The organism is Gillisella vitis (assembly GCF_001541345.2).
Lineage (GTDB): Bacteria > Pseudomonadota > Alphaproteobacteria > Rhizobiales > Rhizobiaceae > Allorhizobium > Allorhizobium vitis.
In genome coordinates this window covers 173,014-339,415 of the sequence record NZ_LMVL02000006.1, presented here as the reverse complement: position 1 = coordinate 339,415, position 166,402 = coordinate 173,014, and the positions used below count along the sequence as shown (strand labels likewise).

Genomic DNA, 166,402 nt, shown 5'->3' with positions numbered 1-166,402 from the left:
ACCTGGCCCGTTTTTTGGCGTGATGACAGCCTGGCCATTCGGCTTATTCAGGTCGCTTGCCATCTTTGCCAGAAACTTGTTGTAGGAAATGCCGGCTGAGGCGTTGAGACCCGTGGCTGCCTTAATCTTTGCCCGGATTTCCAGCGCGATCTCAGTGGCGATCTCCATGCCCTTCAGATTTTCTGTGACATCGAGATAGGCTTCGTCCAATGACAACGGCTCGATCAGCGGCGTATATTCGGCGAAGATTTCGCGGATCTGGTGGGAGACCTGCCGGTAGACGTCGAAGCGGGGTGGTACGAAGATTAAATCCGGGCACTTGCGCTTGGCGGTCACGGAGGGCATCGCCGAGTGCACGCCGAAGGCCCGCGCCTCATAACTTGCAGCCGCCACAACGCCACGGGCCGCGGACCCGCCAACGGCGACGGGTTTACCGCGCAACTGCGGATTGTCGCGCTGTTCAACAGAGGCATAAAAAGCGTCCATATCGACATGGATAATCTTGCGCACAGAGACGATGGTCGAACGATCGAGGCTCATGGCCGTATCAGGCCCATCCGAACTCGTCATGGCGTGATCCCTAGGATGTGTTTTATCGCGCATGAATAAAACTGCCTGACATCCCGACTGCCGCATAAAAGCGCCTGGAACAAATAATGAACATAACATCAGCGAAGAGAGCTGCAAAGCCCTGAAATGAAGCAGTTCATGAACCGCCCCAGACTGCTTTGAATCCCCTCATGGGCTGAAGCTATTTACTTCAGCCAACCCTACAAAAGAACAAGGACGAATACCTGATTTTGTTGTCTATATACCATCAGGAAAGCGAATCGAGTGCACCCGTGCTCGGCGGCTTGCGACGAATATTTCACTGCGGTCATTCGGTGGAATCCAACCTGAAGAAATTCATTTTGTGCGATACAAAATGAGAATTTTGGCTTTCCAAAAATCGATTTTTACCCATAAAAATCAGATAATTAATAAAATTGAAATTTTATGTTGAATTCTGTGGCGCGCGCCGCCTACCTTTTCCAGTGCATTGAATTCAAAAGTATTTTATAGAGATTATAAATCTTGCCCGTGATTAGGCACGCCTGTGCGTACCGGTGGTGGTCACCCTCCGGTCGCCGACATGTGGCGGGCGATCTGCGGAATCCGCGCCCGGTCCAAGACAAAGTCGTGCCCCTTGGGCTTGTGCTTGAGAGCATGGGCGATTGTCTCCAGCAGCATCGTGTTGTTATCGGATGCGCGTATGGCCTCCTTTAGATCCGCCGCATCGTTCTGTCCGAGACAGGTATGGAGCACGCCCGCGGCGGTGACGCGCACACGATTGCAGTTTTCGCAGAAATTATGCGTCATGGGCGTGATGAACCCGATGAGGCCCCCGGTTTCGGCAATCCTCGCGTAGCGCGCGGGACCACCGGTGCGCAGACCGATATCCGTCAGCGACCACCGCGCCTCGATCTGGCGACGCAAAAGGTCCAGCGGCAGATACTGATCGAGCCGATCCTCTCCAGTTTCTCCAAGCGGCATGGTTTCAATCAGGGTCAGGCCCATGCCGCGCCTGTGGGCGAAGGAGATCAGGTCATCGATCTCGTCTTCCGTGCTGCCACGTAGTGCAACCGTGTTGATCTTCACCGCAAGACCAGCATCCTGCGCGGCATCGATGCCCGCAAGCACGGTTGCGAGCGACCCGCCACGGGTCAAAGCGGCGAAGCGATGCGGATCGAGCGTATCCAGGGAAATGTTGACCCGCCGCACACCCGCAATTGCCAGATCCCGAGCATGTTCGGCAAGGCGAGTGCCATTGGTCGTCAGCGTCAGTTCCTGCAAGGATCCGTCTTGCAGACATGGCGAGAGACTGCGGAAGAGGTCGATGACACCCTTTCGCACGAGCGGCTCTCCCCCCGTAATCCGTATCTTACGCACACCGATACGGATGAAGGCGTGGGCAACACGCGCCAATTCGTCCAACGAAAGAATATCCCGCCGCGGCATGAAGGTCATCCGCTCCGACATGCAATAGACGCAGCGCAGATCGCAGCGGTCCGTCACCGAAAGCCTGAGATAGCTGACCCGGCGACCGAAGCTATCGACAAGCCCACACGCAGGAGAGGTTTCCATCAGCATGCAATATCCTTCCCCCCGGCAGCGGCAATCATCGCTTCAACGGAGACGAACTTTTCGCGCGGCTTGCCCAGCGACCGGCCCCGCGCCACCTCCGCCGTGTCAATGGCACGCCAGGCATCGAAGTCGAGGCGCAGCCCCTGGCGGTCCCAGATCGAGGAGACGAAACTGTCCGCAGCGGCAGGATCTGGCAATGGCAGCGAATCGAGATCGGCCAGTACCTTTTCAACCGTATCGATAGCGCAGGCGCGATTTGTACCGATCGTTCCCTGCGGGCCGCGCTTGCTCCAGCCGCAGGCATAAAGGCCAAGAAACAGCCCGTCCTCTGCCCAGATACGGCCACCGGCATTGGCATGGACGCCCCGGTCTGCGTCGTAGGGAACATCGGTAACCGGTGCGCTGCGCCTGCCGACACTCAGGAAGACAAGGTTCGTATCGATCGTGACGTCCCGCTCCATTCCCTTGCCCGTTGCGCCCCAACGGAACACGGCGCGGCTGACGCGCTCATGTCCTTCGAAACAAACCGGAGCGAGATGAAAGCGGAAAAGGCATCTCTTGCTTTTTTCCCATTTGCGGCGGGAGAACGCATCGAGAAGGCCGATGGCGGTTTTTCGTTCGGGGTCCACGCCCTCAGGAGAGGCAAACGGGTCAATGGCCAGATCGCCCATCTCCACGCCCGGATCGCAATTCTCCAGCGTGCCGAATTCATGCAGCTCCTTGGCCGAGAAACGTATCCCGGCCGGAGCGCCCCGCCCGACCAGATGCACCTCGCGAATACGGCTTTCCCCCAGCATTTCCAGAGCATGCCCGGCAATATCTGTATGGCGCAATTCCTCCGGCGTCTTCACGAGGATACGCGCCACGTCGAGGGCGACATTGCCATGACCGATGACGACCGCCCGCTCGCCGCCAAAATCGAAGGTCAGATCCCGGCAATCTGGATGACCATTGTACCAGCCGACGAAATCGCTGGCCTGATGCGTGCCGGGCAGATTTTCACCCGGCAGGCCGATCTCACGACCGAGCGCCGCCCCTGTCGCCAGGATGACGGCATGATAGGACCTGCGAAGATCGGTGATGTTAGTGTCAACGCCGATCTCCACCCCACCGATAAAACGAAAACCCGGCATCTGCGCGATTCTCTCGAAGACAGCAGTGACCTGCTTCAGCTTCGGATGATCAGGGGCGACGCCGAAGCGAACCAGGCCGTACGGCACCGGTAAGCGTTCGAACAGATCAACCGCAATGTTCTTATCCGACCGAAGCAATGCCTCGGCCGCATAGAACCCACTAGGACCGGCACCGACGATGGCGACATGATAGCGCGGCACCGTCACAGGCCCATCGCCTTCTTGCGTTCGTCTGCACCGGCAAGCGGCGGCAGGCGCATGTTGATCACAGGCGTTTCGGCTGAGCGACGTCTGTTGATCTCGATCCATTTCTGCTGATCAGGCGACAGCAGATAGGACGGCTGGATCGCGCCAACCGGACATACAGGCACACAGCCGCCACAATCGATGCAATTGTCGGGATCGATATAGGTCATGTCATCGTCGATATGGAAACACTCGACGGGGCACACCGTCACGCATTCCGTATAACGGCATCCGGTGCAATGGTCGGTAACGACATAGGGCATTCTCGATAAACCTCTTCAGTAAGCCATGACTTGTCCGTTAGAATTTGGCGACCTCGACCAGCACATCCGAAAATGTCGGTGCGCGGCCCAGATCGGCAAAAGCGGGCGGCGTCAGGGCATGAACCGTGGGGCCTCGGCGGTTCGAGCGCTGCCAGTAGCCGGCAGGCGCCACCACCACGCCGCGCATCACATCCGATGAGACGGTGGCAAAGGCTTCGAAGACGCCCCGATCGTTAAAGACACGAATGGGCGTCCCCACCTCTATTCCACGCGCGGTTGCGTCGTCCGGATGGAGGGTCACCGACTGCTCCTCGCCCGCCAGCGCAACCTGAGCCGGCAGATTGCCATAGTTGGAATTGAGGAAGGCATGGCTCTTGGGCGAGATCAGGCTGAGCGGATATTTCTCCGCAAGCGCCGGCGCACTGGCCGGGCTCTCATTGGGCCTGATGTAATGCGGTAGAGGATCGACGGGTTCTCCGGCCTGATCGCCATTATAGCCCTGACGAAACAGCGGAACCACGAAGTTGCCGGTCTCGGCCAGCGTGGACTTGAACTCGCATTTCCCGGTCGGCGTAGGGAAATTGCCATCGCGGTGCGGTGCCCAGTCGCCGGCAGCCGGCACCTGAAGACGCAGGAAGCCCTTTTCCTTCAGATCCTCGAGCGTGAGACCCTCCATCACAGGATTGGCCCAGTCCATCGACTGCGCGATCATCTCGTCGTCCGAGCGAAAGAAGAAGGGATCATCTATATCGAGCGCGCGGGCAATCCGGCGGAACATTTCGGTATTCGGCACCGCCTCGCCAAGCGGCTCGATCGCCGGGTTGTTGTACGAGAGGTAGAGATGCCCCCAGGAGAACATGATGTCCTTCTGCTCCAGTTGGGTGGTTGCCGGCAGAAGAATATCGGCATAGCGGGCCGTATCGGTGATGAAATGCTCGCTGACCACAGTGAAGAGATCGTCTCGCGCAAGCCCCTGCTCCAGCTTGTCCTGCTGGCTCACCATCGCCATGGGATTGGCGTTATAGACAAACAGCGAGCGGATCGGCGGATCGAGTGGCAAATCGCCGGTCAAGGCAGGCCCGAGTTGCCACGAGTTGATGACACGCATCGTCTCGGGCTGGAGATCAGGACGCATCATCTCGCCCCAGTTGACTGGGAAGGCCCAGATCGGCAATTGCAGCAGACCGCCGCCGACATGCTTCCAGGCCCCGATCAAGGCAGGCAGGCAGGCGATGGCGCGCACGGTCTGTCCGCCGCCGGCGTGACGTTCCACCGCAACGCCGATGCGCACAACCGCTGGCGCGGTCGACGCATATTCGCGCGTCAGCGTGTAGATGTCTTCCACAGGAATGCCCGTTTCTGCGGAGGCGAATTCCGGCGTGTACTGTTCTGCCCGCTCCGCCAGCTCCGCAAAACCAACGGTGTGCGCATCGATATAGTCTCGATCGATGCGCTTTTCCTTGATGATGATGTGGATCATCGCCAAGGCCAGTGCGCAATCGGTGCCGGGGCGGATGGGAATGTGCCAGTCTGCCAGCCGCGCCGTGCGGGTGCGCACCGGATCGATCACTACCAGCTTTGCGCCGTTTTTCCGGGCCTGTTCGATAAAGGGCCAGTGATGTGAGTTGGTGCTCAGCGTATTACAGGCCCACAGGATGATGTATTTCGAATGGATGAAGGCTTCCGGATCGACGCCGGGTGTGTGGCCGATCGTCATCATATAGGCGGTGCAGGAGCCGGAATCGCAGAAGGTGCGCTCGCAGACACTGGCGCCGAGCTTGTTGAACAGCGGATCGCCGACATTCAGCCCGTTGATGATGCCCTGCGTACCGAGATAGCTGTAAGGCAGGATGGCCTGCGCACCGTCGGTCGCGATAATATCCTTGAAACGCGACGCGATCTCCGCAATCGCATCGTCCCAGCTGATGCGTTCAAACTGGCCGCTGCCTTTTGGGCCCACGCGACGCATCGGATACAGCAGACGATTGTCGCTATAGACGCGGTCTTGATAATTATTAACCTTCACGCACAGGCGTCCGCGCGTAAACGGATGATCAGGATTGCCCCGGACCGCGACGGCTTTTCCGTCCTCGACCGTCGTCAGGATGGAGCAGGTGTCTGGACAGTCATGCGGGCATGCGCCGACAACGGTAGTGCGAGCCATTTTCAACTCCCATGATTTGCCTTTTGAAAAGCAGTGCTTGAACTTTAGGCAGTGTGGAGCGGAGCGCAGGCTTTGGCTTTATCAAAAACTGCGTTTGTTTATTCAATTTCTGATCAAGTGGTCATTTAGGGCGATTGGTCCGGAATTTGCTTGTTCTCAACACCAGCAAAATGGAACTTGGAGCAAAGCCATGCTCGGTCACTCCGTCGACAAGTATATTACCGGAACGATGATAGAGACCTCGAATGCGAGCGGTTGGCGCAACATTCTGGCCGAGCGCTGGCGTCATGAAGCGGGCGAACTGCCATCGCTGGTGCCGCACGACACGGAGATCGCCATACTGCTGCACGGGCGCAGCATCGTTGATCGCCGTGGCGGAGGCATGCGGCAACACACGGTCGCGCGGCGCGGCACCATCTGGCTCTGTCCGGCCGGAATTGAGGAGGAGTTCATATCGGTGACAGAGCGGATGGACGACTGTCTTCATTTGTTCCTGCCAGGGCAGCCCTTCTCCTCGACCATCCTGCAGGAATTCGACCTCGATCCGGCGGCCATAGAACTGCGATACGAAAGCATCGACCAGGATCCGTTCATTGAATTTGCCGCGGGACAGATCCTGCAAGAAATGTCTACGGAAAGTGCGGCGGGCCGATTGCTGGTCGAGACCCTCGCTGTCGCCCTCTCCGCGCATCTGGTTCGTTCCTATTCGACTGCAACGCCCCGACAGCAGGGTAAGCGCAGCGGTGATAGCGCGCTCGACACGCGCCGAATGCGACGCGTCACAGACTATATCGAATTCCATCTCGACAACGAGTTTTCCGTGGCCGACCTTGCTTCCGTCGCGTGCATGAGCGTTGCCCACTTTGCCCGCGCATTCAAACAGGCAACGGGGAAAAGTCCACATGCCTATGTCAGTGACAAGCGCATGGCTGTCGCCAAGCAAAGACTGCTCGATGAAAATTGGAACATCGCAGACGTGGCCATCGCGGCCGGTTTCTCATCTCACGCCAATTTCACCCGCGCCTTCAGGAACGCGACAGGCGTGACCCCGCATGCGTTTCGCAGTGAAATGTGCGGCCAGTAGCAACGGATAGCGATCGCGTCAGACAAAATCCGAGTGCCGCTTTGATCTGCCTGCCGTCGTGCGCGGCATGCTGGACGCACAGCGCCATCCATGACTACTCGAAGGGCATCGTCAACTTAACGGAATGTGGAATTCGATGTGGGATGACGGGCCATGACAGACCGTGATCCACTATATCGCCGCCATGGCTTTCCCGCTGAAATCATTGCCCACGCCGTGTGGCTCTATTTCCGCTTCCCTCTCAGCCTGCGAATGCTCGAGGACTTGCTGGCTGCCCGTGGGATCGTGGTCTCGCATCAAACGGTCCGGCTGTGGGCGGAGAACTTCGGGCGGACCTTCGCCAACGATATCCGTCGTCGCTCATCCGGTCGGCTTGGGGCCAAATGGCACCTCGATGAGGCCGTTGTTTCAATCCGAGGCGAGAAGCACTGGCCGTGGCGCGCCGTATCAGGACGGCTTTGTTCTGGAAGGTGCTGGTGCAAAGCCGCCGCAATGCCAAGGCGGCCAAACGCCTGACGCGTAGGCTCTTAAAGAGCCAGGGCCGAGCGCGGCGGGTGATGATCACCGATAAGCTTCGATCCTACGGCGCCGCAAAGCGGGAGATCATGCCGGGTGTCGAGCATCACTCACACAAGGGTTTGAACAACCGGGCGGAGAATTCCCACCAGCCCGTCCGGCGGCGAGAGCGGATCATGAAGCGCTTCAAGTCACAGCGACATCTACAACGCTTTATCTCCATCCATGACCCGATCCCAACCTATTTCAAATCTCGCGCCACGACATCCCCTCCAGCCATCATCGCGAATTGCGCGTAGCGGCGATGGACCTGTGGGCGAAAATCGGCCGGGCATGACTAACAAACTCGGCCGGCGTGATGGTCTGTACTCGTGGCCGTTAAGTTTACGATGCTTCACGCCATTTGATAGATGATTTAATTAGTCTTCGGCGAACCGGTCATTTGCTCAGTTGCCTATGTCCTGGAGCGTCACCGCGGTATACGGGCAAATCCCTTGGCAAGTATCGGTCCGGTGGGACGGCCTGTCGGCGAACCGCCTGCCTGCTCAAGCGTCAACTCATAAAGCTGATCGTTGCGCGGCTTCGGCAGCGTCGGCCCATGCAGGCGGGCGGAGCGCACGCCTTCCAGCAGGCCGAGAGGGACCGGCCCGACATCGCGAGACGGCAGGGTCCAAACTTGGATCGTCTTGTCACGCGGAACGACGAAATCCGTCAGAAGCCGCACGGAGGCCTCGTCGTTGCCGAAATCCTCGACAACCGCCTGAACCTCTCCTGCCTCGTTGACAAGGACGGCGACGACGAGTGGCTCCATCGTTCTGGTCAGGCTGTAGACGAGGCCGACGGTAAGCAGCAACGAGGCGGCAAGCGACGTGAGTGCAGCCAACTTCCAGCGGCGAGAGCCATTATCGTTTGCGATGTGTGTGTTTGATTTGGCGCGACGGTTGTCCTGACCCGACAGGGAGGCCTCGATACGATTCCAGAGATCCTCGCTGACGGGTTGCGGAGCCATGCTCGTGTCGAGCGGCAGGAAACGATCTCGACTTGCGGCAATGGCAGCCTTGAGTTCAGGATCACCTTCCATGGCATCCTCGATTTCTTCCGCCTGTGTTGGCTCGAGCAACCCCAGCACATATTCGTCGGCGAGATGCGCTATGTCTTTGCGGTCGTAGCTCATGCCATGCACTCCCGCAGCGCCAGAAGCCCGCGCCTGATCCACGACTTGGTGGTGCCAAGCGGAATGCGCAGCCTGCCTGCAATTTCGCCATGGGAATAACCGCCAACATAGGCCATGAGAATCCCCTGCCGCTTCGTATCTTCCAGCGAACCGAGACAGTCATAGAGACGGGAATTGCGATCCAGACGGTGCCATGCCGCCATGATTTCATCCGTCTGCTGATCGTCCTGAAGCGTTTCAACCTCCTCGACGGAGTGTTCCCGCTTGCCATCACGCAATAGGTTGATGGCCCGGTTTCGAACGATGGCATAGATCCAGCCGCGCGCCGAGCCGCTATCGGAGCGGTACTGATGTGCATGCGTCCATATACGTATGAAAGAGTCCTGCACGACCTCTTCAGCAAGCTCGCGACGTCTGACGATGCGCTGGGCAACCGCGATGAGCTTACCCGCCTCCTGATCAAAGATGTGTCGCAATGCCAGGCGGTCGCCCTTTGCGCAGCCATTAAGCGCCTCATCGAGATTAATCGGCCTGGAGCCCATCACTGTCAAAACTATCTCCTTAGATCAGTGCGCAAACCGCCTGCGTCTTGCAAACTATACCCGCCGCGACAGCTGAATAGATGCAGTCACCAAAAATATTTTCGAGCGCTGCATCCAAACGCATCTTCTGTTGTGTCTTCAAGATGGAAGGTCGTGAGCCATACGGCGGAACCTTCTTCGATTTTGAACGCACGGGAGAAAAACATGCAGACCATTCGTTTTGCTTTAGCAGCATCCATATCCGTCATTGCCACGGCAACATCCGCCTTTGCGGCACCCGTTCTGGCATTAAGCGGCGACAAGACGCTCGTCATGTTCGATACGGAAAAGCCTTCCGTGACAAAGACGATGGATGTTACCGGCGTCGATAAGCTCGTCGGCATCGATTACCGTCCCGGAAACAAGACCGTAATCGGATTGACGCCCGACCACCGCATCGTCAGCATCAACCTGGAGACGGGCGCTGCAAGCGAAGTGGCGAAGATGGACAAGATGCTGACCATGACGGATGCGCCTGTCGTGGTCGATTTCAACCCGATGGCAGACCGCCTGCGTTTCATGACCGGCACCACCAACCACCGCGTTCACCCCGATACGGGGGCAGTGACGGTTGACGGCGTACTCGCTTTCGAAGAGGGCGATATGCATAAGGGCGAGACCCCGAATATTGTAGCCGCCGCCTATACCAATTCCATCGGCAAGCCGGAAAAGACTGCAATGTACGATATCGACGCCACAATCGGAGCGTTGATCCAGCAGACAAAGCCGAATGACGGCACATTGAAAGCCATCGGCAAGCTTGGCCTGAAAGACAAGCCTGCGACCTATGCCTTCGACATTCAGGGAATGGAGGGCGGCAAGAACGCGGCCTATCTGGTGGCAAGCAAGATGCTTTACACCGTCAATCTTGAAACGGGCGCCGCGACCGAAGTCGGCGCGATCTCCGGTCTGGAAAATGAGGTGCGGGACATCGCAGTCCTGCCGGCGACCTGATACTCAAGAGAAAGGCAGGCGATGAGCCTGCCTTTCTTGTCTACGTTCCAAGGGGCTGAAGATCGGCCTATTCCCGATGCAATTGCATTGTTCTCAGCCTCTGATTGTGTCGTGATGTAAGCCGTTCGCTGATGCTACACTTATAGTAGCGTTCAGATAGTAGCGTTCAGGTTGATATCATTCTTACGAGGAACGACAATGTCGTTAATTCACCGGATGGGCGTTCGTTCGCGTATGGTGATCTTGATCTCAGCAGCCACCCTTCCATTCTTAGCTCTCATCGCCGTTGGCATACTCTGATCCCCATCTCCCGCTGGCCCAAAACCGGGCTGCACGTCACACTCAAAGACAAGGTCGCCGCTGCATTGGCAGTCGCCGAGAGAATGAACATAGACCTCGCTCGTGAGGTTATGGGCAAGCTTCAGTATAGATTAGGGTAGGCGGGCATTTCGAAAACTGCCCAAGCAAAGACAATCTCGCTTTTGAAAGCGGCGTGCGAATACAAGCCAGTGATATCCGCCGCACCTTCCTCTCCGTCCCCGCGCTATTTTCTCAGCAACCGCGAGACCTCAGCTATACCGCCGTTCGGTTAACCGTCCCTTCGGTGCGGATCACTGCGCGTTCGTCAGCGAAACCAAGTGAGGGCGGAATCGGCGAGAGCGGCGGACCTTGTTGCCAAGCTTAACGATGGACGGCCTGTGCTCTTTCTTCCGTTAGATATCCGTTCTTGATGTCTTCGGCGACGGCCTCGGGCGCGCGCAGTTTTGGGTCGCCAAAGCCGCCGCCATTGCCGGTTACGACACGGATGACATCGCCGGTGTTGACAACGACATTGGTCGCAAAGGACAGGCGTTCGCGGGTGCCGTCCGTCCGTCGAACTTCCACATAATTGACCGACCCGTCGAGCCCGCCCGCCACGCCCCATGGAGGGATGCGGGTGCGGGTGTAGCCCACTGACAGGAAATTGTTGTCGGCCAGCACGCGGTAATGGACGTCGATCCCCTTGCCGCCGCGCCACTGGCCCTCACCGCCGGGCTCCGCGTTCAGCATGGCCTGGTCCACCGACAGGCCATAACGGGCTTCGGCGATCTCGGCCGGGCAATTGAAGGTCTCGCCGTGAAATCCGGAAAATTGGCCGCTGTTCCCGTCGCAACCCTCCCAGGCACCCCAGCCGCCGACCTGTGGCTCGACGATCGTGTAATGACGTCCGGTGACGGGATGCGGTCCGCCCACGACTGTACCGCAGATGGAAGCGAAATTACCGGCAGGGACGACGCCGGGAAAGTGCGAGGAGAGCGCCCGCAACAGCATATCGAAAAGGCGTATCTCGACCTCGGAATAATAGCCGAGCGCCCCCGGTGCCTCGACATGGAAGATCGTGCCCGGCTTCGTGATCACCTTAAGTGGTTGGAAGAAGCCGCCATTGCCGGGCGCTTCCGGGTCCGTGAAGGATTTGAAGGCGAGCTGGACAGCAATTTCGGTGCCTTCGCGGCTGGAGTTGGACGAACCCTTCTGTGCGGGATTGTCGCGCAGATCGACGATGAATTCCTCATCGGTGATGGTGAGGACAACCTTATGGATTGCGCCAGTATCCTGCTCTTCCTCGAATGTGTAGGTGCCTGCTGGGATGCGCTTGAGGGCAGCGCGCGCGCGGCGCGCGCCGAATGCCATGAAGTCGGCCACGGCAGCCTCGAATGTGGCCGCGCCGTATTTCACGACCAACTCCAGAATGCGCCGCTCGCCAATCCGCAATCCAGCAATGCCGGCCCAGAGATCACCACGCAGAAAGTCCGGCAGCCGCGTATTGACATAGAGAATGTCGAAAACCGCCTGGTTCGCACGTCCGTCTTCGAACAGCTTCACAGCAGGAATGCGGATCCCCTCCTGGAAGATTTCAGTCGCATCCGATGACATGGAGCCCGGAACGTTGCCGCCCACATCGTTCCAGTGGGCGATGTTGGCAACCCAGGCGATCAGCTTGCCGTCGTGGAAGACCGGGGCGGCAAGAACCATGTCGTTGAGGTGGGTGACGCCGCCGAAATACGGGTCGTTGGAGGCGAAAAGATCACCCGGCCGGATATCTTCCGGCTTAAATTTCTTGAAGATGCCGGCAATCGCCTTGTCGAGCACGCCAATGAAGGCGGGAATGCCGGCGCCCGACGCGGCGATCTGACCATCCTTGTCGAGGACAGAGGTGGACAGGTCGAGGACCTCGTAAATGATGGCGCTCATTGAGGTTTTGCGCTGAGCAACGAACATCTCGTCGGCCACCGCTTCCAGTGCGTTCTGGATGATGTCGAAAGTAACGGGATCGTGGGGCTCGGTCATCAGATCAACTCCGGATGGTGATGTGCGTGTTGCCGTAATCATCGATCAGGACGATATTGTCTGGGTGAACGACGATGGTGGTGCCGGGATCCTCGATGATTGCCGGTCCGGCGAACTGCATTCCCGGCTCGAGCTTTCTCGCGTCATAGATCACGGCTTCGTGGACACCCTCCGTTGCGTAGTCCACGCTGCGTCGACCCTTGATGGCCTGCTCGACCGAGGCTCCGGTTCGTGGCAAGGGAACAAGCTCCAGCTTGCCGATTTCGCTCGACGCGATCAGATGCAGGCCGATGATTTCGACGTCGGCATCCAACCGGTAGGTGTATTCTCGCTCGTAGATCTCGTGGAAATCCGCCACCATGCGGGCGGTCTCTTCCGCGCCTATCGGCCCGGAAATGACGGGAACTTCGACGGCAAATTCCTGGTTGCGGTAGCGGCAGCGGATCAGCGGGCGCATCGTCACCTTCGCCGCCTCGACCCCCTCATGCACAAACTCCGAAACCGCAAGCGCCATCGTTTGCGAGACCAGATCGTCGAGTGCTGCGTGATCCGTTTGGTCTAGCAGGCGGGTGACGAAATAATCCCGGCGTAGATCCGACATCATCATGCCCCAGGCAGAAAAGACCGCAGCTCCGCGTGGGATCACCACCTTCTTGACATTCAGTTCCTGGCCGAGCGACACGGCATGCATGGCGCCGCCGCCGCCGAACGCGACCAGAGTGAAGTCGCGCGGATCGTAACCGCGATTGACGGAAACCAACTTGAGCGCATTGACCATGTTGGAATTCGCGATGCGGACAATGCCGCGCGCAGCCTCGCTGGGGGAGACGCCGAGTTGCCCGGCAAGTGCTTCCAGTGCTGTATCGAGCGCTGCCATGTCGGCGATGACAGAGCCGCCGCAGAAATAGTCGTGATTGATGCGGCCAAGTGCCAGATTGGCATCCGTCGTTGTGACGTTCGTTCCACCCCTGCCATAAGCGGCAGGACCGGGCGATGCGCCAGCAGACTGCGGACCGACATGAAGCTTGTTGAAATCGTCCACCCAAGCGATCGATCCGCCGCCATTGCCGATTTCCACCAGATCGACCACCGGCACCATGATGGGATAACCGGCCGATGTTTTGTTGCGCTCGATCCAGTAGTCGGTCTTGATCCGCACCTGACCATTCTCGATTAACGAGCATTTGGCGGTGGTGCCGCCGATGTCTAGCGCCAGCACGTTGGGTTCGTCGATAATCCGGCCAAGTTCGGCAGCACCCCAGAAGCCGGAGGCAGGACCGCTTTCGACCATGGTGATCGGCACGGCCTTTACGGCATCGACAGAATCCACGCCGCAATTGGACTGCATGATGAACAGGTTGCCGCGATATCCCTTGTCCCTCAGGCCAGTTTCCAGCTTTTCGAGATAGCGCTGTGCCTTTGGCTGTACATAGGCCGAAAGCACCGTGGTGTTGGAACGCTCGTATTCGCGCCACTCACGGGTGATCTGGTGGGAGGCGACGGCAGCAATCTCCGGCCAGCGTTCGCGGATCGCTTGTAGAACGGCGCTTTCATGCGCGGGGTTGGCATAGGAATGCAGAAGGCAGATGGCGATTGCCTCTACCTTCTCAGCCTTGAATCCGGCAAGGATGGTGTCGAGGAGAGAAAGGTCGAGCGGTATGGTTTCCCGGCCCTGATAGTCCATCCGCCCAGGCAGTTCCTGCCGCAGGTGGCGCGGCACGAAAGGTGCCGGCTTGCGGTACATCAGGTTGAAGAAGTCGGGCCGGTTGCCACGTCCGATTTCCAGCGTATCCCGGAAACCCTTCGTGGTGATCAACCCCACCTTTGCGCCTTTCCGCTCCGTCAACGCGTTGATGATAACAGTGGTGCCGTGGGCAAATAAATCGACGCTGGCGATGTCGACCCCGGCCTTATCCAGCACGTTGAGCACGCCTTTTTCAAAGTCCGGAGGGGTCGTGTCCGATTTTTCCGTGCGTACGGTCTGTACGCCGCTTACGCGATCGGTTTCGAAATAAACCAGATCCGTAAAAGTGCCGCCGACATCGGTGGAGACACGGATAGTTTTGTCCGTCATGTGTGGTGTTCCCTAAAGACGATGCGAACCTGCCGGTGTCGCCGGGTTGGCAAGTTTCAGCGCCGCGAATTCGATGCGGCGAGCGCGACCGCGATCACGATGATCACTCCCGTTGTCAGGTCCTTGAAGAAAGGATTGACGTTGAGAATGTTGAAGCCATTGCCGATGAGCGCCATTAGGAGCACGCCGGCGATCGATCGCCAGATTGCGCCCGCGCCGCCCGTGATTGCCGTGCCACCGAGAATGACGGCGGCGATTGCTTCCAGTTCAAGACCGGCGCCCGCCTGCGGTTCGGCCATGGAGAGGCGCGACACAGTAATCACACCGGCAAGCCCTGCAGCGCCACCACTGAGCGTGAAGGTGATTATCTTGACCAGATTGGTTCTGATGCCGGAGAGGATGGCCGCCTCTTCATTGCCGCCGACAGCGAAGACCTTGCGGCCGAAGGTCGTGCGGTTGAGCAGCACCACCATCATGATCATGAAAACGATGACGACAATAACCGCCACGTTGACCATGCCGATGCGCCCGCGTCCGAGCCAGGAAAAGGCTTCGATCCGCACAGGAATGAGCGAGCCGCCGGTGATCAGGATCGCGATACCGCGATAAACGAGACTGGTTGCGAGGGTAACGAGGAAGGAATGTACGTTGAAGGTGGTGATGATCAATCCGTTGACAGCGCCGAGAGCCAGGCCGATCAACGGGCCCGCAAGGATGGCGACATAGGGATCGACCTGGGTTGCGATCCAACCGGACGAGACAGCGGCCACGCCAAAGATGGCACCGGTCGACAGGTCGAATCCGCCGCCAATAATGACCAGTGTCAATGCGCAGGCGATAATCATCAGCGGTGCGCTTTGATTGACGATATTGAGCAGGTTGCGCACCGTCAGAAAACTGTCCGAGACCAGGCTGAGCCCGATCAGCAAAGCCGCAATGATGACGAGAACGCCGTATTCGCGGGCAAAGGCGCCTGCGTTGAAAGGTCTGCCTTCAGTTTTTGCAGATCCGGCTGTCGGTGATTTGTTCATGGAACCTTAAACTCCTCGGATGGCATGTTTCGGCTCTGGATTTCGAAGATGCGCTTGAGGGCCCTCTCGACCGTCAGGGTACGGCAATCTTCCTCGCCGAAAATGCGGCCCTCGCTCATGAGGTAGCCGCGATGCGAAAGATTGATGACTTCTTCGAGTTCGGACGAGATCAGTACGACGCCCACTCCGGTTGCAGCCATTTCGAGAATAAAGGCGTGAATGCGCTGGCGTGCGCCGATGTCGACGCCGCGGCTCGGCTCGTCCAGAATAAGAAGCCTTGGTTTGGCAACGGCCCATTTGGCCAGAAGCACTTTCTGCTGGTTGCCACCGGAATAATAGGCGACGTCCCCGTCGATCTTTTCCGGTACGATACCGAAATGCCGGATCATGCCAGCCGTGCGGTTGCACTCCTGGCGCCTCTTCAGAAAACCGAAGCGACTGATCCGGTCCAGTGTCGCAAGGCTGATGTTGGGCCGGGTGGTCTGGGTCAGAACAAGGCCCTGCTTTCGACGATCCTCGGGAACGAGGGCGATGCCCTGTGCCACTGCCGAGGGAATATCGAGCCGATTCTGTCGCTGCCCCTGGATGAAATAGTCGCCCTGCGTAATGGTGTCTGCACCGAACAGCGCGCGGGCCACCTCCGTGCGGCCGGAGCCGACAAGGCCGATCAGTCCGACGATCTCACCCGGCCTGACCGTCAACGAGATATCGTGCAGACCGGTGTGGGTTGAGACCTCACGCATTTCCGCGACCGGGGCGATCTCGCGCGAAGGTGCGGCGGGCAGGGGTGGCCAGACGATTTCGAGAGCCCGCCCGAGCATGCTGTCGACAAGGCTCTCCTTGCTTTCGTCGGCGATGTTCGTTGTGCGCACCACATGACCGTCGCGCATTATGGTGACACGATCGCAATTGGCAATGATATGGTCGAGAAAATGGCTGACATAGATGATCGTTACGCCCTGGCTTTTCAGTCGGCGGATGAGAAGATGCAGGCGTTCTGCCTCGTCCTCCGTCAGCGACGAGGTTGGTTCGTCCATGATGATGACGCGGGCGTCGCGGGCGATTGCCCGCATGATCTCGACCTTCTGCCGTTCGGCGATCCTGAGGTCCGCCACCTTCGCATCCGGGCCGAGCCCGAAGTCACAGGTGATTTCGAGTGCCGCAAAGCGGTCTCGATCACCGCGTGTGAGAAAGCCTGCCTTGTTTGTCTCCCGGCCGAGGAAGACGTTTTGCAGCACGGTCAGTTCCGGCACCAGCTGAAGTTCCTGGTGGATCATGGCAATGCCGCGCAGAAGCGCTTCGCGCGGGGAATAGCGGGTCATCTGCTCGCCAAAGACGATGATCTCGCCTTCGTCAGCGGAATAGTATCCACCGACGATTTTACCCACACTGGATTTGCCTGCGCCATTTTCACCGACCAGCGCGTGGACCTTGCCCGCCTCGAAATCGATGCCGATGTCGTGGAGAATGCGTGTGCCGCCGAAACTCTTCGCAACGCCATGGATACGAACGGCGATGTCGCCTTTGGTCATAGAGCGTGGTCTCCGGATGTATCGAGATGCGTCGCCCGCACCTGGAGTAGCGTCGATGTCATGGGGCGATAATCAGCCCTGCCATTCAGCCGTAAAATCTGGATGAGCATCGAGCCAGGCCTTATCGACGATCTGCGGGATATCTCGCAGTTTGGATTCGTCAGTCCAGACAGGTACGGTGCCGCCCTTCAGCGAAGTGACGACGGATTCAAGCGCCGCGGAACCCATGGAGACCGGGAAGTTGGCAAGCGACGCCTTGAAGGTGCCGTTGCGGATCTTATCGACGGTGATCTGGTTCAGCCCGCCGCCGATGAGATAGACGGATGAGGGATCAATACCGGCATCTTCTAACGCGATCTCGACGCCTAGCAGATGCTGGTCGGCATTGGACAGCACGGCGTCGATCTTCGGATTGGCCTGCAGGATATCTTGCATAGCCTTGAGAGACGTGTCGGGGCTGTAATTGCCTTCGCCGGTCGCCACGATTTTGATGTTGTCATGCTTGGCGAGAACGGTCTTGAACGTCTCGTAGCGTAGATTGTCGAATTGATAGATCAACTGTCCGATCATGATGACGACGTTGCAGGGGCGCTTGCCCTCGCAGGATTTTACCACCGCCTCTGCCTGTGCGGAGGCACCGATCGACGGGTCGGACGCGACTGTCGTCGTCAGTCCCTTGACCTGAGGCTGCATGTTCTTGAGGTCTGGACCGATGGGGAAGAGGGTGGTTGCGACCTTGATGCCGGCAGCCGTCGCGTCCTCAAGCGCGGTGGCGATGCCGACCGTATCGTTCGGCGCGATGATGATCGCGTCGAAGCGCTTTCCGGCGGTCAGGTCTTCGACCTGGCTAAACTGCGTCGGGGCGGAGAATTCACCATCGAATATCTCGGTGGTGACATTTCCCGCCGCCTTGGCCGCCTTTTCAATGCCAGCATAGATGGCCTGATTGAAGCCGTTCTGGCTAGAGGCCGCCAGAAAGGCGATCTTCAAAGGTTTGTCCTGGGCGGTGGTCGCAAACGGCGTGAGGCAGGTGCCAAGCAGAAGGGCGGCGGCAAGCATTCGGTATTTCATGGGCTTAGGTTCCTTGTTCTCTGGATGTTGGACCTGCGGCCTTTCCGGCTCTTCAGGTTGATCTGAGGGACGGAGTCTACCCTTCCGTTGCCGGATGGGCGGTGCCGTCGAAGTCTGGGCTGAACGAGGCGTTCTCAACACGGCTCTGAGAGAGCAGAAGGAAGCAGAGCGTGACGATCGGTTGCCAGAGAAGCGCGCGCCCGACGCGCTCGACATCGTAGTGGCCCTTCTTTGCCAGGAGGTTCACCGAGCCGATGACGACATCGCTCGCGACTGCCGGAATATTCAGATTGGACTCGAAGCCAACGTCGCGGATTTTCTCCCAGTCGAAAAAGACCTCTGCAATTTCCTCAATGGTCGTGGATGAAAAGTGCTTCCGTCCGACCAGAACGGTCTCGAAATAGAGGTTGCGGTCGAGACGTTTAAAATTGCCTGTCGGATAGGCTTCGACATTCTCGGAAAAGACGCGGCGTGATCGCATGTTGGCGACGTCGTAGATCGAGGCCGTGAGGAGACCGCAGCCAACGTCGCGGTGGATGCCATCTCGAAGATAGCTGAAAAGTGAAGCAGCAGCGTCGGGCCCGGCTGCCCGTCTCCAAACCTCTTCGACATCGTACGGGTGTCTCATCAGTGAACTCTCTCCGTCCAGTCGAGCCAGTCTTGGTTCGTCGATCTCGTAAGAACGATCATCGCAATGCGATTTCGGCATCTGGCGTCCTATATCAAAAAAGCTATCACCCAAGATTTCATCTGTCGACAAATAATATTTTCATTGTGGTTGTTCGCTTCGAGTGTCTGTGAGAGGTTCTGGTTGACGATCACGCTTGGGAATGGGTGCATGTCAATGCGTCCAAGAAGGAGTTTCAATGCCATCGAATGAAACTGCAAAATCAGATCTGCCTTTGGATCTGGCCACACTTTCAGAAGCGCTTGATGACGTGATCGAGGCGGGGTTCCAGATGCAGGTACAATGGCTGGGCCAGCTCGTCTCTTTCAGCTCGGTTCGTGGCAACGAGGCGCCGTGCCAGGATTGGCTGGCATCGGAGTTCCAGGCGCGGGGCTGGCTGGTTGATCAGTTCGCGATTGCCGACGTGCCGATTGCGGGAAAGCCTGGCGCTTCGCCGGCAGTGAATGTGGACTATGCGAAGGCCATGCAGGTCGTTGCCTCGCTTCCAGATCCTGATCCCGCCCGTCGCAGCCTTATTTTGCAAGGACACATCGACGTCGTGCCGCCAGGCGCGCCAGAATTGTGGGATCGTGATCCATTCCAGCCAAAGGTCGAAAATGGCTTCATGTGGGGACGCGGCACCAACGATATGAAAGCCGGTGTCTGCGAGATGGTCTTCGCGCTCGATGCTCTCCGCGCGCTTGGCTATGTCCCGGCCGGACAAGTCTTCGTCGAGACGGTCAGTGAAGAGGAGTGCACCGGTAATGGCGCCCTTGCGACGCTCGAGCGTGGCTACCGGGCGGACGCCTGCCTTATCCCGGAATCGCTCGATCATCGCCTGCTGCGGGCCGAGCTCGGATCCGTCTGGTTTCGAGCCCGGATCCTCGGACGACCCGGCCATGTCCTGAGCGCCTCGCGCACCTCGAACGCGATTCTCGCCGCATTCGAATATGTCGCCGACCTCGAGGAACTGACAAAAACGATCAACGAGGAGGCAAAACAGCATCCCTGGTTCGGTCACATTGAAAGCCCGGTCAAGTTCAGTCTCGGCAAGATTCAGGGAGGAGACTGGCTTGGCTCCGTACCCTCTTGGTGTGAGATTGAGTGCCGGCTGTCGGTCCTGCCGGACCATCCGCTGCCAATGGTCAGGCAACGTGTTCTGGATTGCATCTCAGCCTGTGCGAAACGCCTGTCCGCTGAAAAAATTCCAGACGTCACCTGGATTGGATTCCAGGCAGACGGCCACGTCTTCGAACCGGGTTCGGAGGCGGAAGCCGTCCTTTCCAGGTGCCATCGCTACGTCATGGGAACGGAATTGGAAACGTTCAGCCAGACCGCAACGAGCGACACACGGCAGTACGACTTGTACTATGGCATTCCGACGCTCTGCTACGGCGGTAGAGGTTTCGACAGCCATTCTCCTCGGGAACGGACAGATCTTGATAGCGTGAAATCCATGACAAAAATCATCGCAATTTTTATTGCAGATTGGTGTGGACTAAGGCAGATTTCGATGGCGTCCGGTTGATCGTTTGAACACCCAGCGATTGTCGGTGTCTTGGTTTTGCCCGGACACGGACCATTTTGCGAAAATATAGGTTAATTGGCGGTTTCGATCTCGCCCCGTTCCACCGCAAGGGCCTTGGTGCAGAGATCTCCGGTGATCTGCTCTCTGGCGCCAGGTTTTGGCTCCTGGATGTATCTGATGCCTCATAAGCTTAATTATGGTTGTTTCGGCGGAAGATCCTCAACCAGAAATGTCAGCGCTGGACAAGAGCGGGCTGCGGTTCAGATCTTTTAAGGTCAGCCGATCAATGGACTTATGACATTCGAGCAAACCCAAAGGATGGTGGCAGGCTCGCTGGAGGTGCTGACCAGCGCATGTCCCATCATGCTGTCGAAATAGCAGTTGTCGCCGGCATTGAGGACGGTGGGAGCGTAGAGATCGGCGATGTGATAGTCGGTGGCGTCTCACCCCCGCCGGGTGATACGCTTTGGGAGCAGTCGCGCTTTATTGCCAGCGACGACACCTTGCGAAACTTTGTGTTGAATGTGGCCTCTTTTGCAACACGGATCGCCGCCGCGCTGGAAGTCGAGGGGCTCGGCACCATGACGGTCGATACCGCCTATGGCGGAGACAGTTTCGTGATTGTCGATGCGGTCGGCCTCGGCTTCTCGCTGAAGCCCGACGAGGCGAGGGAGTTGGCGGAACTCGGTATGAGGATCACCGCCGCCGCCAATGAACAACTCGGGTTCGTGCATCCGTGTAATGCGGATTGGAACCATATCTCCTTTTGCCAGATGACGACGCCAGCCACGCGCGAAAACGGCATCCTGACTGGCAAGAGCGCCGTTGCGATCCGTCCCGGCAAGATCGATCGCTCCCCAACGGGAACAGGCTGTTCTGCCCGACTTGCCGTCATGCATGCGCGGGGAGAAATCGGAATTGGTGAGACCTATATCGGGCGCTCGATCATTGATTCCGAATTCAAGTGCCACATCGACTCGCTGACAGAGATTGGTGGGCTTAGCGCCATTCGCCCCGTCATTTCCGGCCGCGCCTGGATAACGGGAGTGTCCCAGTTGATGCTCGACCCAACCGATCCATGGCCTTCGGGCTACCGGCTTTCGGATACCTGGCCAGCATTTTGAACGAGGAGAGGGGATCATCGCATCGGCATGCCGTAGCCCGGCTTACGACGAAATCACCAAGCTCCGGTCGCAGGCATGTCCTATGAGGGCAGCATCGTGGCTGACAATGAGTACGGCGCAATTCTGTTCCCGTGCCAGTTCGCTAAGCAGTTCAATGGTTTCCTGTTGAGTGATGAGATCGAGCCTTGATGTTGGTTCGTCGGCGAAGAGGAAGACGGGATCAAGGAGCAATGCCCGCAGTAGGGCGAAACGTTGCAATTCGCCGCCGGAGACTTCGTCTGGTCGGCGTCCGAGCAAGGTCTGCGACAAGTGCAGTCGCTCCATCAGCGGCGTGATCCGTGTCGGGTCCAATCGGTGCAGACGGATAAGATCGTCCAGATTCGTGCCGATGCGGATCTTGGCTGGAAATGCGGAGGGCGGGTCCTGGTAGATCTTCTGATAGCGCGTCCGGGCGACAACCGCCGGGCGGTTAACGGAACCCCGGTCCGGCTTCAGCAGTCCAAGTAGAATGTCACCGAGCGTACTCTTACCCGAGCCACTGGGACCCGTGACGCCGACAATCTCACCCTCACCTATGTCCACATCAAGCCCCTCAAACAGGTGTTTTCCACCACGGCTCTTGGCGATGGAGCGGGCGGTCAGGATGGGGTCGCCCTTGATTGCGGATCGGCTGGCATTCCTCTGCCAACGGCCAGGATCGGCCGCGATCAGCCGGCGTGTATAATCATGTTCCGGGTGGGCCAAAATGGTCGCGGCCTCTCCCTGCTCAACGATGCGTCCATTGACCATGATGGCTAGGTCACCGCCCATTTGCCGTGCGAGCGCAAGATCGTGCGTGATGGTGAGGACCGAGCCGCCTGCCTCGATTTCTTTCATTAACAGTGCGATGACGTCGTCGCGGCGGGAGACATCGAGCCCTTTTGTCGGTTCGTCCGCAACCACAATCCGGGCGCCCCCTGCGCGGGCTGCGGCAAAAGCCACCCGCTGCGCCATGCCGCCGGACAGTTTGCCCGGCAGCTTTTTCTCAGCATCGACCACGCCGAGCGCTGCCAGGTCGATACGAGCCGCCGCGAGAGAGGCTGTCGCCGTCATGCCGCCAACAAACCGATGACCCTCGGCAATCTGCCGGTCAGCATACATGGTTGGGTCGAGCGCCAACCACGGTTCTTGCGGCAGAATGCTGACTTTTCGCCCCCAAAGTGCGCGATGCCCCGAGGGGTTGGCGAGGTCAAGGGCAATGCCATCTATTATCGCTTTGCCCTTCGCGGTCAGCCCGTCCGGCAGGATGCCCATGATGGCTTGTGCGAGCAGGCTCTTGCCCGATCCGGTTTCGCCAAGAATGGTAAAAGCGCGGCCGGCATGAAGCGTGAAGCTGACCGGCTCTACCAAGACGCCGGTTGAGGTAAAAACCGTCGCATGGGTCACATCGAGTAAAACGGTCATGGCTTGTTCTTTGCCCCGATGAGCTGCAACGCGAGAACGATCAGAAAGATCGTTGCGATTGGCTGGAGAATGGCGTGGGGGGCTTCTTCGTAATAGGGAAGAAGCTCGATCATCATGGCGCCGAGCTCGGGTGTCGGAGGACGAACACCGACACTGACGAAACCGAGTGCAGCAATAGCCATCATGGCAGATGCGGCCCCATAGGCCCCCACAGTCAGCAGCACGGGCGCGATCTCCGGCCATAAATGCCTGCGCAGAATATAAATTGGGCCGAAACCGAGAAGCCTTGAGGCTTCGACGGCTGGCGAGGCAAGCAACGGTTTTGTCAGGGCGCGGGTGATCCGGAAGTATTCGACCCAAAGCACAAGCGAAATACCAAGATAAAGCATGGCGGCGCTATCGGGGACGATAGCGGTCAGCATCAGGACCAGGAGTAGTCCGGGCAGTGCCAGAAAGGCTTCCGAGACCGCACCGATCGCCCTGTCGACAAAGCCGCCGCTCCAGGCGGCGGCGGCACCCAGAAGAGCGCCGGGGATCATCGCGGTCAGGACCGACAGTCCTGCCAAGCCGAGGGATAACCGCAGCGCAGCCGAAAGGCGCGCGTGCATCGAGCGGCCCAGATGATCGTATCCGAACCAGTTACTCACAGTCGGCCCCTGCAACGAGAGGCGTAATGATTGTTTCAGTGGATCCTCACCTCCGATCAGCAAAGGGAGGAAGGCGAATACCAGCAGGCCTGCGAGGATCGCAAGTCCCGCCAGCCGACGCGGTGGCCAACGCGCCTCAGTTGGCGCTGTATAATCGAAAGCCGTCATGTCCTGCGTCTCCGAGGGTCAATGATGTGGCACATGAGGTCGATGCCCGCGTTGAGGATTACGAAGAACAGACCCATGATAAGAGCCGTGCCCTGAATCATCGGCACGTCTCGCCCGAAAATGGCATGGACCAGTGCATGGCCGATTCCCGGCCAAGCGAACAGCGTCTCGACCACGACCACGCCTTCAACGAGGTAGACGAACTGGACGCCGAGATAGGTGACGATCGGCACAGCGACGTTGCGCAAACCGTGATGACGAAAGACCTGCCATTCCGAAAGGCCCTTGGTGCGTCCAAACGCATAATAGGCGGATTGGGACACGGAAAGCATGGCGTCTCTGGCCACGCGATTGGAGACCGCCGCAAGACCAAGCGCCAGCGTAAGGGCTGGCAAGACAAGGTGGCCACCGTGTTCGTGCCCAGCAGTCGGCAGCAGATTGAGGGTGAGACCGAAAACGATAATCAGCATCAGACCGACGACGAATTGCGGCAGTGCGCGCAGTGTGGTCGACAGCAGCAGCAATGCACGATCAAGCAGACTGCCGGGTCGCAGACCCGCCAGAACGCCAAGCGGCGGGCCGATGACAAGCGATAGCAGAATGGCGACAAGCGCCAATTCAAGCGTATGGCCGAACTGGACACGAATGGCTTGCGCCACCGGCTCACCGGTCACCAGAGATGTGCCGAGATCGAAACGCAGCAGGTCCAGCAACCATTGCCCGAGAGCAGCAAGCGATGGTTGGCCGATGTTCAGCTCCGCAGCAACTTTGGCCGCCGCGGCGCTGTCGACGATATCGTAGCCATAGCGGCCAGCCGCGATCCGGTAGGCAAGGTCTCCGGGCAGCGACCGTGCCATGACAAACGTCAGGATACCGACCATAAGCGCGACCAGAGCTGCCTGGATGAGACGGCTGACGATAGCTCTGATCATTTTGCCCACCGCATATTCTGAAGGCCAAAACTGCGCTCAAAGGGATCGATGGTAGCCCCCTCCAGCTTCGGTGATACTGCAATCGTCTGCTGATACCAGGCAATCGGAATCACGGGCAAATCGCTTTGGATGGCAGCGACGGCTCTGTGACGCAGGGTTTCGGCTGCTGCCGGATCCGTGACACGGGTCAGCTCGTCAAGGGCCTTGTTGAAATCCGCATTGGTCCAGTTCATGGCACCCCAATCGCCACCCTTGGGACCATAGTCAGAAAGCATCGTGCCAATGGGATCGGGAACCAGGGCAAAATTGCGCGCCATCAGCGCCAGTTCCAGCGTGCCGTCCTGATGCTTGGCTGGGATTTCGCTCGAATTGGCCGAATTGATCGTCAATGCGACGCCGATTTCCTTGAACTGGTCCTGAAGGACGGCGGCTATCAGCGGTAACTCGGGGCGATCCGGATAGGTGGTCAGCGTCAGAGCGAAGCGCTTGCCGTCCTTCTGAAGAATGCCATCTGATCCGGCTTTCCAGCCGAGTTCTGTAAGAAGGGACTTGGCCTTGTCTGGATCATAGGTGAGGGGGGCAAGCGACTTGTCGTACCAGATTCCGACGCTCGGTGGGAAAAGCTGGGTTGCTGCGGCCGGATAGCGCAGGATGGCCACCGCCAGCCCTTCGCGATCGATGGCAAGGCTCAGCGCCTCGCGCGCTTTGATATCTTCAAGTGAGGCCAGACCAGCGTTCACCTTCAACAGCACGCTGCGCGGGATCGAGGTCGAGAGCAGCTTGACCTTGTCGCTCTTGGACAGACGCGTGCGGCTGGCCGGATCAAGGTTGAAGACGTAGTCGGCATCGCCGCTTTCGGCCATCAAAGCGCGGGTTTCTCCGCGGCTTACCGTGAGATAGGTTGCTTTCTCAATGGCAGGCTTGCGGCCCCAATAGCCGTCAAAGCGTTCGACGGCGAGACTTTGCGGTGCTTCGATACCTGTGAGCTTGAAGGGGCCGGTGCCGATAATTGCCTTGACGGTGTTGCCCTCATAGGCAGACGGCGCAAGTATCTGCGCCCGGCTTTCAGCGAGGAAAGCCAGAAGCGGGGCAAACGGCCGGGCTTGCCCCGCGCAACGTTCAACGCTCTGGCGACATCTTTCGCAGCAAGCACTGACCCATCATGAAAGGAGACACCCTGCTGGAGCGTGAAACGCACCGAAGTGCCATCTGGTGAAACGATCCAGCTTTTCGCGAGTGCCGGTACCGGGTTACCATCCTTGTCGGATTCCACCAGTGTCTCGACAATGCCCATACGCAGGAAGATATCGCCCGATTTGGCTGGATCCAATCCGGTGATCTCGAAGGGAGCGACGACGTCCACTGTCGTGTCGTTCGCGCCAGCAACCGCCGAGCCGGAAAAGAGCAGCATTACAGATACTGCGAGCATGGATGTCTTGAGCATAGGCATCTCCCTTATGTTATATCGTTACGCTATTAGCCATACTCGTTTTCGTTGTCGAGACCTTGATGGATATTCACTTGTCCAGTTCTGCGGTTGCAATGGGCGGCTGTGGAAAACCCTGAGAGTGATGCTGCTTTGCGTCGACCTGTCTCACATCGCTTTACGCGCCTTTGAAGGCGCAATTCCGGGGGTGTCACGCCGCTGGTGATGGCAACCTCATCAAGCTCCAGATATCACCGAGTTTGCCAGCAGATCGCGTCTGGAGATCATTGGCAAAGTGTCTGACGAATGTCTCAGCCCAAAGCCACACAGTTTGATGAGAGATGATGACGCGCTGCCCGCCAGAACGGACTGCGCAATCACCACAAAATCGGACATAATGAAATCGCCACCGCGGTAAGTGAAGTTTCGCACAGACGCTGAATATGAAAAATGCTTATGGAATCGATGCAACACATCCCCCTTTTACATAAATGTCCACAGCGCTGTGAAAGAATATCAAGAACCCGACATGCGCAAGATTGCCTTCAGAGTCACACCGCTTTCACTGTCTTGAACCGCCTGATTGATGTCGGCAAGCGGGTAGAACTTGACCAATTTATCAAACCGGAAACGTCCCTGCCGGTGCAGTTCCACCAGTTGAGGGATAAAGACCTGAGGTACGCTGTCGCCTTCTACAATGCTCCGAATGCTGCGTCCTTTAAGCAAAAGATTGTTGACATCAAACTCCGCATTGCCGAAATTTACGAGGAAAAACTGGCCCAGGTGCGAACTTTTCTGGAAGCCGGATCGGAGAAAGTCCAGGCTAATGGCTGGCAGGCGCAATTGGCAACCCTGATCCGCGAGACATGGGTTTATCAACTTTCCATCGGGCTGGACCGCACCATTGTTGATGCGGCTTATTATTATGAGACCCTGTTTCCCATTGCCCAACAGCATGCAAGGCTGGTTGCGTCGAACTATGCACGGCTGTTGCATCGTCTTGGCTCAACATGGCCGCAGGAACAGCTTTTTGAGCTCGGCATTAGTCTTTACACCCTCGTCAATGCCAATTGGAGTTATTGGCGATTGACAGGTACGAATGATCAAATTGCGATTGAGCGACAGATTGTGTTGACGATCACACTGATCGCGCCGACGCTGACTGGGTCGGAAAGACCTCGTGGCACTGCGTTGGAAGATCGCGCCGACGCGACGTCGCAATGGAACACCTTGCAGGGATCAGAGTCAGGTGGAGATAACCCGACTGCATAATTCCTTAAATCGGATTGAAAACGCGGACGTCAATCTTTGCCGCCAGCCGCTGCACCGGCGATAACGCTATCTCTGCTGCGGTGAGGGCTGCGATGACTAGCTGGCAATGGCTTCGATCAGCCGAAGCCTTCGCATGGTGGTGACCGGATAATCGTTGTCGAGAAAGCGGCTCGGCACGAAGTCAGGCTCGAACTGCTGCAATCGGGAGATGGCACGTTCCATTTGTTTGATCATGTTCATTTGTTTATACAGCGCGACCAAATACCTTAGAGGTGCTCGAAATGCGGGACGCAGAATAAGCGCAGCTTCTGCGTGACCTATGGCTGTTGCATATTCGCCCAACGCGGCGGCGGACATACAGCAAAAGAATTCGACAAAGGCCCTGTGCTCGCCTCCGCCTGTTAATGCAAGTGCGCTTAAAGCCGATCCTCGGCTATCCCTGAGCTTGTCGAGAACCAGTTCTGTATTGGATAAAATCGCCAAGTTGACTGCGTTCGACGGATCGAGGCTGACAGCGCGTTCAGCAAGCCGTAACGAACCACGGCTTGAACCGCCTCCAAGATATTCGAGATGGGCCCCGATGCCCAGAATACTGGCGCTGCCGACGTCCTGGCGCAATGCTTCCTGAACCAAATCTGCCGATGTGACCTTGTCGTCCAGGAATGTGCTGCTGCAGTGCTGGAATTGAGCCATGTTACGCAGGAATGCTCGCCATGCCAGATATTGCGGCCGCGGATCGCGATCATAGGCATAGCGCAAATTTACGTCTGCATCTCTTAAACTTTGCCGATCAAATCGGAAGATCAAGGCCCGCGCATGATTGGCGAGCATGGCTCCAGAATGTGAGATTCCAAGCTGATCCTTCCGCTCCCGCAACGTCGAAAGAATGGCTTGGACAAGAATCCCGGATTCGTGATGTAGCAAGTCAGTGTGTGATGCCGATATTTGAGTGGTTCGCGACCAATAGAGCTGTCCAGTCCCTGCATGGCTGATGGCAAAAACCACATGGCTGTCTGGACCCAAAGTTACGGTCCGCACTGCGACACTGATGCCTTTGACAGGCAAGGGAGGGAGCGTGCCAGTGATGGCAGTGTGACGGGGAAAGATTTCAAAATCGTCTAAATCATGGAGCGACGCCGTGGTCAGCGTCATCAGCCGACTTGATGTCAATTCACTCGCAAGCTGGTTATCGGATAGGAATTGGAAAAAAATTGCGGGTTTGGGGGAGGTATGACTGCGTAGGACATGGGGCGGACTGATCCGCGCCTTGTCTGCAAGAGACGCTCGTAAGTTCCGAATCCAGTCTGCGAACTCAGTGTCACGAATGTCGAGGTCGGCAAATGCGTCCTGCTCATTCGTCCAGTTACCGGAGGTGGGCATGAGCTGGTATTTTATCTTAAAGCGGGTTGGATCGAGTGCCACCTTTTCCCGATCCGCTTGCAATACGGTGTGATAGGGGCCAAACGCCCGTCGTATGTCGACGAGCGTCTGGCGAAGGCTATCCGATCTTCTCTTGGAATCCCGATCGCTCCAAAGTTTGTCCCGCAGCCAGATCCGGTTGCACGAATAGCCTTTTGACATGGCAAGTAATGCCAATATACCGCGTGCCTTTGATCCTCTCGGGCTGCGGTCACACCCATGAGAGTCGACAATCAGAAAGCGGCCAAAGATGTTTAACGACAACATGCGCAGCTCCTGAAGACGGGATATAGTTAGATTATCATATTGGATCAGCGAAGGAAAAGCTTGCCGGTCGGATCGTTTCCAGGTTTTTCAGTGCCGGGAGCAGTAATGTCAACGGGCACCGTGGTGATTGTGTTGCCAGGTTTGAAGGGGTAGGGCGGGACATCCGAGGTGGATGCGGCATGGTCAGGAAAATCGGTCTTCACCCAATTGCGGAATGCAGCAATCCCTTTTGAAACCTGCAAAACATAATCAAGCGATTGCGTGTCCGGCACGGGTGAATTGGACCCAATGTTTCTGAAATAGGCGGCGACGGCTGAGTCATTGTATGGATCAGTGGGAGCATCTGGCAACAGTTCCGCCGCTTGCGCCGCTTCAGGGCTGTCAGGCAAGACTGCGGTCCCCCAGTCAAGCGCGCGCTGATGGCATGTAATGCAGGCGGACATTGGGTTGTCGACCGGGCCATTGGCGCGCCCGAAAAGGCCGAGATGCTGTCTCGGGAGGGGATAAAACATAGTTGCGACCGCAGGATTGACCCAGCTTTCGGTCGGCGACATGGCTTGCTCGAGATAGGCTGTTGCATTCAACGCGGGATCGCTTCCCCAGATCAGACCGACCGGAACAAGGCGTTGATAAGGCGTATCACCGGGCTGCATGGCATTATAGACGAAAGTCCCGAAGAACCAGCCGTTGGGCGAACGCTTGTCCTTGATCGAGAGATCAAATTGCAGAAGCCGCATCGTCATGGTGCTGCCGTCCTTTTCTCCGGCAACGTCCCACTCCTTTGACCCTGCAAGATAAGGAAGGCTGGAAGGTGTCGCTGAGGTGAACAGCATTTTGGCGGCAACGGCGCCCTCCGCGAATGCAAAATCAAGGGTTTTGGGAAAGGCCGGATCGGCCCAGATCTGACCAAGACCGTAACAGGCCACATCATTGTAGATCCCGACAGCGAAAGTACGCTCCCAATTCGTTTGCAGAGCATGCAGCTCCTTGGGGCGAGACCATCGTTCGGTGGTCATGCCGTGCAGTGGCTCCCTCAACATGAAGAACCATGGCGCATCGCACCATTCCTCGACCTTGTTGTCTTGAACGCGCCAATCGATATCAGGACGGGCGTTCACTTTGGTAACGTAATTCAAGACGGCCTGCATGTAGTCAGCGGGGTTCTTGAAGGGATCAATCGTCAACCAGGGCAACTTGCTGGTATCGGGCAAGGTCTTTGGAAAATCGTAGTGGATCTGGAACTTGCGATCCGTCTCGTGACCTTTCAGGGGCAGGCTACTGGAGCAGTCGAAGTTGGCTTTGGCTGCTGCTGCGAAACTGTTGTCGATGGGGGCGGGACAATCGGCAAGAGCAGCTGAAATAGGCAAAAGAAAAATTGCTAAACAAAAAAGAACAGTTTTCATCATGGCTCCCAGCTCGGTGATGTTAAGCCGATGTAAAGCCAAGAGTCTGGGATTGTAAATATACAACCTGACTCGTGCTTTATGTTTATTTTTTAGTTTATCCAGGTGTGTTAACGGATGATGATGCCCAGTTAATCCTGGCGCACGCGCATCCCGCATGGTCAGCGGCATGAATGCCATCAGCGAACCGGGAAGTTCCGCTACATTGCGTGACGACGGCAGGCGGGAAAGTAACCGCTCTATGGCCTGACCGACAGACAATTTAAGGAAATATATCAGCGTTCAGTCAGCGACGTCAGAATGGCTCAAAGTATCAACGCTGGTAAATCGAAAATTCAACACAGCGGAAGCCTACACAGCACCGGTATTCGTAGATCGAGCAACGAACTCAGCCACATCTGACTCAAGCAGTGGCGGAGAACAGATATAACCTTGAACGAGGATGCCACCGAGTTTTTGTAGAGCCGCCAATTCGTCGTGTGTCTCTATACCTTCAACAACACACTCCAATCCCATATCCTGGCTGAGAGCGAGCACGGATTTGACAATTTTATAACTTGCAGGTGTCTTGTCCAGACCTACGACAAAGCTGCGATCAATCTTGATCTTGGTGAGTGGAAGAGAGTGCAGCCGTGTGAGGCTCGAATAACCAATACCAAAATCGTCAAGAGAAATTCCGCAGCCGAGTAGGCGCAACATTTCAATAGACCGCTTCACCTGGGCAAAATCATGTGTGAATGCTGTTTCGGTAATTTCAAAATCAATTCGGCCAGCATCAAATTTTCCACTTTCGATGATGTCGATCAAGAGCGCAGCACTTTCGCTCGAGTTAAGGTCGTAAGCAGAAAGATTGAATGATAGCCGCAGATCGCTATCCCATTGGCTGGCCGCATCGAGGGCCTTTCTGAGAAGTGGTCTTGTTAAAAGACCGACAATTCCAGCCCGCTCCGCAATAGGAAAAAACTCGGCTGGCGATACTTGGCCTAAAGTTGGGCTTTCCCACCGGGCCAGTGCCTCAAAGCCAACGGGCTTGCGCCGTCTGATATCAATGATGGGCTGATAGAGGATAGACATTTCTTGCGATATGTCAGCTTGCTTGAGTGTTTGTTCGATGCTGGCGTTAATATTGATTTGTCTTTCATGGCACGCGTTAAACAATACCGCACTCCCACGTCGAGTATTCTTTGCGTGATAGAGGGCGTAGTCAGCCTGATCAAACAATCTCTCTGGCGTCGATGTAAGATCCGGATAGAATGAAATGCCAATTGATGCAGAAACCTGAACGGTGGCCTCCGCCATATAAAAAGGGTGATGAAGCCTCTCGCTCAGTGCATTGAAGGCGCTTAAGAACTGTTCATCGTCTAGAGAGTTCGTCGCAATAATAGCAAATTCGTCACCACCCAGCCGGAAGACTTCGTGGCCCTCAGGAAGAGCCAGGAGACGCTTTGCCACTTCAACCAGAAGCCGATCACCTGTCGAATGGCCGTAAAGGTCGTTAATTGGTTTGAACCCGTCGAGGTCGATAATGCCAAGGGCTACTCTGGAACCAACGGCGCTCGCGTTCCTCAGCTCGACTTCAAGATACGAAAAAAACGCTCGTCGGTTTGGTAGCTCGGTTAGGCTATCGACGTGGGCCAGTCGCAAATTTTCGTTGCTCAATGCTTCTGCCCTATGTTTTGATAGGACCATCTGCTCGAAATTGCGGTAATTCTTGAGCAAAACCGATATAATACCTGCGCAAACCAACATGACATTGACCGCAACGGCTATGGAAATAATCTTATACAGTGGAATGAAAAATATTAGAAATGATATACTGACAATTATAGTGACAATGACTGCTGCCGACCGGAGATACATCAGGCAGAAAATGCACGACATCACAGTAATTGCCATGTAGAAAGAGACGTAAGATCGCTCGTATTCATCTCCATAAGGTAACAACATGTAACACCAAACGGCAAAAGCGATCGCAATTACAATAGAAAGACGATTTGTGAAGATCATTGCGGCATGTGCCATTTCAGCTGTCGGATTGACACTGCGGTTTCGCAACCAGAATACCATTCGTAGGCCGCCCAGACACGTAAATAGGAGCGGTATGCCGACGGTAAGAGACAAGGGTGAGGAATGGAAATGTGTGATGGCCAGCGCCCAGCTGCTGCTTAACAAGATGAAATACATCATCGGCATTTGGCTTGAAAAGGCGCGATATTGGGCTTTTAGCAAATCGGGATTATCAGATCGGACAGTCAGCAATTCACGAACGAGTTTAGAGAATTTGAAAACCGGCATCGTTTAATCCAGGATTAGGGTTCAGCCTGCCGTTATAATTATATATTACTTATATAATGATAAAAAAGTTCGATCAAAAAAGAATCGTCGGCGGCGTTGATAAATTAGCCCGACCCTTTGAGTTTTCATGCAACGCGGCTGAACTCTTAATGGCCAGGTTCAGTCATCCGGTTGCGAGCACGGACGCCGACATTTGCTTCAGCTCTGACTACCCAGAGTCATAGAATCCCCGCAATGGCGCAGTGGAAGGCTATGACCGACGCGGTGGCTTGATTTCAACTGCAAGCCCTTCGCTTGGCTTATTCAAGCAATGTGACATTGCCCTTCCGCGAGAAGCAGCAATTGTGCGCTCTCTGTTCCAGAAAGATGTGCCATGGCAGAATCTAGCGCGGCGACGTGCTATTTGGAATCAGCCAAGCCGTTCGAAGGAAGATTTATGTGAGCGACGAACTGCACCTGGAATTACAAGAGATCGTCTCCAAGAGCCCACTGCTTTCTTCAGTTCTTAGCAACTGGGATGAGATTGCCCTGCCTGATTCCTAGCTTGTGGCCGGTGCTATCGCCCAAACGGTTTGGAACCACATTTTTGGTTTCCCGCCCGCTTATGGCATCCAAGACATCGATATCGTTTATTTCGATCCCGATGATCTTTAAGAGGTCTCGGAAGCCGAACACTCGGCCCGTATCCGATCAGCATTCTCGGGGTTGCCAGTCTGGATAGATGTGAAAAACCAAGCCAGAGTACACTCTTGGTACGAAGCCAAGTTCGGATATTCGATTAATCCGTATACTTCAACAGCCGAAGCCATAACCACTTTTCCGACAGCGGCGGCGGCCGTGGGCCTGCGACCTGCCCATACTAGCCTGGAGTTGTGCGCTCCCTATGGACTTTCCGACCTGTTTGGTGCTGTCGTCCGCCCAAACAAAAAGCAGATTACATGCGAAATATACGAAAAGAAGATCGATCGCTGGATCAAAATGTGGCCCAAGCTCACAATTGTCGGCTGGGATCAATAATTGTGGCAAGCAGAGTTTTTAGATGGTCTGCCTGACGTCGTCAGCATTGATCCGACACACTCGAACACAGCTGTCATCTACTTGATATGTGAAGTCTGCTAATCAGCAATTTTAATTGTTATTGGCAGGCCTATGCGCTTCCTAGGACCCGACAGGAAAATCATCAGTGTCCTCTTCGTCCTTGCCGTGACGCAGGTGATAGGGTGGGGTACGGTCAGCCTTCCCGCGATCATCGGCCAGCAGGTTGCCGCCGGTCTTGGTATGAGCATCGAGGCGGCCTTCGCTGGCAGTTCAGTCCTGTATGTCGTCATGGGCCTATGGGCTCCGGTGTTGGCGAAGGGATTTATGCGGTTCGGCGCCCGCCGCGTGATGATGGCCGGGGCTGTTCTCGCTGCGGCCGGCTTTGTGCTGCTTTCCGTTTCAACAGGGCCAGTGCTCTATTTCGCGGCCTGGGTCATTCTGGGTACAGCCGGCAGCGCCACACTGACCACAGCGGCCTATATCATGCTCAATGAGATCGCCGGACGGAAGGCCAAGAGCGCCATCGGCGCACTCATGCTGGTAACGGGGCTGTCTAGTAGCATCTTCTGGCCGACGACCGCATTTCTTTCGGCAGCAGTGGGCTGGCGTGGCACCTGCCTCGTCTATGCAGCAATGATGGTGCTGGTATGCCTGCCGTTTTATGTCTTCGGCTTGCCGCGCCGGGCATATCGGGGGGAGGCGACGAGCCCGTCAGCGCCGGCGACCGGGCCGACAACGATCGCACGCAAAGGCACTTTCGCTCTCATAGTAACAGCCATCGCCCTCAATGCCTTCGTTACCTTCGGGTTTTCTGCCGTACTGATCGAACTCTTGCAGGCTGAGGGATTACCAAAGTCCCAAGCGATTGCCTTCGGCTCGATGCTGGGGGTCATTCAGGTGTGTGCTCGCGGATTGGATTTCGTGGGTGGCGGTCGATGGGATGGGATAACCACCGGCCTGGTCGCCGGTATTTGTCTGCCTGTCGCAATGCTGCTGCTCATCGTAGGCGATGGCATCTATTGGACAGTCCCTGGCTTCATCCTGATTTACGGCCTGGGCAGCGGCGCGCTGGCGGTGTCTCGGGCCACCATCCCTTTGTTATTCTACGACAAGGCCGAATTTGCCAAAGCAACGTCGCGCATCGCACTGCCGCTCAATCTAATTTCGGCCGCATCGCCTCCGATCTTTATCAGTTTGCTGACACAGTTTGGCAGTCATGTCCTCCTTGGTCTCGCCTCACTATGCTCATGCGGCGCGCTTCTGAACCTGTTTTTGCTCAGCCGCCGCCGACCATCGGTCGAGGCAATCGTGTTGCAGAACGCCTGACTTTACCTGTAAAATTTCTGCGCGTGTGGGGTGTTCATCGGCATTGATCGTGCTCCCCACCTGATCTCCATTTTATCTCAGTAGAGCAGGGCCTTACGGGACCAGTCATAGGGGTAGCCTCCGACGCTGCTTCACACGTACAACCTCGTCAGACTGGCGAAGCCGCGATATAGGCCGCCTGACACCAACGCCCTAGCGCCAACATCTATGTTCTCGAAGCCCTTGTGCAAAGCCGCGGGAATAAAAGGGCCGCGTTGAAATTGATCCGCAAAGAAACCAACTCGATCACCCGTGATTGATCATAACATGTCGGACGACGGTGTAATCTTCGAGCGCATATTGGGAGAGATCCTTGCCATAGCCGGATTGCTTCAATCCGCCGTGTGGCATCTCGTTGCATAGCATGAAATGGGTGTTGATCCAGGTACAGCCATACCGCAGGCTGGCGGCTGCATTCATCGCTTTCGATATGTCCTTGGTCCAGACAGAAGAGGCCAGGCCATAATCGGAATCATTGGCCCAGCCAATAACATCATCGTCAGCACCGAACGGTGTCACAGACACGACCGGACCGAAGACTTCGCGGCGGACAATTTCGTCAGATTGCAAGGCACCTGCCACAACAGTTGGCTGATAATAGAAGCCGCCGCCTTCCGGCGTTGCGCCGCCTGCGGTGACTTCGATATGGCCGATTTCTGCTGCGCGTTGCACGAAGCTTGCCACCCGGTCGCGCTGGCGCAATGAAATCAGCGGGCCGATTTCGTTCATCGTGTCATCGGCTTCTCCAAAGCGGATCGTGGAGACTGCGGCGCTGAGATCGGCCACGAATTTTGCGTAGATGCTCTTTTCGGCATAGATCCGGCATGCGGCCGTGCAATCCTGTCCGGCATTGTAATAGCCGAAGGCCTTGATACCTGCGACGACGGCGTCGATGTCAGCATCGCCATAGACGATGACTGGAGCCTTGCCGCCCAATTCCAGATGCGAGCGTTTGACGGTCTTGGCGGCGGCCTGGAGGATCTTTTTGCCGGTGGCGATATCGCCGGTGATTGAGATCATGTTGATCGCCGGATGATTGATCAGTGTGTTACCAACCGTATCCCCGCGCCCGAGAATGACGTTAACGACGCCTTCAGGCAGGATTTCGGAAAGCAGTTTTGCCATTTTGAGCGCGGTCAGCGGTGTTTGCTCTGAAGGCTTGAAAACAACTGTGTTGCCGCCGGCAATGGCCGGTGCAAGCTTCCAGGCCATCATCATCAAGGGATAGTTCCAGGGCGCGATGGAGCCGATAATGCCGACGGGATCACGCCGGATCATCGAGGTCATGCCCGGCAGATATTGGCCGGCAATGACACCTTGCATATTGCGCACGGCACCGGCGAAATAACGGTAACAATCGACGATGGCCGGAATTTCATCATTACGCACAGCGTTAATAGGCTTACCGCAGTTGAGCGCTTCCAAGGCTGCAAAGGCATCCGCCTCAGCCTCGATACGGTCGGCGATCTGCAACAGATAGACCGAACGCTCTGCCGGTGTCGTCTTCGACCAGCCCTGGAAAGCCCTGTCAGCAGCGGCAACCGCCGCATCGACTTGCGCCTGCGAGGCCTCGGGTATTTCCGTGATCAGTTCACCGGTCCTGGGGTTGAGGATCCGCTCGTCCTGGCCTTCACCGGAAACAAGTTTCGAGCCGATAAGCATTGATTTTTCCATGACAAGGGTCCTTGTTTTCTTTGAATTATTTATCGGAGCCACAGGTTTCTTCACCGCTGCGCGTCAACATATAGGCACCCAGGATCGGCAGAAAGGTCACCAGCACCACAATCATTGCGACAACATTGGTGACGGGCCGTTCGTGCGGACGGATCAGTTCTTCCAGCATCCAGATTGGCAGAGTCTGCTGCTGCCCGGCGGTGAATGTCGTGACAATCACCTCGTCGAAGGACAGCGCAAAGGCGAGCATACCGCCGGCCAGAAGCGCCGAGCCGATATTGGGCAACACGACATGGCGGAATGTCGTAAGGCCGTTGGCGCCGAGATCATAAGAGGCTTCGATCAAGGAGGGCGACAGTCGGCGAAAGCGGGCAACGGCATTGTTATAGACCACGACCATGCAGAAAGTCGCATGACCCAGAACAATCGTCCAGAAGGAGAAAGGTATTTCAAACAGGCCGAAAGCAGAGCGAAGCGCAATGCCGGTGACAATGCCGGGAAGGGCGATCGGCAAGATGACCAACAGTGTGATCGCCTCCCGGCCGAAAAACTTCGTTCTGGCCACGGCTGCGGCGCAAAGCGTGCCGAGCACCAGCGCAACCAGCGTGGCAACAGAGGCAACCTGCACGGAAAGACCAAGCGCTTTCCAGACATCGCTACGTTCCCAGGCAGCATAAAGCCAGCGCGTTGTCAGGCCCGGCGGCGGCCACTGGAAGCTTTTGTCTTCCGTTGTGAAGGCATAGACGAAGATCAGCAGGATCGGCAGATGCAGGAATAGCAGGCCGCCAATTGCGGCAAGTTTCAAGCTGAAGGGTGCGGAATTGGTTTTATCAGAGCGCATCGAACGCCCCCTGTTTTTTGGCAAGCCAGAGATAGATGCCCATGATGACAACCGGCACCACGGAAAAGGCGGCGGCAAGCGGCACGTTTCCGGCAGTTCCCTGCTGAATATAGACTGTTTGGCCGATGAAGAGCCGCGAGGTGCCAATGATGCCGGGGATGATGTAGTCGCCCAGCGTCAGCGAAAAGGTGAAAATCGATCCCGCTGCAACACCTGGCATTGCCAAGGGCAAAAGCACGTGCCGGAAGGTTTGACCGGGGGAAGCACCCAGATCATGCGAGGCTTCGATCAGGTTTGCGGGCACCCGCTCCAACGCAGCCTGAACCGGCAAGATCATATAGGGAAGCCAGATATAAAGGAAAACCAAGAACGTTCCTGTTGCGCTCACCGAAAGCGAATTGCCGCCGATGTTGGGAATTGCCAGATAGGCGTCCAGCAAGGGCGTCAGATGCAGCTTGTCGGCGACCCAGTTGATGATGCCTTCTTTCGACAGGATCATTTTCCAGGCGTAGATCTTCACCAGATAGCTCGACCAGAGCGGCAGCATCACACCAAGATAAAACACCGCCTTCCAGCGTCCTTTCGCATAACGCGCCGCATAATAGGCAATAGGAAAGGCAAGAATGGCAGCGGCAACCGTCACCAAAGCCGCCATGACAACCGTGCGGCGGATGATATCGATATTGGAGCCGCTCAACAGCTGGGCATAGGTGGACAGTGTCAGCTGATATTTGATCAGGCCGCTGTAATCATCAATCGAAAAGAAACTCTGCAGCAAGAGCGCCAGAAGCGAACCGACGTAGACAACGCCGAGCCACAGGAGCGGTGGTGCCAGCATCAGAATGACCAGCAGTTTTGGCTTTCGCCAGAATGTCGCGCAAACGCGGCCAATCAGGCCTTCATTAGAGAGAGCGCCCGTCATGCCGCATCTTCCAACATGTTGAGTGATGCGCGGTCAAAGCAAAGCGAAACATCACTTCCCGGTGGCGGCACATCCTGTCCGATTGGCAGGTTTGCATGCAACTGCAGACCGCCTGCATTGACGATGATGCGCTTGAATGCGCCGAGAAAACTGCTGGAGCCAAGTTGGCCCGAGACTTTAAGAACATCGTGTGCGTTCCCACCGATGCTGATCTGTTCGGGACGAATGCTCGACCAGGCTCTCTTGCCTGTCAGCTTGGCTGTCAGGTCTGGCGGCAGGATATTGGATGAGCCTACGAAGTCGGCGACAAATTTCGTTCGCGGATTTTGATAGATCATCTCCGGACTTCCGGCCTGAACGATTTTCCCGTTGCTGAACACGGCGACTCGATCCGCCATGGATAGCGCCTCGCCCTGATCGTGGGTGACGAAGATGAAGGTAATGCCGAGCGCCTTTTGCAGGCTTTTCAATTCTTCCTGCATGGCTTCACGCAATTTCAGATCAAGTGCGCCAAGCGGCTCGTCCAACAGCAACACTTTTGGCTTGTTGACGAGAGCACGAGCCAGCGCCACGCGCTGCCGTTGACCGCCGGAGAGCTGGCCGGTCTTGCGCGCGCCGTAGCCACCAAGCTTTACCAGGTCTAGCGCTTCTTCTGCGGCTTTCAGCCTTTCCTTCTTGCCAACGCCCTTGACCATCAGGCCGTAAGCGACATTGTCGAGAATGCTCATATGCGGAAAGAGCGCGTAATCCTGAAAGACCGTATTGACGTTGCGTTTCCAGGGCGGAATGCCGTTGGCATTCTCGTTGAAAATCACGATTTCGCCGGCGGTTGGTTGCTCGAAGCCCGCAACCAGTCGCAGGCAGGTTGTCTTGCCGGAACCGGATGGCCCGAGCATGGCAAAGAATTCGCCCTCGGCGATTTCCAGATCGACATTATCGACGGCCCGGACGCTGCCGAAATGCCGTGAAACCGCGCGCAAGATGACTGCCGGGGGCATATGTGATCTCCGATAATACTAAAAGCACTGCAAGCATTCAGACATGCAGCATCCCACACCCACCTCGGGGCGCCATGTCAGGTCTCGTTATGAAATGGCACCCGAAGCGAGCAAAGAACGGAGGTTAGCCTCCGAAGTGATGGCTCTTATCCACCCATCACGGCGATATAGTCGCTGACCCAGCGGCTATAGGGAACGCAGGTACCTTCAGCCTTGCATTTCGATACCGGTGTTTTCCAGAAGGAGATCCGGTCGAAATTGGCAAACCCATTGGCCGCACAACCACCTTCAGTCAAAAGTTCGTTGCCCTTGCAAGCTGCGGGAACGGACGGAACCGAGCCGAACCAGGCGGCAACATCGCCTTGCACCTTGGCTGACAGTGAATGCTCGATCCACATATAAGCGCAGTTTGGATGCTTGGCGGCAATGTGCATCATGGTCGTGTCTGCCCAACCGGTTGCGCCTTCCTTCGGGATGGTGGAGCCGATTGGCTGTTTGCCGGCTTGCAGCAAATTGACCTGATAGGGCCAGGAACCGGATGCAACCACGCCCTCGTTTTTGAAATCGTCGGTCTGCACCGTTGCATCGTGCCAATAGCGGCCGATCAGCGCGCGCTGCCCCTTCAGAAGAGTAATGGCCGCGGCATATTGCTCTTCATTGAGTTCATAGGGATCCTTGATACCCAGTTCCGGCTTTGCAGTCTTCAGATAGAGAGCGGCATCGGCAATGTAGATCGGTCCATCATAGGCTTGAACCCGGCCCTTGTTGGACTTGCCATCAGGAAGCGTCATTTCCTTGAAGACCACATCCCAGCTTGCCGGGGCCTTATCGCCAAAAGCCTTGGTGTTATACATCAACACATTAGGCCCCCACTGATAGGGCGCGCCGTAATGAACACCATCAACTGTGTGCCAGGGGGCATTTTGAAGACGGGGGTCGATGGTCGACCAGCTTTTGATCAGGCTTGTATTGATCGGCTGAACCTTGCCGCCAGCCACCAGTCGGAGCGATGCATCGCCGGACGCCGTCACCAGATCGAAACCACCCTGGTTCATCAGGGTCACCATTTCATCTGATGTCGCTGCCGTCTTGACGTTGACCTTGCAACCAGTTTCCTTTTCAAAACCCGTGACCCAATCATAGGCCTTGTCGCTCGCACCACGCTCGATATAGCCAGCCCAGGCGACGATATCGACTTCGCCCTCACCAGGGCCAATCGAGGTCATCATTTCGGCAGCGATAGTATTGGTGCAAAAAGAAAGCGCGGCAATCAGCGCGGTCGATGCTTTCAGAAGGCTCTTCATGTTGGTTCCCCTGTTTGAACTTTCTGGAACAGAGAAAGGCAAAAAAAGGCTGCGTTCGCAATTTCTTTATACAGAATTCCGGTTTCGGAAATTCCGATATCGGATTATCGATCCCTGAAGGCTCTCGCCGTTTCGGCAACACGCAGAAACTCGCGGGCGGCTGGCGGTAATGTAGAACCGCGCCGCCAGACAAGCCCCACCTGCACAACAGGTAACGCGCCTGAAACATCGCGGCTCTCAATGCGATCGCCTTCCAGCGACCATGGCCGGTAGACCAGATCGGGCAGCAGAGCGATGCCGGCACCCGTTGCGACCAGACTGCGAACGGCCTCCACGGAGCGGGTGCGGAAGGCAACATGCGGCTTTGCGCCAAGCGCATAGAGCAGCTTGGCCGTATTTTCCTCGATTTCGTCAATCGTCAGCATAATCAATGGTTCCTTGGCGATATCGCTGACGGAAATGATATCGGCGACCCCCAATGGATGACCAATGGGAAGCCAGAGACGATAGGGCGACGTCTCGATGATTTCGGCCTGCAATGCCATACGGTCGCGGAGATTAGACATGGTCATGACGGCAAGATCGAGTTCGCCCCCAATCAACAGATGCTCCAGATAGCTGCTGCTATCCTCCATAGCTGTCACATCGACGGCAGGACATGCCCGACGATAACGGCGCAAAAGCTCCGACAACACATAACCGGCAACCAGCGATGTCACGCCAAGGTTCAACTGGCCGGTCATGGCATCGTCCTTGATCGCCAGCGAGCGCCTTGCGTCGGAAACAGAGGCCAGAATGTTGGTCGCGTGTCGGAGAAACTGGTGGCCGTTATGGGTGATGGCCAGTCCGCGTGGATGGCGATCAAACATCGATACGCCAAGATCAGACTCCAGATCTTTGATCGCTTCGGTAATAGAGGATTGCGAGATCGACATGGCCTGGGCCGCACCCGAGACCGTCCCCTTTTCAGCGACCGCGACGAAATATTGCAATTGTCTCAGGGTAAACGCCAAAAATATGCGCCTTCTTGGTCAGAATAAACTCAAACCGCATGATGGGTCAATTTGCGCCAATATCCAATAGTGCCGATTTTTGTCTATCAAGTACGGCAAGACTCTCTCGCCGCTACCCATTTCAGCATTTGCGCATGCCATCGACAAAGATGTCGAGAAGGCGCAAGGGCATTGCCAAGTTGTTTGTCTTTGGTCGGATTACTGCCGAGCCGGATGAGCACTAATCTCGGCAGAACAGCAGGGGCGTTTATACCGGGAGTAATAGTGTCCGTCGTCGAATGATTTGAGACTTTTTGGGCTACGGCGACGCGCCTTCACCTCACCGCTGATCGCCGAACGGGCGGCGTCACCGGCAAGACGCTGTCACGATCAATCCGTCCCAAATACCGACCTCGCCACGCGATTGCATGATTCTTTAAAACCGGAATGAGTTTAAAGGAAAAATTATGCAACAAATATAGAGAACTACAGCGAACCTTTGTGCGCCTCATATGGCACACGGCGCAGGAGCCGTGAATAGCTTGTCCTCCCCGACATCTTCCTGGGGAGAGCTGTCCCTTTAGATGGCATAAGTGTTGACGAAAATTCAACCTCGTATACCATATGTGGTGTTCGAGGTTCTTTCGATTCTCCATGTGAATCGAAAGCTAAGACGGGAATGCGGTGCGCCGGACCAGGGATGGTCGGGCAATGCCGAAGCTGCCCCCGCAACTGTAAGCGGCGAGCATCTGTCCAGCGAAAGCCACTGAAGCATCATGCTTCGGGAAGGCAAGGATGGATGTAACGACCCGCGAGCCAGGAGACCTGCCTCAAACGAAAACGTCCACGGGCGGGGTGCCCGGCAGGTCGCGTGACGGCAAGCGATAGGATGTCGCTTGCCCGCGTTTCCTTGCCGACAATCCGTCAAAACACTTCGGGGTGAAGGCATGCGTGATTTTTCCTGTAACGGTCCGGCGTTTAAACGAAGACGGTCACTGAACAGCGTCTGAGCCCCTGTCATTCTCCCACTCAATGTCCAGAAACGAGCGTCGGCAACGGCGTCTTCGGAGGCCTTTCTGCGGCCAGAAATCAAAACCCAACGAGGATATGATGACCATCACCGTTTACAGCAAACCTGCCTGCGTCCAGTGCAATGCAACCACCCGCGCGCTCGATCGCCAGGGTCTCGACTACCTTATCGTCGACATTTCCGTCGATGAGGACGCCTATGCCAAGGTTCAAGGTCTTGGCTATCGTCAGGTTCCCGTCGTCATCGCTGGCGATACGCATTGGTCGGGTTTTCGTCCCGACATGATCAACGCACTGGCGTGAGTGTCTGGCGATGGGGCTGATTGTCTATTTTTCCAGTGCGTCGGAAAACACCCATCGCTTTGTCGGCAAGCTTGGTTTGCGCGCGTCACGTATCCCCGTCAGCCCAAGGAGCGGCAATCCGTCGATCACTGAACCTTACGTTCTGATCGTGCCAACCTATTCGGGTGACGATGGCAAAGGGGCCGTTCCAAAACAGGTCATCCGCTTCCTCAACGATGCGGACAACCGCTCTCATCTCCGGGGCGTGATCGCCGCGGGCAATAGTAATTTCGGCGAGACCTTCTGTCTCGCAGGCGACGTGATCTCACAGAAATGTCGGGTGCCGTACCTTTACAGGTTCGAATTGCTCGGCACGGACGAGGATGTCGCCAATGTCAAATATGGGATGGAACGATTTTGGACGTCACAACTTTCGAGCGCCCTTTGAAGGCGGACGAACAGGCGCTGGATTATCACGCGCTGAACGCGATGCTAAACCTCTACGATGAGGATGGTAAAATCCAACTCGATAAGGACGCTCTGGCGGCAAAGCAGTATTTCTTGCAGCACGTCAACCAGAACACCGTCTTCTTCCATAATCTGCGGGAGAAGCTCGATTACCTCGTGGATGAAGGCTACTATGAGCAGGCGGTGTTGGATCAGTATACGTTCAACTTCGTCCGCGATCTTTTCGATCATGCCTATGCGAAGAAGTTTCGCTTCCCGACCTTTCTCGGCGCTTTCAAATATTACACCAGCTACACGCTGAAGACCTTCGACGGAAAGCGCTATCTGGAGCGCTACGAAGACCGTATCTGCATGGTGGCGTTGACGCTGGCGCAGGGCAATGAGGCTTTAGCACGTGACATGGTCGACGAGATTATCTCTGGCCGCTTCCAGCCAGCGACACCTACATTTCTCAATGCCGGCAAGAAGCAACGCGGCGAACTGGTCTCCTGCTTCCTGCTGCGCATGGAAGACAATATGGAAAGCATCGCCCGTGGCATCAACTCGGCACTGCAACTTTCAAAGCGTGGGGGTGGGGTGGCGTTATCCCTGACCAATATTCGCGAGGCAGGCGCACCGATCAAGCAAATCGAGAACCAGTCCTCGGGCGTCATCCCGGTGATGAAGCTGCTGGAGGACAGTTTTTCCTATGCCAATCAGCTCGGTGCGCGCCAGGGGGCAGGGGCTGTCTACCTGAATGCCCATCATCCCGATATCATGCGCTTCCTCGATACCAAGCGTGAAAACGCCGATGAGAAGATCAGGATCAAAACACTGTCGCTCGGTGTGGTGGTTCCAGACATCACCTTTGAATTGGCGAAGAACAACGAGGATATGTATCTGTTCTCACCTTACGACGTGGAACGTGTCTACGGCGTCGCGTTTTCCGAAATCTCGGTCACGGAAAAATACCGCGAGATGGTCGCCGACAGTCGCATTCGCAAGAAGAAGATCAAGGCGCGTGATTTCTTCCAGGTTCTCGCCGAAATCCAGTTCGAGAGCGGCTATCCATACATCATGTTCGAGGACACGGTGAACCGCGCCAACCCGATAGCCGGCCGCATTTCGATGAGCAATCTCTGCTCCGAAATCCTACAGGTGAGCGACGTCAGCACTTACAATGACGACCTGTCCTACAAGACCATGGGTAAGGACATCTCCTGCAATCTCGGGTCCTTGAACATCGCAGCCGTGATGGATTCCTCAGACTTCGGCAAGACCATAGAGACCGCGATCCGGGCGCTGACCGCCGTGTCCGACATGAGCCATATCTCGTCGGTTCCCTCGATCGAGAGAGGCAATAACGATAGCCACGCTATCGGCCTTGGCCAGATGAACCTGCACGGCTATCTCGCACGCGAGCGCATCTTCTACGGATCGGAAGAGGGCATCGATTTCACCAACATTTATTTCTACACCGTGACCTATCACGCCATCCGCGCCTCGAACCGGATTGCCGTCGAACGTGGCAAGAGCTTCAAGGGCTTCGAGAACTCGAAATATGCGTCCGGCGAGTATTTCGACAAGTATACGCAAACCGAATGGCTTCCAGCGACCGGACGCGTCGCAGACCTGTTTCAAACGGCGGGAATCGCGATCCCGACACAGGATGACTGGTTGGCGCTGAAAGAGGCGGTGATGACGTCCGGCCTTTATAACCAGAACCTTCAGGCCGTGCCGCCGACGGGGTCGATCTCCTACATCAACCATTCGACCTCCTCGATCCATCCTATCGTCTCGAAGATCGAGATCCGCAAGGAAGGCAAGATCGGCCGCGTCTACTATCCGGCCGCCTTCATGAGCAATGATAACCTTGATTACTATCAGGACGCCTATGAGATCGGACCCGAAAAGATCATAGACACTTATGCGGCGGCCACCCAGCACGTGGATCAGGGTCTTTCGCTGACGCTGTTCTTCCGTGACACCGCAACGACCCGCGACATCAATCGGGCGCAAATCTACGCCTGGAAGAAGGGCATCAAGACCATCTATTACATTCGCCTTCGCCAGATGGCGCTGACCGGCACGCAAGTGCAGGGCTGCGTATCCTGCGCGCTGTGAGATCGAGATATCACATGAACATACAGATGAAGACCAACACTCCGACGCAAACCAAGCCGGTGCGTGCGATCAACTGGAACCGCATCGACGACGACAAGGACCTTGAGGTCTGGAACAGGCTGACCGGCAATTTCTGGCTGCCGGAGAAGGTGCCGTTGTCAAACGACATCCCATCCTGGGCGGCGTTGAAGCCGGAGGAACAGCAGTTGACCATCCGCGTCTTCACGGGACTGACCCTGCTCGATACCATACAGACGAGCATCGGTGCGCCAACGCTGATGGAGGATTCGATCACGCCGCATGAGGAGGCGGTCTATTCGAACATCTCGTTCATGGAGGCGGTGCATGCCCGTTCCTATTCCTCGATCTTCTCGACCCTGTGTTCGACGTCAGATGTGGATGATGCTTATCGCTGGTCTGAAGAAAACGAGTTTCTGCAGAAGAAGTCGGCGCTGATCCTCGAACACTATCGCAATCCTGACCCGCTGAAACGCAAGATCGCCAGTGTGTTCCTGGAAAGCTTCCTGTTTTATTCCGGCTTCTATCTGCCGATGTTCTGGTCGAGCCGCGCCAGGCTCACCAACACGGCTGACATGATCCGTCTCATCATCCGCGACGAGGCTGTGCATGGCTATTACATCGGCTACAAGTTTCAGCGTGGTCTCGAGCCCTTGAGCGAGGTGCGGCAGCAGGAAGTCAAGGACTTTGCCTTCGATCTGCTGCTCGAACTCTACGACAACGAGGCCAAATACACCGAGGCGCTCTATGACGGTGTCGGACTGACAGAGGATGTCAAAAAATTTCTGCATTACAACGCGAACAAGGCGCTGATGAACCTCGGCTACGAGGCTCTGTTTCCGCCGGAGGCCTGCAAGGTCAATCCGGCAATCCTGTCAGCGCTCTCGCCGAATGCCGATGAGAATCATGATTTCTTTTCCGGTTCGGGCTCGTCCTATGTCATCGGCAAGGCAGTTGCGACCGAGGACGAGGACTGGGATTTTTAAGCCTCAAGACAGCCTGATATTTTACGCCTTCCCTCGAATATCAACCATGGGGTCGTAGGTTCGATTCTCTCAAGGCTGCACCCGAGATATCGAACAAACATTTACGGTATTGCGTGCAGATGAATGCTGAAGGGCTTTGACGGCATTTCCCATTTGACGTTGGTCGCCGGATCTAAAGCCATTTGGCCTTCGAATTACAAACGAGCCGGGCTGCTATCAACCACCACGGGATCACCGTGCGGTGCCGTCAGCCCGGCTCGTCTGATACGGCCAGGACAGCGTCCAATAGACCCGGAAATCGTTCATCGATTTCTTCACGGCGCAGCTCGTTCAAGTGCGTTGGTCCATCTGTACGGGTAAAAACCAGGCCACCCTCTCTCAAGACTTTAAAGTGGTGGGACATGCTGGACTTCGGCCGGCCCCCATCCAGTGCAGAGCATGTGGCCTGTCCCTCATTTGAAAGCTGACGCACGACGCCCAGCCGTACAGGGTCGCTGAGGGCGTAGAGCACCTGGGTGAGAGTAACGTCTTTCAAAGCGGGATGTGGGATAGCGCGCATGGTTCATCCTACCATCACGGAGTCTTGTTGCAAAGTTCGATTGTAATCGAACTATCGAAGACCTATATGTGAATTTATAACGATCAATTGGAGTCTCCATGTCATCCTTATTTACCCCTTTCACACTCAAAGGCATAACACTGCGAAATCGCATTGCGGTATCGCCTATGTGCCAGTATTCGGCCGAGGACGGCATTATCAATGACTGGCATCACGTCCATCTGGCTGGACTTGCGCGCGGCGGGGCAGGCTTGGTGGTTGCTGAAGCGACAGCTGTATCGCCGGAAGGCCGTATCACCCCCGGATGCGCAGGCATCTGGAGCGATGAGCAGATTGAGCCTTGGAAAAAAGCGGTGGATTTGATGAAGGCGGCAGGTGCTGTTCCTGGAATTCAGATCGGACATGCGGGCCGCAAAGCGAGCGCCAATCGTCCATGGGAGGGAGACGACCATATTTCCGGGTCTGACCCGCGTGGCTGGGAAACGCTGGCACCATCCGCCATTGCATTCGGAGCAAACCTTGGCAAGGTGCCACAGGCCATGACCCTTGCAGATATCGAACGTATCAAGGCCGACTTTGTCGCTGCGGCAAAGCGGGCGCTGGCAGCCGGCTTTGAATGGCTTGAGCTTCACTTTGCTCATGGCTATCTCGGACAAAGCTTCTTTTCGACCTGGTCTAATAAGCGCACAGACAATTATGGCGGCGACTTTGACGGACGAGCCAGATTTCTGCTCGAAACGCTGGCTGCTGTTCGCGATGTCTGGCCCGAACATTTGCCGCTTGCCGCTCGCTTCGGCGTGACCGAATTCGACGGTTCGAACGACCTGGAAGAGGGGATCGAAATGGTTCGCCGCTTCAAGGCCGGTGGCCTCGACATTATTGATGTCAGCATCGGCTTCTCCACGCCGACCGCGAATATTCCCTGGGGGCCTGCGTTCATGGGACCGATCGCCCAACGGGTACGGCGTGAAGTTGGGCTTCCCGCCACCACGAGTTGGTTCATCAGCGAGCCAAAGCAGGCCGATGCGCTGATCGCAGACGATTTTGTAGATATGGTGTCACTTGGCCGCCCGCTGCTTGCCAACAGCCATTGGCCTTATCAAGCAGCGCTTGAGCTCGGTATCGATAAGCCGTCCTGGACACTTCCCGCACCATATGCTCACTGGCTGGAACGCTATAGAACGGCGTGAATCTGAACAGGCCATCGCAACAGAATAGCCACTGCGGTTAAGGAAACCGCCGTGGCTACAGTCTGACGCGAAATTTCTCGCCTTTGATGTACTTAACGCTGCGAATTATCCAGTTTTGGCAAGGATCGCGCGTGAGCCGCGGCTTCACCGGAATAGGGGAAATCATCCCCGAGCTGTTGATCGCCCTTAAAGACTTTAAAAGACGGCCCATCGACCTCCACAATCTTGTAGCCGTTTACATATTCGATCTTCGACGTTTTCCACCCCAATACAAGCTCTCCTATTTCAGGCCGCTGTCTCAAAGACGGGTTTGCGGGTAGCCCATAGGCACAGGTGTATCAGCTGCCTGGTCAAAGAGCTAATTTCCTGAAGCCGTTGCGGGGTTTCTGCGAGAATGACACAAGATCAACCAGCTCTTCGCCGCGTGCCCAGCTTACGGTTCTCTCATCTTCAAAAGAGGAAGCTTGCGAGACCGAAAGGACGGCTTGCAGGATCATCCAGGTCATCAAGCGGCACCTCGATGGCGTTGATTTGGGTTGGTTTACGGCCGTCTGGCAGTGTCAAACGAAACACCCCGCGACGACCGGCGGACTCCGACAGGCGCAGGACATGGCCTTCCCCATCCTCCGCAGGCTTGAGGGCATGCACGCGGACACTTTGACCGGAAAAACCTACGGGCGCGATGTCGCAGTTTTCAGTGGCGGTGGCGGGCGTGAAATGCAGGCCCGCATTGACGAGGTCAGCCTCCGCCTGAACCTCTTCGCTCCACCAGCGGCCATCATGGGGCAAAAGGGCGTAAACGAAGGGGTGATTGCCCTCGTCGGCCAGCATGTCGGGAAACATGGGGCCGCGAACAAGGCTTAAAGTTAGCCTGTTGCCCTTGGCAGAAAAGCCATATTTGTCCGCCGAGAGCAGGGCCGCACCCCAGTCTGTTTCCGAAAGTGACACAAAACGATGGCCGCAGGATTCGAACTGGGCTTTCTGCCAGCTGGTATTGTCATGCGTGGGTCGGCGGGTGACACCAATGGCCTGATCGAACACCGCATCCTCTGCCAGTACGGTTACGGGGAAGGCCGCACGCAGATAGGTGCGCCGGTCGTGCCAATTCAGATCTGTGACAAATTCCACCCTTGGACTGTTGGACCACAGCCGGATTTTTTGCTGGATCGTGCTGGCCGAAAAGCGTCTGGTGATGGTGATTTCTGCCAGATGCGGGCCATTGGCCGTCACCTCCAGCGTTTCAAGCGACAGCCATTCTTCTTCACCAAGCTCAAATCCGGGTTCAATATCCCAGGCGTCAAAATTGCGGGGCAGATCATTGCGATACAGCAGCAATTGGTTGCCGGGTCCGTCCATCAACTCACGGTCCGATCTCTTGTCGATCAGGCTGATCATCCGGCCTGCTTCATCCAGCGTCAGCCGGACAAAATCATTTTCCATGGTTTTGCCGTTCGTTGTTACGCGGCGCTGGCTGGCAGCGCTGACAAAACCGAGACTGAGTGGCTTCAGGTCACGCTCAATAGCGGCAACATAGTGCCCGTTCAGCTCCTGTGCTTGCAAGGCAGCGGGCAGGGGGTGTTCACTTTCAATCTGGAATGCGGTTTTTCTGGAGCCTGACAGGTTGGCCACCAGCAATCCTTCAAGCTCACCGCTATGGCGTGCCGCAATGGCTTGCAGGCGGGTCTGGATCAGCGCTGTTGCATCATGGATCACGCCTTCAAGCTCTGGCTCGGTCTGCTGATAGACCTCGCGGATGGACGAACCCGGCAAAATGTCGTGAAACTGGTTTCGAAGCAGCAATTCCCACTGCGGTTTGAGGTTGTTCGTGGCAGGCGCTCCGCCCTCAAGTGCATCCAGCACCGAGATGGCTTCCGCAGCCACCAAAACAGCCTCTGCCTGTCGGTTGAGTTGTTTGGTGCGCGCCTGCGTGGTCAATGTTGCCCGGTGATATTCCAGATAAAGCTCGCCACGCCAGACGGGCAGGGCTGCCGCTTCAAGATCCATTGCCAAGGCCTGAATATGCGGCTCTATGGCTCCATGCTCGACGGTTGGAATGGCAGGCATCAGATTGAGAAGTGGCAGGGTTTCGATCTGATCCGGGTCCGGCCCGCCGCCGCCATCACCCCAGCCATAGGAGGCAATGACCGTGTCCGTCATATCCTTGGCGGCATGCTTGCCCCATACCTCGCACAGGGCGGCGGGCGTCATCAGCATATTGTAGCCGTCATTGTCATAGGCGTCGAAGGTGTGAACCAGCACCCGTGAGCCATCATTGCCCTGCCAGCGGAAAAGATTGTCTGGCAGGCTGTTGGTCTCATTCCATGACACTTTGATTGTCACCAATGTGTCGATGCCCGCGTGCCGCATGATCTGCGGCATGGCGGCGGTAAAGCCAAACGTATCGGGCAGCCACGCCGTGCAGCTGGTGATGCCGAAGTGCTTTTGAAAATAGCGCTGCCCATGCAGAAACTGTCGCAAAAACGCCTCTGCCGAGGGCATGTTGGTATCACACTCCACCAGCATGCCGCCGATAACTTCCCAACGGCCCTCCGCAACGCGCTGCTTGATCTCTTCAAACAGCGCGGGGTCTTCTTGCTCAACATGCTGATAGTAGAGCGAGGATGATTGCAGAAAACGAAAATCATCGTGGCGCTTGAGCAATGCGTTGACGCTATTGAAGGTTCGCACGATCTTTCGCACCGTTTCCGGCTGCGGCCAGAGCCAGGCATAATCAATATGGGCGTGACCGGTCACCAGCACACGTCCCTGTTTGGGATAGGTGTGTCGAAGCTCAGTCAGCATGGCATCAAGCCTGACGGTTGTCGTCTCAACAGAAGCGAGGGCTTCCTGTGTCAGGGCTTGCGGGGCGTCGGTGGGCTCAAAACTGCGCTCCCATATATCGTGCGCCCAAGTGCGGCTGGCCAAACGGGGGCCGACATCCTGTGTTGCTGTTGGCAGCCGCAAGCCTGAAAGGGCAATTTCCGCCGCCTCATAGAGCGTGCGGGCAAGTTCCTTGTCTTTCACCGTGTCGGCGGTGTTGCGCAAAATCAGCAGGCGACGGCGCAAGGCGCGAATTTCTGAATAATATCCATAAATTTCGGCCATGGCGAGCACGGGGTTGCGATTGGGCACACCAAAAAGACTGCGCGCTGCGGATTCCGCTTTGATTTTGAAGGGAATGCCGCGCGGGACATCAAACCTGCGATGGCAGGGGTTGGCAGCAAAACTCTCAAGAATTTCGCCATCCAGACCCATCAGGCGGACAAGGCTTTCACCCCCAAAATCAAGCCTCAGTTCCACATCTGGGCCTTCCGGTACCACAATTGCGTCTTCCAGCAGAAACGTGTGAATGCCATGGCGATTTGGCCAGGCATCACCAACACCCATGCGCGTCGTCAGCCCGTCTGGCGTGCTGCCAAGAAAAGCCCCAAGTGACATGCGTTCGCGCAGCTCGTAAGCTTCCAGTTCATCGGCCCAGACTTCGATGTGACGCGAAAGCTGTTCAAGGCTACGCTGGCGATCTCGATAGGCACGCATGATTGTCTCCCGGGCTGGTTTTATTTGGCACTGCAACATTTAATCATCGTTGATGATATAATATTTATGGAAAATCGGCTCGTGATTCCACTGCCATAACTGACACGACAATAGCGAATTACCGCTTGAAATCGACCAATATCTCTCAAATCTATCAGATTTTATCGCGAGCAGTGCTCGATTGACAATCTTTCGAGGCGCCACTTCAAGCTGCATCCGGGTTGGATATGAGTGGTCGCGATGCAGCATCAAGCCAACGCTCGTCGAATTGTCTGCTTGACAGAAGCGATATAATTCGTGCTAAGAATTTAAATATTGGCAGATAGAGACGCATGTAAAGCGCGGTCGCCAACCTGGAGTGGGAACCTGGCCTTATCCGTGGCCAAACAAAGGGCAGGCGCGTGTCCGTGCTGCCAATGGAGGTGTCAATGCGCATGCAACGACGTGAATTCCTGAAATATTCTGCGACAGGTGTTGGCCTGGCCGTGGCCGGTGCAAGGCCCGCCTTTGCGGCCCCCGGCGTTCTCGACATATTCTTCAACAGCGATACCAATGTTATTGATTTCTGGACCCAGGTGATCAAGCCGGGTTTTGAAGCGGCCCATTCCGGTGTTACGCTCAATCTTGTTCCCGGCGGTGGCGGGTCGGCGATGAACTCTTTGGCTGATCGCGCCATGGCTGCCTTCAAAGCCAAGAAGGACCCGCAGGTCGATATGCTGGAAGCTGTCACCCCGTTTTATCCCACGGGATCACTGGAGGCGGGTCTCTGGGTTGATTTTTCCAAGGCGGGCCTGTCCAATTACGATAAGGTCAACCCGGTCGTGGTGCAAAGCCCGGCGCTTTTGCCCTATCGCGGCTCGCAAGTCGTGATGATGTATAATTCCGACAAGGTCAAAACGGTCCCTACCACATTCAAGGAACTTGTGGCGTGGATCAAGGCCAATCCCGGCCAGTTTGCTTATGCCCGTCCTGATCTTGGCGATTCCGGTGCCTGCTTTATCGAGCGTGCGCTTCAGGAAGTCACCGGCTTGAACCCCGATCTCTTCCTGCCGGAAAATTACACCCCAGCCTATGCCGAACCAATGTTTTCCAAGCTCTGGCCTCTGCTGAAGGATATCCAGCCCTCACTGTTCAATGGCGGTGAATACACTTCCGGCAACACAGCCTCTATCCAGATGCTGGCCAGCGGTGCTGTTTCCATGACGGTTGCCTGGTCAGATATGGCCTTGCAGGCCATGAGCCAGGGCGTGGTACCTGAGACAACATCTGTTGCGCAGTTGCAGGATCTGGCATTTACCGGCGGCTTTTCCGGCATTGTCGTGCCAACGGTGGCAGCCAACAAGGATATGGTGCTCAAGCTTGCCGATTACTTGATCACACCGGATATTCAGAACCACGTTGTGACCGACCTCGGCGGCTTCCCCGGCATCAAGTGGGAGTTCATGTCCAAGGAACTTCAGGATAAATTCGCAAAGGTCGCGCCCAAATCCATCCCGCTTTTCCCCGGCACATGGGAGCCTGCGCTGTTTGAGGGCTGGTATCGCAACGTCGCCTCAAACATCAAGCGCTGAGGCAGGGTGATGCGCGCGCACGGCCTCTCGGAAGGATCGCGCTGGACCGGATTGGCCTTTGTGGCCATTCCGGTTCTGTCCATCGTGATTTTTCTGTTCTATCCGGCGGCGCTGACCATTGTCAGCACCTTCTGGCGTGAAGGCCGTGATGGTGTCCATGCGCTGAATTTTGACAGCTATGTTTTCTTCTTCACCGATGCCTATAGCCTCTCCAATCTTGGCAGAACGCTCTGGACCACCTTCGTTAGTCTTGCGCTGCTGATTGCCATCAATCTGCCGATTGCGCTTTATATGCGCTTTACCCGTGGCCCGCTGGCCAGCCTCATTCAAGGCTTGGCGCTGTTTCCCATGTTTGTTCCCGGCATTATCATCTGCTACGCGCTGATCCGCTATCTGGGGCCGAACGGCTGGTTGCAAAGCCTGCTGTCCTTGATCGGGTTCCACCATTATGCGTCGCCCTATCTGACCCCTTGGGGGCCGGTGATCGGCCTGCTCTGGGACGGTATGCCGCTAACCTTGCTGATCTTGATCTCCGGCCTGTCGGGCATTTCGGATGCATCAATTGAAGCGGCCCGTGATGTGGGGGCGGGGAGGCTGCGGATTCTGGTCCGCATCATCATTCCGCAAATCATGCATTCGCTGCTGATCGTGTCGGCGCTGAATTTCCTAGGCTTTTTCGGCCAAGCCCTGATGCCGTTCATGCTGGGACCTACAAGCCCGGAGATGATGGGGCCGTTCATGTTGCGCACATTTGCCAGCGTGCGTGATCCGCTGCAAGCCTCAACGCAGGCGACCATCACCTTTCTCATCTGCTCTCTTGCTGGCATTGCCTATGTCCGCTCGATTGCCCGCAAGCCTCTAGACGGAGAGTGATGATGTTGCTGTCCAGTCGCCGCCATGATGTGTTTGGCCTGCTTATTCTGCTGTTTCTGATTGTTTTCATCGTTTTGCCCGTGCTCACGGTTTTTCTCTGGGCCTTTGCCGAACAATGGTTCTATCCGTCCGTTCTGCCCACCAAATGGGGCTTTCGCTTCTGGTCCGCGGTCTTGGCCCGCCCGGATGTCTGGGCGGCCCTTTGGACATCGGTTGAACTGTCGCTGACCGTCACGTTGCTGTCCGCCATCATCTGCCTGCCTGCGGCCTATGCCTTTGCCCGCATGGATTTTCCGGGAAAATCGGTGTTCATGCTATCGTTTTTGATGGCCAATGCCTTTCCGCGCTTTGCCTTGATTATCTCCATTGCGGTGCTGTTTTTATCCTTCAATCTGGTGGGCACCTTTACCGGCGTGGTGATTATCCAGTTGCTGAATACGCTGCTGTTGATGATCTGGTTGCCAACCGCTGCCTTCAGAGCTGTCAGCCGGGATATGGAAGAAGCCGCCCGCGATGTCGGGGCAAACCGCTGGCAGGTGTTTCGCCACATCACCTTGCCGCAGGCCTTTCCCACCATTGCCGCCGCCTTGCTGATGACCTTCGTTTGGACCTTTTACGAGACGGAAGGCGCATGGCTGGTGGGTGCGCCGCGCATTCGCACCATGCCGCTGTTGATGATGTCGATGATCAACAATCAGTTGGTGGTGCAATATGGGGCTGTGCTGTCGGTCATGCTCTGGGTGCCATCTCTGGCCGCAATCCTGATGGCGCGGCGGGTGATTGGCGGCGAGGCTTTTGCCAAAGGACTGGGCGGATGATGATTCAAACCCAGTGTCTGTCAGGTTCAGATTGAACCTGACAGACACTGGAAGTCCTTGTTTATGCATCGGATTGATCCGAAAACCGATTTCCACTTTTCGGTCCGATGCTCTTTTTCGAGAAAGACACTGAACGCATGTCCACACTCGCCCTCGAAAACGTCTCGAAGAACTATTCCATCGTCACCGCGATTGAGCCTTTGTCGGTCACGATTGATGACGGTGAACTGGTTTGCCTTCTCGGCCCATCCGGCTCGGGAAAATCGACATTGCTGCGCATTATTGGCGGGTTCGAGACGCCATCCGGCGGCAAGGTGCTGATTGATGGCGTGGATGTCGCACGCACGCCGCCAGAGAAACGCCCAACCGCGATGGTCTTTCAGAGCCACGCCCTGTGGCAACACATGACCGTGTTTGAAAACATTGCCTTTGGCCTGACGCTGCGCGGCCTGCCCAAGGCCGAGATTGCCCGGAAGGTGTCCGATGCCTTGGCCATGGTGGGATTGGCGGATTATGGCAAGCGCCTTCCGGCGCATCTGTCCGGTGGCCAGCGCCAGCGCGTTGCCATTGCCCGCTGCGTGGTACTGGAGCCGAAAATTCTGCTGATGGATGAGCCTTTTGCCAGCCTTGACCAACACTTGCGCGACCGTTTGCGCGAAGAAGTGCGGCAAATCCAGAAGAAACTCGGCATTACCACCGTGTTCGTGACCCATGGTCAGGATGAAGCGCTCTCCGTTGCCGACCGGATTGTGGTGATGAGCATGGGGCGGATTGAACAAGTGGGCACGCCCCGTGAGATTTATTCAACGCCCAATTCGCCCTTCGTTGCCAGCTTTATTGGCGATATGAATTGCCATGTCATTCAGATCGATCAAGGTCGGGCACATCTGGGTGGCGTTGCCATTGATGCGCCGATTGAGACGGGCGAGGCACTGTTAACGGTGCGGCCTGAAGATATTGTCCTGTCGCCATCAGGTGGCACGCAAGGAGCGTGTGTGCGGCGCATTGTCAATTACGGCTCTTTCCTCAAGATCGAGGCGCAGGCGCAGGATGGCACCGTCTGGAAAGTTCAGACACCAAAAGATGCCGATATCAAGGAAGGGGTGTTCTACACACCCGTTGTCGCCCGCTACACGGTGTTTCGTGATAACAAGGCGGTGCATCATGCAGGGCCTGCATAACGATTACCTGTCGTCTGCGAGAATCTGCCGGAAATAGAGATGGCGGAAATTATGGCTGGTGGTGACAAAAATCGGTAGCATAGCAGCTCCCGTCACCGCCGCATCCTCGATCAGCGTTGCTGGCAAAAGCCGTGGCAAGGCCCGGTCACGCCGGGCCGATGGCGTGGGGCGTAACGGATAGGCGCGATCCACCAGCCGTTCCACCAGCGCGCGCGGCAAAGCGCCGCCCACGGCAATAAAGCCAGGATCGAACATCACTTCTATAACAGCGCAGACATCACGTAGCACACTGGCCGCAGACGCCAGCCAATCCATCAACCTATGATCACGCCGCTCCAGCAGGTGCAAAATGCTCTGCTCGTCCATCGACAGTTCCGATAGGCCGCAGGCGCTAGCAAGCCCGCCAATCGAGAGAACCCCACCTTGAACTGGGTTACTGGGAACAGGGCTGCCGGGATTATCCGGCCAGACCGGATTGGCACCAAGGCCAAGGATGGGCAACAGCCCGATTTCGCCGGCATTTCCGCCAACACCCTTGAAGGGATAACCATCAATAATCAGCCCAGCACCGGCACCATGGCCGATATAGAAATAGGCAAACGACGCCTCCTGTGCATCGTGGCGGTGAAGGCGCTCGCCAATGGCGGCTGCCGTACCGTCATTCTCGACCAATACGGCAAAGCCGGTCAGGCGTTGCAGGTCTTCGGCAAAGGATGCATCGCGCCAGGCCTCCCAATGCTGCATGGAAAAATCGAAATCATAGACATCGGAGCCGAATGTGGGCAGTACCAGACCAAGGCCCCAGATCCGTTCCGCAGGCAGGGCATTGTCGTGCAACAATGTTGTTATGGTTTGCGCCAGCATCCGCACGGTCACGTCGGGGTTTGCCGTATCGCACCGCATTGACTTGCGGGCGCGTTCCTGCCGTTTCAGATCAAACACCAGAATATGACACTGGTTCTGATCCAGGTGGACCCCGATTGAAAAGCCCGCCTCGGCATTGGCCTCGAGATAGATTTGCGGCTGACCGCGAAGACCGGAGGAGCGTCCGGCCTCGACGATCAATTCCTGCTCAAGCAATTCGCGGGTGATGGACGAAATAGTTTGGGGCTTCAGCCCGACAATGGCTGAAATCTCCACCCGGCTGATGGGGCCGCGTTGAAAAATGGTTTCAAACACCAGACGACGATTGTGAATGCGGGCATCTTCAATCCGGCTGCCCGCAATGATGTCCTCACCGTCCCGGGCAAAGCCTCCATCAAACCGATCCAGAAGTGTCACGGCTGTTCCTTCGTCCTATTGTCGCACGCCACTCTCGGTATGGATGTTAAATCCCAAGCTCACGCAAGACCTGCCGGTTGTGGCGCGCAATCGGAAAGGGCTTCTCCGGAGGGCAGGGATACATATCCTGTTCATAAACGGCATAGCCATCAAACCCACGGGTTGCAAGAAAATCCCGAACCTCTGCAAAATCCACCATGCCCTTGTCCAGTTCGCACATAACGCCCGACTGGAAGCCCTCAATGAAGTTAATGTTGTTTTGGCGTATGTGCGCCAGCAAAACGGGATCAACATTCTTGAAGTGGTAATAGGGAATACGGTCCGCATAGCGCTTCATAAAGGCCACGGCATCGGCACCGGTATAGGCATGATGACCAAAATCGAAGCAAAGCCCAACGCTATCTTCTGCCGTTTCTTCCAGCAGGCGGATGACTTCGGCCTCCGTTTCCACGCCGGAGCCAACATGCGGATGAAAAACGAAGGATAGTCCATGCTCTTCAGTGACATAATGGGCCGCTTCCTTGACGTTGCGGATCATTGATGCCCAGTCTTGTGGGGAAAGCGCGCGGCTTTTGCCGGGCTGAGGCAGGTCTGAATCATCCATCAGCACCACCCACTCAGCCTTCATGGCTTTCAGCAGACCGCAGGTCTGCTCAAGTCTGGGTCGAAGGGTTTCCATTGCATCCGTGGGAGCAAGCAGGTGTACGAGCGCTGATCCGCATACGCTCAATCCACGGCTACCGAGAGCATCCGTCAAATGAGACGGATCGGTGGGCAGATAGCCCCAAGGTCCGGTCTCTGTCGCTGTAAAGCCGGAGTCTCTCACCTCGTCCAGATAGCGCTCCCAAGGGGTCTGCCGCGGATCGTCTGCATACCAAACGCCCCAGGCGTCGGGCGCTGTCGCAAGCTTCATAGTCGACTCCATCGATTATTAAATCTACAGCGACACCTTAATTGATCTGTTTCGAAATCGAAAGAGCGCCACGTCAAAAATGCTATTTTCTTTAAAATCGAGCAAAATAAAGCGAATTCAATCATTAAGCTGTTTTCGCTCTCAAAATCCATCGCCGGAACCGCGCTTTTTCGGCAAAGCATCCCTTGATATAATCATTATTGTGTATTTAATGTGCAATTAGATATCTATCGCATCTTAAAAGCTGGTCGAAAGCGGGAAATCCTATGGTGAGACTTGGTCTTGTTGGGCTTGGAGAAGTGGCGCAGTTGATCCATCTGCCGATTTTGCAGAGACTGACCGAAATGTTCACACTTGCAGGCGCTTACGATCCGTCCCCCGGCGTGGCCCAGTCGATTTCGACACGGTGGAGCATTGAGCGCGTATTTGACAGTGTCGATGCGATGGTTGCGTCACCGGATATTGATGCAATTCTGATCATGAGCCCGGACCAATACCATGGCCGTCATGCCCGTGCGGCCCTGAAAGCTGATAAGCATGTTTTGATTGAAAAGCCCTGCTGCTTGACGATGGAAGACCTCACCGCACTCAGTGAAGTGGTGGAACAGACGGATTGCGTTGCCATGGTTGGCTATATGCGCCGATTTGCACCGGCGTTTGTGGAGGCGAAAAAGCGATTGCCAGCTTTTTCCGACATAACCTATGTTCGTGTTCGAGATGTCATCTGCGAAGGCCCCTGGTATTTTCGCCAGACAGACACGGTTGTCACACCCAACGGCGATATTCCGGCAAGCCTTATAGAGGAAAGCCGTCAGTTGCGCGGCGCGATGATGGACAGCGTGCTTGGCCCGAATGCACCCGCTGACCTTCAGACGGCGTATTCTGTGCTGACAGGGCTGTCCTCTCATTCCCTCTCGGCGATGCGGGATCTGCTGGGCAGTCCCAAGCGCGTGATTGCCGCCGAGATCAAGCAGGGTGGCAGCCAGATCACAGCACTCTTTGACTACGGTCATTTTACCGCAATTTATGAATGCATGATCGGCGATGTCGTGCGCTTTGAAGCGGGTTTCGAGATCAACTCCCGCTACAATCGTCTGGCCTTCGAATATCCAACCCCTTACATCCGCAATCTGCCAATGGTGCTGGAAGTTCAGAATTCAACGGATCACGATAACAGCCTCACCCGGCTTGGCCCTTTTTATCAAGACCCGTTTGATGTCGAGTTGAGAGCCTTTCATGCGGCGGTCACGCAAGGTGGCGAAAACCGAACGCCACCATCAGAGTCCATGGCTGATCTCAATCTGTTTGCCGCCATTATCTCTGCGGCACGCAAGACGGAGTGATGATTGCAACGCCTGGCATCGCGGGAATGCACGGCGCCAGATCGCGCATCTGCGTCAATCAAAGTTCAATCGTGCAACCGAGTCTGGCAAGTGTGGCATCAACCCAGGTTCGGTCATTCTTGCCGAGCTTGATGTTTTCCATCTGCCTGGTTTCTGCCTCGTGTTTCTTGGAGGCCGCAGTGTAGACTTCCCCTACCAAGTCCGCTGGCACAGACAGCAAGCCATCGGGGTCGCCGCAGATGAGGTCGCCCGGCTGGATCACCATGCCGTTGATGGCGATGGGCACATTCACCTCGCCCGGTCCATCCTTGTAAGGGCCGCGATGGGTCACGCCAGCCGCAAAGACCGGAAACGAACCCGCCTGAATTTCCGCGCTGTCGCGGATCGCGCCGAAAATCACGATGCCACCCAATCCTCGCTGTGCGGCGTGGGCAACCATCAACTCTCCAATGATCGCATTGGTCAGGTCGCCACCGGCATCGACCACCACAACGTCACCTGGCTCGGCGATGTCGAGTGCCTTGTGGACCATCAGGTTGTCGCCGGGACGCGCCTTGACTGTGATCGCGGGGCCGACCATCCGTGCGCCGGTATAGAATGGCCGCAATGGCGCGCCGCCGGCCGTCATACGTGACATGACATCACTCAGATTGGCGACAGGAAGCTGCGCAAATTTTTTGACCCACTCCCTTGTGACTGTTTCCTTGCGTTTGCAGACTTTAAAACCAAGCATCTTATGTCCTCCGTTGAAGTGTGATGTTGGGCGTCAGGCCAAGTCCCGGTTGGCGAGCGCGCGGCGATCGAATTCCTGGCCCGTCAGCACATCGACAATGTGCTGGGCGCTTTGCACCGCCATGTTTCTGAGAGCCGATCGGCTTGCGCCACCAACATGCGGCGTGGCGATCAGGTTCGGCAGGCTCCACAAGGGGTGGTCGGCCCTTGGTGGCTCCTCTTCGAAACTGTCGAGGGCCGCGCCCGCGATTCCCCCCCTGCTCAAAACCTCGAAAAGAGCCGCTTCGTCGACCACCGCGCCACGCGAGGTGTTGACCAGGAAGGCGGTTGGTTTCATCAGGCCGAGGCGGTCGCTGTTGATCAGATGATGAGTTTCAGGGGTAAGCGGGCAATGCAGGCTGACGATGTCGCTGGTCGATAAGACCTCATTGAGATCGCTGGTCACCCGTGTTCCCTCGGCATCCGAAGCGAAAGGGTCATAGGCCAGCGTTTCCATGCCAATGCCCCGGGCAAGCCTGGCTGCACGCCGGCCGATTTCTCCGAAGCCGACAATACCGAAACAAGCGCCAGCTATGTCGCGACCGACATATTTGGTCTTTGGCCAATTTCCGCCTTTCACTGCTGTATTGAGCAGATTGATATCTTTCATCGCCGTCAGGGCCAACGTTAAGGCGAGTTCAGCGACCGACTGCGCATTGGCGGCAAGCGCCCGCAACACCGGTATGCCGTGTGCAGTCGCTGAGCCGAGATCGATGTTGTCAACGCCGCTTCCATGTTTTGCAATGACGCGCAGTCTGGGAGAGGCCGAAATAACCGTCTCGGAAATTTGGCCCTGACGTACCAGGATGGCGTCAACCTGATGGTCCGCCGCCAACTGGGCAAGTTTTTCCGACCCGCTATAGCCGTCGGCATAAATCGCCTTGATCGAGAATCTTTCCAGCAATTCTCCAGCTTCCGGCGCGAGTTGCGCACCTGTTATCAGCACAGAAGCCGCCGCTCCTGCCGACGTATTGTGCTGCGTTGCTTTCGGCAACTCGCTGGTATCACTCATGAAAACCTCCCGGTTTCTTGGTTGGATGCGGAGCAGTTCCGCCACTGTTGACGAATGCCTATTATCGGGTATTGTACTAAATGAAAAGACGTTGTACCTAGTACAACAGTTCTTTTCACGGGAGGTTACCAAGTGCCAGGAAATTCATCAGGTGTTGTGGCTGTCGAAAGGGCCGTGTCGCTGCTCGAAGCGTTTAGTGAGCTTGATTACTCGCTGACGCTCGGAGAGCTTGCGCGCCGGACAGAACTTGACAAATCGACTGCGCTTCGCATCGCGCGATCGCTGGCCAAATCCTCCATGCTCATTCGCAACGATGATGGCAGCTGGCGCCTTGGGCCCAAGCTTGTCCGGTTAGGCGCGCTTTACCAGTCGACTTTCAAGTCCTCCGCTGTCGTTGAGCCGCTGCTGGCCGAAATCAGCGATGCAAGCGGCGAAAGCGCCGCCATCTATGTCAAGGAAGGTGATGTCCGGGTTTGCCTGCATCGGCATGATTCAACGCAATCCATCCGCCACACGGCCCGCATTGGCGACACTTTGCCGCTCGACCGCGGTGCGCCCGGTCGCATCATTCTGGCCTTTTCCGGCGCGTCTGGTGCCATTTACGACGAGATACGCCAACGCGGGTTTTATGCGACCCAAGGCGAACGTGACCCTCAGGTCGCAAGCATCGCCGTGCCGGTGTTTCGTGATGGACACAAGCTGTTTGGGTCCATGGCTTTGACCGGGCCGACGCCGCGTTTCACCCAAGAGGCAATCGCAAAAAATCTTCAGATACTTCAGGTGGCCGCGCAGAAGCTGACTGCGGCTATGGGAGGAGACCCGGTTTAGTTTTGAGCGGGTCCGGGGCCCGCACATCGTTCCAGGGAGGAACCTACGTATGCGAACTCTGAAAATTGCCGCGCTGTCGGCGAGTACGATCCTTGCCGCGTGTGGCTCTGCGCACGCGGAATGGCCAAATGACCGCCCGATCCAGATGATTGTTGCATTCGCCCCCGGCGGCAGCACTGATGTGATGGCGCGGGCTATGGAACCCTTTCTCGAGAAGGAATTGGGCGCTGATATTGTGATTGAAAACCGTCCGGGTGCTTCCGGCGAGATAGCCTATACGGCGCTCTCAAAGGCGAAGCCGGACGGCTATACCTTCTCCTACATCAACACCCCGGGCTTCCTCTCCATGCAGGTGCAGCGCAAACTGGGCTACGATCCGAAGACCATCAAGCCGATCGCCCGCATCGTTGATGATCCGGCTGCGATCGTGGTGCCGCAGTCCTCCAAGATCACGACGATCGCGGACTTCGTCGCGGCTGCCAAGGCCAACCCCGGCGCGGTGTCCTTCGGCTCTTCGGGCATTGGCACCGATGACCATCTCGCGATGATCATCCTGGGGTCGGAAACCGGAACCAAGATCACTCACATTCCGTTCAACGGCGCCGGAGAGACCCGCACAGCCATTCTCGGATCTCAGGTCACTGGCGGCGGCTTGAACGTTAGCGAATTTGCCGGCAATGACACGTCGGGCCTGCGGATGATCGCAACGTTCGGCACCGAGCGCTCGCCACAGCTTCCGGATGTTCCGACAGCGATTGAATCCGGTTTCAATGTCGAGATGACGTCCGAACGGGGCATTGCTGCGCCGCGCGACGTCCCGGTCAAGATCTCAGACAGGATGTCGGCGGCGGTAAAGGCAACCCTCGACAACCCAAAATTTCAGGAACAGGCCAAGAAGCTGGCGCTTCCGCTTGCCTATTTGAGTGGTCCTGATTGGGAAAAGGCCATGCCGGTGCGCCTTGAACGCTTCCAGAAAATCTGGAACGAAACGCCTTGGGTGCAGCAATGATATCGGGGCGCGCAAAACAGCGGGACTTGCCTGATATCCTGGCCGGTTGCCTGTTGATCGCGCTGGGAGCGCTCGGCCTTTGGGCCGGGCGAGACCTGACTTTCGGCTCGCCTGCAATGATGGGACCCGGCTTCCTGCCAAAGTCCCTCTGCGTCATCATGATGGCGATCGGAAGTTATGTGCTGGTCAAGGGATTGGCCAAGCCGCGCGAGGATTTTGAGACAATCAATGTGCGACCGCTTGCGATCCTTGTGGTGGCTATCTCTGGCTTTGCATACACCGCCGAAAGTTTTGGCTTCCTCGTCGCGTCGGTTTGGCTGCTGGTCATCGGCAGCCTCGCCGATCCTGAATCGAGATGGCGAGAAGTGTTGATATCAACCGCGGTGCTCGCCTCTCTCGGTGCGCTTCTGTTTGTCTACGGCCTCGGGGTTCAGATGCCCATCTCGCCGTTCTGACCGCTTTCCGTTTTGATCGGACAAAATCATGGCTTTTCTTGATGTACTCATGCTCGGCTTTTCGGAAGCCCTAACGCCGACAAATCTTCTGTTCTGTTTTATCGGCGCCCTGCTGGGAACTCTGATTGGTGTACTTCCAGGCATTGGTCCAACGGCGACCGTTGCCATTCTCCTGCCCGTAACCTTCTTCCTGCCGCCGCTGGGTGCTCTCATCATGCTGGCGGGGATCTTCTACGGCGCCCAATATGGTGGCTCGACGACTGCCATTCTGGTTAACCTGCCAGGGGAAGCCTCAGCGGTGGTCACAGCGATAGACGGTTATCAAATGGCCCGGCAGGGACGAGCGGGCGCGGCACTTGCCATCGCCGCACTCGGATCGTTCTTCGCAGGCACGGTCGCCACCATCGCCTTGGCGATTGCAGGTCCGACACTCTCTTCTTTTGCCTTGTCATTCGGACCGGCGGAGTATGTGTCTCTGTGCATATTCGGACTGTTGGCGGCCACAATTCTTGCGCATGGATCGGTGATCAAGGCAATTGGCATGGTCTGCCTTGGACTTGTTCTCGGAATGGTGGGTATCGACGTAAACAGTGGTTCGGCTCGCCTTACATTCGGCTCCACGGACCTTTATGACGGCATCGAATTCGTCGTCATCGCAGTCGGACTTTTTGGCGTGGCGGAAATCGCCACAAATCTGGAATCGACCGAAGCGCGCGGCATTCTACAGAGCAAAATCGGACGTCTTTGGCCAACACGGGAGGAATTCAAGCAGAGCTGGGGCGCCATCCTGCGAGGAACCGGTGTTGGAACCATCCTTGGTGTCCTTCCCGGTGGCGGAGCGACGCTCAGCGCCTTCAGCGCCTATTCTGTTGAGAAGAGGGTTTCCAAAACACCTGAAAAATTCGGTCATGGCGCGATTGCCGGTGTCGCCGGTCCGGAAGCGGCCAATAATGCGGGCGCACAGTCATCGTTCATTCCGCTGCTGACACTGGGTATTCCGTCAAACTCGATCATGGCGATGATGTTGGGTGCCATGACCATCCATGGCATCACGCCAGGTCCATCGGTCATTCAAAACCAGCCAGAACTGTTCTGGGGACTGGTGGCGTCGATGTGGCTCGGCAACGCCATGCTGCTGGTCATCAACCTGCCGCTCATCGGCTTGTGGGTGAAGCTGCTGAGCATTCCCTACCGGTTGATGTATCCAGCGATCCTGCTGTTCTGCTGTGTCGGTGTCTACAGTGTCAGCAATCGTGGTTTCGATGTTGCCCTTGTGATCCTCTTCGGCATACTTGGCTACATTCTGCGCAAGGCGAAATGTGAACCGGGCCCCCTCTTGCTTGGTTTTGTGCTCGGTCCATTGCTAGAGACCAATCTGCGTCGTGCAATGCTTCTGTCGCAAGGGGATTGGTCGGTCTTCTTTGTCCATCCGATCAGCGCTGTCCTGCTGGCCATAACCGGATTGATGCTGATCACGCTGATTTTGCCATCGATCCGCCAGGGACGCAAAGAGGCTTTCGAGGCCAGTGAAGACTGAGCTTTTTGGGACACCGAGAACAGTGTCCCAAAAATCCTGGGGCAGTGCCGTGGAGGGAGTGAACGTGTCGCTGGGAAAGGGTGTCGGGCCGAACCGGAGACTTCATGGTGTCCTGTCGTTGGACGATTTTGAAGCGCAGGCCAGAAGGCATCTGCCAAAGCCACTGTTTGGCTACATAGCAGGCGCCAGCGAAACCAATGCATCCCTGAGCGCCAACCGGGCGGCATTCGAGGTCTATGGCTTCAAACCGCGGGTTCTGACCAATGTCTCTGCGCGCAGTACCGAAACGACGCTTTTCGGTGAGGGCTATGCCGCACCTTTTGGCATCGCGCCAATGGGTATAAGCGCCCTGATGGCCTATCGTGGTGATCTGGTTTTGGCCAAGGCGGCGCGTGATGCTCGAATTCCAATGGTCATGTCTGGCTCCTCCCTGATCCGTCTTGAGGAGGTTGCTGACGTCGCGCCTAAAAGCTGGTTTCAGGCCTATCTACCCGGTGAGAACGATCGGATCGACGCATTGGTCGATCGTGTCGCTGCCGCTGGCTTTCAGACATTGGTGCTGACAGTGGATACGGCAACACTTGCCAATCGCGAGAACACCATCAGGGCTGGATTTTCCACGCCGCTCCGTCCCAGCCTGCCTCTTCTCTGGCAGGGCCTTTCGCACCCGACATGGAGCATCGGAACCTTTGCCAGAACCTTGGTGAAACATGGTATTCCGCATTTCGAAAATTCCTATGCCACTCGTGGAGCGCCCATCGTTTCCTCGACGGTGGTCAGGGATTTCGGCAAGCGGGATCACCTGGACTGGAGCCATTTCGCCCGTATCAGGGATCGTTGGGCTGGAAAGCTGGTGATCAAGGGGATCATACATGAAGAGGACGCGGCAATTGCGGTGGCTCACGGTGTAGACGGGATCATTGTTTCCAACCATGGTGGGCGTCAGCTGGATGGAACCGTTTCGCCGCCGATTGCGCTGCCCGCCATCGTCGATCGGGTCGCCGGACGGGCGGTGGTTATGCTCGATGGAGGCATTCGGCGAGGAACGGATATCATAAAGGCATTGGCGCTCGGCGCGGCGTTCGTTTTCGTGGGTCGCCCCTTCCTTTACGCGGCAGCGGTTCGGGGAGAGGCAGGTGTTACCAGGGCCATTGATATTCTGAAGGATGAGCTTTACCGCAACATGGCTCTGTTAGGAGTAACGGGTATCGGCCAGATTTCCAAGGATTTGCTTGTCGACAATCGCCGTGGAAATTCAGTCGACAAGAGCCTGTCAGGTTAAACCAGGCAGACTCTCATTTCTTTCCGTTGCGGACAATTTTACCTCGGCTTCGGGCCGATATAGCGGGATTGTGGGCGGATGAGCCGTCCCGCTCTCTCCTGCTCCAATACATGGGCTGTCCAGCCTGCCATCCGTCCAGCCGCGAACACATTGGTGAAACTGTCACGCGGGAAACCGACAGCCTCCAACACAAGTGCAGTGTAGAATTCTACATTGGTTTGTAGCGGGCGAAGTGGTTTCTTCTCCTTGAGAAGCGCCAGGGCTGCCTCTTCTACTTTGCCTGCAAAGGCAATCCGGCTGGAACCGTCCTTCAGAGCGTATACGGCGCCCTTCAGCACGTCGGCACGGGGGTCACGTACACGGTATATCCGGTGGCCGAAGCCCATCAGGCGCTCCCCGCGCGCCAATGCATCGTTCAACCACGGCTCGATTTTTGCATCATCTCCAATCGCATCCAACATATTAAGCACCGGTCCCGGTGCGCCGCCATGAAGAGGACCCTTCAAGGCACAAAGGGCGCCAACGACTGATGAAAAAAGTCCAGCCCCTGTTGACGCAATCACCCGGGCGGTAAACGTGGAGGCGTTCAGTCCATGATCGGCAACCGTGGTCAAGTAGGTGTCAAGCGCCCGCACCTTCTGCGCAGAAGGGACCGCACCGGATACCATGCGCAGGAAATCTTCCGAATGGCCTAGCGAGACATCCGGCGCAATCGGCGCAAGCTCTTGCCTGCTGCGGATGATAGTCGAGGCAAAGACCGGTACAGCTGCGACAGCCACTATATAATGTGGAATTCGTTCGTTATCTGGCAGAGCCGACAATAAAAGGCGTAAAGCCTCGACGGAAGAAACGCCAGGTAGGGCCGGAAGGAGAGGCTGCATCAGTTCGAAAGCGCGCTGCCGCGCACTTCCGAGTTGCTCACGGATATCCCGCGCCGTCACGGATTCCGGTGTCAGTTCAGCCCAAAGAAGCTCCAGCACCTGCTCAAAAGACCACTGCGCCAGGTCCTTTAGATGATGGCCGCGAATGATCAGATCACCCGCCTGGCCATCAACATGGCTGAGGATGGTTTCAGCCGCTACGACGTTATCAAGGCCGGGAGCGGAATTTTCGTGAATAAAAGCAGGCTGGGCAGACATGGTCATCCTCAATCCAACAATGAAATTACGCTTGAGGGTGATGCACCACGCATATATAGTCAATATTGATTGATATAATCAATACAGGATCCTTATGCAGCATTCCGATAAGTTTATAACCGCTGATCGCGCCGCCGCAGCGTTGGGTGTCAGCAGAGCGACCCTTTACGCCTACGTAAGCCGCGGCCTGATCCATACGAGTGGCGCAGAGGACGATCCCCGTCGTAAACTTTACAGCGCGCATGATATCGAGACGCTCAAGAAGCGGAAAAGCGTCGGGCGTCGTCCGGGGCAGGTGGCTGCCGCCACACTCGATTGGGGACTGCCAGTGCTGGAATCCTCAATTACCGAGATTGCTGAAGGGCAGCTGCGCTATCGCGGACAGGACGCACTGGCACTGTCACAAGAGGCTAATCTGGAAGAGATAGCATGTCTGCTATGGGGGTGCGGCGAGGCCAATCCGTTCGAAGATACAAAGGGCACTCCAGTTCCATGGCCTCAGTCTGTTCTTATCCACGCCGCAGACTTGCCGCTGACGGAGCGGTGTCAGATGCTTCTTCCCCTCGTTGAGGCAGGCCGCATGACCACTTGGCGCCGCGACAATCGACGTCTCTGGTCTGGCGCTGCGGTGATGTTACGAACGATTGCCGCAGCCTGCACCTTACGTCAGCCGGAGACGCAGCCGGTTCACCTGTCCCTTGCAGACGCATGGCAGGTGGATGCAGCAGGCGCAGATCTCATCCGTCGCGCCCTTGTGCTTCAGGCCGATCACGAACTCAATGCCTCGGCATTCGCCGTGCGCGTCGTTGCGTCCACGGGTGCCTCACTTGGTGCCTGCCTCAATGCAGGGCTTTCGGCGCTGAGTGGACCCATGCACGGCGGCATGACAAGCCTTGTTGAACGTCTTTTCGATGAACTGGACCGGCATGGTGACGCGGAGCGGGTAATCGATGAACGGCTGCGGAGGGGAGAAACCATTCCCGGCTTCCATCATCCACTCTATCCCGATGGAGATCCGCGCGCGGCTGGTCTGCTCCCGCATCTCCCCCCAAATGAACGACGCGAAGAGCTCTTGCACGTTATGAACGACAGTGCCGGGCAATTGCCAACTTGCGATGTGGCGTTAGTATGTCTGCGGCGAAGCCTTAAACTGCCACGAGGCTCCGCGCTTGCACTCTTCGCCATTGCGCGAACCGTCGGCTGGATCGCTCATGCCTTGGAGCAAAAGCTGGATGACAAACTGATACGACCTCGAGCCCGCTATGTGGGACTGTAGTCTTTTAAGCATTATAAAAGTCTCGATAAGGCTAAGGCATCACCTAGACTTGGTATCAGACATAGGATGCCGCATCAAAACCCAATGTATGATATCAGCCGAAGTCGCTGTCTTCCAAGACGATTTGATGCGCCTTATGCTTTCGCAAGGCGCACCAAAAACGAATTATCCAAGGAACTCGATCAGATCTCGATTGAGCCGGTCTGGAGCCGTGGCAAACAGGCCGTGAGGCTCGCCTTCGTATTCGATAAGTTTGGCACCTGCGATACCATTGGCTGCTGCCCGACCTGCGGGGTCAATCGGTACGGTCTTGTCTGCCGTGCCATGGATGACCAGTGTGGGGATGGTGAACGCGGCAAGATCTGGCCTGAAATCGGTCTTACCAAATGCATCGACACAATCAATTGTCGCTTTGGGGCTGGCCATAACGCCGAGAATGAATGACCAATCCAATACGCCCTGGCTCATCGGACTGGTGACCAGGCCGACGCCGTAGAAGGTCTTGGCAAAGCTCTGAAGAAACGCAAACCGGTCTTTGCGGATGTCCTCCTTCATACCCTCAAATACGCTAGCGTCGACACCCTCAGGATTGCTTGCATCCTTGAGAAGATACGGCGCCACAGAGGCAACCAGCACCGCCTTGGAGACCTTTGAATCCCCGTGTCGCGACAGGTAGCGGGCGATCTCGCCACCACCCATGGAAAAGCCGACGAGCGACACATCCTGAAGTTCGAGGCTATCAATCACGCTGGCGAGGTCATCGGCAAACGTGTCGTAATTGTAGCCATCGGCTGGATGACCTGACTGACCAAAGCCACGACGGTCGTAAGTGATGACGCGAAAGCCCGCTTCCAGCAGAGCGAGTGTCTGATATTCGAACATATCGCCGGTCAAGGGCCATCCATGGATAAGCACCACCGGGCGGCCTTTTCCCATGTCCTTTACGTGCAATTGCGTACCATCTTTCGCTTCGATAAAAGCCATCCTGAACCTCCTTTGATGATGGCAGGCAAACGCCACGAGGAGGATCCTGTTCCATCTCACGGTTGAATTTTGCCTGGCAGCATGCCGGATTATCAGGAGTGCACCTCGTTGCCGGTTCGCGACCGCGACGCCGCGTTTTTCAAGGCTCGTTCCGATCAGGGCTTACGATGGCCAGAACTGTCTGAATGTTGAAAGCGAGGCGCCTTTCCAAGGCCGCTCGCATCATCATTCGCTGCCCGTAGACGATTGAACTGGTGGCTTGGTTGGTGAAATAGTAGTAGCAGATCGAGGTGATCGTCAGGCTCAACTGGATCGGATCAATTCCAAGACGAAAGGTGCCATCCGCCTCACCACGCCGCAGGATGTCATCAACGAGTGGCCGGGAGCTGGCAGCACCTTCCCGGATGGCGCGGGACTTTTTGAAGTGGATGGCTTTCAACTGATTCTCGGAGTTCAGGATGGTAATGAATTCCGGGTGTTCAAGATAATATGTCCAGACGAACGTGACCAAGGCGATCAGCGCGTCGCGCGGTGGTAGCTGATCGAGATTCAACGCCGCCTCGGCGTCCCAGACATCGCGATAGACCTTCTCGATCACCGCCTGATAGAGCAATTCCTTATTGCCGAAATACTGATAGATCATCCGCTTGTTGATCTCTGCCCGTTCTGCAATGGCTTCAACGCGGGTGCCCGTCAGACCATTTGCCGCAAACTCGACAACGGCAGCCTCCAGAATTCGGTTTTGAGACAAATCCGGCCTGCGCGGATGTCGGCGCCGAGGCTGCTTCGTTGCCTGTTTTTCTTCCGTCACGATGACCCTCACTTCAAGATCGGCGTCCTTGCTTCACCCAGACCAAACGGCGATTTCGGCCCGGTCATTGCCAATGTTGGATAAGGCGGTTTTACGGCCTGCGTCAACAGCTTAGAGTGATTTATAAAGTAACCAATTCGTTATTTATGCAATCTATCTCCATAAGAAATATGGATAAAAATATTTTATTTTAGGGGATTTGTCATCGAGTCTTTAAAAAACCCTCTTACATCAGGGGGCGAATTGACTGAGGGCGTTGGCTGAAACATCGCTGTGTTTCGACCCTCGTAATTTTGACGGTGTGATCCGGGAAAAGCAGTGAAGAATATGGTCGGTCATTCCATTGATATCGTTGACCTGGAAAAGCGCTTTGAGCGCGTGCAGGTTCTAAAGCGCATCAACCTTCACATCCGTGAGGGTGAATTCCTGACGCTGCTCGGGCCATCCGGGTGTGGAAAATCGACACTGTTGCGGCTGCTGGCTGGTTTTGAACCTTCCACAGACGGGCATATCATGATCGAAGGACGTGACGTGTCCTCACTGCCGCCGAAGCGACGCGGCATTGCCATGGTTTTCCAGAATTATGCGCTCTATCCGCATATGACGGTCCGTGCGAACCTGGCCATGCCGCTCGAAATGGCGCGGTTGTCGTTCAGCCAGCGCCTGCCGGGGGCCTCGCTTCTGTCATCAAGGGTGCGCAGCATCCGCAACGATATCGAGACGGATATCATCCGGACAGCAAGACAACTTGGCCTCGAAACGTTGATGGATCGCAAGCCTTCACAGCTGTCCGGCGGCCAAAGACAGCGTGTAGCGGTCGGTCGCGCAATGGTCCGGCAACCTGGCGTCTTTCTGATGGACGAGCCACTTTCGAACCTCGATGCGAAGCTGCGCCAGCAGTTACGTGATGAGATCGTGGACCTGCACCGCCGGACTGGCATCACATTCGTTTACGTCACCCACGACCAGACCGAGGCCATGACGATGTCAGATCGGATCGCCGTGATGGAAGGTGGAGAGATCAGGCAGTGTGGAGCACCGGCAGAGATCTACGACCAGCCGAACTATCTTTCCGTCGCACGGTTTGTCGGCACAACGGCGATCAACGAAATGCCGGTGACGGTCAGCAAGGGGGTGGTTTCAATCAATGGACGGGCATTGCAGCTGACATTGCCGGGCATCGCGGATGGTTCATACCAATTGGCGATCCGGCCGGAACGACTGCATCCGACTGAAGATGGAAATGGGGATTTTTCGCTTCGGGTGGAACAGGTGGAGTTCGCGGGCAACGATGTCGGCATCCGGTGCGACGGCACTGAGATCGGTGCTGGTACTGTGCGCGTGCAACTGCGGCCAGAGAGCTTTGCCCGATTGGCGACGGGCCGCAAGATAGGTGAAAGGATTGCGCTGAGGATCGCCTCAGATGCCCCACTCATCTTTGATCAAAGCGGTCGTCGTGTTCCAATGTCGCTTCCTTTGGCAGCTCCGGTGGAGGAGGCATGTTATGACGTCTCTGTCTAATCTGCACTCCCAATCGTCTGCGGTCTCATCAAAGCGCTTCAGTTATGCCGCCATGGCGCATCTCTTTGCGGCTCCGGTCTTCTTTCTGCTGATCGCAACGGTGGTTGCGCCGATCTTCGTCGTGGTCCTGATCAGCTTGACCGATTATCGACTCGGTCGGCTCAGCCTGAATTTCGTCGGCCTTGGCAACTATTACAAAATGATCAATGACCCATTCTTCTGGGCCGCCTTGCGCAACAGCGCACTCTATACGGCAATTGTCGTACCCGTATCGGTGTTCGGTGCGCTGTGTGTTGCCGTGCTGCTCAACGGTCGCCGCCGCTCGCGGCGTTTCTACGAAATCGTCTACTTTCTGCCCGTCACGTCCACACTGACGGCCATGTCCATTGTCTGGAGCTACCTGCTCAATGGCCATATCGGGCCCCTGGCCAGCCTGCTGGAAGCTCTGGGCTTGCCACCCCTCGATTTTTTTGCCGATGGAACGCTTGCGCTGATCGGCCTTGCCATCATCGGCATCTGGCATCTCTTCGGCTTCAATCTCATCCTTTTTCTGGCGGGGCTCACGGTTATTTCAAGCGAGCTGAACGAGGCGTCTGCCCTTGATGGCATGGACGGCTTTTGGGACCGTCTTCGTTACCTGACCTGGCCGCTGTTGGCCCCGACGACGATCATCGTTGTCGTTTTGAGCTGCATACAGTCGTTCCAGGTCTTCGACACGGTAGCGGTTCTGACCAATGGTGGCCCCTATGGCGCAACTGAAATGCTGCTGCACAAGATCAACACGGATACGTTCACAGGCCTGAAAGCAGGTTATGGCAGCGCGCTAACTGTCGTGTATCTCCTGTTGATCGGCACATTTTCGATCGTCCATGTCGGCTTGAGCAACAGAAGGGCGCATTTCTGATGGTTCGCTCTTTGCTTCGTGCCGTGATGTCGCATGCCGTTCTGCTCGGCGGTGCCTTTCTGATGGTCTATCCGTTTTTCTGGATGTGGCGGGCGTCAACGCAGGCCCCGGGGGAGATATTCGGCAGCCTCAATGATGCGCCGCCGATCCTGACATCGATAACGGACAACTATACGCGAGCGCTGTTCGAGTCTCCATTGCCACGGTTTATGCTCAACGGCGTCATCATGACCGGCGGTATCCTGCTGTTCCAGATCCTGACGACGGTCACCTGTGCCTATGCGCTTGCGAAGTTCAGGTTTCGTGGTCAGCACCTTCTTTTCGCGATTGTTCTGATCAGCCTCTCCGTTCCCGCCCAGGCAACCGCCCTGCCGATCTTCATGGTGCTCGCCAAGTTCGGGCTTCTGGATACCTATGCGGGCGTGATGCTGCCCTACCTGACCTCGGGTTTTGCGATCTTCATGTTCTATCAGTTCATTCGCTCGTTCCCCGACGAGATTCTTCTGGCTGCACGGCTGGACGGGATGAGCGAGATCGAAATCGTCGTTCGCATCATTCTGCCAGCGATGAAACCCGCCATTGCCGCATTCGCGATCTTCTCGATCACCTTTCATTGGAACGATCTCTATTGGCCAATGATCGTGATCAGATCCATCGATCTGTCACCACCGACGCTCGGCCTCCTGTTTTTCCGGAGCCAGGAAGGCGGAGACAGCTTCGGGCCTTTAATGGCCTGCGCGACCCTGATCACCGGACCGCTGATCCTGTTGTTCCTCGCTGCACAGCGCGGATTCGTTCAGGGCGTTACGATGACCGGCGTCAAGTGATGCGGACCTGCCCGGCGGCCACCGGGCAGGTCCGAAAGTCAAGACCACTTCACCTTGTAGGAACCACCATGAAAATGAAAAACATCTTCGCGGCTGCGGCCCTGACCATCGCCGGTACCACATCGGCTTTCGCCGCTGATCCCGTCACGCTGACCTTCTATCACACACGGCTTGCATTTATGCAGCCTATTCTGGAGGGTTTCAAGAAGGCACATCCTGAGATCATCATCAAAGAGCAGGCACCAGCCGAAAACTACAGCGCTGGTGACCAAAGCGTCATTCGTGGAATGATGACGGGCTCGACGCCGGATGTCTATCTCGCGTCTTACTCCTCCATTCCTAGCCTTGTGGGCGTGATGAAGGATCGGGGCGAGACAAGCTCGCTCGATCCGCTGCTGGATAAGGAAGGGAAGGACTGGCAGGCGGCCAATTATGCGCCGGCCATTCTCGACCTCGCAAAAGTCGATGGTCAACAGTATGCGATGCCATTTACGGCCTCCCTGCCGCTTCTCTACGTCAACAAGGATTTGGTCGAAAAGGCTGGTGGCAATGTCGATCAGTTCCCGACCACGTGGGATGGCGTCATTGATCTGGCTGCCAAGATCAGCAAGCTTGGCAATGGTGTTTCGGGCATCGGTTTCTCCGTCGGTGGATTGAGCGATGACTGGTACTGGCAGATGATGGTAATGAGCGCTGGCGACCAGATGCTTGATGCCAAGGCCACCGGCATTGGTTATGATAACAAGGCGGGGCTGGAAGCACTGCGCATCACCCAGGATCTGGCGGTCAAGACGGGCATGTCCGTTTATGCCGACCCCAAGCCTGCGCAGCAGCAGTTCTTTGCCGGGAAGATTGGCATCGTCGTGGAGTCGCCGTCCGATCTCGTGGCTTACGAGACCGCCATCGGCGACCGCTTCACCATGCGCACCGTCCGCTTCCCGCTGATCGACGCCAAGAAGGGCGGCCTGCCGGCTGGCGGTAATGCCCTGATGGTGTTTTCCAAGGATGCCGCCAAGCGCGCTGCCGCCTGGGAGTTCGTCAAATACATGACCAGCGCCTCGGTTCAGGCTGAAGTCTCAAAGACAAGCGGTTACATGCCGGTCAACGTCCAGGCTGCCAAGGCGCTCGAGGGTTTTTATGCAGAGCATCCAAACTTCCAGACGGTCTTCAAGTCGATGAATGCCGCCATGCCGTGGTTTGCCTATCCGAAGAATACGGCGGATGGCGTGTGGAAGGGCGTTGCTCCGGTTCTGGACCAATTGCAGCGGGGCAAGATCACGCCCGAGGCTGCCATGCCGAAAATTCGTGAGCATGTCGCGGCTGTGATGGCGGCGAAATAATGCAAGCCGGGGCGCACCCTTCGGTGCGCCCCACCTGCCGCCAGCTTATGCGCAGTGATCGGCAGTTGCAGATTAAAGCGTCCAAGGAAAGATAATGAAAATAGCGATCCTGGCCGATCCTCACATCGGCTCTCAAAACGACATATTCGTCGAAAACTGGAAGGCGGCGGTTAAAACCGTCAACGGCTGTGACGATGTGGGACTGGCAATTGTTCTCGGCGATCTGACGTTGGATGGTGCAAATCTCGAGGCAGATCTGGCATTTGGCGCGGCTGAACTCAAGGAAATCACGGCTCCGGTTCTCGTCCTGCCGGGCAATCATGATGTTGGCGATATTGCCAGTGACAGCGTGCAGCCCGCAAATGAGGCGCGTCTCGCGGCCTGGGAGAAGCATTTTGGCGCCTGGGCCTGGCACAGCGACGCTGCTGAGGGCTGGAGGCTGATCGGCCTGAACAGCCAGATTATCGGCTCGGGCCTGCTAGCCGAGGAGCAGCAATGGGCAGCCTTGGAGCGCATGTTGACCGAGCGGGGCAACCGTAAACCGGTCTTGTTTCTCCACATGCCTCTCTTTCTTGAAGACTGGAACGAAGCCGACAGGCCTGCATGGGCGCTGAAGACACAAGACCGTCTGCGGTTGCAGCGGCTGATCGCCGAGCACGGCGTGTTTGCGGTGATCTCAGGCCATATGCATCGCACGCTGCATCTGCGGCAGAAGGATGAGCCGGTGTTAATCTGGACGCCTGCATCCAGCTTTCTGGCCCGCGACGAATCCATGCCGAGCCAGCCAGGCAAAGAGCTGCTGGGCGTGACATTGCTGGACTTCGGCAAGGATGATATCTCGGTTGAATTCATGGCTATAGATGGGCTGATGAAGAGCTATATCGAGGATTACAAGGGTTCGATCTATCGCTCGCCTGCGAAAACGGCCTGAGGACACGCTATGACTTGGTTTAGTTATCACGGCGGACACAGCGGACAATTCTGCGACCATGCGAAATCCACCCTTGCTGAGGTCATCGAAACGGCAATCGACCGCGGTTTTACCCATTACGGCCTGAGCGAACACTGCCCGCGATATCGCGAAGAAGATCTTTATCCCGGCGAAGAAAGGTTAGGGGTTGCGGGTCTTGTGCGGCAGTTCGCCGATTATGTCGATCACGCATTCAAGCTTCGTGACGCCTATGCGGACCGGATCGAGTTGCTGATCGGTTTTGAGACTGAGAAATTGCCGCCGGATACCTGGCTTGCGAAGATGAAAGCTATACGGGACGCTCATCCATTCGATTACATTGTCGGCAGTGTCCATGATATCGACGGATGTTGGCTCGATTACTCTGCCCAATCGACCGAGGCTCTCAAGCAGGAACTGGGTGGCACCGATGCCCTGCAGATCGCCTATTTCCGGTCGGCAACCGACATGGTGCAGCGCCTTCGTCCAGATGTCGTTGCCCATCTCGATCTTGTTCGAAAATTTGAGCCAGCCAGCTTCGAATTTTCCCCGGCGGTTCTGCGCGAGGTGGACATTCTTCTCGAAGCGATCAAGGCCTATGGCGGCATATTGGATGTGAACTGCGCCGCATTTCGCAATGGCTACGGCCCGGTTTACCCCCTGCCGCACATACTCAAACGTGCTTGCCATATGGGTATCCGCGTGACGCTGGGTGATGACAGCCACGGCGTGGACACCGTGGGCGTTGGGCTTGAGCAGTCCGTTGCAGCGATCCGAGCCGCTGGCTTTGAGAGCATTGCCTATCTAACGCGTGCCAATGGATGGCTCCAGGCTGACATAGACGATGTCGTACCCGGAAAAATCTGAGAGCGTTGCGATGCCAGCACTTCCTGCGCTTACCATCCGGCCCGCAACCCGGGATGACATCGATTTCGTCATGCGTGTCGAACGGCTCCCCGGCTATCCAGAGCGCGTGGGTACCTATTCGGTTCAGGAACATGAAAGCCGAATGGCTGACCCCACCTGCAAATATCTGATCGGCGTGTGTGTAGAAAAGCCCGTTGGCTTCGTGGTGTTGAGGCCGGACGACGGCATGGGGAATGTCGTAATTCGACGTGTCGCCGTTGAGCGGTCCGGGAGCGGCATGGGCAGCGCGTTTATGCAGCGTATCTGCGCTGATGTTTTCTCAGATCCGACAATTGGTCGCCTGATTCTCGATGTCCTTCCGTCAAACACGATTGCACGGCGCGTCTATACCAAACTGGGTTTTATCGAGGAGGGACTGATGCGCAGCGCGTTGCGCTACCCGGATGGCCGTCGCGCCGATTTGCTTTTGATGGCGCTTCTGCGCGACGACTGGCTCGGAGTGGATTCGGTGCTGGTTCGTTAGAGCATTTCCAGAGGTAAAACCACCTCACACTTTTCCTAAGGTAAACTCTAGGTTTCGATCCGGACTGGAATTGCTTTCGATGCGGGTGTCTTCGACATCTCGTCATGATGATCAATGGCGATCAGCACATTGGCTTCAGGATAATAAGTGCCGATCGTCCCTTTTGGCAGATTATGAGCGGTGACCGTCAAGCCACCGAGCTCTCTGCGAACGCCGTCGCCGAAATCGCTGACGAGTGTGACAACCTGCCCCGGTTTAAGTCCCGATGTCGCGATATCGCTTTCGCACATCAACAGGACGTCGCGAGTGGGCGTTGGTGCGCGGCTCAGCTATCAGCGGAGCTCGTTCTTTGATGGGTCCGCTTATTTGGCTGCTCCTGCCGAGGCTCGGCAACGAACGGATTTCGGGCGTCCGCAGGCGAGCATTCGGTTAAGAAGTGCAACGCCGATCGCAGCTTCGGTCTGTTGAGCGAGGAATGACCGAGCGCGCATACGCTGTCCAATGACGCCTTTATATCGACCCATCGCGGTTTCAACCAATGCTCGTTTGCCATAGCCGGTAGATGCTTGCCATTTAAGCTGGCCGTCTATCTGCACGGATGCGATGTGGTCGTGTCTCTGGCAGGACGCCTGGGCGTTGGGCTTTTCAACCGCATTCGAGCGCGGTGGAATGACTACCCTTGCGCCTGGGCTGTGACGCAGGACAACGTCATAGCTGGGAGCGCCATCATAGGCTCCATCCGCAGTGAACTGATCAATCTCATTGTTGATCTGATCTAGCAAAGGTTCCAGCTGCGAGGCATCGCCAGTTTCTTGATCTGTCAGGCTATGGGCAATGATCTCGCCACTGTCGGCATCAACCGCCAGGTGCAGTTTTCGCCAGCTGCGGCGGGACTTTACGCCATGCTTCTCCTCGAGCCATTGGCCGGCGCCATAGACCTTGAGCCCAGTACTGTCGACCAGAACATGAATGGGGCCGTCCGCCACATGCGGCCGGTCGTTGCCTCTGGCCGATGGCTTCCAGGTTCTGGCCCGTCGGCTCAGCGTGGTGTGATCGGGCACAGGCAAATCCAATCCCATCATGTCCAGCACCGAACTCAGCAGGCCTTCGCTCTGGCGCAAACGCAGCCCAAACACCATGCCCAGCATCAGCGTCGTTTCGATCGCCAGATCCGAATAGAGAGGCTGGCCACCACGCGTCCTGCGACGTGGCGCTGCCCAGCCCGCCAGAGCATCCGGGGTTATCCAAAGAGTCAAACTGCCACGGCGGCGAAGGCCCGCCTCATACTCCGCCCAGTTCGTCACCTTGAACTTCATTTTACCGATGTGATGGCGGCGGGAGGCGTTATGTTTGTGCGGCATCCGGGATCAATCAACCTATTTTCGATCTCGGCCGCATAGATGCAAAACGTTGAAATTTGGATCCTTGCACCAACTCCAAGCTGATTAGCTCATCTCGATTGTGGTCAGTATGCCGATGAGAACCACATCGACATTGGCCGGATGCTGCGGGAAATTTAACAAGGCAGTCACTACGTGTAAGCCGAATTCGTCGGATCTTGCCTATAAAAAGTTCACCAAAAAACTGTCCGTACCAATTAAGATCAGGATTATTCTGAGCGCTTAGAAGTTTTATGTATAAAGTTCCATAATAAATATTATCTAACTTTTGTATGTAGCTGGGGTGGGTTCAAGGATGAAGTGCGACTTGCAATAGATAACAAAGGTTTATCGTTTGCAAGGAAAGCGCAATGAAACGCACCTACTCCCATATCGACTTGGACGAACGTCGCAAGATTGCTCGCTAGCGTATGGCGGGCCAGAGTATTGAGATGATCGCCGAGACACTCGGTCGCCATCGCTCGACGATCTTTCGTGAAATCAAGCGGAATACGTTCATCGATGAGATGGTCCCGGACCTCAATGGCTATTACTGCGTCACGGCGCATGACATGGCTTGCGAACGGCGGGCCAAGCTGCGGAAGCTGGCGCGGTTTTCGAATGTGAGGCAGTCCGTGATCGACCGGATCATGCATGGTTGGTCGCCCCAGCAGATCGCTGGTCGCATGCGGCTGGAACAGCATCCGATCTTTGTCAGTCACGAGACAATCTACAAGTTCGCATACTCGGCCGACGGTCATGCCATCAAGCTGTGGCGTCACTTGCCGGAGCATTGGGCCAGACGGCGACCACGACATGCAAGACGTAAGTACGGTCAACACTTTAGTCCGGAACTCAACATTTTGCACCGGCCGGATGTCGTTGCTGATCGCAAGCAGTTCGGGCATTGGGAATGCGATCTGATCCAGTTCCGCAAGAAGTTCGGCAAGGCGAATGTGACATCGCTTGTTGAGCGGGTGAGCCGCTTTACGATCTTGTTGCGCAACAATGATCGCCAGTCCCGCCCGGTCATGGATGGCATCATCCAGGCGCTGAAGAGCCTCCCTCACCTCGCCCGCCGATCAATGACATTCGACCGAGGCACAGAATTCACTGACTGGCCGTACCTTCAGGCAGGCATAGGCACGCAAACATGGTTTTGTGACCCACAATCGCCCTGGCAGAAAGGAACGGTCGAAAATACAAATAGGCGAGCGCGGAAATGGCTTTCGAGAGACGTCGATCCCTTGTCCGTAGCCGACGCCGATCTGATTGAGATCTGCACTCGGCTCAACACCACGCCGCGTAAATGCCTCGGCTACCGAACGCCGGCTGAGGTCTTCCGCAAGAAACTACTCGCGCAGATGCGACATGCCAGCTAGCTTGAAAGCAACGCAGGTCGCGCTTCAGCGTGAATTCACAATCGAACCGGCATTCAAGCCTCTCCAAAAGAAAGCTTCAATCAGATTTTCGCTTCGCCGGAATCCTGAATGCCAACGCGTTCTAGAAGCGAGATCGATTTGTCGATCTGCTTTGAACACCGAAGTCTGTTTCTCATTGATTGAGATACAAGCACACGGTGTTCACGGAAACCGTATTTCGCATCAGCGCACCCTATGATTCTGGGGGGATATTTTTCTAACTAGAAAATATTTCTTGCTCCGGAGTAGTTATTGCACATATCCTGCGCTTATCAAAATTTTGCACACTTAATGTGCAAATTATGTCATGACACTTACGGAGACCCGCATGACACGCATACTATCGTCCATCTTAGTGGCTTCCGTTCTGGCGGGAAGCGTGACCCCGGCGTCTGCCGAGGAGAAGACACTCGTGGTCTCTGAATGGGGCTATACACCGCAACAATCCGACGAATTTCTCTACAAACCTTTCGAGAAGATTTGCGGCTGCAAGGTGGTGATCGACACCGGCAACAATGCCGACAGGCTCAACAAGATGCGTATTCGCGGCGGCATCGACGTGATGTTTATCACTGACGCCTTCACCCAGCAGGGCATTGATGCCGGAGTGTTTGCTAAGATCGACCGCGCGAAGTTGCCAAACCTTTCCGAGATCTACGACATCGCCAAGGCTCCTCAGGGAAAAGACTACGGCCCGGCCTATGTCGCTGGTCATTACGGCATTATGTATGATGCCTCCAAGGTAAAGGAGCCCATCACCTCGTGGAAGGATCTTTGGCGCCCCGAGTTGAAGGGCATGGTCGCCATCCCCGGCTTCAACACGACCACCGGCCCGTTGACTGCCGTGATTGCTGGCAAGCGTGTAGGCGTCGACGCACTCACCGATCCGGACCGCGCTTTCAAGAGTCTGGCAGAACTGAAGCCCAATATACGTAAGACCTACAATACAGGCTCGGAACTGGTGAACCTGTTCTCGACCGGCGAGGTGGTTGCCGCCGCCGTTCAGGATTTTGCCGCACCCGCCATTCATAAAGCCGTGCCGAACGCCAGATGGGCTCCACTGTCTGAAGGTGACTACGCGATCTTCAATACGCTCAACATTGGCAAGCGCGGGGCTAATCCAGAACTTGCCTACCAATTCATCAATTACAAGCTGAGCCAGGAGGTCCAGGAAAAATTCGTGGCCGTCGGTGACAGCCCGGTCAACAAAAACGTCAAGCTGCAACCTGAGCAGATCGGCGACATGGCCTATGGCCCCGATGCCGTCTCAAAGCTGCAAAAGCCCGATTTCAAGGCAATTCAGGCACAGAAGAGCGATTGGGAACACCGCTGGAACGACCTTTTCGGCCAGTGATCCGCTGACCAACAGCGTTTGGAGAAACCTATCCAATGAAACCGAAGCTCGGCCGTGGGCTGCCTGCCATCCTTGTCCTACCGGGGACGTTGATCATCCTCGCCCTGCTCGTCCTGCCGGTGATCCAGACCTTCACCGGGACGATCGGGCCGGTCGGCGATCGGCTTGTGCTTTTCCGGCAGTTCTTCAGTTACGACTACAATATCACCGTCATCGTGCGGTCCATCCGCATCGCCCTGATCACCACGATCCTCTCACTCGTGCTCGGCTATGTCGCCGCGAGCGTTATCGCGCGGACCAAAGGCGTAAAGAGGCAGGTTCTTTTGGTCTGTGCGGTGTTTCCGCTTTTAACCAGCGCTCTTGTCAGGAGCTTTGCTTGGATGGTCATTCTCGGCCGCAATGGCATGGTCAATTCTTTCCTGCTCTCGCTTGGACTCGTCGACCAGCCCGTGCCGCTGCTGTTTACCGAAGGATCGCTGATTGTCGGCCTTGTCTATCTGTTCACGCCGCTGACCATCCTGGCGTTGCTCGGTGTGATTGAGGCAATCGATCAGAGCATCATCGATGCCGCGACCTCGCTTGGCGCGACGCCTGCCCGCCTGTTCCGGCAAGTCACCCTGCCGTTGATCGCGCCGGGGCTGCTTGTCGGCGGCGTGCTGGTCTTCACCGGTTCGCTTGCCGCCTTCGCCACCGGTCGGCTGCTCGGCGGCGAAGCGGAAACCATCCTGCCGACCCTGCTCAACGAAAAGGCCATGGTCAGTTTTGACTGGGATTCGGCAGGCGTCATCGCCGTCGTCATGGTGGCCATCACCTTTAGCGTCGTGCTCGTCGGTCAATATGCGGCCCGCCGCCTCAACCCTTCGGTTGGATGAGGAGCACGATCATGCCAACAACCTCTCTTTTCAGCCGGATCATGACGGGTTTCGTCTTCTTCTTCCTGCTGGCACCACTGGTCATCATCTTCGGCGCATCGCTGACCAATGGCAGCTTCCTCGCCTTCCCGCCGCAGGACCTTTCATTCCGCTGGTTCTCCTTCGTTCTGGAAAACCAGAGCTTTATGGATAGTTTCAAGACAAGCTTTGTGATCGCAACGATCGGCACAGGCTTTGCCATGCTGGTTGGCATTCCTGTCGCCTATGCGCTGGCGCGCTACCGCTCGGCCATTCCCGGCTGGTTCGGATCGATCTTCTTCCTACCGATTCTGGTGCCGGAAATCGTCTTCGGCTTTTCGCTGCTGAAATCAGTCATCGTCACATTGGAGCTGTCGGTCATGACGGCGCTTATGATCGGCCACACGATCATCGCCATTCCCTATGCCGTCCGGGTGGTCGGAGCCAGTCTTGCAGGCTTCGATTTCAGTGTCGAGGAAGCCGCGATCTCACTTGGTTGTTCGCCGCTCAAAACCTTCTTCGTCGTGGTGCTGCCCAATATCCGCTCCGGCATCGTTGCCGCCTTCATTCTGGCTTTCATCTCCTCGATGAACGACGTGTCGGTCTCCCTGTTCCTCACCGGCCCCGGCGTCAGCACCCTGCCGATCAACCTGTTCACCTATGTCGAGCAACATTTCGACCCGTCCGTTGCGGCAGTCTCCGTGCTGCTGATGCTGTTGACGGCAATCGTCATCATACTCGTCGAACGGACACTCGGCCTGTCGAAAGTCATGAGATAGACCTATGACCAGCCCCACCCTTTCTTTGACCGGCATCTCCGCCCATTATGGCGCGACCCGGATCCTCGACGATCTGAACCTGACGGTAAAAAGCGGCGAGTTGATCTCGCTGCTCGGCGCATCCGGTTGCGGCAAGACGACAACGCTTCGTCTCATCGCTGGCTTTCTTCAACCCTCCGCCGGTTCGATCCGGCTAGGCGAACGGGAGCTGACCAGCCTACCAGCGTACAAGCGCGACATCGGCCTCGTCTTCCAAAACTATGCGCTGCTGCCGCATCTCTCCGTCATCGACAATGTCGGTTTTGGCCTCAAGCAGCGTGGTATCACCACAGCCGAGCGGCACCGGCGTGCCATGGACATGCTGGATATTGTCGGCATGAGCCATCTAGCCGACCGGCTCCCGGCAGCCCTGTCCGGTGGCCAGAAGCAGCGCGTGGCACTGGCGCGCGCGCTGGTCATCGATCCGCCCCTGATGATGTTCGATGAACCGCTGTCCAATCTCGATGCCAAGCTGCGCGTCGACATGCGTGTGCAGATTCGCCGTCTGCAGATGGAAGGCGCGCGCACCGCAGTCTATGTAACCCACGATCAGGAAGAGGCATTCTCGATTTCCGACCAGGTGGCGATCATGGATGCGGGCCGCATCGTCCAGATGGATACGCCGGAGATGCTCTATCGCCGCCCGGCCAATGCTTTCGTCGCCCGTTTCGTCGGCTTTGACAATATCCTGCCCTTTCGTGTCATCAATCGCCTGAGCGATGGAAACGTTGAAGTGATGTTCGATGGCGGCAACCAAATCGTCATTTCGGCAACCGACTATGGCGAAATCCCCGACCGAGGGCTGATCGCGGCACGCCCGGAAGGCCTGAGCCCAGATGCGTCTGGCAAAGGGATCGAGACCACCATCGGGCTTCGCACGTTTCTCGGCCGCAGCTATCAGTATCATTGCGAAAGTCCGGCCGGAGAGCTGGTGGCGCTCGGCGACATCGAGTCACCCTACGCAGCGGGCGCGACGGTCCACCTGTCGATCAATCCGCTCCATAGCGCCATCCTGCCGCATGAAGATCGGGCCAAGAAGAAGGATAACTGAGCCATGAGCCGCTTTATCAACCTTGCCTGCGCGCAGATGGGTCCGATTGCCCGCACCGACAGCCGCACTGTAGTGGTCAGGCGACAGATCGCGCTTTTGCGCGAGGCAAAGTCACGCGGAGCCGACTTCGTCGTCTTTCCTGAGCTCGCGTTCACCACCTTCTTCCCGCGCTGGCTTTTGTCCGATCAAGCTGAAATCGACAGTTTTTTTGAGCGCGACATGCCGGGACCGGAGACGCAGCCACTGTTCGATGCGGCAAAAGACCTCGGCATCGGCTTTTACATTGGCTATGCCGAGCTTGCCGAGGAGGAAGGCCATACACGACATTTCAACACCGCGATCATCGTCGATAGCAAGGGAGGAATCGTCGGCAAGTATCGGAAAATTCATCTTCCGGGCCATGCGGAGCCGGTCGAGGGTAGAGCGTCACAGCATCTGGAAAAGCGTTATTTCGAGCCGGGTAATCTCGGCTTCCCAGTTTGGCGGACGCTCGATGGCATCGTGGGCATGTGCATCTGCAACGACCGTCGCTGGCCCGAAACCTACCGGGTGATGGCACTCCAGGGTGCCGAACTGGTCTGCGTCGGCTACAACACGCCCGACGACCATACTGGGGTCTTCGACTTCGACCAATTTACGGGCTTTCACCACCAGCTGTCATTGCAGGCCGGTGCCTACCAGAACGCCACTTGGGTGGCCGCGGCGGCCAAGAGCGGCTTCGAAGAGGGCTCCAACATGATCGGTCTTTCGATGATCGTCGCGCCGTCCGGCCAGATTGTCGCCATGGCCTCGAGCACCGGCGACGAGCTGATCAGCGCCCGATGCGATCTCGATATGGGTACGCTCTATAAGCGCACGATCTTCGACTTTGCCCGGCACCGCGAGCCGTCGCATTATGGTCTGATCGTCGAGCGCAAGGGGGCTGTCGTCGAGGTTTGACGCAGGAGGATTGAATGACATTGCAAAAGAACCCAGAACCCGCATTGGCAACAGACGGCCGCACGCTCGACAGACAGGTCAGTGCGCCAATCGGGCAGGTCCTACAGCGCATCCGCCGCGACAACAATTGGACGCTGGCCGAGGTCTCGCGCCGCACTGGCGTATCGATATCGTCTTTGTCAAAGATCGAGAACAACCAGTCGACGCCGGCCTATAGCGTATTGGTAAGGCTCGCCGAAGGTCTCGATATCGATTTCGCCGAACTGTTCGGCGGCTCTACCCAGAGCTTTGCCGCCGCCGCCCGGGTGATTACCCGCGCCGGCCAAGGCACCACTTACACCAACAAGATGGGCGTCTACGAGGCTCTTGCCGCCGGACTTGCGGAAAAGTCAATGCAGCCGATGGTTATCGACATTCCCGGCCTTGCCGCCAATCAGAAGGCCGTGCGCAGCGCCCATAAGGCGGAGGAATTCGTCTACGTCATTGGCGGAGCGGTCACTTTTTTCATGGAGCCCTACGCCCCTGTCGTGCTGCAGGTCGGCGACAGTGTCTATTTCGACAGTGCCAGTGAACACGGCTTTTCCTCAACCACCGACCAGCCGGCCCGTATTCTTTCCGTCTGCCTGGAGAGGCCCGGTACAACCAACTCTTCCATCGAGGACATCGCGTGACCCAGCCACTCGCAGACATCGCCATCGACGCTGCTAATGAGATCCTGATCCGCCAGCGCCTGACGCTGGTGGCACTCGGCAAGCTGAAGGCAGACGTCGCCCTGCGCGTCGGCCGCCTGCTCGATGTTGCCACGCGCAGCTGGGCAGAAGACCAGGAAATCATCATCAAGGACCGCCGCATCGCCTATGTAGGCAAGGCTGGCAGCTATCCGGGCGAGGTCGAGACGCGAATTCATGAACCGGAACTTGCCGCCGTGCCCGGTCTCGGCGAAGTCCACAAGCATATTGAAAGCTCGCATCTGACGCCGGAATGGGAGGCGGCTCTGGTGCTGCCCCGCGGCAATACCTGGACCTGCGAGGCGAGCCACGAATTTTCCAATGTCAACGGCCCCAAGACGCTAGAATTTTGGCTGAAGGCGCGCGAAGCTGGTTCGCCGCTAAAGATCTTTCCGCTGCCGGGCTCCGCTGTGCCGCCGACCGCCTATGAGCATGGCGGCGGCTATTTTGGCTACGATGAGCAAAAGGCCTTTTTGCAAGACAGCCTGATGACCGCCGGACTTGATGAAGTCATGGACTGGCCGGCCGTTTGGAACCCGGAAAATCCCTCCTACGACCGCCTCTGGGGCATGATCCGCGCCACTTTCGAAAAACGCGCCGTCGTCGAGGGCCATGCAGCCGGCATCCGTGATCTCCCGACCATCAACGCCTTTGCCGCTGCCGGGCTCTCTTCCGACCATGAGGCGTGGACGGTCGAAGAATTCTGGGAAAAACTCACCCACGGTCTGTTCATGGAGCTGCGCCCACACAGCCTGCCGGAGGTCATCCGCGGGCTGCTCGATCGCGGGCTTTCCGACTGGTCGCAGATCGCGCTGACCACCGACGACCGGTCGGCTTCCGACACGCTGAAACTCGGGGCAACCGACTATAATGTCAGGCTGGCGATTGAAGCGGGGCTAGCGCCTGAAATTGCCATCCAGTGCGTGACGATCAATCCAGCACGCCACATGCGCCTTACGCCCTGGGTCGGCTCGATCGCTCCGGGTCGCTATGCCGACATTGTGCTTCTATCGGATGTCGAGACATTTCAGATTGCCAAAGTCTGGGCCGACGGCCGCCAAGTCTCGGACGGCAAAACCTATCTGCCGGAGGTCCCACGGATCGACTGGCCAGACTGGGCCACCAAGACGGTCAATATCGGGCGGGCGTTGACCGCCGATGACTTTGCCATCAAGGCCGAAGCAGGACGCGAGACAATGATGGCGGCTGTCCTGCGCCCGTTTCATTGGACTGACGATTTCCTCACCTTCGAATTGCCGGTAAAGGACGGGCTCGTCCAGCGCGATGCAAGCCGCAACATCACCAAATTTTCGATCATCGACCGCTATTCCGGCAAGGCCGGGGTGTCAAAAATGTTCTGGCTCGGCTGCGGGCCAGCAACATCAGGAACAGCACTGGCCTGTTCGATGGCACATGACAAGCACAACATCTGGAGCGTCGGCTCCTGCGACGAGGCGATGGCCAAGGCCGTCAATGCCGTCGCGGACAATGACGGCGGCTGGGCGCTGGTGCGTGAAGGCGAACTCGTCGCCCGCGTGCGTTACGAGGTGGCCGGCCTGATGAGCTGCCGATCCGCCGAAGCGCTGCATGAGGAAATGCAGGCGCTCTACGCCGAAGGTGAAAAGATCGACTGGATGTACGAGCCGACTTTCCAGCCACGCTGGTCACCGGGCTTTCCCGAAAGGCTGGCATTCGCGACGCTCACCTGTGCACCTTGGCGCTGGGTGCTCGTAGCGCCAAGCGACTATGCACCTGAGGGCCTCGTCAACGTGCAAACCGGCGAGACCCACGCCGTGGTCTTCTAGGTATCCCGTGGATGCGGTGCCTGTAAGCACGGGGCTTAAAACAACGAAAGCATGTTATGACAGCAAAGCAAGTCCCTAACACTCAGCCTGACGAACCAGGGCTCAGCAGCCGTTTTCTCGGCTTTGAGCGGCTGGATCAGCCGCGGGTGGTGGTCGACATGCCAACTCTGCGCAACAATATAACGCATATGGCGGCCATTGTCGGAGGCAAGGCTGCCATACATCCGCATGTCAAGACTCACAAAAGCCTGGGTATTGCCCGCCTGCAGAGACAAACGGGTGCGGCGGGCTTCACCACCGCCACGCCGCACGAAGCCCTGATGCTGCTGCGTGCGGGCTTTGCTCCGGTCACGCTTGCATACCCGCTCGTTTCGCTGGCGACTGCCACTACGCTGATCGAGGCCGCCGGAGGCCCATCAAACATCCGCTTCATCGCAGACAGCAGCGAGACGATTGATGTCCTTTCGCGGGCCGCTGTGCGTTGTGAAGCCCGCGCCTCGGTTTTTCTCAAGGTCGATGTCGGGCTGCATCGCTGCGGCGTTGATCCGCATGATCCGGGTGCTGTGGCACTTGCCGTTGCGATCGAGCGGGATCCACGGCTGGATTTCGCCGGGCTGCTATCCCATGCCGGCCATGCCTATGGCGCAGCGGACCCCGAGGCCATCCGTGCTATCGCGGGAGACGAAATCGACCTGCTGCGCGCGTTACGCCAGAAACTGCACATATCCGGTATCACCGTTCCAAAGATATCTGTGGGCAGCACGCCAACGCTGCTGGCCAATGCAGGCTTCGACGATATCAACGAGGTGCGCCCCGGCAACTACGTTTTCTACGACCTGACAGCCGTCCGGCTTGGAATTGCCCGGCGCGCCGATATCGCACTGGCTGTCGCCGCGCGGATCGTCTCCGTCAACAATCGCTATGCCATCGCCAATGTCGGCTCGAAGCTGCTGTCATCGGATCTCGGTGCCCATGGTACCTCGGCCACGAACAGCTTTGGCGAAGCCTGGATGCAAGATCGCGCAACACCATTCGTGGTCGCCAAGCTGTCGGAGGAACATGCCTTCCTCGTCCATGACGGCAATCGTCCCGACATCGGTACACCTGTTCTGATCCTGCCGAATCATTCCTGTCCGGTGGCCAACCTGAGCGGCGGCCTCCTTGCCCTAGGGGTCGAAGGCGAGCCACCGTACACCCTGGCGACCGAAGGCGCGCTCCGCTGGCCGAACGCGGAGAGGCTGCACCATGACCAACATTGACGCCAACACTGCCAAACCATCCCGCCGATGCAAGCTAACCCAGACCGTTGAACCTGAAAGGAAAAGCCAATGATCGCCCCGCCACTCTTGTTATCCGTTTTGAGACGGACCGCAGCGCTGATTGCCTTGATGCTGTCGCTTGTCACAGTAGTGATGCCCGCTGCCGCGCAACAATCGCTAAAGATCGCCATGATCCTTCCCGGCCCGATCAGCGACAATGACTGGAATGCCGGCGGCTATAACGGCTTGCAAGCAGCCAGCAAGGCGCTGGGCGTCGAGGTCGCCTATTCCGAGAACGTCACTGATGCCGATGCCGAACGGGTCATGCGCGACTATGCCTCGCGCGGCTACGGGCTGATCTTCGCGCATTCCTTCTCCTATGGCGATGCCGTACTCAACGTCGCTGCCGACTTCCCCGGCACGACCTTCATGGCTGGCACGGCGCAGAGCGTCGCTCCCAATGTCGGAACTTACGATAATCCGGACTATCAGGGTGCCTATCTGAGCGGAATGCTCTCCGCCGGTGCCAGCAAGAGCGGCATCATCGGCTGGGTCGGCGGCAATCCGGCACCCAACATGCTGGCGAATTTCCATGCCTGGAAGCTCGGCGCAGAGGCTGTCAATCCGAAGGTAAAAGTGCTCATCACCTTCATTGGCTCGTGGTTCGACCCACCAAAGGCCAAGGAAGCTGCCATCGCCCAGGTTGAGCAGGGCGCTGACGTGCTAAGCGCACAGGCCGTCGGCGTCATCGATGCCGCTAAAGAAAAGAAGGTGCTGGCGATCGGTGCCGTGTCGGACCAGAACCACCTCGGTCCGGATGCCGTGCTGACCAGCGTGTTGTGGGACCTCGGTCCGCTCGTCACAGACACCGCCAATGCGGTCATGAACAAGACATGGACCAGCAAGGCATGGACCTATGGCGTTGCCAAGGGCTCGATCAAGCTTGCCGATTTCCATGGTCTTGGCAACCGTGTACCGGCCGACGTCCAGGCGAAGGTGAATGCGACCTTCGACGCCATCAAGGCCGGGACGTTTGAAGTGCCGCATGACACCTCTATGGTGAAATGATGCTCGTATGACCAGCAATCCTGCTCTTTCCCCCGCTTGCGAGCTGATGCCAGTGCCACTTGAGTTGCGCGGCATCACCGTGCGCTTCGGCGAATTCGTCGCCAATAACGACATCAGCTTCTCTGTTGGCCGGGGCGAGATCCACGCGCTGCTCGGTGAAAACGGAGCCGGCAAGAGCACGCTGATGCGTGTCGTTGCCGGCCTCCAGCAGCCGCAGGCTGGCGAGATCAGGGTGAACGGCGAGATCGTCCACCTGCACTCGCCGCTCGATGCCATGGCACTGGGCATCGGCATGGTCCACCAGCACTTCATGCTGGTGCCGACATTGTCGGTGGCTCAGAATGTCTGCCTCGGACTGACGCGAGCCGGACGCATCTTTCCGAACCTGCGCAAGGTTGCAGCTGACCTTGCCGAAATTTCGCGAAGCTACCGACTTGATGTCAATCCTTACGCAATGGTCGGCGACCTCTCCGTCGCCGGACGTCAGCGGGTCGAAATCGTCAAGGCTCTCTATCGTGGTGCTCGAATCCTCGTGCTCGACGAGCCAACAGCCGTACTGGCACCGCAGGAAGTGGACGGGCTTTTCGATGTCCTCCAGAAACTTGCGCAAGCAGGTACGGCCATCGTCTTCATCAGCCACAAACTGCACGAGGTGATGAAGATCAGTGACCGCGTGACCATTCTACGCCACGGTCGCTCCATTGCCTGTCTCGACAAGCAGGAGACTTCCATTGCCGAACTGTCGCGCCTGATGATCGGCGGTGACATTGAACTACCGACAGTCGAAGTCAGCAAAGGGCGCGCGGGCGATGAATGCCTCAGGGTGGATCATCTTGTCTATCGCAATGAACAGGATAGTCTTCGCCTCGACGATATCAGTTTTTCGATCCGCGCCGGCGAAATCGTCGGTTTTGCTGGGGTCGACGGCAACGGCCAGCAGGAGCTTGCCGAAACGATCGTCGGGCTGATCAAGCCGCAACAGGGTACAATCAGCATCCATGGTGTCGATGTCTCCAATGCCAGCCCCGGCGTGCGCATTGACAACGGCCTTGCCCATATTCCGGAGGATCGGCACCACACGGCACTGGTTGACCTCCCCATTCGCGACAATGCAATCCTTGAGGTGTCCGGACGCCGCCCGTTTTCACGCTTCGGTCTGATGCAGGCCAAGGCTGCAGCAGCTTTTGCGCGGCAGCTCATCAAACATTACGACGTGAGATGCACTGGGCCATCGCAGAATATTTTGACGCTTTCCGGCGGCAATCAGCAAAAGGTGGTCCTCGGACGTGCGCTGATGCGCGAACCCGAACTGATCGTCGCTGTGCAGCCCTCCCGCGGGCTCGATATTGGTGCTACCGCCTTCGTTCATCGCCAACTGCTCGCCCAGCGCGAGCGGGGTGCCGCAATCATGCTGATCTCCACGGAACTGGATGAAATTCTTGCCCTGTCCGACCGTATTATGGTGCTGTTCAATGGGCGTATTGTCGGTAGTCTGTCGCGCGAAACCGTGACGGTCGAACGTCTTGGGGCTCTGATGCTTGGAGGCCAGGAATGACAATTTCTGACACACCCGTTCTAGCGGGTCCTGAACGCAGGCCCCTCGCTCGTCAGTGGCTGAAAGCCTTTCTGCCAGCTGCTGCCGCATTCCTGCTGGCCCTTGTGGCCGGTGCCGGTCTTATTCTTCTGTGGGGCGGAAATCCGGTCGTCGCCTATTACGCACTGGCCGCTGGTGCCTTCGGCAGCTGGAACAGTATTGCCGAGACGCTGCTAAGGTCGATCCCGCTCACCTTTACCGGTCTTGCAGTGGCCGTCGCTTTTCGTGGCGGTGCCTTCAATGTCGGTGCAGAGGGGCAGCTTTATGTCGGCGCAACGGCCGCCGCCGCCTGCGCCCTCTGGTTGCCGACCCTGCCTGGCTACCTCATCTTGCCGCTGATGATGGTGGGTGCCATGGTTGCTGGTGCCGCTTGGGCCGGACTTGCCGGGGTGCTGAAGCTCCGTTTCGCCGCCTCCGAGCTGATCACCACCATCATGCTCACCTATGTCGGCATCTACCTCGTGTCCTACCTGCTGCACGGCCCCCTCCAGGAAGCGGCAGGGTATCTGCCGCAGACAGAGCGTCTGCCGGCTGCAGCCCGCTTTGCCAGCCTCATTGCGGGCACACGTCTGCATATGGGCCTGCTTGTGACCCTTGGCACCGTGATTGTGATGCAATTCCTGATCTGGAAGACGGTGTGGGGATTCCGGCTGCGGGTGACGGGTCTCAATACGCGCGCAGCACTGGCGGCAGGCATGGCGGTCGGCGGTCTCAGCATGTCCGCCTTCCTGCTCAGCGGCGCGCTTGCTGGCCTAGCCGGTTTCATGGAAGTCGTCGGCGTGCAGCACAGGATGATTGAGACCCTGTCACCGGGATTCGGCTATACAGGCATCATCGTCGCGCTGCTTGGCCGGACCAGTCCGCTCGGCGTCGTTATCGCAGCTGTGCTCTTTGCCACCCTTCAGGTTGGGGCAACGACGATGGAAGCGGCTGCCGGTGTGCCTGCAACGCTTACCGTCATCATCCAGGCCCTCGTGGTTCTGTTTTTAATCGGGCGGCCGGGGATCGATCAACTTCTTCACATTTTGCGTCGGAGATAAGCCTTGGGAAACGTCATGTCATTCCTCTCCGATCCTGTTACCCAAGGTTATCTTGAAGCCAGCATGCGGCTTGCCATGCCAATCATGCTCGCAGCACTTGGCGGGATCTTCGCCGAGCGATCCGGTGTCCTCAACATCGCGCTTGAAGGGATGATGCTGGCCGGCAGCTTCACCGGATTCGTTGCCGCCTACACAACCGGCAACCTGTGGCTTGGCGTCGTTGCCGGAATGCTGGCAGGAACAGCCGTCAGCGTGATCTTGACGCTCTATGCGGTCTTGATTGGAAGCAATCAGGTCGTGGTCGGCGTTGCCATCAATCTGCTGATTGTCGGGGCGACGAGTTTCCTTTACCGGTCCGTCTTCGGCGTGGGCGCGGCGACGCCGCGCGTTTCATCTTTTGCACCCGTCGATCTTGCATGGCTGTCAAACCTGCCGTTGGTCGGGCCGCTGCTGTTTCATCAGGCCCCGATCGTCTATGTCGGGCTGATCCTCGTGCCGGTGGTCTGGATCGTAATGACGAAGACTGCGTTCGGCTGGCAGGTCACCGCCGCAGGTGAACACCCGGAGGCGCTGGAGACACTTGGCATTTCGGTAACCCGAACCCGCTTTATCTGCCTGTTGATTTCAGGCCTGCTGGCGGGGCTGGGTGGTGCCTTCCTGTCCTTGAGTGCGACGGGTATCTTCATCGACAACATGACATCGGGACGCGGCTATATCGCGCTTGCCATTCTGGTGCTTGGCCGCCGACATCCGCTCGGGGTCCTGCTGGCCGCCATGCTGTTCGGCGCAGCAGACGCGCTGCAACTTCGTGGCCAGACACTCGGCATTGCATTGCCCTACCAAGCATTCCTGACACTTCCCTATATCCTGACCATTCTTGTCCTCGTCCTGTTTGCAGGCAAGGCCCGTAATCCAGCGGCACTCGGCATTCCGTTCCGCCGCACATCAAGCGAGTAAAGGTTCCCAATGATAGTTGACAGCCACTGCCACCTCGACTTCGATGACTTCAATGCCGACCGCGATGCGGTCATGGCACGCGCAAGACAGGCCGGAATCGGCGTTCTCCTGACGATCGGCATCCGGGTTCGGCAATTCGAACGGGTTCTAGCGATCGCCGAGCGTTACCCTCATGTCTACTGTAGCGTCGGCACCCTCCCCCATTTTTCCGATGAAGAGCGCGACGTCACGGCGGCCGAGTTGGTCAACCTGGCACGTCACCCCAAGGTCGTCGGCATTGGGGAGGCGGGGCTCGACAGGTTTTATGGCAACGCATCCTGGGATGCCCAGATTGAGGTGTTCCAGGCTCATATCGAGGCCTCCAGACAGACTCAACTACCGCTGATTATCCACTCGGTCCGCGAGGATGAGGCCATGGCCGACATGCTCATCCGCGAGACGAAAAAAGGTACTTTTCCAATCGTCATGCATTGCTTTTCCGGCGGCCCGGCGCTGGCCGAAACCGCACTTTCGCTTGGTGCCTATGTGTCGTTCTCCGGGCTTCTAACCTATCCGGAAAACGCTGCCCTGCGTGACATCGCAGCAACCATTCCGGACGATAAACTCCTGGTCGAGACCGACGCGCCTTCGCAGGTTCCAGTTCCCTTGCTGGAGGAACGAAACGAGCCGGCCTTCATTCTCAAGACAATTGATGTCCTCGCGATTGCCAGAAACACCCGCCCGGAAATTGTCATGCGCCAAACAGCCAGTAATTTCTTTTCCGCGTTCGCGAAAGTATCTCAGAGGTTGATTATGTAGAGTCCTGCGACGACCCCAGCTGGACACAGTAAAATTAACGGGCTGCGGACGAAAGTACTGCCCTCCGCTCTCGCTTATGCGGCCTGCGGGCATGCGACCTCATTCCACATTTGCATGGCTTCGGTTCTCTGTTCGCGATAGTGGTCGGATGGGATCTCGTGGCGGGGTGATGTCACGTTGCTAGTGGCTTAACGGTTGATAGCTAAGCCGGCGCGATGAACCTGAACTGATGGGGTGGATGCCCCTTCCGGCCGGCATCGGAGTATGATGCCTGCTTCGCGCCATGGTGGCGCTTACGGAGGGAATGCAGATGACACAGGTGCATATCCTTGCAATCGACCTCGCGAAGCGCAGCTTCCAAGTCTGTGGAACGGATCGCGGCGGGGCGTGTGTGGATGCCCCCGGTTTGGCAAGAAGATTTTTTGACGGTAGTCCGCGAAACGAGGAATTCTATCGGTCGTGTGTCAGGCCTCTTGATGTGGCCTGATTAGCCACGGGCCGGGATGCAGTTCGAAGAACAGGGACCACATCGGTTCATAGAGCTTTGCGCTCGAGCGCCGGGACTGGTTTACCCCATTCTGAACATTGAAGTCCTTTCCGCATCGTTCCGTCAGTCGATTTTCCCACCGAGGCTTTTGGCCCCAGGCATCACCGCTTTACCTTCCTAGAAAGGCAACGGACTACGCCATCCTGTAATTGGGGTCAGAACAAGAGCAGTGCAAAATCGTACGCTAAGGGCGAACGGAATGAGAACTTATGCGACCCGCCGCAGCCCAGCTGGAAGGCGGAGCGGTCGAAATCCGTTGGGCATCTGATGTTCGGCATCCCAGGTGTAGATGCCGGTAAGGTTGATATGTTCCCAACTCAGCGGCGAGATGTGCTTCAACAGAGTATCAGGAATGTCTCGTCCCGCTCGTTTCAGCTGTGTGACCGCGCGATTAAGATAGACCGTATTCCAGTGCACGATTGCACTAACGACGAGATTGAGCCCTGAAGCGCGGAATGCCTGGCTCTCGAACGACCGATCACGGATCTCGCCTCGCTCGTGGAAAAAGACAGCGCGCTTCAGCTTATGGGCGGCCTCGCCTTTGTTGAGACCGGCTTGGCATCTCCGCCGTAGTGCCGGGCTTGAGTACCATTCGATCATGAAGAGCGAACGCTCAATCCGACCGAGTTCGCGGAGCGCCTTCGCGAGATGGCTTTGCTTCGGAGACGCAGAAAGCTTCTTCAGGATTGTAGACGGCACCACGGACCGCGTCGTAATCGACGCTGCAAGATGGAGCAGATCGTCCCAATGATCGAGGATCAGACTGGTATTTATCGGCGCGCCGATGTGGTTCGACAGCGCCGGATATGCACCGCTCTTTTCTAGCGTGTGGAACTTCCGGTCTTTGAGGTTGCGCAGTCGCGGTGAGAACCGCTTTCCGATCAAGGCGAAGAGCCCGAAGATATGATCACTCGCGCCGCCTGTGTCAGTAAAGTGTTCATGGATGTCGAGGACAGTGTCCTGATCGAATAGCCCATCGAGCACATAGGCCGCCTCGCTCTCGGTGGGACTGATGGGCAAAATGCTGAAGTAGCCGTATTGATCTGATAGATGGCTATAGAATTTCGATCCGGGCTCGCTATCGTAATGCAAATTGATGTCGCCGCGCTTTGCAGCACGGTCGCTCGTACGGAAGAATTGGCCATCGGACGACGACGTTGTGCCATTGGCCCAAAGGCGCGAATGCGGATGCTGGGTGTGGGCATCGGTGATGCACGCTTGAGCCGTGCGGTATGTCTCCGATCGGGCGTGGAATGTGCGCATCCACCCAATCTGGTGAGCGCTAATCCCCTTGGAGGCGCCCGCCATTCGTTTGGGGCCAAGGTTCGTAGCATCGGCCAATACACCAGCCAGCATGGCAGAAACATTTTTTGGGACGTCGCCGGTGCGAACATGCGTGAATAAATCTGCAAAGCCAGTCCATTCATGCACTTCCCTTAATAGGTCGGGAACCTCGACCAACGGATACATATCGCTGATCTCGGCATTCAGTGCCTCGGCGGCCACAGGGATTTCGCTGGCAGTTGGTGTGATGATCAATGTTCCGGCCTCAAGACGAACTCCTTCGAGCTTTCCGGATCGACTCGAGCTCAGGCTTCATCCGAAGCAGTCGATCCCAGCCGACTCTTTGGTCGAGAACATCCATTGCATTCCGACCATTGTTGTTGGCGGACTGCAGGGCGGTGATCGTATCCAGAAACATGCGCAGCGCTTTGGCGGTGTTCGCTCTGCAGTCCATCTGCCGCTGCTTCTTTCGGTTGTTGGCTTGCGAGAACAACTTACCCATCAGCTTGATGAACATCGTCACCGCTTCGTCCGTGAGCTTCTGGCAAAGCTTGATGACTTGAGCCACAATCAGAGCCTGGCGACGGCTGGCATTGAAGTCGTTGGCAAGCCAGGCCGGGGTTGCGTTACCCTCCCGGATCATCTGGTCCCACCGTCCTGCTGATATGCGCGCCTGTAACGTCGGATCAATCTCCAGCCGCCGCAGAAAGGCTATCCGCTCTGTCAGCCCGACCAGATTCGACGCACCTGGCGCTTCTGGCGCCGAGCGTAGCCAATGGAAGCGCGTCTGGCCGATCGACGGGTCCACTTCTAACAGCCGGTCCAATGATCGGAGCGCATTGAGCGGAATGTCTTTAATCAGAGTTGTCTCTGCCCGACGGCGAGCTATCGCACGGCCGGCAAGGCCAATCCGTTCGATCGTGTCGATCGCCGGTAGAAGAGCGCCGCGTTCACGAAACGCGGCGACAATCGAACTGACTATCGCAGCACCGTCGTCGGACGTCGCCGCCGCCTGAATTGCAGACAATAGCGCGGCGCGGCGATCTTGCAGCGTCGCGCTTCTCGTATCCAGATACATCATTAGCCGTGCTGTGTGATCCCGACGGGTTTCTTCACGGCGTGCATAGAGCGAAAATGCTTCCGGGGCGGCGCCGATCTGATCAGCAACATATTTAAGCATGGCGCGTGGCGGAATTTCTTCTGCCCCCAGCACTCGACCCGGGTATCGCATCAGACATAGCTGAATGGCAAAGCCAAGCCGGTTGTGATTGCGTCTGCGCAGTTCGATCTCTAGGCGATCGGCCCGTGACAATGAGTAGTGTCGGAATAAGCTGTCCTCGTCGACAGGGATATCGACAAGCTTTCGGCGATCTTGATCTTTGAGAAGCTTGCGCTTTGCCATAGCCCGACTCCATTCATAACCAATCTGCGCTTAGCGTTGTCGAGTCGGGCCGGACAGAGAAATCAAAACCAGCGAATATCGATGGCAATCCACAGAGATCGAACGTCCAAAATTCGAACTACGGCATTGTTCATGCTTCGTTCGGCCTTAGTGTACGATTTCGGACTGCTCTTGTTCTGACCCCGTTAAGCGCACAAATTTGCGAGAGGGCCTTATCGAGCATATCGATGACATTCTTGCCGATATTCAACGTGGTCTCGATGCGGCATCTTCTGGCATCCAGAAGAGCAAGGCTGCCTAATGGAGAAAAACGGAAGCACCGCGAGGTGCTTCCGTTGCGGTCTGCGCAGAGCCTGCTTGGGAGCAAATCGCTCAAAAAGCAGCAGACGGAATCCAGCTTGCAGTGACAGCGGAACTTGTCGAAAAGCTTGGAATTTTCTTGGCCAAGTCTTCGATGGTCTTGACGTTGGCATCCCGCAATTGCTTTTGCGTCACCAGAACCGGATCGACAATAATCTGATGCGGCACGGTTTCGCCGGCAATCTGCAAGGCGGCAGCGCGGATGGAAACGGCACCCACAACTGCCGGATTGGTGGCAGCAGTTGCCACCCATGGGCTGCCATCCTCAACAATTTCCTGAATGTCAGCGGTGGAAATATCCGCCGAATAGATTTTCAGCTTGGCGCTGATGCCCAGATCGGCGGCAGCGAGTTTGACGCCACGGGCAAATTCATCATAGGGCGCAAACACCACGGAAATATCCGGGTTGGCACGAAAAACCGCTTTGGCCTGATCGGCGGTGGAGGTGGCTGTGGTGTCGCTGACCGTGCCGAAACGTGCTTTTTCAACAATGCCACTGTTGGCAGCTTTGACCTTGTCCCAGATTTCATTGCGGCGATCCAAGGGTGCAAAACCAGCCACATAGGCATATCCAGCATTGAAACTCTTGCCATTGTCCTTGATGGCCTGATCCAGCGTCAGTTCGGCCAGTTTGTGGTCGGATTGTTCCACCTGCGGGATTTTCGGATTGTTCAGGTTCACATCGAAAGCCACGACCTTGATGCCCTTGTCGAGCGCTTGCTGCACCACATCGCTGAGCGATTCCGTCAGGCCGTGGTCAATGACAATGCCTTTCACGCCGAGATTAATCGCCTGCAAAATCTGTTCGCGCTGCTCGGCAGCATCCTGACGACCGGGGAAAATCCGCAGATCAACCCCCAGCGCCTTGGCCTGCGCCTGTGCGCCCGCCTGATAGGCCTGAAAGAAATCGCCAGCCGAGATATAGCTGATCAGCGCCAGCTTGACGCCGCCTTGGTCAAATGGCGCAGGTGCACCGGCAATGCCAGCCGCAACAGCCGAGTGCGTTAAAACCAAAGGTGAAAGAGCGGTGAATGCCAGAAGGCGCAGGATCGATGTCATCGGGTTCTCCAAGTTGAACAAAGGCCACCAATCGGGCCACATGGGGATTATTATCAATAAAATCTACGGTATTTATAGATTTTTAAAACGTGAAATTCCGGTCAAGAATAGATTTCTTTGCCCTTTGAGCCGCATTCATCGGTTATTTTATCCGGCGAGTTTGGGACGACGGCTATTCCAGCAATCGTTGATAAATGCCAGTTTTGATCGCGCTATGCGACAGTATAATGGTCGGCACACCACAGCGGGTATGGTTCAATCCACCTGCTATGCAAATTTATTCTATATATTAAATGATGTTTGAAACTGCCATTCTTGCTGGCGGTCACCAAGGGTTTATCACCTGATCAACACAATTGGTGAGCCCGCAATGCCCCTTCTTGACGTTAAAGACATCTCCCGCTCCTTCGGCTCGACCAAGGCCTTGATCGACGCATCGCTGGTCATCGAGCCGGGCGAGATTGTTGCCCTGATGGGCGCAAACGGGGCCGGGAAATCTACGCTGGTGAAAATCCTCTCCGGCGTGCAATCGGCCGATTCCGGCAGTATTTTGCTAAAGAGCAAGCCTTTTGCCCCGCAAAGCCCGGCAGAAGCCGCCAAATTTGGCGTGGTGACAGTTCACCAGTCCACGGATGTGGTGGGTATTCCGGGCTTGAGCGTGGCAGATGCGCTTCTGCTCAATCACTATGTCGATGGCCGTCAGCCATTTTTTCTCTCATCCAAAAGCGTGCGGCGTGAGGCAGCGCGCGTTTTGCATGAGGCGGGTTTCGACCTGCCGCTGAATCGGGATTTTGCTGATCTGGGCGCAGCGGATCGGCAAATGGTGGCCATTGCCCGTGCACTTGCCAACAAGGCTGAATTGTTGATTTTGGATGAGCCAACGGCCAGCCTCTCGACGCAGGAAGCAGAGTGCCTCTATGCTATCCTGCTGGGTTTGAAAGCCCGTGGCATCGCAATTCTCTACATCTCGCATCGCACCGCCGATCTGGCTGCTCTTGCCGACCGCGTTGTTATTCTGCGAGGCGGGCGCAATGTCGGTGCCTTCAGCCGCCCGATTGATTTTGATGCAGCCCTTGAGACGATGATTAGCCGTTCATTAAACACGGCGCGACCTGATCATCGCACAGAATTTGGCAAAGCCGTGCTGGATTTGTGTGGCATTCAGCTGCTGGGCAGCAGCAAATCCTTTGATCTCACGGTGCGTGAGGGCGAAGTGGTGGCCATCACCGGCGTGCTGGGTGCGGGCAAAAGCAGGCTGTTATCTGCATTGTTTGGAGCGGGGCAATTTGCTGCGGGAGAAGCCACGCTGGATGGTAAGCCTTATGCCCCCAAAAGCCCGGCAGAGGCCATTGCCGCTGGTGTGGCGCTTGTGGCGGAAGATCGTCACCGTTCAGCCTTGATGCCTGCCGATTGGCCGGGCGAGAGCGTGGCGGCCACCATTAGCCTGCCGCATCTCAAGCGCTGGTATCCCTCTGGTTTTCTGCTGTCCGATGCAGAGACCGTGCATGCAAAAGCTGCCATTTCACGGCTCGGCATCAAGGCGTCGAGTCCAGACGCTTCCGTCTGGTCACTTTCGGGCGGCAATCAGCAAAAGACTGTGATTGCTCGCTGGGAAGTGGAGCAAAGCCGCTTGCTGTTGTTGGATGAGCCGTTTCAGGGCGTCGATGTCGGTGCCCGGCAAGACATTATCGCCACCATTCGCAGCCACGCGGATCGCGCAACCCTGATTGCTACTTCGGATTTTGAGGAAGCACAGGAAGTGGCCGACCGTATTTTGCTGATTGATCAACATACTCTGATTGAGCTGACGCCCACGGCTGCCTCAGCCAATCACCACAAGGAAATCGCCTGATGACGACGGTGAATGACATTCCCAAAGATACGCTGAAGCAAACGCATGATCGCCTAAGCGTGGCAAGCCTTGTGCGTGAAACCATCCGGCGCGGTGCTGTCTTCATTCTGCTGGCGGGGTTGGTTGTTATCTTCAGCCTTGCCCAGCCCGCCTTTATCAACATCAACAACCTGATGAGCATTTTGCAAGCGGTTGCTGTGGTGGCGATCATTGGAGCCGGGGTTACGGTGACGCTGGCAATTGGCGGTTTTGATCTCTCGGTGGGCGCGGTTGCCGCCTCCAGCGTCATGGCATCCAGCTATGCGATGATTGTGCTGGGCCTGAACGCCTATCAAACCGTGCCGCTGGTGCTCGCATTTGGCGCGTTGATCGGCTTTGCCAATGCTTTTCTGATCGTCAAGCTCAAAGTGCCGGATCTTCTGGCCACGCTGGCGATGATGTTTCTGCTCTCTGGTCTGCAATTGATCCCAACAGCTGGACGCTCCATTTCGGTCGGCCTCATTCTGCCCAATGGAACAACGGCAACCGGAAAATATGATCCTCTGTTTCTAACAATCGGTCGCTCCAGCCTGTTTGACCTCATCCCCTTCCCGGTCATTCTGCTGGCCATCGTGGCTGTGACGCTATTTGTTCTGACAGAGCGCACCCGTCTTGGCCGCTTGCTGTTTGCCACCGGCGGCAATGAAGTGGCAACCCGTCTGGCGGGGGCCAATACGGCAAAAATCAAGTCCTTTGCCTATGTGCTGTCCGGCACGTTGGCGGCATTTGGCGGCATTATTGTCGCAGCGCGCGTCGGGCGCGGCGATGTCTCTTCCGGCGCGTCACTTCTTATGGACTCGGTTGCTGCATCACTGATCGGCTTTGCCGTTCTGGGTCTTCGGCGTCCCAATGTACTGGGCACCATCATTGGAGCTGTCTTTGTCGGCATTTTGCTCAATGGTCTGACTATGCTCAACGCCCCCTATTACACCCAGGATTTCGTCAAGGGCTTTGTGCTGGTTGGCGCTCTTGCCCTCACCTATGGCGTCAGCCGCACCCGCACCTGAACATCCAAACACATCTCTTGAATGGAACCAACATGATCAAGACTCTTCGTACCCTTGGCGCAGTTCTTCTGGCCGGATCGATTTTTGCCACCCATGCCTCTGCCGCTGGCCTTGACGGCGCGCCCGCCCCGTTTGACAAGAAAACCGTGAACATCGCCGTTGTCAGCTATCTCGGCGGTGGTGATTGGCTGCAAGCCTTTGAAGCAGGCGTCAAGCGGCAGGCCGATGCACTGGGCATCAACCTCACCGTATCGCAGGCCCGCAATGACAATGATGCAGAACGCGCTTTGATCGAGCAGGCCATCAATCTGAAGGTCGATGGTATCATCATCAACAATGGCCGCCCGGAAGTGTTGCAGGATGTGGCGCAAAAGGCGCTGGATGCGGGTATCAAGGTGGTCGCCTATGATGTGAACCTCGACAATCCCAACATCCCGCAAATCGAGCAGAGCGATGCCGATATGGCCAAGCTGGTGCTGGATCAGGCCGTTAAGGATAAGGGCGATGGCTTTAACGGTGGTGCGATTTATGTGGCCGGTTTTGCCCCGCTGGATCGCCGCTATGCCGTGTGGAAGGACTATGTTGCCAAGCACAATCTGAAGGAAAAGGCTGTCTGGGGCGTGGTCAATGACACGGTTCCGGCCACCGTCGCCGACCAGACCAAGGCCGTGCTCCGCGCAAACCCCGATATTTCGGTGATTTTCACCCCATGGGATGAATTTGCCAAGGGCGCGAAATTGGCAATTGATGAGCTTGGCCTGTCCAGCAAAGTGAAAATCTATGGCGTCGATATTTCCACTGCCGATATTCAGTTGATGATTGAGCCGGACAGCGCTTGGGTGGCAACCGCTGCCACCAATGCTGCCGTGGTTGGCGAGGTTTCGGTGCGGGCGGTTTCGCTTGCGGTTGCTGGGCAAAACCCCGGTTATTCGGTGTTGCTCAAGCCCACGCTGATCACCCGCGATGATCTGGTCAACAACAAGATCGGCTCGATTGAGGAATTGCAGCAGAAATTCCCGGCCTTCTTGAAGAGCGATGCTGCCACGGCTGCGTGGATTCCATCAACCGTCAAGTAAGCGCCGCAAGTCGATTGAAAGTGAGAGAAGCCCAATGACCACCATAGACCTGCCAAAGCCAGACTTTGCCCGCAATATGAAACTGATCGGCCATAGCGATATTGGCGGACGTGGTGATGGACTGCAATTGATGGTGCATCACGGCTATGCCTATGTGGCGCATCCGTGGTCGCAGGGCTTCTCCATTATCGATGTGCGGGATCCGAAACATCCGAAAACCGTCAACTACGTGCAGGCCCCCGCCAACACATGGAACATCCATCTGCAAACCCACGGCGATCTGCTGTTGGTGATCAATGCGCTTGATCTGTTTGCCGATGTAGAGAGTTTCACCGATGAAAAGGCCTATTACACCCAATCCGTCGGCGAGACAGTCGCCGCCAGCAAACGCGAACGGGCATGGACGGCGGGCATGACCGTCTATGACATTTCTGCGCCCGCCGCCCCACGCAAGATCGGGCAATTGGATGTGGATGGCGTGGGTTTTCATCGGCTCTGGTATGTTGGCGGGCGGTATGCCTATGCATCGGCCCTGCTCGATGGTTTTTCCGATTATATTTTCGTGACCATCGACATGGCCGATCCCACCAAGCCGGAGCTGATTGGCCGCTGGTGGCTGCCGGGCATGAACACGGCAGCAGGCGAGAACCGCACTTGGGCCGATGGCAAGCGCTATGCCCTTCACCATGCACTGGTGCATGGCGACACCGCCTATGCCTGCTGGCGCGATGGTGGGCTGACACTTCTCGACATCAAGGACCATGCTGCGCCAAAACTGATCAAGCATCACAATTGGTCACCCCCCTATGGCGGCGGCACGCACTCTCCGCTTCCTCTGCCGGGGCGTGATCTGCTGGTTGTGGCCGATGAGGCGGTGCTGGACAATGAGGAAGATGGCCGCAAGCATACTTGGGTGTTTGATATCCGCGTGCCGGAAAATCCGGTCAGCATTTCCACCTTCCCGATTCCTGACGAGATCGATTACACCCAGAAAGGCGGCCATTTCGGCCCCCATAACCTGCATGAAAACCGACCGGGCTCGTTTGTGTCAGACACGTTGATTTTCGCCACCTGGCAAAATGCCGGCATTCGCGCTTTTGATATTTCCGATCCGTACCATCCGGTCGAAACCGGTGCTCTGGTGCCTGCCGCCCCAACCTCGATGACCGACCGTAGACCCGGTCGTCCGAAAGTCATCCAATCAGCGGATGTGTTTGTGGATGCCAGTGGCTTGATCTACGCCACCGATTACAATGCGGGGCTGGAGATTATTGAATACGGCGGCTGAGTTTCTTGCCGCCTGAAATGAAAAAACGGCCTGAACAGAAGTGTTCAGGCCGTTTTTGTTTGTCTTTACACCACTTGATCGTGTGAAGGCTTTTCCCAAAGGTTGATGCCACCTTCGACCGCATAGCGATCAATCTCCGCCAGCTCTTCGGCTGTGAAGGTAAGATTGTTGAGCGCATCGACATTTTCCTGAATCTGCCGGGCAGAACTGGCTCCAATCAGGGCCGATGTCACGCGAGGATCGCGCAAAACCCATGCAATCGCCAACTGCGCCAGCGATTGACCACGGCGAGCGGCAATCTCATTCAGGGCGCGGGCGCGAACAATGTTTTCTTCCTTCAAATGCTCTGGCCGCAGGAAATCGCTGCCGGGGCGGTTGACGCGGGCATCTTCTGGAATGCCGTTCAGGTATTTGTTGGTCAGCAAGCCTTGCGCCAGTGGCGTAAACGCAATGATAGGGATGCTCAAACGAGGTTGATGCAGTGATGCCAATACCCAGATGCTCAGTGGCCAAAGCGATGGGAGCCGCCAGTTGCAACGGATCGTTGACCGGAATTTGCGCCGCCTGCTGGATCGCGTGGAAATTGGAGCCTTTATAGACATCGTAATAGCCGATCACGTCAGCAATGAAGATGCCATCAAAAATCCCGCGCTCCAGAGTGCGCGCCAAATTCTGCCAATAATCCAGATCTTTGTATGTATAGGATCGGTCATCCGGATGCGCCCACAATCCAGGCGATTGGTGTCCGACGCAATTCATATCGAAGGCGTTGAAGTGAATTGTCCTGGTCATCGGCGCCGTCCTTTGCTGCAAACATGCCGAGGCAGCATCGCAGACATTGACGGTTATTGAAGTTAATCTATGTTTTTTATAGTTTATATGGAGGTAGTTTTTTCTCTCACCCACAAGCACCGTGAAAAATACGCTCCAACTGTCGCAAGCAACATAAGCTATCCAGCGAAGGCCTCTTCTGAGGGTTAACCACTCCCCATCAAAAGCATCCGCTCATTGCGACAGCGCCTCGCCTTTAGGCTGAATATTCCCCACTGCATTTTTCCCTCTTTGAGAGCAAAAATGGAAAATCATTTCTTCTAAAATATTAATTCTATCGATTTTATAGAGTTTAATAAATAATTGGAGCGGAAGACTTCCCATGACCTACTCCCTCAGCGTTCTTGATAAAAGCCCGGTAGAGCCAGACGCCATTGCCACCGACGCGCTGAAAACAACCGTTGCACTTGCCACCCGCGCCGAAGCGCTTGGCTATAAGCGCTTCTGGCTGGCGGAGCACCATAATATTCCCGCACTGGCCAGCTCCGCACCGGAAACGCTGATTGCCTATCTTCTGGCAAAAACCTCACATATCAGAATTGGCTCTGGCGGCGTCATGCTCCAGCATTACAGCCCCTATAAGGTGGCGGAAACATTCAATTTGCTGGCGTCTCTGGCTCCAGGGCGGGTTGATTTGGGTGTGGGCAAGGCCCCCGGCGGCTTTCCCCACGCCACCCGCGCCCTGCGCACCGGGCAGGCTGATGCGCCGCCGCGGGACTTTGAAAAGCAAATCGAAGACCTGAACCGTTACCTGCTCACCGACGCCGCTGCGGCCAATGAATTGCTGGCAACGCCGGTGCCAACCATTCCGGCAGAGCGCTTTTTGCTGGGGGCTAGCGCTGCCAGCGCCAAGCTTGCCGCCGCAAAGGGCTGGACGCTGGTTTTTGCAGGCCACCTCAATGGCGATCAGCAAAATCTTCAAGAGACCTTTGATGTTTACCGTCGCGAGACAGGCGGCAAGACCCCGATCCTCGCTTTGGCTGCTTTTGCGGCAGAGCAGGAAGACCTCGCCAAAAGCCGGGTGGCGGATATCAAGATTTTCAAGGTCATCCTCTCCAATGGCGTTAGCGTCAATGTTGGGAACCCGGAACAGGCCACTGAATTCGCCCGCCAGTCTGGTGTGGCCGATTACCGAATTGAGGAAAAGACCCCGCATGTGCTGGCAGGCACGGGAGAGCAGGTGCGCAAGGAACTCGACACACTCCATGCCGACCTTGGGGTTAGCGAATTTATCATCGACATCCCGGTGCCGCAGGCAGCGCTTCGGCTCAACGCCATTGAGCTGATTGCCGCCTCCCGCCTATCCCTCGCAGCCTGATTTTAGAGAAAGATGTTCCCATGACCAAGAAATCCATCAATTTCGGCATTATGTTGCACGGCCCCGGCGGCCATATGAATGCGTGGAAACACCCAAGCGTTCCCGCTGATGCCAGCGTGAACTTTCCCTTCTATGTGGAAACAGCCCGCAAAGCGGAAGACGCCGGTATCGCTTTTGCCTTCGTGGCCGATGGGCTTTATATCAACGAGCATTCCATTCCGCATTTTCTCAACCGCTTTGAGCCAATTGCTATTCTCTCAGCTCTGGCGGCATCCACCTCGAAAATCGGCTTGGTCGGCACCATTTCCACCTCCTATTCCGACCCCTTCACCGTTGCCCGGCAATTTGCCTCGATTGATCTGATCAGCGGTGGCCGCGCAGGATGGAATGCCGTGACAACACCGCTGGAAGGGTCCGGCCGCAATTATAGCCGCGAACATCCCGAACATTCCCTGCGCTACCAGATTGCCGAGGAATATCTGGATGTGGTCAAGGGCCTGTGGGACAGCTGGGATGATGACGCCTTTGTGCGCAACCGCGACACGGGCACATTTTTTGATCGCGAAAAACTGCATCGACTGGATCACAAAGGCCGTTTCTTCCGGGTGGAAGGTCCGCTCAATATTGGCCGTTCCAAACAGGGGCAGCCTGTTGTGTTTCAGGCTGGCTCGTCTGACTCTGGCATTCATCTGGCAGGCAAACATGCCGATGCGGTATTTACCAACAGTGCGAGTTTTGAAGAGGGTCAGGCCTTTGCAAAGCAGGTTAAGCAAAGCGCAGTAGTGCAGGGCCGCAGCGCCAATGACGTGCTGATTTTCCCTGGTATTGGACCCGTTGTTGGTGCGACACAGGAAGAGGCGGATGAAAAATATCGGGCCATCAAGGAACTGGTGACGATTGAAGAAGCCCTGCTGTTTCTGGGCCGCTTCTTCGATCACCATGATTTCCGTCAGTATCCGCTGGATGCGCCATTCCCCGAACTGGGCGATATCGGCAAGAACAGTTTCCGCTCAACCACCGACAAGATCAAGAAGAACGCCAAGGAAAAGGGGCAAACCTTGCGTGAAGTGGCGCTGGAAGCCGCAACGCCGCGCAGCAATTTTGTCGGCACGCCGGATCGTATTGCTGACGAGATCATTCGCTGGGTGGATGGCGGTGCCGCCGACGGATTCATTTTTGGCTTTCCGGTGGTCACCGGGGGGCTTGATGATTTCGTGACGTATGTTCTGCCAGTGCTTGAAGCGCGCGGGTATTATGATCGTACCGTGCAGGGCGACACCCTGCGGGATCACCTCGGTCTTCCATTCCGCGAGAGCCGCTATACGGCCAAAACTGATGACCAGACAACAAGGGCAGCCAGCGCCTAAGCGCATCGGCTGAAAACAACCATGAACATCGCCGTTGACAGTCCCCTGGTGCAAGACCGGGTGGCAAGGAAAATCCGTACCTATCTTGATGAAATCATCGCCTTTCGGCGAGATCTGCACCAGAACCCGGAACTTGCCTTTCAGGAAAAGCGCACCAGCAATCTGGTGGTGTCGCATCTGGCCTCTTATGGCTATCAGATAGAGCATGGCATTGCCGGAACCGGCATTGTTGCCACCTTAAAAAAGGGCGAAGGTAGCCGCATCATCGGCCTTCGCGCCGATATGGATGCTCTGCCAATCGCAGAGGCCACAGGCCTTGATTATGCCAGCCGCAACAAGTCCATCATGCATGCCTGCGGGCATGATGGGCATACGGCTATTCTTCTTGCTGCTGCCCGCTATCTGGCTGAATTCAGCGAATTTGATGGCACAGTTCGGCTGATTTTCCAGCCTGCCGAAGAAATCGGCGCGGGCGCTAAAAAGCTGCTGGCGGAGGGCTTGTTCGAGCGTTTTCCGGTGGACGCAGTGTTTGGCCTGCACAATTGGCCGGATGTGCCTGCTGGCTCATTTGGCTTTGTGCCGGGACCCGCCATGGCCTCGGTGGATCAGGCCTATATCAAGGTGGTTGGCAAGGGTGGCCATGGGGCAGAGCCGCACCGGGGCGTTGATCCGGTGCTGGCCTCTGCCTCGCTGATCACCGCCTTGCAAAGCATTGTGTCGCGCAATGTCGATCCGCGCGAAATGGCGGTGATTACGGTTGGCTCAATCCATGGCGGCTCGGCCTCCAACGTCATTCCAGAAAGCGTGGAACTGAAGTTGACAGTGCGCACGTTTAATGAGGCTGTGCGCCAGCAACTGAGCGAGCGCATTCCGGCGCTGGCGAGAGCACAGGCTGAAAGCTTCGGCGCAAAGGCCGAGGTTGAGTATCGCTTTGGCTTTCCAAGTGTTCTCAATCACGCAGACGAAACCGCCTTTGCGCGGAAAGTCGCCCTGCAAACTTTCGGTGACGAGAAGGTGATTGCCGATTTCAAACCGCGCACCGCAAGCGAAGACTTTGCTTTTCTGCTGCAAGCGCGGCCCGGCAGCTATCTGTTTGTCGGCAATGGCGACGGCGCTCCGCTGCACAGCGCGTCCTATGACTTCAACGATGAGATCATTCTGCCCGCCGCTCACTACTGGGTGCGATTGGTGGAGAGCTACCTGTCATCCCCGGTTTCGACCACCACTCTCTAGAGGATGTGCACCGCCATGACCGATAAATTCGTTTACACCTCGCCGCTCGACCCCTTAGCAAAGCCGCTGATCGACGATCTGATCCGTGAATATGACAGCCGCTACGGGACGTTTTTCAGCGCGGAGGGCGCGGTAGAGGAAATCAACCGCTATCCGGCGGAAGCTTTTCAGCCGCCGTTCGGCACTTTCCTGTTGCTGCTGCGCGATGGCCAGCCGATCAGCGGGGGTGCCTTCAAGTTCTATGACGAGACCACCGCCGAGTTCAAACGCATCTGGACCCATCCCGATTATCGGCGCCAAGGCCTTGCACGCATCGTGCTGGCAGAACTCGAAGCCCAGGCGGCGCGGCAGGGCTATGGACGGATCTATCTTACCACCGGTTTTCGCCAGCCGGAGGCGGTTGGGCTTTACCTGAAGAATGGCTATAGCGCCCTGTTCGATCCGGCGGTCGATCCCGAAATCCATCGGACACTGCCCTTCGAGAAGGACATCCGCCATCTCGCCGTAGGCGATGAAAAGCCGCAGCTTCGCTCGGAGCGCCGTGCGGTCTCCGTATAGTTCTCCTCAATCTTTCAGCCCACCCTCTTCAGAAAGGACGGCGCTATGGCTCTCACTTCGGACTTTCCAGGCATCCGGCATGTGGATGTCGCCAGCGATCTGCCCCATGATCTTTCTCGTTTGAAGGTCGTTCCTGCTCGCTACCCGGCCCGGATTGTTGGCACGGTGTTTGCTGCGGCAGTCATCATCGCAGCGATCTATTCCACCTTTACCAATCCACGCTGGGGCTGGAGCGTTTTTGCGCAATGGTTCTTTGCGGAGCCGGTTCTGGCCGGGTTGGGCCGGACCCTGTTGCTGACTGTGCTCGCCACCATCAGCGGATCGGTCCTGGGGACGGCGCTGGCACTGGCCCGGGTGTCGCGCTCACCGCTGCTGTCTGGCCTATCCTGGGGCTATATCTGGCTGCTGCGCTCCATCCCGATGATTGTACTGCTTCTGGTGCTCAACAATCTCGGCTATCTCTATGAAACCATTCACATTTCCGTGCCCTTTACCGGCCAGGTGCTGGTGGATTACCCGACCGTACAATTGCTAACGCCATTTGCCGCCGCCTTTATCGGCTTGACGCTCAATCAGTCGGCTTTCTTTGCCGAGATCGTTCGCGGCGGCATTCTCTCGGTCGATCAGGGTCAGTTGGAGGCGGCGGCTGCCCTTGGCCTGCCGCGCCGCCGCCAGGCATTCAGGATTGTGCTGCCCCAGGCGATGCGCACCATCCTGCCGACCGGTTTCAATGAGATCATCGGTCTGGCCAAGGCCACCTCCATTGTCTATGTGCTGGCGCTGCCGGAATTGTTCTACACCGTGCAGGTCATCTATCGCCGCAATCTGGAAGTCATTCCGCTGCTGATGGTCGCTACCGCCTGGTATTTGGTGATCATGACGGTGCTTTCGGTCGCCCAGCACTATATCGAGCGGCATTTTTCCAAAGGTGCCCTGCGCAATCCGAAGCCCCTGCCATTCCGGGCGTTCTTCGGGCGCGCGGCATTGACAACGGTGCCAGCGGTGACGGCCAATCGCCGGTCGGCCCTGAAGGATTTGACAGCGCTTCGCCAGGGCGGCGTGGTGCGCATCCAGAATGTGTCGAAAAGTTTTGGCCATCTGAAGGTTCTGGATGGTGTCGATCTGACGCTGAAAGCCGGAAGCGTCACGGCAATTCTTGGCCCTTCAGGTTCTGGAAAATCGACGCTTTTGCGCAGCATCAACCATCTGGAGCGTGTCGATCACGGCTTCATCTCGGTTGATGGCGAACTGGTCGGCTATAATAGGCGCGGCAATGTGCTTTACGAATTGAAGGAGAAGGACATCCTGAAACGCCGCGTCGAGATCGGTATGGTGTTCCAGAGCTTTAATCTCTTTCCGCATCTGACGGTTCTTGAAAACCTGATCGAAGCACCGATTGCCGTCCTTGGCCTTCCACGCGACGAGGCCATTCTGCTGGCCCAGGATTTGCTGGCCCGTGTCGGCCTGAGCGACAAGATCCATGCCTATCCCCGGCAATTGTCCGGCGGCCAGCAGCAGCGTGTGGCGATTGCCCGGGCGCTGGCGCTGAAGCCCAAGGTTCTGCTGTTCGACGAACCAACCTCAGCGCTCGACCCTGAACTGGTGGGGGAAGTGCTTGATGTGATCAAGGAACTGGCGCGCACCGGTACGACGCTGGTGATCGTCACCCATGAAATCGGCTTTGCCCGTGAAGTCGCCGATACGGTCGTCTTCATGGAAGGCGGCCGCGTGCTGGAAGTGGATACCCCGGAACGGATCTTTAGCCATGCCGCTCACCCGCGCACCCAGGAATTCCTGGCCAAGGTGCTGTGAGCGCCCGCACTGAAACTTAACCCCATCAACCCCATTTCTGACTGGAGAGCAGCATGACATTTCGGAAAATCCTGCCGGGCCTGGCCCTGGCGGCATTCACGGCACTGACCGCAGACAGCGCATTGGCTGCCGATAAATTTGATCTGAGTCCTGACATATCAAACCGGGTGAGGGCCGAGAAAAACGAGGCGGCGATTGCGGCGATCAAGCCCGGTTTCAAATTCACGACGCCAGGCAAATTCACGGTGGCCGTCAGCCCTTTCGATCCGCCGGTTGTGACCTATGCATCCGATGCCAAGACGATTCTCGGGGCCGACCCGGATCTTGCGCAATTGCTGGCGGATTCGCTGGGAGTAGAGCTTGAAATTGTCCCCGTCGCCTGGGCGGACTGGCCGCTCGGTATCGCTTCTGGCAAATACGATGCTGTGATCAGCAATGTCACCGTGACGGAGCAGCGTAAGGAAAAATATGATTTTTCCAGCTATCGTCGTGATCTGCTGGGCTTTTACGTCGCCAAGAACAGCCCGATTACCGACATCAAAGAGCCGAAGGATGTCGCGGGCCTGAAGCTGATCACCTCATCCGGTACTAATCAGGAAAAGATCATTCTGGACTGGGATCGCCAGAATGTCGCCGCCGGGCTGAAGCCGATCAAGGTGCAATATTACGAGGATAGCGCCGCCAGCGATCTTGCGCTCCAGTCGGGACGTGCCGATGTGCGGTTCAACACCAATGCCAGCCAGGCCTATGGTGCGCTGATCAAGGGCAACACGCGGCTGGTCGGCAATGTCAATGGCGGCTGGCCGTTGACAGCGGATATCGCCACTGTGACCCGCAAAAATGCGGGGCTTGCCGATGCCTTGACCATTGCCACAAACGCCCTGATCAAAAACGGCAAATATGGCGAAGTGCTGAAGCGCTGGAACCTGACGGCGGAAGCCATTCCGGAAAGCCGCACCAACCCGCCTGGCCTGCCCAAAAGCGGATCATAATCTCAACACGGTTGGGCGGGTTTGAAACCCGCCTTTTGTTTTAGAGTCTGCCAAGTTCAGATTGAAGCAGACAGACTCTAAATTCTCTTGTTGCCGTTTGTCTTATCGGGAAACCCGGTAACCACTTTTCCTTGACAAACTCTAGAAACAGGATCTTCTTCATGGAACATGCTTTCTTCCGCTCAGCTCGAATGCTGGCAGCCGGTGCCTTGACACTTTTGGTCTCAGCGCCGGTGCATGCCCAACAGTTTGATCTCAGCCCTGAACAGCCGGGCCGACTGCATACGCAAAAAGATCCGAAAGCGGCTTCAGCCCTTCCAAAGGATTTCAAATTCGCCCGTGCCGGAGTGTTAACGGTGGCCGTTGCTGTCGGCGCTCCACCGATCACAGCCTATGCGACGGATGCGAAAACGGTGATCGGTTTTGATCCGGACCTCGCCTCGCTGGTGGCAGAGAGTCTTGGCCTGAAGCTGGAACTTCTGTCTGTCGCGTGGGCTGATTGGCCACTGGGCCTCACCTCTGGCAAATATGATGCCGTGATTTCAAACGTCGGTGTCACCGAACAGCGCAAGCGGAAATTCGACTTCTCCACATACAGACAGGGACTACACGGCTTTTACGTCAAAAAAGATGGTCCGATCACGTCCATTAAGGAGCCAAAGGATGTTGCCGGCCTGAGGATCATCGTCAGTTCGGGTACCATTCAGGAGCGGATTCTGCTGGAATGGGACAAGCAAAACACGGCAAACGGGCTGAAACCGCTTGAACTGCAATATTACGATGACGATGCAGCCGCTGATCTGGCTCTGCAATCCGGTCGGGCTGACGCCAATCTTGGCCCGAATGCCGTGCAGGCATGGCAGGCAGCAACCCTTGGCCGCAAGCGGTTGGTGGGAACTATCAATGCCGGCTGGCCATTGACAGCTGAGGTGGGCGTGACGACTCGAAAAGGCAGCGGATTGGCGGAGCCGATCAGCATTGTCATCGACGGTCTGATCGCCAGCGGCCAATATCAGGCGACGCTGTCTCGGTGGAATCTGACACCGGAAGGCCTGCAAGCCTCAAAAGTCAATCCTCCAGGTCTGCCTGCCAATTGAACAAACCCATATGGCTTATAGCATCGTGCAAAAAACGTGAGTCAAAGAAATGCTGTAAGGTCTTGGTTTTACAACGGATTTATCAGAAAACCGGTTCCCATTTTTCGGTCCGATGCTGTAGAAAAGGATCCATCCATGACCATTGCAATAGACCATATCGGATTTCTCACCCCTGGAAACTATCCGCCAGCCAATCCACTGGCTGGACTGGAAGCAACCTTGCAACTGTTTGAGCATGGCGAGCAGCTTGGCTTTAACTCGGCTTGGGTGCGGCATCGGCATCTGGAGCCAGGCATTTCCTCAGCTGCGGTTTTTCTGGCAGCTGCTGGTCAACGTACCCGCCATATCGAAATTGGTACCGCAGTCATTCCGCTCGGCTACGAAAGTCCGTTTCGACTGGCGGAAGATCTGGCGCTCGCCGATGTACTCTCCAGCGGACGGCTGAACATTGGCATCAGCGTCGGATTGCCAGCCCATATTGAACTGATTGGCAGAAGGGTGTTCGATGGCGATTGGACTAAATACGACTTTTCCTACAACCGTGCCCTGCGGCTGATTGATAATCTGCGCAGTGACTATCTCGGATCTAAGGAAACAAGGCTGACAACGCCCTTTGGCCCACAGCGTCCCAGGCTGCAACCCTCGGCTAAAGGGCTGATTGATCGCATCTGGTATGGCGGCGGCTCCATTGCATCGGCCAAGTGGGCAGGTAGTAATGGCCTCAACCTTTTAATTGGCAATGTGACATCTGGCGAAGATACTGATGATTTCTATGTTGCGCAGGCAAGGCAGCTCAGTCTCTACCGGGCAGCAGGATGTGCTGCCAGCCGGGTGGCTCTAGGTCGGGTAATTGTACCGCTCGACAGCGCCAGCGCAACCACGCGGCGCAAATATCTTGACTTTGCCAAAGCTCGGCTGGAGCGCACGCTCCATCCCAATGGTCCAAACCGCACACTTTATCCTCGTGATCTGGTCGGCAATAGCGACGACATTGTCAACTGGTTGCACGCCGACCCGATCATCAAAGAGGTCTCTGAACTGCGCCTGGAACTACCCTATGAATTTGAACAGAACGAATATTACCAGATTCTGCACGATTTTGTGACCAAAATTGCACCCAGACTTGGCTGGCACGCACAGGATTTTGCCACAAGGGATGAACAATCCAGCGGAAAACTCATATCCGCCCATCAGAAGAAGACAAAGGATTATCAAGCGGTTCAAGTCAGCGCGACAGCTTCAGAGTTTCGTTTCCATCCACGACCCGATCGCCGACCTCTTTAACCTTCAACGCCACGATATCCCATCCGCCCACCATCGCGAACTGAGAGCAGCAGCCATACACGCATGGCACCCAATTGCGCGGCTCTGCGCCGCATGAACCATGTTCTTTACACCCAGACGTTGGTTTCATGGTCTTAAATTTACGCGGCAGACCATCCCGAAATTTTGTGACATTGCCCTTGCGCAAACACAGGCTTGAACAACAACAAAAGAACCGGGGAGGCAGTCACGGATTGCCTTACTATATCAGCGGTCGATGATGCCGGCAAAAACAGCGTGAGAAGGTCAGCGTAGCAAGGGTGATTCAAATATCTGTTCCTTGCGAGAGTCTGTCAGGCTCAGATTGAACAGACAGACTCTCGCTTCTCTTGTTACCGTTTGTCTTTTATGAAAAACCGGTAACCACTTTCCCCTGGCAAACTCGAAGCCTGAGCAAAATTTTGCCTGCGCGCAATTTGAACGCCACGCAATAAATACCAAAAATCAATCCGCTATCCGCTTTTCAACCCGATTTTTCGATCTTCAAAACCGGTCTTTCCTAAAAATTTTCCAACTCATCAACGTGAAGCATGAATCTTCCAGAAGGGCACTGAAAAATAGAATAGTAAATCAATAGACAATATTGATTGAAACGCGCAAAGGTCTACCCTTGTCCCACGGGTTCATTCACTTAACCTCCAGGGACATTGATGATGACGCTTCGCCGCACTTTTCTTGGCCTTAGCCTCGCGCTGGCCGCTTCTGTTAGCCTCTCGACCATCGGCCATGCATCTGATGCGCCGGTCAAGGGCGGAACCTTGGTCTATCTTGAGCAGCAGGCCCATACCAATCTCTACCCACCAGCAGGCGGCTTTTACCCCAACAGCGGCATTCTGAACCAGATCACCGACAAGCTGACCTATCAAAACCCGAAGACGCTGGAGATCGAGCCGTGGATTGCCGAAAGCTGGACGGTCAATGCCGATAACACGGAATATACCTTCAAGATCCGCCCCGGCGTGACGTTCTCCGATGGCTCTCCCGTGGATGCCAATGCGGTGGCCAAAAACTTCGATCGCTTCGGGCTTGGTGATAAGGGCTTGAAACAGCCGGTGTCGGAAGTGGTCAACAATTACGACCACAGCGAAGTGATTGACCCGCTGACGGTGAAATTCGTGTTTAAAAAGCCCTCGCCGGGCTTTCTGCAAGGCACATCCGTTATCGGCTCCGGTCTGGTGTCGTTGAAAACCCTCTCGCTGCCGTTTGAGCAATTGGGCGATGCAACCAAAATCATCGGCTCCGGTCCCTTTGTCGTCAGTGCTGAGACGCTTGGCAAATCGCTCGATCTGAAAGTGCGCGCCGATTACAATTGGGGTCCGAAAAAGCTGGAGCATCAGGGCCGCGCCTATCTTGATGGCATCAAATATATCATCACCCGTGAAGATGGCGTGCGTATTGGTGCGCTTCTGGCCGGTCAGGCCGATCTGATCCGCCAGATTCAGGCCTATGATGAGGCGCAGGTTGAAACACAAAATTTCAAGATCTATGCACCCGGCACCCGTGGCGTGAACAATTCGGTGGTGTTCAGGCCAGACAATCCGCTGGTTGCTGATGTGCGGGTGCGCAAGGCGCTGTCTATGGCAACCAACCGCGATGAAATCATCAAAACCCTGTTTTCCAAGAATTATCCGCGTGCCACTTCCATCATTGCCTCTTCAGCCATTGGCTATGTCGATCAATCCGACAAGCTGGGCTTTGACGTTGAAAAGGCCAAGGCTCTGCTGGATGAAGCCGGATATAAGCCCGGCACTGAAGGCATCCGTGCCAAGGAAGGGGCCAAGCTGGTGCTGACCGCCTATGAATCCTTGCCGCAACCGCAAAACCGTGCCGCCTTGCAACTGATTGCCCAGCAATGGCAAAAAGTGGGCGTGAAGCTCAATGTGCTCGCAGGCGATGCGGGAAGTGCCGCTTTGGATGATCTTGATCCGCAGAAAACCCCGGTGGCACCTGCCATGGTGGGACGTGCTGATCCGGATGTGATCAAGAGCCAATATTACCCGAAAAACCGCGATGTGCTGCGACAGAAAGGCGGGGCAAGTGACAAGGTGCAGGGCTTTGTCGATGAGAAGCTCAATGCCATTTTGGAAGAGATCAGCTCCCAGCCTGATCCACAAAAGCGCTTGAAGGCCGTGGCCGATGCGCAGGCCTATGTGCTGGATCAGGCCTATGCCATCCCAATTTTTGAAGAGCCACAGGCTTTTGCCGGAGCGCCTTACGTGAAGGGTGTGGCTTTTGATGCCGTTGCCCGCCCAAGCTTCTACAGCGTCTGGCTGGATAAATAATCGTCAGCAACCGGGTGGCGGCAACCGATGCCACCCGGTTTTGAAATCTGCGGAGATCGATGATGACGCGATATGTTGCAAGCCGGATAGGACAGGCGGTTCTGGTGCTCTGGGCAGCCTTTACCCTGTCCTTTATTCTGTTGCAGGCCATGCCCGGAGATGCGGTGCTGATCAAGTTTCTCAGCCCGGATTATGGGTTAAGCCCCGACCAGATTAAGGAAATTCGTGCCGCTTATGCCGTAGATTCCTCGGTGTTCGTACAGTATTTCCACACACTGGCGAATTTCTTACAGGGCGATTTTGGCTATTCGCTGCATGCAGGCGTGCCTGTGACGGCGCAATTGGCCACCAATCTGCCTGCCACGCTGACACTGGCGGCGCTCGCCTTTGGTGCTGCCATCGCCCTTGCGGTCTTTGTAGCAGTACTGTCTTCACTCGCGCCGTTTTCGTTTCTGCGCAATCTGGTGCAGGCGGTGCCTTCGCTGTTGATTTCGGTTCCGGTGTTCTGGCTGGGCATTATGCTGATCCAGATTTTCTCCTTCCGGCTCAAGCTGGTGTCAGTGATCAATCCCGGACCATGGGAAAGTCTGGTGCTGCCGGTTATCACCCTGTCGGTCCCCATTGCCGCGCCTCTGGCGCAAATCCTGATCCGCAATATTGATGAAATCCGCACAAGGCCTTTCATCTCTGTGGTGATTGCCAAGGGGGCCACGCCCGCCCGCGTGCTATGGCGGCATGTGGCCATCAATGCGGCTTTACCAGTTATGACCATTGCCGGTGTGCTGTTTGGCGAGCTTTTGGCCGGAGCCGTGGTGACCGAAACCGTGTTTGGCCTGAACGGGCTTGGCGAATTGACCGAAAAAGCCGTCAGCACGCAGGATATTGCCGTGCTTCAGGCCATTGTGGTGATCTCCGCCACTGCCTTTGTCATCATCAATCTTCTGGTCGATCTTGCCTATCCCCTTCTCGATCCCCGCCTGAGAAGCCGGAACGGAGCCACATCATGAGCAGTGTCGAAATTCTTTCTCTGCAAACCCATGCCGTGAAATCCGATAGCGTCACCAGCCGGACATCCCTCACCCGTTTGAAACGGCTGCGCCCCGGATTGGTTTTGGCGTGGGTGGTCATGGTCACCGTGCTGCTCTGGGCGGCTTTGCCATGGCTGTTTACCAGCTATAACCCGCTGGAAGGCATTTCCGGCGGGCAGTTGAAAGCGCCATCTGCGGCGCATCTTCTCGGCACGGATTCCCTTGGGCGTGATCTTTATGCGCGGATTGTCTATGGCTCCGTTCACTCGCTGTCTGGTGCACTTGCCGCCGTTGGTGTGGGGTTGGTGGCGGGCACCCTGCTTGGGCTTTTTGCCGGAGCCGTGGGCGGGCGCTGGGATATGGTCATCATGCGCCTTGTCGATGTGCTGCTGTCTATTCCCACGCTGCTTCTGTCCCTCAGCATCATCATTCTGCTTGGCTTTGGCACCATCAATGCCGCCATTGCGGTGGGTGTTTCCGCCATTGCCGGTTTTGCCCGGTTGACCCGTTCCGAAGTGGTGCGGGTGCGGCGGGCGGATTTTGTCGAAGCCGCCTATGGCAGCGGTGGCACATTTTTGAGCGTGCTGTGGCGGCACATACTGCCGAATTCGCTTACCTCGGTGATTGCCTATGCCGCCGTGCAATTTGGCTGGGCCATTTTGCAAATGTCCACGCTGGGCTTTCTCGGCTATGGCGCACCGCCGCCAACACCGGAATGGGGCCTGTTGATTTCCGAAGGACGCAATTACCTCGCCACCGCCTGGTGGCTGACCACAGCCCCCGGCCTGATTGTGGTCGCCGTGGTGCTGTCTGCCAACCGCATCAGCCAATCCTTGGGGAGCACCAGCCGATGAGCCAGACCCCTTCTGTTCTCGATATACGTGACCTGAATATTTCCTATGGTGATGGAGAAACGCGCACCCGCGTAGTGCATGATGTCTCGTTCTCGTTCTCGTTCTCGGTCGGGGCTGGCGAGGTTGTGGCACTGGTGGGCGAAAGCGGATCCGGCAAGACCTCCACGGCACAGGCCATCATTGGCCTGCTATCTGGCAATGGCCAGATTGATAGCGGCTCCATCCGTTTGAATGGCGAGGAGATTTCGCGCTGGAGTGAAAAGCGCTTGCGCGGCATCCGCGGCCCCGTTCTCAGCCTTATTCCGCAAGACCCGTCCAATTCGCTCAATCCGGTGCTCACAGTTGGCGCGCAGGTGCGCGAAATTCTGGAAATCCACGGCAAGCTTTCCCGCCGGGATGCTGATAGGCGCGTGGTGGAGCTGTTGACGCAAGTGGGCCTTTCCCAGCCAGAGCTTCGGGCCAAACAATATCCGCACGAACTCTCCGGCGGCATGAAACAGCGGGTGCTGATTGCCATCGCCATTGCGCTCAAACCAGCGCTGATCATTGCCGATGAGCCCACCTCGGCACTGGATGTCACCGTGCAGCGTCGCATTCTGGATTTGATTGACGATCTGCGCAAAGCCTATGGCACCGCCGTTCTGCTGGTGACCCATGATCTGGGCGTTGCCGCTGATCGCTCGGATCGGCTGGTGGTGCTCCAGTCTGGCCGCATTCAGGAACAGGGCAAGACAGCAGAGGTGTTGGCCGCACCCAAAAGCGCTTATACGGCAAGGCTCTTATCCGATGCGCCATCGCTGGCGGCCCCGATTGTGCGGCCTGCCATTGCGGCGGATCGTCCCATCAGTGTTACCGTCGATAATCTCGTGCAGGAATTCAAACTGCCAACGGGTGAACGTTTCCGCGCTGTTGATGGCCTGTCCTTCACCGTTCCGCAAGGCACCACCCATGCCATCGTTGGCGAATCCGGCTCTGGCAAAACCACCACAATCCGGGGCATTGCCGGGTTTCAGAAAGTGACTTCCGGCAGCATCAGGGTGGGTGATTTTGATCTTGGCAGCCTGAACCACAAAAGCCTGCGTGCGTTCCGGCGCAAGGTGCAGCTTGTCTATCAAAACCCGTGGAGTTCTCTGGACCCCAAGCAGACGATTTTCTCGATTGTCGGAGAACCGCTGCTGAATTTTGAACCGCTTCCGAAGCAAGAACGCGCCGCGCGCGTTGAAGCTATGATTGAACGCGTTGGCCTGCCGCTTTCCGTTCTCAGCCGCAAACCCCATGCGCTCTCAGGCGGGCAGCGCCAGCGGGTGGCCATTGCCCGCGCTCTGGTGCTGGAGCCAGAGGTGGTTGTGCTGGACGAGGCCGTCTCGGCGTTGGATGTGACGGTGCAGGCGCAAATTCTTGCCCTGCTTGGCAGTTTGCAGCGCGATTTTGGCCTAACCTATATTTTCGTATCGCACGATCTGGCCGTGGTGCGCCAGATCGCTGACACCGTTTCGGTTTTACACAATGGCAAACAGGTTGATTACGGCCCGGTTGAAGAGGTCTTCACCCATCCACAAAGCGCCTACACCCGCGAATTGATCGAGGCCATTCCCGGTCGGGCTTTTCCGCAAAAACACCAACATTCACTGACAGCAGGATCACCATCATGACGCAGACAACACAGCCAAAACGGCTTGGCTTTTTCACACGGTTGCTGGATGATACCGATGCGGCGGGGCGCTATCGTCTGGCTGAAGAGCAAATCCAGCACGCCGAAGCCAATGGCTTTGACAGCGCATGGATCGCCCAGCATCACTTCCATGCCGAAGAAGGTGGCCTGCCATCGCCAGCGGTTTTCCTCGCCCATGTTGCGGCCCGCACATCCACCATTCGGCTTGGCACCGGGGTCATCACCCTGCCAATGGAAAATCCTCTGCGGGTAGCCGAAGATACCGCCGTGACCGATCTTTTGTCGGGTGGTCGTCTGGAAGTGGGCTTTGGCACCGGTGGCACCCGTGAATCGTTCGAGGCTTTTGGCATAGCTGCCGACAAGCGCGGCGAGGTCTATGGCCAATATCTCGACATCGTTCGCAAGGCTTGGGCGGGCAAGGACGTGGGCGCAGGCAATCGGCTCTATCCCAATGCCCCGCATCTGCTGGATCGGGTGTGGCTTGCCACCTTCTCACCCGTTGGCGCAAAGCTTGCGGGTGAAAGCGGCGATGGATTGATGCTGTCTCGCACCCAGCCGCGCCCGGCAGATAGACCCGGTGCGCGACTTGATGAATTGCAAAACCCGATCATCGATACCTATCTGAACGCATTGCCCCAAGGCCGCGCCCCGCGCATTCTCGGCTCCCGCAGCCTATTTGTGGCCGAAGACCGCAAGCGCGCTTTGAAGCTGGCAGAAGCTGGCCTCACCAAAGTCGCCGCCCGCTTTGCCGCAGCAGGCCATCGCATTGAAGGCACCAGCGTGGAAGATCTGATCAAGGCGCTGGATAGCCATGTGGGCACACCGGATGATGTGATTGCCTCGCTGAAGGCTGATACAGCACTGGCCCGCTCCACCGAACTCGTGTTTCAGGTTCACTCCATCGATCCACCCCATGCCGATATTCTGCGCTCGATTGAGCTGATTGCCGCAGAAGTCGCCCCCAAACTGGGCTGGAGCAGAAACACGCAGCAAGCGCTGGCCGCCGCAGAATAATCAATTGAATTTTATCAGGAAAGTAAAGTCTGATGACCGATATTATTGACACTCTCAGCGGCATTGTTCCCGGCTCCAAAGGCGAGGCTTTGCGCGCACGCCGCCCTGTGACCAAGGACGGGGCGCAAGCCAGCTGGCAAGCACTGTTTGCACCCGGCGATGACAGCCAGATTTCCATCGAAGAGCGCTTTGCTGTTGCTGTTTTCGTGGCCGCCCTGCACGGCCAACCGGAGATCGCCGCATTCTACGCGGAAAAGCTCGCCGCCAATCCTGCGCTGTTGACCGCTGTTCAGACCGCTGCATCGAAGGGAACAGCCATTGGCCCTTACGGCCATTATCCCGCTGGTCCGCTCTCCTCTGAGAACAGCGAGGGGCCTGTTTTTACCGTGGCTGAGAGCGAAAAAACCATCCTTGGTGCCCGCTTAAGTGCGGCGCTGGAACACGCCCATCTTCTGATTTTTCATCTGCGCGATGCCAAGCCGCAGGCACTTGATGCCCTGCTCAAGGCAGGCTGGAGCACCACCGGCATTGTCACGCTGTCGCAGCTGATTTCCTTCCTCGCCTTTCAGATCCGCGTTGTCGCCGGTCTGAAAGTCTTGAACGCCGCATAAGGACGATCCATCATGACCGACACGATTATCGAACCCAAGGTGGACAACGCCCCCAATGTGTTCACGCAAGACCAGATCGGCTGGACACCATGGCTTGAGCCTCTCACCGAATCTGAATTGACAGAGCGCCATTATGAAGCGCTGGTGGATAAGGCGCGGGCGAAATCACCCTATTTTTCGCTTCTGGTGCGCGATCCCGATATTCTGGAAGCCCGCACCAAGACCGATAAGGATATTTTCTACAACACCGCAGATGGCCTGCCCCGCGCCGAGCGCGAACTGAGCGCCACCACCACATCGCGCTATAATGGCTGCATCTTTTGCGCGTCCGTCCATTCCCGCTTTGCATCGCACCACTCACCGCGCAAGGATGATGTGCAAAAACTGCTGGATGACGGCGTGGGGGCTGATCTTGATGAGCGCTGGAACGCCATTGTCAGCGCTTCTGTTGCATTGACCGCAACACCGCCCGTGTTTGCGGCAACCCATGTGGAGCGGCTTCGCGCGGCCGGTCTCTCCGATGACGAGATCTATGATGTCGTGCATGGCGCGGCCTTCTTCAACTGGGCAAACCGCTTGATGCTCTCGCTGGGCGAGCCAACACCAGCGGTTTGAATTCAATGAGGCATGTTGGAGGACACAATGAGCAATGAGTTGCAATGTCTCTGGTACATTCCCAACCAGACTGTACCGGGGCATCGCGGTGACGATACTGTCGTTGGTCACAACAATCTTGAAACACTGGTGACACAAGCCGAAGCGCTGGAACAAAACGGCTGGCAAGGCGCGCTGATCGGCACCGGTTGGGGGCGCCCTGATACATTCACCGTCGCAACAGCGCTGGCCACACGCACGCGCAGTTTTGAAGCCTTGATTGCCATCCGGCCGGGCTATTGGCAGCCCGCCCATTTCGCCGCATCCGCCGCCACGCTGGATCACCTGACGGGCGGGCGTGTGCGCATCAATATTGTGTCTGGCAAAGATTCCGTCTCGGCCTATGGCGACACCGAGGGTGATCAAGCCGAGCGCTATGGCCGCACCCGCGAGTTCATGCGGCTGACCCGCCGCCTGTGGACCGAGGAGAATGTCAGCTTCAACGGGCACTATTACCACGTCACAAAGTCAACCGTTCAGCCAAGGCTTCAGCAGCGCGGGGAGCGCAAACACCCCCTGCTCTATTTTGGCGGTGCCTCCCCTGCTGCCGAACAGGTGTCGGCAACCGAGGCCGATGTTCAGCTGTTTTGGGGCGAACCGCTTGCGGATATTGCCGAGCGGATAGACCGCCTGAAGGCCCTGAGCCATAAGCTGGATCGTGATCTGCCCCCTCTCCAGTTCGGCCTGCGCGTGACCACGCTGGTGCGCGACACAACAGAACAGGCATGGGCTGATGCCGAGGCGAAGGTTGAGGCGATGGCCAAGAGCAGCGGCGTGGTCTGGCACGATCACGCAGGCACCGTTGCCATTGGCCAACAGCGGCTCTATGATCTGGCCAAGCGCGGCGATGTTCTCGACGACAATCTCTACACCACACCCGGAAAATTTGGCGGCGGCGGGGCTGGCACCACCTGGCTGGTGGGTTCTGCGCAGGATGTTGCCCGTTCCCTAAAAAAATATCAGGACCTGGGAATCACGCATTTCGTTTTATCAGATACGCCTTATCTCGGCGAAATTGCACGACAGGGACAGCAGGTGCTGCCTCTACTTCGCGGATAAGGGCGCTCACAACAACAATGTAACGAAGGCCATCCTATAGAACCTCGTGATATAATGTTCCCACATAACGTCATGTCTGATAAACTCGCCGCAGGCCAGACCAATGCTATGTAATACTGGATGCCCCAGCCATGGCAGCATAACTTAAATCAAACGGTCTCCAGCAAAATTAGAGCGCGGTTCAGACGCAATAAGGCTCTGGAAGCTGGCGCGTTTCTCAAATATGAGCAAGTCCATTGGCGACCGACTCATCCACGGTTGGCCATCATAGCAGATCACAGACCAAATGCGCCTGAGACAGTATCCTATTTCTGCCAGGCATGAGACGATCTACAAATTCGTCTATTCTGCCGATGGACATGTTATCAAGCAGTCCCTATAGCGACTGTCGGCATGGCGGGTGGGAAGCCGGTTGCCTTCGCCGAACAGCCGATGCCGTAAGGAGCCCTGGCCATAGCTGGTCTTGTAAGCGCCCCGGCTTTGCAATTCCGGCACCACAAACTCGATAAAATCCTCATAGCTTTCCGGTGTCACGGCGCGGGTGAGATTGAAGCCATCAATATCGCCTTCATCGATCCAGGAGATCAGTTCCTCTGCTACCTCGCCAGGCCCGCCGGTGATTAACGGATAACGTCCACCGATGGAAAGCTCGTTCAACAATTGCCGCTTGGTCCATCCCTTTTGTTTGGCAAGTTGCGTGACGGACTGGATGGCATTGGTGGGGCCGTACTGGATAGGATCATCAAGCTCGTAGCGGGAGAGATCGATGCCGCTTCCGGCCGAAAAATGTGCTAGGCCCGCTTCCGGGCTGGCATAGCGGCGGTAGTCCTCCAGCTTGTCGGCGGCGGCTTCCCGGCTTTTGTCGGTCACGACAGTAACACCGAGAAAGATCTTGATGTCGTCAGGGTGGCGACCTGCGGCGACCACCTCTTCCCGCAAAGACTGGGCTGTTTTACGCGCTGCTGCCTTGTCCGTGGCGCCGATAAACACGCATTCGGCGTGGCGTGCGGCAAATTTCCGGCCCCGGCCCGATGTGCCGGCCTGATAGAGTACCGGCGTACGCTGGATCGAGGGCTCACACAGATGATAGCCCTCGGACTGGTAATAGGGTCCATGGTGCTGGACCTTATGAACCTTGGCAGGATCGGCATATATCCGCGCCTGCTTGTCGAGGCGCACGGCCCCCTCCTCCCAGCTTCCCTCCCAGAGCTTATATAACAGGTCCATATAGTCGTCGGTCTGGTCGTAGCGGGTGTCATGCTCGGTCATGCCGGTCTTGCCCAATGCCTTGGCGGCGCTATCGAGATAACCAGTGACGATATTCCAGCAGATCCGGCCTGAGGTGAGATGATCGAGCGTCGAGATTTTTCTGGCAAAGGTATAGGGTGCCTCGACACTGGTATTCACGGTGATGCCAAAACCAAGATTATCGGTGACGGATGCCATGCCCGACACCAGCAGCATCGGGTCATTCACCGGTAGCTGAATCGATTCGCGCAATGTCAGATCAACCGAATTCTGGTAAATATCATAGACGCCGACAATGTCGGCGAGAAACAGCCCATCAAACAGGCCGCGCTCCAGTGTGCGGGCCAGATCGGTCCAGTAGCGCAGCGTCTTGTATTCATGGGAGCGATCACGGGGATGTGCCCAAAGCCCATGGTTGATATGCCCCACACAATTCATAGTGAAGGCATTGAGGATAATCTGTTTTATGGGAGGCATGATACTATTCTCGATGGAAACGGACGTTACTGCGCCTGCAAGCGACGGACGATGAGGTCTCCAGTAAACTGGACAAGGCAGACCGTGGCAATTAAAACGATGATCACTGCAATCATCACTGTGGTATCAAACCGTTGATAGCCATAGCGGATGGCCATATCGCCAAGCCCGCCTGCACCCACGGCCCCGGCCATGGCTGAAGCCCCGATCATCGTCACAATAGTGATGGTAAAACCGCCTACCAGACCGGGCAAGGATTCGGGCAACAACACATGACGAATAATATGCCAGCGGCGACACCCGATGGCCTGCGCGGCTTCAATCAATCCATGATCCACCTCGCGCAAACTGACCTCGGCAATGCGGGCAAAAAAGGGAGTGGTACTGATCGACAGTGGCACGATGGCGGCCCATACGCCGATGGTGGTGCCAGTGACCAGCCGAGTAAAAGGCAACAATGCCACCAGCAGCACAATGAACGGCGTGGCGCGAAAACCGTTGATCAGCGCACCCAGTATCCGGTTGGCGCGCGGTGCCTCAATCACCCCCCCGGGTGAGGAAAGCACAAGGAAAACCGCCAGCGGAATGCCAACGACAAGTGCAAACAACGCCGAGATCCCCACCATGGGGAGTTGGTGCAAGGATCCAAATTTCAACGTTTTGCATCTATGCGGCCGAGATCGAAAATAGGTTGATTGATCCCGGATGCCGCACAAACATAACGCCTCCCGCCGCCATCACATCGGTAAAATGAAGTTCAAGGTGACGAACTGGGCGGAGTATGAGGCGGGCCTTCGCCGCCGTGGCAGTTTGACTCTTTGGATAACCCCGGATGCTCTGGCGGGCTGGGCAGCGCCACGTCGCAGGACGCGTGGTGGCCAGCCTCTCTATTCGGATCTGGCGATCGAAACGACGCTGATGCTGGGCATGGTGTTTGGGCTGCGTTTGCGCCAGAGCGAAGGCCTGCTGAGTTCGGTGCTGGACATGATGGGATTGGATTTGCCTGTGCCCGATCACACCACGCTGAGCCGACGGGCCAGAACCTGGAAGCCATCGGCCAGAGGCAACGACCGGCCGCATGTGGCGGACGGCCCCATTCATGTTCTGGTCGACAGTACTGGGCTCAAGGTCTATGGCGCCGGCCAATGGCTCGAGGAGAAGCATGGCGTAAAGTCCCGCCGCAGCTGGCGAAAACTGCACCTGGCGGTTGATGCCGACAGTGGCGAGATCATTGCCCATAGCCTGACAGATCAAGAAACTGGCGATGCCTCGCAGCTGGAACCTTTGCTAGATCAGATCAACAATGAGATTGATCAGTTCACTGCGGATGGAGCCTATGATGGCGCTCCCAGCTATGACGTTGTCCTGCGTCACAGCCCAGGCGCAAGGGTAGTCATTCCACCGCGCTCGAATGCGGTTGAAAAGCCCAACGCCCAGGCGTCCTGCCAGAGACACGACCACATCGCATCCGTGCAGATAGACGGCCAGCTTAAATGGCAAGCATCTACCGGTTATGGCAAACGAGCATTGGTTGAAACCGCGATGGGTCGATATAAAGGCGTCATTGGACAGCGTATGCGCGCTCGGTCATTCCTCGCTCAACAGACCGAAGCTGCGATCGGCGTTGCACTTCTTAACCGAATGCTCGCCTGCGGACGCCCGAAATCCGTTCGTTGCCGAGCCTCGGCAGGAGCAGCCAAATAAGCGGACCCATCAAAGAACGAGCTCCGCTGATAGCTGAGCCGCGCACCAACGCCCACCGGCAAGCGTTTGGCCTCCACCAAAGGCTCCACATCAGAGATGTCGATCAAGTTCAACAAGTCGGACCCGCTGACCTTCCAGGATACGGCATCGGCCTATCTCGCCGTTCAGCAGGGCAAGGCTGAAGGCATGGTTGCCAACACCATGACCACCACCAAATTCGTCAACGAATCCCAGACCAAGGGCAAGAAGATGCGGATGATCGATGATCCGATGCTTTATCAGCCCATCGGCGTTGGCATGAAAAAGGACGAGCCAGCCCTGACCGCCAAGATCAATGATACGCTGCGCGCCCTTGATGCCGATGGCGAAATCAACAAGATCTGGAACAAATGGCTTGGCCCGGATACCGAATATAAAATGACCCGCACCGACAAGGTTGTGAAACTGAGCGAATTGAAGTTCGATCCAATTCCATAAGCAATAACCCTCATCTTGATTGGGGATATATTTCTCATTCACCGTAAAGTTAACCTGTCGGCTATCAGATGCGCAGGAGTGCTATACGGCGGAATTGCTATCAAATCCGCCGTAACTCTCTTTGGTTGATAAGGGCCTCGCATGATTTCAGACAGCTGTTGTTCCAACCCCATGGAGCTCCATCCCTGGCTTTTGACTTTCAGCGAAGAGGGCCAATGGCGGTTTCGACCACATTCAAAACCTTGCGCTCGGTGACCATGGCAAAGGCTGGTTTGATCTGCTTTTGCATATAGCCATCTCCGTCCTGTAGCGGGATGACGGCGGCCAGCGCATCATAAAGCGGTTGCGTACCGCGTCCCAGTTTGAAGCTGCCCAGTGCATGGCGGGTCAGGAAAATCGCCTTGGTGGCCAGCAGGCATTCAACGCCGATAATTTTGGGCAGATTATCTAACACCTGCTGTGCCTTGCGGCACGACCATGCGGCCATGGAGACATGGTCTTCCTGACTGCTTTTGGTGGGAATGGTATCGGCGACAGATGGGAAGGCTAAGGTCTTGTTTTCTGAAGCGACAGCGGCGGCGGCTGTGGAGATAATTCCGTATCCATAGTTAAGCCCGATGGGCTTTCCAGCCAGGTTTGGCGGCAGACCATAATTCAGCGTGGTGTCGCACAGGGCAAACAGGCGACGCTCGGAAATATTGCCGATTTCAATCAGGGCGATGGCGAGAAGATCCATGGCAAAGGCAATCGGCTCGCAATGGAAATTGCCGCCAGAGAGGAATTCCAAGGCACCGTTTTCATTCCAGAACACCAGTGGATTGTCGGTGGCGGCATTCAACTCACGCGTCAGCACTGTTTTGGCATGTTCAAGCTGGTCACGGCAACTGCCGTGCACTTGCGGCAAGCAGCGGAAGGAATATTGGTCCTGCACGCGCGGGTGATAGGTCGGGTGCAGGATATCATCTTCAAGATGAACGGCACGGGCTGATTCTGAGGCCCGGCGAGAACCCTCAACCATGCGGCGGATGTTTTCAGCCGTCAGTATTTGGCCCGGCTGCTTACGAACTTCGTGAATACGGGCATCAAACGCCGCCTGCTCACCACGGACGGCTTCAAGGCTGAGTGCGCCGATGGCATCAGCCGTCTTCATCAGTTCTTCTGCGTCGTGCAGCGTCAAAGCGCCCATGCCCGCGCAGAGGCTGTTGCCATTGATGAGCGCAAGGCAATCCTTGGCCTTCAGCTCAAAGGAAACCGGACTGATGCCCGCCAACTCAAGCGCCTTGGGAGCAGACATGCGTTCACCCTTATAGATGGCTTCGGCATCTTCATAACCGATCAGCACGGACACCATATGGGCAAGCGGTGCCAAGTCGCCGGAGGCACCAACAGAGCCTTGGATTGGCACCACCGGATGCACGCCGCTATTGAGCATCTGTACGAGGCGATCGACCACTTCAATGCGCAGACCCGAAACACCAACGCAGAAGGCATTGATGCGCACGGCCATCATGGCACGAACGATTTCCTCAGATGCCGGTTCGCCAATACCAGAGCAGTGAGACAGCACGATATTGAGCTGAAACTGTTCATTATCGGCCTGATTGATCTTGTAATCCTTGAGCTTGCCGACGCCGGTGTTGAAGCCGTAGGTTGGCGGCGCATTTTCCGTCAGCCAGTTTTCTTCGATATAAGCCCGTTTTTTGATGATTTCGGCCCGTGCCGCCGCTGCAATCTCGACCTGTGCGTTTTCGCGGGCAATCTGCACCGTTTGCTTGATAGTGAGGCTGTCGCCATCCAGTATGATTGTGGTCATAGGTCAGTCCTTCATGTGAAAATAGGCATTGATCTGGCACCGCAGCGTCAGAGGTTAAGGCGTGTTGCTATCCAGACGGACAAGGGTACGGACGAGCACATCGGCGGAAAGGGCGATGGCTTCGTTATCCGTCCACTCATCTGGAGTGTGGCTTTTGCCATCGCGTGAAGGCACAAAGATCATTGCGGATTTGGTGATCTGGGCCATGAATGCCGCATCATGACCTGCGCCGGAGGCAAGAGACAGGGTTGGAAGGTTGAGATCGCTGGCGGCGCTTTCCAAAACCAATCTAAGCGAGGGATCGCAGGCAACGGCCCGCGTCTTGCTCAAGCGCTCAAACAGCGCAACATGGCATTTTTCATCGGTCGCCGCTTTGCTGGCTAGCCCCTCCAGCGCCTCAATGAACCTATCCATCATGCCATCATCCTCGGCACGAATATCAACGATGGCCTCGGAAGCGCCCGGCACGACATTGGCCCCGCCTGGCTCAATGGTGAGCACGCCGATGGTGGCGGTAAAATGCCCTTTGCCCTGCGCAGCACAAGCGGCATCGCGAACCGCAAGCGCAAACCGTGCCATGGCCAGTGCCGCATCAGCCCGCATATCCATCGGCGAGGTGCCTGCATGGCCAGCGATGCCCTCAAAGCGAACTTTGACGCGACCAATACCGGCAATGGCAGTCACAACGCCAATCGGGATATTCTTTGCCTCCAGCACCGGCCCTTGCTCAATGTGGATTTCCAGATAGCTGGCAATGTCATCGCGGCGGGCGCTGGAAAGCTGCGGGACATTGCCGCCAATCCGGTCTATCGCCTCGCGCAAGGATTCGTTATTTGGCCCAAGCAAAGCAAGATGATGGTCCGTGAGCGCACCCGCCATGCCGCGGCTGCCGATGCAGGACAGGCCCCAATCACTTGGTTCTTCAGCAAGAAAATCAACCAGTTCAATGGGGTGCTGCGGCCTGTATCCGGCAAGCCGCAGCGCCCGAATGGCGGCAAGCCCGGATAGAACACCGGCCACACCATCGAACCGGCCGCCACTGGGAACCGTGTCGCTGTGCGAGCCAGTCATCAGCACGGGCGCATCAAGTTGAGCGCCCTCCCAGCGTCCAATCAGATTGCCAGCGGCATCCAGACGAACGCTCAGACCTTCCTCCTCAAAGCGGGTCTTGAGATAAGTGCGACCTTCCAGAAACAGAGGCGTGAAAGAGCGGCGTGTCCAGGGGCGGCCCGGCTCTGTCACGGCTGCAAGCGCGTCGAAATCGGCTTGCAGGATTGTCCGGTCAACGCTGGGGATGGATTGCATATTGGCCATCGGATCAAGCCACCTTCGAGACGGCGCGGGTGGGCTTGATAAAGCGACCCAGTCCGGGTGCTGCCAGAACATCCTTGCCATCATAAATCATCTGGCCGCGCAGGAAGGTTGCAATGGCCGCGTGGCGGATGCGCTTGCCCTCATAGGGGCTCCAACCCACGACATTATGGCCGCTGGCTGCCGCATCATAAATCCGGGGACGTTCCGCAAAGACGGCAATATCGGCATCCAGACCGATGGACAGGGCACCTTTTTGGGCGGTCAGGCGAAACAGCCGGGCGGGATTGCCGCAAAGCAGCTTTGCTGCATGGGTGAGTGGCAGGTCACGGTCCGTCAGCCCGTCCAGCAACAGGCTGGCGAGCACCTCAAGACCCGGCATGCCGGAAGAATTTTCCAACATTACCTGTGAGGATTTTGCCGCAAGGCTCCATGACACATGGTCGGTGGAGACAATGGTGATGTGCCCCGCAGCCAAATGCTGCCAGAGTTTCTCGCGCTCCTTGGCGGATCGAATAGGCGGGTTGCATTTTGCGCGGCCTAGCAGGCGGGAGACGTCTTCCTCTTCGCTGCACACGAGATAATGGATGCAGGCCTCAATGGTCGCGTCCACACCTTGGGCGCGGTAGGCTTGCGCAAGCTCATAACCGCGCCCAACCGAGCAATGCACAATATGGGCCGGGCATCCGGTGGCGGCTGCTATTTCATAGACCTCTGCGATGGCCAGTGTTTCGGCAATCGGTGGGCGGCTTTCGCCGTGGGTCAGATAGTCCGTGCGGCCGGTGGCCTTCACCGCCTCGCTCCAGACCTTGACGCATTCGTCATTTTCGTTGTGCACACCGGCAATCAACCCGGTCTTGGCCACTTCGGCAAAGGCGGCATAGAGCAGTGGCGTTGGAATACGCGGAAAACGATTTGGATCGGTCTCAAAAGTTGAAAATTTAAAGCCCGCTGCCCCGGCATCTGCCATTTCTGCAATGTGCTTTGGACCATCCGACGGGCGAATGGTGCCGTAGAGCGCAAAATCCACGCGGGCCTGCTCGGCAGCACTTTCGGCCTTTTCCGTCAAAAGCTCCGCCGTGCAGATCAATTTTCCGCCTGTATCATAGGGCATATCGACGATTGTTGTGACGCCACCTGCCGCAGCGGACCGGGTGGACCAGATAAAATCCTCCTGATCTTTTTGCGAGCGGGAATGAACCTGTCCATCAATGATGCCGGGCAGAATCAGCGCCGAGCCGAAATCATCAACCTCTCTGGCTGCCGGAGCAGAACCGCTTCCAAGGGCTGCGATGATGCCATCGCGGATGGCCACAAAGCCGTTTTCGGTGATGCCATCCTCGGTCACAAGGGTTCCGCGCACCACTCTGTCGAAATCACTCATAGCAGCCTTCTTTCTTCGTCATTATCTTGAATATGTGCGCCATCAACAGCACTCTGAAAAACCCGAAGCGCCTCTATGCGCTCGCCCTCTGGTACGCAGCAGTCAAGCAGATAGCCATCACACATCTGGGTTCGCTCTGTTGGTTTTGCATGCGGCATAAAACTGCGGGCGAGGCGTGAGACATGGACCTGTTCCGCCTGCAATTCCAATGCCTTGACAGCCGTACGGAGCTGAACCTCATCATGCTCCGTATAGCGGCCCCTCATGCCCTGACGTATGGTCCGCAGCGGCTTCACAACATCCTCACGCCATGAAGTCGCATCCGTCAGGAATGCATTTAAATCGTTGATATCCAGGCCGATTTTTTGCTGATCGGCGTGGAACAGCAGCAGCAACAGTGGCACATCAATACCGTAAGCATCTTGCAAGTGAACACAGAGCTGCGCGACTTCCGGTGTGCGATAGAGAGCACACATTGCTGTCCATGCATTGTTTGCGAAGTGATCAGCAGTTTCCATCACCGCCACCTCATGCTGATACCGGTTCATCATGCGGGTGGTGACAGGCAACCATCTGGCCCCGAAGCGCCAAACGCAGCACCGGCTCCTTGTTGGCGCAAATCTCTGTGGCACGCGGGCAGCGGGTCCTAAAAGCGCAGCCACTGAGCGGCTGGTTTCTGGATGGCACCTCGATGCGCTTGCGCTCTGGCGTCACTTTCCGGCTGGCGTCAACAACCGGCACGGCTTCCAGCAATGTGTGCGTATAGGGATGGGCCGGGAGCGCATAAATCGCCTCGCTTGAACCAATCTCGACAATTTTGCCCCGATAGAGCACGGCCACGCGATCACTGACATTCTTCACCACGGCCAGATCATGGGAGATGAAGATCAGCGCAAGCTTGCGGGTTTCGCGGATGTCTTGCAACAGGTTGATCACTTGCGCCTGCACCGACACATCGAGAGATGCCACCGGCTCGTCGCAGACAATCAGTTCGGGTTCCACGGCCAGCGCCCGGGCAATGGCGATGCGCTGGCACTGGCCGCCAGAAAACTGATGCGGGGTGCGGCCCGCAACAGCATCCAGATCAAAACCCACATCCTTGAGCGCCGCACGCACGCGCCTGTCGCGCTCAGGCTTTGCTACGCCCTGGATTACCAAGCCCTCGGCCACAATATCTTCAACCCGGCGGCGCGGGTTGAAGGAGGAGAGCGGGTCTTGAAAGATCATTTGCAGCTTGCCGCGCATACGCCGCATATCGCCGTTGGAGAGCTTTGCAAGGTCAGTGCCTTGATAGTCTACAGCACCCGTCCATTGGGTGTCGGCCTGCGGCAAAAGCCTGAGCAGTGCGCGCCCAATGGTGGTTTTGCCACTGCCGCTTTCGCCCACTAACCCGAGTGTTTCCCCCGGAGCCAAGGAGAAGGAGACGTTATCAACGGCCTTCATCATCTTAGCCCCACGCGAAAAATCGACGCACAGGCCGGAGACAGTCAACAGCGTTTCAACCATGAGAAACCTCCCGCAATGCAGAGGTGTCGTTCAGCGGAAAATGACAGGCGAAATGATGATCACCCCCCTTTGTCATTGGCGGCATGATTTCATGGCATGGCCCCTGCGCTGATGGACAACGGGGCGCAAACGGACAGCCTTTGGGCTGGTTGGCAAGGCTCGGCGGCTGGCCGGGAATGGTGTGCAGCCGGGCATGGGCTGGCTGATCCATTCTTGGCATGGCCGAAAGCAGCGCCCCGGTATAGGGATGGCGGGGGTTGCGAAACACCTCGGCTGTCGGACCCGTTTCCACGATATGGCCGCCGTAGAGCACCAGAATGGTATCGGTGCGCCCGGCCACGACGCCGAGATTGTGGGAGACCAAAATCATCGACATCTGACGCTCTTCCTGAAGGATTTGCAAAAGATCGAGCACTTCTTTCTGCACGGTCACATCAAGGGCGGTGGTGGCCTCATCGGCAATCAGCAGATCGGGGTGACACATCAAAGCCGTAGCAATCATGATGCGCTGTTTCATGCCACCGGAGAATTGGTGCGGAAAATATCCGTAGCAATCCCCAGCATCGGCAATGCCGACCACCGTCAAAAGCTCAATGGCCCGTTCCTGCGCCTGCGCCCGGCTGAGGCCCAGATGAAACCGGCCTGCTTCTTCAATCTGCCGTCCGATGGTGGCATAGGGATTGAGCGAGGTCATCGGGTTTTGAAAGACGATGCCGACCTTGCGGCCAATCATCTGGCTGCGTGCTTTGGGCTTCAAGGTGGAGAGATCAATCCCATCGAGAACAATGCGTCCTTCAACCCGCACAGGGGTCGGCGCAATACCCATGATTGATTTGATCAACATGGATTTTCCAGCACCGGATTCGCCAACAATGCCCAGTGTTGTGCGGCGTGAGACAGAGAAATTGATATCGTGCAGCACCTGCAAGGGCGCGGGTTTCGCCGCAATTTTGCAGGACATGTGCTCGCAGGAGAGGATGGGAGACTGGCTGGTTTCGCTGGCCATATCAGCTCTCCCTCTCGCGGCTGTTGAGACGTTGGGCGAAATAATCTCCCACGGTGTTGAGCGCATAGACCGTTAAAACAATGGCCATTACGGGACCAAGGATAAGCAGCGGAAAGCGGCTTAACAGATCGGTGGAACTGGCAATCATGCCGCCCCAACTGGGGGCTGGGGCAGGAATGCCATAGCCGAGAAAGCTGAGCGATCCTTCGGTGATAATCAGTCCTGCCATCAAGGTTGGCATGACGGCGGTGAGCGCTGGCACCAGATTGGGCAGAATTTCTTTCAGCAAAATCCGGCTATCTCTTGCCCCCATGGCGCGGGCGGCCAGAACATAATCCCGGTTGCTCTGGGAAATGACACCCGCCTTGGCAACACGGGCATAGGTGCCAATATCAAGAATGCCAAGGGTGAGCATAATCGTCAGCACTGAGGGACCGGTGGCCGTCACAAAGGCCAGCACCACCAGAATGGACGGCAGAGCCGACATGGTATTGGCATAGAGATCAACCATGCGCTCAAAAATGCCGCGATAGAAGCCTGCCACCATGCCCAGCAGCAGGCCAGCAGACACGGAAATACAGGTGGCGACGCCAACAATCATCAAGGATGCCCGCGCCCCATAGAATACGCGCGATAGGATGCTGCGGCCAATATCGTCGGTTCCCAGCAACCCATTCAACGACCATTCGGGTGGCTGGGAAAAATCGCCGTAAGGGAATTTGGGGCTGACAAGGCCCGGAATAAAATCGACAAAAATCGCGATCAGCACCAGCAGGATCAGAAAGCCAAGCGCGATCAACTCAAAGGGGCTTGCGCCCGGCAGCCGTAATCTGGCCGACCATGGCATGTTTGCCCGCACAATTGCGCTTAGGTCGCTGGTCTTGTCTGCCATTGATGGTGAGGTGGTGCCTGGTGTGCTCATGTGACATTGACCCGTGGATCGATGATGGCATAGCCGATATCCACCAGCATGAAGATGATGACGAAGACCACGACAGTCAGCGACAAAATCGCCTGTACCAACGGGATATCATGGCTTTTGACCGCCGTGAGCACGGTCCAGCCAATGCCCGGCACGGCAAAATAGCTCTCAACCACAAAGGAACCCGCCAGCATATACGTCAGCGACAGACCCATGACCGTGAGGATCTGTGGCATGGACGGACGCAGCACGTGGCGAAACAGAATATAGCCAAGCGGCATACCCTTGGCCCGCGCCACCTGAATGAAATCCTCCTGAAGCGTGGTAACAAATTCATTGCGGGCGACACGGTAGAGATAGGCCGTCTGGTGCAGGCTGAGGCATAGTACCGGAAGCGCCACATACCAGAGATTTGCCAGCGGATTTTCAGAGAAATTGACCCAGCCCGTTGCAGGCAACCAGCGCAGCACCATGGCGAACAGATAGCTCAACAGCACCACGATCACAAAGGTTGGCACGGCCAACACCACGGAGGCCACCGAGCGCAAGATCCGGTCGGCGAGCTTGCCGGGATGGCTTGCGGTGAACATGGCAAGCGGGATGCCAAGCATGGACACCAGCATGGCAAGGGCTGCGATTTCAAAGGTCACAGCGGCGCGATCCATCACCACGTGCAAAACGGGCTGTTGGGAAAACAGCGTTTGCCCAAGATCACCGTGAAACAAATCGCCAAGCCATTTCAGATAACGTTCCCAAACCGGCAGATCATAGCCATAGGTCTGGTTGAGGGCTGCCACCTGTTCAGCGGTGGCGTTATCGCCCAATATCAGCTGCGCCGGTGATCCCGGTGCAAGGCTGGACAGCGCCGTCGCACCGAAGGTGACGAGGAGGAAGACCGGAATTCCGGCCAAAAGCCGTGTCGAGATGGCTTTTACATAGGGCATGGCTTGTATGGTCACGTCGTTACCTCCTTTCAGCGGCTCTGTTTCAACAAACGGTCAGATTTTTTTCCATTCTTCTTCCGCATCCATCCAGCCGATGTCGCGCTCCAGCATCTGTCGCTGCTCTTGCGTGGAATAGCCGCCCATGGTGTGCTCGTCGGAATAGCGGGTGCTGCGATCAGCAAAAACACGACGGCCAAAATCCATCATGCCGTACATCGAGCCCTTCTCAAGATAATGCATGGTGACCATATTGAAGCCGAGGGCGGCGATATCTTCCAGCTCGACAAAGGCCTTGCCGCCGACCGTTGCCACATCGCCAAACATCTTCCAGCCGGGCAGAGCCTTGGCCACTTTCTGGCATTCTTCCAAGGTGCGCAGACCATGCACATAGGTCATTTCAGCGCCCAGTTCTTCGGCCCGCACACAGCGCTCAATCGCATCATCCAGACCTTTTTCCAGCTTGGATTCGGTGCGGGCAATCACCACACACTCGGTGCCTGCGCAGGCATCAAGGGCGGCTTTGATCTTGGCCAGCCAAAGCTCCTGCGACACCACGGGATGATCGACATTGCCATCCACCTTACCCGCCAGTGTCGCGGCTTCCATAGCGCGACCAAAGCGGGCATAGCCGCGCTCGTTGGGCGTATCTTCAAGCAGAATGGCGGCGGCTCCGGCCTTTGCCAGCCTGCGGCATGTTCGGTAGGCTTGCGCAACATCGCCAAAGCAATCGTCGGCATCAATGATTAGCGGCAGGGGCGAATAATCGGCAATGCGGTCTGTGGCCCAGATCAGTTCTTCCTGATTGTGCAGCCCCATATCGGGAACACCAGACATGCTGAAGCCCAGCGATGCACCACTGAGCAGAATGGCCTTGAACCCCGCCATTTCTGCCGCCTTGGCCGAATAGCAATCCCAAACGCAGGGAGTGAAAACTTGCTCTTTGGAGAAGAGCTCGCGAAATGTGGTTCTGGGCCGTTTATCAAACATGGATCAACACCTTGAGGAGAAAAATGGCGAACCGAACGTGCGGTTCGCCAATAGGGGAGTGTGTTACTTCGAGGCTTTTGACACGCAGGCGTCCTTGCAGACGTAGAGATATTGTTTCTGCAAGATGCCACCATTGGAGGGCACGATGCCGCCCGTGGTGTCGCGCAGCAGCAGGAAGCGGGTTTCAGCACCGAAAATGTAAAGCGGAAGGTCTGTCGCAACCCGCTTTTGCACTTTGGTATAGGCAGCCTTCACCGCAGCCGGATCCATGGTGGCGTTGGCTTCTGCCAGCTCTTTATCCATGTCCGTGCTGTTGTATTTGCCCCAATTGTCATTGCCGTTCGAACTGAGAAGGTTGGAAATGATCGGCTCTGCACCATTGGCCACCAGCACGCCGCCATCGACGCAGAAGTCGAAATTCATCTGCCCCTTGCAGGTTGGGCTGAGCATGGCCTGATCAACCAGTTGCAGATTAACCGTCACGTTGTCATAAGCACTCAAAGCCTGTTGCAGGTAGGAGGCCAGACGCTTCAAATCCGAATTGGAATAGGTTACCAGCTTGATGTTGAATGGTTTTCCATCCTTGGCGAGCTGGTCGAACAATTCCTGGGCATGCTCGGGATTGTAGGTCGGGAGTTTATAGGTCGCATCATAGAATGGCGACGACTTGGTGAAATAATTGGTCGGAATGTCGTAACCACTGACCTGCGTGTAGGCCTGCATCAGCTTCGATGGATTGATCGCTTCATAGAAAGCTTCGCGCGCCCGATGATCGGTGAAGGAACCACTCTTCTGGTTGAAGTAAGCGCGATAGAGACCGGGAATCGGGATTTCATGGGTGGCAACGCCTGCGGCCTTGGCGTTTGATCCGAACTGATAGGGATAGCCCGCCATCATTGTGGCACCACCCTGCACCACGGTGGCGATGCGGCTGTTGGTTTCGGGAATAATGGCGAATTTCAGCGTGTCGAGATAGGGACGTGGCTGATCCCAATATTGCGAATTGCGCTTCATGCTCATCGAAACGCCCTGGTTCCAGCTATCCAGCACAAAGGCACCGGCCCCAACCGGCTTGATATCGGTTTTGGTCTTGGCGGCTTTCAATGCTTGTGGAGAGGCAATGAAGGGGGCGAGCTGTGCCAGCGATGAGCCAAAATTGCGATCCGGCTTCGGCAGTGTGATCTCAATCGTCAAAGGATCGACAATCTTCACGCCGCCAATCCACGAGGCAACAAAGCCTTGCGAGGGAGACAGGGTGTCGGGAGCGGCCTGACGTTCCCAGTTGAATTTCACCGCCTCGGCATCATAGGGAGTGCCATCGGTAAACTTCACGCTATCGCGCAATGTCAGTGTCCAGACCTTGGCATCCGTGCTGGTCAGGCTCCTGGCCATGCCGCCCTGTACCTTGCCATCCACGTCCACGTAGACAAGAAAGCCATAGATAGCATCGAGCATATCCATAGGGCCGCCTGGATAGGTGCCGCCAATAATGGCGGGGTCCCAGCTCTTGATGTCCGAGCCATTGATAATGGTCATTTCACCGCCCTTGATGGGCTGTTCTTCAGCGAAGGCTGATGGGGTATTGATGCCGTAAATTGCGGCACTTGCCCCAAGCAAGGCCAGCGTGACACTGACAAAGCGCACAGATCCGAATGCGAAATCCTCGCAATATTTCAATATATTAGCCATGGTTTTCTCCGTTTTACGGCAGTTCATCCGAACCACCGCAGTTCCCCTTGTTTTTTGAACGGCGAATAACATCTGCTCCGAGAGTGTCGGGCCTCATGTTTCAATGGGTCAAGCGTCTCCCTCCTGCTTCCAGCGACGGACGGACGGGTGGTCAATGTCAAACAGATCAAGAGCCCGGCCAACGGTCTGGCTTACCAGATCGGCCAATGTTTTCGGCTGGGTGTAGAAACCTGGCACCGGCGGCATGATGATTGCGCCATTGCGTGTCGCCTGATCCATCAACGCGATATGCCCCGCATGCAAAGGTGTCTCGCGCACCATCAAAACAACGCGCCGTCGTTCCTTGAGGCAGACATCTGCGGCACGGGTAATGAGATCATCATTATAGCAATGGGCAATGCTGCTGAGGGTCTTGATCGAGCACGGTGCCACCAGCATGCCATGCGCCCGAAACGAGCCCGATGCGATAGAGGCTCCAATATCCTTGTGGCTGTGAACGACATCCGCCAGTTGACGGATCTGGTCAGCGCTCTCCACCGCCTCTTCTTCAATCGCGGTGCGCAGCCCTGCGGGCGAGATAATCAGATGGCTCTCAATGCCATCGATGTCGCGCATCATTTCCAGCGCGCGAACTCCGTAGCAGGCACCGGAGGCCCCGGTTATCGCGATGATCAGGCGTTTCAAGCCACACACTCCGGCTTGATCGCCGCGATCACACGGCTCATGCGCTCATAAGACGCTTGCGGCGGCAATGCCTTATCATAGCCTTCCTTGCGGTCTCCGGCTTTGCAGGTGGCATCATAACCAATCTTGGCCACCATGCCTGCCTCTTCCTGCGGCTCGGAGCGATCAGCGGGCATGCCCGGAATGATCAGAATATCCCGATCCACCCGCATACGCGTGGATTTTGCCAGTTCAACAGCGTTGATGTCCCAAGGGTCAACATCGCTATCCACAATCGTCACGGATTTTACAATGGAAACCGCACCCCAGCAGATGGCCATGGTGCGGCGGGCTTGTCCGGGGCGCGGTTTGTCGATCTGCACCACAACATTGGTGCGGCCGCAGCCAGAAGCAGTCACCGCCACCTCACCGACATTGAGGATCACGCGGGCAAGCTGGGCCTTGAGACTGACGGCGATTGGAACGGCGGCAATATAGATGTGCTCGGCATGATAACCGGGCAAAATCACCTGAAACATCGCATCCTTGCGGGCTGACATGCTCTCAAACGTTGCCAGCACGCCACTGCCATAATCCTCGTACATGCCGTGATATTCCGAGACCAGACCCTCGACAATCGGCGTATTGGCATGGATATGGCCTTCAATGACAATCTCGGCCTCGGCGGGCACCAGAATATCACTGTTGCGGCAGCGGGCCATGCGGACAGGTTCGCCTAAGAGTGCTCCGGCGCAATGCATCTCGTCATCACCAAGGCCCAGATACAGGCAGGCGGCCAGCTGAATGGCCGGATGAGCACCCAGAACTACGGCAAACGGCAGGGCTTCACCCTTGTCGGCAGCCTTGCGGGCCATGATGGCCAGGTGATGGTTGGGGGCGATACCAATTAGGGCTTCTGTTGGGCTCAGAATTTTCAGGCGTGCGTAGGAGGCATTGCCAAGTCCCGTTTCCGGGTCACGCGCAATCATCATGCCAGCACTCACATAGGGGCCGGTTTCCTTGTCGAAAAATGTCGGGACAGGCAGAAGTGCCAGCACGCCCTCTTCAAAACGTTGCTGCTGAACCGGAGCATTCTCGACAATCACCGGCGCAACCGGCTTTTGCACCGACGCCAGCAAGGTGGACTGGATTGATGCGCGAGGAACATCCAGCGCCAGCGCAATACGATCGAGGCTTGAGAGGAGATTGCCAAACACCGGAAACGCCGATCCCTTGACCGTGTTGACGCGAACCGCATGCGTCTCGTGTGTCAAAGACAGCAGGGCCGAAAGATCGTAAACGGGATCGATTTCTTCATCGACAATGAGCAACTCGCCCTGCTTTTGCAACGCAGCCATCATGGTCCGGCATGATTGGTCGCTCACACCTTCATACGGTTTGTTTTCTGGCTGACAGATGTTTGGACGAGCATTGTGTGCCACGGGAACCACTTTCGGAGAACAGTGAAATGCCCGTGAACTATGGGGTTGAGTTCATGCGTTGTATACCTGCACTCACTCCAACTGGCCCATCGGAAAAATAGAATTGCACGTTTGGCGACAAGAGCAACAAGGCATCCCAAGCAGAATAGGCATGTATTCCCGCAAGGATTGAAACCATGTGACATTTGCCCAACGTTCTCTCGGAAATCGTTGATACGTCACTTGAGAGCAACGCGGCGTAACCCTATGCTCGGCGAATGGACCATTACGGTATTGAACTCAAACCTCTCGCGAAATTCGTTCTGGCGTGCCAGAATCCCAGCATTTCCAATTCGTCACGCGCGCTTGGAATAGCTCCATCCGTTTTGAGCGCTGCTTTACACGGCTTGGAAGATCGCCTGCATATGAAGCTTTTCGAGCGCAAAGGGCGCTACCTCGGCCTTTTACCATCAGCCTTCTGGCTTTATCGAAATGCGGCGGTGCTTCTGCATCTGGAGGAGTTTTCAAGACGCAGTCTGGCTATCCCTGCAAACCGGATGGAAAAGCTGTCCGTTCGGATAGACCTGAATTTTTCCATCGGCAGAATGACGAAGGCGGTGAGCTGCGCCATTCAGCAAATGGGCCTACAACACCCCGAAACCTTTATAGCCTGCCAGTTTCTCGACACAGCCAGTGCAGCAAGCGGTGGTTTCATCAGAGAATCGATGGATCACATCCCAGCCGAACATTGCGCCACGATTGAGATCGGCTGCCATAGTGAGCACTCGTTCCGGGAAGAGCCTGGGACTGAATTGTTGTATCGCGACCCGTGGATCGCCGTCAGCGCCACGGATCCGGTGACAGATATTAAAGCCGATGCCGATATCCTAGCCGTTGTCAGGATGAGCGCTCACCAGATGCAGGTCGTTGCCCATTATGCGGATCAGCATGGATTATCCGCGCGGCTGAAATTCGTGGATGCCGGACCGGCAGAACTTGGGCGTCTTCTCTCGGATTTTCCCCATATGCGGTTTTTGTTGCCCTCCAGCATGGTGGCCAATCGGCTGGGAATCAGCCGTATTTATCGCGAATCTCTGGTGCCGCCTCTGGTGTCTATGGTGCGTGTCGGCACAAGCGGCGCATTGGAGACAAAAGCACGACGTTTTATAGGGCTGCTGCGGGAAAATATGGAAGGCGAAGAGCAAAATGTTGTATTTGATCCGCAACTGACGGCGCGACAGATGCATTATTTCAATCTTGTCCATCGCTGCGGTGGCATTTCAGCGGCAGCACGGGTGGCTAATCTCGCCCAGTCTTCGGTGTCCGCACAGCTTCATTCTATGGAAGCGGTTCTGGGAACACCTCTCTTTGAGCGCAGCAAGGAGGGTGCCACACCCACCGATGCAGGCATTCATCTTTGGCCCCTAATGGCAGAGGTAGAAAAGCGGCAGGATCGGCTGTCGCGGCAATCTGGCGATATTGCAGCGCATACCCAGCACCGCGTCTCGATTGGCATGTTGCCCAGCTCCGGCCACGATAGCGCCTTGACCGAAAAGATTGCTGAGGCGCTGACTACGATCAGCATTCAGCATCCCTCGCTGAAAATGGAAATAACGGAAGCGTCAAACACGGTCCTGCACGACAAAGTTCGTTCTGGTGAGCTGAATCTTGCCATTGTCGGGGTGGTGCAGCCTCAGTTTCCACGCGTGCTGCTTGGTCCCAGCGAGCCGTTGTCGGTGGTTGCCAATCCGCGATTTAATTTTGGCGGGCGCGGTGAGATCAGTCTGGCCGAAGTTTGCGAACTGCCTCTTGTGCTGGGCGCGCGCCATCTCAGCATTCACCAGAGTTTTGCTGCCGCCACTCACGCACGTAATCTGGAGCCGCATTCGAAGATCGAAGTCGGCTCTCTTGCACTGGCCATCGCCATGGTTCGCCGCGCCAGCCTATGCACGATTCTGCCGGCCTCTTCGGTTCAAAAAGACCTCGAAACCGGGCGTCTGGTGGCGGTGAAGATCAATCAGGAGGAAATCTCCGGCACGCTTTCCATCATTTTTTCCGCTGATCGGGAGCTATCCGGCGCTGAGCGCGCCGTGATGAAAACGCTGGTGGAGGTGTTTGGCAAGAAATTGCATTAAGGGCCTATGCACCAGGCATTTCAGCGTGTGACGCACACCACCGCTTCGACAAAACTGTCGATCTGCTCGTGGCGCAATCCTGCAATGTTGATGCGGCTGTCCTCAACCATGTAAATTGCAAACTCGTTACGCAATCGCTCAACCTGTTGCGGTGTCACGCCCAGCTTTGAAAACATACCCTTGTTGGCGGTGAGGAAATCATAGTGGTTGCCCTGGCTTCGAAGCTGGAACGCCTTGGCAAGCGCCTGACGCAGGCTGATGATAGTGTTACGCATATCTTCCAGTTCTGCCCGCCAGTCTGCCGACATATCCGCGTCCCGGAGGATGGTGCCGACAATTCTGGAGCCATGATCCGGGGGCATGGAATAGGCAATACGGGCCCTGACAACCATCTGGGCGGCTGCAATTTCAGCCTGCTTCGATGTCTGGCCCATAACAAAAGCCACGCCCGTACGCTCACGATAGATCCCGAAATTCTTGGAGCATGACGAGGCAACCAGCATTTCGGGAACGGTGGTGGCGAGATATCGCACGCCAAAAGCATCCTCATCAAGGCCATCACCGAAACCCTGGTAGGCAATATCAATAAACGGCACCACGCCCTTATCAACCAACAGCATCCCGAGTTCACGCCATTGCGCCTGATTGAGATCGGTGCCGGTGGGGTTATGACAGCAACCATGCAGCAACATCACGTCACCCGCTTTTGCCGAGCAAACGACCTGCTTCAACGCCTCGAAATCAACTCCGCCCGTGGTGGGGTCAAGATAGGGCCAGCTCTTCACCGCCAAACCATTATCCTCGATGATTGACAGGTGATTGACCCATGTTGGATCGGGAACAAGCAGGGTTGCGTTTGGCGCAGACTTGGCAATCAGGCCACAGATGACCGCCAGCGCGCCAGCCCCGCCCGGTGTCTGTATGGCACGGATGCGCTCATATGGTGCGTGATCTCCAAAGACGAGTTTTGTCATGAGATCGCAATAGACCGCATCACCAGCGGGTCCGATATAAGCCTTGGTGGTCTGGTCTCGCAAAATCCGTGCTTCAGCCTCTCGGACAGCCCGCAGCACAGGGGTTATACCCGATGCATCACGATAGACGCCAACACCGAGATCAAGCTTGTGACTGCGGCTATCCTGCCGAAAGATCGGCATCAAGGCGAGAATCTTGTCTGGTGGCGGCATTGTGAGCGTATCAAGCACGATATCTGTCCTCTGCTGTGCACATGATGGCACCGTGTGCCATGTCTGAGACCGTTTATGTTGATTATGCAGTTCTGCTAGACATGATGGCAAGCTGCTGTGTGGTTTTGGCCAACGCTGCGTAACTCGGGGACGATTTCCTTGCATTCGGCTGTCGCCTGCGCGCATCGAGGATGAAACGGACAGCCGGAGGGCTTGTTCATAGGGCTTGGCACTTCACCGCGAAGCACGATCCGTTCACGCTTTTGCTCGGCATAATAATCGGTAATCGGAATGGCCGATAACAACGCCTTGGTATAGGGATGGCGAGCATCCGAATAGAGTTTCTCGGCATCCGTCACTTCCATCAGACGTCCCAAATACATGACGCCGATATGGTGGCTGATATGCCTGACCACCGCCAGATCATGGGCGACAAACAGGTAGGTTATGCCAAGCTCTTTCTGGATCGATTTGAACAGATTGATAATCTGCGCCTGAATGGACACATCAAGTGCCGAAACCGGCTCGTCGCAGACAATCAGTTCCGGCTTACAGGCCAGTGCGCGGGCTATGCCAAGACGTTGCCTTTGCCCGCCGCTCATTTCATGTGGATAGCGCCGTCCCATGGCGTTCCCGAGTTCAACGATGTCCAGAAGGTCATGGACTCTTGCGCGCAATCCTTCTCCCCCAAGGCCCTCTCCACCGGATTGAATGGCTTCTTCAAGAATGGATGCTGCCGATTGCCGAGGGTCGAGTGAGCCATAAGGGTCTTGGAAAATGAGTTGCAATTCACGGCGATAAGGTTGGAATTCACGCTCGCTCAACCGCGCGAGATCCCGTCCTTTATACAGGATCTTGCCTTCGACCGGATTGTTGATGCCCAGCACGCTTTTGCCCGTGGTGGTCTTGCCGCAGCCACTTTCGCCAACAAGACCAAAGGTTTGCCCTTTATGGATGCTGAACGACACATCATCAACCGCCTTGATGTCACCGATTTTTTCACGGGTAAAGCCTTGGCGGATTGGAAAATATTTTCGAAGGTTTTCCACCACAAGCAGCGGATCATCCGGCATCACGTGCTCTTTCATGTCCGCACTCCGGTAATCAGGGCGCCTGCATCCATTTCAGCAAGATAGCAAGCCGCAGTATGGCCTTGCGCTCCGACTGTTCGCAGGGGCGGAAAAGGACTGTCAGTACATCGGCTTTGCGCGGCCGGGCATCTGGGCAAAAACGCGCATTGATCCGGCAGGCCGTTCAACCGTGGAGGAGCGCCCTGAATGGGAACAAGATCATCATTCTTGTTGCCTTCCAGTTTTGGCATCGAGTTGAGAAGCCCTTGGGTATAGGGATGTTTCGGCGCGGTAAGCAATTGTTCGGTTGTGCCGGATTCAACAATCTTTCCGGCATACATCACATAAACCCGCTTGGCATAACGCGACACCAACCCGAGATTATGGGTAATGATGATCAGCGATTTTCGGTGGCTGTTGACCAGATCCAGCAACAGTTCCATCACTTGTGCTTGCGTGGTCACGTCCAGCGCCGTTGTCGGCTCATCCGCAATCAACACCTTGGAATTGCAGGCAACGGCAGTCGCGATCATCACACGTTGCCGCATGCCGCCGCTCATCTCAAAAGGATAGTTTTTCATGCGCGCCGCAGGATCGGGAATGCCTACGGCCTCAAGCGCCTTGATGCCACGTTGCCACGCTTGTTTCTTGCTCACACGGGCATGAACCATGATCACCTCTGATAGCTGCTGGCCAACGGTGAGGACAGGGTTCAGGGATGTCATGGGTTCCTGGAAAATCATGGCAATTCCCGCCCCGCGCACGGCACGCATTTCCTTGGACTTCGGCTTGTATTCCAGCAGGGACTGTCCGTCGAAAATGACCTCTCCACCCAGTATTTTGCCGGGAGGAGACTGAACAAGCTGGATCACAGAAAGCTGGGTGATAGACTTTCCACAGCCGCTTTCTCCAACAATGGCAATCACTTCCCCCTGATCAAGGTGATAGGAAACATCATTGACGGCTTTCACTTCACCGTCCTCGGTGAAGAAGGATGTTCTGAGGTTTTTCACCTCCAGCAAATGTGGGGCCTGGGTCATCACAATTTCCCCTTTAAGCGAGGATCAAGCGCATCGCGCAGGCTGTCACCCACCACATTGAAGGCAATAATCACCAGGATGATGCAAAGTGCAGGGCTAACGACCAGCCATGGGGCACCCATGAGATAAGGATAAACATCCGACACCATGCTGCCCCACGATGCCGTTGGCGGACCTATGCCGACACCAAGGTAGCTGAGGGTCGATTCCGTCAGCACGCCATTGCCCAGATTGATGGTAAACAGCACAATCAAGGTTGGAAAACTATTGGGCAACAGATGCCGCAGAAGAATGGAATGTGGCTTTTGGCCTATCAGGCGGGCAGCCAGAATATAATCGTGCTCGCGCAACGATAAGACCAACCCATTGACCATGCGGATGTAGGTGGGGATGAATCCAATACCAATGGCAAGCACAACGCTCAAAACCCCGCTGCCAAGAATGGCCACAAGGATGAGAGAAAAAACCAGATTGGGCACGCTGAGCAACACATCTGTACAGCCCATGATAAAACGGCCGGTTTTGCCACCCGCATAGCCCGCGTAAAGGCCAAAACCAATGCCTGCAATGGCGGCCAGAATGCCTGCCATGACACTGACGGCCATGGAAATACGCCCGCCATAGATGATGCGGCTCAACACATCGCGGCCGAGACTGTCTTGCCCCAGCCAATGGGCCGCAGAAGGCGTGTGCAGCGCTGCCACGAGATCCTGCGCGTTCGGGTCATACGGCGCGACAAGATCGGCGAACAGGGCCAAAAGCCCAAACAGGACAAGAATGGCAAAGCAGACCTGAACGATCAAACCACGGGCGAAAAGACGGCCCGCCAGCATTCTGCCAGCGCTGCGTTGGATAGGCTCATTTACGGTTGCGCTTGTTTTCATCATATCGGCATCACCATGACATTCTCTTTATGCGCGGATCGATCAGGACATAGGTCAGGTCCACGATCAGGTTGGACGCGATCGTCGCCATGGAAATAACCAGCACCGCCGCCTGCACAACGAGATAATCCCGGTTTAAAACGCCATTGAGCACCAGTTGCCCCACGCCGGGGATGTTGAAGATGGACTCGATAATCACAGCACCTGCAATAATTTGCGGCATCTGCAATCCGATGATGGTCACAACCGGGATCAGGCCGTTTTTCAGGGCGTGGCGGAAAATAACCCGCGTCTCGGACAGGCCGTTGGCGCGCGCCGTTCGGATATAGTCCTGTGTCATCACCTCAAGCAGGTTGGAGCGGGTGTAGCGCGCCAGAACCGCGAAAATATAAATGCTGTTGATAAAGACAGGCCATATAGCCTTGTGCGCATAGGCTGCCAAATCCACCCACGGCGGGGTGTAGCCCTGAAGCGGAATGAGCCTGAGCTTGAAGGCGAGAATGAAGACGCCAAAAATCGCCACCAGAAACCGCGGCGTTCCCAAAAAAGCGTTCACGATCAGGGTGAAGGTCTGGTCGATCCATGTCCCTCTGGTAATTGCGCTCAAAATGCCGATCGGCAGGCCCAGAAGGATTCCCAGAACGATCGAGGGAATGCCAATCGTCAGCGTATTGGGCAGCCTTTGGCTGATCATGAGCGAGACATTCTGCTCGTTCAGCACAGATTTGCCGAAATCCCACCGCAGCAAGATGCCCGTGATCCAATGAACATACTGTACAATCAAGGGATCGTTGAGCCCCATGCGGTTGCGATAGGCCTCAATGGCATCTGCTGATGCGGAATCGCCGAGTGCGATCAGCGCAGGATCGCCTGGTAATCCGCGCATCAGCAAAAAGACCAGCGCGGATACCAGCAGCATCAGGAAGCCAGCAACAGCCAGCCGTTTCAAGAGATAGGTGATCACGTGTCGAGATACGCGGTGGAGAGGGAGGCGACGGAGAAGAACGTCGCGCCGATACCTGATCCCTTGACGCGCTTGCTCAGAACGTAAATCGTCGAGTATTGTGCAATCGGCACGTAGAGCGCGTAGGTGTCGATCATCATCTTGTTGGCTTCACCAACCGCTTTGACCGATTCCGCATCCGAGGTGGATGATACGGCCCGTGCGAGCGCATCACTGACATCATCGGGGCGCAGCATGGTGGTGAGGCCAAGAACCCCGCCGCTGAGACCTTTTGGAAACATGCTGGACATTTGCATGGCCACATCCACATAGACGCTGGATGTGTGATACCACATGCCGCTTCCCCAACCGGTTTCCGCCTTGTTGGAGGCGGCCCCCGTTAGCAGTTCGATTTTGGCTTGTATGCCCACTTTGGCCAGGTCAGCCTGCATGATTTGCAGAACAATCTTGTTGGTGTCGCTGGCAGCCGCCTGAATTTTCGTCGAAAACCCTTGAGGAAAGCCCGCTTTGGCAAGCAGCTCTTTCGCCTTGGCAACATTGTAATCGTAACCGACAATGTCCTTGTTGACGAAGTGGCTGCCAATGCCAAACTGGCTGGCAATATCGGCATAGCCCAGGAACGCAGCCTCTATGATCGATTTTCTGTTGATGGCATGGCTGATGGCCTGGCGCACCAACAGATTGCCCATCGGATCGTCATTGCTGGTGTTGAGGGAGTTGAACACGAGCAGCGAAGCATGGTCTTGCAACGGCTCAATCGGGGCATCGAAACCATTGGCTGCGAGCGTTTTGACACCATTCAGGCCCAGGCCAATCATCACGTCGATTTCATCCGACATCAGGGCTGCCTGACCCACTAGCGAGTCATTGTAAATCGTATATTGGACGGCCTCGAGAAGAACCTTGCCACCCCAATAGTGTTCATTGCGCACGAATGACTTGCTGACATCGCGCACCCATTCCTTCAACACGAAGGGGCCGGTTCCAACCGGGTTCTGCTGGCAATAGTCATCGCCGTATTTTTCATAGTGCTGTTGTGAAAACATATAGCCGCACTCACGCGACAGAGCGGCGGGAATGAAGGAACTCCATTTTGAGAGCACGAGGCGTACCGTATATTCGTCCACCACATCGACCGAGGTGATGGAACCGAGCAAGGCGACACGTTTTGCTCCGACTTTCAAATAATGATCAAGATTCCATTTCACCACAGCGGCATTCAGCACCGATCCATCGGAAAATGTTACGCCACGCCGGATATGGAGCGTGTAGGTGAGCGCTTTGGCATCACTTTCCACCGATTCCGCCAGCCAGGGATCAATCGTGCCATTCGCGTTTGGCTTGAAAAGCGATTCATAAATGGGCCAGGAATAGACATAGTCATACGGCCCACCCGTCATTGCGAAGCACAGCATGTTGTAATTCAACTCATTGCTGGTGCCGATTTTTAATATGCCCCCCTCGACACTTTTCGCCATTGCGTGGTTTGCGAAATCACCCAACAGGCCGAATGCGGCCAGCGATGCGCCCGTTTTGATAAAGTTTCTGCGTTTGATAGCCGTTTTCATTGCGATCTCGTTCCCCGTTTTTTTTGATTGCGATTGCGGCATTTTGGCTTTTTATCGAACTGTAAAAATGCTCTGTCTTGCCACCTTCAACGGGGGGCTTTTTGCGCCTGTTTGCAGGCGTTTGGGCATGCAAGAGCGGCCTTCAATCCCGCTTCATTGAAGGGAGGAAGCCTGTAACGGCTTCGCCGGAGGTCTTTACTTGGCCGAAGGCGCTGTCATCTCGTCAGAATTTGTCAGTCGGACCCGTGAAGTGTTTTTCAAGGCGCACGGCCAAAGCCTCGTCAGGGTTTGACACGTATTGGCGCTCCCTATCGACCCACTCGCCACCCCTGAAAAACGCACTCATCGGCGAATAATGAAACTTGTAGCCCGTGTGATCATGCGCCGTTGCGATATACTCGTTTGTACCGCTCTCAAACACGTGCCGACCAGCGTCCAGAATAGCCAGCATAGCCGCGCGAAAGGCATAATGGACGCCGGCAAATTTATAGCCGTACTCCCGCAGGCTAGCGATCTCTTCAGCCTTTTCCTTTTCCATATTGGGATACCAGAAGGGCGCTTTGACATGTTCGGCCACCTTCTTGGCTGCGGCAATCTTGCTGCCATATTTTTGCGAGCGATTTAGCTCCAGCGGGCAGATGATGTCCGCACCCACTTCGAGGTAACGATTGCAGCGCTCTACAAATTCGTCAAAGTCGTTATCAACGCTGTGGTCGCAGCGGGCCAATAGCAAGCAATCCGTCCCCGCAAGCCCATCCTTGGCAGCGCGGAACCGGTAGACGGCCTCTTCAATCGGCAACAATCCCGGCCTGCCATTGGCGGCAAGATCCGTGATCAAAATTGCCTGCGCACCCGCCTTGGCCAGCCGCCGACATCCTTGAAATGTCTGCAACGGGCGCCCAAACCCCTCATCGGCATCAATGAACAGGGGCATGTCCGTCATATTGGTAATGCGCTCCGCCATGCCAGCATATTCGTCAACCGTCAGAAGCTTGAGGTCGGGAATGCCGGTGTAAGCACAGGAGAAGTCACTGCTGGATATCATTACCATTTTGAAGCCGTTTATTTCGGCGGCTTTCGTTGACATGCAGTCAAATATTTCGGGGACATAGTACAAATTTTCATCGGACAAATATTCTGACAATTTTTTGGAGGACATGGGCAATCTCCCGATAATATTTTACCCGCATGTACTGCTCGACGGTGGGGTAAAATTCATAATTCATTCGGGAGGATGATTGTGAAGAATGATATTGTATAGTCGGAAAAATCATAAATGGGGCATAGGTTTTTTAGAAGAGTGGATGCCTCGAATGACCGAATTTTTGAGTAACAACGAAACGATTTGAAGCCGACCACCAATAGGCCCTTTAAACGCAGAGATTTTGGCGTGTCCGCCCGTTTGCGGGGCAGCCTGCACCTGCGACGGCACGGCGGCCTTCTTAGAAGGGTGGGGTCACCGACATCATCCGTGGTCAGTTCCGAGCAGATGATTTCTCCGCTGACAAGATCGAGACCAAGGTGAAGCGTGCGCCATCTCTTCCGCTTTACTTTGATTTTGTGCTTGTTTTCCAGCCATTCGCCATCACCAAAGACCTTCAGGCCCGGACTATCCACGACCAGATGGACTGGATCTTGCCTTGCCGTCTGGCGTGAAATTACGTTTTCGAATGTTGCATGAAATCAATGCCGTGGATTTCAACTCGCCGATTGGAACTTAAGGCGACGCTACCCTCCCCGGACCGCTCGCCCTTCGCAAACGCTATCAAGCTGGCGCCACATATTTCGGCAGAACATTTTACGAGCGGTAAAATACGTGAGGCCCCAGCATTTTTCCCATCTTAAAATAACTTAAAATATAATAAATTTATTATTGACAATAAAAATACCGCTGCTTATTAATTAATATTATGGTTCACATATAAATATCCGTTAAATATTATCTATAGTGCACGTCACGCATTGTAGTATTTAATATTTTATACAAAAAATTGCAATATCAATATTTTATAATTTTGAGTCCCTGACGCATGTCCATTTCACCATTAGTTTGGTGATTTTTTGAATTGAGACGCTTCAAATCGAAACATACTGACGGGGGTCAAATATGTCAAATTTTACAGTTATTATTCCATTTTACCAGAAAATTGATGGGATATTACGCAGAGGACTATCGTCAGTTTTTGCTCAGTCCTATCAAAATTTTGAAATTGTCATTGTTGACGATGCATCCCCCCACCCGATTATGGAGGAACTCGCACCACTGAGCCAATCCCAACGAGACCGAATCCGGGTTATTCATCAAAAAAATAGCGGACCTGGGGGCGCTCGCAACACTGGCCTTACCCATATCGGCGACAATAGCCAGTATATTGCCTTTCTCGATTCTGATGATACTTGGCATGAAGACCATCTCAAAAACGCGATCGCGACGATGCAGCGCTTTGAAGCAGATTGCTATTGGGCTTCGATCAGCGGTGGTGAGGGTTTCGAATTTCATTTTAGTATTCAGGGACTGGAGCAGCGCGAGAAAGTACAACGTCTTCAGGACACGCCGCTCGTTCTGGAAGTCCCAGACATGGCGGGGCTCATGTTCAAACAGGGAGAGTTTCTCTATCTCAGCCAGTTTTTGCACCTATCAACCATGGTTATTGGTCGCTCGCTTGCTGCAAAGGTTCAATTCGAGGCACATTTGAGGCTGGCTGCAGAAGATGTGCTGTTTTTCAGTGATTGCGTGCTTGCCGCAAAGCGAGTCGCACTCTGCGGCGCAGACGGTGCGCAGCGCGGAGAGGGAATGAATATTTTCCACAGTATTGACGCATCTTCCCCTGTCTACCTTAAACAGCAATTCGACATGTGTCTGGCTCAGAACATACTGGTGGAAAAATTTGCAAAACGCTCAGCTCTCCTCACAGCAATTCGTGACAGCAAGGAAACCGTGCGGCGCCATGCTTTATGGAGTCAGGTGGGAAGGATCAAACGCGGGCAAATGCCGCAGCTTGGACTTCTGGCACAATGGGTTGTGAAAGATCCAAAATTGCTATTGACCTTGATATCTCTGACGGTGAGCAAGTTAAGGCCATCGCGTTCGACTGAGGCCGTTCGTGCTTCAGATCAAACCAGCCCCATCCAGGAACAACTATAATGAATGCAGAAAGTCTATGAAAGCTTTTTACTGGGAATGTGCGAACGGCAATTTTGGAGATGACCTCAATCTCTGGCTTTGGGATTTCCTGCTCCCCGGCTTTAGAGAGGTCGATGACGACTTGCTTCTGGTTGGAGTCGGAACGGTTCTCAACGGTGCGCTGCTTCCCCCTACGGGCCGCAAGCTGGTTATTGGCAGCGGCTTTGGCTATGGTAGCCTGCCGGATATGAGCGATAGAGCGCAATGGGACATACGTTGCGTGCGCGGGCCATTAACAGCCGAAAAACTCATGCTGCCGACGGATATGGGAATAGTCGATCCTGCCGTTATGGTGCCGGATATGCCTGAATTTGGAAAATTACCGAAGCTGTATAAAAAGAGCTTCGTTCCACATTGGGAGTCAGCTGTTTCCGGCATCTGGAAAACCATAAGTTCACAGGTCGGCCTGACCTATATCGACCCATGCGGCGAAGCCAAAGCCGTTATACGTATGATCGCACAGTCGGAACTGATTGTGGCCGAGTCCATGCACGGTGCAATTCTGGCGGATGCCTTCCGGGTTCCCTGGATCCCCGTCTCAACCTCGCGGGCAATCAACAGCTTCAAATGGAACGACTGGGCATCCACTCTTGGACTTACCTATAGGCCAAGGCGCGTCGCCATCTCAACCCGTGCCGAAGCGACGATGAAGGACGATTTCTTCTGGGGCATGAGATTTAGTGACAATAAAACGGTACTGGACAATCCAAATAGCCGCGTCGTCGAGACGGCGGTTCTTGAGCAGGCACGTGCGCCTCGAAAGACCTCTATAAAAGATATAGCCAAACAAGCGTTGGCTGTACCCTCGGCGCTTGGTTTATGGCAGGCAAGTCGTATAGAGCCTCAATTGAGTTCCGATACCGTCCTTCAAGAGCGCAAAAGCCGCTTCATGGACGTGATTTTAGGTGTGCAGCGCGACTACATTTAGTGATCGAATCATAGCGTGGCGCACCATGTTATAACGGCTCACCAACAATCTTCGGCATTTTCAACCCGTAAAACACAGATGACGCATTGGTGTGAAACAGCATCAAAGGTTGACCTGGTTCGATAGGCAGTAAGCACCGGACTTAAATTGCAAAACCGCAACGCGAGCAGGGTCATCGTAGGCTGCGATCGAGACACCATCCGATTTCCATGTCATCTCAATTAATCAGAGCCTTACGGAACAGATCGCAGGGGTTAACCTCCGACGCCGTTTCACAGGGAAGATGATGTGGGTCTACACGACAAGAACACGTTTCTGTCCGAAGGACACCTTGCTGTCACACCAACCGAAAGCTTCGAATCTTGCCGAACGAGCAGACAATGCCCTGTCGCGTTGTCATAGGCGTTCTGACTTACCTGGCCGGTGATCCGCCCGGCATATCTGAATTGATGTCCGTGATCAGCGTCGCAGAACTTCCCTGATCAGAGCGCAACCCCGAGGACTGCCGAACGTACGAGATCGTATGCCGTCATACCAGGAAGACGGGAGAAGAATTCGTTACGGCGCGCAGTCTGCCCCCAAGTCGACCATTCGGCGATCACGGCCAACTGGTTGTCCTTCCACACTGCGGTCGCATCGATGACTCCGATATCCTCGCCCTTCAAGGTTTTGACGGAAAAGCGGAACTCTCGATTGGTAAGCCCCTGTTCTGAAAGCGTAGAGTTTTCGTTGGTTCCGAGAAGTACCGGCGCGTCGACGTCCGATGTCTGCTTAACGAAGTAGTTTCGGATGATTTCGGCACCTGTCTTTTCCATATCTGGCTTTTCCGTCATCGGCTGTACGAAAAGCCAGATGAGGCCGACATCCTGATCACCGCTACGACGGATCATGTGCAGTTCAGCCGGTAATGGTCCTCGAAAGTCGTTGATTGGGATTTCCCAACCGGTCGGGATTTGAAGGTCGATCTTACGTTCGCCAATACTCAAGGGCACCGATTGCATGCTGTCACCGAAATTTGCCTGTTTGCCGTCGGAGAACTGTAGATTTCTGAGAAAAGCAATTGAATAGCCGTCGAGCTCACTCAAAGCCTTTTTGGCTGCGTCCTGGGTCGGTTCACCAGAGACCTTCACGACAAAGTGGATTGCCAGCGCATTCGTCCCTCTCGCAAAACAGTGACTCAGGATAGCTCCCTTCGGCTTGCCGTTGTCGCTCTGTGTAGCAAAGACGTTTGCTTCAGTCAGGTCTTGGGAGGTAAATGTGGAACGAGGTGTGTAACCGTCAAGCTCTGTCTCGAACTTACATATCCGCAGTGCCGCCGGTGGACTACGCAGGTCATAGGCCACGATGGTCGTCTCGACCTGCTGGCCATCAGTACCGGGCGTTACCTTTCCGACAATCTTCACCCTGCCGATTGAACCGGGCTCCGCGTCCTCCATTGTCACGGTCTCGACCGTTGCATCACCTGGCACGTCTGTTTCAAAATTCAGGCTTGAGTTGTTGAAATCGAAGACATGCTTTTTCCACGCGCCTTCTGCGGCATTCGCTTCGCTGAACACTGTGAGAAAAGAAATCAATGCGGCAAGGAAGCGCATGGCTGGCGGATAAGGCATCAGGATTCCTTATAAAAATACCGGGTGATCTCACGTTGTTTGACTGAATCCGGCGAAGGACTTGCAGTTGAACTCAGGCATCTGCACCTGTCGCAGCCTTCCACTGCGCCATTGATTGCGCGGATAGCCAATATTTTTAACATTCTATGCCACGATTTTACGTCCGACAATCACCACGACTTGAGAACAAAAGTCATGAAAGTGTGGAAAGAAATCACACGCCCGCCGACCGCATACAGGCCGCATAAGCGAGAACCGCAGGCTAGATTTTTGACCGGTATCGGCTAACGTTACAGTACCTTCAATACAGCCCGGCTGTGGGATAGAAGCAGTTTGCAGGCAGGCATACGGAAGATCTCTGGTTGACCACACGGCACAGAAAATCTGTTATTCAGTGCCTGGCGCTTTTAAACCTGGGTCATCGCCGCCGCCTAAGGCCGTAATGGCACTGGCTGCAGTAACTCCTGCAGCCCTGGAACTAGGCGGCGTTATTTCTGACCCGCTTATTGATCCTGATGCTTAACGCGCCGAGCAAGATAGAGCTCAATGCCGGCCCGGGTCAGGAAGGAGGCCAATCCAACAAGGACGGCGACAACACGGATGAGCGTCTCGTCAGTCTCGACCCTTGATTGCCGCGTTGCCAGAAGTGATTTTTCCTGTTCGGTAACCTCGCCGATGACGTGCCGGATGACATCCATCGTCGCTTCCTCCATTCGCTGGCACCGTAACGTTAACCGGGCGTCGAGCAAAATGTGGGATCTGGCGGTATGACCAGACTTGCCCGTGATCCTCTTTATCGTCGCCACCGATTTCCAGCTGACGTGATTGCCCACGCCGTTTGGCTCTATTTCCGGTTTCCGCTCAGTCTGCGAATGGTCGAGGATATGCTGGCCGCGCGTGGCGTCATCGTTTCTCACCAGACGGTGCGGCTCTGGGCTGAGAAATTCGGCAGGCACTTTGCAAATGATATCCGGAAGCGATCGACCGGCAGGTTCGGCGACAAATGGCACCTCGATGAAGTTGTCATCACGATCGCCGGCAAGAAACATTGGCTTTGGCGCGCCGTCGATCAGGGCGGCTTCGTACTTGACGTGTTGGTCCAGAGCCGCCGAAATACCAAGGCTGCAAAGCGTTTGATGCGAAAGCTTCTGAAAGGGCAAGGTCGTTTACCCCGTGTGATGATCACCGACAAACTTCGGTCCTATGCCGCCGCAAAGCGCAATATCATGCCCGGCGTCGAACATCGCTCGCACAAGGGCCTAAACAACCGGGCAGAAAACTCCCATCAATCGATCCGAATGCGAGAGCGGATCATGAAGCGTTTCAAGTCAGCGAGGCACCTGCAACGCTTCGTTTCAATCCACGACCCGATCGCCAATCTCTTTCATATTCCCCGCCACGACATCCCATCCAGCCATTATCGCGAGCTTCGAGCAATAGCCATGGAAAAATGGCACCAGATCGCACGCCTGCGCGTCGCCTGAACCAAAGACATAATCCAAAACCCTGCCTTCGAAGCGTTAAGTTTACAGTGCCGGTGCACCAGTTTCCCGGCCCGCACATCGGCCTCAACCATATAATCGGGAAACACGGCAACGCCGACACCAGCCGCCATGCAGGCATAGGCCGTCGGTGTTTTATCCGTGGTCACAGTAGGTTGGGCTTCTACTGTCACCGTCTCCTCCTTGCCACGAGAGAAGGTCCAGCGAAGGGCATTTCTCAAAGCTCTGTTGGCAATCCAGGGAAGGTGTGCGACATCCGCAGGCGCAAGATTCGCAGCAATACCGCTGGCAACGGCGGGTGTTGCGACGAGAATTTGTTCAAATGTGCCAAGCCGCCGGGCCTGATGGCTGGAATCCGACAACCACCCGACCCGAATGGACAGATCGATTTTTTCAGCAATCAAATCACTGACGCTGTCATCAAAGATGACATCAACATGCATTTGAGGATTGGCTTTTCGATACTCGGCAATTGTCGGAGCCACAACGGCTGCCCCATAGTCGAGCGGGGCGGTCAGTGTCAGCGTTCCCGATGGCTCTGCATTGCGCAGCGACATTTCTCCATAGGCGGCTTCGGCCTCGCGCAAAATCAGCACGCAGCGCTGATAAAACAGCTTGCCATCCTCTGTGGCATGCAGCCTGCGGGTCGTGCGCATCAGCAACGTCACGCCCAGTTCTTCCTCAAGCCGGGCGATCTGGTGGCTGACAACGGCCTTGGCCACACCCATGCGATCCGCCGCTGCGGTAAAAGACCCCGCCTCGACAACAGCTGTAAAGAAGATCAGCCGATTGAGATTCAGCAGGTCACTCATTATTGTCTCATTCAATCATACAGTCTGTATGATTGAATGATATTTATTGACGATTCAAGACCTGAGATAGTGATGCACAGTAATTCACCATCGAGGGACTTTCCAATGATCACGCGCCGCGAAACCTTCAAACTTGCCGCCGCTGCTGGCGTTGCCGCCGCTCTGCCCCTGACCTTGGCCCGTGCGGCTGGCAGCCCGCTGGCATGGACATTCTTTCAGGCCAATGAAGCAGGCTTTCGCCGCACACCTGTGCTGCTCACGGGCAAGAAAGATGCAATCCTTGTCGATGGCGGCTTTACCCTTGCCGATGGCAAAACGGTTGCTGACGCCATCAAGGCAACCGGCAAGCGCCTGACCACGATCTATATCAGCTGCAACGATCCCGACTATTATTTCAGCCTGCGCCCGATTGTTACAGCCTTTCCCGATGCGAAGGTCATTGCCAAGCCAGCCACCGTTGAGGCCATCAAGGCCAATGTCGAGGCAAAATTGAAGGTTTGGGGACCGCAGCTCAAGGAGAATGGCCCGCAGACGCTGGCCGACGTGGTAATCCCACAAGCCTCCGACGCCACCTCGCTTGATCTCGAAGGCAATGCAATCGACATCATTGAAGTGCCGGATATGCATGACCGTCGCTATCTCTCTGTGCCATCGCTTGAAGCCGTGTTCGGCGGCGTTTTGGTCGATTCCGGCAACCACGTCTGGGTCGCCGATACGGCAACCGTTGCGCTTCGTGCGGCGTGGATCAAGGCGCTTGACGGCATCATTGCCCGCGCACCCAAAATCGTCGTTCCCGGCCATCAGGTTGAAGGTGCGCCACAAGGTCTCGATGCCGTCAAGTTTACCCGCGACTATCTGGTTGCTTTCGAAGAAGAAATGGGCCGCACCAAGGACAGCGCCGAGCTGATCGCAGCCATGACCAAGCGGTATCCGAATCTGGCAGACGCATCGTCGCTTGAACTGGGTGCAAAGGTGGCAAAAGGTGAAATGAAGTGGGGTTGATACCCACGTCTCCATCAAGCGTGATGCAAGCGTTGCACACCAACCATTGAGAGGATCATCTTATGGCTAAAATTGCTCTTATCGGTGCCTCCGGCAATGCCGGAGCCCGTATTTTGAAGGAGCTGGTTGATCGCGGTCACACGGTGACGGCGATTGCCCGCAATCTTGAAAAGATTGCATCCTTGCCATCCGTCACTGCGGTCAAGGGCGATGTCTACGACAAGGACGGGCTTGCGCTCATCCTCAAGGGACATGATGCCGTTATCAGCTCCGTACACTTTACCGCCAGCGACCCGGATCTGCTGATCGAGACCGTTCGGGCATCGGGCGTTCGCCGCTATCTGGTGGTCGGCGGCGCTGGCAGCCTTGAGGTTGCTCCCGGTGTGACACTGTTGAGCACGCCGCAATTCCCCGAGGCCTACAAACCAGAAGCAACCAAAGGCGGCGAGTTTCTCGACACGCTGAAGACCGTTGACGATCTTGATTGGACCTTCCTGTCTCCATCGGCAATGTTCGAACCGGGCGAGCGCACCGGCACGTTCCGTCTCGGCAAGGATACATTGCTGGCCAACGACGAAGGCAGCCGGATTTCCTTCGAAGACTATGCCATCGCGCTTGTCGATGAAATTGAAACACCGAAGCACATCAAGCAGAGATTTACGGTCGGTTATTAAAATTACCGCGCAGAGCGTTTCCGTTCGAAACGGAAACGCTCTGCGTTTTTGTCATGACGGCAAAAGGGTCTCTGCGTCGCTCGCCAACGCCAGTGTATCCGTCACCTCATTTCCCTCCCGCTGCACTTAATCCGGCATCAAGCGCTGTCAGGATGCGATTGACATCTTCAGCGGTGATCACCAGCGATGGCGAAAGGATGACATTGGAGCCAGAGGTGCGCACCATCACGCCTGCGTCATAGGCGACATCCTGCACCTTTTGCACGACATCTTTCGGCGCTCCGGTTTTCAGCTCACGGTCGCTCACCAGTTCCAACGCGCACATCAATCCTTTGCCGCGCACATCGCCAATCAATGCGTGGCGTGTCTGCAATTCCTTGAGGCCCGCCAAAAGCTCATCGCCCCGCGCGCCAGCATTGGCGGCAACGTCCAGACGTCTGGTTTCCTTCAGCGTCGCCAGTGCGGCGGCAGCGCCAACGGGATGGCCGGAATAGGTATAGCCGTGGCCAATCGAGCCAATGCTGTTCTTGTTGGCTTCAAACACTTCCGCAATCTTGTCGGAAATCATCACCACCCCAAAGGGGAAATAGCCGTTGGTGATGGCTTTGGCGGTGGACATCATATCCGGTTTGACGCCCCACAAACGTGATCCGGTCCATGCTCCGGTTCGGCCAAACGCGGTAATCACCTCATCGGCAATCAGCAAAATACCATGCTTGTCGCAGATGGCGCGCATCATCGGCATGAAGGTTTCATGCGGCACAATGATGCCGCCAGCCCCCAGAACCGGCTCCATAATCAAGGCCGCGATGGTGTCGGCTCCCTGAAAGGCAATCTCATCTTCGAATTGACGGGCAATGGCGGCGGCGATCTCTGCCGGATCATTCAGGCCAAACGGATTGCGATAGGCATAGGGTGCCGCCAGATGGAAAACACCGGGCAAAAGCGGTTCATAATTGCGGCGGAAATTGCTATTGCCGTTGACCGAAGCACCACCGAAATGGGTGCCGTGATAGCCTTTTTTGAGCGCGAAGAACTTGGTGCGTTCCGGCTGACCATTGACCTTGTGATATTGGCGGGCAAGCCGCAGGCAGGTTTCCACCGAATCCGAGCCGCCTGACGTGAAGAAGGAGCGGCTGAGACCATCTTCCTTGAACCACTCTGCAAGCTCGAAGGACAGTTCGATCAACGGCGGATTGGTCGTGCCGCGAAAGGCGGAATAATAGGGCAGCACATCCAGCTGTTCGCTGATGGCCTTTTTGATCGGATCACAGGAATAACCAAGATTGACATTCCAAAGTCCGCCAACCCCATCCAGCACCGTTTTGCCATCAATATCGGTGATTTCAACACCGGATGCCGATGCAATGATGCGCGGCGGGTTCGCCAGCATTTCGGCCGGATGAGCCATCGGATGCCAGACATGGCGGGCATTGTTTTCAGTCAGGAAATTTGTCTCGCGCATGGCGATATCCTCTTCTCTCAAAGTCCAAGCATGGAAAGGGCGCGGGCGTAACCGTCCGCAGGGCGTGTAACGTCAAAATGGACACAAGGAAGATTGACCGCTTGCGCGCCTTCAATGTTCTTCAACTGATCGTCAACGAAAACGCAGGCGTCGCGCGGCAGGCCGATCTCGCTGATCACCTGCTCATAAGCGCGTGGATCAGGCTTCAGGATCTTCGTATAAGTCGCATCCACGATCACATCGAAGAGATCAATCAGCGGGAAACGTTTGCGGAATTCGACCCCGTAAAACAGATCAAGCTCGTTCGACAGGATGGCGAGTTTCAGCCCCGCCGCTTTGGCGCGGGTGATGGCGTCGCGCGCTTCCGGGCGCAGCACCAATTCGGCCTCTGCTCCACGTGCCCGCTGCACGAAGGTCTGCATGTCGGTCCAGTCTTCACCAACAAGCTTGCCGACTTCACGGGTCCGCTGCATCCAGTAATCGCGCTCGGTGATCTCGCGCTTTTGCATTGATGCCCAAAGGACATCATTATCAGCATCGAACGGGCCGCGCCAATTGAGCGTGCCGGGTTCAAGCCCCAAAGCCCGCTCGGTAATGTCGTGGGTTTCGAACAAGGTGCGGGTTACAACCCCGCCGAAATCAAGGATCAGTGCACGATTGCCTGTCATGGTTTGCCTTCCGGAATAATGCCTTGCGCGACCCAGTCGTCAAAGACGGCGAGAGCGTGAGCGGAAAATGCGGGGGAATTGATATGGGCTTCGACCTCGTGAAGCGTCACGGAATCGGGGATGGCGCGGCGCATGGCCTGCGTGAAGGCCTCAAGCCCTTCCGGGTCATGCAATGCCTCGCCCACCTCATCCCATGCCTGCACACCGTGCAAGGGCAGCAAAAACGCAACAGGCGCGGTGGAACGGGAGAGCTTTTCACCAATCAGCGCCGCCGTTTCCCGTCGCCCAATATGCGACGTTGTCACAGACCCAAGCAACCGATTGTGCGCATGGTAAGGGCGATCCGCCAAAGCGGCGGGCACAGGTTGCCAGGCCGGGAGATCAACCATATCCATGGCGCCGGGTGCCACCAGCTGCGGAATGCCGCACCGACCCGCGTTTTCCAGACGATCCGCGCCTGACGTGACGACCGTGCCGTTTTGGTGATTGACAACTTCCTGAACACAGAAATCGAAAACGGCAGAGAAGCCATTTTGCGCCGCAATCGCCTCAAACGCACGACCACCCATGCCTGTCGAGTGGAAGATCGCCACGTCATAGCCGCGCTTTTCAAGCTCGGGGCGCAGATGTTTCATATATTTGAGGCAGGACGAGCCAAGCGAGGTGATGCCAATCAGCGGCTTGTCTGCCGCAGGCTTCACGCTTGCACGCGCAGCCCCCACCACCGCACCACAGGCCTGTGACAGCACAGCGCGGCAAATGCCGTTCAGTCCATAAAGGCCACCGGCCCATAAAATCATCATCAAATCCGGCGCAATCCGCTCCGGCGGCAAAAGATGGGAATAGGCAATGGTTGACACCACAAATTTTGGCAGGCCCAGAGGCATTGCCAGCGCAACATCAAGCGCAAGGTCGGTGCCCATGGAGCCGCCCAGAACGATCATGCCGTCCACCTTGCCTGCTGCGCAGAGGTTGCGGGTCAGCGCAACAGCCCCTTCCGACATCAGCGCCATCGCCGAATGTTCATCACCGCTGTCAATAATATCCTGAATGGACACGCCTGCGGCTGCGGCAATGTCGTGTCTGGAATAGTCTGGCTGATAGGGCGGGTCCGCTAGTACGCTGACATCGACCATGACGGGTACGCCGCCTGCCGTGCGAATAATATCTGCCATAAACTGAAGCTCGGCGGATTTGGTATCGCCCGTGCCAATGACGAGAATATTCGGCACGAGACTATTTGGATTTTTTTCAATCGCTGATGACGCTCGAAGACTCATTCAAGCTGTTCCCTTTGTTGTTTTTACTGTTCCCCAAGGTCGTTAGGACCCGTAATATTTTTCTGAAATGCGTTTGGCGGCCTCGGCCACCGATGCTCCTAAACTGTTGAGCGTGTTGATATTGGCACGCACCAGAGGTGCGGCGATGGCAATGGTACCAACCGGCTGGCCGCTTGGTGTACGAATGGGTGCCGCGGTGCTGACCACACCGCTTTCAAGCCCCTGTTTGCAGATCGAAAATCCGCGCTCGACCGTTTCAGCCAGCATTTTTCGGACCTCAGACGCATCCGTGACCGTATGCTCGGTGAAGGATTCCAGCGGGTTTGATAAAGCGGCATCAATCCGGTGCGCATCAGAAAAAGCGAGATAGGCCAAGCCCGAAGCCGTGGCATGAAAGGGCAGATAGCTGCCAATTTCGACAATGACGCGATGAGCACGGGTTGAATCTTCAACGTGAATTGTCGCCAGACGACCACCCGTGAATTCCGACAGATGCACTGTCTCTTGCGACGCTTCCGCAAGCTCTTTGACAAAGGGAATAGCCGTGCGCAGAAATGGATAACGCGCTTCGCGAATGCGGGCCAATCGCACGGGGGCCGATCCAATCCGGTATTTCCGGCTCTCCTGATCCTGCTCGACAAAGCCGTGTTTTTCCAGCTCCACAAGCAAACGCCGTGTGGTTGCCTTATCGAGTTCGCTAAGGCGGGCAATATCCGTAAGCCCCGCGTCTTTGTTCAGCAGCGACAGGCTCTCCAGCAGTGACAAGGCTTTCCCGACGGTGCTCACACGGTTTCTCCCTCGTTGCGTCAGCAGATTCTCTGAAAGGCTCAAATCTACTTAACATGCGAATTAAGTTGACAGGTATGGATATTATTTGCAAGTCTATATTTGAAGTTACGGTTCATTATTTGAACCAATACTCCGATTGGCGCAGAACAAGATAAAAATCACCCGCCCTTCGATCCGGATTGACACTGGGAAGCTGCTCGCCGCGACAAAAATGTCCTGAGCAAAATCGGATAATCCAAAAGGGGAACGTTAAAACAATGGATCATCAACTCTCGAAAAGTGCAGAGGAAAATCAGCTGCGCAAGAACAGTCTCGGCGTCGGAGCCGTGACCTTTCTGGTGGTGTCGGCAGCGGCACCTCTGACGGCGGTGGCAGGCGGTGTTCCGCTGTCGATGTTGCTTGGCAATGGCGCTGGCATTCCGCTGACATTTCTGCTGGTCACCGCCATTCTGGTGCTGTTTGCCGTTGGTTATGTTGCCATGGCGCGCCATATCCGCAATGCCGGGGCCTTTTATGCCTATACGGCGCAAGGCCTTGGCGGCATGATGGGCGGGGCTGCGGCGCTCATCGCCATTCTGGCTTACAATGCCATGCAAATTGGCATCTTCGGCATGTTTGGTGCCGCAACCTCCGGCCTGTTTGCGGGTTTCGGCCTTGCCCTGCCCTGGTGGGTCTGGACCTATCTCGGCGTGGCCATCGTTGCGATTTTTGGCTATCGGCGAGTGGATTTTTCGGCCAAAGTGCTGACGGTTCTCGTCATTCTTGAATATCTCGTGGTGCTGGTCATTGATGCTGCGATTTTCATCAAGGGTGGAGACAGTGGCCTGTCTGCCGTTCCGTTTACGCCGGGCGCCCTGATGAGCGGCTCGCCAGCCATCGGCATCCTGTTTTGTTTTGCCTCCTTCATCGGTTTTGAGGCCACCACAATCTACAGCGAAGAAGCGCGCGAACCCCACAAGACCGTTCCGCGTGCGACCTATATTTCGGTGCTGATCATTGGCCTGTTCTACATGCTGACCTCATGGCTGATGGTCAATGGTGCGGGCGTGGACAAGCTGGTGCCGGAGCTGCAAGGCCTTGCCGATCCCACCACGTTCCTGTTTGTTCTCGCCGAGCGCTATGTCGGCACATGGATCACGCTGGTCATGCAAATCCTGTTCGTCACCAGCCTGTTTGCGGGC

The 166,402-nt window shown here is 56.3% G+C and carries 138 protein-coding genes, 9 pseudogenes and 1 riboswitch (1 of these 148 cut by a window edge); of the genes and pseudogenes, 74 read left to right on the top strand and 73 right to left on the bottom strand.

All coding sequences use genetic code 11. The features are described 5' to 3' along the window. The 5 genes from dinB to ASB66_RS20965 form a co-directional block, all read right to left on the bottom strand. Positions 1-540, bottom strand: a 540-nt coding sequence (dinB, locus tag ASB66_RS20985; RefSeq protein WP_114386903.1) for a DNA polymerase IV, incomplete at its 3' end; no start/stop codon positions are given. Between the two features lie 573 nt (positions 541-1,113). Continuing rightward, on the bottom strand, positions 1,114-2,130 hold the full coding sequence (gene moaA / locus ASB66_RS20980; protein ID WP_060717706.1) for a GTP 3',8-cyclase MoaA: 1,017 nt from the start codon (positions 2,128-2,130) through the stop codon (positions 1,114-1,116). Next, positions 2,124-3,464, bottom strand: coding sequence for an FAD-dependent oxidoreductase (locus ASB66_RS20975; RefSeq protein ID WP_060717707.1), 1,341 nt, complete (start codon positions 3,462-3,464; stop codon positions 2,124-2,126). Before ASB66_RS20975 ends, moaA begins: the two co-directional genes overlap by 7 nt. After that, the gene (locus ASB66_RS20970; protein WP_060717708.1) at positions 3,461-3,766 is read right to left on the bottom strand and encodes a ferredoxin family protein; all 306 of its coding nucleotides are present in this window, start codon (positions 3,764-3,766) and stop codon (positions 3,461-3,463) included. Before ASB66_RS20970 ends, ASB66_RS20975 begins: the two co-directional genes overlap by 4 nt. Positions 3,767-3,803: 37 nt before the next feature. Continuing rightward, complete coding sequence (locus tag ASB66_RS20965) at positions 3,804-5,930, bottom strand: molybdopterin-containing oxidoreductase family protein (RefSeq protein WP_060717709.1); 2,127 nt, start codon at positions 5,928-5,930, stop codon at positions 3,804-3,806. On the opposite strand from ASB66_RS20965, the gene ASB66_RS20960 reads away from it, so the two are divergent. Together ASB66_RS20960 and ASB66_RS20955 are read left to right on the top strand one after the other, a co-directional pair. Next, positions 5,920-7,014 (top strand): helix-turn-helix transcriptional regulator, encoded by a 1,095-nt coding sequence (locus ASB66_RS20960; RefSeq protein WP_234614211.1) that lies wholly within the window; start codon positions 5,920-5,922, stop codon positions 7,012-7,014. The genes ASB66_RS20965 and ASB66_RS20960 overlap by 11 nt on opposite strands. 153 nt (positions 7,015-7,167) lie before the next feature. Then, a pseudogene (locus tag ASB66_RS20955) lies at positions 7,168-7,867 on the top strand (IS6 family transposase). 132 nt (positions 7,868-7,999) lie between these two features. Here the strand turns inward: ASB66_RS20955 and ASB66_RS20950 are convergent. Further along, a complete protein-coding gene (locus ASB66_RS20950; protein WP_060717711.1) occupies positions 8,000-8,704 on the bottom strand; it encodes an anti-sigma factor in 705 nt (234 codons plus the stop codon). After that, on the bottom strand, positions 8,701-9,246 hold the full coding sequence (locus ASB66_RS20945) for a sigma-70 family RNA polymerase sigma factor (protein ID WP_060717712.1): 546 nt from the start codon (positions 9,244-9,246) through the stop codon (positions 8,701-8,703). Before ASB66_RS20945 ends, ASB66_RS20950 begins: the two co-directional genes overlap by 4 nt. Positions 9,247-9,450: 204 nt before the next feature. Between ASB66_RS20945 and ASB66_RS20940 the strand changes: the two genes are divergently transcribed. Continuing rightward, complete coding sequence (locus ASB66_RS20940; RefSeq protein ID WP_060717713.1) at positions 9,451-10,239, top strand: DUF4394 domain-containing protein; 789 nt, start codon at positions 9,451-9,453, stop codon at positions 10,237-10,239. Positions 10,240-10,920: 681 nt separating this feature from the next. On the opposite strand, the gene ASB66_RS20930 is transcribed toward ASB66_RS20940, so the two are convergent. The 6 genes from ASB66_RS20930 to ASB66_RS20905 all read right to left on the bottom strand — a co-directional run bounded on the left by ASB66_RS20930 (position 10,921) and on the right by ASB66_RS20905 (position 19,035). Next, a complete protein-coding gene (locus ASB66_RS20930) occupies positions 10,921-12,567 on the bottom strand; it encodes a hydantoinase B/oxoprolinase family protein (protein WP_060717714.1) in 1,647 nt (548 codons plus the stop codon). A gap of 4 nt (positions 12,568-12,571) precedes the next feature. Next, positions 12,572-14,641 carry a hydantoinase/oxoprolinase family protein gene (locus tag ASB66_RS20925; protein ID WP_060717715.1) on the bottom strand — a complete coding sequence of 690 codons (2,070 nt, stop codon included), beginning with the start codon at positions 14,639-14,641 and terminating at the stop codon, positions 12,572-12,574. 56 nt (positions 14,642-14,697) lie between these two features. After that, positions 14,698-15,672 (bottom strand): ABC transporter permease, encoded by a 975-nt coding sequence (locus ASB66_RS20920; RefSeq protein WP_060717716.1) that lies wholly within the window; start codon positions 15,670-15,672, stop codon positions 14,698-14,700. Further along, on the bottom strand, positions 15,669-17,204 hold the full coding sequence (locus ASB66_RS20915) for a sugar ABC transporter ATP-binding protein (RefSeq protein ID WP_060717717.1): 1,536 nt from the start codon (positions 17,202-17,204) through the stop codon (positions 15,669-15,671). Before ASB66_RS20915 ends, ASB66_RS20920 begins: the two co-directional genes overlap by 4 nt. A gap of 72 nt (positions 17,205-17,276) precedes the next feature. After that, positions 17,277-18,275, bottom strand: coding sequence for a sugar ABC transporter substrate-binding protein (locus ASB66_RS20910; protein WP_158544229.1), 999 nt, complete (start codon positions 18,273-18,275; stop codon positions 17,277-17,279). A gap of 76 nt (positions 18,276-18,351) precedes the next feature. Beyond that, positions 18,352-19,035, bottom strand: coding sequence for a hypothetical protein (locus tag ASB66_RS20905; RefSeq protein WP_234614206.1), 684 nt, complete (start codon positions 19,033-19,035; stop codon positions 18,352-18,354). Positions 19,036-19,141: 106 nt separating this feature from the next. On the opposite strand from ASB66_RS20905, the gene ASB66_RS20900 reads away from it, so the two are divergent. Together ASB66_RS20900 and ASB66_RS20890 are read left to right on the top strand one after the other, a co-directional pair. Beyond that, positions 19,142-20,470: an ArgE/DapE family deacylase gene (locus ASB66_RS20900; protein ID WP_060717719.1), complete on the top strand. Its 1,329-nt coding sequence runs from the start codon at positions 19,142-19,144 to the stop codon at positions 20,468-20,470. A gap of 353 nt (positions 20,471-20,823) precedes the next feature. Further along, entirely contained in the window at positions 20,824-21,594 is a 771-nt protein-coding gene (locus ASB66_RS20890) for a proline racemase family protein (protein WP_060717720.1), read from the top strand. 42 nt (positions 21,595-21,636) lie between these two features. On the opposite strand, the gene ASB66_RS20885 is transcribed toward ASB66_RS20890, so the two are convergent. The 5 genes and pseudogenes from ASB66_RS20885 to ASB66_RS26815 all read right to left on the bottom strand — a co-directional run. Continuing rightward, complete coding sequence (locus ASB66_RS20885) at positions 21,637-23,037, bottom strand: ABC transporter ATP-binding protein (RefSeq protein WP_060717721.1); 1,401 nt, start codon at positions 23,035-23,037, stop codon at positions 21,637-21,639. After that, a complete protein-coding gene (locus ASB66_RS20880) occupies positions 23,034-23,852 on the bottom strand; it encodes an ABC transporter permease (protein ID WP_060717722.1) in 819 nt (272 codons plus the stop codon). Before ASB66_RS20880 ends, ASB66_RS20885 begins: the two co-directional genes overlap by 4 nt. Further along, a complete protein-coding gene (locus ASB66_RS20875) occupies positions 23,849-24,784 on the bottom strand; it encodes an ABC transporter permease (RefSeq protein ID WP_060717723.1) in 936 nt (311 codons plus the stop codon). Before ASB66_RS20875 ends, ASB66_RS20880 begins: the two co-directional genes overlap by 4 nt. Continuing rightward, a pseudogene (locus ASB66_RS26525) lies at positions 24,781-26,078 on the bottom strand (ABC transporter substrate-binding protein). Before ASB66_RS26525 ends, ASB66_RS20875 begins: the two are co-directional and overlap by 4 nt. Before the next feature lie 347 nt (positions 26,079-26,425). Beyond that, positions 26,426-26,559: pseudogene (locus tag ASB66_RS26815) on the bottom strand (IS6 family transposase); the annotation flags it as partial. A gap of 107 nt (positions 26,560-26,666) precedes the next feature. Between ASB66_RS26815 and ASB66_RS27025 the strand changes: the two are divergent. After that, the gene (locus ASB66_RS27025) at positions 26,667-27,482 is read left to right on the top strand and encodes a hypothetical protein (protein ID WP_188352320.1); all 816 of its coding nucleotides are present in this window, start codon (positions 26,667-26,669) and stop codon (positions 27,480-27,482) included. A gap of 96 nt (positions 27,483-27,578) precedes the next feature. Here ASB66_RS27025 and ASB66_RS20850 read toward each other — a convergent pair whose 3' ends face one another. The 3 genes from ASB66_RS20850 to ASB66_RS20840 form a co-directional block, all read right to left on the bottom strand. After that, a complete protein-coding gene (locus ASB66_RS20850; protein WP_060717725.1) occupies positions 27,579-29,168 on the bottom strand; it encodes an AfsR/SARP family transcriptional regulator in 1,590 nt (529 codons plus the stop codon). A 44-nt stretch (positions 29,169-29,212) separates the two neighbouring features. Further along, positions 29,213-30,742, bottom strand: coding sequence for a hypothetical protein (locus tag ASB66_RS20845; RefSeq protein WP_234614202.1), 1,530 nt, complete (start codon positions 30,740-30,742; stop codon positions 29,213-29,215). A gap of 180 nt (positions 30,743-30,922) precedes the next feature. Further along, entirely contained in the window at positions 30,923-32,866 is a 1,944-nt protein-coding gene (locus ASB66_RS20840; protein ID WP_060717727.1) for a putative bifunctional diguanylate cyclase/phosphodiesterase, read from the bottom strand. 546 nt (positions 32,867-33,412) lie between these two features. On the opposite strand from ASB66_RS20840, the pseudogene ASB66_RS20835 reads away from it, so the two are divergent. Together ASB66_RS20835 and ASB66_RS20830 are read left to right on the top strand one after the other, a co-directional pair. Next, positions 33,413-33,883: pseudogene (locus ASB66_RS20835) on the top strand (nucleotidyltransferase family protein). 132 nt (positions 33,884-34,015) lie between these two features. Continuing rightward, positions 34,016-35,230, top strand: a complete 1,215-nt coding sequence (locus ASB66_RS20830; protein ID WP_060717728.1) for an MFS transporter — start codon at positions 34,016-34,018, stop codon at positions 35,228-35,230. 285 nt (positions 35,231-35,515) lie between these two features. Here ASB66_RS20830 and ASB66_RS20825 read toward each other — a convergent pair whose 3' ends face one another. The 6 genes from ASB66_RS20825 to ASB66_RS20800 form a co-directional block, all read right to left on the bottom strand. Beyond that, positions 35,516-36,943 carry a gamma-aminobutyraldehyde dehydrogenase gene (locus ASB66_RS20825; RefSeq protein WP_060717729.1) on the bottom strand — a complete coding sequence of 476 codons (1,428 nt, stop codon included), beginning with the start codon at positions 36,941-36,943 and terminating at the stop codon, positions 35,516-35,518. Positions 36,944-36,968: 25 nt separating this feature from the next. Then, a complete protein-coding gene (locus ASB66_RS20820; RefSeq protein WP_060717730.1) occupies positions 36,969-37,784 on the bottom strand; it encodes an ABC transporter permease in 816 nt (271 codons plus the stop codon). Beyond that, positions 37,774-38,706 (bottom strand): ABC transporter permease, encoded by a 933-nt coding sequence (locus ASB66_RS20815; protein ID WP_060717731.1) that lies wholly within the window; start codon positions 38,704-38,706, stop codon positions 37,774-37,776. Before ASB66_RS20815 ends, ASB66_RS20820 begins: the two co-directional genes overlap by 11 nt. Beyond that, the gene (locus ASB66_RS20810; RefSeq protein WP_060717732.1) at positions 38,703-39,704 is read right to left on the bottom strand and encodes an ABC transporter ATP-binding protein; all 1,002 of its coding nucleotides are present in this window, start codon (positions 39,702-39,704) and stop codon (positions 38,703-38,705) included. Before ASB66_RS20810 ends, ASB66_RS20815 begins: the two co-directional genes overlap by 4 nt. Before the next feature lie 146 nt (positions 39,705-39,850). Further along, positions 39,851-41,008, bottom strand: coding sequence for an ABC transporter substrate-binding protein (locus tag ASB66_RS20805; RefSeq protein ID WP_060717733.1), 1,158 nt, complete (start codon positions 41,006-41,008; stop codon positions 39,851-39,853). A 104-nt stretch (positions 41,009-41,112) separates the two neighbouring features. After that, entirely contained in the window at positions 41,113-42,021 is a 909-nt protein-coding gene (locus ASB66_RS20800) for a LysR family transcriptional regulator (RefSeq protein ID WP_060717734.1), read from the bottom strand. Positions 42,022-42,619: 598 nt separating this feature from the next. Further along, a riboswitch (cobalamin riboswitch) is annotated at positions 42,620-42,847 on the top strand. 263 nt (positions 42,848-43,110) lie between these two features. On the opposite strand from ASB66_RS20800, the gene nrdH reads away from it, so the two are divergent. From nrdH to nrdF, 4 genes are read left to right on the top strand one after another with little or no spacing between them, the layout of a single operon-like run. Next, a complete protein-coding gene (gene nrdH, locus ASB66_RS20795; RefSeq protein ID WP_060717765.1) occupies positions 43,111-43,332 on the top strand; it encodes a glutaredoxin-like protein NrdH in 222 nt (73 codons plus the stop codon). 10 nt (positions 43,333-43,342) lie between these two features. Beyond that, on the top strand, positions 43,343-43,759 hold the full coding sequence (gene nrdI / locus ASB66_RS20790) for a class Ib ribonucleoside-diphosphate reductase assembly flavoprotein NrdI (protein ID WP_060717735.1): 417 nt from the start codon (positions 43,343-43,345) through the stop codon (positions 43,757-43,759). Next, positions 43,756-45,882 carry a class 1b ribonucleoside-diphosphate reductase subunit alpha gene (gene nrdE / locus ASB66_RS20785; RefSeq protein WP_171431173.1) on the top strand — a complete coding sequence of 709 codons (2,127 nt, stop codon included), beginning with the start codon at positions 43,756-43,758 and terminating at the stop codon, positions 45,880-45,882. The genes nrdI and nrdE overlap by 4 nt, the downstream gene beginning before the upstream one ends. A gap of 14 nt (positions 45,883-45,896) precedes the next feature. Continuing rightward, positions 45,897-46,886 (top strand): class 1b ribonucleoside-diphosphate reductase subunit beta, encoded by a 990-nt coding sequence (gene nrdF, locus ASB66_RS20780; RefSeq protein ID WP_060717737.1) that lies wholly within the window; start codon positions 45,897-45,899, stop codon positions 46,884-46,886. Positions 46,887-47,133: 247 nt separating this feature from the next. Here the strand turns inward: nrdF and ASB66_RS20775 are convergent, their stop codons facing one another. Further along, complete coding sequence (locus ASB66_RS20775) at positions 47,134-47,445, bottom strand: ArsR/SmtB family transcription factor (protein WP_060717738.1); 312 nt, start codon at positions 47,443-47,445, stop codon at positions 47,134-47,136. A gap of 98 nt (positions 47,446-47,543) precedes the next feature. Between ASB66_RS20775 and ASB66_RS20770 the strand changes: the two genes are divergently transcribed. Further along, on the top strand, positions 47,544-48,635 hold the full coding sequence (locus ASB66_RS20770; protein WP_060717739.1) for an NADH:flavin oxidoreductase/NADH oxidase: 1,092 nt from the start codon (positions 47,544-47,546) through the stop codon (positions 48,633-48,635). Positions 48,636-49,085: 450 nt separating this feature from the next. Here the strand turns inward: ASB66_RS20770 and ASB66_RS20765 are convergent, their stop codons facing one another. Continuing rightward, a complete protein-coding gene (locus tag ASB66_RS20765) occupies positions 49,086-52,172 on the bottom strand; it encodes an alpha-mannosidase (protein WP_060717740.1) in 3,087 nt (1,028 codons plus the stop codon). Between the two features lie 428 nt (positions 52,173-52,600). Here ASB66_RS20765 and ASB66_RS20760 point away from each other — a divergent pair, with 428 nt between their 5' ends. The 4 genes from ASB66_RS20760 (at position 52,601) to ASB66_RS20745 (ending at position 56,615) form a co-directional block, all read left to right on the top strand. After that, positions 52,601-53,743: an extracellular solute-binding protein gene (locus ASB66_RS20760; RefSeq protein WP_060717741.1), complete on the top strand. Its 1,143-nt coding sequence runs from the start codon at positions 52,601-52,603 to the stop codon at positions 53,741-53,743. Between the two features lie 9 nt (positions 53,744-53,752). Then, positions 53,753-54,616, top strand: a complete 864-nt coding sequence (locus ASB66_RS20755) for an ABC transporter permease (protein ID WP_060717742.1) — start codon at positions 53,753-53,755, stop codon at positions 54,614-54,616. 2 nt (positions 54,617-54,618) lie between these two features. After that, positions 54,619-55,434, top strand: coding sequence for an ABC transporter permease (locus tag ASB66_RS20750; protein WP_081089002.1), 816 nt, complete (start codon positions 54,619-54,621; stop codon positions 55,432-55,434). 137 nt (positions 55,435-55,571) lie between these two features. Further along, positions 55,572-56,615 carry an ABC transporter ATP-binding protein gene (locus ASB66_RS20745; RefSeq protein WP_060717766.1) on the top strand — a complete coding sequence of 348 codons (1,044 nt, stop codon included), beginning with the start codon at positions 55,572-55,574 and terminating at the stop codon, positions 56,613-56,615. A 3-nt stretch (positions 56,616-56,618) separates the two neighbouring features. Here ASB66_RS20745 and ASB66_RS20740 read toward each other — a convergent pair whose 3' ends face one another. Further along, positions 56,619-57,896, bottom strand: coding sequence for an ROK family protein (locus ASB66_RS20740; protein WP_060717744.1), 1,278 nt, complete (start codon positions 57,894-57,896; stop codon positions 56,619-56,621). 46 nt (positions 57,897-57,942) lie between these two features. After that, a complete protein-coding gene (locus ASB66_RS20735) occupies positions 57,943-58,809 on the bottom strand; it encodes a sugar phosphate isomerase/epimerase family protein (RefSeq protein WP_234614200.1) in 867 nt (288 codons plus the stop codon). A 266-nt stretch (positions 58,810-59,075) separates the two neighbouring features. Between ASB66_RS20735 and ASB66_RS20730 the strand changes: the two genes are divergently transcribed. Further along, positions 59,076-60,152: a Gfo/Idh/MocA family protein gene (locus ASB66_RS20730; RefSeq protein WP_060717746.1), complete on the top strand. Its 1,077-nt coding sequence runs from the start codon at positions 59,076-59,078 to the stop codon at positions 60,150-60,152. A 58-nt stretch (positions 60,153-60,210) separates the two neighbouring features. Here ASB66_RS20730 and ASB66_RS20725 read toward each other — a convergent pair whose 3' ends face one another. Together ASB66_RS20725 and ASB66_RS20720 are read right to left on the bottom strand one after the other, a co-directional pair. Further along, on the bottom strand, positions 60,211-60,885 hold the full coding sequence (locus tag ASB66_RS20725; RefSeq protein WP_060717747.1) for an RraA family protein: 675 nt from the start codon (positions 60,883-60,885) through the stop codon (positions 60,211-60,213). Positions 60,886-60,918: 33 nt separating this feature from the next. Next, positions 60,919-61,935: a hydroxyacid dehydrogenase gene (locus ASB66_RS20720; protein ID WP_156543201.1), complete on the bottom strand. Its 1,017-nt coding sequence runs from the start codon at positions 61,933-61,935 to the stop codon at positions 60,919-60,921. Positions 61,936-62,067: 132 nt separating this feature from the next. Between ASB66_RS20720 and ASB66_RS20715 the strand changes: the two genes are divergently transcribed. The 5 genes from ASB66_RS20715 (at position 62,068) to ASB66_RS20695 (ending at position 67,046) form a co-directional block, all read left to right on the top strand. After that, positions 62,068-62,763: an IclR family transcriptional regulator gene (locus tag ASB66_RS20715; RefSeq protein ID WP_060717748.1), complete on the top strand. Its 696-nt coding sequence runs from the start codon at positions 62,068-62,070 to the stop codon at positions 62,761-62,763. Positions 62,764-62,812: 49 nt separating this feature from the next. Further along, on the top strand, positions 62,813-63,772 hold the full coding sequence (locus ASB66_RS20710) for a tripartite tricarboxylate transporter substrate binding protein (protein WP_060717749.1): 960 nt from the start codon (positions 62,813-62,815) through the stop codon (positions 63,770-63,772). Then, a complete protein-coding gene (locus ASB66_RS20705; protein WP_060717750.1) occupies positions 63,769-64,227 on the top strand; it encodes a tripartite tricarboxylate transporter TctB family protein in 459 nt (152 codons plus the stop codon). The genes ASB66_RS20710 and ASB66_RS20705 overlap by 4 nt, the downstream gene beginning before the upstream one ends. Positions 64,228-64,255: 28 nt before the next feature. Then, positions 64,256-65,764: a tripartite tricarboxylate transporter permease gene (locus tag ASB66_RS20700; protein ID WP_060717751.1), complete on the top strand. Its 1,509-nt coding sequence runs from the start codon at positions 64,256-64,258 to the stop codon at positions 65,762-65,764. 64 nt (positions 65,765-65,828) lie between these two features. Beyond that, positions 65,829-67,046, top strand: coding sequence for an alpha-hydroxy acid oxidase (locus ASB66_RS20695; RefSeq protein WP_234614194.1), 1,218 nt, complete (start codon positions 65,829-65,831; stop codon positions 67,044-67,046). Between the two features lie 38 nt (positions 67,047-67,084). On the opposite strand, the gene ASB66_RS20690 is transcribed toward ASB66_RS20695, so the two are convergent. Beyond that, positions 67,085-68,185, bottom strand: a complete 1,101-nt coding sequence (locus tag ASB66_RS20690; RefSeq protein WP_060717752.1) for a citrate synthase/methylcitrate synthase — start codon at positions 68,183-68,185, stop codon at positions 67,085-67,087. Positions 68,186-68,279: 94 nt separating this feature from the next. Here ASB66_RS20690 and ASB66_RS20685 point away from each other — a divergent pair, with 94 nt between their 5' ends. Further along, positions 68,280-69,461 (top strand): citrate/2-methylcitrate synthase, encoded by a 1,182-nt coding sequence (locus ASB66_RS20685; RefSeq protein ID WP_070165960.1) that lies wholly within the window; start codon positions 68,280-68,282, stop codon positions 69,459-69,461. Positions 69,462-69,626: 165 nt separating this feature from the next. Here ASB66_RS20685 and ASB66_RS20680 read toward each other — a convergent pair whose 3' ends face one another. Both ASB66_RS20680 and ASB66_RS20675 read right to left on the bottom strand, forming a co-directional pair. Continuing rightward, the gene (locus ASB66_RS20680; protein WP_060717753.1) at positions 69,627-70,445 is read right to left on the bottom strand and encodes an alpha/beta fold hydrolase; all 819 of its coding nucleotides are present in this window, start codon (positions 70,443-70,445) and stop codon (positions 69,627-69,629) included. A gap of 139 nt (positions 70,446-70,584) precedes the next feature. Further along, positions 70,585-71,256 carry a TetR/AcrR family transcriptional regulator gene (locus ASB66_RS20675; protein ID WP_060717754.1) on the bottom strand — a complete coding sequence of 224 codons (672 nt, stop codon included), beginning with the start codon at positions 71,254-71,256 and terminating at the stop codon, positions 70,585-70,587. A 327-nt stretch (positions 71,257-71,583) separates the two neighbouring features. On the opposite strand from ASB66_RS20675, the gene ASB66_RS20670 reads away from it, so the two are divergent. The 7 genes from ASB66_RS20670 (at position 71,584) to ASB66_RS20640 (ending at position 78,187) form a co-directional block, all read left to right on the top strand. After that, complete coding sequence (locus ASB66_RS20670) at positions 71,584-72,777, top strand: ABC transporter ATP-binding protein (RefSeq protein WP_060717755.1); 1,194 nt, start codon at positions 71,584-71,586, stop codon at positions 72,775-72,777. Then, positions 72,761-73,681: a carbohydrate ABC transporter permease gene (locus ASB66_RS20665; RefSeq protein WP_060717756.1), complete on the top strand. Its 921-nt coding sequence runs from the start codon at positions 72,761-72,763 to the stop codon at positions 73,679-73,681. Before ASB66_RS20670 ends, ASB66_RS20665 begins: the two co-directional genes overlap by 17 nt. After that, a complete protein-coding gene (locus ASB66_RS20660) occupies positions 73,681-74,508 on the top strand; it encodes a carbohydrate ABC transporter permease (protein WP_060717757.1) in 828 nt (275 codons plus the stop codon). Before ASB66_RS20665 ends, ASB66_RS20660 begins: the two co-directional genes overlap by 1 nt. Positions 74,509-74,576: 68 nt before the next feature. Then, entirely contained in the window at positions 74,577-75,848 is a 1,272-nt protein-coding gene (locus ASB66_RS20655; protein WP_234614186.1) for an ABC transporter substrate-binding protein, read from the top strand. A 94-nt stretch (positions 75,849-75,942) separates the two neighbouring features. Next, positions 75,943-76,779: a metallophosphoesterase family protein gene (locus tag ASB66_RS20650; protein WP_060717759.1), complete on the top strand. Its 837-nt coding sequence runs from the start codon at positions 75,943-75,945 to the stop codon at positions 76,777-76,779. 9 nt (positions 76,780-76,788) lie between these two features. Then, positions 76,789-77,664, top strand: a complete 876-nt coding sequence (locus ASB66_RS20645) for a histidinol-phosphatase (RefSeq protein ID WP_060717760.1) — start codon at positions 76,789-76,791, stop codon at positions 77,662-77,664. 10 nt (positions 77,665-77,674) lie between these two features. Further along, positions 77,675-78,187, top strand: a complete 513-nt coding sequence (locus tag ASB66_RS20640; RefSeq protein WP_060717761.1) for a GNAT family N-acetyltransferase — start codon at positions 77,675-77,677, stop codon at positions 78,185-78,187. A 47-nt stretch (positions 78,188-78,234) separates the two neighbouring features. On the opposite strand, the gene ASB66_RS20635 is transcribed toward ASB66_RS20640, so the two are convergent. Beyond that, positions 78,235-78,477 carry a hypothetical protein gene (locus ASB66_RS20635; protein ID WP_060717762.1) on the bottom strand — a complete coding sequence of 81 codons (243 nt, stop codon included), beginning with the start codon at positions 78,475-78,477 and terminating at the stop codon, positions 78,235-78,237. Positions 78,478-78,549: 72 nt separating this feature from the next. Next, positions 78,550-79,548 carry an IS5 family transposase gene (locus tag ASB66_RS20630; protein WP_060717763.1) on the bottom strand — a complete coding sequence of 333 codons (999 nt, stop codon included), beginning with the start codon at positions 79,546-79,548 and terminating at the stop codon, positions 78,550-78,552. 449 nt (positions 79,549-79,997) lie between these two features. Here ASB66_RS20630 and ASB66_RS20625 point away from each other — a divergent pair, with 449 nt between their 5' ends. From ASB66_RS20625 to ASB66_RS20560, 14 genes are all read left to right on the top strand, one after another. Further along, a complete protein-coding gene (locus ASB66_RS20625) occupies positions 79,998-80,948 on the top strand; it encodes an IS30 family transposase (protein ID WP_234614312.1) in 951 nt (316 codons plus the stop codon). A gap of 367 nt (positions 80,949-81,315) precedes the next feature. Further along, the gene (locus tag ASB66_RS20620) at positions 81,316-82,341 is read left to right on the top strand and encodes an ABC transporter substrate-binding protein (protein WP_060717980.1); all 1,026 of its coding nucleotides are present in this window, start codon (positions 81,316-81,318) and stop codon (positions 82,339-82,341) included. 35 nt (positions 82,342-82,376) lie between these two features. After that, positions 82,377-83,213, top strand: a complete 837-nt coding sequence (locus ASB66_RS20615) for an ABC transporter permease (protein WP_060717973.1) — start codon at positions 82,377-82,379, stop codon at positions 83,211-83,213. Between the two features lie 11 nt (positions 83,214-83,224). Next, entirely contained in the window at positions 83,225-84,010 is a 786-nt protein-coding gene (locus ASB66_RS20610; RefSeq protein WP_114386901.1) for an ABC transporter permease, read from the top strand. 4 nt (positions 84,011-84,014) lie between these two features. Continuing rightward, the gene (locus ASB66_RS20605; RefSeq protein ID WP_081089023.1) at positions 84,015-85,100 is read left to right on the top strand and encodes an ABC transporter ATP-binding protein; all 1,086 of its coding nucleotides are present in this window, start codon (positions 84,015-84,017) and stop codon (positions 85,098-85,100) included. A 3-nt stretch (positions 85,101-85,103) separates the two neighbouring features. Then, on the top strand, positions 85,104-86,039 hold the full coding sequence (locus ASB66_RS20600; protein ID WP_060717971.1) for an N-carbamoyl-D-amino-acid hydrolase: 936 nt from the start codon (positions 85,104-85,106) through the stop codon (positions 86,037-86,039). A 14-nt stretch (positions 86,040-86,053) separates the two neighbouring features. Continuing rightward, entirely contained in the window at positions 86,054-86,710 is a 657-nt protein-coding gene (locus ASB66_RS20595) for a helix-turn-helix domain-containing protein (RefSeq protein WP_060717970.1), read from the top strand. Continuing rightward, positions 86,707-88,572, top strand: coding sequence for an adenine deaminase (locus tag ASB66_RS20590; protein ID WP_060717969.1), 1,866 nt, complete (start codon positions 86,707-86,709; stop codon positions 88,570-88,572). Before ASB66_RS20595 ends, ASB66_RS20590 begins: the two co-directional genes overlap by 4 nt. A 56-nt stretch (positions 88,573-88,628) precedes the next feature. Then, the gene (locus ASB66_RS20585; RefSeq protein WP_060717968.1) at positions 88,629-89,831 is read left to right on the top strand and encodes an alanine racemase; all 1,203 of its coding nucleotides are present in this window, start codon (positions 88,629-88,631) and stop codon (positions 89,829-89,831) included. Between the two features lie 69 nt (positions 89,832-89,900). Next, positions 89,901-90,899, top strand: a complete 999-nt coding sequence (locus ASB66_RS20580) for a BMP family protein (protein ID WP_060717967.1) — start codon at positions 89,901-89,903, stop codon at positions 90,897-90,899. Positions 90,900-90,906: 7 nt separating this feature from the next. After that, positions 90,907-92,454, top strand: a complete 1,548-nt coding sequence (locus ASB66_RS20575; RefSeq protein WP_081089021.1) for an ABC transporter ATP-binding protein — start codon at positions 90,907-90,909, stop codon at positions 92,452-92,454. Beyond that, positions 92,451-93,533: an ABC transporter permease gene (locus ASB66_RS20570; RefSeq protein WP_114386899.1), complete on the top strand. Its 1,083-nt coding sequence runs from the start codon at positions 92,451-92,453 to the stop codon at positions 93,531-93,533. Before ASB66_RS20575 ends, ASB66_RS20570 begins: the two co-directional genes overlap by 4 nt. A gap of 15 nt (positions 93,534-93,548) precedes the next feature. Continuing rightward, positions 93,549-94,490 carry an ABC transporter permease gene (locus tag ASB66_RS20565; protein WP_114386897.1) on the top strand — a complete coding sequence of 314 codons (942 nt, stop codon included), beginning with the start codon at positions 93,549-93,551 and terminating at the stop codon, positions 94,488-94,490. 9 nt (positions 94,491-94,499) lie between these two features. After that, the gene (locus ASB66_RS20560; RefSeq protein WP_060717963.1) at positions 94,500-95,288 is read left to right on the top strand and encodes a TatD family hydrolase; all 789 of its coding nucleotides are present in this window, start codon (positions 94,500-94,502) and stop codon (positions 95,286-95,288) included. 754 nt (positions 95,289-96,042) lie between these two features. Here the strand turns inward: ASB66_RS20560 and ASB66_RS20550 are convergent. Then, positions 96,043-98,521: pseudogene (locus ASB66_RS20550) on the bottom strand (Tn3 family transposase). 372 nt (positions 98,522-98,893) lie between these two features. Beyond that, on the bottom strand, positions 98,894-99,940 hold the full coding sequence (locus ASB66_RS20545) for a substrate-binding domain-containing protein (RefSeq protein WP_060717978.1): 1,047 nt from the start codon (positions 99,938-99,940) through the stop codon (positions 98,894-98,896). A gap of 370 nt (positions 99,941-100,310) precedes the next feature. Between ASB66_RS20545 and ASB66_RS20540 the strand changes: the two genes are divergently transcribed. The 4 genes from ASB66_RS20540 to ASB66_RS20525 are packed head-to-tail and all read left to right on the top strand — an operon-like array spanning position 100,311 to position 105,202. Then, on the top strand, positions 100,311-101,792 hold the full coding sequence (locus tag ASB66_RS20540) for a sugar ABC transporter ATP-binding protein (protein WP_060717962.1): 1,482 nt from the start codon (positions 100,311-100,313) through the stop codon (positions 101,790-101,792). Then, the gene (locus tag ASB66_RS20535; protein ID WP_060717961.1) at positions 101,792-102,838 is read left to right on the top strand and encodes an ABC transporter permease; all 1,047 of its coding nucleotides are present in this window, start codon (positions 101,792-101,794) and stop codon (positions 102,836-102,838) included. Before ASB66_RS20540 ends, ASB66_RS20535 begins: the two co-directional genes overlap by 1 nt. A gap of 32 nt (positions 102,839-102,870) precedes the next feature. Further along, positions 102,871-103,914 carry a substrate-binding domain-containing protein gene (locus tag ASB66_RS20530; protein ID WP_060717960.1) on the top strand — a complete coding sequence of 348 codons (1,044 nt, stop codon included), beginning with the start codon at positions 102,871-102,873 and terminating at the stop codon, positions 103,912-103,914. Positions 103,915-103,948: 34 nt separating this feature from the next. Then, a complete protein-coding gene (locus ASB66_RS20525) occupies positions 103,949-105,202 on the top strand; it encodes an LVIVD repeat-containing protein (protein WP_060717959.1) in 1,254 nt (417 codons plus the stop codon). Positions 105,203-105,267: 65 nt separating this feature from the next. On the opposite strand, the pseudogene ASB66_RS20520 reads toward ASB66_RS20525, so the two are convergent. The 3 genes and pseudogenes from ASB66_RS20520 to ASB66_RS26310 form a co-directional block, all read right to left on the bottom strand. After that, positions 105,268-105,657 (bottom strand): annotated as a pseudogene (locus ASB66_RS20520) (aldo/keto reductase); the annotation flags it as partial. Continuing rightward, positions 105,656-105,994, bottom strand: a pseudogene (locus tag ASB66_RS20515) (5,10-methylene tetrahydromethanopterin reductase); the annotation flags it as partial. The pseudogenes ASB66_RS20515 and ASB66_RS20520, both read right to left, overlap by 2 nt. Positions 105,995-106,207: 213 nt before the next feature. Further along, positions 106,208-106,357: a hypothetical protein gene (locus tag ASB66_RS26310; RefSeq protein ID WP_156545262.1), complete on the bottom strand. Its 150-nt coding sequence runs from the start codon at positions 106,355-106,357 to the stop codon at positions 106,208-106,210. Here ASB66_RS26310 and ASB66_RS20510 point away from each other — a divergent pair. The 16 genes from ASB66_RS20510 (at position 106,356) to ASB66_RS20435 (ending at position 124,907) form a co-directional block, all read left to right on the top strand. Beyond that, positions 106,356-107,351 carry an MsnO8 family LLM class oxidoreductase gene (locus ASB66_RS20510; protein ID WP_060717957.1) on the top strand — a complete coding sequence of 332 codons (996 nt, stop codon included), beginning with the start codon at positions 106,356-106,358 and terminating at the stop codon, positions 107,349-107,351. The two genes, ASB66_RS26310 and ASB66_RS20510, sit on opposite strands and share 2 nt — an antisense overlap. A 20-nt stretch (positions 107,352-107,371) precedes the next feature. After that, the gene (locus ASB66_RS20505; protein WP_060717956.1) at positions 107,372-108,718 is read left to right on the top strand and encodes an LLM class flavin-dependent oxidoreductase; all 1,347 of its coding nucleotides are present in this window, start codon (positions 107,372-107,374) and stop codon (positions 108,716-108,718) included. A gap of 21 nt (positions 108,719-108,739) precedes the next feature. Next, positions 108,740-109,951: a M20 aminoacylase family protein gene (locus tag ASB66_RS20500; protein ID WP_060717955.1), complete on the top strand. Its 1,212-nt coding sequence runs from the start codon at positions 108,740-108,742 to the stop codon at positions 109,949-109,951. A 3-nt stretch (positions 109,952-109,954) separates the two neighbouring features. Then, positions 109,955-110,509 carry a GNAT family N-acetyltransferase gene (locus ASB66_RS20495; protein ID WP_171431152.1) on the top strand — a complete coding sequence of 185 codons (555 nt, stop codon included), beginning with the start codon at positions 109,955-109,957 and terminating at the stop codon, positions 110,507-110,509. Between the two features lie 45 nt (positions 110,510-110,554). After that, positions 110,555-112,321 carry an amino acid ABC transporter permease/ATP-binding protein gene (locus tag ASB66_RS27020; RefSeq protein ID WP_081089018.1) on the top strand — a complete coding sequence of 589 codons (1,767 nt, stop codon included), beginning with the start codon at positions 110,555-110,557 and terminating at the stop codon, positions 112,319-112,321. Between the two features lie 53 nt (positions 112,322-112,374). Next, the gene (locus ASB66_RS20485; protein WP_060717953.1) at positions 112,375-113,313 is read left to right on the top strand and encodes an ABC transporter substrate-binding protein; all 939 of its coding nucleotides are present in this window, start codon (positions 112,375-112,377) and stop codon (positions 113,311-113,313) included. Positions 113,314-113,474: 161 nt separating this feature from the next. Then, positions 113,475-114,410 carry an ABC transporter substrate-binding protein gene (locus ASB66_RS20480; RefSeq protein ID WP_060717952.1) on the top strand — a complete coding sequence of 312 codons (936 nt, stop codon included), beginning with the start codon at positions 113,475-113,477 and terminating at the stop codon, positions 114,408-114,410. Between the two features lie 135 nt (positions 114,411-114,545). Continuing rightward, positions 114,546-115,694, top strand: a complete 1,149-nt coding sequence (locus ASB66_RS20475) for an LLM class flavin-dependent oxidoreductase (RefSeq protein WP_081089017.1) — start codon at positions 114,546-114,548, stop codon at positions 115,692-115,694. A 689-nt stretch (positions 115,695-116,383) separates the two neighbouring features. After that, positions 116,384-118,015: a TIGR04028 family ABC transporter substrate-binding protein gene (locus tag ASB66_RS20470; RefSeq protein ID WP_411910136.1), complete on the top strand. Its 1,632-nt coding sequence runs from the start codon at positions 116,384-116,386 to the stop codon at positions 118,013-118,015. Between the two features lie 62 nt (positions 118,016-118,077). Further along, a complete protein-coding gene (locus ASB66_RS20465; protein ID WP_060717975.1) occupies positions 118,078-119,022 on the top strand; it encodes an ABC transporter permease in 945 nt (314 codons plus the stop codon). After that, positions 119,019-119,897 carry an ABC transporter permease gene (locus ASB66_RS20460; RefSeq protein ID WP_114386895.1) on the top strand — a complete coding sequence of 293 codons (879 nt, stop codon included), beginning with the start codon at positions 119,019-119,021 and terminating at the stop codon, positions 119,895-119,897. Before ASB66_RS20465 ends, ASB66_RS20460 begins: the two co-directional genes overlap by 4 nt. Next, positions 119,894-121,549 carry a dipeptide ABC transporter ATP-binding protein gene (locus tag ASB66_RS20455; protein ID WP_060717951.1) on the top strand — a complete coding sequence of 552 codons (1,656 nt, stop codon included), beginning with the start codon at positions 119,894-119,896 and terminating at the stop codon, positions 121,547-121,549. Before ASB66_RS20460 ends, ASB66_RS20455 begins: the two co-directional genes overlap by 4 nt. Next, positions 121,546-122,583, top strand: a complete 1,038-nt coding sequence (locus tag ASB66_RS20450) for a putative FMN-dependent luciferase-like monooxygenase (RefSeq protein WP_060717950.1) — start codon at positions 121,546-121,548, stop codon at positions 122,581-122,583. Before ASB66_RS20455 ends, ASB66_RS20450 begins: the two co-directional genes overlap by 4 nt. A 32-nt stretch (positions 122,584-122,615) precedes the next feature. Further along, on the top strand, positions 122,616-123,194 hold the full coding sequence (locus ASB66_RS20445) for a CMD domain protein (protein WP_060717949.1): 579 nt from the start codon (positions 122,616-122,618) through the stop codon (positions 123,192-123,194). Positions 123,195-123,206: 12 nt separating this feature from the next. Next, positions 123,207-123,809 (top strand): alkylhydroperoxidase domain protein, encoded by a 603-nt coding sequence (locus ASB66_RS20440; protein WP_060717948.1) that lies wholly within the window; start codon positions 123,207-123,209, stop codon positions 123,807-123,809. A gap of 27 nt (positions 123,810-123,836) precedes the next feature. Beyond that, positions 123,837-124,907 (top strand): LLM class flavin-dependent oxidoreductase, encoded by a 1,071-nt coding sequence (locus tag ASB66_RS20435; RefSeq protein WP_060717947.1) that lies wholly within the window; start codon positions 123,837-123,839, stop codon positions 124,905-124,907. 342 nt (positions 124,908-125,249) lie between these two features. Here the strand turns inward: ASB66_RS20435 and ASB66_RS20430 are convergent, their stop codons facing one another. Beyond that, positions 125,250-126,632: an LLM class flavin-dependent oxidoreductase gene (locus ASB66_RS20430; protein ID WP_060717946.1), complete on the bottom strand. Its 1,383-nt coding sequence runs from the start codon at positions 126,630-126,632 to the stop codon at positions 125,250-125,252. A 26-nt stretch (positions 126,633-126,658) separates the two neighbouring features. Continuing rightward, positions 126,659-127,288 (bottom strand): methionine ABC transporter permease, encoded by a 630-nt coding sequence (locus ASB66_RS20425; protein WP_267970791.1) that lies wholly within the window; start codon positions 127,286-127,288, stop codon positions 126,659-126,661. 49 nt (positions 127,289-127,337) lie between these two features. Here ASB66_RS20425 and ASB66_RS20420 point away from each other — a divergent pair, with 49 nt between their 5' ends. Continuing rightward, a complete protein-coding gene (locus ASB66_RS20420; RefSeq protein ID WP_060717763.1) occupies positions 127,338-128,336 on the top strand; it encodes an IS5 family transposase in 999 nt (332 codons plus the stop codon). A gap of 57 nt (positions 128,337-128,393) precedes the next feature. Next, a pseudogene (locus ASB66_RS20415) lies at positions 128,394-128,813 on the top strand (transporter substrate-binding domain-containing protein); the annotation flags it as partial. Positions 128,814-129,012: 199 nt separating this feature from the next. On the opposite strand, the gene hutH reads toward ASB66_RS20415, so the two are convergent. The 12 genes from hutH to ASB66_RS20355 all read right to left on the bottom strand — a co-directional run bounded on the left by hutH (position 129,013) and on the right by ASB66_RS20355 (position 142,396). After that, positions 129,013-130,626, bottom strand: coding sequence for a histidine ammonia-lyase (gene hutH, locus ASB66_RS20410; protein ID WP_060720091.1), 1,614 nt, complete (start codon positions 130,624-130,626; stop codon positions 129,013-129,015). A gap of 54 nt (positions 130,627-130,680) precedes the next feature. Next, a complete protein-coding gene (locus ASB66_RS20405) occupies positions 130,681-131,940 on the bottom strand; it encodes a Zn-dependent hydrolase (RefSeq protein ID WP_081089203.1) in 1,260 nt (419 codons plus the stop codon). Between the two features lie 4 nt (positions 131,941-131,944). Beyond that, positions 131,945-133,321, bottom strand: a complete 1,377-nt coding sequence (locus tag ASB66_RS20400; RefSeq protein ID WP_060720090.1) for a dihydroorotase — start codon at positions 133,319-133,321, stop codon at positions 131,945-131,947. Continuing rightward, positions 133,318-133,839: a TIGR02444 family protein gene (locus ASB66_RS20395; protein WP_060720089.1), complete on the bottom strand. Its 522-nt coding sequence runs from the start codon at positions 133,837-133,839 to the stop codon at positions 133,318-133,320. The genes ASB66_RS20400 and ASB66_RS20395 overlap by 4 nt, the downstream gene beginning before the upstream one ends. 10 nt (positions 133,840-133,849) lie before the next feature. Next, positions 133,850-134,827, bottom strand: a complete 978-nt coding sequence (locus ASB66_RS20390; RefSeq protein ID WP_060720088.1) for an ABC transporter ATP-binding protein — start codon at positions 134,825-134,827, stop codon at positions 133,850-133,852. After that, positions 134,820-135,833: an ABC transporter ATP-binding protein gene (locus tag ASB66_RS20385; RefSeq protein WP_060720087.1), complete on the bottom strand. Its 1,014-nt coding sequence runs from the start codon at positions 135,831-135,833 to the stop codon at positions 134,820-134,822. Before ASB66_RS20385 ends, ASB66_RS20390 begins: the two co-directional genes overlap by 8 nt. Position 135,834: 1 nt before the next feature. Beyond that, positions 135,835-136,755: an ABC transporter permease gene (locus tag ASB66_RS20380; protein ID WP_060720086.1), complete on the bottom strand. Its 921-nt coding sequence runs from the start codon at positions 136,753-136,755 to the stop codon at positions 135,835-135,837. After that, positions 136,752-137,699 carry an ABC transporter permease gene (locus ASB66_RS20375; protein WP_081089202.1) on the bottom strand — a complete coding sequence of 316 codons (948 nt, stop codon included), beginning with the start codon at positions 137,697-137,699 and terminating at the stop codon, positions 136,752-136,754. Before ASB66_RS20375 ends, ASB66_RS20380 begins: the two co-directional genes overlap by 4 nt. Positions 137,700-137,753: 54 nt before the next feature. Continuing rightward, positions 137,754-138,686 carry an isocitrate lyase/PEP mutase family protein gene (locus tag ASB66_RS20370; protein ID WP_060720084.1) on the bottom strand — a complete coding sequence of 311 codons (933 nt, stop codon included), beginning with the start codon at positions 138,684-138,686 and terminating at the stop codon, positions 137,754-137,756. 63 nt (positions 138,687-138,749) lie between these two features. Further along, positions 138,750-140,375, bottom strand: a complete 1,626-nt coding sequence (locus ASB66_RS20365) for an ABC transporter substrate-binding protein (protein WP_081089201.1) — start codon at positions 140,373-140,375, stop codon at positions 138,750-138,752. A gap of 108 nt (positions 140,376-140,483) precedes the next feature. Then, the gene (locus tag ASB66_RS20360) at positions 140,484-141,059 is read right to left on the bottom strand and encodes a UbiX family flavin prenyltransferase (RefSeq protein WP_060720083.1); all 576 of its coding nucleotides are present in this window, start codon (positions 141,057-141,059) and stop codon (positions 140,484-140,486) included. Further along, positions 141,056-142,396, bottom strand: coding sequence for a UbiD family decarboxylase (locus ASB66_RS20355; protein ID WP_234614314.1), 1,341 nt, complete (start codon positions 142,394-142,396; stop codon positions 141,056-141,058). Before ASB66_RS20355 ends, ASB66_RS20360 begins: the two co-directional genes overlap by 4 nt. 341 nt (positions 142,397-142,737) lie before the next feature. Here ASB66_RS20355 and ASB66_RS20350 point away from each other — a divergent pair, with 341 nt between their 5' ends. Continuing rightward, complete coding sequence (locus tag ASB66_RS20350; protein WP_060720081.1) at positions 142,738-144,594, top strand: LysR family transcriptional regulator; 1,857 nt, start codon at positions 142,738-142,740, stop codon at positions 144,592-144,594. Between the two features lie 20 nt (positions 144,595-144,614). Here the strand turns inward: ASB66_RS20350 and ASB66_RS20345 are convergent, their stop codons facing one another. The 8 genes from ASB66_RS20345 to ASB66_RS27075 all read right to left on the bottom strand — a co-directional run bounded on the left by ASB66_RS20345 (position 144,615) and on the right by ASB66_RS27075 (position 152,966). Then, positions 144,615-145,799 (bottom strand): amino acid aminotransferase, encoded by a 1,185-nt coding sequence (locus tag ASB66_RS20345; protein WP_081089200.1) that lies wholly within the window; start codon positions 145,797-145,799, stop codon positions 144,615-144,617. 77 nt (positions 145,800-145,876) lie between these two features. Beyond that, positions 145,877-146,869 carry an ABC transporter ATP-binding protein gene (locus ASB66_RS20340; RefSeq protein WP_081089199.1) on the bottom strand — a complete coding sequence of 331 codons (993 nt, stop codon included), beginning with the start codon at positions 146,867-146,869 and terminating at the stop codon, positions 145,877-145,879. Beyond that, positions 146,866-147,891, bottom strand: coding sequence for an ABC transporter ATP-binding protein (locus ASB66_RS20335; protein WP_060720079.1), 1,026 nt, complete (start codon positions 147,889-147,891; stop codon positions 146,866-146,868). Before ASB66_RS20335 ends, ASB66_RS20340 begins: the two co-directional genes overlap by 4 nt. After that, a complete protein-coding gene (locus tag ASB66_RS20330; RefSeq protein ID WP_060720078.1) occupies positions 147,891-148,778 on the bottom strand; it encodes an ABC transporter permease in 888 nt (295 codons plus the stop codon). The genes ASB66_RS20335 and ASB66_RS20330 overlap by 1 nt, the downstream gene beginning before the upstream one ends. A gap of 7 nt (positions 148,779-148,785) precedes the next feature. After that, positions 148,786-149,739: an ABC transporter permease gene (locus ASB66_RS20325; RefSeq protein WP_060720077.1), complete on the bottom strand. Its 954-nt coding sequence runs from the start codon at positions 149,737-149,739 to the stop codon at positions 148,786-148,788. After that, positions 149,736-151,307, bottom strand: a complete 1,572-nt coding sequence (locus ASB66_RS20320) for an ABC transporter substrate-binding protein (RefSeq protein WP_158544228.1) — start codon at positions 151,305-151,307, stop codon at positions 149,736-149,738. Before ASB66_RS20320 ends, ASB66_RS20325 begins: the two co-directional genes overlap by 4 nt. Positions 151,308-151,530: 223 nt before the next feature. After that, complete coding sequence (locus ASB66_RS20315; protein ID WP_060720075.1) at positions 151,531-152,466, bottom strand: isocitrate lyase/PEP mutase family protein; 936 nt, start codon at positions 152,464-152,466, stop codon at positions 151,531-151,533. Between the two features lie 56 nt (positions 152,467-152,522). Then, on the bottom strand, positions 152,523-152,966 hold the full coding sequence (locus ASB66_RS27075) for a transposase (RefSeq protein WP_411910137.1): 444 nt from the start codon (positions 152,964-152,966) through the stop codon (positions 152,523-152,525). A 448-nt stretch (positions 152,967-153,414) separates the two neighbouring features. Here ASB66_RS27075 and ASB66_RS20305 point away from each other — a divergent pair, with 448 nt between their 5' ends. Then, positions 153,415-154,452 carry a glycosyltransferase family 2 protein gene (locus ASB66_RS20305; protein WP_081089198.1) on the top strand — a complete coding sequence of 346 codons (1,038 nt, stop codon included), beginning with the start codon at positions 153,415-153,417 and terminating at the stop codon, positions 154,450-154,452. Positions 154,453-154,468: 16 nt separating this feature from the next. Then, entirely contained in the window at positions 154,469-155,419 is a 951-nt protein-coding gene (locus tag ASB66_RS20300) for a polysaccharide pyruvyl transferase family protein (RefSeq protein WP_060720074.1), read from the top strand. 297 nt (positions 155,420-155,716) lie between these two features. Here ASB66_RS20300 and ASB66_RS27170 read toward each other — a convergent pair. The 3 genes and pseudogenes from ASB66_RS27170 to ASB66_RS20285 form a co-directional block, all read right to left on the bottom strand. Then, a pseudogene (locus ASB66_RS27170) lies at positions 155,717-155,888 on the bottom strand (TrbI/VirB10 family protein); the annotation flags it as partial. A gap of 13 nt (positions 155,889-155,901) precedes the next feature. After that, positions 155,902-157,029: a hypothetical protein gene (locus tag ASB66_RS20290; protein ID WP_060720073.1), complete on the bottom strand. Its 1,128-nt coding sequence runs from the start codon at positions 157,027-157,029 to the stop codon at positions 155,902-155,904. Between the two features lie 503 nt (positions 157,030-157,532). Next, positions 157,533-157,727: a hypothetical protein gene (locus tag ASB66_RS20285; protein ID WP_060720072.1), complete on the bottom strand. Its 195-nt coding sequence runs from the start codon at positions 157,725-157,727 to the stop codon at positions 157,533-157,535. A 69-nt stretch (positions 157,728-157,796) separates the two neighbouring features. On the opposite strand from ASB66_RS20285, the gene ASB66_RS20280 reads away from it, so the two are divergent. Further along, positions 157,797-158,513 carry an IS6 family transposase gene (locus tag ASB66_RS20280; protein WP_060720071.1) on the top strand — a complete coding sequence of 239 codons (717 nt, stop codon included), beginning with the start codon at positions 157,797-157,799 and terminating at the stop codon, positions 158,511-158,513. On the opposite strand, the gene ASB66_RS20275 is transcribed toward ASB66_RS20280, so the two are convergent. Continuing rightward, the gene (locus ASB66_RS20275; protein WP_060720070.1) at positions 158,447-159,343 is read right to left on the bottom strand and encodes a LysR family transcriptional regulator; all 897 of its coding nucleotides are present in this window, start codon (positions 159,341-159,343) and stop codon (positions 158,447-158,449) included. The two genes, ASB66_RS20280 and ASB66_RS20275, sit on opposite strands and share 67 nt — an antisense overlap. Positions 159,344-159,448: 105 nt before the next feature. Here ASB66_RS20275 and ASB66_RS20270 point away from each other — a divergent pair, with 105 nt between their 5' ends. Beyond that, positions 159,449-160,345, top strand: a complete 897-nt coding sequence (locus ASB66_RS20270) for an MBL fold metallo-hydrolase (protein ID WP_060720069.1) — start codon at positions 159,449-159,451, stop codon at positions 160,343-160,345. Between the two features lie 62 nt (positions 160,346-160,407). Beyond that, a complete protein-coding gene (locus ASB66_RS20265; protein WP_060720068.1) occupies positions 160,408-161,019 on the top strand; it encodes an NAD(P)-dependent oxidoreductase in 612 nt (203 codons plus the stop codon). Between the two features lie 106 nt (positions 161,020-161,125). On the opposite strand, the gene ASB66_RS20260 is transcribed toward ASB66_RS20265, so the two are convergent. The 4 genes from ASB66_RS20260 to ASB66_RS20245 are packed head-to-tail and all read right to left on the bottom strand — an operon-like array spanning position 161,126 to position 165,218. Beyond that, positions 161,126-162,484 carry an aspartate aminotransferase family protein gene (locus ASB66_RS20260; protein ID WP_060720067.1) on the bottom strand — a complete coding sequence of 453 codons (1,359 nt, stop codon included), beginning with the start codon at positions 162,482-162,484 and terminating at the stop codon, positions 161,126-161,128. A gap of 17 nt (positions 162,485-162,501) precedes the next feature. Continuing rightward, positions 162,502-163,152: an HAD family hydrolase gene (locus ASB66_RS20255; RefSeq protein ID WP_060720066.1), complete on the bottom strand. Its 651-nt coding sequence runs from the start codon at positions 163,150-163,152 to the stop codon at positions 162,502-162,504. Next, a complete protein-coding gene (locus ASB66_RS20250; protein ID WP_060720065.1) occupies positions 163,149-164,432 on the bottom strand; it encodes a Tm-1-like ATP-binding domain-containing protein in 1,284 nt (427 codons plus the stop codon). Before ASB66_RS20250 ends, ASB66_RS20255 begins: the two co-directional genes overlap by 4 nt. A 42-nt stretch (positions 164,433-164,474) precedes the next feature. Continuing rightward, complete coding sequence (locus tag ASB66_RS20245; RefSeq protein ID WP_060720064.1) at positions 164,475-165,218, bottom strand: IclR family transcriptional regulator; 744 nt, start codon at positions 165,216-165,218, stop codon at positions 164,475-164,477. Between the two features lie 260 nt (positions 165,219-165,478). Between ASB66_RS20245 and ASB66_RS20240 the strand changes: the two genes are divergently transcribed. Further along, positions 165,479-166,402: the 5' portion of an APC family permease gene (locus tag ASB66_RS20240; protein ID WP_060720063.1), read on the top strand. It continues 528 nt past the right edge of the window; the window shows 924 of its 1,452 coding nt (coding positions 1-924); its start codon is at positions 165,479-165,481; the stop codon falls past the right edge of the window.

What these genes read in the sequence shown, in the direction of transcription:
- ASB66_RS20405 (WP_081089203.1), bottom strand. Translation starts at nt 131,940, where the DNA reads ATGGCCAATATGCAATCCATCCCCAGCGTTGACCGGACAATCCTGCAA.
- ASB66_RS20265 (WP_060720068.1), top strand. Translation starts at nt 160,408, where the DNA reads ATGGCTAAAATTGCTCTTATCGGTGCCTCCGGCAATGCCGGAGCCCGT.
- ASB66_RS20900 (WP_060717719.1), top strand. Translation starts at nt 19,142, where the DNA reads ATGCCATCGAATGAAACTGCAAAATCAGATCTGCCTTTGGATCTGGCC.
- ASB66_RS20380 (WP_060720086.1), bottom strand. Translation starts at nt 136,755, where the DNA reads ATGAGCACACCAGGCACCACCTCACCATCAATGGCAGACAAGACCAGC.
- ASB66_RS20765 (WP_060717740.1), bottom strand. Translation starts at nt 52,172, where the DNA reads ATGCGTGCCTATCGAGATCGCCAGCGTAGCCTTGAACAGCTTTCGCGT.
- ASB66_RS20340 (WP_081089199.1), bottom strand. Translation starts at nt 146,869, where the DNA reads ATGAAAGAGCACGTGATGCCGGATGATCCGCTGCTTGTGGTGGAAAAC.
- ASB66_RS20545 (WP_060717978.1), bottom strand. Translation starts at nt 99,940, where the DNA reads ATGACATCGATCCTGCGCCTTCTGGCATTCACCGCTCTTTCACCTTTG.
- ASB66_RS20280 (WP_060720071.1), top strand. Translation starts at nt 157,797, where the DNA reads ATGACCAGACTTGCCCGTGATCCTCTTTATCGTCGCCACCGATTTCCA.
- ASB66_RS20315 (WP_060720075.1), bottom strand. Translation starts at nt 152,466, where the DNA reads ATGTCCTCCAAAAAATTGTCAGAATATTTGTCCGATGAAAATTTGTAC.
- ASB66_RS20660 (WP_060717757.1), top strand. Translation starts at nt 73,681, where the DNA reads ATGGTTCGCTCTTTGCTTCGTGCCGTGATGTCGCATGCCGTTCTGCTC.
- ASB66_RS20930 (WP_060717714.1), bottom strand. Translation starts at nt 12,567, where the DNA reads ATGACCGAGCCCCACGATCCCGTTACTTTCGACATCATCCAGAACGCA.
- ASB66_RS20920 (WP_060717716.1), bottom strand. Translation starts at nt 15,672, where the DNA reads ATGAACAAATCACCGACAGCCGGATCTGCAAAAACTGAAGGCAGACCT.
- ASB66_RS20435 (WP_060717947.1), top strand. Translation starts at nt 123,837, where the DNA reads ATGAGCAATGAGTTGCAATGTCTCTGGTACATTCCCAACCAGACTGTA.
- ASB66_RS20575 (WP_081089021.1), top strand. Translation starts at nt 90,907, where the DNA reads ATGACCAGCAATCCTGCTCTTTCCCCCGCTTGCGAGCTGATGCCAGTG.
- ASB66_RS20505 (WP_060717956.1), top strand. Translation starts at nt 107,372, where the DNA reads ATGACCAAGAAATCCATCAATTTCGGCATTATGTTGCACGGCCCCGGC.
- ASB66_RS20565 (WP_114386897.1), top strand. Translation starts at nt 93,549, where the DNA reads ATGTCATTCCTCTCCGATCCTGTTACCCAAGGTTATCTTGAAGCCAGC.
- ASB66_RS20805 (WP_060717733.1), bottom strand. Translation starts at nt 41,008, where the DNA reads ATGAAGAGCCTTCTGAAAGCATCGACCGCGCTGATTGCCGCGCTTTCT.
- ASB66_RS20845 (WP_234614202.1), bottom strand. Translation starts at nt 30,742, where the DNA reads ATGCCGCTGACCATGCGGGATGCGCGTGCGCCAGGATTAACTGGGCAT.
- ASB66_RS20275 (WP_060720070.1), bottom strand. Translation starts at nt 159,343, where the DNA reads ATGAGTGACCTGCTGAATCTCAATCGGCTGATCTTCTTTACAGCTGTT.
- ASB66_RS20525 (WP_060717959.1), top strand. Translation starts at nt 103,949, where the DNA reads ATGACCACCATAGACCTGCCAAAGCCAGACTTTGCCCGCAATATGAAA.
- ASB66_RS20330 (WP_060720078.1), bottom strand. Translation starts at nt 148,778, where the DNA reads ATGATGAAAACAAGCGCAACCGTAAATGAGCCTATCCAACGCAGCGCT.
- ASB66_RS20320 (WP_158544228.1), bottom strand. Translation starts at nt 151,307, where the DNA reads ATGAAAACGGCTATCAAACGCAGAAACTTTATCAAAACGGGCGCATCG.
- ASB66_RS20655 (WP_234614186.1), top strand. Translation starts at nt 74,577, where the DNA reads ATGAAAATGAAAAACATCTTCGCGGCTGCGGCCCTGACCATCGCCGGT.
- nrdF (WP_060717737.1), top strand. Translation starts at nt 45,897, where the DNA reads ATGAACATACAGATGAAGACCAACACTCCGACGCAAACCAAGCCGGTG.
- ASB66_RS20260 (WP_060720067.1), bottom strand. Translation starts at nt 162,484, where the DNA reads ATGCGCGAGACAAATTTCCTGACTGAAAACAATGCCCGCCATGTCTGG.
- hutH (WP_060720091.1), bottom strand. Translation starts at nt 130,626, where the DNA reads ATGACCACAATCATACTGGATGGCGACAGCCTCACTATCAAGCAAACG.
- ASB66_RS20940 (WP_060717713.1), top strand. Translation starts at nt 9,451, where the DNA reads ATGCAGACCATTCGTTTTGCTTTAGCAGCATCCATATCCGTCATTGCC.
- ASB66_RS20735 (WP_234614200.1), bottom strand. Translation starts at nt 58,809, where the DNA reads ATGAAGCTTGCGACAGCGCCCGACGCCTGGGGCGTTTGGTATGCAGAC.
- ASB66_RS20370 (WP_060720084.1), bottom strand. Translation starts at nt 138,686, where the DNA reads ATGTTTGATAAACGGCCCAGAACCACATTTCGCGAGCTCTTCTCCAAA.
- ASB66_RS20970 (WP_060717708.1), bottom strand. Translation starts at nt 3,766, where the DNA reads ATGCCCTATGTCGTTACCGACCATTGCACCGGATGCCGTTATACGGAA.
- ASB66_RS20540 (WP_060717962.1), top strand. Translation starts at nt 100,311, where the DNA reads ATGCCCCTTCTTGACGTTAAAGACATCTCCCGCTCCTTCGGCTCGACC.
- ASB66_RS20270 (WP_060720069.1), top strand. Translation starts at nt 159,449, where the DNA reads ATGATCACGCGCCGCGAAACCTTCAAACTTGCCGCCGCTGCTGGCGTT.
- ASB66_RS20585 (WP_060717968.1), top strand. Translation starts at nt 88,629, where the DNA reads ATGACAGCAAAGCAAGTCCCTAACACTCAGCCTGACGAACCAGGGCTC.
- ASB66_RS20420 (WP_060717763.1), top strand. Translation starts at nt 127,338, where the DNA reads ATGCCGCACAAACATAACGCCTCCCGCCGCCATCACATCGGTAAAATG.
- ASB66_RS20560 (WP_060717963.1), top strand. Translation starts at nt 94,500, where the DNA reads ATGATAGTTGACAGCCACTGCCACCTCGACTTCGATGACTTCAATGCC.
- moaA (WP_060717706.1), bottom strand. Translation starts at nt 2,130, where the DNA reads ATGCTGATGGAAACCTCTCCTGCGTGTGGGCTTGTCGATAGCTTCGGT.
- ASB66_RS20710 (WP_060717749.1), top strand. Translation starts at nt 62,813, where the DNA reads ATGCGAACTCTGAAAATTGCCGCGCTGTCGGCGAGTACGATCCTTGCC.
- ASB66_RS20605 (WP_081089023.1), top strand. Translation starts at nt 84,015, where the DNA reads ATGACCAGCCCCACCCTTTCTTTGACCGGCATCTCCGCCCATTATGGC.
- ASB66_RS20350 (WP_060720081.1), top strand. Translation starts at nt 142,738, where the DNA reads ATGGACCATTACGGTATTGAACTCAAACCTCTCGCGAAATTCGTTCTG.
- ASB66_RS20500 (WP_060717955.1), top strand. Translation starts at nt 108,740, where the DNA reads ATGAACATCGCCGTTGACAGTCCCCTGGTGCAAGACCGGGTGGCAAGG.
- ASB66_RS20850 (WP_060717725.1), bottom strand. Translation starts at nt 29,168, where the DNA reads ATGTTGTCGTTAAACATCTTTGGCCGCTTTCTGATTGTCGACTCTCAT.
- ASB66_RS20600 (WP_060717971.1), top strand. Translation starts at nt 85,104, where the DNA reads ATGAGCCGCTTTATCAACCTTGCCTGCGCGCAGATGGGTCCGATTGCC.
- ASB66_RS20480 (WP_060717952.1), top strand. Translation starts at nt 113,475, where the DNA reads ATGGAACATGCTTTCTTCCGCTCAGCTCGAATGCTGGCAGCCGGTGCC.
- ASB66_RS20580 (WP_060717967.1), top strand. Translation starts at nt 89,901, where the DNA reads ATGATCGCCCCGCCACTCTTGTTATCCGTTTTGAGACGGACCGCAGCG.
- ASB66_RS20830 (WP_060717728.1), top strand. Translation starts at nt 34,016, where the DNA reads ATGCGCTTCCTAGGACCCGACAGGAAAATCATCAGTGTCCTCTTCGTC.
- ASB66_RS20530 (WP_060717960.1), top strand. Translation starts at nt 102,871, where the DNA reads ATGATCAAGACTCTTCGTACCCTTGGCGCAGTTCTTCTGGCCGGATCG.
- ASB66_RS27025 (WP_188352320.1), top strand. Translation starts at nt 26,667, where the DNA reads ATGGAATCGATGCAACACATCCCCCTTTTACATAAATGTCCACAGCGC.
- nrdH (WP_060717765.1), top strand. Translation starts at nt 43,111, where the DNA reads ATGACCATCACCGTTTACAGCAAACCTGCCTGCGTCCAGTGCAATGCA.
- ASB66_RS20645 (WP_060717760.1), top strand. Translation starts at nt 76,789, where the DNA reads ATGACTTGGTTTAGTTATCACGGCGGACACAGCGGACAATTCTGCGAC.
- ASB66_RS20595 (WP_060717970.1), top strand. Translation starts at nt 86,054, where the DNA reads ATGACATTGCAAAAGAACCCAGAACCCGCATTGGCAACAGACGGCCGC.
- ASB66_RS20875 (WP_060717723.1), bottom strand. Translation starts at nt 24,784, where the DNA reads ATGATCAGAGCTATCGTCAGCCGTCTCATCCAGGCAGCTCTGGTCGCG.
- ASB66_RS20745 (WP_060717766.1), top strand. Translation starts at nt 55,572, where the DNA reads ATGTCCACACTCGCCCTCGAAAACGTCTCGAAGAACTATTCCATCGTC.
- ASB66_RS20390 (WP_060720088.1), bottom strand. Translation starts at nt 134,827, where the DNA reads ATGGTTGAAACGCTGTTGACTGTCTCCGGCCTGTGCGTCGATTTTTCG.
- ASB66_RS20750 (WP_081089002.1), top strand. Translation starts at nt 54,619, where the DNA reads ATGTTGCTGTCCAGTCGCCGCCATGATGTGTTTGGCCTGCTTATTCTG.
- ASB66_RS20485 (WP_060717953.1), top strand. Translation starts at nt 112,375, where the DNA reads ATGACATTTCGGAAAATCCTGCCGGGCCTGGCCCTGGCGGCATTCACG.
- ASB66_RS20945 (WP_060717712.1), bottom strand. Translation starts at nt 9,246, where the DNA reads ATGGGCTCCAGGCCGATTAATCTCGATGAGGCGCTTAATGGCTGCGCA.
- ASB66_RS20820 (WP_060717730.1), bottom strand. Translation starts at nt 37,784, where the DNA reads ATGCGCTCTGATAAAACCAATTCCGCACCCTTCAGCTTGAAACTTGCC.
- ASB66_RS26310 (WP_156545262.1), bottom strand. Translation starts at nt 106,357, where the DNA reads ATGGGAAGTCTTCCGCTCCAATTATTTATTAAACTCTATAAAATCGAT.
- ASB66_RS20880 (WP_060717722.1), bottom strand. Translation starts at nt 23,852, where the DNA reads ATGACGGCTTTCGATTATACAGCGCCAACTGAGGCGCGTTGGCCACCG.
- ASB66_RS20355 (WP_234614314.1), bottom strand. Translation starts at nt 142,396, where the DNA reads ATGGCTGCGTTGCAAAAGCAGGGCGAGTTGCTCATTGTCGATGAAGAA.
- ASB66_RS20925 (WP_060717715.1), bottom strand. Translation starts at nt 14,641, where the DNA reads ATGACGGACAAAACTATCCGTGTCTCCACCGATGTCGGCGGCACTTTT.
- ASB66_RS20465 (WP_060717975.1), top strand. Translation starts at nt 118,078, where the DNA reads ATGACGCGATATGTTGCAAGCCGGATAGGACAGGCGGTTCTGGTGCTC.
- ASB66_RS20910 (WP_158544229.1), bottom strand. Translation starts at nt 18,275, where the DNA reads ATGAAATACCGAATGCTTGCCGCCGCCCTTCTGCTTGGCACCTGCCTC.
- ASB66_RS20460 (WP_114386895.1), top strand. Translation starts at nt 119,019, where the DNA reads ATGAGCAGTGTCGAAATTCTTTCTCTGCAAACCCATGCCGTGAAATCC.
- ASB66_RS20615 (WP_060717973.1), top strand. Translation starts at nt 82,377, where the DNA reads ATGAAACCGAAGCTCGGCCGTGGGCTGCCTGCCATCCTTGTCCTACCG.
- ASB66_RS20335 (WP_060720079.1), bottom strand. Translation starts at nt 147,891, where the DNA reads ATGACCCAGGCCCCACATTTGCTGGAGGTGAAAAACCTCAGAACATCC.
- ASB66_RS20250 (WP_060720065.1), bottom strand. Translation starts at nt 164,432, where the DNA reads ATGAGTCTTCGAGCGTCATCAGCGATTGAAAAAAATCCAAATAGTCTC.
- ASB66_RS20375 (WP_081089202.1), bottom strand. Translation starts at nt 137,699, where the DNA reads ATGCCCTATGTAAAAGCCATCTCGACACGGCTTTTGGCCGGAATTCCG.
- ASB66_RS20775 (WP_060717738.1), bottom strand. Translation starts at nt 47,445, where the DNA reads ATGCGCGCTATCCCACATCCCGCTTTGAAAGACGTTACTCTCACCCAG.
- ASB66_RS20510 (WP_060717957.1), top strand. Translation starts at nt 106,356, where the DNA reads ATGACCTACTCCCTCAGCGTTCTTGATAAAAGCCCGGTAGAGCCAGAC.
- ASB66_RS20535 (WP_060717961.1), top strand. Translation starts at nt 101,792, where the DNA reads ATGACGACGGTGAATGACATTCCCAAAGATACGCTGAAGCAAACGCAT.
- ASB66_RS20395 (WP_060720089.1), bottom strand. Translation starts at nt 133,839, where the DNA reads ATGGAAACTGCTGATCACTTCGCAAACAATGCATGGACAGCAATGTGT.
- ASB66_RS20300 (WP_060720074.1), top strand. Translation starts at nt 154,469, where the DNA reads ATGAAAGCTTTTTACTGGGAATGTGCGAACGGCAATTTTGGAGATGAC.
- ASB66_RS20455 (WP_060717951.1), top strand. Translation starts at nt 119,894, where the DNA reads ATGAGCCAGACCCCTTCTGTTCTCGATATACGTGACCTGAATATTTCC.
- ASB66_RS20630 (WP_060717763.1), bottom strand. Translation starts at nt 79,548, where the DNA reads ATGCCGCACAAACATAACGCCTCCCGCCGCCATCACATCGGTAAAATG.
- ASB66_RS20305 (WP_081089198.1), top strand. Translation starts at nt 153,415, where the DNA reads ATGTCAAATTTTACAGTTATTATTCCATTTTACCAGAAAATTGATGGG.
- ASB66_RS20475 (WP_081089017.1), top strand. Translation starts at nt 114,546, where the DNA reads ATGACCATTGCAATAGACCATATCGGATTTCTCACCCCTGGAAACTAT.
- ASB66_RS20965 (WP_060717709.1), bottom strand. Translation starts at nt 5,930, where the DNA reads ATGGCTCGCACTACCGTTGTCGGCGCATGCCCGCATGACTGTCCAGAC.
- ASB66_RS20255 (WP_060720066.1), bottom strand. Translation starts at nt 163,152, where the DNA reads ATGACAGGCAATCGTGCACTGATCCTTGATTTCGGCGGGGTTGTAACC.
- ASB66_RS20495 (WP_171431152.1), top strand. Translation starts at nt 109,955, where the DNA reads ATGTGCACCGCCATGACCGATAAATTCGTTTACACCTCGCCGCTCGAC.
- ASB66_RS20950 (WP_060717711.1), bottom strand. Translation starts at nt 8,704, where the DNA reads ATGAGCTACGACCGCAAAGACATAGCGCATCTCGCCGACGAATATGTG.
- ASB66_RS20840 (WP_060717727.1), bottom strand. Translation starts at nt 32,866, where the DNA reads ATGCCGGTTTTCAAATTCTCTAAACTCGTTCGTGAATTGCTGACTGTC.
- ASB66_RS20720 (WP_156543201.1), bottom strand. Translation starts at nt 61,935, where the DNA reads ATGAGTGATACCAGCGAGTTGCCGAAAGCAACGCAGCACAATACGTCG.
- ASB66_RS20450 (WP_060717950.1), top strand. Translation starts at nt 121,546, where the DNA reads ATGACGCAGACAACACAGCCAAAACGGCTTGGCTTTTTCACACGGTTG.
- nrdI (WP_060717735.1), top strand. Translation starts at nt 43,343, where the DNA reads ATGGGGCTGATTGTCTATTTTTCCAGTGCGTCGGAAAACACCCATCGC.
- ASB66_RS20640 (WP_060717761.1), top strand. Translation starts at nt 77,675, where the DNA reads ATGCCAGCACTTCCTGCGCTTACCATCCGGCCCGCAACCCGGGATGAC.
- ASB66_RS20635 (WP_060717762.1), bottom strand. Translation starts at nt 78,477, where the DNA reads ATGTGCGAAAGCGATATCGCGACATCGGGACTTAAACCGGGGCAGGTT.
- ASB66_RS20890 (WP_060717720.1), top strand. Translation starts at nt 20,824, where the DNA reads ATGTCCCATCATGCTGTCGAAATAGCAGTTGTCGCCGGCATTGAGGAC.
- ASB66_RS20725 (WP_060717747.1), bottom strand. Translation starts at nt 60,885, where the DNA reads ATGCTTGGTTTTAAAGTCTGCAAACGCAAGGAAACAGTCACAAGGGAG.
- ASB66_RS20570 (WP_114386899.1), top strand. Translation starts at nt 92,451, where the DNA reads ATGACAATTTCTGACACACCCGTTCTAGCGGGTCCTGAACGCAGGCCC.
- ASB66_RS20690 (WP_060717752.1), bottom strand. Translation starts at nt 68,185, where the DNA reads ATGTCTGCCCAGCCTGCTTTTATTCACGAAAATTCCGCTCCCGGCCTT.
- ASB66_RS20755 (WP_060717742.1), top strand. Translation starts at nt 53,753, where the DNA reads ATGCGCGCGCACGGCCTCTCGGAAGGATCGCGCTGGACCGGATTGGCC.
- ASB66_RS20625 (WP_234614312.1), top strand. Translation starts at nt 79,998, where the DNA reads ATGGCGGGCCAGAGTATTGAGATGATCGCCGAGACACTCGGTCGCCAT.
- ASB66_RS20705 (WP_060717750.1), top strand. Translation starts at nt 63,769, where the DNA reads ATGATATCGGGGCGCGCAAAACAGCGGGACTTGCCTGATATCCTGGCC.
- ASB66_RS20670 (WP_060717755.1), top strand. Translation starts at nt 71,584, where the DNA reads ATGGTCGGTCATTCCATTGATATCGTTGACCTGGAAAAGCGCTTTGAG.
- ASB66_RS20650 (WP_060717759.1), top strand. Translation starts at nt 75,943, where the DNA reads ATGAAAATAGCGATCCTGGCCGATCCTCACATCGGCTCTCAAAACGAC.
- ASB66_RS20665 (WP_060717756.1), top strand. Translation starts at nt 72,761, where the DNA reads ATGACGTCTCTGTCTAATCTGCACTCCCAATCGTCTGCGGTCTCATCA.
- ASB66_RS20685 (WP_070165960.1), top strand. Translation starts at nt 68,280, where the DNA reads ATGCAGCATTCCGATAAGTTTATAACCGCTGATCGCGCCGCCGCAGCG.
- ASB66_RS20680 (WP_060717753.1), bottom strand. Translation starts at nt 70,445, where the DNA reads ATGGCTTTTATCGAAGCGAAAGATGGTACGCAATTGCACGTAAAGGAC.
- ASB66_RS27020 (WP_081089018.1), top strand. Translation starts at nt 110,555, where the DNA reads ATGGCTCTCACTTCGGACTTTCCAGGCATCCGGCATGTGGATGTCGCC.
- ASB66_RS20810 (WP_060717732.1), bottom strand. Translation starts at nt 39,704, where the DNA reads ATGCCCCCGGCAGTCATCTTGCGCGCGGTTTCACGGCATTTCGGCAGC.
- ASB66_RS20430 (WP_060717946.1), bottom strand. Translation starts at nt 126,632, where the DNA reads ATGCCTCCCATAAAACAGATTATCCTCAATGCCTTCACTATGAATTGT.
- ASB66_RS20730 (WP_060717746.1), top strand. Translation starts at nt 59,076, where the DNA reads ATGGTGAGACTTGGTCTTGTTGGGCTTGGAGAAGTGGCGCAGTTGATC.
- ASB66_RS20365 (WP_081089201.1), bottom strand. Translation starts at nt 140,375, where the DNA reads ATGGCTAATATATTGAAATATTGCGAGGATTTCGCATTCGGATCTGTG.
- ASB66_RS20885 (WP_060717721.1), bottom strand. Translation starts at nt 23,037, where the DNA reads ATGACCGTTTTACTCGATGTGACCCATGCGACGGTTTTTACCTCAACC.
- ASB66_RS20700 (WP_060717751.1), top strand. Translation starts at nt 64,256, where the DNA reads ATGGCTTTTCTTGATGTACTCATGCTCGGCTTTTCGGAAGCCCTAACG.
- ASB66_RS20385 (WP_060720087.1), bottom strand. Translation starts at nt 135,833, where the DNA reads ATGGCCAGCGAAACCAGCCAGTCTCCCATCCTCTCCTGCGAGCACATG.
- ASB66_RS20815 (WP_060717731.1), bottom strand. Translation starts at nt 38,706, where the DNA reads ATGACGGGCGCTCTCTCTAATGAAGGCCTGATTGGCCGCGTTTGCGCG.
- ASB66_RS20620 (WP_060717980.1), top strand. Translation starts at nt 81,316, where the DNA reads ATGACACGCATACTATCGTCCATCTTAGTGGCTTCCGTTCTGGCGGGA.
- ASB66_RS20400 (WP_060720090.1), bottom strand. Translation starts at nt 133,321, where the DNA reads ATGAGTGATTTCGACAGAGTGGTGCGCGGAACCCTTGTGACCGAGGAT.
- ASB66_RS20440 (WP_060717948.1), top strand. Translation starts at nt 123,207, where the DNA reads ATGACCGACACGATTATCGAACCCAAGGTGGACAACGCCCCCAATGTG.
- ASB66_RS20610 (WP_114386901.1), top strand. Translation starts at nt 83,225, where the DNA reads ATGCCAACAACCTCTCTTTTCAGCCGGATCATGACGGGTTTCGTCTTC.
- ASB66_RS20445 (WP_060717949.1), top strand. Translation starts at nt 122,616, where the DNA reads ATGACCGATATTATTGACACTCTCAGCGGCATTGTTCCCGGCTCCAAA.
- ASB66_RS20285 (WP_060720072.1), bottom strand. Translation starts at nt 157,727, where the DNA reads ATGGATGTCATCCGGCACGTCATCGGCGAGGTTACCGAACAGGAAAAA.
- ASB66_RS20915 (WP_060717717.1), bottom strand. Translation starts at nt 17,204, where the DNA reads ATGACCAAAGGCGACATCGCCGTTCGTATCCATGGCGTTGCGAAGAGT.
- ASB66_RS20825 (WP_060717729.1), bottom strand. Translation starts at nt 36,943, where the DNA reads ATGGAAAAATCAATGCTTATCGGCTCGAAACTTGTTTCCGGTGAAGGC.
- ASB66_RS20760 (WP_060717741.1), top strand. Translation starts at nt 52,601, where the DNA reads ATGCGCATGCAACGACGTGAATTCCTGAAATATTCTGCGACAGGTGTT.
- ASB66_RS20470 (WP_411910136.1), top strand. Translation starts at nt 116,384, where the DNA reads ATGATGACGCTTCGCCGCACTTTTCTTGGCCTTAGCCTCGCGCTGGCC.
- ASB66_RS20770 (WP_060717739.1), top strand. Translation starts at nt 47,544, where the DNA reads ATGTCATCCTTATTTACCCCTTTCACACTCAAAGGCATAACACTGCGA.
- ASB66_RS20290 (WP_060720073.1), bottom strand. Translation starts at nt 157,029, where the DNA reads ATGCCTTATCCGCCAGCCATGCGCTTCCTTGCCGCATTGATTTCTTTT.